Source organism: Arthrobacter sp. Y3225209 (assembly GCF_059090685.1).
Map to the genome: position 1 here is coordinate 113851 of NZ_JBNHFW010000001.1, position 206746 is coordinate 320596.

A 206746-nucleotide genomic window follows, 5' to 3' on the forward strand; every position below is an offset into this window, starting at 1 on the left:
TACTCCACGCTTTCCACATACCGGTCCGCCCGCAGGTCTGCCTCGACGGCGTCGCGCTGCTCATCGGTAACCGCCCCCGCGGCGCAGGAGGCTGAGGTGTCATTGTCGGTGCACAGGTACACCGCCACCTGCACCCGGTCATACCAGTAGCCCTTCATCTGCCCGATCTGCAGCTGCAACAATCCGGCAGCACCCACGAAGGTCAGGGACACAAAGGTTACGAGGATAACCGAAACCACCATGGACAGATTCCGGCGCAGGCCCGAACCGATTTCGCCAAGGACAAATGCAAGCCTCATTCGGATACCCCGCTTTCCTGGCGGCCGGGCGCATCCGGCTGCGGCTCCGGATCCTGTTCGGCCCCGGGCTCGCCCAGGTAGATGCCTTCGCGTTCGTCGCGGATGATCTGGCCGTTGCGCAGTTCCACCACGCGCTTGCGCATGGCATTAACGATGTCGTCGTCATGGGTGGCCATAACCACCGTGGTGCCGTTCTGGTTGACCCGGTCCAGCACCTTCATGATTCCCAGCGACGTGGTCGGGTCAAGGTTGCCGGTGGGCTCGTCCGCGAGGAGGATTCCGGGCTTGTTGACAATGGCGCGGGCGATGGCCACACGCTGCTGCTCGCCGCCGGAAAGCTCATGCGGCATGCGGTTGTCCTTACCCTCCAGCCCCACGGTTTTCAGGACCTCGGGAACGGAGTCACGGATGACGGCACGGCTGCGTCCGATCACCTGCATGGCGAAGGCAACGTTGGCGAAAACCGTTTTGTTGGGCAGCAGGCGGAAGTCCTGGAAAACCACGCCGATTCCGCGGCGCAGCCGGGGAACCCGCCAGCTGGGGATCTTCGCGACATTCGCCCCGGCAACGTAGACCGTCCCCTTGGTGGCGTGCTCTTCCTTCATGATCAGGCGGATAAAAGTGGATTTACCCGATCCCGAGGCGCCTACGAGGAAAACGAACTCTCCCCGGTCCACGTCAAGGCTGACTGAGTTGAGCGCAGGCCGGGACTTCCGGTCATACAGCTTGGTGACATTGTCGAATGTGATCATGACTACTTAGTGCCCATGAAGCGGCCGGAGACACGGGCCTTGGTTCGGGGTATGGGCACCGGCTCCTCGACTATAGCCAGCTTGCCGGACAATGGGCCAGAACCGGCCGGCGCGTGTCGGAACCGGCGGGCGGCACGACGGCGGTCCTGCCGGCGCGACGCACTGTCCGGCTGCCGTATCCGCCGGGTTATTTGCGGGCCGAGACACTGCCGTTGGCGCGCCAACGGATACCGGCGTCAATGAAGTCGTCAATCTCGCCGTCGAACACGGCAGACGTGTTGCCCACTTCGTGTTCGGTGCGCAGGTCCTTGACCATCTGGTAGGGGTTGAGCACATAGGAGCGCATCTGGTCGCCCCAGGAGGCTTTGACGTCGCCGGCGAATGCCTTCTTCTCCGCGTCCTCCTGCTCCTTCTTCAACAGCAGCAGCCGGGACTGCAGCACCCGCATGGCGGCGGCACGGTTCTGCAGCTGCGATTTTTCGTTCTGCATGGAAACCACGGTGCCGGTGGGAAGGTGGGTCAGGCGGACGGCGGAGTCTGTGGTGTTAACGGACTGGCCGCCGGGGCCGGAGGACCGAAAGACGTCCACGCGGATCTCGTTGTCCGGGATCTCGATGTGGTCGGTGGGTTCGATCAGCGGAATCACCTCGACGGCGGCGAACGAAGTCTGGCGGCGCCCCTGGTTATCGAACGGGCTGATCCGCACCAGCCGGTGCGTGCCGGCCTCCACCACGAGGGTGCCGAATGCGTAAGGGGCCTTGACTTCGAAGGTGGCCGATTTCAGTCCTGCCTCTTCAGCGTAGGACGTGTCCAGGACGGTGGTGGGGTAACCGTGGCGTTCGGCCCAGCGCAGGTACATCCGCAGCAGCATTTCGGCGAAGTCCGCAGCGTCCACTCCCCCGGCGCCGGAACGGATCGTCACAACCGCCTCGCGGGCGTCGTACTCACCTGAGAGCAGGGTGACCACTTCCAGCTGGGACAGCGACTTGCGCAGCGACTCCAGCTCGGTCACCGCCTCAGCCTTCGACTCGGCGTCCGCCTCATCCTGGGCCAGTTCCACCAGGACCTCAAGGTCATCGATGCGGGACTCGATCTTCTGCAGGCGTTCCAGCTCCGACTGGCGGTGCGACAGCTTGGAGGTGATCTTCTGCGCCTCGGCCGGGTCGTCCCAGAGATCGGGCACGCCGGCCATTTCGCTGAGCTCTTCGATGTCCTCTTTGATCTTTGCCACATCCGAGACCTCTTCAATGGAGGCGAAAGTGGAGCGGAGGGCGCGGATTTCTGCGGGAAAATCTATTTCTGCCATGGTGCTTACAGCCTACGCCATGTCCCTGCGCCGCTGCCCGTCGTCGTCGTCGTTGCCGTCGTCCCACCGCGGCTGGGGCCAGGGTCCGGCCCGCGAGGCAGCAGAGCAGCGGAAGGCTTCGCAGGTTTTCGCTGCCGGGGCACGGCCTTTGCCTAGGGCCTGCCTAGGGCCGGTTGGAAGAATTCTTCTTCAGCAGTGTGAAAAGACCTACTGCAACGAATATCCCGCCCAGGATAAACAGGACTATCGAGCCTATCTCCAGTACGGCTGCCGCGATGCCGGCAACCTTGGACGCCAGGATTACCCCTTTCATGCTTCCACGCCCTCTGCCTTGTACTGCGCCGCCCACAAGTCACGATCTTTGCGGGTGATCTTTTTGCGGAGGATTTCTCCCCAGGAAGCGAGAATCCATCCGCCACGTATGCAGGCCAGGAGCTCAATAGGGATTATCAACACGACGATAAGGATGTCCCACTTGTCCTTATACGGGACGCGAAGGGCCGTCTTGAGGTTGATGGCCATAAACAGGATGGGCACGAGCAGTCCCCACCAAGCCAATGTCAGGGCATCCAGATACAGCGCCAGCGAAATTACCATCACCCAGAGTGTGCGGATTGCAGGTCCGAGCAGATTGAGCATCTGGCTAACCCAATCCCTGATGGTCAGATGGTTGACTCCGAAGCGAAGCAGATCCTGAAGGGTACCCGTCTGCCACTTCATGCGCTGCCCCCACAGGGACTTCAGGTTCTTCATCCCGTCGGTGTATGCCCTGATGGTGGTGGATACGTAGGTCTTGTACCCCGCTTCCCGGAGCCGGTAGGTCAGCTCGTAGTCCTCCACGGCACTTTCGTACGACCACGGCCCTTCCCTGTCATCCCTGGCGGCAATCTCCCTCAGCGCCCTGCCGGAGAACGCAGACCCGGCGCCTGCCAGGACATTGGTCCAGCCATGATTCAGCCCCTGTTGGATGTTGTAGGCGTATTCGGATTTCTGCAGCCTGCACCACAAACCGGGCTGCCGGATGGTGAATTTGGAAGTCGATCCTCCGAAGAGACGCTTCCATGATTCCTTCTCCCAGTCTTCGATGGCATTGGGGACAAGTACAGTGTCTGCGTCCATGGACACGACAAGGTCGGAGTCACGGCCATAGAGATTCCATCCCCTGTTCATGGCCTCGGACTTGCGGTGCTTCAGGCGGGGCAGATCCATAACGATTACCGGGTACTTTTTTGCTACCTCGACCGTTTGATCAGTGCATCCATTGGCGATAATGATTATCTGGTCCGGCTGCCGGGTCTGCGCAAGCAGGGATTCAATGGTTTGCCCTATTGTTTGCTCCTCATTGTGCGCTGGCACTAATACCGTGACCTCCATTTCTCCTCCTTCCTGGGCAGAGTGCCGGGAACATCGCCGTGCCCGCCGGGGTCCAATCCGTGCAGCGGATCAGATACTGGCCCCGGCCCGCTGCCATCCCCACGGCATGCACTGGCGGGCCCCCGGTAACGCACGGGATGGACCGGATATGCCGCCCGTCCCGCGAGAATCGGGCGGCCGGTTTGTGGCTACGGCGTAAGGCTAAGGAGCGCGGGAAGGCCTTGACGAGGGTATTGCGGGGGTCGGATGCAAAGTCGGGTATGCCACCCGCGGCGCCGGGGGCAGAGACTCAGTAAAGGCGGGCGTCCCCCGGTATCTTCCGGCGGCCGGGCAGCACTGGAGCAGCCGGGCCTCACCCGCCGCTGCGATGGAGATTCCGTCCGGCACCGGCCGCCTGACGCGCCGCGGCAGTGCACGGATGTGTCGGCGGGGAGGGTTACATTAACCAATGACGGAGAAAGAACACACGCCCTGATGAAGGAGCCTGTCTTGACCGAACGGAATCCGCACCCCCATCCCGAACGCGGCCGCCTCTACACCCTCGACGAACTCAACGACCTGGCTGAGCAGGGGGATCCCTGGGCCATGGGCAAAGTGGACGAATGGGACCGCGACTTCTCCAACGACTATGCCGTGAAGATGTTCGACAAGTGCCCCGACAGCAACTGCGAGTACTACGGGGAGCCCGTCAATATCTGCTACGGCGAGGACGGGCAGGTCCTGGACATCGACCACGGCGGCTGGGGCCACGGACCGGCGCAGGACATGGCGCAGAAAAAGGCGTCATAGCCACTGCGGGCGTTTACTGAACCAGCCGTGCCCGGGCCTCGCTGACGGCCGTTATTTGAATACCCTCCGGGACCAGGAAATTGACAATCGGCGGGTGCACCCGTGCAGCCAGGACAATTCGGGCCGTCCGGCCGTCCGCCGTACCGGTGTCCTCCGCCACCACGAGGTCATTGAAACGGGACTCGGCCCCCGTTACCTGAAGGTAGTTTCGTGCCGCAGCGCGCACCGCGCCTGCGTCCAGTGCCGCCGCCGGGCCGTCCCCGGCGTCGGACTGGCCCAAGGTGAACGTATCCGCGGCTGCCACAGCTGCTCCGTCGGCTGCCGACAGCAGCTTCTTCTGTCCGATGTACACCGAAGATGCCGCCATCACAACGGTCACGGTGAGCAGGGCCAACAGGGTGTAGCCGATGATCAGCACGCCTACCTGGCCGCTTTCGTGCCCCTCGCTGCCACCGGCGGGACCGCCGTCGCTCCCGGTGCCCGGCCTCATCCGAAACGCTCCACGACCTGCGTGGATTCCGAGTCCACCACTACCGGTGAGTCCCCTGCCCAGGGAAGTCCGGGCAGGGGAACATCAACGCTCACCCGGACGGTCACGAGGGTGCCCGGCGCCAGGCAGTCGGCAGGGCAGCTGATGAGCATATCCATGGTTCCGGCCGGCAATCCGAAGTCATCCAGGGCAAGCTGTGCAGCCTCCGTGGCGCGGCGTTCCGCCGTCGCCGCGTCCGGCGCCGTGGCATAGACCTTGGCGGCCGCATCCGCTGCTCCCACGGCAGCAAAAGAGGCACCCTGGATCTGACCCACCGTAATAACCAGATAGACCACCGGAACAAGCAGCAGCAGGCCCAGGAAAATGAATTCGACGACGGCGCTTCCGGTTTCGTCCTGCTCCTGCCGGGTCCCGCCGCAGGTGTCCGGTCCGCCCTCAGCGCCAGGCCGCATGCCCCGCCACCTCAATCCCGCCGTCGGGACCGATCAGGCCGATCACCGGCAGCGGTGCCCGGACGGTGATCTTGAGCAGGCGGGCGTCCCCTGCGGTCTGCTCGGCGCTGGTGATGTCCCCGGCGTATTCCGCCCCGAGGCTGGCATGGATCAGCTCGGAGGTCCGCCGGATACCGTCCTCCGGAGAACGGTCCGCCAGCGTCCCGTAGCGGGCCCCCGTTGCAGCGGCGTCAATGAGCGTGTTCCGCACGTGCAGTACCAGTGCCAGCTGGATCACCGCCATAAAGACCAGGCTGACAAGCGCCCCCACCAGCACAAAGTCCACCACTGCCGACCCGCGCTCCGTCGCGCTGGCAGGCAGCCGTGCGGAACGGAGCACCCTGGTCCGGGCGTCCGCAGGACGGCGTCCCCGCGCTATGGCTTCACCTGTTCCATGGCCGTCCTGAAGAGCTGTTCCAGTGCGGGCTCGGCGATGAACAGCAGCCCGGCCACCAGGATGGCGGACATAAGTGTGATCATGACCCACCCGGGCACGTCGCCGCGTTCCCTGTCCAAAGGCCGGGCCGAAGCCCGAACCTGACGGACGAGCCGGTAGCACCAGCCTGCCAGAACGGCGGCGGCTGCTTTCCAGCTGTCCGCTGTTTTCCAGCCTCGCTCCCCGCCCGTTTCGGTCCTCCGGTGCCTGCTGCCGTTCCTGGTATTCATGGTCTCCCTTTCCGTCGTAGCCATGTCTTGGATGTCCGGACACCGTTATGCCCGCTGCCCGTCACAGCCCCAGCCTCAACAGCGCCATGCCGGGAAATACGGCAAACAGGACCGTCAGGGGAAGGATGCCGAAAACCACCGGCACCATCATGGCGATTTCCTTTTTTCCTGCCGTTTCCATCAGCTCGCGTTTGGCCGCGTCCCGGACATCCTGGGCCTGGGCCCGCATCACGTCTGCCAGAGGTGTCCCGCGTTCCACAGCCACGCTGACCCCGTCCACAAAACGCGTCAGCGGCGCCAGCCGGATCCGGTCGGACAACTCCTCCAACGCGGCAGTCAGCGGTGTTCCCGCCCGTGTCTGTGCCAGTACCCTGCGGAACTCCCCGGCCAGTTCTCCCTGCGCCGCTGCTGAGACACGTTCCAGTGACCCCACGGCGTTCTCCCCCGCTCCGACCGCGAGCGCCATCATTTCGGCAAGACTGGGAAACTCGGCCAGGATGCGGGCATTGCGGCGCTTTATTTGGTGGGTCAACAGATAATCCCGCAGGAGGAAGCCCGCTGCGGCGCAGGCAAGAATCCCCAGGACTACAGCCGGCACGCCGATGCGTCCGCTGCCGGCCAGGAACGCCGTCGCCGTCCCTCCCATCAGGAGCCCGCCACCGGCACAGAGCACCTGCTCCACCCGGAAATCCAGGACGGTTTTCGTCCCGCCGGCCTGCTGCAGCCGGACGGCGAGCGATCTGTTCCCGGGAGACAGCCGGGCCAGCCGGCGTCCGGCGTCTCGCAGTACCGGACGCAGGATGCGTTCCAGCGGGCCGAAGGGCGTGAGGTCCGGCGTTGAAGGGTCCAGCAGCCTCGACGCCGGGCTGACCGAGCGTAGTTGGGGCGCCACGCGCTCTGCGAATGTGGTGCTGCGCAACGGCGGCAACCGGTGCAGCACCAGGAGCAGGCTGATGCCCACCATGGCACCTGCCAGCATCGCCATCGACGTCAGGCCGGTCACCGGAGGACCCTCACGTCTTCCGGAAGGGCACCGATCCGAAGCATCAGCCGGTAGCAGAGCACTGATATCCCGATGCCTGCCGCCAGGACACCGGCGCCCGCGGCGGTGTTGTACGCTGCCGCGGTTTCCGGCCGGGCTGCCAGAAGCAGCAGCACCACCCAGGGTGCAGCGGCTGAGAGCCGCGCCGCGTTGACGGTCCAGGATTGCCGTGCCAGCAGCTCGCTTCGGGTACGGGCGTTCTCCCGCAGGAAACCGGCCAGCGTGCCCAGCAGGCGGCCCAGGTCTGTTCCGCCCACCTGCCGGGTAATCCGCAGAGCTTCGATAATCCGGTCCGCGACGGGATCCGAGAGCCTGTTCTTCAGCCGGGTCAGCGAATCCTCGAAGTCACCGCCGGACCGGTAGTCCGACGCGAACGAGGAGAAGTACCCCCGCAGTTCATCCGGCCCGTTGTCCGCCAACTGGATCAGCGCATCGGGGAGCGGGAGTCCGGCCCGGATCGCCGAACGCAGGTGGTCAACGACGTCGGGCCAGAGCTCGGCAAGCGACGCCCTCCGCCGGGTGGCCTGCATCCGCACCAGGGCATAGGGAAGGGCAGCACCGAAGATACCGAAGCACGCGGCGATGGGCACTGAGAGCGTCAGGCCGTAGACCAGGAGGAGAGCAGAGAAGCCGGTGACGGCACAGGTCACCAGCAATCCGCCGACACCGACGCGGTCAATTCCCGCCTGTCGCAGCAGGTCTTCCAGGAACCCGGTGCGGCGGCGTCCGGGTCCCGGGCGGGCCGGTGACACCCAGCATGACTGCCACAGCAGCAGCAGACCAAGCCCCAGACAGAGTCCGGCGGCGGCGCTCACTGTCCGCTCCCCAAGAGTGCAGCGACGTTGACTCCTGCCCGCGCGAACTTCTCCGCAGCAGGCATGGAGGACGCGGTGACGGCCAGCTGACCCTCGGACCGGGCAAAAACGGAAGATGACTCGATGAGGCCGTTTTCGACCCGGCGCCCCAGGGCCAGGATTTCGGTCACTTCCCGTTGCCCGGATGGGGTCCTTTCGCAATGGACCACCAGGTCAATGCAGGAGGCCACCGTCGGGACCACGAATGCACTCGAAATATTGCTTCCCGCCAGCAGCGGAAGAGTGCACAGCTTGGTCACTGCATCCCTGGCACTGTTGGCGTGTACGGTACACATCCCGGGCAGCCCTGCGTTCAGGGCAATCAGCATGTCCAGGCTTTCCGCTTCACGGACCTCCCCCACAATCAGGCGGTCCGGCCGCATGCGCAGCGCTTCCTTGACCAGGCGCCGCAGCGGAATCTCGCCCTGCCCCTCCAGGTTCGCCTGCCGGCACTGCAGACCCACAACATCACGCAGCGGCAGCTGCAGTTCGAAGATCTCCTCAACGGTCACCACCCGTTCGCGGGCACCAATGGCGGCGCCAAGGCAGTTGAGCATGGTGGTCTTGCCCGCCTGTGTGGCACCCGACACCAGGATATTCAGGCCGACACCCACAGCAGCGTCCAGGAACCGGGCCGCGGGGGCGGACAGCGTGCCCAGTTCCACCAGGTGCTCCAGGCGGCGTGCGCGGGCCACGAACTTTCGGATGTTGACGGCCCAATGGCGCCGGGTGACATCAGGTATGGCCACGTGCAGGCGGGACCCGTCCGGCAGTGCAGCATCCACAAACGGCGAGGACAGGTCCAGCCGGCGACCGGAGGATTTCAGCATCCGCTCCACCAGGACCCGTACCTGTTCCGGTGTCAGTGTCAGCGAGGTCAGTTCCGAGCGGCCGTCCCGCGCCAGGTAGACCTCTGAGGGAGAGTTGATCCAGACTTCCTCGACCGTCGGATCATCCAGCAGCGGCTGGAGAACGCCGAATCCGGCGACGGCGTCGAACACCTGCCGGCGCACCGATTCGGGCCGTCCCAGCGGCGGCAGCGATCCGAGCAGCGAGCGTTCGTCGTAATCCGACACTGCCGCGTCCACCAGGCGGCGGACCTCCCCCACCTGTTCCTGCGGATCCAGGCCGCGCACGCGGATGAGTTCGCGTACCTCGTCCTCCACGATCCGTAGCGCATCCATCCGTATCCCCCGTATTCACCCGGGCGGCAGCACCCGGCATGAGACTGGCGGCCCCGGTTTGCGGGCCACGGGCGACAGAGTAGGGGCCGGATGGCGGAGAAGCGAGAGTGGTGGTCAGGCGTTGTGGATAAGTAGTGGCCCGAGCATCCGTCGGGGCGCCTTCAGGGTTCAGCTCCACCGTCCACGGGAACGGTTGAGCAGATGATGTCACGGAAGCGTCGGATAGTCCCGCCGAGTGTAGACGGCAGGCTGCGGCGTCCCTGTATCCCAAGGACGCGCCTCGCGGTGGAGCAATCTATACGCCTGTTGACGGTTCTGCACTATAGGCCTTCCTCCCAGCATTCCGAAGCGCCCAGAATCAGTGGGACGGTCGTCCGCTGAACCCGTTGATTGGAGAACCAGGTCCATGGAGAAAATCGACGTATTACTCCCCTACTACGGCGACGTGGAATTCATGAAGATTGCAACTGCGAGCGTGCTCGCCCAAAGCTACGACCACTGGCGGTTGCTGGTCCTGGACGACGCCTATGCCGACGATGAACCTGCACGCTGGTTTGCAGGCCAGACGGACCCCCGCATCACCTATCTCCGTAACAGTGAGAACCTGGGCGCCAGCGGGAACTTTCGAAAAGCCCTCAGCATGGCGCAGGCTCCCCTGACCGTGATGATGGGTGCCGACGACGTAATGCTGCCGGGTTATTTGCAGCGGGTCGCAGTGATACTCGATGCCTACCCGCAGGTTGCGGTGGCGCAACCTCGCGTGCAGGTCATTGACGAATACGGATATCCAATACTTCCGCTGACAGACCGGATCAAACGGTTTATCTCGCCAAAACCTGCTCCTGAGGTGGTTATCGGAGGGGAAGACATGGCTGCAAGCCTGCTCCACGGAGGCTGGCACTACTTTCCGTCATTGGCTTGGCGGACTGCGGAGATGCAGCGTTACGGATTTAGACCCGGGTACGACGTTGTTCAGGATCTGGCGCTCCTATTGGACATCGCGGCCGGAGGGGGTTCCATGGTGCTATTTGATGACACCGTCTTCCAGTACCGACGCCACTCGAGGTCAGATTCTTCCGTGAGGGCGGGAGATGGTCGCCGTTTCGAAGAAGAGAGGAGGTTCTTTTGCGCGGAGGCTGAACGTTTCCGGACGCTCGGATGGCAACGTGCTGCGCGGGCCGCCCATCTGCACTGGACCTCCCGTCTCCATGCCCTCAGTCTGCTTCTTCGCACGGCACGCAGTGCCGATTGGGGAGCTGCCGGACTTCTCTGGCGCCACGTAGTCCGGTAAGCACCTAAACCAGACGAGTGGTCTCGCCATTTTCTCCGTGAAACCTCGCCACGGTACGCAGTGGAAACGGCGGCTACATATTCACGGGCGGCAACTTCATGGGAAACCAGTTCATTTCGGCGTCCGAATATTTTCCATCCACCATCAATAGCCTCTGCGGTTACACACGGCGGATAGAATTCGTAGACAATCCACCCATGTTGATGTCTATCCCCTGTTTCTGGAGCACCTGTGATTTCACGAAGCTGGCCCCTGCCAGCACTTATACTCGCCGCCGTGCTCGCTATAGCGCAGCCTGCGGGCGCGGCCACCCTCACGCCGGAAACTCCGGCGCCACCCTCCTATTCCGGCATGCAGCCCCCTGCGACTGAGCCCTTCGCAACCGATTCACCGACGCCCGTCCCCACTCCGGTCGATGCATCGCAGATACCTCCCGCACCCAGCGATACAACGCCGACGGGCACCACAAACGGGGAATCGCCGGATGTTGACCTTCCGGAGCCGACTGAGACTGCTCCGGCGCCCGACGAGACTAAGGAAGACGATCTCGAGTCGATAATTGGTATTCTCGGTGCAAAAATGGGCCAAGGACTGGAGCGCCTCGAGGATACTCAGGACCCCCAGTTGCCGGGCGCCGAGGAAATAACGGAGCGTATCGAAGCCGAACAGACCCTGATTGAGGAAAATGTTGCGGACAGGCGCCTGGCTACCGGACCAGATGCATTTGATGCCCGATCCCCCGCTCAGGGCGCGACGGCCGCCCCGGCAGCGTTCGGCCGAACAGCTTCCCATGAACCTTCCGTTTCGTTGGCCGCCAGTTGGATGCCCGCCGGCCTTCAGGGCATGGACGTCGCCAGCCATCAGCCGGCGGTGAACTGGAGCCGTGCATGGAACCAGGGCGCCCGCTTCGCGTACGTAAAAGCCACTGAAGCCACTTCCTACACCAATCCGCTTTTCACCAGCCAGACTTCCGGAGCCACTAACGCGGGGATGCTGCACGGGGCTTACCACTTTGCGATCCCGAATGTGTCCAGTGGTGCGCGGCAGGCCAACTACTTCGTAGACCGTGGCGGCAAGTGGACTGCCGACGGCAACACACTGCCTCCTCTGCTGGATATCGAATACAACCCTTACTCCGAGCTTGGCGACACCTGCTATGACATGTCAGCACGCGAGATGATCGCCTGGATCAGGGACTTCTCGTCAACCGTTGCGGCCCGAACAGGCAGGGTGCCGATGATCTACACAACAACTGACTGGTGGAAGACGTGTACTGGTAATTCGAATGCCTTCGCCAACCACCCGCTGCATATTGCCAACTACGCCAAGTCCCCGGGAAGCCTTCCTAACGGCTGGGGAAAATACACCCTTTGGCAGTACAGCAGCACAGGGCCGTTCGAAGGTGACTCCAACGTCTACAACGGCAGCCTGAGCCAGTTACGGGACTTCGCCCGGGGGTCCAGGATCGCCGGTCCGGCAAAGCTCTATTTCCAGGGAAACCCTGTATCCAGCCTCGCTTATGGGCACACCACCGATGAATTTGTGACATGTGACTGGGACGGAGATGGCATTGCAACCCCCGCCGCGTTCCGGAACGGGGTTTGGTATATCCGCAACGGGTTGACCGGTAATGCATCGGTAACGGAACTTCGATACGGGGAAAAAGGGGACATTCCGATCTGTGGGGACTGGGATGGCGACGGATTAGACACTCTGGGTGTCTACCGCAAAGGTATGGCCTATCTCAGGAACTCCAACACCACAGGCAAGGCTGACGGAACGTTTCCGTTCGGGGCGGCATACGACATCCCCTTGGTAGGAGACTGGAACGGAGATGGCTATGACACGCTCGGAGTTGCTCGGATGGAAGGCGTGGGAAAACGTTTCTACCTGACTGACAGCAACATACGCCCTGCCGTCAGTCACACCTTCATCTATGGGAACGCGGGAGATACCCCGATTTCCGGCGATTGGAACAACGACGGTTTTAGCACGGTAGGTGTTCAACGGAGCAACATATGGCATTTGACCGACGACCACAGCACCGCGGCCACCACCTCCAGATTTGCTTTCGGCAACCCCGATGACCGGCCACTCACCGGACAGTGGAGCCGGGGAACTGGAACGTCGCTGGGGGTAATCCGCTAGCCAACTGAGCTGCTGACGCGCCTGTGCCCCTGCATCCTATGGAGGATGCAGGGGCACAGGCGTCCTACGCGGATCGCTGATCAGGTTACTGGATCCATCACTTCACCACTGAATACTGTTTCAGCTATGCAGCTGGTTAAGACTCGTCCGTACGGATTCCCTGTTGTCCGTGTTCGGGATGCTCTTTCTCCTGCGCCCTTGGGTGCGGCAGGGCAGGAGAGATTCCCTGCCCTGGAACCAAGCCGTCCACATTGGCTTGGAGTGCTTCCAACTGGGCCCGCAGGATGGCGGCCTCTTCCGCCAGAGCACGGGTTTCGTCCTCTACGACGGAAATCTCCAGTGACAAATGCAGGCACACTCCGATAGGAAGGAGGATCGCCAGGAGGAAGAGCAGATTAGACGGCAGCGCGAACCCTGTCAGCTCTGCCGCAAAGCTGAGAAGCTGCGGGAAGCCGGCAAGAATCAGCGTGACCAGGCCAACCAGAATCCATAAGACTGCGTATTTCTCCCGCAGCTTCCGCTGGCGCAGCAACCATACAACTGAGCCGACCACGAGAAGAGCCGCAATGAAAGGCACCACGGTGTTTGTCATTTTGCTGCTCCGATATGCTCAGGAATCCGGGTTTTCTTGCGGGTCATGGCTATGACGAGAGCAAAGCCGCTGCGGGCCAGGTACAGGGCGGCTTTAGCCGGGTTGTGACTCGGCTGTCCACCCTGTCTGGGCCTCATCTCGACAGGAACCTGCGTTACCGTCAGCCCGGACCGAACCGCCACTACGAGTGAGTCGATCGTGTCACCAAGATACTCCGCGGGATAATGCTCGCAATACTGGGCGATAGCACGGGCATTGGCCGCGCGGAAACCGGACGTTACGTCGGTCAGACGGGTCCGTGCTACTCGCGAGATGGACCAGCCGAGGAAGGACATGGCCCATTTCCGCGGTCCGCGCACCTCATAGTTGCCCTTCTCTGCAAAGCGGGCTCCGATGGAGATGTCCGCCTTTTCCAATCCCTTCACCACATTGATGAGGTCCTTGGGATCATGCTGTCCATCAGCATCCACCTGAATGGCCCGAGTGTAATTGAACCGTTTGGCGTATTTGTAGCCTGAGCGCATCGCTCCGCCTACGCCAAGATTGAACGGCAGGCGAAGCACAGTGGCCCCGGCTGCTGAAGCGAGATCCGCCGTGTTGTCGGTTGATCCGTCATCTACGACCAGCACGTCGCAGTGCGGCACTGTCCGAATGACCTCAGCGACGGTGTTTCCCACCGACTCAGACTCGTTCCAAGCCGGCATGATAACCAGCAGCCGGTCCTGCGACCGTGCCTCAGCTTTATCCACGAGAGTCCTAAACCATTCTGCAGTCGTTCAAATTGGGGCCAAGAGCGTCTAAAGCCCTCTGGCCGCGGGGCGCAGCGATGTGCCGCGTCTCGGATGGAACCTATCGGGAAGCCGGCCTAAATCCGCCCCGTTTCGGCGTTGTTCCGGCGGGAGAAGACCCTCCTTCGCTGCGGAGACAAGCAGTTACAGGCTATAGAAATAGTCGTCGACTCGCCAATTCCGCCGGCATAGCTCGCGCCGTCACCCCGCCATAGCCCCGGGTCAGCTCCCGAAAACGTGCCGGAGGATCACTTTTGCAGTTCGCATATCCCGCCGCACGAGGACTCCCGGCAGCAGGACAAGGGCATGCAGGCGCGATGTGACATGCAGACGCGCTGCGGACTGCGTCTTCCTCCAGCCCTTGGCTGTACTTAGCGCCATGGCGTGTTCGAAGAATTTCCGCTCGCCGGCAAACCTAGACCCGTCCCGCAGCTCAAGCGACGAGGCACTCGAACTGTGCCGGCGGTAGGCAAATACGACGTCTGGGACCATCAGCAGGTCGCCGCCGTCGAGCAGGATGTCCAAGATCAGGGCGAGGTCCTGGATGACGGGGAAGCCGTCACGGAAATCGTGGGACTGGATCGCCTCACGCCGGAAGGCCAGCGATGGCCAGTAAAGCCAGTTCCCATGCATCAGGTTGGCCGCCAGCTTGTCACCGGACAGCAGGAGGGGGGATTCGCTGCGGGGCCGAAGCAGTGACTGCTTCACCCGGTCCACCAAGGGCCTGACCACCGTGCCGCTTTCATCCACCACGGCAACCCCCGGCTGGATCAGGTCCGCGCCGGGGCAGCCCGCATGGGCCTTGCAGACAGCATCGACGTACCCCTCCAACAGGAAGTCGTCGCACCCCATCACTACAACACGCGGTTCGACGGCCATCTGCACGCATCGGCGGAAGTTTTCGGTGATTCCGCAGTTCTCCTCGTTACGGACGTACTGGATCCGCGGGTCCTGCAGGGTTTCAAAATAGGCATCAACGGAATAATCAGGGTGTGCGTCGTTCACGACAGTGAGGGTCCAGTCCGGATTGGTCTGGGCCAGGACGCTTTCCACGGCCGTCTGAAGGTAGTCGAGTTCGCCCCAGAACGGGATGTAGATTCCAACGGTGGCATCAGGCTTCGGCATTGAGAACTCCAGAGACGTAGGCAGGCAAACGGTCAGCGTATTGCGCCGGGGTAAACCCGGCGGCCTGGATCTTGCCGAGATCAAATGAGCTGTTAAGCGGACGAGGGGCAGTTCCTGCCTTGTCCCTGAAGTAGTCCGCGGTACTGATCCCCGTCACGTCGGCACGGCTGCGGCCGGCCAGTTCGAAGACCCTGGCCGCCACATCGGCCCAACTGGACGGTCCCCCGGCATTGCTGAGGTTGTACGTTCCGTAGGGCGCCCCGGTGTCCAGCAGGTGCCGGATCCCTGCCGCCAGATCAACAGTGAAAGTCAGCCGTCCCACCTGGTCGTCCACAACAGACGGAGCGATCCCCCGGCCCGCCAGCCCGGCCATGGTGGTGACGAAGTTCCTGCCGTCTCCGATCACCCAGCTCGTTCGCACTATGTAGTGCTTCGGAACCACGGACACAACGGCGTCGCCGGCTGCCTTGGTCTGGCCGTAGACCCCCAGCGGCGAGAATTCCTCATCCTCCGTGTGGCTTTCCGCGGTTCCGTCGAAAACATAGTCGCTGGAAACGTGCACGAGCGTCAGCCGGTTTTCCACCGCTACCCGCGCCAGACGAGCCACTGCGGAGACGTTGATCCGCCATGCAGCCTTCCTGCCCTCAGCGGTTTCGGCGGCGTCGACCCCCGTATAGGCAGCCGCGTTGATGACGGCGGAGTAGTTTTTCCAGTTGCGTTCGTATGAAGCCGCGTCGCACAGGTCGAACTCATTCCGTCCGGCGAACTCCACGGAGGGATCCCCTGCGTAAACCTCCCGCAGGGCCCGGCCCAGCTGACCGTCCGCCCCGAGCACCAGCGTCTTCTTCGGTGCCATCGGCACTACGTCGGCGAGGCGGGGGTGGGCGCGGTCCTTGCCGGAGAGCTCCGCGTCCTCCAGCGGGATCGGCCACTGAATGGCTGCGCTCTCGTCTGCCAGGTTCAGAAAGGTGTACTGGCCCTGAGCGTCGGCGCTCCAATGGTCATTCACCAAGTAGGTGTAGGCCGTGTTGTCTTCAAGCGTCTGGAAGGCGTTGCCTACGCCGCGTGGAATGAAGATGGCCTGGCTCGGATCCAGTTCCGCGGTAAATACGGTACCGAAGCTCGGGCCCTCGCGGAGGTCCACCCATGCCCCGAAAATCCGTCCGGTAGCGACGGAAACAAACTTGTCCCATGGCTCGGCATGGATACCACGAGTGGTGCCGGCGGATTCGTTGAAGGAGATGTTGTTCTGGACGGGCCCGAAATCGGGGAGGCCAAGAGCCAGCATCTTTTCGCGCTGCCAGTTTTCCTTGAACCAGCCTCGGTTGTCACCGTGCACCGGCAGGTCGAAAAGCATAACCCCGGGGATGGTCGTTTCGTGTGTGACCAGGGCCTTCGAAAACTCAACCATGCCTACTGCCCCTGAACCTTGTATTTGGCTTCGGTTTCGGCCTTCTGCGGCCGCCACCATGCCTCGTTGTCCCGGTACCAGCGGATGGTGTCCTCAATCCCCTGGTCGAAGTTGGAGAACTGCGGCTCCCAGCCCAGCTCTGATCGCAGGCGGGTGGAGTCGATGGCATAGCGCATATCGTGGCCGGGACGGTCAATGACCTGGTCATACGCATCGGCAGGCTGGCCCATGTGTTTAAGAATCAGCTCCACAACGTCTTTGTTGTTCTTCTCGCCGTCCGCGCCAATGAGGTAGGTCTGACCGATTTCACCCTTTTCGATGATCCGGAGCACAGCCGAGGAATGGTCATTGGCGTGGATCCAGTCGCGGACGTTTTCGCCGGCTCCGTAGAGCTTCGGGCGGATTCCGTCGATTACGTTGGTGATCTGGCGGGGAATGAATTTCTCCACGTGCTGGTAAGGGCCGTAGTTATTGGAGCAGTTGCTGATAGTGGCCTGCAGCCCGAAGGAACGGACCCAGGCACGCACCAGCAGGTCCGACCCTGCCTTCGTGGAGGAATACGGGCTTGAGGGGTTATACGGGGTCTTTTCTGTGAACCGCTCCGGATCGTCGAGTTCCAGGTCACCGTAGACCTCGTCCGTCGAAATGTGATGGAACCGCGTACCGTGCCGGCGGGCTGCTTCGATCAGCGTGTAGGTGCCGATGATGTTTGTGTCCAGGAACGGACGCGGATCGTGGAGGGAGTTGTCGTTGTGGGATTCCGCCGCATAATGGACGACGACGTCGGCCGAACCGACCAGCGTATTTACGAGCTCCGCGTCGCAGATGTCGCCCTTGACAAACGTGAAGCGGTCTTCTGGGAGCCCCTGCAGCGAGGCTATGTTCCCGGCATAGGTGAGCTTGTCCAGGACCGTAATGGCCGCGTCAGTATTGGCCAGTGCGTAGTGCACGAAGTTTGAACCGATAAAGCCGGCACCGCCGGTCACGAGGAGTTTCTGCATGCTACCAGCCTACCGGTTATGCGTTGGCACTCCTGCCGGAGCCGATGCGCCCGGAGGCTTTACCGGCGGGCCGGCTTGAGGCTGCGCTGCACGAAAACGGTGTGCACAATGATCCCGCAAAGGGGCCCGACGCCGAGGCTCAGGATCGTTTTCGCTTCGATGCCCAGCGGAAGCAGCAGCAGCGAGAGGGAAACGGCCACGGCGCAGACCCAGCCCAAAGAATAGGCACGATGCCTGCCGGCGGCCACCGTCAGGGACCCCGTAAGGGTCAACAGTGCAAGGAAGCCCGAGTCGAAGGTCAGGGCAGCCAGGACGAGGCCTGATACGTGGTAGTCCGGCCCCAGCAGGAACACCATAAGCCACGGTCCGACTAGGGCTGCCGCCAGTGCTCCTGCGGCAGCCACTCCGAGGACCACCAGGAAAATGGGCAGATACGCCTTGGCTCCCTGCTCCTTGCGCGACATGAAGTGCGTAATAGCCACCCCTTGGAAAGCGGTCAGCGGAATCATCAGCGGCGCACGGGTGAGGGACAGGGCCATCAGCAGCGGAGCTGAGGCCAAGTAGACGTTGTCGGGGGTCGTAAACTTGAGCATCGCGGGGAACCCCACAACCAGGGCTGCACTTGCCGTCGCAGCCAGGCAGGCGTGCAGGACATTGCGCACGTACCGGTTTGCGCCGACGTCGGCACGGGAAAGGACCGTGCCCCGGACATCCTTTGAGAACATAAGCAGCAGGAGCCAGGCCGCGGCTGCGAGGGCAGAGGCTACCGCCAGGCCACCGACGGTGGCTCCGACGGCGAACACGGCAGCGGCCGCAGCCAGCCGCACGCCCGACTCTGCGAACACCGCAACCGAGTATTGGTTCCAGTTGCCGGACCCGCCCAAGGCCCCGATAGTGGCGACGTGGCCGGCATAGACAACGGCAACAAGGCAGATGACGGGCACAAGGGTCGCGGCCAGCGACCCGAAAAGCGCCTCCCCCCACCAGAAGGACGTTGCGAACAGAACAACGGAGGTGCCTGCGCCTATCAGCAGCGCGGGGCCGGCAAATCTGGTGCCACGGTCCGAATCAGGCAGGTCGGCTGCCGCCCGTGTGGCACGGGTGGTCTCGACCGTTATGCCGCCCAGGACACCGAAGATAAAGAAGAGGAAGGACCAAAAGGCCAGAAAGACGGCGTTTGCTTCCGTATCAAGGGTCCGGGCCGCCACCAGGAGCAGGACGTATCCCACTGCCGCAGAAACAAGGGACGCACTTCCCACACCTGCAGCTGATTTACCGCCAATGGATCCGTCCGCCGGGCGGCTGGAGTCGGTGCGTGGAGATTTTCTCAAGTTGTGCCTAACTATCGTTCCCCCGGAACTCCCCGCAGGTCAGGGTTCCGCACGGCAACCGTGGATTTGGTGCGGTAGCCACTCTAGGACATTATTGTTTCATGCGCGGAATCATCTTGGCCGGGGGTACGGGTTCACGGCTCCACCCCATCACGATGGGCATCAGCAAGCAGCTGGTACCGGTCTACGACAAGCCGATGATCTACTATCCGCTTTCCACTCTTATCCTCGCTGGCATCAAGGACATCCTGATTGTCACTACGCCGCAGGACGCCGACCAGTTCCAGCGCCTGCTGGGCGACGGCAGCCAGTTTGGCGTGTCCCTCAGCTACGTAGCCCAGCCGTCACCGGACGGACTGGCACAGGCCTTCATCCTGGGTGCTGAGCATATCGGTGACGGACCCGTGGCCCTGGTACTGGGCGACAATATTTTCTACGGCCCCGGCATGGGCGCCCAGCTGCGGCGCTTTTCCACCATCGATGGCGGCGCCATCTTCGGTTACTGGGTCCAGGACCCTAAGGCGTACGGCGTCGTCGAGTTTGACGCCGACGGCCGGGCGCTGTCGCTGGAGGAAAAGCCGGAGCAGCCCAAGAGCAATTTCGCGGTCCCCGGACTCTACTTCTATGACAACGAAGTTGTGGAAATAGCGAAAGCGTTGAAGCCTTCCCCGCGTGGTGAGCTCGAAATTACGGATGTCAACCGGGTTTATCTCGAGCGTGGAAAGCTTCAGGTCGAGATTCTCCCCCGCGGCACGGCCTGGCTCGACACCGGCACGTTCGACTCCCTGAATGAAGCCTCAAACTTCATCCGTACGGTCGAGAATCGCCAGGGACTCAAGATCGGCTCCCCCGAAGAAGTGTCGTGGCGTATGGGGTTCCTCTCAGACGACGAACTCCTGCAGCGCGCGGAAAAGCTGGCAAAGAGCGGCTACGGAGATTATCTCGCCGGCCTCTTGCAGCACGGCCGGTAGAGCCTGCCCGAACGCGTGGCAGCCCGGCCGGGCACAGTGCTAATTGCCTCCGCGTAGAATCTTATTGGCCTTCCCGGCCGTAACGTTTACCCCTTGGAGGAAACCAGTTGTCCTGGATACCCGTACTACCTGTGCTTTTGGTGACTGCCGGGATGGTGGTAATACCAGGCCTCCTGGTCGCCTTGGCACTGCGCTTCCGAGGATTCTCCGCGGTTGCCCTGGCACCCGCATTCTCCGCTGCAATCGTTGGCGTCTTCGGGATTCTGGGCGGAATCATAGGCTTGGACTGGTCGGTATGGGTTTATGCCGGCGGTACTGTGCTGACCTGTGTGGCCGCATGGATCGCAACCTCAATCCGTACCAGGGGCATCACCCGGCCGCAGCCGGAAGACCGCAGCCGTAGCGCCTGGCGGACACTGGCAGTACCCCTGGCGGCCGTCCTTGTGGCCGCGGCTATGGTATCGCGCCGGATCATGCAGCTGATCGGCCAACCGGAGCACTTCGCGCAGAACTTCGACAATGTATTCCACCTCAACGCAATCCGCCATGTCCTCGAGACCGGCAACGCATCCTCGCTGACCCTTGGAGAGCTCCAAGGCGAAGGCGCCGTCGGTGTCTACCCGGCCGTCTGGCACTCATTTGCCGCCCTTACGGTCCAGTTGACGGGTGCCAGCGTTCCCCTGGCGGAAAACTCCATCAACATCGTCTCCGCAAGCGTCGTCTGGACTCTTGCCTGCGTCTTCTTCGCGCGCAGCGTTTTTGGCAACAATGCCCTGATCACCCTCACGGCGGGCATCCTTTCCGCATCACAGATCGCCTTCCCGTTCAGCCTGCTTGTGTGGGGGCCACTGTTCCCGAACACGCTGGCCACCAGCATGCTTCCGCTTCTGCTGGGTATCGTGGTCCGTTTGTTCCGCGGGACCGACCTCGATCAGGACCAGCACCTGCAGCGTTCCTGGTGGATGGCCTTCCTCCTTGCCCTGGCCGGAGCTTCCACTGCCCATATGAGCGTGGTCAATGCGCTGCTGGTATTCTCCCTGCCGCTCATCGTAACCGTCTGGTGGCACGCGTTCAGGCGGCGGCTGAACCATCGCGCAGGAGGCTCCAAGCTGGCTGCATTCGGTGCCTTGACGGTTGTTGGTGCCGTCGCCGTGATGCTCGTCTGGCTTCGTCTTCGGCCTGCCTTCTATGACTCATGGGGACCCTACACCACGACGGGCGGTGCTATTGGCGAAGCACTGACCAACAGCCCGATGGGCACCCCCACCAACTGGTTCGTGACGGTCCTGGCGATTTCCGGCGTCGTGTACCTGTTCCAGATCCGGACCCACCGCTGGCTGATCGTAAGCTACGCCCTGGCAGTCTGGTTCTACGTAGTGGATGCCTCCCAGGACCGGGGTTTCCTGCGCAACTTCCTGACAGGTAACTGGTACCAGGACACCAACCGGCTGGCGGCTTTCCTTCCGGTATTCGCGACTATCCTCGGCGCGGTTGGAGCGTGGGCGATCATCCAATGGATCCGCACTGCCCTGCCGGAACCTACCGCGGAAAGGATGGAAGAACGCTGGGCCGCAGTGCGTCCGATACGCGTCCTCTCCCTGACAGTCCTGACCGTGGCCATGGCTCTGCTGGGGTACTTTGGTCCCGTCAAGGAGTACATCAAGTTCACCATGCCGGTGTATGCCTTTAACGACTCCTCCCCCATGATTACGCCCGCTGAACGCGAACTCGTCGAGAACATTGCCGACTACGTCCCCGAAGGTGCCGTAATTGCTGACAACCCTGCTAACGGCAGTTCCGCGGCGTATGCCTTCGGTGGGCGGGAGGTCCTAACCCCGCACATGTTCGCCAGCAATGATCCCGAGCGAATCCTTATCTCCGAAGAGCTGCCCGACTTCAGCCCTGAGGTCTGTGCGGCCATCGTTGACGAGAACGTGGAGTATGTCTTGGACTTCGGTACGCAGGCACTGTCGGACACCGGCTCCCAGTACGCCGGTGTGATGGACCTGGCGGGGAAACCAGGTTTCGAACTGGTCAAGTCCACCGGCCCGGAGGCGAACCTCTACAAGATCACCGGCTGCGATTAGCCACCCACGCAGCGGCCCATGCGGTCTTAGCGGCCGCTGCGTGGGTGGCGCAGGGACACCAACTGGGCCACCCGGCGCCGGCCTTCGGGCGCCAGTTATGCCGGGACGTTCCATAGGTAAAAAGAAGGACCCGCCGCAAAAGCGGCGGGTCCTTCTTCTTATGTTGTACCTCCGCGGCTCACCGGCGGAGGTGCAGGAGGTTCCCCGGTGCGCGCCTGTCAGTTGCCGCGCATGCGGTCAACGACGTCGCGCACCGGGCCGTCCATGACCACTTCGCCGTGTTCCAGGAGCACGCCCCGCTCACAGATGCGGGAGACCAGATCAAGATCGTGGCTGACGACCACCAGTGTCTTCCCTTCCCCCGCGAGCTCCTTGATTTTATCGATGCACTTGCGTTGGAACGGCTCATCGCCGACGGCGAGGATCTCGTCCACCAGGAAGACTTCGGGATCGGTGTGCACGGCGACGGAGAAGGCAAGCCGCAGGTACATGCCCGAGGAATAGAATTTCACTTCGGTGTCGATAAACTGGCCGATTTCGGAGAACTCGACGATCGAGTCGAACTTCGCGTTGATTTCCTCCTCGGTCATACCGAGGATCGCCCCGTTCAGATAAACGTTGTCCCGACCGCTGAGATCATGGTGGAAACCGGCGCCTACTTCAATCAGCCCGGCAACCCGTCCACGGGTTCCCACAGTACCGCTGTCCGGACGCATGACACCTGAAATGTGCTTTAGCAGCGTGGATTTTCCTGAACCGTTCAGACCAAGCAATGCAACGGTCTCGCCTTGTTCAACGTTCAGCGAAACACCTTTGAGAGCATGGAACTTCTCGGACAGGTCGCCCTTGCGCCCCTTGACGAGCCAGACAAATGCTTCTTTCATGGAACGGGTGTGCCGTAGAACGAACTGCTTGTTGATGTTATGGATTTCAATGGCACTTGCCACGGTTCACAGCTCCTGCGCGAAACGGCCCTCAAGGCGACGGAAGACGAGCTGACCAATCAGCAGTACTGCTGCGGAAATGGCCAGCGCAACGGGGATCCAGACGGACAGCAGATGCGGGGGGATGGACTGGGAGCCGTCGGTGGTGGGAAGCCAGAATGCGTAGTGGAACGTCTCGACGCCCACTGTGATCGGATTCAGCTGGTAAAAGTTGAAAAACGTCTCTCCCAGCTTGGACTGCACCATGGTCCAGGAATAGAGCACGGGCGAAGCCCAGGTTGCGACCATCAACAGCATGTCCACCAGGTTCTCCGCATCACGGAAGTAAACGTTGATGGCGCCGAACAGCAGGCCGAGCCCTGTGGCCAGCATGGCCACGATCAGGAAGCCGGCGGCTGCCGCTGCAAGCTGCAGCAGGGACGGCCGCCAGCCGCTGAAGAGGCAAGCCCCGATCAGGATGACCATCTGCGGCACGAAATGCACGCCGGAGACCCACACCGAGGCAACCGGGAACAGCTGCCGGGGCAGGTAGATCTTTTTGATCAACCCGCCGTTGCCCACAATCGACCGCGACGCGTTACCCAGGGCTTCCGTGAAGAAGTTGATCAGCACGATCCCGGAGAACAGATAAATCGCATAGTTCGGCAGGCCCCCCCGGTTGCCCGCACTCTCTTCAAGTCCCAGGAACACACCCAGGGCAACGTAGAAGACCAGAAACTGGATGCCCGGTTTGACGTAGGACCAGAGCAGGCCGAGAATCGATCCCCGGTAGCGGACCTGAAGCTCCTTGGAAACAAGGAGCTTCAGGAGGAACCGGTGCCGCAGTACGTCCTTGAGGCTGCCGGGCTGGCCCGGTACCGTGAGTTCTTCCTGCATACGCATTCCCGCCTGCGAGTGGACTGTCTTACTTTCCGGGGTTCTCATCAAACGTCCGCTGCCAGGATTCCATGGAAGTGATTTCAGGCAGCGCCTCACGGTAGCGGGCGCTGAGCTGCTCCCACTCCGCAAATAGCTGCGCCTTAAGGACCGCCGCTTCAGCCAGCATGCTTCGGACCTTCTTCGGGTCCCGCTGGTACCAGGAAGCACCGGTTCCATCGGCGTTGGACACCACGGCGCTGTCAAGCTTGGACAGGACCCACCATTTGCTGTCCTGGTTGGCCACCACAAGCTGCGGATTCTCGCGCGATTCAGGGGCGACAGGGAGCACGGTCTGTTTCAGGATGGTCTTGGCAGCCCACGGAACCAGAGACGCCAGGGACGGGGACTTTGTGCTGATGGGTTTCTTCGGCGGCTTGCGCATGTGCGGATCCGGGAAAGCGCCGGGATCCTGCTTGACTACCGAATCGCTGTATTCCGAGCGCAATGCCCGGAGTTTGGGCATCATCGCAGGAAGGGACTCGTGCAACTTCTCGGGGCCCTGAAGCACGTCGCGCAGGGCCATCAAACGGGCCTTCTGCGGGTAGTACTGCATCGAGAAAAGGTGCTTGACGTCGGTGTTCATGCTCTCACGCAGGATGCGCCCGCCCTTGGCGTACGGGGAGTGCAGCAGTGTGGCGATAAGCCGGTTGCGCTCGTGGAAGTAGGCCTGCCAGTCGACGGAATCGTCCTTGTCGGCCCAGGAAACATGCCAAACGGCGGCACCGGGAAGCGAGACCGTGGCATAGCCCACCGATCGGGCGCGCAAGGAATACTCGGCGTCGTCCCACTTGATGAACACGGGCAGGGACAGGCCGATTTCGCGGATGATCCGGGTCGGGATCAGGCACATCCACCAGCCGTTGTAATCCGCATCCCAGCGTCGGTGCAGGATCGACGAGGAACGGAGGCCCTCCAGTGCGAAGTCGTGGTTGGCCAGGCCGTCTACCGGCCCCCACCGGAACTTGTACTGGTTGACCACCTCTGCATAGGCGTTCAGCACGGACTTGTTGTACATGTCGAACATGTGTCCGCCCACAATCGTGGGTTTGCGGCACATGTCAGCGAAGGCCACTGCCCGGAGGATGCCTTCCGTCTCAACGATGATGTCGTCGTCGAGCAACATCACGTAGTCCGACCGTCCCTCCTTCACCGCTTCGCTCATGTTCCGGGCAAAGCCGCCGGATCCGCCCAGGTTGCCTTGAACAATGATCCGCAGCTGGCTGCCCATCGCCTTGGCCACATCGTCGAAACCGGCCTCGTCGGAGACCTTCTGGTTGCCCTGATCGACAATGATCAGTTCGTCCAGGATCTCGCGGACACCGTCGTCGGTCTGGATGGCTTTGATGGTGTTCAGGCAGTAATCGGGACGGTTGAAGGTCGTGACACCCAGCGTTACGCTTCCGGCGGGCTTGTCGGATACGGCGCTCCAGTCCGCTGAATCCAGCTGCATCCCGTCCGAATCGGCGATGAGATCGAACCAGTACCAGCCGCCGTCACCGAAGGGCGCCAGCGTGAGATCGAAAACGGTGCTTTCGGTGCCGGTCACTTGGCGTGACTCCACGCGCTGCGCTGCACCGCGGGCATTGGACTTGTAAACGACGACCGTACCTTCGCCAACGGTCCCGACCCGGAGAATGACGCTCTCCACCGTGGTCCAGCGGCGCCAGTAACTGGCTGGGAAAGCGTTGAAGTATGAGCCAAAGGAAAGACGCTCACCCGGGCGGACCCGCACTGAAGACCGGCTCAGGATATCCTCGGGGTGCAGTTTTCGTCCGGGCGCAGTCAGTGCCTGCTTGCGTCCGTTCTCAGCATCCAGCCCACCCTTGCCGGTATCGCTGTCGATGTAGAGCGGCAGTGTATCCAGATCCTTGTCGTTGGGCAGGACAACCCGCTGCAGAACCCGAAGCTCGGCATCACTGTCCTCGTCCGGACGTGCCGCCGTTATACCCGGCAGATACCCTGCCTCGTCCACAATGCCGTTGCTCACGCGTCGACTCCTCCGCTTTCCAGCTTTGCGCCCCCGGTGAAGTGGGGCTTGATCTTATTGTCAAACATCGACAGTGCCGATCCGATGGCCATGTGCATGTCAAGATACTTGTATGTGCCCAGGCGACCGCCAAAGAGAACGGATTTCTCGCCTTTGGCCAGGTCCCGGTAGGCCAGCAGCTTGGCACGGTCTTCCGCAGTGTTTACCGGGTAGTACGGTTCGTCGCCCTTCTCGGCAAAGCGGGAGTATTCACGCATGATCACCGTGGCGTCCTTGGTGTAGTCCCGTTCCGGGTGGAAGTGGCGGAACTCGTGGATCCGGGTGTAGGGAACGTCCTCATCCGGGTAGTTCATCACCGAGGTGCCCTGGAAGTCCTCGACGGGGAGCACTTCCTCTTCCAGGTCGATGGTCCGCCAGGACAGGTCGCCTTCCGCGTAGTCGAAGTAGCGGTCGACGGGGCCGGTGTAGATCACGGGGACCTGGCCGAGCGTGTTATCGCGGGAGAACTCGTGGCCCTCGTCGAAGAAATCAGTCTTCAGGTGCACCTGGATGTTCGGGTGGTCGGCCATGCGCTCAATCCACGCGGTGTAGCCGTCCACGGGCAGGCCCTCGTACTTGTCATTGAAGTAGCGGTTGTCGTAGTTGTAGCGCACGGGCAGGCGACTGATGATTTCCGCCGGCAGATCCTTGGGATCGGTCTGCCACTGCTTGCCGGTGTAGTACTTGATGAAGGCCTCGTACAGCGGGCGGCCGATCAGCTGGATGCCCTTGTCGTTGAGGTTCGCCGGATCGGTCCCGGCGAGCTCGCCGGCCTGCTCCTGGATGAGCGCCTTGGCCTCGGCAGGGCCCATGGAGGCGCGGAAGAACTGGTTGATCGTGCCCAGGTTGATGGGCATCGAGTACACCTCGCCCTTATGGCTGGTGTAGACCTTGTGAACGTAGTTGGTGAACTCGGTAAAGCGGTTCACGTATTGCCAGACCCGCTCGTTCGAGGTGTGGAAGAGGTGCGCTCCATAGCGGTGCACTTCAATTCCGGTCTGCGCTTCGTTCTCGCTGTAGGCATTACCACCAATGTGATGGCGGCGATCCAGTACCGCGACCTTCAGGCCCAGTTCCTTTGCAGCGCGCTCGGCTACGGTCAGGCCGAAAAAGCCCGACCCGACGACGACGAGGTCAACGTTCACATCTACTCCTGTTAGTTGCGTACTGAAGCTCCAGTACTGCCGACACTCAAGGTTAGCCGACAATCCGGATAGCCATTGCTGGCTCCTACCAGCCGACTGCTTCTACAAATCGCCGTTCAAACTCGGAAGCCGCCGATCGTACGTACTGGCCCATGAGGTGATCATCGTCGATATAGACAAAGATGTTGCCTATGGCAGGACGACAGAGACCGTCGGGACACACCATGTCCGTGAAGTCAACAAAGCGCACATCAGTTTCAGACACACCCTCCGGCGGCGTCGGATCCAAGACCTCCGTGAGTTGCACCTCACATTCAGCTGAGTCCTCGCCCACCTCATATGCACAATCCGTTGGCCTGAACGTAAACCGCGGCGTATCCCTTATGCCGACCAACTGGATGCCGTTGTTCCTAAGCACCGCGGCTGTGTCACTAAGCCCCTCGACTGGGACGTCGCGCGGGCCCGCAACTGTTGATCGGGTGGCAAGGGTAAAAACTGCGTCGGGGCGGAGGGTGAGCGCATAATCGAGTGCCGCAACGTTGAAGCGGTCGCATTCACTCTCCCCACCGTTGCTCTCGGTGCCGCTGAAGTTACATCCGGTCAGTAGCAGTGAGATCACTCGATAGCCGTTTTTATCGGCCATGGTATTCACTGCTGGAAGCCAATGCTCGGCATGTGAGCTGCCTATGACGAGGATGGTTCGGTCATAACCTGCTTCTGGCATTGAATGACTGCATTGCTTCGCAAGGAGGTCGTCTGTGGGGCCGTCCGTCAGAGTATCGCAGCCAGGTGTCTTCATCGAGCTGCCACCCCATTCCCCTCCACCAGGTAATGGCAGGGTCGGAGCGTTCGCGTCGGACTCATCAGTGTAGCCCGGGAGCAGTACCGCTGCTCCCGGGTTGTTGCGGTCGGCGTCAGCCGCCAGCCGGGCAGCCTCTATCTTGAGGCCACCCTGCCATCCTGCCAGTGGTACTGCTGCCAGCACGAGGCAAACTGCAATAGCCAGGATTCCGCGACTCTGCTTCTTCTCCACCCATGCCAGGGAACGCAGTGGCTTTTCCACGAACTTCGTGGTGAGGTACGCCAGGATAAGCGAGAGACCAATAATCGCCGTACCGCCAACCGGCCCGACTTCTTCCCTGCCCCGCCAGATCAAGTAGATAATCAGGACTGGCCAATGCCACAGGTACAGGGCATATGACATGTCGCCCAACCGAATGAGGGGTTTCCAGGACAGGAACCGGTCTGCACCGAACTTGCTCCCCGTCTGTCCTGCCAGGATCACGAGCGTCGCCGCCAATACAGGCCAAAGCGCCACGTATCCGGGGAACTGTCCCTGCACATCCAGGATGAATCCACCTGAGAGCATTGCCGCCAGACCGGTCCAACCTGCAGCTATCCGAACAGCCCTCGGGAGCCGGATATATGGAAGCGCCAGAACGAGCAATGTGCCGAAGGCAAACTCCCATAACCGGGCCCGAGTATCGAAGTACGCATAGGTCTGGTTGGTGTACGTCTCATAGATCGAAAACACGAACGATGCGGCGAAGACAGCACCGAAGACGCCGAGCACTGCATGCCTGAAGCGCACCTTCATGATGCGTGCAATGACGGTTGCCAACGCGAAAAGCAACGGCCACAGGATGAATACCTGCCCCTGTACGGACAGTGACCAGAAGTGCTGCAATGGGCTGGCCACACTCTGGTCAGTGGCGTAGTAGTCCACCGAGTTTTCAGCAAGCGCCCAGTTCTGGACGTAAAAAAGCGAGGACCAGCTCTGTGAGAGGATCTCACTCCATCTGCTTTTGGGGACGAATAGCGCTGTAGCAGTCAAAACACCCAGCAGCACCACAACCACGGCAGGCAGCAATCGCTTGAAGACATGTAGCCAATAGCGACCGATGTTCAGCGCACGCCCGGCTTCGGCCTTCCTGATGAAGGAAAGAGAGAGCAGGAAGGCTGAGATAAGGAGGAAAACGTCCACTCCGCCGGAGACCTTGCCAAGCCAGATGTGGTAACTGGCAACCATAAGGACGGCGAGCGCCCGGAGGCCCTGCACTTCCGGACGGTACGTACTTTTACGGCCTGTCCGCGGCGCTGCATCTACCGTAAGACCGGTTTTCAGGTGAGTCACGCATGCCTTTCTAAAGCGGTATTCACTAATGCAGTCTACTGCGGACGACTTGACCTTCCCTCCACACCCAACGGGCCCTCCCCTGCTTATCCACGGCTGCACACAGCAAACGTGACCAGAACTACGGTCTGCCTAGGCTATTCCTCACATGTCCACCTTCCGGCTGCGGCACACCGGGGGAATCAGCTGAGGCAGGTAAAAGTCGGGATACAACCCTTGGAGGGATATTGCAGCTCCATGTGACGCTGGCGAATGCGCCGGGCAGCCAAACAGGCTTCCGACCGGACCGGTCCGGTCTCTGTGAAGTGGTCATTCAGGCTGCTGCGGGAACCACAGGCCCCGGTATTGCCTCGCTGCTCACTGAGCGTTTCGGTGAAGCGGCTCTTTCCATCCATGGGCTTGCCCTCCAGGAGCTCACGCCCGGACAGCAGCCGTTCGTCAACGGCGCGGTGATCGTTCGTTCTGCCTGTCCCCTGTCCCCCGCGCAGGGGGCTTCCCGGGTTGTCCCCGGCCTGCCGGTGGCGCAGCTGCTGCTTGTGGTCTGCAGCGGGCCCGACGCCGGCAACATCATTGCGCTGCGGCGGGGCACCTACACCGTCGGCCGCACACAGCCCCCGGTGTTCGGCACGGCTCCGCTACGGGCAGGGCCCCGGATAGGAATCGCGGATCCGGCCCTCTCACGCAACCATGCACAGCTGGTTGTGGCGACCGATTCGGTCAGCATCCGTGATCTCGGCTCCGCCAACGGGACGTGGGTTGACGGCGGAAGAGTCCGGAAAGCGGTCCTGCACACCGGGTCGACCCTGCGGATCGGATACAGTACCTGCCGGTTGGTCCTGGCCGGCGCACCGATCCCGGAGCACCATGACTCCGGCCCTCAGCCGGAAGACCCGTTCAGCCCGCTGACGGTAAAGCTCCAGGAACAGGGCCAGAAAACCGGTCTGCTCCTGTTAGGCGCCCTGCTGCCGCTTGTGCTGGGGGTGGTCCTGGCAGTGGCGACCGGCATGTGGATGTTCCTCGCATTCAGTGCCCTGTCCGCAGTCACTGCACTGGTTGCAGCCGTTTCCGGCAGCCGACGGCGCCGTGAACAGGCTGCAACGGTTGCCGCGGCCGCCCGCGAGGACGCCCAACGCCGACGCCGGGCTGCCCCCGATCCGGGCACCACCGCGGTGCGGACCATGGTCGGGGCTGAGGCGTTGTCGCACAGTACCGGCCGGGACCGCCCGCCGCAGGCGCCGATGAAACCGCACGGCACAGGTTCCAGCTCTGATCCCTCCTGCGTTCCGGTGCGGATCGGAGCAGCGGACCAGGCAGCCAACCTGGAGGTTCACCCGGTACGTCCGGGTTTCGCGCCACCGCAGCTGCAGGACGCGCCTGTTGTCCTGCAGCTGGGACGGGACCGGGAGGTTTCGCTGCACGGACCAGAGGCCGGAGCGCTGTACCGGACCATCCTCCTCCAGGCCTCCGCCGCCGCAGGTGCGCGTTCAGAGGCACTGATCCTTTGTGCAGGGACCGCTGATGAGCTTGAGACCGATGGGAGGTTCCTGCCCGGCGTCACCCTCGCCGCGCTGCCCGAGGCATCCCGCTCGTCGCTGGCCGAGGCCGGTTCCCGCCTGCGGAAGCTGCTTCCTCCCTATCCCCGGTACCGTTCCGCGGTCCTGGTCCTGGGAGTCTGCGGGGCATGGGCCGGGTTTGCCGGGGAGCTGCGCGATGAACTGCCGGATGATTGGCGAACCGGAAGCACCGTCATCCGCCTCGGGGGCCCGCCTGCTGCTGTACATGTGTCGCTGGTCGCGGCCAGGGGCATCCTTACCCGGGGCTCGGACGCGCTTGAATTCCTCCCCGATCTTCTCCGTGCACCGGTTTTCAGCAGGCTCAGCCGTGCCCTGGGCGGGAGCGCGCCCTGCTCCGATTCCTCGCCGGAGGTACTTCCGCGGCGTCTGGCCTTCGATGCGTTTTTCGCTTCGGACCCCGGCGTCCTCCTGCGGAGCTGGCAGGAAAGAGGCCCGGATACGGCCGCACGGGACGGGCAGGACGGCGGGGCGGTCGTCGGGCTGTCCGCCACGGGTCCGGTAACCCTGGATCTGGACCGCGACGGCCCCCATTTCCTTGTTGCCGGAACCACGGGGGCGGGCAAGTCCGAGTTCCTGCGTGCCTTCATCACCGGGCTGGCGTCCATCCATCCACCGACTGCCTTCACCGTCCTCCTGATTGACTTTAAGGGCGGCTCCGGGCTCGGGCCGCTGGCGGCCCTGCCCCATTCGGTCGGCATCCTTACCGATTTCTCTGCGGAGAACGTGTCCCGGGCCCTTATCTCGCTGCGGGCGGAGGTCCGGCGACGTGAGGTACTGCTGGCCGACGCGGGGGCGGACAACCTCGGCGCCTACAACTCCGGCCGGCCGCCGCTGGAGCATCTTCCACGACTGCTGGTGGCGGTAGACGAATTCCGCATGCTGGCTGACGCGGTACCCGCTGCGCTGCCGGAGCTTCTGCGGATCGCAGCTGTGGGACGGTCGCTGGGTCTGCACCTGCTGCTGGCCACCCAGCGCCCGCAGGGCAGCATTACCACCGACATCCGCGCAAACATTGCCACAAGCGTTGCACTGCGCGTTCAGTCTGCCCCGGACTCCCGCGACGTCATCAATGCCGACTCGGCTGCCGACATACCGGCAGATCTGCCCGGACGCGCCTACGCGGGCATCAGCGGCCGTCCGGCCCTTTTGTTCCAGAGCCTGTCCACCGGCATGCGAAGCATAAACAGCCACTGCACGGTCCTGGAACTGGGCGAATACCTCACTGCGGGTCCGGCTCCGGACACCCAGGCGTCGACGGCCGCCGACACCGGAACGCTGTCCGGCATCTGCTCCGCCATCAATGAAGCAGCGGCCGCGGGAAATTACCCTGTTCCGTTCCGTCCCGTGCTGCAGCCACTGCCCACGGTCCTGACGGCATCATTGCTCGCTTCCGCGGCACACCTGCGCCAGGAGCCGGGGAAACTGGTCCTGGGGATCATGGACGAACCGAATCTGCAGCGCCAGCGGGCACTGGTCTGGCACCCCCGGCGGGACTCGCACATCGCCGTACTCGGCAGTTCCCGCGCCGGGACCTCCGACTGCCTTGCCCTGCTCGCCGGCAGACACCTGGAGGTCCTTCCAGCCAGGCATCTTTACGTGCTGGATTCCGATGGCAGCCTCTCATGGCTGGACGGCGCTGACCAGACGGGAGCCTACGTCGGAGCGCAGGATCCCAAGCGGGCCGCACGTGTACTGGCCTACCTTGCCTCCGAGCTCCTGCGCCGCATGGCGCCGGCAGCTGGCGGGCCCAGCGGAACGGTGCCACCCGGCATCACCGTCATGGTTACCGGCTGGTCCCGGTGGTGTACGGCCTTCCGTTCCGCTCGCGGACTCACCGGCGAAGAAGACCTGGCCGATCTCATGCGCGACGGGGAACGCGCAGACATCTGTGTGGTTATCACCGGCGATAGGGAAGTACTCAGCTCTCGGTTTTTTCCGCTGATCCCCAACCGCCTGTACTTTCCGGCAGACGCCAGCGCCGAGACACTGTTGCTCTGGCCGCGGCTTCCACCCATGGACCGGGTCCCGGGGCGTGCCCTCGTACAGGGAAGGATCGGAACCGACGAGGGATTGTCTGCCCAGCTCCAGGTGCCGGAGGCGGCCCCGAAAGCGGCGCCTCCCTTACCTGCGGCGGCCGCCCGGCCGCACCGGATCCAAAGCCTCCCGGGTGTCGTCAGCCCGGATTCCCTCGGACCGGCGGTATCCGCAGATTATGTACCGGTGGGAGTCAGCGGCGATGAGTTGGAGACGGCAACGGTCCGGATACCGCCGGCGAGCCTGTTCCTCGTCCTGGGTCCCAGGGGATCCGGAAGAACATCATTCCTGCATCAGGTCAAACGTGCCGCGCACACCTCGCTGGACAGTCGGCTGGTCACCGGGCCGGCTGACCTTTTGCCCGTAATCGACGCCCTGGACAGGACGGACGAACCTCCGGAAAGCATGCTGGTCCTGGTGGACAACGCGGATTCACTGCCTCCGCCCGCGCACCAGCAGTTGGCCGCACTCCAAGCCAAAGGAGTACGGCTTGTCCTTGCGGCCCTCCCGGGGCCGCAGCTGACGGTCCGGCTCCCCCTGGCCATGCAGATCCGCTCGGCACCCCGGGGTGTGCTCCTCGCCCCCGCGGGGCCCGCAGACGGAGACATCCTGGGCGTGCGGGTTGACCCGGCAACCCGGCATCCGGCTGGCCGCTGTTACCTAGTCGAGGGGCCGGTGGTCCGGGAAGCGCAGGCAGCGACAGCTACGGGGTCTTCCGGCTAATAGGCCTTGGTGTCATTCCCATCGGTCAGCCGCTTGGTATGTTCCAGAACCGGTTTGGTAAACAGCAGCAGCAGCACCGCGGCTGCGGGCAGGAGCAGACCCAGGCCCGCCAGCACCAGGCCGGCCTGCAGTGTCGGCACGGCGATGATCACAACAAAGAGCTGCCACACCATGGCGGCGGAGCGGGTCCATCGATAGCCGCGGAAGAAGAAGTGGCCGACAGCGAGCAGCCAGACTGCCAGCGCCACAGCGAAGACGAGGGTAAAAACGGCTCCACCGAGTGAGAGCGGGGTAGAGACGGCCAGCTGGTATCCGTACCACCCGGCGAAGGCGAGGAGGCACAGCGCCTCAAGTACCAGTACGGCAGCTATGACGAGTACTGCCGGGGGCCGCTTTGCCTGTGGTGCATTCTTAGGTCTTGACACATTGGCACACTACCGGACATAGTCTGATTGCGGCCATGTCGGGGGCGGCCGCAGCGGAGTCATCGGGGACCGGTGGACGTTCGGACGCATCGTCAGGCACACGCGGACAATGCCGAAAAACGTACTGCACCGGCGCGTCCCGGGACGGCTCCCGCCTGATAAATGACTGGGATGGCACACAAGACCTGTGATGCATCCCTCAGCCCTGAGGCCATATTTTCCGGTTGTTACCCCTTGTTTGCGTTCGGCTGACGTGCCACGCTAGATACAGGGAAATCAGGGGCCGAAACCGGCCCCTTTAGTTTGTAGTTGCTCGTGAATGTTTTCACAAACACGTAGGAGTCAACTTTTCAGAGGAGATAGTGATCAACATGGATTGGCGGAGCCGCGCAGCTTGCCTGGATAAAGATCCGGAGCTTTTCTTTCCCGTAGGCAACACCGGCCCGGCTCTTCTTCAGATTGAAGAAGCCAAGAGCGTCTGCCGGCGCTGCCCGGTGATCGATACCTGCCTCCAGTGGGCCATCGAAACCGGACAGGACGCCGGTGTGTGGGGCGGCATGAGTGAGGACGAGCGCCGCGCACTGAAGCGCCGCGCTGCCCGCGCACGACGCGCCTCATAACCGGGAAACCCCCTGCAAGCCGGCCACGCCGGCGCAAAGGGCCGCTGCCATGGGCAGCGGCCCTTTGCCGTACCTGCACCTTTCCGGCGCAGACGCCGTTTTCCAGCTACGCCGTTTCTAGGTACGCCGGTATTCGGTGTCCAGTCCCATTTCGATGGTCACTTCGGTGCCGCCGCCCTCGGCTGCAGACCACTCAATGGTCCCGTCCAGTTCGCTCTGGACCAATGTCCGGACAATCTGCAGGCCCAGGCCCTCCCGGCGTGGCTCGGGAGGCAGCCCCACGCCGTCGTCGGACACCGTGACAGTGAGCCGTTCCTCCCGGCCGGCCGGTCCGTGCCGCCGTGCAGCCAGACCCACCGTGCCGCGGCGCCCTGCCAGGCCATGCTCGACGGCGTTGGTCACCAGTTCATTGATCACCAGGGCAAGCGGGGTGGCCAAATCGCTGGGCAGCTCCCCGAACGAGCCCTCTCGCCGGGTCCTGACCTCCTGCGTAGGTGAAGCCACTTCGGCCGAGAGGCGGAACTGCCGGCCGATCAATTCGTCGAAGTCCACATTCTGCGTCAGCCCCTGTGACAGGGTTTCATGCACCAGGGCAATGGTGGAGACTCGTCGCATGGCCTGTGCGAGACCCTGCTTTCCCTCCTCGCTCTCCATCCGCCGGGACTGCATCCGCAGCAACGCAGACACGGTCTGCAGGTTGTTCTTCACCCGATGATGGATTTCGCGGATGGTCGCATCCTTGGAGACCAGCTCCATTTCCCGGCGGCGCAGCTCGGACACGTCACGGCAAAGTACCAGGGCGCCAAAGCGCTCCTTCTCGTCACGCAGCGGAATGGCCCGCAGCGACAGGCTGACACCTCGCGATTCAATCTCGGTGCGCCACGGCATCCTTCCGGTGACCACCAAGGGCAGCGTTTCATCCACCATCCGGCGGTCCTTCAGCAGCGCCGTCGTGATTTCCGCCAGGGACCGGCCCTCGAGCGTTTCCATATCCCCCAACCGGCGGAACGCGGAAACACCGTTGGGGCTGGCGTACTGCACCACCCCTTCGGCATCCAGGCGGATCAGGCCGTCCCCCACGCGGGGAGCGCCCCGGCGCGAGCCTGTCGGCGTCGCGAAATCCGGCCACAGCCCCAGGGTACCCATCCGCAGCAGGTCATAGGCACACTGCCGGTAGGTCAGCTCCAGGCGCGAGGGCATCCGGGAGCTGGAGAGGTCCATATGCGAAGTCACTACGGCGAGGGTCCTGCCGTTGCGGACAAAGGGGATGGCCTCCACCCGCATGGCCGTCTCGGCGGTCCAGCTCGTTTCGCTGGACCGCTCGATCTGCTGGCTCCGCCAGGCGGCGTCCACAAGCGGCAGCAGGTCAGCGCGGATGCGCTCCCCCACAAAGTCGCTGTGGAAGACCGTATGCGAGGTGGACGGACGGGCATGGGCCAGAGCCACATACCCGCCCTCCGGCACAGGGAACCACAGGGCCAGATCCGCGAACGCGAGGTCCGCGACCAGCTGCCAGTCCCCCACCAGCAGGTGCAGCCACTCGGCGTCACCGGGACCGAAGTCCGCATGGTCCTTGATCGGGTCGGTAAAAATTGCCACGTTTACTCCGGGCTAGCGTCGAACAATGGAGCGCAGCAGTCGCAGTGCTACCGAGAGCGAGGCCATGTCGTCCTGCTCCAGGCCGTTGACTTCCTTGAACATCTTCGTGGCCCGGCCCAGGTGATCCGCGTTTTCCTGTTCCCAGGTATCCAGCCGCTTGACCGGATCTTCTCCGGCCAGATGCGGTGTGGACTCCAGGACGGCGGTCGTCATGTCCGCCACGGTCGAGTACAGGTCATCGCGCAGGGCTGCCCGGGCCAGTGCCTGCCACCGGTCAGCGCGGGGCAGGTTCGTGATCCGGTCCAGCAGATCATCGATGCCGTAGCGGTCATAGACCGCGTAGTACACGGCGGCCACGGATTCGGCCGGCTCGTCGAACGCCCGGCTGACCAGGGCCACATCGAGGAGGCCAAAGGATTCGAACTGCTCGGCCCAGTAGCTGCCCAGTTCCTTCGGGATATCCAGTTCGCGGGCCTTCTCCTGCAGTGCTCCAACCCGTTCGGCGTCCGAGCCGCGCAGGTACCGGGTGAGGCCGGCCAGCAGCGGCTGGACAACCGGCTTGAACGCCTCGATGTCTTCGGCAATCGAGGTTCCCCGGCCAACATGGTTGACGAACCAGCGCAGCGCCCGGTCAAGCAGCCGGCGCAGGTCCAGATGCATCATGGACCAGGTGCTGGTGGGGAAGTCCGCCGGCAGCCCGCCAAGGTCCGCCAGGACTTTGTCGATCCCGTAGATTTCCCGGATGGCAATGAACGCCCGGGCGATCTCCGCCTCGCTGGCCGAGGTTTCCTCGATGATCCGGAAGGCGAAGGTGATGCCGCCAATGTTGATCATGTCATTGGCCACGACCGTGGAGATGATTTCCCGGCGCAGCGGATGGGAATCCAGCTGGTCGCCAAAACGCTCAACGATCTGCTTCGGGAAGTACCGCCGCAGGGTGCCCTCGAAGTAGGGGTCGTCGGCGAGGTTCGACGCCGTCAGGGCCTTCGTAAGCTCGATTTTGGCGTAGGCGGCAAGCACTGCGAGTTCCGGCGAGGTCAGGCCTTCGCCTGCAGCGATCCGGGCGTGCAGCTCGTCGTTTCCGGGCAGTGCCTCCAGCTGGCGGTCCAGATCCGCGTGTTCTTCCAGCCAGGCCATCAGCCGCTCGAAGCTCGGGCTCCAGTCCACTACGCGCTGGCGGTCATTGAGCAGCAGCATGTTCTGGTCAATGTTGTCCTGCAGGACCAGCTTGCCCACTTCATCCGTCATGGAGTGCAGGAATTCGGCCCGTTCGGCCGGGTCCAGCCGGCCTGCGGCAACCATCCGGTCCACGAAGATCTTGATGTTTACTTCGTGGTCCGAGCAGTCCACGCCGGCGGAGTTGTCGATGGCATCCGTGTTCAGGATGACGCCGGCACGGGCGGCTTCGATGCGGCCGCGCTGGGTCATGCCCAGGTTTCCGCCTTCGCCCACCACCTTGACCCGCAGGTCGCGTCCGTCCACGCGGATGGGATCGTTCGCCTTGTCTCCGACGTCGGCGGAGGTCTCCGTGGAGGCCTTCACATAGGTGCCGATGCCGCCGTTGTAGAGCAGATCCACGGGTGCCGTGAGGATGGCCTTCAGCAGTTCAGGCGGGCTCATCTTCTTTACCGAGTCGGACAGGCCGAGAACGGCGCGTACTTCCGGCGAGAGCGGGATGCTCTTGGACTGGCGCGGGAAGATTCCGCCGCCGGCACTGATCAGTGCCGAGTCATAGTCCGCCCAGGAGGAGCGGGGAAGCTCGAAGAGCCGCTGCCGTTCGGCGTGGGATGCGGCTGCGTCAGGGTTCGGGTCAAGGAAAATGTGGCGGTGGTCAAAGGCCGCCACCAGCTTGATGTGCTTGGAGAGCAGCATGCCGTTGCCGAACACGTCACCGCTCATGTCACCCACGCCCACGACCGTGAAGTCCTGGCTCTGGGTGTCGATGCCGAGCTCGCTGAAGTGCCGTTTGACCGATTCCCAGGCGCCCCGGGCCGTAATACCCATGGCCTTGTGGTCGTAGCCTACGGATCCGCCGGAGGCGAAGGCGTCGCCGAGCCAGAAACCGTATTCGGCCGAAATCGAGTTGGCGATGTCGGAGAAGGAAGCGGTTCCCTTGTCAGCGGCCACCACGAGGTAGCTGTCGTTGCCGTCGTGGCGGACCACACGCTCCGGCGGAACTACTTCCTCGCCGGATTCGGTCACCACGAGGTTGTCGGTGAGGTCCAGGAGCCCGCGGATGAACGTGCGGTAGCTGTTCTTGCCTTCCTCCATCCAGGCGCCGCGGTCCACTGAGGGGTCGGGCAGTTTCTTGGCGTAGAAACCGCCCTTGGCGCCGGAGGGAACAATCACCGCGTTCTTCACTGTCTGTGCCTTGACCAGGCCCAGGATTTCAGTGCGGAAGTCCTCCCGCCGGTCGGACCAGCGCAGCCCGCCGCGGGCCACTTCCCCGAAGCGCAGGTGTACGCCTTCAACCCGTGGCGAATAGACCCAGATTTCGTACTTGGGGCGCGGGAACGGTGCACCGTCGATCGCACCGGTGTTCAGTTTGAAACTGATGTACGGCTTGTCCTGGTAGTAGTTGGTGCGCAGGGTGGCATTGATCAGGGTGGCGAAGGTCCGCAGGACACGGTCGGCGTCGAGCGTGGGGACCTGCTCGAGCCCGCGCTCCAGCGCGGCACCGGCCTGTTCGACGGCGGATTCGCGAGCCTCCAGGTCCGGGTTAAACCGGCCGTCGAAGAGTGCCAGCAGGGCATGCGCGACGTCGGGGTTGGCCAGCAGGGTGCCTGCCACGAAACCGTAGGAGTTGGCCGTGCCGACCTGCCGCATGTACTTGGCGTAGGCCCGCAGGATTACGACCTGCCGCCACTGGATGCCCTGCTGGAGGATCAGCCGGTCGAATGCGTCGGACTCGGCGGTCCCGGACATTCCGGCACGGAAGGCCTCCGCGAGCAGCGGCCCCGTCTTCACCGGATCAACGCCCGCCGGGTACAGCAGCCCGAGATCGTACAGATAGAAGTTCGCGCCGTCGCCGCGACGGATTTCGAAGGGCCGCTCGTCCAGGACTTCCAGTCCAAGGTTGTGCAGGAACGGAAGGATCTGGGTCAGCGACTTCGGCTCGGTCAGATAGAGCTTGAGCCGTGCGTCGGCCTGGCCTTCCCCCTCGCCGGCTTCCGGGACGTAGACGAACAGCTCCGGCGCGGTTTCGGGCCGGGCAATCCGGGCTTCGAAACGGGCAATGTCCTCGAGTGCGTCCTCGACTTCGTAGGCCACCCGGTACGCGGCCGGGAAGGCGTCCGCCCACAGCGCGGACAGTTTTTCGGCGTCCTGGCGGGCGAACTTGGTCCGGACCACCTCTTCAATGCCTTCGGTCCAGGACCGCGTGGCCGTCACCAGCCGGGCCTCCAGGGCCGGGGTATCCACTTCGGTGATTTCCTGGCCGCGGGGCAGCCGGATCCGGAAGAAGAGCCGGGCCAGTGCGGATTCAGTCATCCGTGCTTCAAAGTCGATGGATTCGGCGTTGAAGGTCGAGCGCAGTTCGTCCTGGATGCGCAGCCGGACCGGTGTGGTGTACCGGTCCCTGGGCAGGAAGACCAGGGCGGACATAAACCGTCCGTAGATATCCGGGCGCAGGAAGAGCCGGGTGCGGCGGCGTTCCTGAAGACGCAGGATGGCCAGGGAGGTCTCCAGCAGGGCTGCAGGCTCAATCTGGAAGAGTTCGTCGCGGGGGTAGGTCTCCAGGATGGAGAGCAGGTCCTTGCCCGAGTGGGAATCCGCGGGGAAGCCGCAGGACCGCATCACTTCGCGGACCTTGTCACGGACGATCGGGATGCTGCGGACCGAACCCGTGTAGGCGCCGGTAGCGAAAAGCCCGATAAATCGGCGTTCGCCGTTGACGTTGCCCTGTTCGTCGAAACGCTTCACGCCCAGGTAGTCCAGGTACGCGGGACGGTGCACGCTGGAGCGGGAGTTGGCCTTGGTGATCACCAGGGCACGCTTCTCGCGGGCCTTGGCACGCCCGGCGCCGGTAAGCCGCTGGACCTTGCGGGAGGCCGAATGCAGCCGCAGCAGCCCCAGTCCGCTGTCCTCAGTGGGGCGGAGCGCGTCTTCTCCGTCTTCGGTGATGAGGTCGTATTCCCGGTAGCCCAGGAAGGTGAAGTTGCCGTTGTCCAGCCAGGTCAGCAGCTCCCGCGCCTGCTGCAGGTCGGGAATGTCCCGGGCGCCGGGGACGGTGTCCAGGGAACGGGCAATCTCGTGCACCTTGGAGCGCATGGCGGGCCAGTCCGAGACCGCAACCCGGACGTCGCCAAGGACCTTGGTCAGCCCGTTGATGAGTTCCGTGCGCTTGTCCTGGTCCGTGATGCGGGCGACCTCGACGGCGATCCAGGACTCAACGCGGGTGGTGCCGCCGTCGGTGCCGAGCAGGTCCGCGAGGTTCGGGAGAGCGGCGGTGTCGCCGCTGGATACACCCGCAGCGGCCGGGACCCGCTGCACGCGCTGGAGTTCACCGTTCCGCGGGTCGCGCGTGGCAAGGAAAATGGGGTGGACGACCAGTCGGATGGCGGCGTTGCGCCGGACCACTTCGGCGGTGACCGAGTCCACGAGGAACGGCATGTCATCGGTGACGATGAGCACCACACTGGTGTCCCCCAGGTCCACAACGTCCACTGCCGCAGTACCTTCGGCGCGGGTGAGCGCGAGTTCCATATGCTTCCGGGCCCGCTCCCGCAGCACCGACGGCGGATACGCCTGCGCATCTTCACGCGCCAGATGCTCGTAGTAATCCCCTATGAACTCGTCGAGGGAAGTGTCCGAACTTAAAAGATCCGCGATGCTGGATCCTGACGACATGTAATACGCCTCCGATAGTACTTACGTCCTGCTGCTCCGTTGCAGCTTGCTCTAATGAGCCTAGCCCCGAATGCGCGAAAGGTCACTTTGCCCGCCGGGGGCGCCGTACCGGCCGTCGGCGCCCGGTCCGTATGCCCGCCAGATCGGCAATGGCTGCACGGAGGGCCGACGCCGGTGCCGTTTCCAGCAGGGCCGTTCCGGAGAGCAGCGCCGCGTCTGCGGCGTCGTAATCCGCCGGCAGGAATGCGCAGATCTGCCTGCCGGGACCGAAGCGTTCCCAGGCCCCGCCCAACTGGTTTTCCGGCTGCCTTCCCACCGATGACGCGCGGACCTTATTCAGCACGATCAGCGGATCTGCTGTCGGGACCGTCTCCGCCAGCTCCGCCACTGCCCGGACCAGTCGGGGCACGCCGACGGCGTCTGCCGCACCCACTGCATAGATGGTGTCCGCCTTTTCCAGGACCAGCAGTGTGGCGGCGTTCCGGCGGGGGGCCATGGTGTCGAAGCTGAGCTCCTCATCGGTTTCCAATGAGAACCCGCAGTCCACGATTATCAGGTCGAACAACCGGCGGGCGGCCTCGAGCACTCCGTCCAGTGCTGGCGGGCGCAGTTCCACCCAGCGGTCCGAACGGGTCACCCCCGTAAGCACGGCAAGCTGGTGCCCCCGCAGCGAGACAGATGCGGCCAGGGCGCGCAGGCTGCCGTCATCAAGCATGCCCTGGTCCGCGAGTCGGCACGCCTGCGCAATGCCCGCTGACTCATCGAGCAGTCCCAGTCCGACGGCGACGCTGGCGCCATAGGTGTCCGCGTCGATGAGGATCACGCTTCGCCCGGCAGCTGCCTGTTCAGCGGCCAGGTTGATGGCGAGAGTGGTCCGGCCCGGAGCTCCGGCAGGTCCCCAGACAGCGGTTACGGTTCCGGCCCGGACCTCCGCTTCCGGCGTCCCCGGTGCCGGTTCCCCGGGTCCTTCGCCATTGGTACCGGATCCTAGGGCGGCACCCGGATCAGCCATCGCGGTGCCCGCCGTCCGGGCGGACCGGCCCAGGGCCAGTACCGCCGTAGAGATGAGTTCCGCCAAGTCCCCCGGGTCCAGCCCGGTGGGGGCATTAAGAATGTTCAGGGTATCCAGCCGGCGCCGCAGCATCGGATCGTCAGCGAGCGCCACCAGGGCTACCCCGGCGGAGCCCAGCCGGTCTGCGATGCCGGCAGTTATCTCCTCGGCGTCGCCGGCCACGATGGCGGCGCGGACCATTCCGGTTTGCGCCACAGCGAGCATTTCGGTCAGCTCTGTGCACCGTCGGACTACCGTCACCGGACCCTGCAGCCGTTCCAGCCCGTCCAGAACGCCGGCGGCGGCGGTTCCGACGGTGGCAACGGGGATGTTCACGAGCCGGGGGCGGGGTTGTGTACCACGGTGATTTTTGCCTCGTTGGAGAGGGCCGCCAGCAGCATCGGCAGGTCGGCATCCTCGACCAGGATCAGGAGTTCGGTGTTCCGGTTTGCCCCGAGAGCCGACTCGGTAACGGACAGCTCCGATATTTCCGCGGCCTCGATCAATTGCCGGGGTTCATCGAACCCGTTCCTGCCGTTAGGTGCGGCAGCCCAGATATCCACACGCGAGCCTGCCTCCGTGCTGGCGGGCAGCGGATCCTCCACCCGCAGTCCGACAGGTTTGCGGTCCAGCGAGTCAGGCGTTGTCAGCGCAGACCGGGCCACCAGCTCCCCCTCCCTCAGGACGGCGCCCGCCACCGCGTTTTCGGGCACCCCCTCGGCTGCCGGCAGATACAGGTCTCCGGCGTTACCCAGCCTGACGGGCACCGGACGGAGGTCCTCGGCGCGGATGGGAGCGCCGGGAGCAATATCGCGGTGGACAGCGTAGACGTCGGTGGTCTCATCTGCCTGCTGGACAAGGGTCACTACCGCCGTAACGGATCCCAGGACCAGGAGGATGCCCAGCAGCAGCCGTGGATCCCGCCAGGACGGCCTGCGCAGCCTGGCTGCGGTCGGCTTCTCTTCTCGTGTACGCAGACTCATGTCTCCCCCGATTCCCCCATGCTTCTTTTCACGCTTCTTTCCTCAATTTCCCGCCAGACACTTCCCGCCTCACGATTCCCTGCCGGCTGAGGCCAGTGTGGAGTACGCACACGCGGAAGGAAACGGTGGTTTCCGGGCCGGCTTGAATCTGTGGATAACCCGGGGAACGGTTTTGCCGGTGCCAGACTGGTGCTGCTGGTATATAACGGGTGCAACCGCAGTGGTGCGGTTCGAAAGGTGAGTGCCGTGGGCGATAAGAGATTCCTGACGCTGGCCGACGTCGCCGAGGTACTGAACATTTCCTCTTCACAGACCTACGCCCTGGTACGCAGCGGAGAGCTTCCCGCCATCCAGATCGGCGGGCGCGGCCAGTGGCGGGTTGAGACACAGCAGCTCGAAGACTATATTTCCCGTGCCTACCGCAAATCCGCCGCCGCGGTCCGCCAGGGCATTCCGTCGGAAGACGCGGTGGACCGCTGAGCCTTCCCCGCCCCACCCCGGGGAGGGCCTCCGAGGACGGATGCCCTGCTCAGCCCCAGCCGTGCTGCTGAGTCAGGACCGCTGCCACTGCGGACGTCGGGAGGAGATGGACCGCGGACACGTTTCCCGGACGCCGCTCCTCTCCGGCTGCGACCACGGCCAGTTCAACGAAATCGGCCCCCACCCGGTCAATCGTTCCGTGCAGGACTTCGCCTGAGGCCTTTCCCGCCAGTCTGAGCGCGACAATGCTCCTGTCCCGGGATATCTCCCGCAGGGCCGACGCTATGCCGAGATTCAGGGTGCGGGCGGCAGGTTCGGCAAACCGGTCCAGCCCACTGACGGATACCACATGGGCAAGTGCGGCAAGTGCCGAGCCGCGTTCACGCTCAAGCACCACCCAGCCGGCCCCTACGTGCCGCAGCACACCGCGCAGGGTTCCGGCCCGGCCAAGGTCCACGACGAGCTCCCTGCCGAACTGGCTCCGGAGCCGGTCCTGCAGGCTGATCCCGCCAAGCTCCACGCGAACGCGTTCGGAAATCTCGCCCGCCGCATGACGTTCGTCCGCGGCAGCCATCTGTGCCTCCATGTCCCTGAACAGGGCATCCCATCGCATCGCCCAAGGCTAGCTTTGTCACCCCGCAGAGACCACCACTCTGGACACCTATCGCGGTGAAGTGTAGACACGAGCCTCACACGGACCATTCAGGGTCAAAGGCCAACGACATTGATCAACTGTCTAAGCCGATTCCAAACAGCACCAAACTGCATCAAATGGGCACTTGGCACCACCTAGGACCACCCAGGACTGCCCGGGACCACCACGATGAGGAGACGCCATGCGTAAACCGGTTATCCACCCGGCCCTGGCAGCCGACGCAGTGACCGCTGTCGCAGTGGCAGCGCTCGGCCTTTTGCTTCTCCGGGGCGGTGCGGAAATCCTCCAGGCCCTTCCCGCAAGTGGTGCCCGGTCCGGGCCGTCGGTGTCCCCCGAGTCATTCGAGCTGCTGGCAGGACTGTGCGCCGCCGGCACCGGGATGGTATTGACCGTTTGGTGGGTGGGCGGCCTTATCTGCGCGGCAGCGGGCGGCATCCTGGTGCGCTGCGGCATGTCCTCAGCCGGACACCGGACAATGCTGCTGGCTCCCGGGCCCGCCCGAAGACTGGCTGCTGCGGTGCTGGGACTCTCCCTGGCCGCCGGGAGCGTCCCCGCAATCGCAGCGGCTTCCGCGCCCACCCCCGCAGTATCGGCACCGGTTGCCTCCGGTACGGCGGCAACCGGTCACCACCGGCCTCCGGAACTGCTGTCGGCCACCGCTCCCTTCGCAGACAAGGCACCGGATGACGATGCCGTCTCACCGCTGTGGCGGCCGGCGCCCCCGCAGCCTCCGGCCGGAAACGTCCTGACTCCGGTGCCGCGGACGGAACAGGCCGAGGTGGTGGTGGCTGCCGGGGACACGCTGTGGTCCCTGGCCGCGGAGCAGCTGGGTCCGCTGGCTACGGATGCCGAAATAGCGGCACATTGGCCCCGATGGCACGCGCTGAACCTCGCCGTCGTCGGCCCTGACCCCCACCTCATCCTGCCGGGCCAGATACTGTCAGCGCCCGCTCCCGAACCTCTTCCCACGCCCCAAGAAAGGACAGCACCATGACCAGTGTGATATTCCTGCCGGCTCCCGATTCCCCCGCAGAGCTGGCGCAGCTGGCACAACTGGCGCCGGACGGCGGCCCCATCGCCGTGTACCGCGCTCCTGCCCGGGAGGAAATCCCGGCACCGGTTCCCGCCGTGCCGCGGCAGGCCCCGGCAAACGGCGTGGAAGCACCGGCACAGCCTGCATCCGCTGCCGCCGCCGCTGCCTGGTCATCCGACCCTGCCGACGATGCACGGGTTCGGGCCATCTGCCAGTCCGTGGCACTTGCAGCTCTGGAGGTGCTGGGGGGTGTCCGCCCGCTGCAGCAGATGAGCCGCTGGCTGGACCAGGAGAATTATGACCGGCTGCAGCTGCGGGCCAACCTGGTGCGGGGCAGGCGACAGGCAGCAGCAGCCGCTGCGGGGTCCGGTTCCGGCCCGGATCCGCAGCTGCTGCACCGGGGCGTGCGGATCCGTTCCTGCCGGCTGTGTCCCGTGGCCGAGGGCATTTATGAAGGCGCAGTGGTTGCCCTGGAACACGAAAGAGCCCGCGCCGTCGCGCTGAGAATTCAGCTGCGGCGCGGGCTCTGGCGGGTTACCGCGTTGGAGATCGGCTAGGTGCCGGATCCTTACTTGCGGCGCTTTGCCTTCTTGGCACCGGCTTTTCCGGCCTGGGCTGCCCGGCGGGTACCTGCTGCGTCCGCCTGCTTACCCTTCGAAGCAGTCCGCTCAATGCGGGTTTCCACCCCGCCCTGGCTGTCCGGGGCACTGAACTGCAGGCTCGCCGGCTGCTGCGGCGCTTCCAGTCCGGCCGCCTTAATCACGGGGGTGCCGATAACTCCGCGGGCATCCTTGACGCCCGAAAGCGCGTTGGCTGCCGGGGCGGCAGGTTCACTGACCTGGACGTCGGCATTGAACAGGTAGCCGATGCTTTCCTCGCGGATGGATTCCATCATGGTCTGGAACATTACGAAGCCCTCGCGCTGGTACTCCACCAGGGGATCGCGCTGGGCCATGGCCCGCAGCCCGATGCCTTCCTTCAGGTAGTCCATTTCGTACAGGTGTTCCTGCCACTTGCGCCCGATCACCGAAAGCACCACGCGGCGCTCCAGCTCACGCATGGTCGCGGATCCGAGAGCCTCCTCGCGGGCCTGGTAGGCCAGCTTGGCGTCCGAAAGGATCTCGTTGTGCAGGAACTCCCGGGTAAGACGGGACTTTCCGCCGGCTTCGTCAACAACCTCGTCGATCGTCAGGCCGATGGGGTACAGCGTCTTCAGGTTGGTCCAGAGCTGTTCCAGATCCCAGTCGTCCCCGTGGCCTTCGGCAGTCGCCTCGTTCACCACGGCGCTAACGACGTCTTCCAGGAAGAAGCTGATCTTCTCCTGCAGGTCATCACCCTCCAGGATGCGGCGGCGGTCGCCGTAGATCGCTTCACGCTGGCGGTTCAGGACGTCGTCATACTTCAGGACGTTCTTGCGCTGTTCCGCATTGCGGCCTTCGACCTGGCCCTGGGCGTTCTGGATGGCCTTGGAGACCAGCTTCGATTCCAGCGCCACGTCATCGGGCATGGAGGAGCTGTTCATGATCCGTTCAGCCGCACCCGAGTTGAAGAGGCGCATCAGGTCATCGGTGAGCGAGAGGTAGAAGCGTGACTCGCCCGGATCGCCCTGGCGGCCGGAGCGGCCGCGGAGCTGGTTGTCTATCCGGCGCGATTCGTGGCGTTCGGTGCCCAGAACGTAAAGCCCGCCGAGTTCCACTACTTCCTGCTGCTCGGCGGCGACGGCGTGGCGCGCCTTCTCCAGTGCGTCCGGCCAGGCGGCTTCGTAGTCTTCAGGGTTGTCGTTCGGATCAAGGCCGCGGCGTTCCAGCTCGGCAATGGCGTTGAACTCGGCGTTGCCGCCGAGCATGATGTCGGTGCCGCGGCCGGCCATGTTGGTGGCCACCGTGACAGCGCCCTTGCGGCCGGCCTGGGCAATGATGGCCGCTTCACGGGCGTGGTTCTTAGCGTTGAGCACCTCGTGCCGGATACCGGCCTTGGCCAGCTGCTTGGAGAGGTACTCGCTCTTTTCCACGCTCGTGGTGCCCACAAGGACGGGCTGGCCGGAGGCATGACGCTCGGCGATGTCCTTCACCACGGCGTCGAACTTGGCCACTTCGTTCTTGTAGATCAGGTCCGACTGGTCAATCCGGGACATGGGCTTATTAGTCGGGATCGGCACCACGCCGAGCTTGTAGGTGCTCATGAACTCGGCTGCCTCGGTTTCGGCCGTGCCGGTCATGCCGGAAAGCTTCTCGTAGAGGCGGAAGTAGTTCTGCAGGGTCACCGTGGCGAGCGTCTGGTTTTCGGCCTTGATGGCCACGCCTTCCTTCGCCTCGATCGCCTGGTGCATGCCTTCGTTGTACCGGCGGCCGGCAAGGATACGTCCGGTGTGCTCATCAACGATCATGACTTCGCCGTTAAGGACCACGTAGTCCTTGTCCCGCTTGAAGAGTTCCTTGGCCTTGATGGCGTTGTTCAGGAAACCGATCAACGGGGTGTTGGCTGCCTCGTAGAGGTTGGAAATGCCGAGGTAGTCCTCGACCTTCTCAATGCCCGGCTCCAGAATGCCGACGGTGCGCTTCTTTTCATCCACCTCGTAGTCGGTCTCCCGCGTCAGCCGCGTCACGACCTTGGAGAACTCGGTGTACCAGCGGTTGACGTCACCGCTCGCGGCACCGGAAATGATCAGCGGGGTACGCGCCTCGTCAATGAGGATGGAGTCCACTTCATCAACAATGGCGAAGTGGTGTCCGCGCTGCACCAGTTCGGCGGCACTCCAGGCCATGTTGTCGCGCAGGTAGTCGAAGCCGAACTCGTTGTTCGTTCCGTACGTGATGTCCGCGGCGTACTGCTGGCGCCGCGTCGCGGGGTCCTGGTTGGAGAGGATGCAGCCGCTGGTCATGCCCAGGAAACGGAAAACACGGCCCATGAGGTCTGACTGGTACTCCGCCAGATAGTCATTTACCGTCACGATATGCACGCCCCGGCCGGTCAGGGCGTTGAGGTAGGCCGGTGCGGTGGCAACGAGCGTTTTTCCCTCACCGGTCTTCATCTCGGCGATGTTCCCCAGGTGCAGGGCAGCGCCGCCCATCAGCTGGACATCGAAGTGGCGCATGCCCAGGGTGCGGCCGGCGGCTTCGCGGACAGCGGCGAACGCTTCGGGCAGGAGGTCGTCCAAAGACTCACCGTTGTTGTAGCGCTCCTTGAGGCGGTCCGTCTCACCCCTGAGTTCGGCATCGCTCATGCCCTTGAACTCGTCCTCGAGCACGTTAATCGCGTCGGCGTAGTTACGCAGTGTCTTCAGCGTCTTCTTGTCGCCGGTACGAAGAACTCGTTCGAGTAGTGATGCCACTGATTTGCTCCCAATCTAGTGTTGCCGAAATCTGGCGTCCCCAGTCTACGTGAGAGACGTATGGTGCTGGTCCGTGGTTCCCCATTGACCTTTATTCCCTGCATACTTCCAGCTTCAGCGCGGGAGCCAGATCCCCCACGGGCCGGACGGCAATCCCGTCGAGCCCAAGCCACTGTGCCATGAGGACAAGCTCCGCGGCCAGTTGGCGCGCCGTGGCTGACGGAGCCCCGGGTTCGGCGAAGGCTCCCTGCACCAGCAGCATACCCGCGGCACGGTCCGCTTTGAGGTCCACCCGGGCCACCAGTTCCTCCCCCAACAGGAAGGGCAGTACGTAATAGCCGTGCTGCCGGGCCGCCGGCGGTGTATAGATCCCGATCCGGTAATGGAATCCGAACAGTTCCTGCAGCCTCCGGCGCTCGAAGATCAGCGAGTCGAAAGGACTCAGCAGTGCCCGGCCGCCAGCTGTTTTGGGGATGGCCGCCTCGACGTGCAGGTAGGCCGGCTGTTTCCAGTCCGCGACCGACACCTTCTCAAGCAGCCCCTTCCGGACCAGTTCCTCTGCCGCCCCTGCGGCAGCACGCTGGGGCAGGCGGAAATAATCGGCGAGCCCCCGGGCGGTTGCGATGCCGTGCGCCCTGGCCGCGGCCTCTGTCAGCCGGAGAACGGCCTGCTCCGGATCGGAGGGTTCCAGGGCTGCCGCGCCAGCCGGATGCACGTCCGCCGTCAGGGCATACAGACGCTCAAACTGCGGAGTGCGGCCCGCGGAGCTGACGCGGCCGGAGGCGAACAGATCCTCCAGCACCCGTTTGACCGCGTTCCAGTTCCACCCCCAGTGCCCGGCGTCCCGGACCTGCCGGTGGCCCAATGCCTCTGCTGTCTGCCGGGCCGTCAGCGGCTGCAGCGACGTGGCGAGAAGTTCAAGGATCCGCTCCCGGAGGTCCTCCGCCACATCGGGAGGAAGGGAACCGGCAGTCATCCAGGTGCGCCGCTGAACAGCCCGCAGATCGGCAAAAAGGTCCGGACGCACGAAGCTGGCCTCATGCGCCCAGTATTCGACCATCCGCCGGGGCCGCCGCGTGGCCATGCGGTCCACGATGGCCCGGTCATAGGGGCCGAGCCGGGAAAACAGCGGAAGGTAGTGGCTGCGTGCCAGGACATTCACTGAATCGATCTGCAGAAGTGCCAGCCGCTCAAAGATACGGCCCGCCTGCCTTGCGTTAACAAGGCCGGCGGGCCGTTCACGGGCCAGTCCCTGTGCCGACAGTGCCGCCCGGCGGGCCTGGCGGAGCGACAGTCTGGTTCTCATGCCCTCATCCTAGGCCCGCCCGGAAGATGGCAGGCGGGCCCGTGGGCGACGGGATCAGGCTGTGGCGCGCTCCCCGGTTTCGGTGACGCGGTATCCGCGCGTTTCCTCCCGCGGATCCTCCATGCCTTCGGCGCACTTTGAATCCAGGGTGATCACGCCGTAGGTCCAGCCGCGGCGGCGGTAAACCACCGACGGCGCCCCGGTCGCGGAATCCACGAACAGATAGAAGTCGTGGCCGACCAGCTCCATGTTGTCGACGGCGTCGTCAAGGCTCATGGGGGCACCCGGGAAAACCTTGCGCCGAATCAAAACGGGGCAGTCGCCGGCAGCGTCTTCATTCTCGGCTGTGTCGGCCTCGGTTGCTTCCGCTTCCGCCGCGGCGGCAACCTGTTCGTGGAGCGGTTCGGAGGTACTTACGGGACCAAGATCAGCGGTGGCTACCCGGACGGGAATCGGGGCGTGGCGTCCGTGGTGGACCTTGCGCCGGTCGCTGGCCCGGCGCAGCCGTTCGAGCAACTTGCCGTAGGCGAGGTCGAAGGCTGCGAACTTGTCGCCGGACGTTGCCTCGGCGCGGACAACCGGGCCGCGTCCGGTGACGGTGATTTCCACAGTCAGGGCACTGTCTGCATCACGAACGTTGCCCTGCTTCGTCACTCGGGCTTCCACCCGCTGGACCTTGTCGCCGAGCGCTTCCACCTTGCCGATCTTCTCTTCGGCGTACTCGCGGAACCTGTCCGATACTGCAACATTGCGCCCGCTGATCATGAATTCCATGGTGCCCTCCAATAGATTCGGTGACACAACAACGGCCGCTGCCAGTTTCCTTCACGGCCGTTGCCGCAGGATAACTCCGCTTCTTGAAGCTATCCATACCAACACGTTAGATCACCGCCGACCTTTATTCACGTCCCGTGATTCCGTTTCCGTTACCGGCTGCCGCGCTCCCCGGCACCGCAGCGGATGAGGGAGAAGTGTTACGTGCCGGGGCAGGTGTGGCGGCGATGACAACGGCCCCGCGAACAACGGCTCCCGCGGAACGAAGCGCCCGTACCGTTTCCGCGAGGGTTGCCCCGGTGGTCAGGACATCATCCACCACCACGCAGGTGCAGCCCTCCAGACTCCCGGCGGGTCCGGCGGTCATGGAGCCGTGTACGTTGCGGCGGCGGCCGGAGCGGCCCAGCCCCTTCTGCGGACCGGCCACCCGCCCGCGGCTGAAGTCAAGGCCCCGGAAACGGGCAGCCGAAATGCCCGGCGGGCCGGGCGCGTGCCTGACGAGGGACGCCAGCCTGGACCCTGCAGGCAGCAGCCGCCGCCGTGCAATCAGTCTCATCAGCAGCATCAGCGGCTGGTAACCGCGTTTGCGCAGTGACCGCGGCGTACCCGGCACGGGCACCAGCACCACCTCCGGAGCGCCCGGCTCGGGGCAGGCACTCCGCACTGCGGCATGCAGCGCACCCGCCAGTACCGGTGCAAGGAAAACCGCAAGGTCCGTGTGCCCCCGGTTCTTGAAGGCGAGCAGCGTCCGGGCCAGTCCTCCGGCATAGGTTCCCGCGGCCAGCACCGGAAGAGGGACAAAACCGATGTGTTCCCTGCTGCGGTCCTGCGGCGGCGGGTATCCGGGCTCCGGTTCCGCAGCCGGCAGCGCGGCCGCACCTTCCTCCGCAGGGTAGGGATGCAGCGTGGCCCGGCGGATTCCCGCCGCACAGCCGCTGCACAGGCTCAGGTCCGGCGTTTCACAGACAACGCAGGAAACAGGCGCCACGGCGGCGGCCAGCCCGGTGACAGCCTCGGCCGCTGTCCGGCCTGCAGGCGAGAACAGCAGCCTGTCCAGCCGTGCGGGTAGTTTTGCCACCTGTGCGGTTAGTTTCACCATCCACCCAGACTTGCCCGTCCCGGAGGGAACACTGACGCTTCCCGGGGCCTTCGGCGGGCCGGCCGGCCGGCGCGCTGCGCCGGCCGGAGGCTGTGGAGGAAAAGCCGTACTCGCCGGCCGGTCCTACCCGGGGAAGGCGGGGTCCCGCACTCCTTCGGTCCTCAGCGGCCAGCTGCTGCCGACCTTATTGAAGATGCCGGCATCGGTCTGGATGAAGATGTCCTCAACCCCGTTTCCGGCACTGAGGCCTTCGATCCCCTCCTTGGACGCCAGCAGTTCGGGCTCCCGGCCCGCACCCAGGATGACCGGTGTGCCCTCCTCCGCGCCTGCCCGAACGGCAACCACGGTATCTTCCGAAGCCCACTTCACCCTGTTCACGGCGCCGGCATCCCCGGGGACCTGCAGCGTCAGGGGTGCGGTCAAGGACATCGGGACGCCCTCCGGGGAACGGACAATTCCGGCAATCATCACGGCGCTGTCGCCATTTTGCCCGGCGGCGAAAAGAGCCCGGCTGCCGTCCCGGGAAATCCGTACCTCCGTAACCGAGAGGCCTTCGAGCCACGCAGCTGAAAGCACTGCTGCGGAGTCCTGGTTTCCTCCCGGTGGAATGGCCAGCACTTCGGATCCGGTTCCGGACGGCCTTGAGGTCCATACCCACTGCCGGTTGTCGACGCTTGGGGCCGTGAACCGGCTGCCGTCAGCGGCGGTCCGGACATCCTGTCCCCGCCCGGTGACCAGAAGAGTGTCCTGCCCGCCGTCCAGGAACGCTATGGTTTCGCCGTCCGAGGACATGGCCGGGTTGCGCGGGGAGTACTCCGCCACCGACGGCACATCCTCAATGTCGGCGGGGCCGTCACTGTAGAAGGCAAGCTCTCCCTGATAGACCACAATCTGCGTTGCACCCGCGGACGGGTCACTGATTGCCGACTGCACCTCGCCGTTCCCCTTGCCCAGGTCCACCGGGCGCTGCTGGGCTGTCAGATTCACAGAGGTGACGTTGTTCAGTCCGCGCAGGTTTACTTCCAGCTGCTTCACCATCTGCTGCCGGTTCAGGTCCGACGATTCGGACAGGGGTTCCGATAAGTCCACCGACGCCTCGCCTGAGGCTACGGGGACGGCGTCCCGGGCCAGGGCGGTACCTGCCGGGAACGCACTGACGACGGCGCCTTCCAGATACGGTGCCGGCCCCACGAGGAGGGCACTGACGATGTTGGCTGCTATGCCGGGACGCTGGATGAACCACCGGGTGTCCGGCACCCAGTACTGGTAATCACTGGAATAGAAATACAGGTTGTGGGCCTTGAACACGAGCGGGAAGGTGGCCGAAGAAAGCATGATGCCGTCGGGGATGCCGCTCACCCGCCACTGTCCGTCCACTTCCTCGAGCCGGACGGGAATGGTCTCGGTGCTGCCCTCCGGGACATCGGTGCGGACGCCCTGCGAGCTGACGCTTCCCTGCACTTCAAGCTGGATCTGGAAAAGGTTGGGTTCGGGCATGGCAACAATGCGCGAAGAGCGGTAGACGGTGACCTTCTGGCCGGGTGACCAGGCCTCGGCCAGTTCCGGACTCAGGAACTGGCGCGCAACACTGTAATCGTCCGTAGCGCCTTTTCCCGCCTCCATAAAACCGCGGATGATGTCCTGCGGGGACGCGTCCTGCGCCGGGCCCTCGGGTGAGAACACGGCTTCCGTCTGCGCTTCGCTGCCGCTCTCGGCCGACGCCGTACCAACGGGGCCCACCGTCGGTATTGATGAACACCCGCCCAGGAACAGGGCGGAGCCGACCAGGACCGCCAGCAGCCGTGCCGCCTTTGCATGCACGGGCCGCCTGTCCTGCCCGGGCGTGCTCTTGCTACAAGACATCCGATTCCTCCTCGGCGGTCACGGCCGCCGCGCTGAGTGCGCGGGGGCCCCCGGCGTCGTGCGGTGAGAGCGGCACGGGAGACGAGTCGAACGTCCCTCCGTGGCGGAGCGGCAGGGTCAGCCGGAAACATGACCCGTTGCCCGGATCACCCCAGGCCTCCAGCCGGCCCCCGTGCAGCCGGGTATCTTCGGCAGCAATGGACAGTCCAAGGCCGCTGCCGCCAGTAGTGCGCGCCCGGGCCGGATCCGCCCGCCAGAAACGGTCAAAGACCCGGCCGGCGGCTTCCTCAGTCATGCCGATACCGTGGTCGCGGACGGCGATGCCCACCGCATCGGCGTTCACCGCCACGGCAATCTCGATCGGCTCTCCTTCGCCGTGCTCCAGCGCGTTGACCAGCAGGTTGCGCAGGATCCGTTCGATGCGGCGCGGATCGGCGTCCACCACGCAGCTGGATTCCTTGGATACCACCAGCACCTCGGAGCCGCTGTTGTTCGCCAGCGGTTCCGTGGCGTCCATGACATCGCGGACAATGTGGAAGACATCGGTGGGCTCCAGGTCCAGCGCCGCTGCACCGGCGTCGAACCGCGAGATCTCCAGCAGGTCCGCGAGCAGCGCCTGGAACCGTTCCACCTGGTGGTAGAGGAGTTCCGTGGAACGCCGGTACATGGGGTCGAAGCTCTCGCGCGCCTCATAGAGCACCTCAGCGGCCATCCGCACCGTGGTGAGCGGGGTGCGCAGTTCGTGCGAGACGTCGGAGACGAATACCTGCTGCATGCGTGAAAGCGTCGCGAGCTGGGTGATCTGGTCCTGCAGGGTCCCGGCCATGTGGTTGAACGATGCCGCAAGGCGCGCCACTTCGTCCTCGCCTTTGACCTCCATACGCTCCTGCAGTTCGCCGGCGGCAAGCTTTTCCGAGACGGCCGCTGCGTCGCTGACAGCGCCCAGGCCCGCCTTGGTGACCACCCAGGCAATGGTTCCGCTGATGGCCAGCAGGAGGAAACCCGCGATCCAGAGGATCCGGTGGATGTCATCCAGAGTTTCCTGCATGGAGGAGAGGTCATAGATCAGGTAGAGGGCGTACTCGGCGCTGTCCGGGGGCAGCGTGACCTTCGTAGCGAAGGCGATGCCGGGTTCCCCGTGGGCAAGTTCCAGCGGCGCCCAGTACACGTAATCCGTCTCGGCGTCCCCTACGGCGCTGGCCGCAACCGCATCGCTGAGCGCCACCGGGATGCCGCTGGCAGTGATGTTTCCGGTGTTCACCGACGAGGGGACATAGAGGGGGTCGGAGGTGGGCAGCGGCGTCAGCAGGTATGTCCGCTGGGCGTCGGCGCCCTTGCCCTCAAGCAGGGGAAGGGTGTCCATGACCAGCCGGTCGGTGCTCTCCCTGTCCGTGGCCGTGGTCTCGCGGAAGTTGTCCTTCACATTCGAAAGGCCGGCGGTCGCTTCGGTCCGGAACTGGGCCAGCCGCTCCTCGTAGAGGGACCCGGCTATCTGATGGGAAAGAAACGCGCCGATGCCGGCACCGGCGAGCGCCACGAGCAGCAGCGTGGACATAATCGTCTTGAACTGCAGGGACCGCCGCCATAGGCGGGCAATCCGGTGAAAGGTGGCCCGGCGGAAGGAATGCCGCAGGCGTCGAAGATGCTCCAGGGCCCTGGCAATTCTTTCGGACTTCCCGGCCGCCCCGGCCAGGAAACCCGGCAACTTAGCTCTGTCCCGCTTTATATCCGACACCGCGCACCGTCAGTACTATCTCGGGTGCTTCGGGGTCGCGTTCAATCTTGGAGCGGAGCCTCTGCACATGCACGTTGACCAGCCGCGTGTCGGCGGCGTGGCGGTAGCCCCACACCTGTTCCAGCAGCATTTCACGGGTGAATACCTGCCACGGCTTGCGGGCCAGCGCCACCAGCAGGTCGAATTCCAGCGGGGTCAGCGAAATGTTGTCCCCGCCCCGGGACACGGAGTGTCCCGCCACGTCGATGGACACTTCACCAATCCGCAGGGTCTCGGGGGATTTCTGGTCCCCCGGGCGCAGCCGGGCACGGACACGGGCCACCAGTTCCGCCGGCTTGAACGGCTTGGGTACATAGTCATCGGCGCCGGATTCGAGTCCGCGAACGACGTCGGCCGTGTCGGCCTTGGCGGTGAGCATCACAATGGGGGTGTCGGATTCGTTGCGGATCTGGCGGCACACTTCAATGCCGTCAATCCCCGGCAGCATGAGGTCAAGCAGCACCAGGTCCGGCTTGCTGTTGCGGAAAACATCCAGCGCCAAGGAGCCGTCTGCGCAGAACACCGGATCGAATCCGTCGTTGCGCAGCACTATGCCAATCATTTCGGCAAGGGCTTCGTCGTCGTCTACGACCAGTATGCGTGCCTTCATAACTCCCTGTTCACTGCTTGCGTCCGTCCGCGCGCAACCGCGCGCCGGGGTCAGCAGTCATAGCGGCTGCCGCTCCCCCAGGCGTGCAAAGCCGCCTAAGTCAATCCCTATCATCCTAAGCGACACAAATCCGGCCGCGGCTCGCCCCGGATGCCGAATGACCGCGCTGTCACTATAGTCGAGGTAACAAAGTCAACTGCCTGCAGGGGGATACGGGTAAAGATGAGCGAGCAAGAACACAAGGGTCAGCAAGACGGACCACAGGGGTCCGTGCCGGGCCCGCCGCCGCCCCGCGCCCAGGACCAGCCCCCCGCCGCTCCGTGGAATCCTGCTCCTCCGCCGCCCGGCGCATGGCAGCCCCCGCAGGGAGGTGCGCAGCAGCCGCCGGCAAACCCGTGGGCACAGCCGCAGCAGGGGTCCGCCTGGGACAGCCCGAATCCCTACGCCGCTGCCGGCCCCGGCTTTCCGCAGCAGCACGGCTACACCCCGCCGCCCAAGCCGGGCATCATTCCGCTGCGCCCGCTCGGACTAGGGGAAATGATGGACGGCGCGTTCCAGGCCTGCCGCCGGAACGTGCTGGCCGCTTTCGGTAACTCACTGCTCATCCAGGGCATTATCACGGCCCTGACCGTCGGACTGGGCTTTGGCATGATCTCCACCCTCGAGGACGCAGCGCTGAGCGGCGCCTCGGATGATGAGCTGGCCGGCCCGGTTCTGGGGGCGCTCACCGGGTTCGTCGGGCTGGGCATTATATCCCTGGTCGGAGTAATGGTGGTGCAGGGCCTGCTGGTGGTCCCGGTGGCACGGGCCACCCTGAACCTGCGGACCGGGTTCAGCCAGATGTGGCGGATTGCACGGCGGAGCATCCTCCGGTTGGCCGGACTGGCGCTGGTGCTGCTGGCAGCGTCAGCGGTTGCGGTTACCGTCCTTGTCCTGCTGTTCAGCCTGATCATCTATCTGCTCGGAGATGCCGGGATTGCCGTGGTGGTGATAGCCGTGCTGGCCCTGGCGGCAGTCACCGCCTGGGTATCGGTCAAGCTTGCACTGGCCCCGGCAGCACTGGTACTCGAGGGCACCGGCATCTTCCGGTCCATCGCACGGTCCTGGCAGCTAACCGGCCGGAACTGGTGGCGCACCTTCGGAATCCTCATTCTCACCAGCATGATCGTCGGCATCCTGACGCAGATCCTGACCATCCCCTTCAGCTTCATCATCGGCTTCGCCGGCGCATCAACTGAGGACCCGGCCGCCCTCGTGGCCAGCAGTGTGCTGCTGATCGCCGTCACCCTGCTCGTTTCGGCCGTCGGGTATGCCTTCCAGGGCGCAGTCACGGCCCTGCTGTATGTAGACCTGCGTATCCGGCGCGAGGGATTCGATCTGGCCCTGATGAAGGACCAGGAGGGTCCGCATACCCAGGACCCCGATTTCCTTCCCGGCCGTCATGCCGTGCCTATGTCGCGTAAGGCACCTGCCGGGCCTCCCATGGGTATGCCCTAGGCATGCTGTTCCCCGTACGGCTCCCGGCCGGTTTTCCTCTCGAACGGTTACCTGTCCGGTTGCCGGGAGACGTTCCCGTTGAGCCGGACGCGGACCAGGCCCGTGACTGGGCCCGCGAGGAGCTGGCCGGACGAATCTACGAAGAAGCGAAGCCCGGCGTGGCGGAGCGTGTACTCCAGTCCGTGCTCGACTGGCTCGGCGACGTGCTGAACGGGTTGGGCGGGCTCGGCACCGGCCCCGGGGTCCTGATTCTCGCGGCGACCGCCGTCGTCCTGATCGCGGTCCTGGTGCTGGTGGTCCGTCCGCGGCTTAATGCAAAGGCAAAAAAGAAGAAAACGTCCGAAGTGTTCGGCTCGGATCTGGTGGAAACTGCGAACGACCACCGGGCACGCGCCGACGAAGCAGCGTCGGAACAGCGCTGGGATACAGCCGTTGCGGAGCGTTTCCGCGCCATGGTCCGTTCCGCGGAGGAGCGCGTCATTTTCGAGGTGCGTCCGGCGCGGACAGCGGCTGAAGCCGCCACCAGCCTCAGCGGTGCTTTCCCGGGTTCCGGGACCGACATCGCATGGCTTGGTCATCGCTTCGATGAGATTCTCTACGGGGACAAGGCAGCCCGCGCCTCGGACTACCAGCGCGCCGTTGAACTGGATTCCACCCTGATGCACACCCGGCCGGCCATGGCGGATTCCGCTTCCCTGCCCGGAATGGCGGTACCCCGATGAGCACATCCCCCGTGCAGGATGCTTCCCCCGGGCCGGACGGCACCGGCAGCGCCCCGGCTCAGCCGGTGCCGGATCAGCCGGTGCCGGATCAGCCGGTGCCGGATCAGCGCGAAGCTGCAGGGCACCGCACTCCCCTGCGCAGGGCTGCGGGCTGGTTCCGGCAGCACCGTGTCGTCATTCTCCTCATCCTTCTGCTCTGCGGCATGGTGGCGCTTTCCCTGTGGGGCCGTACGGACGCGGACGGAGTTGCGCTCTCACCGGATAATCCGGCACCTGACGGCGGGATGGCCGCTGCGCAGATCCTCTCCGGCCAGGGCGTGGAAGTACTGCAGCCGCAGGACATTGACGAAGCACAGACTGCGCTGGAGGAACATCCCGGCGCCACACTGTTCTACCTTGACCCCAACGGGTTCCTGGACAACAGCCAGATGGAGGAGCTCGCGGGCGCCGCAGGCCGGACAGTACTGGTTGCCCCCACGTTCGCGCAGCTCGCAGCCATCGCCCCGGACATCCGCCAGGCCGGGCTCCTGCCCGCCGATCCCGGGCAGCACATCCTTGAGTCCGGGTGCCGGAACGAAGATGCACTCGCTGCAGGCAGCGTCGCCACCGGTGGCCGGACCTACCGCGGTCCGGTGACCTGTTTTCCGTTCACGGAAGGCGGTGAATCCGACGCCGGTGAAGCTGCCGGCTCCTACGCCGCCACCCGTGACGGCTCCACGGTTGTGCTGGGCAGCCCGGACCTTATCGCCAACAAAGCGCTGGCATCAGAGGGCAACGCCGCCCTGGCGCTGCGGACCCTGGGCCCGGACGAAACGCTGGTGTGGTACCGGGCCGTTCCGGCCGATATCCCCGTCGCGGACCAGCCTGCGGACCCCTTCGCCTATCTGCCGGCATGGGTCGGCCCGCTGATGCTCTGGCTTGTGCTCGTAACGGCGCTTGCCGGTTTCTGGCGCGGCCGGCGGCTCGGTCCGCTGGCAGAGGAGCCCCTGCCGGTAGTCGTCCGGTCCGCCGAAACGGCTGAGGGGCGGGCCCGCCTCTACCAGGACAGCCAGGCAGTGGACCACGCCGCCGCCACACTGCGGGCCGCGGCCATGACACGGCTGGCTGCCCACCTGCGGCTGGGACCGGGAGCCGGCACCGAGGCCGTAACCCGCGCCACAGCCGAAGCGGCCGGCCGCAGCTACGCGGAAACCGACATACTTCTCAACCAGCAAAGGCCCGGCACCGGATCCGAATTGGTCCGCTGGGCACAGGACCTGCACGACCTAGAGGAAGAAGCCACTTCATCATGAGCCAGCAGTTCGATACCTACCCCGTGCCGCCCGGAGCGGCTGACGGTACGGCACCGGCACCTCCGCTTCCGCCCGGAGAGGACCCGGTCCGCGCCGCGCTGACACAGGTGCGGCAGGAAGTTGCCAAGGCGGTGGTGGGACAGGACGCCGCTGTCACCGGGCTGATCATCGCGCTGCTCGCCAAGGGACACGTGCTGTTGGAAGGCGTCCCCGGCGTGGCGAAAACACTGTTGGTCCGCACCCTCTCCGCCGCCCTTGACCTGGACACCAAACGGGTCCAGTTCACCCCGGACCTGATGCCCGGCGACGTCACCGGTTCGCTGATTTATGACGGCCGTTCCTCGGAATTCTCCTTCCGGGAAGGCCCCGTCTTCACCAATATCCTGCTCGCCGACGAGATCAACCGGACGCCGCCCAAAACCCAGGCATCCCTGCTCGAAGCCATGGAGGAACGCCAGGTCACGGTTGACGGCGCCACCCGCAGGCTGCCCGAGCCCTTTATTGTCGCTGCCACGCAGAACCCGGTGGAGTACGAGGGAACCTATCCCCTTCCGGAAGCCCAGCTGGACCGGTTCCTGCTGAAAATGACGCTGGATCTGCCCGGCAGGGACGACGAGATTGAAGTGATCCGCCGGCACAGCAGCGGCTTCGATCCCCGCGACCTTGCCGCTGCCGGTGTCCGGGCAGTGGCCTCGGCACGCGACCTGGAGCTGGCCCGCAAGGCTGTATCCGAAGTATCCGTCGCCCCGGAGGTGCTGGCCTACATTGTGGACATTGTCCGGGCTACCCGTTCGGCGCCGTCGTTCCAGCTCGGGGTCTCACCCCGCGGCGCCACGGCGCTGCTGAATACCTCCCGCGCGTGGGCCTGGCTATCGGGCCGGAGCTTCGTGACGCCCGATGATGTAAAGGCGCTGACGCTTCCCGCCCTGCGGCACCGTGTGTCCCTGCGCCCCGAGGCGCAGATGGACGGGGTCAATGCTGACCACGTGCTGGGAAGCATCCTCGCCACCGTCCCGGTCCCCCGGTAGCCGGGGCCGCGCGCATGGCTGTCTCCGGCCGGTTCGTCCTTCTGGCGGCCCTGGGAACCGTTGCGGTGGTGCTGTACCCCGGCGCCGCTTCCTTCCTGCTGTGGCTGGCATTCCTGACTGCGGCGGCGGCAGCCGACCTGCTGCTGGCAGTGTCCCCCAAGAAGCTGCAGGTCCAGCGGCAGCTACCGGACAGTGTGCGCCTGACCGAGTCCGCCCTCAGCGCGCTGGTGGTGCGTAACGGCAGCGGCAGGGCGCTGCATGCGGTTATCCGCGACTGCTGGCAGCCCTCCGCCGGGGCCCGCAACCCCGAACAGCGCCTCACCGTACCATCAGGTGAGGCACGCAGGATGGCCGTCGATTTGGAACCCTCCCGCCGCGGTGTCCTGCGCAGCGGATACATCGGCGTGCGCAGTTTCGGTCCCCTGGGTCTGGCCGCCCGGCAACGGACCCTCAGCCTGCCCGGTGAGATCAGGGTGCTCCCGCCGTTTTACGCCAAACGGCATCTGCCGTCCAAGCTGCGCCGCCTGCGTGAACTGGATGGAAACGCCTCCGTGCAGCTTCGCGGCGCAGGTACCGAGTTTGATTCGCTGCGTGAATACGTCCGGGGCGATGACGTACGTTCCATTGACTGGCGAGCCACCGCCCGCCGCCGCGACACCGTGGTGCGGACCTGGCGTCCGGAACGGGACCGGAGGGTAGTCCTCCTTCTGGACACGTCCCGGACCTCCGCCGCCCGGATAGATGATGAGCCGCGGCTCGACACGGGGATCGAGGCCACACTGCTGCTGGGTGTGCTCGCCGCCGGCGGAGGAGACCGGGTGGATTTCCTCGCCTTTGACCGCAGGGTCCGCGCCCGCGTGGATTCCGGCGGCAAAGGCAATCTGCTCAGCAGGCTGGTCAACGCCGCCGTTCCCCTGGAACCGGAGCTTATCGAAGCGGACTTCTCGCTTCTTCCCGGGGCCGTGCACGCCGTGACGGCGCGCCGGTCCCTGGTGGTCCTGATCACCTCCCTGGATTCCGGCGCAGTGGAGGAAGGCCTGGTCCCCGTCCTCCCCCGGCTTTTGGAGAAACACGTGGTTGTTGTGGCCTCGGTCCGCGACCCCGGCCTGAATGATCTGCGCACCGCCGGCGGCAGCACCCCGGCGGTGTTCCGCGCCGCGGCCGCCGAGCGTGCCCTCCTGGACCGGGCAGCGGTGACCGAGCAGCTGCGCGCCATGGGAGCCGAGGTGGTGGACGAACCGCCGCACGAACTGGCGCCCAAACTCGCCGACATGTATATCCGGCTCAAGGCAGCAGGAAGGCTCTAGCCATGGCATCCGCGTCCATTTACCGGCAGGTCCTGGGCGCAGACTATGCCCGGTTGCAGCCTGAACTGCAGGACTACTTCGATCCCGGCGAGGGGGACGGCCGATACGGAGAGGGCAGCGGCATCTTCGCCCGGGCCGGATGTCCGCGTCCGTGGCTGCGGCCCCTGCTGCGGCTGGTTCCGGTCTCCAACGCCTTCTTCCCTGACTACGGAACCGAGGTTCCGTTCACCATCCGCAACTACCCGCACCGTGATCCCTGGGGACGTCAGGCACTCACGGCGGTGCGCTCCTTCGGATTCCCCGCGGGACCACGGATTTTCGAAGATACAACGGTGCTCACTGCACCCGGCGTCCTGACGGACTATCTGGGCAGGCAGCGGAATCTGGCCACGAACCTGGTCCTGCAGGTCACGGAGGAGGGGCATCTGCGGATGAATTCCCCGGCCAGCCGGCTTTTTCTGGGCCCGCTCCGGCTGCCGCTGCCCGGCTTTGCCGCGGCCGACGCGCACGTTGAGCAGTGGTGGGATGAGGCTGCCGGATCCTTCCGGATCCGCACACAGGTGATCCAACGCCAGCTGGGTACCGTTTTCGAATACGACGGCATGTTTCACTACGCCCTCCGCCCGTTCGACGGCGTCCTGCCCGGCGACGTCGAACCGGACAGGTGGGAGCACCGGGTCTAGGGGGCACCGGGTCTAGCCCTCGGCGACCACCTGATCCAGTGCGGCAGCTGTTCCGGTCAGCCGGGTGAGGACCCTGCGGGCTGTTTCCGGCGACACATCGGCAAGGCCGGAGGCGGGGGTCAGGCGGAGCGCGGGCAGGCTCGCGGCCGGAAGTCCAAGCTTGTTCCACGGGCGCAGGACACTCTCCACCAGCCGGGTGACCTGGGGCAGTTCACCGCCCTCACGCGGAAGCGGCAGGATACCCAGCCACACCCGGTCTCCATCTTCCACTGCCTCGGCGATGCCCTCCCAGTCGCGGGCGGTCAGGGAGTCGGCCGCCAGCGCGACGCCCTGCGCCCCGGCCTGCCGGGCCAGTTCGAACGGTGATTTGGTGCCCTTGCGCAGCGGACCGGACGCGTCCGCCCGGGGCAGGGCGAACACCGTGTCCGCTCCGGCGGCTGTTATTGCTGAGCACATCTGTTCCCAGGCGGCGGAGACCTCCGATGACGGCACGGAGCGCAGCGTGCGGTATCCGGAGGCGGTGGGAATGCCGCCGCCCAGCACCGCGGCTATTTCCGGTTCATCCACCTGGACGGTGATCTGTGCTCCGGGAACCGATGATGCAGCGCGGGAAATATAGGATCCCACCCCGGCGACGAGTGACTGGAGCAGGTCCCGGCGGGCTCCGGCGTCGGAAAGCGCCCGCTCGCCGTTGTGCAGGTACAGGTTGGCGGCGAGCGAGAGCGGTCCGCGCAGGGAAATCTTCAGGTCCCCGCCCGGGTGTTCCCCGGCGACGTCGGCCAGGGCGTTGATGTCCTGGTTGAGCAGCGACACTGCCCTCCTGTGGTCCTTGCCGGGTCGTTCGACCAGCCGCCAGCCGTGCGGCTGGGTGTCCACGAAAATGTCCACCAGCAGGGAGGCGCTGCGTCCCACGGGATCCGCTCCGGGACCGCGCTGCGGGAGTTCAGCCAGGAAGGGAAGGTGCGGGGCACCCAGTTCGCCGCGGATCACCCGGCTGGATTCCACCGGGTCGTTTCCGGGCCAGCTGCCCAGGGCCGTCGCTGTCACCGTGCCGCTCACCGCCTCCGGGCGGGCAGCAGGCCCGGCCGGGTCAGGATGCTGCGGCATCTGTTCCGCCGTTGCGGGTCTGGGAGATGGCCTGATGGTGCCGGATGACCTCACGGATGATGAAGTTCAGGAACTTCTCGGCAAAGGCGGGGTCCAGGTGCGCGTCCTCGGCCAGCCGGCGCAGGCGCGCTATCTGCGCCACCTCACGGCCGGGATCAGCCGGAGGAAGGTTGTGCTCAGCCTTCAGGTGGCCCACCCGCTGCGTGGCCTTGAACCGCTCCGCAAGCAGATAGACCAGGGTGGCGTCGATGTTATCGATGCTGCTGCGCATGGCAAGCAGTTCCGCCATCACGTCATCGGCAACCTTCCCGGAGAGGGAACTTGCGCGCGGATCGAACTCATCGTCCGAAGAATTGCTCATAGGTCCTGTCTGGCTCATTCGTCCAGTTTAGGGTGTAGCGGCGCCCCGGCCGGAGCAGGTTACGCTGCCCTCTCCGGACCGGCCGCACCGGAACCTGTCAGGAGACGGCTGCCGGGTTCCATTCCAGGGAGCGTGCGGAGTCGATCGTGGCCTGGCCCAGCACGCGCGTGCCCTGGTACAGCACCATCGACTGGCCGGGGGCCACCCCGCGCATCGGTTCGGTGAGCCGGACCACCAGCTCCTCGCGGGCGGTTCCGGTTTCACTGTCCGTGGTGTCTTCCATCCAGCCGGTGGCCGCGACGGGATCCCCGTGTGCACGGACCTGGACCATGCAGTCGAAGGTGGACCGGTTGCCGATTTCGGCGATGGGCCGGCCGGCCCAGGAAATCTTGATGCCGCGCATCTGGTCGATGTTCAGCAGCTGCTCCGGTCCGACAATGACCTTGTTTTCCTTGGGCCGGATTTCCAGCACAAAGCGCGGCTTGCCGTCGGAGGCCGGGGTGCCCAGCTTCAGGCCGCGGCGCTGGCCCACGGTGTAGGCATTGGCGCCGGGGTGGGTGCCGAGCTTTGCGCCCGTCTCGTCCACAATGTCGCCCTCGCTCATTTCAATGCGCTCTTCAAGCCAGCCGCGGGTGTCGCCGTCGGGAATGAAGCAGATGTCATGGCTGTCCGGCTTGTTGGCCACCGACAGGCCACGGCGCTCCGCTTCAGCCCGGACCTCGGCCTTGGACGGAGTTTCAGCCAGCGGGAACATGCAGTGGCGCAGCTGCTCTTCGGTCAGCACGCCGAGCACGTAGGACTGGTCCTTCGCCCAGTCGGCGGCACGGTGCAGTTCCGGGTTGCCGTCCGCATTGGTCAGGACCTTGGCGTAGTGGCCGGTGCAGACCGCGTCAAAGCCCAGGGCCAGCGCCTTTTCCAGCAGTGCGGCGAACTTGATCCGTTCGTTGCACCGCATGCACGGGTTCGGTGTGCGGCCGGCTGCGTATTCCGCGACGAAGTCATCCACCACGTCTTCCTTGAACCGCTCCGAGAAGTCCCACACGTAGTACGGAATACCCAGGATGTCGCAGGCACGCCACGCGTCACGGGAGTCCTCGATGGTGCAGCAGCCGCGGCTGCCGGTGCGCAGGGTCCCGGGCATCCGGGACAGCGCGAGGTGGACGCCGACGACGTCGTGCCCTGCCTCGACTGCCCGCGCCGCTGCCACGGCGGAGTCCACTCCGCCGCTCATTGCTGCCAAAACCTTCATGAAATAAAACCTGTTCCTGCTGTCTGGATGCTGCTTACGTGTCCGGCCATGCCGGCCTTCTTTGCCCGTTCATACGCTTCGGGCAGTACCTGCAGTAACGTGTCAACGTCTTCAGCCGTGGTTGTATGCCCGAGGCTGAACCGCTGCGCTCCGCGGGCCTCGGTTTCACTCAGTCCCATGGCCAGCAGAACGTGCGACGGCCGGGGCACACCGGCGGTGCAGGCCGAGCCGGTGGAGGATTCAACGCCCGCCAGGTCCAGCAGGAAAAGCAGCGAATCCCCTTCGCATCCCGGAAAGGTGAAGTGGGCGTTGCCGGGCAGGCGGCGGCCCTCGCCGTCACCGTCGCGCGCCCCGCGCAGGACGGCGGCCGGGATGGCCCGTTCGACGCCGGTGATCAGGTAGTCCCGCAGGGTACGCAGCCGCTCTGCCTCATCGGTCAGGTGCTCCACGGCCTCCCGCGCGGCGGCGGCAAACGCCGCGATGCCTGCCGCGTCCAGCGTGCCGGAACGGATGTCGCGTTCCTGCCCTCCCCCGTGCAGGACCGGAGTGAGTTTCACGGCGCGCCCCACAACCAGTGCGCCCACGCCTACCGGTCCCCCGATCTTGTGGGCACTGATCGCCATCGTGTCCAGGCCGGCAGCCCGGAAATCCACCGGCAGGGCGCCGAAGGCCTGCACGGCGTCCGAATGCACCGGAACACCGAATTCGTGGGCGAGCGACGCCAGGGCACGCACGTCCTGGACCGTCCCGACCTCGTTGTTCGCCCACATGGCCGTCAGCAGGGCGGTGGAATCCGCGTTGGCTTCAAGTTCACGGCGGACCGCGTCCAGGGAGATCACCCCGTCGCTGTCCACCGGAATCCACACGGGAACAGCGTTCTCATGCTTTTCCAGCCATTCAACGGTGTCCAGCACGGCATGGTGCTCAACGCCGGAGACCAGGATCCGGGTGCGCCGGGGATCGGCATCCCGGCGGGTCCAGTACAGTCCCTTGACCGCCAGGTTGTCCGCCTCCGTGCCGCCGGAGGTGAAAATGATCTCCGAGGAGTGGCAGCCGGCGGCAGCGGCAAGGATCTCGCGGGATTCCTCCACGACCATCCGGGCGCGGCGGCCCGAACCGTGCAGCGACGAGGGGTTGCCGCTGCGGCTGAGTTCTGTGGTGAGTGCGGCGAGGGCCGAAGCCGAGATCGGCGTGGTCGCCGCGTGATCTAGATACACGGGCACCAGCCAATTCTAACCGTCATGGCGGCTCCTGCCGATTCGGGCGGCTGAGACTTTCCTGATCATCCGGCGCTTGCCCTTCCCGCCGCCCTTCCCCCAACCGGGCTCCCCCAACCGCAACCGGGCTCCCCTGCGATGTGCACCGGATGCGCTGCAGGAATCCGGACAGTCGGTAGAATTGCTCCACTTAGCCCCGCCCGAGCATCCCCGCCCGAAAGGAACCGCCGTGAGCCCGTCAGGCCCGACACTCTATGAGGTCCTGGGACTGACTCCAGCGGCATCAGCTGCGGAGATCAAATCGGCATACCGGAAGGCAGCACGGGAAACCCATCCGGACCACGGCGGAGACGGCGAGCGGTTCCACCGCGTGACGAACGCCTACCGCGTCCTGTCCGATCCGGGGCAGAAGGAATCCTATGACCGGACGATCGGCAGCGGAGGCAGTGGCAGCGGCAGTGCCGGCCGCCCCGCGGGCGGTACCCCCGGACCGGCGAACCCCGCAGCACGCCGTGCTGCGGCCGGAAACACCGCCGGGAGGACCCCTGCTGCGGATCTGGACACCCCGCCCGTTTTTGTCCCGGACTTCTCCCCGCGCAACCCGCCCCTGATTCCCCTGACACTGGCCGGCCAGCAGGTCCACGGGTCCCCCCGCCGTCCCGGATTACTGTCCCGGTTCGGTGCCGCCGCCGGACGGTTTGATGCCGAGAACCGCACTATTCGGCTGCTGGACCGGGAACTGCTCGACGAATACCCGGCAGCACGCCTGGTCAACGGCCTCCACATCCCGGACGCCGGCCCGGGCGGAGGCAACCTCGACGTCGGGCACGTACTGCTGGGCGGCTACCGCATGGCCGTGCTCGGGTCTTTGATGGCATCCCCGGGCAACTACCGGTGGGACGGCAGGCACCTGCAGCACCGCGGGCGGGAAGTTTCCACCCTCCGCCTTGCCGACGCTGTCCGTACACTGCAGTCACGCTTCCCGGACTGCAATGTTGCAGGCTGGCTGGTCCTCCACAGCCCGAACGGTAACCCGTTTGAACCGATCATTGACTATCCGCCCTCCCTCAGCCGCTCCGCGCCCGCCACCCTGCACGTGGCCAACCCCGGCGGGCTGGTCCGTGAGCTGCGCCGCTTCTTCGCCGAGGGGCCCACACCCAGCGTTGTCCAGCTGCCGGTGCTGGCACCGCTCATCGACGCCTCGTCGCGCTGACCGGATGCGGCCCGGCCCGGGTGCGCGGGCATAGGATATAGCTGTGTTCCGCATCCTTTTCCATACCCCTGAAATCCCGGGCAACACCGGGAACGCCATCCGTCTTGCCGCCATCACGGGCGCCGAGCTGCACCTGGTGGAGCCATTGGGCTTCAGCCTGGAGGATTCCAAGCTGCGCCGGGCGGGCCTGGATTACCACGACCTCGCCGTGCTCCATGTGCACAAGACGTTGCAGGACGCCTGGGATGCGCTGCAGCCGGAACGCGTTTTCGCGTTTACGTCCGACGGCGATACCTCCTATACCGATATCGAGTACCGTGCCGGTGACGTCCTGATGTTCGGCCGCGAGTCTGTCGGGCTGCCGGCGGAGGTCAAGGAGGACCCGCATGTCACCGCCCGCGTGCGGCTTCCCATGCTTCCGTCGCTGCGTTCGCTCAACCTTGCCAACTCCGCCTCCATTGCCGTTTACGAAGCCTGGCGCCAGCACGGCTTCGCCGGCGCCCAGCTCTAGCGAAGGATCCACCCATGTCTGAACACCCGCTCGGGGCCACTTACGACGACGGCGCAGCCGACTTCGAACGCCTCGCCCCGTCGCTGTGGAATCCGATGGGCAACGCCCTGGTGGCGGCCGCAGACATAGCCCTGGGTGACCGGGTCCTGGATGCCTGCTGCGGCAGCGGAGCCACCACCATCCCGGCGGCACAGTTTGCCGGACCGGACGGCGAGGTGCACGGGGTGGATCTCAGCGGGGAACTGCTGGCCCTGGCCCAGGCCAAGGCAGACACCCTCTCACTCAACAGCGTGCAGCTGGCGAAGGCGGATGTTACCGGGTGGGCAGCAGAGGCCCCCTATGACGCAGTGCTGTGCGCCTATGCGGTGTTCCTGCTCCCGGACATGGACGCCGCCGCTGCCGGCCTGGTCTCCTCGCTCCGCAGCGGAGGACGCTTTGCCCTCAGCACCTGGAAGGAAGGCGCTGCAGCGCAGTTCAACGAACTGCTGTGGAAGGCATGCCGGCTGGAGCGTCCGGACCTGGCTGAAACCGCCGCCCATCCCGCCGTTGAGAACCTCAGCCGGCTGGACTCGGTGGAAAAGCTCACGGCCTGGCTGCAGGGGCTGGGGCTGCAGGATGTCACTGTGGCGCCCACCCCGGGCCGGGTGCAGCTCAGCGGTTCCCTGGCTTGGTCGCTGGTGCTGGGCAGCACCTACCGGACGCTGCTGCCCGCCGATCCGGCGGCCGTGGAACGGGTACGCCAGGCATTCCTGGCCGAGCTCGGCGATGATTTCGAGCTCAACACCGACACACTGATCGCCACCGGCGTCCGTCCCTAGCCATTAGCTGTCTACCCGTCCGGGCCGGATGCCGGTAGCCGGCGTCCCGGACGGGGCCGAGCCGGCGGTCAAAAACCGGCGATGGTTTGCTCTGTGTTCACGCCAACAGCGTGGAAAACCTCTGCACTGGAGCCCTCGGGCAGGTGATGCCGTTGGGCGTTCTCCTGCAGGAGCCCGCGGACGGTGGCGTCCATGCCGTCAATATCCGGGTGCTGGCTGGCATGGACCCGGATCGCGGCAAGCTTCGCGTCCACCGTCCCGGTGACGTCCACGGCAGTGTTTTCGCGTTCGCGGGGAGCACCGTAGAACCACAGCCACGGCACTTTGTACGCCTCGAGGCCCTGCTCCGCCAGTTCGGGATAGGCAAAGGGGTTTTCCGCGGCCGGATAGACGGCACGGGTCACGATCTCGCCGCAGGCGAGGTGGTCCGGATGGCTGGCCTGCAGCCTGTCCCAGTTCCGTTCCGGATGCATCGACAGAACCACGTCCGGCCGGACCCGGCGGATCAGTTCCACCGCCCGGGCAATGACTGCATGGTTAACCTCCAGGTAGCCGTCCCGCTCGCCCAGGAACACGACGTCCCGGGCACCGACCTGCCGGGCCGCTTCCCGTTGTTCGTCACGGCGCAGCCCGCTCACATTGGAGCGGTCCGACGGATCGAACCCGCCGGCGTCGCCGGAGGTCATGATGCAGTAGGTGATGTCGGCGCCGTCGCGTGCCCAGCGGGCCACAGTGCCGGCAGCACCGAAGTCGATGTCATCCGGATGGGCAGCGAAGGCCAGGACCCGGGCCGGCGTGGAGACGGACGCAGACGCCATCCTAGGACCTGCGCTTCCGGATCTCTTCGGCGGCCTGGGGCAGCACGGAGAACAGGTCCCCGACGACACCGAAATCCGCAATTTCGAACACGGGCGCGTCGGCGTCCTTGTTCACGGCGACAATGACCTTGGCGGTCTGCATGCCGGCCTTCTGCTGGATGGCACCGGAGATGCCCACGGAAATGTACAGCTGCGGGGACACCGTCTTGCCGGTCTGGCCCACCTGCGCCGAGTGCTCGATCCAGCCTGCATCGGTGGCGGCGCGGGAGGCACCCACGGCGCCGCCGAGCAGATCCGCCAGTTCCTCCACCGGCCCGAAGTTTCCTTCCACGCCGCGTCCGCCCGCAACAATCACCCGGGCTTCGGAAAGTTCCGGACGCCCGCTGACGCGTTTGCCGGTGCGGCTTGTCACGCGCGCGGCGGGACCGGGTTCGGGCACCGGCAGCTCGACCAGTTCCGGAGCCGGAGCGCCTTCCTGTTCCGGTGCCGGCTCGATGCTGTTGGCCTTGACCGTGATGATGGGCGTGCCGCTCTGCACGCGGCAGGTGGAGGTGTAGGAACCGGCGAGGACGGATTTGGTCACGGCCAGGTCCGGGGCAACCGCCACCGCATCGGTGACAACTCCTGAACTGAGCTTGATGCCGGTACGTCCGGCAATCTCGCGGTCTTCAAAGGAGTTGCCCAGCAGGATGGCCGCCGGCTGTTCAGCCGTTGCTGCGGCCGCCAGGAAACCGGTCTTGGCAGCCACCAGGACGCCGTCCAGTTCTCCGGCGGGTTCGTAAACCTTGCCCGCACCATAGGAGGCGAAAGCGGCAAGAAGCTCCGGGTCCGGGCGGCGGGCCGCGGCGACCACCGGCTCTCCTATGCTGCCGGCCAAGGTCAGCAGTTCACGGGCGGCACGGGGCAGGGGTAGATCGGGGACATCTAGAAAAACCAGAACGGACGCCATGAATGCGCTCCTTTGGGACGTGGACGGTGGCGCGTGACCGGCGCCGGTTAGAAATGATCGGGTGCGCTAGATGAGTTTCTGCGCCGCGAGGTAGTCCACCAGCTGAACGCCGGCAGTACCGTCGTCAGTGATGACGGTCCCCTGGGCGCGCGGCGGCCGCGGCGCCGATGCCGCAACCGACGTCCAGGCGCCCTCCAGACCTACCTGCGAGGGCTCGAGGCCGATATCTGCGAGGGAGAGGACCGTGATGGTCTTTTTCTTCGCTGCCATGATGCCCTTGAAATTCGGGTACCGGGGTTCGTTGGCCTGATCCGTCACGGAGACCAGTGCGGGCAGGGGTGCCTCGACGGTTTCCGTAAAGGAGTCGCCGTCGCGGCGTGCCTTCACCATGGCGGTGCCGTCCGTGTCAGTGACCTCAAGTTCCGAGGCGAAGGTGACCTGGGCCAGCTGCAGGCGCTCGGCCAGCTGCGCAGGGACAAGAGCGGTTTCGCCGTCCGTGGAGGACATGCCGGTGATCACCAGGTCCACCGGGCCCAGGGTCCGGGCTACGGATTCAATGGCGGCGGCCAGCGCCAGGGACGTTCCGGCGGCATCGGAGCCGGCGAGGGCGGCATCGCACAGGTGGACCCCGGTGTAGGCGCCGATCTGGAGGGATTTCTTGACCGCATTGACGGCGGCTTCGGGCCCCATGGCGAGGGCAGTCACCCGGTTTCCGGCTGCCTCACCGCCGCGGGCCTCGGCCAGGGTCAGCGCGGCTTCCAAGGCGTATTCATCCAGTTCCGAGAGAATGCTCTCCGAGCGGTCGAGGGTATGGCCGGGGCCGGTGAGGTGCCGGTCGAACTGCGCGTCGGGGACGTGCTTTACCAAGACAACAATATTCAGCGGACGGTTGGCTGAGTCCTGCATTCCGGCCTTTCCGGTTGGAAGATCAGTTCCCGACGGCCCGGAGGTTCTCCTGCCGACGTTCCCGCCCGTTGGGCGGTGCGTTTAAAGCTAATCACACCCCGGAAGGCCATTGTGCCCGGTACAGGCGGAAGGGCCGCCCCGGATACGTCCGGGGCAGCCCTTCGTCCTGTTTTCTGGTCCACCCGGTCCGGGTTACTGGCTGGCGGAATCCCCGAGGGTCACCTCGGTGCTGGAGGCTTTGCCTCCGCGGGTGTAGTCCACGGTGGCCTTACCGCCGGCAGGCTGCATCCGGATGGCTGCGGTCAGGGACTGGGCATCGGTGATCGGGATACCGTTCACCGAGGTCACCACGTCACCGGCACGAAGTCCTGCCTTCTCCCCCGGTGACCCCTGAACCACTTCGGCTACTTCGGCACCCACCGTGAAGGAAGAGGACGAGTTCGACGCCGTGGCCGGCTTCACGGAAACCCCGAGGTATCCGTGCGTCGCGGAGCCGTTGTCGATAATCTCCTCCGCTACCCGTTCCGCGTAGCTGATGGGAATGGCAAATCCGACGCCGATGTTCCCGCTGTCTTCACCCGCGGTACCTGAGGCGGCCGAGGCGATGGCCACGTTGACGCCGATCACGTCCCCGTCAGTGTTCACGAGGGCACCGCCGGAGTTGCCATGGTTGATGGCAGCATCCGTCTGCACCACGTTCAGGTAGATCGAGCTCTCCGCTGAGGACTGGTTCTCCGAGGAACCGTCCGGCGGCGCGAACCGGAAGCCGAAGCCGTCATCCTCGGGTTCCTCCGAGCTGTCCGTTTCCCCCTCCGGAGCGGCGGAGGACTGAACGCTGATGGTCCGGTTAAGCGTGGACACAATACCGTCAGTGACCGTGCCGGACAGCCCCAGCGGGGCGCCGATGGCGATCACGGTGTCGCCGACGTTCAGGTTTCCCGAGTCGCCGAGTGACGCCGGCGTCAGGTTGGCTCCGTCCACCTTGATGACCGCAAGGTCGGAGACGGGGTCAGTGCCCACGATGGTGGCCGGCAGCACCCGCCCGTCGGACGTCTGGACCTCAATGCCGGGGTCACCGGTCAGACCGCCCAGGGTCACCACGTGGGTGTTGGTGAGGATGTGCCCGTCATCGTCCAGGACAATTCCGGAGCCCGTGCCGCTGCTGCCCGAGGCGGCAACCTCAATGGTCACGACGCTCGGGGAAGCCTTTACCGCTGCCGCAGTGACCGCATTGACGCTGTCTTCATTGTTGACCACAACGGTCTGTGACTGGCCGGCCTGGCCCGCAGTTCCGTTCCCGTCATCCATCAGTGCATTGGCACCCACTGCCACACCGCCGCCGACGAGCCCGGCAAGGAGCATTCCCCCGACCAGGGTTCCGGCGCCGAACTTTTTGGCTGTGGACCGTCCCGACGGCGAAGCAGCCAGGGGCTGCTGGAACGAGCTGCCGGTGGACTCGCCGAAGGTCTGCGGCCCGTAAGGGGTGGCGCCGTGCGCTGACGGGGCCTGCGGGGATGAGCCGTGCGCTTCCGCGGCCTGAGTGCCATCCGTGCCGGCGTTCCCACCGGCACCATGTGCTGCCGGGTCGTTCAGCGGCTCGGTCAGCGGACCTGTCTGCGGCCCGGTCTGCGGATCGCTCTGGGCGGAGCCGGCGGAGGACGGCGGTGCCGGCGGGCGGGGCGGCAACGGGCGTGCAGCGCCGTCGTTTCCCCCGTGGTGCTCAGTCATGTGGGCTGTCCTTTCGAAGTTCGATGTACCCATGGTGTAGCCACAACGTTCTGTACCTACTATGACAGCGCTTGCTGGGACATATGAGGATGGATGCTGAACATCGGCTGTGAAAACCCCGAATGTCCGATAGACAGCAGGTTCGACCTCCGGACGGTAAACGGGCAGGTCAGACAGGGGTGCGGCCACCGTCCGGAGACAGGGGCGGGGCCCGGACGTGGTGGACGCCGCATAGGGCGGCCCCTAGAATCGGTACCAACGATTGCTGGGACCTGAACCCGGGGCGAGATGCAACCAAAGGATTATTTATGCGGTCACGGTACAGGTTGGCAGCCATTCTAGGCCTGGGTGCTCTGGCGGTCATGCCTCCGGCGGCGGCTTTCGCCGGCACGGCACCGGCGCATACCGTTCCTCCCCTGGCGATGCACGGATCATTGCCCGCTGCCCCCGCTGTTCCGGCGGAATCCCCCGTGACCATCCCGCCGGGAGAATACGTTGTGGATCCCGCCGATGTGCTGGGGAGCAACGCCGCAGAGGTGAAGCAGGCAATTGCCGATGTACAGGACAGCACCGGGTACACCCTGTACGTGGTTTACGTGGACTCCTTTACCAGCCCGACAGATCCCGTCGCCTGGTCCCGGGATGTAGTGGAGAGCAAGGGCATGGGAGCCAGGGAAGCCCTGCTCAGCATTGCCACAACGGACCGGAAGATCCAGGTTTCCACCGGCGACCAGAGCGTCCTGAACCAGGAGCGGCGGAATGCCATCCTGGCGGCCGCCACCGATCCCCTGTTGGGTTCACAGAACATTACGTCCTCCCAATGGGCGGATTCGGCAGTGGCCGCGGCAGAATCGCTGGAGGACATCGCCGGCGGAGGAGACGGGGACGTTGCGGCCTCCGGTTCCGGCTCGGGCATTGCCCCGTTGGTGGTAGGCGGCCTGGTGGTGGCCGGCGGTGTGGGCACTGCCCTGCTGATGCGTAACCGCCGGAAGAAGAACGCCGGGACCCTGGAACCGGGCCGGCGCCAGGGACCCGCCGCACCGGTGGACCCGCTGGACACCATGAGCGTTCCCGACCTGCGGAAACGGGCAGGAAGCCTGTTGGTTGCCGCAGACGATGCCATCAAGTCCAGCGAGCAGGAACTGGGCTTTGCCATGGCCGCCTACGGCGAGGATGCCGTCGCGACCTTCTCGGAGGATCTGGCCGCTGCCCGGAACCATATGGGCGAGTCCTTTAAGCTGCAGCAGCAGCTGGATGACCACATCCCCGACACCGAAGCACAGCAGCGGAGCTGGCTGAAGGAAATCATTCGCCGGTGCGAAGCGGTCAACGAGTCCCTGCAGGCGCATAAAGAGGACTTCGATGCCCTGCGGGAACTGGAGAAGAACGCGCCGGCCGCGCTGGCTTCCGCCCGCGAGTCAGCCGGACAGGCATCCGCGCGGCTCAGTGCTGCCGCCGCCGCTCTGGACGCGCTGCGCTCGCGCTACGCGGCGACGGCGGTACAGCAGGTCAGTGACAACATCGACCAGGCCAATGAACGCCTCGCCTTCGTCACCAATACCGCCGCAGAGGCCGAGGAAAAGCTCGCTGAACAGGACACCTCCGGTGCGGTGGTGCTGGTCCGCGCTGCCGAAGAGTCCGTCCATCAGGCCAATGTGCTGCTGGACGCGATCGACAAGCGGTCCCGGGAGCTGGATGCAGCACGTACTGAGCTGCAGCGGGCCGTGGCCGATGCCCGGCAGGATCTCGCCCAGGCAGATGCATTCTCCGCGTCCGGGGCCTCCCCCGGCCTCGCCGGCCCCGTGGCCGGCGTGCGGGCAGCCCTGGAGGAGGTGGAGCAGGCAATGCAGTCCGGCCCGTATGATCCGGTGGAGCTGCTCCGCCGGCTGGAAACCGCGAACACCCAGCTCGACACGGCGCTGGAAGGCATCCGCGACCGGCAGGAGCAGGAGCGCCGGGCAAGGGACTCCCTCCAGCACGCCATCATGGCCGCCCAGGCCCAGATCTCCGGCACCTCTGACTACATCAGGGCGCGCCGCGGCGGAGTGGGCAGTGAGGCACGCACCCGCCTGGCTGAGGCCGAGCGCAACCTGCAGCAGGCTGTCGCCATGCAGTCCTCCGATCCGGTCAGTGCCCTGGCCTATGCCCAGCAGGCCAACGCCCTGGCAGCACAGGCCGCTGACATGGCCCAGCAGGATGTCGACGGTTTCGGTGGCGGCGGATTCGGCGGAGGCTTCGGCGGCGGACGCGGGAACGGGATGGGCGGTGCCATCCTGGGCGGCATCCTGATTGATTCCATCCTCCGCGGCGGCTCCCACGGCGGAGGCTGGGGCGGCGGCGGTTTCGGCGGCTTCGGCGGAGGCGGCGGTTTCGGCGGAGGCGGCGGCGGTTTCGGATCCTCGGGAGGCAACTTCTGATCCACCCGGGCGGATGCGCGGGAAGGGCACCAAGATGTACCGTACGGGTCTCATGGCCGGTGCGGGGCAGTACTTACACACAGCAGATTGAAAGGCAGACATCGTGGTTAAGCAGTCGATTTTCGGACGTATCACCCAGTTGGCGAAGGCCAATATCAATGCCATCCTCGATCAGGCCGAGGACCCGCAGAAGATGCTCGACCAGATGGTGCGGGATTACAGCAACAACATTGCCGAGGCTGAAAGCGCCGTCGCACAGACCATCGGCAACCTGCGCATGCTCCAGGACGACTACAACGAGGACATCCAGAACGCGCAGAACTGGGGCAACAAGGCTCTGGCCGCCTCCCGCAAGGCCGACGAGTTCCGCGCCGCGGGCAACGCCGTCGACGCTGAGAAGTTCGACAACCTGGCCAAGGTAGCCATCCAGCGCCAGATCGCCTCCGAAAACGAGGCCAAGGGCGCCCAGCCGACCATTGCCTCCCAGGAAGAGATCGTTGAGCGCCTGAAGACCGGCCTGAACCAGATGAAGGGCAAGCTGGATCAGCTCACCAGCAAGCGGGACGAGCTGGTTGCCCGGTCCCGCAATGCCGCTGCCCAGACCCAGATGCATGATGCCATGAAGAGCATCGACGTGATGGATTCAACGTCCGAGGTGGGCCGTTTCGAGGAGAAAATACGCCGTGAGGAAGCCCGTGTGCGCGGCGCCAACGAGCTGGCGTCCTCCAGCCTGGACGCCCAGTTCGAAAGCCTCGAGGACCTCGGCGAGCAGACCGAGGTCGAAGCGCGCCTCGCTGCGTTGAAGTCCGCCTCCGGCGGCAAGCAGTCCGCTATCGAGGACTAACTCCGACCGTTCCCTCCGCCGCCGTCCGAAGGGCGGGCACCCCGCTGGGGGTGCCCGCCCTTCGGCTGTCTGCGGATGGCTGACTGGCGGCTGTGATTGCGGTTGCGGTTGCGAAGTGCCCGGCGGCGCAGGCGTAGCGGCAGGAGCAGCCACAGCAGCCCCACTGCTGCACCCATCGCCAGCGCCGCCACGGCTCCTGCCATGCCGGAAAGCACAATGTCGAAAATCAGCCCGATGGTGCCGATCAGGATGAGGCCGACCAGCACCAGGGTGGCGCGCAGCAGGACGTCCGAACTCCGGACCAGATCCCGTTTAATCCCCTGCCGGAAGAAGGTCCGGTGCATGACCACCGTAGACATCAGTACCGCGGTGACCAGTACCGACAGCACGACCAGACACAGGTAGATGCCCACTTGGACCCGGGTTAGTTCGGCAAAACGTTGCTGGAACGGCAGGGTTAGCAGGAAGCCGGTCAAAATCTGGATACCGGTCTGCAGGACCCGCAGTTCCTGCAGCAGGTCCGTCCAGTTGCGGTCCAGTTTCTGCAGCAGGGTTTCACCGCGGTCCGGATCGCGTGCTGCGGGGGTATCGCCCATGGGGGAAGTGTAGTTCGCCCACCGGCAACGGGCCGTGCCGTACGGAAACTGTTCGGGCGCCTCCATGCGTCCGGATCCCCGTAACCGTTCCCGGGACCCGGCGGGGCCTGAGACCAGGCAAGTAAGGGCAAGCAAGGGCAAACAAAAGTCCCCCGAGGTTCCTTGCGGATCCTCGGGGGACTTTCCTTGGTTGCGGGGGCAAGATTTGAACTTGCGACCTCTGGGTTATGAGCCCAGCGAGCTACCGAACTGCTCCACCCCGCGGCGTGATACTCAACTCTACCCGCCGCGGGGACCCGGCGCAAACCGGGATCATTTCACGCGCCTAGTCGCCGCCCTCACCGTCAGCCGAATCGGTGGCAGCGTCGCTGGGTTCAGCCGTAGCAGCGTCGCCGGCGGTGTCGCCTGCCGCACTGTCCAGCTGTTCCTGCGCAGCGGTGGCCCGTGCAATGGCGTCCTTGAGCTGGTTCTGCGTTTCCCCGTAGGCGGCGAAGTCACCGCGTCCAAGGGCAGCCTGCCCGTCCTGGATCGCCTTGCCTGCATCCGCGAGGGCTGTAGCCAGCTCGGACTGAGCCGTTGCGTCTCCGCCGGCGCCCGGGGTTTCCGGGGTAGCGCCGACGTTCCCGGTGTCGCCGGTTTCCGCACCGGAGTCGCCGCCAAAGATCTGGTTCAGTGCTTCGTCGAGCGTCGGAGCGAATCCGACCTTCTCGCCGAAGTTGACCAGCACCCGCTGCAGCGTCGGGTAGGAGGAGGCGCCCGAAGACTGGACGTACACCGGCTGGACATACAGGATGCCGTCGCCGACCGGCAGGGTCAGCAGGTTGCCGTTGATGACTTCAGATGCACCCTGGCGCAGCAGGTTCAGGGCGTTGGACACCGTGGGGTCGGAGTTGAAGGTGTTCTGTGCCTGGCCGGGGCCTGGCACAGCAGTGTCCGTGGGCAGGGCCAGGAGCCGCAGCTTGCCGTAACCATCGCCCTTCACGCCATCCTCGCCGGTGCCGGCATCCGCATCTGCGGAGAGGAAGCCGTACAGCACGTTGCGGGCCTCGCCGTTCTCCGTCACGAACGGGATGAACGGTGTGGTCAGCGAGAACGTGGCCTCGTCCTGTCCCGGCATCTGCAGGGAGAGGTAGTACGGAGGCTGCTTGACGTTGCCGTTGCCGCCGGTGGGATCGCTGGGAACGCTCCACGCGTCGTCGTTCTTGTAGAACGAGTCCGGGTCAGTCACGTGATACTTGCCCAGCAGTTCGCGCTGGACCTTGAACTGGTCCTCCGGGTAGCGGACATGTGCCATCAGATCGGCAGACATCTCACTGTAGGGCTTCAGGGTGGACGGGAATACCGCCTGCCAGGACTTCAGCAGCGGATCCTCGTCATCCCAGGCATACAGCGTGACGGAACCGTCGTACGCGTCAACGGTGGCCTTGACCGCGTTGCGGATGTAGTTGACCTGTTCCTGCGGCAGGGCTGCCGCTCCCGGAGTCAGCGAGTCGGTGGTGGCGTCCTGCAGCTCCTGCTGGGTGGAGTACGGGAAGTACTTGCTGGTGGTGTAACCGTCCACGATCCACTTCACGCGGCCGTCGACAATGGCCGGGTACGCGTTGCCGTCAACGGTCAGGTACGGTGCTACCTTTTCCACACGCTCGGTGGGGTCACGGTCATACAGGATCTGGGATTCCTCATTGATGGCATCCGCAAGCAGCAGCTCGGTGGACTGGAACTTAATCGCGTACACCAGCTGGTTGAAGAGGTTGCCCACGCTGGGGCCGCCGTTGCCGCTGAAGGTGGTCTGCGACTCCTCCTCCGAGTTGCCGGTCTGCGGACGGTCGATTTCCACTGGCGGGGTGCCTTCCGGCGCGCCGACCACAGAGTACTGCGGTGAGTTCTCGCCGAAGTAGATGCGCGGCTCGTAGGATCCGCCTTCGGTGAGCACACCGGTGGAGGGGATCCCGGACTCCATGAAGCTGGGCTTGCCGTCCGCCTCAACCGTGGAGCCGCGTGCGGCGACCACGCCATAGCCGTGGGTGTAGAGGATGTGCTCGTTCACCCAGCCCGAGGGCACGCCGCCGACGTTCAGCTCACGGACCGCGATCACCGTGTCCTGGACTTCGCCGTCGATCTCGTAGCGGTCCACGTTCAGTGTCTGCGGGAACTGGTAGTACTGGCGGAACTGCTGCAGCTGGCTGAACGCGTCGGAGACGACATTCGGGTCCAGCAGGCGGATGTTGGTGGTGGTGCCCGCATCCTGGGCCAGGGCGCCGGCATTGGCGTTCACCGTGGCGTCATACGGGATGACCTCGGTGTCCGACAGTCCGTAGGCCTCACGCGTCATATCGATGTTGCGCTGGATGTATTCGCGTTCCAGGCTCAGCTCCGACGGCTGGACCTGGTAGCGCTGGACAATCCAGGGGTAAACGCCGCCGGCCACGATGGCCGTGATGATCAGCATGGCGGTACCGATGATGGGCAGGCGCCACCGCCCGATGACGGCGGAAAGGATAAAGAGGACAGCGACAATGACCGATGCCACGGCCAGGATGGCCTTGGTGGGGATCACGGCCTCGACATCGGTGTACAGGGCACCGGTCCAGGTTCCGGAGGTGCTCAGCAGCGTGTCATAGCGGTCAAGCCAGAAGTTGATGCCCTGCAGGATGAGGAAGGCTGCGGCCACGACGGCCAGATGAATACGCGCGGGCCGGCTAACGAACACGCCCTTCTCCTCGAGGCGGATACCGCCGTAGAGGTAATGCGTCAGCAGTCCGGCAATGCCGGCAATCACGACGACGCTGATGAGGAAGCCGACAAGGAAACCAATGAACGGCAGCGTGTTCAGGTAGAAGCTGTAGTCCATGTTGAACTCGGGGTCGGTCTTGCCGAAGTCCCGCCGGTTGAAGAACAGCAGTGTCTGCTGCCACATGGACATGGCCGCGGTGCCCGCGAAACCGCCCACAACAATCGGGATGCCGATCATCAGCAGTTTACGGATGGGCTCCAGCTGGGCCTGGTACCGGTTGAGGTTGTCCTGGAGCGCACTGTCCGGGGCGTAGATGGGCCGCGAGACGTAGGCGACCCGGATACTGGCGAAAACACCAGCGGCCATCACCAGGAAGGCTGCCAGGAACATGCAGATCCGGGTCAGGTTCTCCTTGAAGAAGACTTCCAGATAACCCAGCTGGTTATACCAGAGGATATCTGCATAGACCTGCGAGAAATACACAAAGCCAATGACGAGCACGGCAACCACAATCAGCGTGGCAATCAGCGGGCTGCGCCGCCGTCGCCTTCCGCTGGACGTGGCCGTGCCGGGTCGGGAAAATGGGCCGTTTGGTCCGGAAGTCACAGTTACCTCATCGTTCGGTGCGTCGGCTCGCGGCATTGCCGGCCGCACCGGAGGGACTTGCTGCCGGGGGCGGTGCCCCGTCGCATACATGTCCCCGCCGGATGGCCCGGAAGCCGTCCGTAGACCATTCTGCCTTGGAATGCTCTCCCGCTGCTACTTCTCCAGGGAGCCGGAGAGAACCTTGTCCCGATCGTAACGAGGCACGGCCGCACCTGCCAGTGCCTGCGACCGCTGCCCGGCTATGAGGTGCACTGCGGCAGATCCGCTGCACTGCCGCCGGCAGCCAGTTTCTGCACCGCGTCCAGCGCCTCTTCGAGGGTGGAAACACGGACAACGCCCAGGCCCTCGGGCACGTGGCCTGCAACCTCGGCGCAGTTCGCGGCCGGTGCCAGGAAGAATTCGGCTCCGGCGTCCGAGGCGCCGATGAGTTTCTGCCGGATGCCGCCGATCGGTCCCACATTCCCGGCGGCGTCGATGGTTCCGGTGCCGGCAAAGTGCTTTCCTTCGGTGAGCTGCTCCGGGGTGAGGCGGTCGATGATCCCCAGCGCGAACATCATTCCCGCCGACGGTCCGCCCACCCGTTCCATGCCCTGGCCGATTTCGACGTCAAAGGGGAAATCGAAGGTGGTCGCCAGCTCAATGCCCAGCTGGTAGGTACCTGCATCGTTTGGCGCGGGCGTCACGGTCTCCACCTCCTCCGCGCCGTCACGGCGAACGGTGACCTCCGTGGGCGAGCCGCCGACGTCGTTCAGCGCGTTGCGCAGGGTCTCGATGCCGTCTATCCGGGTGTCCCCCACCGCCAGCACGGTGTCCCCGGGCTGCAGCAGGCCTTCCGCCGCCGAGCCTTCCACCACGGCAGCGACGGTGAGTTCCTGCGTGTACGGAATCTCGAGCTCCGTCAGGGCAGCGGCGACCGCGGCTTCCTGGGATGAGGTCATGGCGGCGGCGTTTTGCTCGTCCACCTCGTCGCTGGTGGTTCCCGGGGCGTAGAGGAACTCGGTGGGGTACACCACGTCGTCAGGGTTCAGCCAGCCGCCCACGGCCTGGAAAATGCTGATGTTGGTGCTGGGACCGCCGGACACGTACACCGTGGTCAGGTCCAGTTCGCCGTCGGCCGGGTAGCTGGTGCGCCCCTCGATTTCGATGATGTCCTTGTCCCCGGCGCTGCCCAGCGTATTGAACGTGGGGCCCGGGGATTCCACTACGTATTGTGCCGGCAGCAGTACGGCCGCTGCGCCCAGCAGGAGTGCCAGCGCACCGGAGACAAGCATTGCCCGTGCGCGCGGCGTACGCCGGCCCGGAGCAGGCTGTCCCTGCCCCAGCCCCTGGTACGGGTAGACGGAGTAGCTGCCGTCCGGCTGCGGGGCGGGAACCGGCATGCCGGGGCGCCCGTCGCCGGGTCCGGCGTTCCCTGCGGCACCGCTTTTGCCATAGGGGGCACTGCTGTCGTCATGAGAGGGGCGCAACTGACCAACCTTTTCCTGCGCTCGTACGGCATGTTCCCGGCGCCGTGGTCCGGCGGCCAACCCTGCAAGCCTACGCCGCGCAGGTGCGTGCAGGCGCGCAGGTGCGCAGCCCCGGCTTTGCCTACAGCGAACGATCAGCGTCGTACAGGACACACATTAGGCACTGCCGGTAACGTAAAGGGAACATGTCCGGCAGCGCCGGGCACCGTAAGGCACTATCTTCTTCCACAGGACCGGTGGTATCCCATGAGCTCCAACCCATCCGACCGAGGGGACAACCCGCAGGATCCCCTGTCCGAGATGCTTGCACGCCTGTTCGGCGGCGGCGGCGCCGGCGGCATGGATCCCGCTGAACTTGCCAAAGCCGCAGGCCTGCCCTCCGATCCCAATGCCATGGCCATGATCTTCCAGCAGGTCCAGGCCATGTTCAGTGCATCCTCTGACGGTCCGGTGAACTGGCAGCTGGCCAAGGACAATGCCAGGCGGGTGGCCGCCACCGGGAGCGACCCCTCCACCGGCCCCACGGCTGCCCGTGAGGTCGACGAGGCCCTGCACCTGGCCGGCCTCTGGCTCGATCCGGTTACCGACTTCGCCGCCACGTCCACCCTCGGCCGGGCATGGTCCCGCGCGGAGTGGGTTGAAGCCACCATGGATTCCTGGCGCCGGCTCACGGAGCCCGTGGCCGTAAGCATCTCCGAAGCACTCTCCAACGCCATCACCACCCAGATGCCGGAGGAAATGAAGTCCATGATGGGCGGAGCCTCCTCGATGCTCGCCAACATGGGCGGTGCAATGTTCGGCATGCAGCTCGGCCAGGCGGTAGGCGCCCTGTCCAAGGAAGTGGTCAGCTCCACCGACATCGGGCTGCCGCTGGCGTCCGGAACCATGGCACTGCTGCCGGCCAATGTTGCCGCCTTCGGCGAAGGACTGGACGTTCCCGAAGCGGAAATCCGCCTGTACCTCGCGGTCCGCGAAGCCGCCCATGCCCGCCTGTTTGCGCACGCCCCCTGGCTGACTGCCCACCTTTTCGGTGCCATCGAGAGCTATGCGCGCGGCATCCACATTGATATTTCCAAGATCGAGGAAGCGGCCCGCGACATCGATCCCGCCAATCCGGAATCCATCCAGTCGGCGCTATCCGGCGGCGTATTCCAGCCGCAGCGGACCCAGGCGCAGGAAGCTGCACTGGAACGTCTGGAAACCGCCCTGGCCCTGGTGGAGGGGTGGGTGGACGAGGTCACTGCAGCGGCCACCGCCAATCTTCCTTCCGCGGGCGCGCTGCGTGAGATGATCCGCCGGCGCCGTGCCAGCGGCGGACCTGCCGAGCACACCTTCGCCTCGCTGGTGGGCCTGGAACTGCGGCCGCGCCGCCTGCGGGATGCCGCAGCCCTCTGGGCGCACCTGACCGAAGAACGCGGAATCGAAGGCCGCGACGCCGTGTGGGAGCATCCGGACCTGCTGCCGACGTCCGAGGACCTGGATGATCCCAAGGGCTTCGGCAAGCGGCGCCAGCTCATCGAAGCAGCTGACTCCGACGTCGATGCCGCGCTGAAGCGCCTGCTTGACGGCGGCTTTGATACTCCGGAGGAGACGGACAAGCCCACCGACGCGTCTTCCGGTGAAAGCACCGACGGGACCGCCGGTGACGGAACCGTTCCTGAGGACGGATCCCGGAATGACGACGACGGCGGGGCCGGCGACGGAACCGACGGGACCGACGAACCCGGGAAGCCGGGTTCCAACTAACCTGTTCCGGCCGTCAACCGGGCGGAATGATGGAGGACTGGTGCAGCGCCCGCAGGGGCATTGCGCTAGTCCTCCCCCATTTCCCCCTTAAGTCCGCGTGAACTGGCAAAGGCGGCTCCCGAGAGGAACGCCTTCGCCGTTTCCGTCTGCGGATAGTTTTCCAGCAGCCGCCAGAAGGCCGGGCCGTGTGACGGGACGAGGAGGTGGGCCAGCTCGTGGAGCAGCACGTAGTCCACCACCCATTGCGGCATCCCCTTCAGCTTGTCTGACAGCCGGATGGTGCTCTGGCCGGGCGTGGCCGATCCCCAGCGGGAGTTCTGGTTACTGACCCACCGCACGGATGCAGGCCGTGCGTGCCCGGAGAGATAGCGGCTGGATAGTTCGGCTGCCCGGCGCATCAGGTCGTTTTCGCTGGCGGCCTCATCGGGTTCCGTGGAAACACGCTGTTCGAGCCGTGCGACCATACGCTGCACCCACTCGGCTTCCTGCGCGGCGGAGAAGTGTGCCGGGATGGACACCAATGCCACACCGTCGCGGAAAACCGCATTCACGGTGCGCTTGCGGCGGGCGGATCGGCGTACCTGGATGGGGATTCCGCTAGTGGTGGTTGCCGGTATCGAGGCGTCGGCGGTCCGGGACGGGGAAGGCATGTTTCAAGCCTAACCTCCCGCCCTGACGGCCCTGCAGCCTGTGGATAACCGCCGGCCCCGCGGGCCCGCGTGCCAGCATGGTCTGCAGTTGGGCCGGCTGGGGGCGGCGTCGTGCACACCGCAGGGAGCAGACCATGCGCATCAATCCGGGAATCCATGTACTCAACATTTCGCCGCGGGCCAGGCAGCTGGGGATAGGCTCCGGTTCCTTGCTCCTGCGCAATCTCCAGGATGCCGATGTTGCCTTCCTGGGAGCGCTTCGCCGCGGGGTGCCCGACGGCACGGAAGCCGCTGCTGCGTCCGCGCTGCGGGTGCCCCGAGAGCGGGCAGCAGCACTGATAGAAGCGCTCCGCCCCCTTCTGGTCCCGCATGAGGTCTCTGCCCCGCCGGTTCCTTCGCTGCGTTCCGAACGCCTGGCTCCCGATGGCCGGCGCCTTTCCGCTGCCTATGGCATCAATGGCGAGGAACCCGTCCGACGCCGGTCGCAGGCAACGGTTTTTATTGACGGTCTCGGCCGCGCCGGGGCACTGCTGGCCCGTACGCTCGCCACCGCAGGGGTAGGCCGGCTGCTCCTGCGCGATCCTGCCGTGGTGGCCCCTGCCGATGTGGGCACCGCCTATGCGGTGACGGATATCGGGATGAACCGGGCTGCAGCGGTTAAGCGGCATCTGTTCCGGATTGATCCCACCCAGCAGGTGCTGACGGTCACCGATGGCGGGGAGCGCACGGAGCCCCGGGCAGTGGATCTCGCGGTGACGGTGAGGGCTGTGGGGGCCGTTCCCCGAGGCAGCGAACCGGGGACGTCGCCCGGCGTGCCCAGCCTCCTCCTGTCCGTCAACGAAACCGGCTGGGATGTCGGCCCGCTGCTGGTGCCGGGAGCAACGCCGTGCCTGGAATGCCTGGACCGGCGGCGCGCGGACTCGGACCCGGGCTGGTACGCGGCGGTCGAGGCCCTCGCCGGCCAGGACAGGCAACGCTCAGGCGCGGGTCCTGTCCGGAGTCCCGCCGGGAACGCGGAGTGTGCCATCCCCGAAGGTGAGGAAGCGGCAGGCGCGGCCCTCGCGGCGGGAGCGGCATCCCTGGCGGCCCTGGTCTTCCTCGACGGCATCAACCAGCCCGCCCTGCTCTCCGCAGTCCTGTCACTGCGTACCTCGGACGGCTTTTCACGGCTGCAGGAACTGGACTACCACCCGGCCTGCGGGTGCCGGCTGCAGCACCGCGAAACCCGTGCCGGGCGGCCGGGGCATGCAGCCTAGGAGTCGGTGCCCTGGGAGAGTACCTGCAGCACCGCCTCGCCGTAGCGCTCCAGCTTCGACGGACCGACGCCGGGCAGCGTTGCCAGCCGGTTCAATGACGGCGGGCGGTCTTCGGCAATGGCCACCAGGGTCGCATCGGTGAACACAACAAAAGCGGGGATTCCGGCCTCCTGCGCCGCTTCCCGGCGCCACTCCCGCAAAGCCTCAAAGGTCGCTTCTTCATAGGTCACCGGGCAGTCACCGCAGCGGCCCACCTTGCGCTCGGCGCCGGTGGTGAGCAGCGCCCCGCAACTGCGGCATTTTGCCGGCCCGGTGACCTTGCGCCGGGGCTGCTTCGCCGGGCCCGCCGTCCGGACAGTGTCACGCTCGGTGCGCGGACGCAGCCCGTCGAGGAACCTGGACGGTTTCCGGTTGGCACGGCCGCCCGGCGTACGCGCCGTGGACCAGGACAGTGCCAGATGCTCACGGGCACGTGTGATGCCCACGTACAGCAGCCGGCGTTCCTCATCAACGGCCTCAGCGGTGTCGGCAAAGGAGATCGGCATCAGTCCTTCGCTGAGCCCCACCAGGTACACCGCGTCCCATTCCAGGCCCTTGGCGGAGTGCAGGGAGGCAAGCGTGACGCCCTGGACCCGGGGGGCGTGCTGCGCTGCCGCCCGTTCCTCCAGCTCGGCCACGAAATCCTGCATGGTGAAGATGCTGTCCGGGTCACGGGTACGGGTTACCTGCAGTTCCTCGGCCAGCGCCACCAGGGCAGCCAGTGACTCCCAGCGTTCCCGGGTGGCTCCGCCGCCCGCCGGTGCATCCGGTGTGTAGCCGAGCGAGGCCAGGATGTCCCGCACCAGCTGCGGCACCGGTTCGTTGCCCACGGACCGGGATGCCGCCCGCAGCTGCAGGACCGCGTCGCGGACCTCGCGTCGTGCAAAGAACCTTTCACCGCCGCGCAGCTGGTAGCCGATCCCCGCGGAGGCCAGGGCCTGCTCATAGGCCTGCGACTGTCCGTTGGTGCGGAAAAGGACCGCGATTTCGCTGGCCTGGACTCCCTGAGCTATCAGGGCCTTGATGGAGGAGGCGACATGCGCGGCCTCTGCCTCGTCGTCGGCGCACTCGGTGAAGGTGGGTTCCGGCCCGGCCGGACGCTGTGCCACGAGCTCCAGCGGTGTGGGCCAGGACGGCGCGTTCCGGTTGCGCTCCCCCTCGGCCGTACGCGCTGCAAGGATCCGGTTTGCCAGCCCCACCACCTGGGGAGTGGAACGGTAGTCACGGACCAGTTTGACGACGTCGGCGTTCGGGAAGCGCTTGGTGAACTCAAGCAGGTGCCGGGGCGTGGCACCGGTGAAGGAGTAAATGGTCTGGCTTGAATCGCCCACCACGCACAACTCGTCGCGGGCACCGAGCCACAGGTCAAGGAGCCGCTGCTGCAGCGGGGAAACGTCCTGGTATTCGTCCACCACGAAGTGCCGGTACTGGTCCCGCACCATGGCAGCGACCCGCTCGTCCTCCTGGAGGATGCCCACCATAATCAGCAGGACGTCCTCGAAATCGATGATGTTCCGGTCCACTTTCACGTCCTCATAGGACTGGAAAATGCGTGAAATGGCCGTGAGGTCAAACCCTGCCGGGGGCTCCCGGTCTGCAGCTGCCCGGACATAGCTGTCAGGGGTGAGCATGGAGACCTTGGCCCACTCGATTTCCGCGGCCACGTCGCGGATGGCGGCCCGGTCCGTGGACAGCCGAAGCCTGCGGGCTGCTTCGGCGATGATTTGTGCCTTGTGGTCCAGCAGCCCCGGCAGGGCTCCGCCAACAGTGTGCGGCCAGAAGTACTGCAGCTGCTTGAGCGCTGCGGCGTGGAAGGTTTTGGCCTGGACGCCGTGGGCGCCGAGGTCACGCAGCCGGGTACGCATTTCCGCCGCCGCCCGCGCCGTGAAGGTCACGGCCAGGACCTGCTGCGGCTTATAGACGCCTGTGGCCACCCCGTAGGCCATCCGGTGGGTGATGGCACGGGTTTTGCCGGTACCGGCACCGGCCAGGACGCAGAGCGGGCCGGTTAGGGTGGTGGCCACTGCCCGCTGCTCGTCGTCGAGGCCGGACAGGATGCGTGCTTCGGGTGATTCGCTGCTCATGCGCGGGCGTTGGCCTCCGGTTCGGTAATGGGCCCGCCGTACCAGCGCTCGATCAGGTTCCGGGCGATGGAGATGGGGCCGGCAATGGTAATTTCGCCGCTGGACACGGCGTCGGCAAGGTCGGTGCGGCTGAACCAGCGGACATCGGACATCTCCACGCCGTCGGCCTGCGCCACGGAATCCCCGGCCCGGGCAGTAAACCCGAGCATCAGTGAACACGGGAACGGCCACGGCTGGGAACCGAGGTACTGCGGGGAGTGGACAACCACACCCGACTCCTCCTCCACCTCGCGGATCACCGCCGCCTCCAGCGACTCGCCCGGTTCCACGAAACCGGCGAGCGTGGAATAGCGGTTGCCGGGCCAGGCTGCCGCGGAACCGAGCAGGATCCGGTCCTGGGCGTCGATAACCGAGACGATGATGGCCGGGTCGGTGCGCGGGAAATGCGAGCTGCCGTCCTCGGGACAGCGGCGGACCCAGCCGCCCTGCTCCGGAACGGTTCCGGCGCCGCAGCGCGGACAGTGGGTGTGCCCCGCGTGCCAGTTCGCGATGGCCGCGGCCTCCACGAACAGGCCCGCATCCAGGGCACCGAGTTCCGTGGCCGCATGACGAAGGCTTACCCAGGCTGCGCCGTCTACCGCGAGCGCAGGATCGGGCTCGGCCAGTGTCACCAGCACGACGTCGGTCCCCAGCGGCACCTGCGCTGCCTCCAGCGTGCGGCCAAGATAGACGGGTACCTCGCCGAAACCGGTTTCAGGCGGCTCCTGCAGAACCAGTACGGAGTCCCGGACGAGCGTCCTGCCCTGAGCGAAGTACATAACCCGGGTTCCGGCCGCACCGCGGATTTTCTCGAAAAGGTCAGGGGCGACGCGTCGCGCGGAGCCGCGGTCCACGGCTGTCCGGGCCAGCGGTAACAAGCCCAGGGGGGAAACTTCTGCTGCCGGTGCCGGGATACTCATACCACCACCGTACTGACTACTCCCCCCGAAACTGTAGTTGGGCCGCAGGGCACTACCCGGCTTGAGGTTTTCCTCACGGTTTGGGCGACTCGCCGCCGCACAATGGTTATTCGGGACACATCTGCCCATACGGTTGAAGATGTGAAACGGACCCCCATGGAATTGGCTGCAATGGCCAGCGCTGCCGTCCCAGGGCTGACCCCCACCGGCGTTGCCGGTTCCCCCGACGACGCCGCGGATTTCGACGCCGCGCTGCTGGTTGACGATGCCGGGCGCCGGTGGCGCGTCCGGTCCCCCAAGCACCTCGAAGCCAGCATGCGGCTGGAAACCGAGCTGCTGGTGCTGCGCACCTTCGTGCCGGCGGTCCGGGCTGAACTGCCGTTCGCGCTTCCCTATGTTGCCGGAACTGTCCGTCAGGGCGAGCTGTGCACGTTCGTTTATTCCCATCTGCCCGGAGCCACGCGCAGTATCGATCAGCTGATGACTGCCGGAAAGTCCGTGGCGGCGGAGATCGGACGGGCCATGGCCGCCGTCCATGCCCTCCCCCGCGACCTGGTTACCAAGGCGGACCTTCCCAGCTACAGTGCCAATGAATTCCGCCAGCGCCGGCTGAACGAGTTGGACCAGGCCGCCACCACCGGAAAGATCCCCTCCGTGCTGCTGCGGCGCTGGGAACATGCCCTCGAGGATGTCTCGCTCTGGCGGTTCAAGCCAACGGTGGTTCACGGTGACCTGCATGAAGACAACATCCTGCTCACCGGCGAGCGGGTCAGTGCCGTTACCGGCTGGACGGATCTTCGCGTCGGCGACCCGGCTGACGACTTCGCCTGGCTGATTGCCGCCAATGATCCCGGCTTCACCCGGAACGTGCATGAGGCCTATCTCGAAGCCGGCAAGGATCCGGAGGATCCGCACCTGATCCGCCGTGCCGCCCTGTCCGCCGAGTTTGCCCTGGCCCAGTGGCTGGTGCGCGGCGTTGCCGCGGAGAATGACGCCATGGTGGACGAAGCCGTGGAGATGCTCCGCACCCTGGAAGAGGACGTGCGTGCCCAGGAAGCCGCCGACAAACGCTCGGGGCAGGCCCGGGCAGCAGAGGCACGCGCTTCGGTCGCCCGGCCGGAGGGAACGGTAACCCCTGCATCGGAGTCTTCACCGGCGGCCGCCTCCACGGCGGAACGCCCTGCCTCCACCACCGGGACCACCGGCGTCGAAACCTCCGTTGTTTCGAAGGGGAAGGCCAAGGTAACGGTCGCCCCGATAGCGCCGGACTCCGCTCCCGCGATCACCCGCCCGGATGCTCCCGGCGAGGACACCTCCGCCGGGAAAACCGCCGGATCGGATGAACCCCTGGCCGAGGTCATTGCGCTGCCGGCCCGCGCTGATGGCACGGAACCCGAAACGACAGCACCGGATACTACGGCACCTGACGCCGCGGAAGCGGACACGGACCCGGCGGAACAGGACAAGGCCGGATCCTCACCCGCCGGGGACACCGGCGACGAAGAAAAGATCGCCGCCGACGCAGACACCGCACGCAAACCGAAGAACAGGCTCGGGGATACGGCGGAGCCGGGCAGCCCGGAAGACGGCGACGGCACGGCGGGTAAGCCCGGCCCTGCCGGCCCTGCCACCACGTCCCTGCCCCTGGCTCCGGTCCCGGACAAGTAGTCCGCCGGATCCTCCACTAAAAGGTGCCCCGCCCCGGCGGGGCACCTTTTTTGCTGCCCTAAGACTTTTGCTGCTGAGACTTTTGCTGCCCTGAGACTCTTGCTGCCCAGGGACTTCTGCTGTGCGGTGACGCCTGTCGAAAACCCGTGGGGCAGGAGTCTTGCCTCAACCAGACAATGGTTCTATGGTTAGTTACACAAGTAATGAACCACCTAACCACCCGGGCGGGATTCGTGTTCGATCCCGGGTACCCAGCGCAGGAGCCGCTTTGATTGATGACAGCAGGCCGATCTTCCAGCAGATCGCAGAACGCGTCGAAGGCGACATCCTTGACGAAATCCTCAGAGAGGAAAGCCAAGTGCCGTCCACCAACGAGTTCGCCGCCTTCTACCGGATCAACCCGGCAACCGCAGCCAAGGGGATCAACCTCCTGGTCGATGAAGGCATCCTCTACAAGCGCCGCGGCATCGGCATGTTTGTTGCCCCCGGCGCCCGGGAAGCCGTCCTGAAGAAGCGCCGCGAGCAGTTCTATCAGCAGTATGTCCGTCCGCTGACTCTCGAAGCCCGGAGGCTCGGGATCGATGACGAGCAGCTCTCCGGCTTAATCCACCGCAGCACCGCCGACACCGAAGGGAGCATGGCGCCATGACCGCCGGCACCGAGAACGTGATAGAAACCCGGAACCTGACACGCCGCTACCGGGACCAGCTAGCGCTCGACAATGTGAACCTGAGCATTTCCGGCGGCCGGATTTACGGGCTGCTCGGCCGCAACGGGGCGGGTAAAACCACACTGATGTCGATCCTGACCGCCCAGGGGTTTGAGTCCGCGGGTGAGGTGCGGGTCTTTGGGGAACACCCCTTCGAAAATGAGCGGGTGCTGCGCAGGCTGTGCTTTGTCCGCGAGTCGCAGAAGTATCCGGATGACTTCACGGCCGCGAATGCCTTCGCGTCGGCCCGGCTGTTCTACCCCAATTGGGACGCCGGATACGCCGCCTCCCTCGCGGAAGACTTTCACCTCCCGTTGAAGCGCCGGATCAAGAAACTTTCCCGCGGCCAGCTCTCCGCCGTCGGCGTGATCCTCGGACTGGCTTCGCGCGCAGACATCACGTTTTTCGACGAACCCTATCTGGGCCTCGACGCCGTTGCCCGCCAGATCTTCTATGACCGGCTGGTTCAGGACTTTGCCGAACACCCGCGCACCATCCTGCTTTCCTCACATCTGATCGATGAGGTGGCCAATCTGCTGGAACACATCATCGTGATCGACGACGGCCGGATAGTCCTGGACGATGACGCCGAGAACATCCGGGGCAGTGCCATCACCGTGACCGGAACGGCGGAAGTCGTGGAGGCCTTCGCTTCCGGCCGGACGGTGTTGCACCGCGAATCCCTGGGTTCGCTCGTGTCGCTGACCCTGGAGCACCGAATGGACGACGGCGAGCGCCGGGAAGCCGCCGAACTCGGACTGCAGCTGACACCCGTGTCCCTGCAGCAACTCGTTGTCAGGAAATCCCTGCAACCCGATGGCCTGGAGAAACCCGGCACCGGGGCACCTAGCCTGGAGGCGTTCAAATGAACCAGTCACTAGCCGTTGCGAGGATGCAGCTGACCAACAAGTGGATCTACCTGTGGACCCCGCTCATCATCCTCGTGGCCTCAACATTGATTTCCCTGGCCATCTTCGCCATGGTCCCTGATGACGCCACCACCGTCATTTCAGGCTCCGGGCAGGCCGTGATGTGGTATTTCTTTGCACTCGGAATCCAGGCCATGACACTGCTCTTCCCTTTCTCCCAGGCCATGAGTGCCAGCCGGCGTTCCTTCTACATGGGGACCGTGGGGCTGTTCGCCGGCGTGGCCCTAGTACTGGCAGTTGTGTACTGGATCCTGGGGCTGATCGAGCAGGCCACCGACGGGTGGGGCATGGGCGGAGCCATCTTCGCCATCCCGTGGATTGCGGAGGGCGCCTGGTACACCCAGATCCTGTTCTACTTCGCAGTCACCATCCTGTTGTTCCTGGCGGGCTTCTGGAGTTCGACGATCTACAAGCGGTGGCGGACCGTCGGCCTGACCGCGGCTCTGGTCGGAGTCGGGGCAGTGCTGCTGGGAGTCATCGCCCTGATCACCTGGCAGGACGCCTGGCCGTCAGTGGGTGCCTGGATCATGGAACTGACACCGCTCTCCCTCGCCGGCTGGGTGCTTGCTGCGGGAGCGCTTCTTGCACTGACGTCCTACGCCACCCTCCGGCGGGCAGTCCCGTAGGCGAAAGCCCCAGCCACCCTGTCCGCCGGGTCAGAATCCGGCGGACGGGGTCTTCGGTGCCTCACCGATGATGCGCTCCAGCTCGGCTTCCCCGGCCAGGTTGAACGGCCGGATAAGTTTGTCCGCCGCCACGTAATAGAACGCGGCGCGGACCTTCTCCAACGGCACACCCTTCAGCCGGGACCAGGCAAGCCGGTACACGGCCAGCTGCACGGCGCGGACGTCCAGCTTCGAGGACGACGGCGGGGCACCGGTTTTCCAGTCGATCAGGTCCCAGGTGCCGTCGGCGTCCTGGAAAACTGCGTCGATACGCCCTCGGACAACCACGGCGTTCACCTTGGTTTCCACCGGAACCTCAATATAGGCGGGCGTCCGCTGCGCCCATTCGGATGCCTCGAAGGTCGCCATCATGTCCTCGAGCTGGTACGCCTCATCCACATAGGCGTCGGCAGCCCCGGGGTACTCGTCGATATCCAGCATGCCGCTGCTACCGAAGAACTCCTCCACCCAGGCGTGGAAAGCGGTGCCCTTGCGGGCGGCCATACCGGGCTGGCGGGGAACCGGACGCCGAAGCTGACGGGTCACCTCAGCCGGATCATCCTTCAGGTCCACCAGCATGGACGCCGAGATGTGGGCGGGGAGTTCCACCTGCACCACTTCATTCGGCGGCCGGTGCCGAGCCAGCAGCAGCTCCGTTTCCCGCCCCCAGCGGCCGTCCGGCACCGGGACATCCGCGCCGTCCGGGGACAAGGCACGGTCAGCGGCCTGCCGCTCCGCAGCAGCCAGGACGGACCGGGCCGCCGCTTCCATCCGCGGGCGGCGCGCTCCCAGCGGATCCAGCGGCCAGCGCGCCCGTTCCGCTTCAGCGTTCGCCGGGTTCTCGGTCCCTTCTTCCTCGGGACTGACCCATTGCAGGAGCCGGTAACCGGCTGCGCCCTCCTGCTCCAGGTCATAGAGGTCCCTTAGGTACCGGGATGGTGCCAGCGGTTTGGAGCGCCCGCCGCCCCAGGCGGAGGAAGTGCAGATCAGCACCGATTTGGCGCGCGTGAAGGCCACGTAGGCAAGCCGGCGTTCCTCCCGCTCTGCGTGCCCCTTCGCATCTTCGCTGAAGAGCTTTTCGCTCTCCAGCCAGGTCTTCTGGTCAATTTGGTCCCATTCCCACTGCGGCAGGTCCAGACTGTCCCCCCGAAGGGTCCAGGGCACGGCCGCGTCGCCGCTGCTCCAGCGTGAATCCTTATCGCTGGGGAAGGATGCTTCATTCAGGCCGGGGACAACCACAATGTCCCATTCCAAGCCCTTGGAGGCATGGACGGTGAGCAGCTGCACCGCTTCGCGGCTGGGTTCCAGCGGCGTGACGGGCAGGCCGTTTTCCTCACTGTCGGCGGCTTCCAGCCAGGCCAGGAACGCGGCCAGGTCCACCCGTTCCGCAGCAGAGCTGAACGTGGCTGCAGCGTCAATGAAGGCGTCCAGGTTGCGGCGGGATTCGTGCAGCGTGACACCGGGTTTGGCCGCCACTTCAATGTCCAGCAGGATCCGCCGCTCCACTTCCCCGATCAGTGTGGTCAGGTCCTCGCCCACAAACCCGCGCAGGTCCCGCAGTTCATCACGCAGCACTGTCAGCCTGCGCAGGCCCTCTTCGGAAAGGGACCGGCCCGCATTGGAAACCCAGCCGGGCCGCGGCAGGGAATCCACCGCTTCCACAAGGCTCCCTGCCTCCACGAGATCGGCCTCCACCACGAGGTCCGGCGCTTCGTCCGGACCGTGAATCTCCGCAGCATCGGCCACCCGCACTGCCCGTTCCCGGACCCGGACCAGGTGCCGGGACCAATCAGCCAGCGCCATCAGATCTGCCGGGCCCAGACGCCAGCGCGCCCCGGCCAGGATACGCAGCATCGAGTCCGAACGCCCCGGATCGCCCAGCACCCGCAGGACAGCCAGGAGGTCCACGACTTCCGGTGTTGACAGCAGTCCGCCGAGTCCAACGATCTGCACGGGAATGCCGCGCAGTTCCAGTTCCTTCCGAATGGGTTCGAACTGCTTCCGTCCGCGGCACAGCACAGCCACGGTCGGCCGGACCCCCTGGTTCCGCTCATCGCGTTCGAAGAACCGCTCCCGGTGGTAGGCCACCTGCTCTGCCACGGCTTCAGCTTCTCCGAGAATCCGTTCCGGGTTGCCCTTGCCCGGTTCCACCGATACGTCGCACAGGTAGCGCCCCAAATAGACTTCGCCGACCGGCGCGTTCGGCTTGGCTTCGAGTGCGGGCACGTTCGGGAGCCGCTGGTGTTTCAGCCAGGGGGCAGCATCGTTGAGCTGCCCGGCAACCGTGTTGGCGGCGGCCAGCACGGATGTGGAGTTACGCCAGGCCACTGACAGGTTCGCGAGCGGCGCCAGGTCCCTGCGGTGTTCGCCTATCAGCGGGAACTTCTCGCGGAACGTCCCCAGCTGGCCGGCGGAGGCGCCACGGAAACCGTAGATGGACTGGTGCGGGTCGCCTACGGCCGTCACGGCCCGGCCGTCACCGAACAGGCTGGAGAAGAGCACCATCTGCGCGTGGGAAGTGTCCTGGAATTCGTCCAGCAGGACCACCTTGTATTTGGCACGTTCCATTTCCACTGCTTCGGGAATGGTGGCGGCAATCCTGGCAGCAAGCTCCACCAGATCGCCGAAGTCCAGCTGCCGGCGCTCGGCTTTGGCCCGCCGGTACGCTTCCACCAGTTCCGTTACCGTGATGCGCGTACGCAGCCGGTTGAGCAGCTTCCGGGCAGCCTGCGTGGGCTCCTTGGGTTTGCCGAAGTGATACGGCAGCGCAGAAACCGCATCTGCGTGCGTCTGAAGCTCGGCCCGCACCTCGGCTGGTGTGCGCAGATGCTCGGAGCACTCCCCCGCCATTTGCAGGACGGCATTGACCAGGGTGGATTTCGCGGCAGTGAAATGGTCGTATTCGCCGGAGTAGGCTTCCACCACTTCGTTGGCCAGCTGCCAGGCCTGGGCACCGCCGAGCATCACCGAATCACGTTCCACCCCGATCCGCAGACCGTAGTCGTTGACGATTCCGTTGGCGTAGGAGTGGTAGGTCGAAACGCTGGGGTCCAGGCGCTCGTCACCGCCGGAACCTGGTTCCCCGTTGTCTCCGGCCTGCCCCTCGGCCCCGTCCAGCTGCCGGTACAGCAGGTTCAGGCGTCCCCTGATCCTGCTGGCGAGTTCGCCCGCCGCTTTCCGGGTGAAGGTCACGCCCAGAATCTGTTCCGGCCGGACCAGCCCGTTGGCCACGAGCCAGACCACCCTGTCGGCCATGGTTTTGGTTTTCCCGGACCCGGCGCCGGCGATCACCAGCAGGGGCTCCAGCGGACCTTCGATAATGCCGATCTGGTCCGGTGTGGGGTACTGCACCGGGGAATGGGGATCGGTGTGCAGCAGTTCGGCAAGCTCGCGGGCGCTGTACTTCGGCGCCTGTGCAGCCTCCGGCGCTCCGCTGGAGCCCTCGTCAGTGACGGCACTCATTCAGTGACCTGCTTTCCTTCAGCACACAATGGACAGATTTCCGGCAGCCGGCAGCCGTTGCCGCCGAACCCGCTGCGGCCGGGATCGTGAACCGTTTCGAAGAACGCTGCCGACATCAGCCGGGCGGCCTCCCGGACCATGTCACGTGCCGAGGTATCCTCCGGATCCAGCGGTGGCTGCTCCTGGACGGAAACGCCCTTGTTGGTGGTACCCAGCTGCACCAGCGCCGCACCGCCGGGGGCCTGTGATGCCTCCGGGAAGGCACCCTCACGGATAGCCTCCTGATAGGCCGCCAGCTGCGGATGGCCCGCAAGGTCATCCTTTTTCGGCGCAGACTTGCCCGTTTTCAGGTCCACAATGAACAGCCGTCCGTCAGCGTCTTTCTCCAACCGGTCGATCTGGCCGCGGAGCAGGGCCGTACGTTCGGCACCGTTGATCTCCACCGGCAGCTCCACCTCGAAGTCCTGTTCCACGCCGGCCAGGGACCGTCCGCTGCGGCGCATGCTGATCACGTATTCGGCGAGCTTGCGGACCATTGTCTCGGCCCGGTGGAAGTCCATCTGGCCTTCCCAGTTCTCCTTCATGCCCAGCGACGGCCAGCGCTTCTGCAGCTCGGCTACGTATTCGCTGCCTGCGGCGTCGGGCATGTCCTGGGCAATGGCGTGCACCAGCGTCCCCAGTGAGCGGGCAAAATCCGTCGCCTGCTCACCACCCGCTGCGGAAACGAACCAGCTCAGCGGCGACTTCAGGACGGCATCGACCTTGGAAGGGGACACGGGGATCGGGGCATCCGGCGGGAGGATCGGCTCGTCCGTGGACTGCGACGCCAGGCCCCACCACGAATCAGGGTGCGCGCCCGGAACGGAGACCTGGTGATTGAGCATGGTGCCCAGCCGGTACACCGCTTCATCCGCCGCACCCCGGTCGGCGTCGGGCTGCTGGGCGTACCTGCGCAGTTCCGCCACCAGCGAGCGCAGCGTGCTGGGCCGCAGTACCTCGGTGCGTGCGCGTTTCTCGGCGCCCGGTTCCAGCGGCGCCACCAGGTCCAGGAACTGCGAAGGCTGTTCGTCCTCGGAGGACACCGCGGTACAGATCAGTACCTCTGTTGCCCGCGAGATGGCAGTGGAAAAACTGCGCAGCTCATCAAAGCGGATGGACTGCATCAGGGTCAGCGGGTCGCGGTGGGCCCGGAAGCTGTCTCCGTGCTCCACCGCCGCCACCAGTTCCCCGCTGCCCAGCAGTTCCCCGCGCAGCCGCAGGTTGGGCCAAACATCCTGCTGGATCCCGGCCACTATGACCATTGGCCACTCACGTCCTGCCGCGCTGGCGGGAGTAAGCAGTTCCACCGCTTCCCGGCGCTGGGCCCGGGCAGCCAGCGTGTCCATCGGCAGCTCCGAGCTCGTGAGGTAATCCAGGAACTGTGCAGGAGTGGAGCCCGGCAGCTGGTCGACGTAGCGTTCAGCAGTCTGGAACAGGGCCATGATGGCGTCCAGGTCCCGGTCCGCACGGGACGCGGCGGGACCGCCCGCCAGTGCCGTCTCGGCCCATTTTTTGGACCAGCCCGATGCTGACCAGAGCGCCCAGAGAACTGTTTCCGCGGTGGCCCCGGGTTCTGCTGCTGCCTTCCGTCCGGCGGTGAGCATTCCGGCGATGCGCCGGGCCGCGGTTCGGGCGTCCCATTGCAGGCCGGCAAGCGCCAGCCCTGACGACGATTCCGGGTCCAGCAGCGATTCCACCAGGAGCACGTCGCTGGTGCGCCCGCCGCCACCGCTGAGTTCCTCGCGCCGCAGCGCCTGCCGCAGCCGGCGCAGTTCCAGGGTGCTGGCACCGCCGATGCGGGAGGTCAGCAGTGAAACAGCAAGTTCCGGCGTCAGCAGGTCCGGATCGAGGACGACGGCGAAGGCGTCCAGCAGCGGACGGACGGCGGCTTCGTCGCGGACCGCCTTTTCGGCGACCGGAACCTTGACCTCAATTCCCTGGCCCGAGAGATAACGCTGCAGTGCGGCCAGCTGCGCACCGGTCCGGACGATCACTGCCATGTCCTCCAGCGAGCGCCCGCGCAGCAGCTGGGCTTCGAGGATCCGCTGGGCAACATAGCGTTGCTCATGCATGGGCGAATCCACGACGTGGGCTTCGGCGGCGGGGACCGGGGCGGGAGCGGGTGCTTCGTCCCCGGAATCGGGCAAATCCGGAGTTCGGGCCGGATCCGCAGCTTCGGGCAGGTCCGCGGCGCCGGCAGCCGCAGGGCCTGCGGCTGCCTTGTGGAACGGGAACCGGGCATCGGCAACCGCAGTGCGGTAGGACGGCAGTGACCCCACCACGGATATGCGTGCGGCGGTCCGGGTCCAGGCCCCGGCCAGTTCACCGGTCAGCCGGTGCGAAGTAGTGAGGACGTGCGTTTGAATACCGCCGGGGAAACGGTTGCCCAGCTTGCCCACCAGGTCCGGGCGGGCACCGCGGAAGCCCTGGACCACAGTGTCCGGGCACGCCGTGGCCACGGAATCCCCCGTGCCGGCCAGAAGTGCGAAGAGGCTGTGGATGGCGGGGTTGGCTTCCTGCAGGTCATCCACCAGCACCAGTTGCTGGCGGTCCTGCTCGGCGGCCAGGAACTCCGGATCCGAGCGCAGGATGTTTAGCGCGGAGGTAATGATGCCCGCCGGGTCGAAGGACTCCGGCATCCGCAGGTCCAGGACATCGCGGTACTCGGCATAGAGGTCTCCCGCCGCCACCCAGTCGGGGCGGCCGTACCGTTGTCCGAGTTCCCGCAGCTCCTGGGCGGAAATGCCGTATTCGATGACCCGGTCGAAAAGCTGACGGATTTCCTGCCGGAACCCGCGGGTACCCAAAGCAAGGTCCAGGCTCTCGGGCCACGGCAGCTGCGGGACGCCATGCTGCCCGTGTCCGGCCAGCAGTTCCTTGATGATCACGTCCTGTTCGGCACCGGAGAGCAGTTTCGGCGCACGGGTGAGGTACGGGAGCCTTCCTTCGGTCTTGGCGCGGCGGATCAGGTCGAAGGCGTAAGACGCCCAGGTCCGCGCCGGAGCGGTGCTTAGTGTTCCCTGCAGCCGTGCGGACAGTGCATCGCGCAGCCCCGCCGCGGCAAGCCGGGTCGGAGCGAGCATCAGCAGGTTCGCGGGATCCAGCCCGTCCCGTTCAATGCGGGCGACGGCGGCTTCCACCAGGACGGTGGATTTACCCGTTCCAGGTGCCCCGAGCACCAGCACCGGACCGCTTCCGGCGGGAAGGTCCACCACGGCCTGCTGGTCAGCACTGAGCTGCGGGGCACCGGCTGCAGCAGCAGCCGGTGAAACGAGTTGGAGTTTAACGCTCATGGCTCCACTTCATCATGACCCACTGACATTCCTGTTATCCGCCGAACCCGCGTGTGGTGCGGCGCCGGGTACGGGATCCGCAGCCTGGCGAAGCCGGTTCCGGAGATCATCAAGGAACCACCACTGCTCCTCCGTCGGCTGCCAGCGCGCCGTACCGATCAGCACCCGGTAACCGTTGCCGCCGTCGTCGGCCGTTCCCCGAACAGGGGTGCCCTCCCGCCGGTAGTGTTCCCATGCCTGCCCGCCGTGGCACCGGGGCGGCTGACCGGAGGCACGCAGCACCCGCCACCAGCAGACCTCCGATCCGCGGGCGGACATCACCGCACCGACCTGGCGGGGGCCGCCTGTTCCGAGCAGTTCGGCTATGTCGCCGTAGGACAGCACCTGGCCGGGCGGAATGAGATCCGCTACTGACAGCACCGCATCCGCATACTCCGCCTGCATATCCAGTAGGGTACCGAGGCCGCGGCACACCCCGCCAATTCCGGGATTGTCGGTGCCCGCCGGTACGTTTGATGCATGAACAGCTGGCATGAACTCCCCCGGGCCGCCTTCGATTTGGAGACCACGGGCCGGGACCCGCAGACCGCGCGGATAGTCACCGCGTCCATCATTCTGGTCAACGGCAGGGGTGACACGCTGCAGCACCATGAGTGGCTGGCCAATCCGGAAATACCCATTCCCGCGGAAGCGGCCGCCATTCACGGCATCACCACCGAGCGTGCCCGTGCAGAGGGCGGATCGCCGGCATCCGTGACCGCGGAAGTCGCCGAAGTGCTGGGCGGCTTCTTCGCCGCCGGGATCCCGGTGATGGCGTTCAACGCCTGCTATGACTTCACGGTCCTGGCACGGGAATGCGAGCGCTTCGGCCTCACCGCCCCGACCCCGTTCCCGGTGATTGATCCGTACATCCTGGACAAGCAGGTGGATCGGTTCCGCCGCGGCAAGCGCACCCTCACGGCCATGGCGGAACACTACGGTGTCGGTTTTGAGAATGCCCACACGTCGGCTGCGGACGTTGCCGCCACGCTGTCCGTGGCAGCGGTCATGGCAGCGAAGTACCCGGAACTGCAGTGCGAAGCCGCACAATTGCACCAGTCCCAAATCGGATGGGCCGCCGGCCAGGCTGCCAGCTTCCAGGAATACCTCCGGCGCCGGGATCCGGAGGCCGTGATCGACGGTGCCTGGCCCCTGCGCCAGGCACCGGACCTTGATCCGCTGGCGGTGCCGGCCCCGGCCTGACCTGTCTTTGGCCCGTCGTCACAGGCCGTCACCTTGGCAGGACGCCTGTTGGCGCCATGCGATACTGGTAGTTGTGTCAGGCGCTGATGGCGCCCGGGCGTACCCGCGCACCATGCGCGCGCATCCCGCCCCGCGCCACGAGATTGGCGGGCACCCTCCGCACGGCCGGCCCTTGGCCAAGGCACCCCTGAGTGCCCTCTCCAGGCACGCCCCTGTCCGGCCGCTTACGCACATGACGAGGACCAATGATCACAGTTACCGACCTCCGCAAGGTCTACCGGCAGGGTGAGCGCGATGTCACCGCCCTTGACGGTGTCAGCCTCAGCGTGCCGAAAGGCTCCATCCACGGCATCATCGGGCATTCAGGTGCCGGTAAATCCACGCTGGTGCGCTGCCTGACCCTGCTGGACCGGCCGACGTCGGGCTCCGTCACCATCGACGGACGCGAGCTGACCGCCGTAAAGGACTCTGAGATCCGCGCGGCCCGACGCCGCATCGGCATGGTGTTCCAGCACGCGAACCTCATGGATTCCAGGACTGCGGCAGCCAATATCGCCCATCCCCTGGAACTGGTGGGAACCAAAAAGAGCGTCATCGACGCCAAGGTGCGGGAACTGCTGGGCCTGGTGGGACTGGAAGGTTTTGCCGGCGCCTATCCCGCCCAGCTCTCCGGCGGCCAGAAGCAGCGCGTCGGCATTGCCCGGGCACTGGCCTCGGATCCCGATGTCCTGCTCTGTGATGAGCCCACGTCCGCTCTGGACCCGGCAACCACCGATGACATCCTGGACCTGATTTCGGACCTGACCCGCCGGCTGGACCTGACGGTGCTGATCATTACCCATGAAATGAACGTGGTGAAGCGCATCTGCGATTCAGTCTCCCTGCTGGAGGCGGGCCGCGTCGTGGAGCACGGACCGCTGCGCGAGGTTGCCTCGGATCTGCGCGGCCGGCTCGCCAAGCAGCTCATTCCCCTGCCGGCCACTCCCCCGTCCCCGGGCGGACCGGTGCTGGAACTGCTGTTTACCGGCCAGACCACGTCGGACCCGGTGCTCTCGGCGCTGACCCGCCGCTTCGACACGGACGTCAACGTCCTGGCAGGCAGCGTTGAGCTGCTGGCCGGTACCCGCTTTGGGCGGCTGCGCATCCAGCTGGACACGCACACCGACATGACCGCCGTCCATGAATACCTCGCCCTGCAGGGCGTCACCGTGGAGGTGGCCGCATGAACTTCCTGAACGAGCTTTTCGACAATCCCGGTATTACCAAGGCACTGCCCGAAGCAGTGGTTGAAACCCTGCAGATGGTTGGCATCTCCGGCTTCTTTACGCTGCTGATCGGCCTGCCGCTGGGCGTGTTCCTGCACACCAGCGCACCGGGCGGGCTGCGGCCGCTGCGCATCACGAACCGGATTGTCAGCGACATCATCGTGAACATCACCCGGTCGGTGCCGTTCGCGATCCTGGCCGTCACCCTCATCCCGCTGGCCCGGCTGGTTACCGGAACCTCCATCGGCCCGGTGGCCGCGTCCGTGTCGCTGAGCATCGCCACCATTCCGTTCTTCGCCCGCCTGGTGGAAAACGCCCTGCGTGATGTCTCCGGCGGCAAGATCGATGCCGCCCTGGTAATGGGCTCCACCAAGATGCAGGTGGTCTCCAAGGTCCTGCTGCGCGAGGCCATGCCCGGCCTGGTGGCTGCCCTGACCACCACCATGGTGACCCTGGTCGGATACTCGGCCATGGCCGGCATCATCGGCGGCGGCGGCCTGGGCCGGCTGGCCTACAACTACGGCGTCCAGCGTTTCGACACGCAGGTAATGCTCGTGACCATTGTCGTCATTGTGGCGCTGGTACAGATCATCCAGCTGGTGGGCGACTGGTTCTCCCGCCGGGTGGACCACCGTTCAGCCTCGGGCAGCAGCAGGCGCCGCCGTCCGGCCGCCGCTGTCCCGGGTACCGACGCCGAAGCAGCCGTGCGCCCTGCCGGCGGAGCGGACCGCGAACGGGACGGTGCCGCAGTCTGATTCCCTCAGTTTTCCGCACAGTCCGGGCAGCGTCCGGACTGATTCCCGGATCTGCAGCCAGTAGCCGCTAGCTGCACCCCACCCGCGGGCGGAGTTCCGTCACGGGTTTCGCGAAAGGAACGCACTCGATGCGTAAAGCACTAACCCTCGTTGCCACCGGTGTGGCCACGGCTCTGGCGTTGACGGCTTGTGGTGGATCCGATTCCGCCCCCAGCGCCGTGGAGAGCCTTGACCCCGCCAATCCGGTAACCCTGACCGTGGGCGCCAGCCCGACGCCGCACGCCCGGATCCTGGAATTTGTCCGTGACAACCTCGCCGAAGAGGCCGGGCTGGAACTGGAGATCCAGGAATTCGACGATTACATCACGCCGAACATCTCCCTGAATGACGGCGACAGCGACGTCAATTACTACCAGCACCTGCCGTACCTGGAATCCCAGATGGAAAGCCAGGGCTACGACTTCGAGCACGGTGCCGGCATCCATGTGGAGCCGTACGCCGCCTTCTCGGAGAAGCACAAGGACGTCTCCAGCATTGAAGACGGTGCCCGCGTCATGGTCACCAACGATCCCTCCAATCAGGCCCGTGCCCTGAAGATGCTCGAAGATGCAGGCCTCGTCGAAGACATTGCCGAGGATTCCTCCGTGCTCACCCTCACCGACGAGCAGAACCCGAAGAACCTGGACTTCCAGGAAAACCAGCCCGAACTGCTGGTCAACGATCTCAGTGATCCCACGGTGGACCTGGCTATCATCAACGGCAATTACATCCTCGAGGCCGGGCTGAGCACCGATGACGCCCTGCTGGTGGAGTCCGTGGAGGAGAACCCCTACGCGAACTTCCTGGTCTGGAAGGCCGGCAGCAAGGATGCCCGGATCGACAAGCTCGAAGAGCTGCTGCACTCCCCCGAGACCAAGGCCTTCATTGAAGAAACCTGGCCGAACGGCGACGTGACCGCTGCGTTCTAGCCCACAGGCACAATAAAAAACCCCGCACCTGCCAGGTGCGGGGTTTTTTATCGTCAGGATCCCGGGATCAGGGCTGCGCCTGAGCGGCCGCCTTGGCGGCTGCCGGCAGCGCCGCGTAGATGCGGTCCATCGCGGCGTCGTCGTGGGCACCGGAAAGGAACCATGCCTCGAAGACGGACGGCGGCAGGTACACCCCGGAGTCCAGCATGGAGTGGAAGAACGGCCGGTACCGGAACGCTTCCTGCGCCTGGGCCTGCTCGTAGTTGTGCACGCCGGTGGCGGAGGTGCCGAAGGCGACACTGAACAGGCTGCCTGCGCGCTGGATGCTGTGGTCCACGCCGGCCTTGTCCAGTTCGGCGGATACTGCGGCGGAGAGCTCCGCGCTGCGGGCGTCCACCGTGGCGTAAACCTCGGCGGTGGCTGCCTTCAGCGTGGCCACGCCGGCGGCCATGGCGATCGGGTTACCGGAGAGGGTTCCGGCCTGGTAGACCGGTCCCAGCGGGGCCAGATAGTCCATTACGTCGGCGCGGCCGCCCAGGGCCGCCACGGGCATGCCGCCGCCGATGACCTTGCCGAAGGTGAACAGGTCCGGCGTCCAGCGCTCCGCCGCGTCGGCTGCGCCGCCGGTGAGGCCCCAGTAGCCGGCCGGGCCGGTGCGGAAGCCGGTGAGGACCTCGTCCAGGATCAGCAGGGCACCGTGCGAGGCGGTGATGCGGGACAGTGCGGCGTTGAAGCCCTCGTCCGGGGTCACCACGCCCATGTTGGCGGGGGCAGCCTCGGTAATGACCGCGGCGATGTCGGAGCCGTGCTCGGCAAAGGCCTTTTCCACGGCGGCAACATCGTTGTACGGCAGCACCAGGGTCTCGGCAGCGGTGGCTGCCGTGACGCCGGCGGAGCCGGGCAGGGCCAGCGTGGCCAGGCCGGAGCCGGCGGAGGCCAGCAGGCCGTCCAGGTGTCCGTGGTAGCAGCCGGCGAATTTAATGACCAGGTTCCGGCCGGTGTAGCCACGGGCCAGCCGGATGGCGGTCATGGTGGCTTCGGTGCCGGTGGAAACCATGCGCAGGCGCTTCACAGCCGGCACGCGGTCCATGACCAGCTGCGCCAGCTCTGCCTCGGCGGGGGTGGAAGCGCCGAAGGAGAGCCCGTTGTCGACGGCCGCGTGCACGGCGGCCAGTACGTCCGGGTGCGAGTGGCCCACCAGCGCCGGACCCCACGAGCAGACGAGGTCCACGTAGTCGCGGCCCTCGGAGTCGGTGATATACGGCCCCTTGGCGGAGACCATGAACTTCGGCGTGCCGCCCACCGAGCCGAAGGCCCGGACCGGGGAGTTCACGCCGCCGGGCATCAGGGCCCGGGCACGGTCGAAAAGCTCGTCATTGGAGGACGGTGTTACAGGTGAGGACATTACTTGCTTTCCTTCAGCCAGGCTGCCAGCTCGGCGGCCCAGTAGGTGAGAATCATGTTCGCGCCGGCCCGCTTGATGCCCAGCACCGACTCTTCGATGGCCCGGCGGCGGTCAATCCAGCCGTTGGCGGCGGCAGCTTCAATCATCGCGTACTCGCCTGAAATCTGGTAAGCGCCCACCGGCACCGGTGACATCGCGGCCACGTCGGCCAGCACGTCCAGGTAGCTCATGGCCGGCTTGACCATCACCATGTCGGCGCCTTCTTCGAGGTCCAGCTCCACTTCCAGGAGCGCCTCACGGCGGTTGGCAGCTTCCATCTGGTAGGTCCGGCGGTCGCCCTTGAGCTGGGAGTCCACCGCCTCACGGAACGGTCCGTAGAACGCCGAGGCGTACTTGGCGGCGTAGGCGAAGAGGGAAACGTCCTGGTAGCCGGCCTCGTCCAGAGCCTGGCGGATAACGGCTATCTGGCCGTCCATCATGCCCGACGGGCCCAGGACGTGGGCGCCGGCGCGGGCCTGCTCCACAGCCATCCGGCCGTAGATTTCCAACGTGGTGTCGTTATCCACCACGCCGTTGTCATCCAGCACCCCGCAGTGTCCGTGGTCGGTGAATTCATCCAGGCAGACATCGCTCATAATCACCAGCTCGTCGCCCACTTCTTCGCGCACCGCCGCGATGCCGCGGTTGAGGATGCCGTTGGGGTCCGTGCCGGCGCTGCCCACGGCGTCGCGTTCAGCGGGGATGCCAAAGAGCATGATGCCGCCCACCCCGAGTTCCACTGCTTCCGCGGCGGCCTTCTTCAGGGAGTCCATGGTGTGCTGGACAACGCCGGGCATGGAGGTCAGCGGATTGGGTTCGGTAATCCCCTCGCGGACAAAGGCGGGCAGGATCAGCTCGGCCGGATCGAGCCGGTATTCGGCGGTCAGGCGGCGCATGGCGGGTGTGGTGCGCAGCCGGCGGGGACGGTGCTGGGGGAAGCTCATAGAGGTAAGTCTGCCTTCCGGTATTGGTGGAGCTAGTTTTTGGAGCCCGTTGACATAGCAACGGACAGTGCCTGCGCTATTCCCTTGGGGGTCGGGTGTTCCGCCACGGCATGCAGCGGCAGGTGAAGCCCGCGCATCTGCGCGGCTGTGCTGTCTCCGATCGCCACCAGCAGTGTGCCCGCAGGTACCGGGGAACACCGCGTCGCGAAACGCAGGGCAATGCTCGGGGAGGTCAGGACGACGGCGCGGGGCCCGGCAGGCGCCAGGGCGCGGAACGCCGAAGCGTCCAACAGTCCGTCAGCGGGAACCTCCGGGGTGAAGCGCATTCCCGGGGCCGGGAAATCAACGGTGCAGTAAGCGGTGACGGCACGCACCTCCCAGCCCAGGGCGGTCAGCGCGTCATGCAGCGAAGGGTCGGCAATGTCCGCCTGGGGCAGCAGGACCCGCAGGTCTCCCCCTTCGGGGTCCGAGCCGGAGGGGTCCGGCCAGGACGCAGCCAGTCCGCGGGCAGACTGGTCCGAGTCGGGCATAAAATCGACGTCGAATCCTGCCTCCTCCAAGGCATGCCGGGTGCCCGCACCCACCGCCGCGATCCGGGTATCCGCCGGAACCACGGATCCGGGGCGGATCCCCAGGGCAGCGCACCGGTGCGTGACGGCCCGGACGGTTGTCACGGAGGTGAACACCACCCAGGCGAACCGGCCTGCCCTGAGCGCGTTCAGTGCTCCGTCCAGTGCCGCCGTGTCCGCGGGGAACTGGAAGTCGATCAGCGGCATCAGCGCTACCGCTGCACCGCAGTCCTCCAGTTCCCGGACCATGGCCGAGGCCCGGTCCGGGGTACGCGGAAGCACCACGCTGAGTCCGGTGAGGTCCGGACCGTTATGCCTGGTGGCTGCCATCTCAGCAGGACCCGTGGAGCATCAGCTGGCGGGCAGATCTGTGAGCTGCCCGGCGCCGGCTGCCAGCAGTTCCTCGGCAACCTGCACGCCGAGGGCGCGGGCTGCGTCTTCGCTGAGGTCCGCGACGGCGGCGCTGCGCCGCAGCAGGCGGGTTCCATCATCGCTGCAGACCACTGCTTCGAGGCTGATGGTGCCTTCCTCCACATGCGCCAGTGCGCCTACGGGGGCGGTGCATCCGGCTTCAAGCCTGCCCAGCATGGCGCGTTCAGCGGCCACGGTGAGCCTGCTGTCCCGGTGGTCATATGCCTGCAGTGCCTTCGCCAGCGCACCGTCTTCGGCATCGGCGGTACGGCACTCCACGGCCAGGGCGCCCTGGCCCGGGGCAGGCAGCATCACGGCGGGATCAATGAACTCGGTGACCACACCCAGACGGCCCAGCCGGGCCAGTCCGGCCGCGGCGAGCACCACGGCGTCGAGGTCTCCCGGCGCGCCTGCCACGAGTCCTGCCACGCGTCCCAGCCGGGTATCCACGTTGCCGCGGATGTCCACGATCTCCAGGTCCGGGCGGGCGGCCCGCAGCTGTGCGGCACGGCGCGGCGAGCCGGTGCCGATTTTGGCTCCGGCCGGAAGCTCCGCCAGGGTCAGGCCGTCACGGGCGCAGAGCACGTCGCGTACGTCCACGCGTTCGGGAATGGCGCCTAGCGCCAGGCCCGGGGCCGCAGCCGTCGGAAGGTCCTTGAGCGAATGCACGGCGACATCGCAGTCCCCCCGGAGCAGCGATTCGCGCAGTGCAGCGACAAAAACCCCGGTTCCGCCGATTTGGGACAACGCGGCACGGTTGATGTCCCCCTCGGTACGCACGCGCACCAGTTCGACGTCGAACCCGCCCAGGGCCGAAAGCGCTTCGGACACCGTGGTGGTCTGCGTAACGGCGAGGGCACTGCCGCGGGTCCCGATCAGGACGGGCGAGTGGGCCACTATTCGACACCCACAGTGGAATCAGCGCCGGCGATGGTCGGCTTTTCGCCGCGCAGGTTCGCGCAGCAGCCGGGACGGCAGACGTCGTACCACGGACCGAGTGCGGTCAGCGCGGGACGGTCGGCAATGTTGTTCTCCACCGTGCGCTCCTGGACCAGGTCCACCAGGCCGGAGACAAAGGTGTCGTGGATGCCCGGTGTCGGAGTGCGGTCTGCAGCGAGGCCAAGTTCCTTGCAGGTATCCATGGCTTCGGTGTCCAGGTCCCAGAGGACTTCCATGTGGTCGCTGACAAAGCCGAGCGGGACAATCACCACGCCGTTGACGCCCTTGGCCGGCAGTTCGGCAATGGCATCGTTGATGTCCGGTTCCAGCCAGGGAATGTGCGGGGCGCCGGAGCGGGACTGGTAGACCAGCTGCCAGTCCAGGCCTGCCGCTTCGGGGATCCGGTCCATGATGGCGCGGGCGTTGGCCAGGTGCTGGGCAACGTAGGCGCTGCCTTCTTCGAACTCCCGGTCGCGGGGGCCGGAGGCCTCGGCGTCGGCAGTGGGAATGGAGTGAGTGGAGAAGAGGATTTCAATCTTCCCGTCCGTGATGCCCCGGGCCTCCAGCTGTTCGCGGACCTTGGCGACCGACTCGCGCACGCCTTCGACGAACGGCTCCACAAACCCCGGGTGGTCGAAGTACTGACGTACCTTGTCCACCTGCAGCTTCTTGTCCAGGCCGGTCTTGAGCAGGTTCATGCCCAGGTCCTCGCGGTACTGGCGGCAGCTGGAGTAGGAGGAGTAAACACTGGTGGTGACCATCAGGATCCGGCGGTACCCGGTGTCATAGGCGTCCTGCAGGACATCCTTGATGTAGGGCGCCCAGTTGCGGTTGCCCCACAGTACGGGCAGCTCCACGCCGCGGCGTTCCAGCTCAGCCTCGAGTGCAGCCTTCAGCGCACGGTTCTGGGCGTTGATGGGGCTGATGCCGCCGTTGGCCCGGTAGTGCGTGGCGACTTCCTCCAGCCGCTCATCGGGGATACCGCGGCCGGCGGTGACGTTGCGCAGGAAGGGAATTACGTCTTCCTGGCCTTCCGGGCCGCCGAAGGATGCCAGCAGGATGGCGTCGTAATGCTTCGGCTCCATGCGCCCGTTTTCGTCAACCCCTTCCAGCGGGTTGAACGCAGCGGGCTCGTGGGAAACGTCGGATGTCATTTAAGTACCTCGGCAACTTCGGCGGCCGGGATACGCCGGCCGGTATAGAACGGAACTTCCTCGCGGACATGGTTGCGGGCTTCAGTGGAGCGCAGGTGGCGCATCATGTCGACCAGATCAACCAGATTGGGGGCCTCCAGGCCAAGGATCCACTCCCAGTCGCCCAGGGCGAAGGAAGCTACGGTATTCGCGAGGACCTGGGGGAATTCGCGGCCCAGCATACCGTGGTCACGCAGCATCTTGCCGCGTTCCTCGGCGGGCAGCAGGTACCACTCGTAGGAGCGGACAAAGGGATAGACGCAGATCCAGGCCTCGGGCTCGATACCGCGGGCAAAGGAAGGCCAGTGGTTCTTCGAGAACTCCGCATCGCGGTGCACGCCCATGGCGGACCAGGCAATTTCGGTGTTCGCAAACAGTTCCGTGCGCCGGATCCGGCGCAGGGCTGCCTGCAGCGCTTCGGCCTTGCTGCCGTGCAGCCAGACCATCACGTCCGCGTCAACGCGCATGGCGGACACGTCGTACAGGCCGCGCAGTGTCACGTTGTCGGCGCCGAGGTCCTTCGCGAGGGTTTCAAAGGCCTCCACTGCACCGTCGGAGACCGGTGTCGCGGGCGCCCCGGACCGCTTGAATACGGTCCAGAGGGTAAAGAACTGCTCTTCGTTTTCAGCCGCCCCGGAGGCGCTCTGATCCATCGTCTCAGTCATGATTAACAGTCTGCCCCTTGCTTGTGGGTAAATCGAAACACAGAACTTCTACAACTTGTAGAAAGTGGTTAATGTCACACCTGCTGCAGCGCCCGCGCCAGAGCCGCCGTCCGGGTCCGGGTATCCGCGGTTACCGCGGCCAGCCCGGTACCGGCCAGCCAGGCGCCGACCGCTTCCAGCCCGGATACTTCTGCCACGGCTGCCCGGACCGCCGCCACCCGGTCACTGTGGCCCACTGCTGCGGACGGCAGTGCACCGACCCAGCGCACCACGTCGGCGCCCACCACATCCTCGGCACTGAGGGAAACCTGCAGCAGTGCGGAGGCATCCGCCACGGCCTGCCGGAGGAGGTCCTCGTCAGCGCGTTCGGCGTGGGCGGGTTCGCTGGCCGCGTCATCAGGTGAAAGTGCCCGCCCGTAGGAAAGGCGCAGCACATGCGTGCCGGGTCCGGTGGAATCCGCGAGCCACTGCCACTTGGCGGTGGCATGGGTCAGTGCCTTGGCATCCACGCCTTCCACCTCCCGGTCAACCAGGACGCCGGTGCCGCGCGGCATGGCATCCAGTTCCGGCCGGTCCACTACCAGGGTGACCAGTGCGACGCCGGGTCCCGGCGAGGGCTTGTACGCGGAGAGCTCGGGCAGGGCCCCGGACATCAGGTCCACGGCTGCCGGGCCGTCCGTGGCTACCACCACGGCATCGGCGCTGAGTTCCCGGGTGTCGCCGTCGCCGTCAGCGAGGCGGATCTGCCAGCCGTCGTTATGCCGGCTCAGTTTTTCGGCCCGCGTTCCGGCGAGCAGCAGCGCGCCCGAGGCTTCAAGATCGGCTGTCAGCGCCTCGGCCAGGCGGCCCATGCCGCCCTCCAGTCCGGCCACTGCCGAACCGGCCGGGGCGGCGGCGCGGATGGCCCCCACCGCAGCAGCCAGCGAGCCGTGTTTGGCAATGGCCGCACGGAGCCCGGGGGCAACGGAATCCACATCCAGTACATTCGGGTCCGCTGAATAGACGCCGCCAACCACCGGGGTGACCAGCCGGCGAAGCACCGCTTCACCCATCCGGCTGCGGACCACCTCCCCCAGACTGACGGATTCCCGGCGCTGCAGGGCACCCACCGGAAGAACCTTGTCCAGGGCTGCACGGGCAGCCCCCACCCGGCCCAGGGCACGGACTATGTCCGGATCGCGCGGATCCGCCGGGATGCCCAGGATCCCGCTGGCAGGCATCCGCTGTGCGCCGGCGGGCAGGTCAGCGGCGGCCAGCTGCAGCCAGGAACCGGCAGGGTTCGGCTGTACGACGGCGCCGGACAGGCCCAGCTCGCTGATCAGTTCGGGCACGGCAGTGGATTTGGTGGCGAAGGATTCAGCTCCGCTGTCCAACCGGATACCAGCCACCTCATGCCGTCCCACACATCCGCCGAAGGAGCCGGAAGCCTCCAGGACGGTGACGCGGATGCCGGCCCGGGCGAGGTCACGCGCGGCGATCAGGCCGGAGATGCCCCCGCCCACAACAACGGCGGAAGGGGTGTTTTCAGGCGGGACGGCGCCGGACTCAGTGCTTCTGCCGGGCCGGGCTGCCCGTCCGGTTTTGGCGGCAAAACGGTGCGGCATGGTTACGGCTCCACCGAATGAATCAGTTCAACCACCCGGGTCAGCACTGTGGCGTCGGTTTCCGGGGGAACACCGTGGCCAAGGTTGACTACGTGGCCGGGAGCCGATGCGCCGGCGGCGAGAACCTCACGGACGTGGGCTTCCAGGATGGGCCACGGGGCGCTGAGCAGAGCGGGGTCGATATTTCCCTGCAGCGGGGTCCGGCCGCCGAGCCGGCGGTTGGCTTCGTCCAGCGGAAGCCGGTAGTCAACGCCCACTACGTCCACGCCGACGTCGCGCATGGCCACCAGGAGTTCGGAAGTGCCGGTGCCGAAGTGCACCAGCGGGGCCCCCAGGCCGCGGACGTGGTCCAGGGCGCGGGCGGAGGCCGGGGCAACGTGCCGGACGTAGTCCGCCAGGCCCAGGGAACCGGCCCACGAATCGAACAGCTGTCCGGCACTGGCACCGGCTTCAAGCTGGGCGCGCAGGAACATGCCGGAGGCGTCGGCTGCCCAGGCGGTCAGCGCCTGCCAGGCATCCGGGTCCGCGTGCATCATGGTGCGCGGGCCGAGGTGGTCGCGGGAAGGCTTGCCCTCCACCATGTACGCCGCAAGCGTGAACGGGGCGCCGGCAAAACCGATCAGCGGCTTGGACCCGAGTTCGGCAACGGTCAGCCGGACTGCCTCACGGATCGGCTCCAGGGCTTCTTCGGTCAGCCGCGGCAGGGCGGCAACGTCCGCTGCGGTGCGCACCGGGGAACCAAGCACGGGACCGACGCCGGGAACAATGTCCACGTCCACCCCGGCGAGTTTCAGCGGGATGACAATGTCGGAGAAGAAGATGCCCGCATCAACATCGTGGCGGCGCACCGGCTGGAGGGTGATCTCCGCGGCGAGTTCCGGCCGCAGGCAGGAGTCGAGCATCCCGATTCCCTCGCGCGCCTTCAGGTACTCGGGCAGGGAACGGCCTGCCTGGCGCATAAACCACACCGGGCGGCGCGTCGGCGTGCCGCCCCGGTAGGCGGTGATCAGGGGGGAATCGGCCGTGCGGCCATCCAGCAGCGGATGAGTGGCGCTAAGAGTCATACTTTGATTCTCTCCAAAATCCGCGGCAATCGATAACCGGGGCCATCCGGGCCCGCCTGGTGTCCCTTCTCACACCCCCGCAGGCGTGATTCCGGCCGGCCCGGTTGAAGGGAACCTGCCGGGGGTGGCTAGTATTGACCTACTGTGGTTCTACTTTCCCTTATTGCTACGCACACCGACGTAGACCTGGAGACTGTCGCCCGCCTGAGTGCCGGCGCGTCCGAGGTCCCGTCTTCGCTGGTCGAATCCGGAACCGCCGTTACCGGCTCCGTGGTCCTTGCCACCTGCAACCGGCTGGAGGTGTACTGCGAAACGAAGTCCGACGACGACGTCGAGGCCGCACGTTCCGCCGTGGTCGCAGAGATCAGCCGGCTCTCCGGCATGAGCGAGGACCAGGTGTCCCGTTCCTTTGCCACCAATACCGGTGAATCCGTTGCCCAGCACCTGTTTGCCGTGGGCGCGGGCCTGGACTCCGCCGTGGTGGGCGAACGCGAAATCGCCGGCCAGGTGCGCCGGGCGCTGATTGAAGCCCAGGAATCCGGCACGGTCAGCGGCGGGTTGAGCAGATTGTTCCAAACCGCTTCCCGCACCGCGAAGGATGTTGGTGCCATGACAGCCCTCGGCAAGCGGGGGCTTTCCATTGTGTCCGTTGCCCTCGGCCTGGCTACCGACCTTTCCGAAGATACCGACTGGTCAAAGAAGTCAGTGGTGGTCTTCGGCACCGGCGCCTATGCCGGCGCCACCATGGCCCTGCTCAAGGACCGCGGCTGCACTGACATCAGTGTCTACTCCTCTTCCAACCGGGCCGAGTCCTTCGCCGCCTCCCGTGGCGGCCGGCCGCTGACGCGCAAGTCCCTTCCGGAAGCGCTGACCAACGCCGACGTCGTGATCGGCTGCAGCGGCAGTGACAGCCAGGTCAGTGCCGACGATGTCCGCCGCGTCCGCGCGGCAGCCGGCAAGCCGCTGATCATCATTGACCTTGCCCTCACCCACGACTTTGATCCCGCCGTCCGCGAGATCGACGGCGTCGAACTCATTACCCTGGAATCCGTCCGGCTGGCAGCCCCCGCGGAGCAGGCCGAGTCGCTGAAGCAGGCCAGCAGCATTGTTGCCGAGGCAGCCAGGAATTTCTCCAAGCAGCAGCTCAGCCGTGAAATGGATTCCGCGATCATCGCGCTGCGCCGGCACACCCTGAACGTCCTGGAGTCCGAGCTGGAAAAGGTCCGCTCCCAGCACGGTTGCTCCGGCGCGGCCGAGGAAGTGGAGTTTGCCATGCGCCGCATGGTCAAGCAGCTGCTCCACGTGCCCACGGTCCGTGCCCGCGAGCTCGCTGCCAGCGGCCAGCAGGAGGACTACATCCGCGGACTCGAAGCCCTGTACGGCATCACCGTGGACCGTGCGGACACGGCAGGCAATGCCACACCGGCTGCTCCCTCCCCCGCCGCCGAAACGGACGCAGAGGACGCCGGCCGGAATGAACCCAGGTCCGCGTAGTCTCCTGCACGGTCCCGCATAGTCCTGGCCCTGCCACCGTCCGTAGCCGGATTCCTCAGTACAGCGGTTTCTCCGGTTCCACCCGGCGCACCCATTCAAGAATCCCGCCGGTGACGTTATAGACCTCCGGGTAGCCCTCGCCGCGCAGATAAGCAGCCACTTCCGCAGACCGGCCGCCGGATTTGCAGTGCACGTACACGGGGCGGCCGGGATCGGGCCGGAACCCGCCCGCCAAAACCGTGCCCCGCGGCACCAGCCGCGCCCCTTCGATGTTGACAATCCCGTATTCCCCCGGCTCGCGCACGTCCAGAAGTTCGAAGTCGCGCTGCCCGGCGGAGCGTTCCGCGAGCAGTTCCTGCAGGACCGCCACGTCCACCTCCGGGCCGGCCGGTGCTGCCGCCGGCGCCACCCCGCAGAACGCCTGGTAATCGGTGAGCTCCGTGACCGGTCCGGCGGCCGGGTCGCGGCGGACCCTTACCTCGCGCCAGCTCATTTCCATTGCATTGAAGACCAGCACCCGCCCCAGCAGGGTCCGGCCGGTACCGGTAATCAGCTTGATGGCTTCGTTGACCATCACGGAACCGATCTGTGCACAGAGCACACCAAGCACTCCGCCCTCGGCACAGGAAGGCACCGATCCGGGTTCGGGTGCCTGCGGAAACAGGTCACGGTAGGTCGGCCCGTGCAGGCCCCAGAAGACGCTGACCTGGCCGTCAAAGCGGAGAATGGAACCCCACACGTACGGCTTGCCCAGGATCTCCGCCGCGTCATTGACCATGTAGCGGGTGGCGAAGTTATCCGTGCCGTCCACAATCAGGTCATAGCCGGAAAAGATATCGAGCACGTTTGAATTATCCAGCCGCTCCCGGTGCAGGATGAGATTCACCAGCGGATTCAGCTCGGCCACGCTGCGGGCCGCGGATTCCACCTTGGGACTGCCCACATCCGAGACCCCGTGGATCACCTGGCGCTGCAGGTTGGAAAGATCAACCACGTCGTCGTCGACAACACCGAGGGTGCCTACTCCCGCGGCCGCCAGGTACAGCAGCGTCGGGGATCCCAATCCGCCGGCCCCGACCACCAGCACCCGGGCGTTCTTTAGCCTGCGCTGGGCCTGGACCCCGAACCCGGGGATGATCAGGTGCCGGGAGTAGCGTTCGGTTTCTTCACGGGTGAGTTCCGCTCCCGGCGCCACCAATGCGGGTAGTTCCGTGGCAGGAACCGGTGAACTTGCTAAGGTCATGAAGTCCAATCTAAGCCACGGGTATGGCTCTTGGACCTGTCGCTACAAACACCCGCAGGTAAAATAATGGTCATTGTCCGTGCAGCGGACCGCGCCGGAACTGTTGAAAGGTCCATCAGTGAGTAACCAGGCAGCCGGCAAACCGGTTCGACTCCCGCGGGAGGAACGCCGCCGGCAACTGCTGAGCGCCGCTCAGGAGGTGTTCGTAACGCACGGTTTCCACGGTGCGGCAATGGACGAGATCGCCGAGGCCGCGCATGTCAGCAAGCCCGTGCTCTACCAGCACTTCCCGGGCAAGCGGGAACTGTATATGGCGCTGCTGGATAACCACCTCAATACCCTCACCGAATTCCTGGATACGGCGCTGAAGTCCACCACGGATAACAAACTGCGCGTGCGGGAAACCATGCGGGCCTATTTCCGTTTCGTCGCCCAGGACAGCCAGGGGCACCGGATGGTCTTTGAATCCGATCTGACGTCCGATGCCGAGGTCAGCGCACGCATTGAGGAATTCAATGCCCGGTTCGCCAGCAGTATTGCCGGTGTGATCGCCGAAGACACAAAGCTCTCCCATCTGGAAGCCACCCTGCTTGGGCGTGCGCTGGCCGGCATGGCGCAGGTCAGCGCACGTTACTGGCTGGAAACCGACGGCGGATTGGACATCGATGCCGCGTCCGAGCTGGTCTACCGTTTAGCTTGGCGCGGAATCAGCCGGTTCCCCAAGGAGATCTAGAGTAGATTTCGAGAAGTTCTTAATCGTTTACAGGAGGCACCACGGTGGAAGTAAAAATCGGCATTCAGAACGTAGCCCGCGAGATTGTCTTCGAGTCCGGCCAGAGCGCCGATGAAGTTGCCGACGCCGTGGAGCAGTCCCTGGCCAGCGGCGCGCTGCTGCGCCTGAAGGATGTCAAGGGCCGCCTGATCGTGGTGCCCGGAGCTTCCATCGGCTATGTGGAGATTGGCGCCGAAGAGGTCCGCCGCGTCGGTTTCGGCGCACTCTAGCCGCACCGCCGCCGGATTATGCTCAGCCTGATCCTCGTTACCCTGACCGCCGCGGCGGCCGGCCTTGCCGTCTGGGCTGCGGACCGGCACCGGGACAGATACGGTGTGCTGCTGCTCCCGGGCATCGCCGTCTGTGCCGCGATCCTGGCCTGGATTGCGTTCCAGATGGCCGGGGCCGCGTCCTTTGAATCCGCATGGATCGGATGGGCGGTGCCGGCCGCGGTAGCCGTCCTGGCCCCGCTCATCGCAGCCGTACCCATCGGCCGCAAACGGGCAGCTGCCGACGCAGCAGAGCAGGACCGGATCCTCCGGCTCTGATCCAGCCGCGCCGAGAAGGCCCGGCCGGTGCACGTTCGGGGAAATCATGCCGGGCGAGGCTGAGACGCCAATCAATAAGGTGCTCCTCCAAAAAAACACAGCTCCAAAAGACACAGCTCAATAGGACGCAGCTCAACAGGACGCAGCTCAATAACGGGACGGCACTTCGGTGCCGTCCCGTTTGCTGTTTCCGGTTCCGGTTCCGGCCGGGGACCGGCTGCCCGTCCGGGACGCGGGCGTCCTTCCGGGTGCCCGCTGCCGCTTACTGCAGGGCACGCGCCGGCCGGCCCGAGGAAAAGCCGCTGTCCACGGGCGCGATGCGTTCCAGTTCGCGGGCGAAAACCCCGGCTGTCCTGGCGTGGCCTTCGGGGCTCAGGTGCCTCCCGTCCGGCCGCATCGCCCCATTGAGGCCGTAGCGGGCCCACCAGTCCCCCGGGCTGAGGAATTCCAGCCCGGCTTCTGCTGCGGTAGCCGCGAGCAACCGGTCCACGTCCTTCCGCGGGCCGGTGCCGTCTCCGATGACTCCGACCATAAGGATCCGTGCCGAAGGATAGCTCTGGCGTACATCGCTGATCAGCCGGCGGGCGCCGCTTTGAATCTCTGCCGCTGAATGTGCGGTGTCGTTGCCGCCGCCCTGCAGGATGATCAGCGCGGGCTCTCCCCACGGCAGCAGCCACTGATGTGACTCGAGTGCCTGGGCGTATGCGGAGACCGTTCCGTTCCCGTGGGCGAATCCGGTGCCGTTGGCACCCCGGAGGATGGGCCGGTAACCGGCCTGGATCAGGCCCTGTCCAACCCAGGTCTTTATCGAAGTCTGGGAATCGCCGATCACCAGGGCGGACTCATCGACGCCGGGAACCACGCTCATTACCCGTCCGGTCACGGGGTCATACATCAGCGAACCGTTCTGGAAGTCAGTGCGGAATCCGTTCCCATGGGGGTACTCGGAGCGTATCGGAAACCCGAGGGATGCCCCCTCGGGGGTGTTCCAGACGCGATGGACGGCGTCGCGGACCAGATGCGCGCCGGTGTCGGCATTCCACAGTTCCAGGCGCGCACCGATCTGCCGGCTGCACCCGGCAGCATTACAGGTCACCTTCCCTGCCTGCACGGCCGGTGACAGCCCCGCTTTCCGCTGGGTTTCCGCCAGCACCTGCTGCAGATCCCGCCAAGCTTCCCTGGGAACGCCTGCGGGCGCAAGGCCGGCTTTGAACGATCCCGAATTCAGGGTCTTGGCGGCTGCGGCAGGCTTGGCGTATCCCGGCCGGTCCGACCCGCCGGGGCCGGGAAACGGGCTGCACAGGAGCAGGCAGGTCAGCACGGCAACACCCGCAAGCCGCCGCGCATGAAGGACTGGCCCCATTCGTTCCTCCGCGTTGGTTCCCCCGTAGCCGCCGGTCCTGGCCGTTGGCTCCCTATGGGGGAAGCGTAGCGGCCGTCAGGCAGTTAACCCCAGAAGACTCATACGTTTCGAATGATTACGTGTCAGCTGTGCGGTGAGCGCCTTGATTTCGGCGTCGACGGCCTCGCGCCCCTGCCCCTCAAGCAGGCTGCCCGGGAAGGCACGTTCCACCACTACGCGCTGGGCCTGGGTCAGGGCCTCGCCCACCAGGCGCCGGCCCCACAGTGCCAGCCGGGAGGCAAGCCGCGGATCGTCGGCCAAGGCTACCTTCAGCCGGCCCTGAAGGATCTCCCCGGGCTGTTCCGTGGCTTTTAGTCCCTGGATCAGGCTGTTGGTCTCTGCATCCAGCCAGGAGGCGACAGCCTGGTAGAAGTCATCGGAGATGGCATCCGTGACGTAGAACTTCATCAGTGACTCGTACCAGTCCGCGGGCCGGGTCCGGTCATGGAAGGCGTCCACCGAAGCCTGGAAGGGCCGCATGGCTTCTTCCGGGTCCACGCCCATGGCGGTAAGCCGCGTGCAGATCACTTCGAAGTGCGCGTATTCGTGCACCGCCAGCCGTCCGAGCGTGGCGCGGTCATGCAGCGTGGGGGAAAACCTTGCGTCGGAGGACATCCGTTCAAAAGCGGATAGCTCCCCGTAGGCGATAGCCCCGAACAGATCCGTCAGGAACCGCTGATACGTCTCCGAGGCGTCCTGTGCGTCCGTTGCGGAAGAGGCCGGCAGATCCGAATGATGCCCGTTAGTCATAACGGCCAGCGTACCCGGCGCCGGAGCCCCGAAGCACGGCGGCGGCGCGCCCGGGCCCCTCCACGTGTCACGGATGCAGGGCGATCAGCGGGTGCCGGGTAGACTGGTGAGGTAGTAACTGGATGCCCGGTCGTCTGTCGTATAAGTAACGTATGAATAGTCACGTGACCTGCTCACGTGAAGTTATTGTTTTGACCAGACCCGCAAACCCTACGCGATCTTGAATTTTCGGCCGCCGCCGTGGCCAATGGAGCACAGGCGGCCCGCAGTTGTTAGCCCGCGATCGGCTTCCGCTGGACGCGCACCGCGTGCGTGCCATCCGCTCCGGGATGGGCTGTCTCAGCCACTCGTCGAGCCTGGCACCCCGCGCTGCCTAAACTGAACGGTATTTAATTGAACACTGAACTTTCCCAGGTTGAGGACGATCGTCACCTCACCGCAGATGACAGCAACGAAGAACTGACGGTTGCCGACAGTCTGGCCACCAAGGCCGAGGCTGCGGAAATCCCCGAACTGACCTTCGCCGATTTCGGCGTTCGTGCCGACATCGTGGAATCCCTTTCCGATGCCGGAATCACCCACCCCTTCCCGATCCAGTCCATGACCCTGCCGGTTGCACTCGGCGGGCATGACATCATCGGCCAGGCCAAGACCGGTACGGGTAAGACCCTCGGCTTCGGCATCCCCGCCCTGCAGCGCGTGGTGGCGCCCGACGACGAAGGCTATGCCGACCTCGCGGTCCCCGGTGCCCCGCAGGCCCTGATTGTGGTGCCTACCCGCGAACTGGCTGTCCAGGTGGCCGGCGACCTCACCACCGCGGCCCGCCGCCGCGGTGCCCGCATTGTCACCATTTACGGCGGCCGTGCCTACGAACCGCAGATCGAGGCCCTGGCTGCCGGCGTCGAAATTGTTGTCGGCACCCCCGGACGCCTGATCGACCTCTACAACAAAAAGCACCTCTCGCTGAAGAACGTACGCATTGTTGTCCTCGACGAGGCCGACGAGATGCTGGACCTCGGCTTCCTGCCGGACGTGGAAACCCTGATGGCTGCCACCCCGGCGGTCCGCCAGACCCTCCTGTTCTCGGCCACCATGCCCGGCGCCGTCGTCTCCATGGCACGCCGCTACATGACCAAGCCCACCCACATCCGGGCTGCCGATCCCGATGACGAAGGCCTGACGAAGAAGGACATCCGGCAGGTGGTCTACCGGGCGCACAACCTGGACAAGGCCGAGGTGGTGGCCCGCATCCTGCAGGCCCGCGGCCGCGGCCGGACCATCATCTTCACCAAGACCAAGCGCACCGCGGCGAAGCTCTCCGAGGAACTCGTGGACCGCGGCTTCGCTGTTGCCGCCATGCACGGCGACCTGGGCCAGGGTGCCCGCGAGCAGGCTATGCGCGCCTTCCGCAACGAGAAGGTGGACGTACTGGTGGCCACCGACGTCGCTGCCCGCGGTATCGACGTCGACGACGTCACGCACGTGATCAACTACCAGTGCCCCGAAGATGAAAAGACCTACCTGCACCGCGTGGGCCGTACCGGCCGCGCCGGGCACAAGGGCACCGCGGTAACCTTCGTGGACTGGGACGATGTTCCCCGCTGGGGCCTGATCAACAAGGCCCTGGGCATGGACCAGGCCGAGCCGGTGGAAACCTACTCCTCCTCCCCGCACCTGTACACCGACCTTGATATCCCCGAAGGCACCAAGGGCCGGCTGCCGCGTGACAAGCGCACGCACGCCGGTATTGACGCCGAGAAAATCGAGGATCTGGGCGAAACGGGCAAGTCCGGCGGACGCAGCGGCTCCACCCGCGACGGCGGCCGCGGCCGTTCAGAGCGCAGCGGGTCGGCCCGCTCCGGCTCCCGGGAAGGTTCCCGCAGCTCCTCCCGCGAAGGATCCCGGCGCGGCGAGTCCCGCTCCGGTGAGTCCCGGCGCGGCGAGTCCCGCTCCGAATCCCGCAGTGCCGACCGTCCCGCCGAATCGCGGCAGGCAGAGGCACGGGCGGCAGCGCCCGCAGCCGACAAGGCCGCGGACCGGCCCCGCCGCAGCCGCACGCGCCGCCGCAACGGCGAGGTAGTGGCCAAGTCCAGCCCCGCCGCCGAATAGCCGCAGCACTGCTATGAGCACCCCTTTGTGGACGCCGGACGGCGGGTCGCTGGTGGTACACGCGGACAACGCGGAGTTCCTCCCGACCCTGCCGGACGGCTCCTTCACCATGATTTACGTGGACCCGCCCTTCAACACCGGGCGTGCCCAGCGCCGGCAGCAGACCACCATGGTCCGCAGTATCGACGGCAGCGGCGACCGGATCGGTTTCAAGGGCCGCAGCTACAGCACGGTCAAGGGGCTGCTCTCCAGCTACGACGACGCGTTCGAGGACTACTGGGCGTTCCTCGAACCCCGGCTGGCCGAGGCCTGGCGCCTGCTTGCCGACGACGGCACCCTCTACGTGCACCTGGACTACCGCGAGGTGCACTACGCAAAGGTGATGCTGGACGCCCTGTTTGGCCGGGACTGCTTCCTGAACGAAATCATCTGGGCGTACGACTACGGCGGACGGGCGAAAAACCGCTGGCCGGCCAAGCACGACAACATCCTGGTCTATGTGAAGAACCCGGACGCCTACCATTTCGACAACGCCGAAGTGGACCGCGAACCGTACATGGCCCCGGGCCTGGTCACCCCGGAAAAGGTGGCGCTGGGCAAGCTGCCCACCGATGTCTGGTGGCACACCATCGTCTCCCCCACCGGCAGGGAAAAAACCGGTTACCCCACCCAGAAGCCGGAGGGCCTGCTGCGCCGTGCCGTGGCCGCCAGCAGCCGCGAGGGCGACTGGGTGCTGGACTTCTTTGCCGGGTCGGGCACGCTCGGCGCGGTGGCGGCAAAGCTGGGCCGCAAATTCGTCTGCGTGGATGCGAACCCGCAGGCCATTGAGGTCATGTCGCGGCGGCTGGGCTCCGCCGCATCCGTGGTGTCCGCCGAAACGGGCCGGCCGCTACCTGCTGCAGGCGCCTGACCAACGCGGCCCCGGTGCCGGGGCAGGCTTCCGGTTCAGTCCGGCACGGTGCCGGGGCAGGCTTCCGGTTCAGTCCGGCAGGGTGCCTACGACGGCGCTGCCGGTGCCCAGTTCGGCGATGCGTACCAGCACGGCCGGGTCGGTGGTGAATTCCGCCAGCCGGTTCGGCTTGCCGGTTCCGTGGTAGTCGCTGGAGCCCGTGACCAGCAGCGAGTTCTCCCCGGCGAGCCGGCGCAGCCATTGCCGGCCCTCTTCCGGATTGTCCCGATGGTCAACCTCCACACCCAGCAGCCCGGCGTCGATCATCTCGTGGAAGGTGGCCTCGCCGACCACCCGCCCTCGTGAGGACGCCACGGGGTGCGCGAACACAGGCACTCCCCCGGCCTGCCGCACCAGTTCCACGGCGCGGGCCGGCTCCGGCGCATAGTGCGCCACGAAGTACGGGGACCGCGCAGTCAGGATCCCGCTGAATGCCGCCGAGCGGTTCGGCACCACGCCGGCCGCCACAAGGGCATCGGCGATGTGGGGCCGGCCGATAGTGGCTCCGGGCGCTACCTGCTCCTGCACCGCTGCCCAGTCGATGGGAAAGTCCTCGGCCAGGCGGGAAACCATCAGTTCCGCGCGTGAGACCCGGGCCGCGCGTGAGCGGGCGATTTCCTCCAGCAGCCCGGGATGCTCCGGATCATGCAGGTAGGACAGCACGTGCACGCTGATGCCCTCCGCACTGCGGCAGGAGACCTCCATGCCCGGCACGAAGGCCAGGCCCAGCTTCACAGCCGCCGCCGCGGCTTCGGCCCAGCCGGCGGTGGTGTCATGGTCGGTCAGGGCCACGACGTCGAGCCCGGCGTCAGCAGCTGCAGCCATGACTTCGGCGGGCTGTTCGGTGCCGTCCGAAACGCTGGAATGGGTATGCAGGTCTATTCTCACGCTTCCAATCTAACGCCCCGTTCCGCCTTCTCTTCGCTGCACCTGCGGGTACCGGCGGGAAAGGGTGTTTTGCCGCTTAGCGGGGCGGTGAGACGATGGAGGGGTGACTACAGACGCTAAGGCCTTCCCCGAGAAGGCATTGACAGAGAACACCCTGCCCGAGCCCTCCGAGGGCCAGCCGCTCGAGGACCGGGTCAACAACCGCTCACAGCGGCCCTCCTCCGAAGCGTTCAAGAAGTTCATGTCTTCCGGCTGGGCCCCCGAGTCCGGCGAACTTCCGGAGCGCGACGCCGTGGCTGATTTCGCTGCACGCCGCCGCCTTGCCCTCTCCGGGCGTTTCCCCGGCGAACGGCTGGTCATCCCCGCCGGTCCGCTGAAGGTCCGCTCCAACGACACCGACTACCGCTTCCGCGCGCACTCCGGCTTCGCCCACATGACCGGCCTTGGGCTGGACCGCGAACCTGACGCCGTGCTGGTGATGGAACCGGTGGAAAACGGCACCGGTGACGACGGCGGCAACCACACCGCCGTTCTGTACTTCCGTCCCCTCGCCGGCACCGACAGCGACGAGTTCTACTCCAACGCCCGTTACGGTTCCTTCTGGATCGGTGACCGCCTGGGCCTGGAGGCCGTCAGCAGCATGCTCGGCCTGCCCGCCCGCCACCTGGACGAAGCGGAAACCGCCATCACGAACAATGTGGGCGATCCGCAGTTCGGCGGCGTCTCCGTCCGGCTGCTGCGCGGCGTCGACGAAATGGTTGACGCCCTGGTGGACACCGTGCGGTACAACACCGCACTGGATCCGGAGAACGCCGATCTCAGCGCACTGGATGCCCTGGACGGCGAGCTCACCGAGGCCCTTTCCGAACTCCGCCTGATCAAGGACGAGTGGGAAATCGAGCAGATGAAGGCCGCCGTGGCCGCCACCGTCAACGGCTTCACCGAAGTGGTCAAGGCCCTGCCCCGCGCCATTTCCCACCCCCGCGGCGAGCGCGTTGTCGAAGGTGCGTTCTTTGCCCGGGCCCGTGAAGAAGGCAATGACCTGGGCTACGACACCATTGCCGCGGCAGGGAACAATGCCACCGTGCTGCACTGGATCCGCAACAACGGTGCGGTGCGTGCCGGTGAACTGCTCCTGCTCGACGGCGGAGTGGAAGCCGAAAGCCTCTACACCGCAGACGTCACCCGCACCCTGCCGATCAACGGCACCTACACCGAGGTCCAGCGCAGGGTCTACCAGGCCGTCCTCGACGCAGCCGACGCAGGCTTCGCCGCTGCCCTGCCCGGTGCGAAGTTCCGCGACGTGCATGCTGCATCAGTGAAGGTCCTGGCCGAGCGCCTGGACGCGTGGGGCCTGCTGCCCGTTTCACTCGAGGAGGCGCTCTCCCCCGAGGGCCAGCAGCACCGCCGCTGGATGCCGCACGGCGTCAGCCACCACCTCGGCATGGACGTACACGACTGTGCCCAGGCCCGCGCCGAGCTGTACCTGGACGGCACCATCACCGAGGGCATGGTGTTCACCATCGAGCCCGGCCTGTACTTCAAGGACACCGATCTTGCGGTGCCCGAGGAATACCGCGGCATCGGCGTGCGGATCGAGGATGACATCCTGATCACCGCGGACGGTCCGGTGAACCTGAGCGACGCCCTCCCCCGCAACCCGGGCGACGTCGAGGACTGGATGGCCGGTATCTACGCCGCAGAGTAACCACCCGGCAGCCCCCGCCGGGTACACAGAAGGCCCGCACTTTGATAAGTGCGGGCCTTCTGCGTACCTGCCGTTTCCTAGCCGCGGTGGCGGCCTTCGCCGGTGTCATCGGATCCGGAGGCGGCGGGCTGCTGTTCGGGGCTGCCCGGTTCCTCCGGTGCCTTGTCCAGCGTGGGTGCCTGTCCGGGGGAAACCCGGGCCTGTGAATCCTGTGCCTGTGATTCCTGTGCCGGCGACTCGTGTCCCGGCGAATCCGATGCCGGAGCCGGCCGGGGCGTGCGGCGGATACCGTACTGGGGACGGCCGTCCGGCAGGTCCGGGAACTGGCCGCGCCGGGTCGTTGCCCGGGCGGGGTTCTCGGTTGCCGAAACGCCGGCGGGAGCCTGACCGGTGGTGTTCGGTTCCTCCGGAGCGGTGTCCGCTGCCGGCCGGCCGTAGGGGTTGGCCCAGCCGGAGGGACGCTCGGGAGCCTGTCCCTGCGCGCCGTTGACCGGCGGATGGAAGGTGGGTGCGTTCGGTCGGGCGCCAGGCGCCTGCGGGTGTCCGGCCTGGCCGACCATGGGCAGCTGGTGCAGCAGCCGGCGTGCCTCATTGGCTGCCTCCGGGGCCACAATCACGTCGTAACTGGTGGCTATGACCTGGCTGGTGGAGGTGAAGTCCCTGCGCCCGCGCTGCAGTGCGTAGGCGAGCACGCCGAAGAGTACCCAGAACACGGCGCCGAGTGCCATGGACGGAATCAGGGAAATACCCGCGCCGCTGCCGCCGAAGAGCATCAGGGCAAGGCCCACAAAAAGGCCGAACCATGCACCGGTGGCTGCACTGGAAAGCGCAACCCGCGGATACGTCAGCCGGCCCGTGACCCGTTCCACTGACTTCAGTTCGTTGCCGACAATCGAAACCATCTGCACCGGGAACTTGCTGTCAGCGAGGTAGTCCACTGCTTTCTGGGCGTCCAGGTAGGCGGTGTACCGTCCTACGGTTTCGCCCTGGGGCAGGCTGCGGCCTGTGTCCGGCTTGGGTGTGGCACCAAATAGGTTCGACATTTCCCCATTCTCTCGCATGGGCGTCCCGGAAGGGTAACGTATCGCTGGCAGTGAACGGTCCGCTGCCGGCCTACCTTTTAATACGGCGTTAGCTGCGGGCACAAAGTAGCCTAATGATGTGAGCACAAATCCTACCCGTGTCTTTATCGCGCGCCTGCTCGGCCTAGATGTCTTCGATCCGCTCGGTGACCGTCTGGGCCGGCTGCGCGACGCCGTCGTGCTCGACCGCGGTCCCGGCCGGCCGCCGCAGGCGGTGGGCATTGTGGTGGAGGTACCCGGCAAAAAACGCGTTTTCGTTCCGCTGACCCGCATCACCTCCATGGACCCGGGACAGATCATCTGCACCGGGCTGGTCAATCTGCGCCGGTTTGAACAGCGCGGCGCGGAGATGCTGGTGGTCGCAGAGCTCTTTGACCGCCGGGTCAAGCTGCGTGACGGCAGCGGCGACGCCACCATCGAAGACATTGCCATTGAACAGAACCGTGCCGGGGACTGGCACGTGTCCAACCTTTTTGTGCGCCGCGGCGGGTCGGCGTCCCGGCTGGGGTCCCTGCGCCGGCGCGGCGAGCAGATGATCGTGGATTGGAAGGACATCGTCCACTGGGACACCTCCGGGCCCCAGGCTGCGACCTCCTTCGTGGCGCAGAATGATGATCTGAAGGCCGCCGACTTCGCCGAGGCGCTGCACGAGATGAGCGGAAAGCGCCGTATCGAAGTCGCCAGCGAACTGCAGGACGAGCGCCTCGCAGACGTGCTCCAGGAACTCCCCGATGATGACCAGGTCGAGATCCTGCAGTCCCTCCATGTGGAACGGGCGGCCGATGTGCTGGAGGAGATGGATCCCGATGACGCGGCCGACCTGCTCAACGAGCTGCCGGAGGAGCAGAAGGAAGAACTGCTGCAGCTGATGGAGCCCGAAGACGCCCGTGACGTCCGGCGCCTGATGAACTATGAGGAAGACACCGCCGGGTCGCTGATGACCCCGGTCCCGGTCATCCTGCCGCCCGAAGCCACGGTGGCCGAAGCACTGGCCCATGTGCGCCGGGAGGAACTCACCCCCGCCCTGGCCTCCTCCATCTACGTGTGCCGCCCGCCGCTGGAGACGCCCACCGGGAAGTATCTCGGCGTGGTGCACATCCAGCAGCTGCTCCGTTCCGCTCCTCCGGAGGCACTGGGCAACATCCTGGACACGGACCTGGAACCGGTCCGGGACTACGCCACCATCAGCGAGGTCTCGCGGATGCTGGCCACCTACAACCTGAATTCACTGCCGGTCATCAGTGACGCCGGACGGCTGGTCGGGGCGGTGACGGTGGACGACGTGCTGGACCACCTGTTACCGGACGACTGGCGCGTTTCCGACGAGACCGGCCCGATAACGCAGCAGGGAAGGAAAAATGGCTGAGAAGATCAAGTCGACGACCAGCGGCCTGGATACTCCCCGCACTGCACGCACGAGATGGCTGCCCCGGCTCTCCCCCAACCCGGATGCCTTCGGCCACGCCACGGAGAACTTTGCCCGGTTTATGGGCACCCCGCAGTTCCTGGTCTACATGACCGTTTTCTGTGCGGTCTGGCTCATCTGGAACACCTGGGGTCCGGAATCGGCCCGGTTCGACAGCGCTGCGCTTGGTTTCACCGTCCTGACGCTGATGCTCTCGCTGCAGGCCTCCTATGCCGCACCGCTGCTGCTGCTGGCCCAGAACCGGCAGGATGACCGTGACCGTGTCTCCGTCCGTCAGGACCGGGAACGCGCCGAACGCAATCTGATGGACACCGAGTACCTCACCCGGGAAATCGCCGAGCTGCGCATTGCCCTGCGCGAAGTTGCCACCAGGGACTATGTACGGTCCGAAATCCGCGGACTGCTCGAAGAACTGCTCGAAGCCAATGACGAGGACGGCGGCAGCAGGCGGCGCCGGCGTAATGGCGAGGGAGCCGATGCCATGCCCAAACTCAATCCCGGCGGGAGGGACAGCTAGGCCGTGACACTGCCCGAACCCGCTTCCCCTCTGGAAGCACAGGTACTGCGTGCCCTCGACGGCGTCCAGGATCCGGAGTTGCGCAGGCCCATTACCGAGCTTGGAATGCTCAAAGGCGTCACCGTGGACGACGCCGGCAATGTCGCGGTCCAGGTCCTGCTGACCATCGCCGGCTGCCCGCTGCGCGGCACCATCACTGCCGACGTCGAACGTGCCCTTGCCGCGGTCCCCGGAGTCCGCAGCGTGGGCGTGGAGCTGGACGTTATGACGCCCGAACAGCGCAACGCCCTGAAGGACCGGCTGCGCGGCGGCGACCCCGTGCGCACCATCCCGTTCAACCGGCCGGATTCACTCACCCGCGTCTACGCGGTGGCCAGCGGAAAGGGCGGTGTCGGCAAGTCCAGCGTCACCGTGAACCTCGCTGCAGCCATGGCGGCCCAGGGGCTGCGTGTGGGAATTGTCGACGCCGATGTGCACGGGTTCTCCGTGCCTGGCCTGCTGGGCATTACCCAGCCGCCCACCCGCGTGGATGAGATGATCCTGCCGCCGGTGGCCTACGGGATCAAGACCATCTCCATCGGCATGTTCGTGGACGGCAACCAGCCGGTGGCCTGGCGCGGGCCGATGCTGCACCGCGCGCTCGAACAGTTCCTGACCGATGTGTACTTCGGCGACCTGGATGTGCTGTTCCTGGACCTTCCCCCGGGCACCGGGGACATTGCCATTTCCGTGGGCCAGCTGCTTCCCGGCTCGGAAATCCTGCTGGTCACCACTCCGCAGAGCGCGGCAGCCGACGTCGCTGAGCGGGCAGGCAGCGTGGCCCGGCAAACCGGCCAGAAAGTCACCGGCGTGATTGAGAACATGTCATGGCTGGCACTGCCGGGCGGTGAACGCCTGGAGGTCTTCGGCTCCGGCGGGGGCGCAGCGGTTTCCGGCCGGCTGGGCGACGCGCTCGGGTACCCGGTGCCGCTGCTCGGAAGCATTCCCCTGGACGTTTCCCTGCGCGAGGGAGGCGACAACGGCCGCCCGGTGGCGCTGGGTCCTGACGGCGGCGCCGGAGATGACGGCCACGCAAAAATCGGTACCGTGGAAGACGGGGACAGGGAAGATACTGTCGGAGCAGATACCGCTGGGGAAGATACCGCCGGGGAAGATACCGCGGCGGCTGAACTCCGCCGCATTGCACGGAATCTGGCACGCCGGCCCCGTGGGCTGGCCGGCAGGAACCTGGGCGTCAGCCCCGTCTAAAACCGGGCAGGCTGCCTCCGCGGGGGCGGAACGGCTGCCGGACGGGCGTGCCTCGCTCAGTGCCCCTAGGTGGCCTCGATGTCAAAGGGCGCGCGCTGACCGGCTGCCAGCCGCTCAAGCGGTTTTACCGCGGGCGGGCGGGATGCAGCAGGCGCGGCCGGAGCCTTAGCCAGGCTCGGGGCCGCCCCGGGGCCTGCCGGTGCCGGAGCCGCAGGCCGGGCAGCGGCCGGTTTGGCGGTGTCGTCGAAGTCATCAAGCAGCGCTTCCTTGATGATGCGGCGGGGATCGTACTGGCGCGGATCCATCTTGCGCCAGTCCACCTGGTCAATCTCCGGCCCCACTTCTTCCCGCAGCTGCTCGCGCGCTCCGGTGGCCATCCTGCGGACTTCCCGAACCAGCCGGGCGAGCTGCGAGGCGTATTCGGGCAGGCGCTCAGGACCCAGTATCACCACGGCGATAATCGCCAGGATGATGAACTCGTAACCGTTGATTCCTACCACTCTTGAAGACTACCTTTTCGCGGGAGCCGGGAGCCACTTGCCGCCATTTAGAGCGCCCACCCGGTGCGCGAGAACACGGCCAGCCCGCGGACTATCCGCTCCATGGGTTCGGGCTCGGCGGGCGGCCGGTCCAGGCGGGCGGATTCCATCACCGAGATCTCCTCCACGGCACGTGGCAGGGTCTTCACCGGCAGCGTGGATTCAAAGGTGTAGGTGACGCTTCCCGCGGCTATCACCGTCTGTCCCGGATTCCCGTCCGCGCCGAACACTGCGGGTCCTTCGGTGGAGCCGGTGACCCTGAATCCGTCGGCAGCGACCGCCCGGCCGCTCACCGCGTTGATAACCGGCTGCCGGTCTTCACCGGGCAGCGGATGCTGTTCCACCAGCCGGATCTGTTCTCCGTTGCCGGTAAACCGCATTTCGACGGCGGGGCGGCCGGCCACTTCCAGGGAGCGGGCGGACTCCAGCGTCAGGCCCAGATCCGCAAATTCAGGGCAGGACCATCCGTGCGCCCGCAGCGAGGCGAGCTGCTCCTGTCCCAGTGTGTCGGAGCCGCGGGTTACCGTATGCCAGCCCGCGGCCATGGCTGCCGGTGTTCCGGCGACGGCGGGAACCTCCAGCAGGGTGCCGGCAAAGTAGGCCCCGGCCAGCAGCACCGCTCCCGCTGCGGCCACGGCGCCGGCAGCGGCAAGCACATGGCTGCGTCCGTCCAGGCCGGGCTCGGGTGGCGCAGTACCCGTCCCGGTTCCAGCGCCGGCTCCGGCTGCGGCGCTGGCCACGCTGAGGTTGATCCTGTCCTTGAGTTCCGGGCCGGCACCCGGAACCCTCAGGGAGCGCAGGCGGCTGCGGAGCCGCCGCTCTTCGGCCACTCGGGCACGGCACAGGGCGCACCGGGACAGGTGCGCTTCGATGGCCTGCATGCGGCGGGGAGGCATTTCAGCATCAATGTAGTCGCGGAGGTGCCGCGTAGGGTGTCGCACTGCTCAGCTGGCTCCTGCAACCCGGGGAAGCTTCAGGCGCGGCATGCCCGCCGGGCGGGCCTGCGGATCCCTGTGGGCGAGCTTTTCCTTCAGCATCGCCCTGCCGCGGTGGATCCGTGAACGGACGGTCCCCAGTTTCACGTCCAGGGCCCGGGCCACTTCGTCATAGGAGAGACCCTCGAGGTCGCATAGAACCACGGCGGCCCGGAAATCAGGGGGCAGTTCCTCCAGCGCCCTGGCAATATCAACATCGAGGTTGTTGAACTCGAAACTGCGTTCGGGACCCGGTCCGCTGCTCGGCAGGCGGCTCTGGGTCTCTTCGGTCATGCCGTCAAACCGGATGCGGCTGCGGCGCCGGGCCTGGTCAAGGAACAGGTTGGTGGTGATCCGGTGCAGCCACCCGTCGAGGGTGCCCGGCTGGAAGTTCTCCAGGGAGCGGAAGACACGCACGAAGACTTCCTGCGTCAGATCCTCTGCGTCATGCTTGTTGCCGGTCAGGCGGTAGGCCAGCCGGTAGACCTTGGCCGAATGCGCCTCCACAACTTCCTCCCATGTGGGGCGTACCCACTGGGCAGCGGTATCGGTTGCAGCGGTGTCGGCTGAAGTCCTGTCCGCTGCAGTGCTTTCCGGCGTAGTCGCCATGGCCTTCCTCCTTCCGTCCAGCCCTGCCGCTTCCCTGCACAGCCAGCCGTCCCTGGCCCTGTCATACCGGTACAGGCCCATCGCGGCGGCTCAAAAGATCCCTGCGGATCGGGAAACGGAATCAGCGTTACCGGATGCGGCAGGCCCCCGGACTTCAGTTCCAACCCGCCCGTGACGTCCGCACATCCAATTAACAATGTTTACGCATGAATCTGGGAGTTGGCTGTTAGCACGCAGTCAGTACGTAGACAAGACGCTCCGGCCGCGCGTACGCGGTTAGTCCGCCGCTGGCCTTAAGCTTGTCAAAGCAACAACCCCCTCCGGACCGAAAGTGAACCCCCATGCGCGCCGACAAGCAGACCAGTTGGTCCTACACGGAGGCCCTGCCTACCGAGGATGAGGTGCTGCTCCGCGCGCGTGAGAGGTCCTACGAGCTTGGCGTCAGTGCCGTCTCCAGCGGGGTGGGTGCCGCGCTGACCGTGCTGGCAGCCGCCAGCAAGGCTGCCACCGTGGTGGAAGTGGGCACCGGGGCCGGGGTGTCCGGCGTCTGCCTGCTGCGCGGACTGGGCCGCAACGCTGTCCTGACCACCATCGATTCAGATGTTGACCATCTGCGCGCCGCCCGCGAAGCCTACGCGGAGGCCGGAATTCCCGGGAACCGCACCCGCACCATCTCCGGCAGGGCCGCGGAGGTACTCCCCCGGCTCACCGATGCTGCCTATGACATGGTGTTTATCGACGCAGACAAAGCCTCGTTCCCGCTCTACGTCGACCAGGCCGTGCGGCTGCTCAAACGCGGCGGTCTGCTGGTGGTCAATGACGCCCTGGATCACGGCAAGGTGGCCGATCCGGCGGTGCGCGAAGCAACCACCAATACCCTGCGGAAGGTCGGCAAAGCCATCCGGGAGAACGAAAACCTTGCCTCCGCCATGCTCCCCACCGGCGACGGGCTGCTGCTGGCCGTAAAAACCGCCTAGCGCCGGTGCCCGGGATCCAGTCCCGGGCACCGTCCCTGCCCCCGGCGCCTTAGCGTCCCTTCAGGCCTTGGCGTCCCTAAGCGCCGGGCTTCGGCTGGCCGGCCAGGTAGGACAGCAGTAGCCGTACGCCGTACCCGGTGGCTCCCTTGGTGAGTTCACGGCTGTCCTTGCCGATGCGTGCGGGACCGGCAATATCAATGTGGGCCCAGGGCACGCCTGCGGTGAATCTCTGCAGGAACAGCGCTGCGACAATGGCCCCGGCACCGAACTTCGCCTTTACGGGCGCGATGTGCGCAACATCGGCTATATCGGAGTCGAGTATGGACGCGTAGTCGGAAACCAGCGGCAACTGCCAGAGGGCGTCGCCGGAAGCCGCACCTGCAGCTTCCAGCCGGGTCAGCACCTCGGGATCGTCTCCGAACAGCGCTGCGTGATTGTTGCCCAGCCCGACGGCGGCCGCACCCGTCAGGGTTGCCACGTCAATCAGCACGTCCGGCGCGAGTTCAGCTGCGGCGTAGGCCAGGGCATCGGCCAGCACCATCCTGCCCTCGGCATCGGTATTGCCCACTTCGACCGTGGTGCCGTTGTAGGTTCGCACAACGTCGGCGGGACGGTAGGAAGCAGCTCCAATGGCGTTCTCGGCAAGGGCCAGCACAGCGGTTACCTTCACCGGAAGCTTCAGCTCCGCGGCGGCCGCCACCACTGCCAGCACGGCGGCAGCACCTGCCATGTCCGTTTTCATGGTCATCATGGCGTCCCGCGGCTTCAGCGAAATGCCACCGGAATCAAAGGTGATGCCTTTGCCGACAAGGACCACGTGCTCAACGTTGGCGGAGGCGCCCTCGGGAAGGTAGGAAGCCTCCACCAGCCGCGGCGGATGCTCGGACCCTGAGCCCACCGCAAGCAGTCCGCCGAATCCTTCAGCCCTGAGTTCGTTTTCGGTGCGTACGCGCACCGACAGTCCGTTCCGCTCGCCCAGAGTCCGGGCCTGGTCCGCCAGCCATGCGGGGGTGGCTGTCTCAGCGGGGATGTTCGTCAGGTCCCGGGCCGTCCATACGGCCTGCGCGGTAATCAGCGCCCGGGACACGGCGGCGGTGTCCGCGCCGGTCAGTTCAAGATGCGCCGCAATCGGGGCGGGCGCAGGGGTCACGCCTGCACGGGGCACCCGGTAGCCGCCGAGCAGGAAGCCCTCGATGAAGGCCTCCTGCGCTGCCGGCTGGAGCCCGTCCACGGCAGCGGCCCGCACGCGTACGGCCCCCATGGTGGCCCGTGCCAGGGATGCGCCTGCGCGCCTTAGTGCGGCCGGCGACTCATCCCCGACTCCCACGTAGATCAACTTTCCGGGCAGTTCCGGGGCGTCCCGCGGCGGTTCGATGACCAGGATTTCGCCGGGTTTGCCCGTGACCCGGGCGTTCCGGGCCCGTACGGCGACGTCGGCACCGTAGCGGACTGCGGCCTCCACGGCGCCGGGGCGCGGCTGCGGAACCGGAGCTTCTTCGTCCTCGTCCTGTCCCGAACCGGCAGCCGGCGCCGGCGCCATGGCTACTGCCAATACATCCACTCCCTCCCCGGCAGCGGGATGCAGTCCGCTGCCGGGCTCCTTCGTCCCGTCAGCAGAACCCAGCGTCGCCAGGGCAGTGACTTCAGGCAGTGACGCCGTGAGGAAGGGAGAGGCCGCACCGGCGGCCTTGGACGAGGGCTTGGAAGGCAGCTGCATGGGTTAAAGGCTAGCCCGTAACTCCCAAAAGGCATTCCCTCAGCTTGCCGGCCTCTTCAACGTTGAGCTCAACCACCAGACGCCCGCCGCCGTCAATCGGCACCCGCAATATGAGGCTGCGCCCCTCCTTTGTAACCTCCATGGGTCCATCACCCGTACGCGGTTTCATCGCAGCCATTTCTAAGATTCCCCTTTCACAGTGCGCCGGTTTTACCGGATCACCTGTAATCCGCTGCCTGCGAAATAAATGATCCCGCGGGCAATTGCTGTCATTATTCCGCACAAGTGCCAGCCAGAGGAAATTTCGTGTGTTCCGTGCCACAAACCTACGGCGGATAGTCCCCGCCTGCCGGAAGCGGCGTCCACCGCCAGAGCCAGGCAACCCAGACAATCTGCAGCACGGCGAAGGTCAGTGCCACGGTTCCCCGGTAGGCACGGGAACGGCTAAGCCACGCGGTGGAAAGCGCCAGCGGGAAAAGCGGCAGCAGCAGGCGGAAGGTGCTCGTCTGCGGGTTCAGGAACACCAGCAGGTACAGCAGGTACGCTGCGCACCAGAGCTGGAGTTCCAGCCCCAGCCGCCGCACCGGCGGTGAGGTGAGGTACAGCGTCACGGCAAGGAGAAGGGCTGCCAGCAGAACGGGGCCAAAAACCGGGCCGACCAGGTTCCGGGCCATGGTCAGCCAGGGCATGAACGGGACCAGATCCCCAAACCGCCAGGCACTCTCGGTATCCGTGTAGGCGCGCAGGTCCCCGGTTGCAGCCCAGGCAAGGGCCGGCCAGGCCAGCGCTGCCGCGCCCGCAGCTGCCGCCAGGGCAGTAAGGCGCCAGGCTTCCGGGGCGGGGAACCCTGCCCGCCGGCGTCGTGCAAGGCGGATGAGCAGAATCAGCCCCACCGTCAGGGCAAAGGGAACACCCACCGGCCGGGACAGGCACATCAGCAGCACCACCGGGATGGCCGTGAGGTAGCGGCGTTCAAGGAGCAGGTACAGGGCACCCGCCAGCAGCAGGAGGTTCAGGGCCTCGGCGTAGGGAATCTGCAGGATGGGTGAAACCGGGAAGACGGCAACAAACAGCACTCCCCACAGGGCGCTCCCGTGGCTTGCCCGCAGCCGGAACAGCCGGTAGATCACCAGGGCCGCGGCAGTGCCCGCCGCCATGGCAACAATCGGCGCCAGCAGGTTCCAGCCGAGGCCGGTCACCGCATCCAGGCCCCGCACCAGCAAGGGAAAAAGGGCATAAAACGCCCACTCGTTTTCAAGCGCGTTCCCGGCATCGTCCCTGGGGACGGTGTCCGGATAGCCGGTCTCATAGATACGCGAATACCACTCCGCGTCCCAGATATTTATGAACTGCCAATATGACGGGGACGGGCCCCACCACGGCCCGGCCGGTTGGAACCGTGCAACAGCCGCCAGGACCGCCAGCGAGAAGAGCCTCGCACCCACCCACAGGGCGAGGACCTGCAGATACCAGGGCCACCGGAAGAAGACGGCGGCGCTCCGCCGCGCAGCAGTCCGCAGCCGGGCGTGCACCCGGCCGGTTGTGTCCGGGGAGGTTTCCTGCATGCGGTCAGCCACCGTGACGGACCCAGCAGGAGGCAAGGTGGTCATTGACGTACCCGGTGGCCTGAAGCATGGCGTACGCGGTAATCGGGCCGACAAAACGGAACCCGCGTTTCTTCAGCGCGGCGGCGAGCGCCGCGGATTCCGGTGTGGACGCGGGAACCTCCGCGGAGGTCCGGGGAGCCGGCCTGCCTGCCGGGGCCCGGTAGCGTTCGAGCAGGCCGCCAAGTCCGCCGGCATCCGGAAGCGCCAGCAACGCCCGCGCATTGGCTATCACAGCATCAATCTTCGCGGCATTGCGTACGATGCCGCGATCAGCCAGCAGCCGCTCCCGGTCGGCGTCGCCAAAGGCGGCGACCGCTGCCGGCTCGAAGTCCGCGAAAGCCGCGCGGAAAGCCTCCCGCTTGCGCAGGATGGTGATCCAGCTGAGGCCGGATTGGAAGGCTTCCAGGCTGAGCCGTTCAAAGAGGGCGCGGTCGCCCTCCACCGGCCTGCCCCACTCGGTGTCGTGGTAGTGCTGGTAATCCGGGCTTGCCAGCGCCCACCCGCAGCGCAGCTGCCCGTCCGCGCCGGGCAGGGCGCTCACGCGGACTCTCCGTTTGGCGCCGCGTCCTGACCGTGCCCCCGGCGTTCAGCCTCAAGCCTGCCGATCCGCGCGTCCTTCTCCGCCAGGGCCTGGGCCAGCCGCTCCAGTACCGCGTCCACCTGGTCCATCCGGTACCCACGGGGGGCCACGGAGAGGCGGAGCCGCGAAATGTCATCCGCCCCCGGATCCTGCGGCAGCAGCACCGGGGGAAGCCGAGGGTCCGGCTCGGCCAGGCCCTGCACCTCCGCCGGGCCCCGGACTACCCCGGAATCCTGCTCAGCTGAAGCCGAACGCAACCGCCCGGAGGAGAACGCCGCCGCCACGCCAAGGACGGCAATGGCAAGGAATACCAGAAGGAGTGTCACAGGACCATCGTGCCAGATGCGCGCTACGGAGAGACGTGGCCGGCGCTGTCCGCAATCATCAGCCGCACTGCCTCGGCCGGGTCATCCACCACGTGGATGAGCTTCAGGTCGGTTTCCGCCACCATGCCCTCGGCCAGCAGCGTCTCGCGGATCCAGTCCAGCAGCGGGTTCCAGAACTCGGAGCCGACCAGCACAATCGGGAAGGAGGTTACCTTCTGTGTCTGCACCAGGGTCATGGCCTCAAACAGTTCATCCAGCGTGCCGAAGCCTCCCGGCAGGACAATGAAACCCTGGGCGTACTTCACGAACATGGTCTTCCGCACAAAGAAATAGCGGAAGTTCACGCCGAGATCCACCCATTCGTTCAGGCCGGTTTCGAAGGGCAGCTCAATGCCCAGTCCCACCGACAGCCCGTCCGCGCCCACGGCACCCTTGTTCGCCGCCTCCATGGAACCGGGCCCGCCCCCGGTGATCACGGCCAGCCCGGCTTCCGCCAGCAGCCGGCCAACTTCCTCGCCAAGCTTGTAATAGCGCGAGCCCGGCACGCTGCGGGCTGATCCGAAGACACTGACTGCCGGCCCGAGTTCGGAGAGGGTGCCGAATCCCTCCACGAACTCGCTCTGGATCCGCAGCACCCGCCACGGATCGGTATGCGTGAAATGGCTCGAGCCTGCGGAGTCCAGCAGGAACCGGTCCGACTGAGGCGTCAGGGCGGCGCCGCGCCGCAACTCCACCGGTCCGCGCTTCCGCGGGGCGTTCTGGGTCAGGTGCTCTTCACTCGTAGGCATGCCTCTAGGCTAGCCGCGATGGCGCCGCTGGCAACGCGATCATACTCATCGGCCCGCATCATCCGATTTAGGTTGCTCTTGAGTCACAATTACCGCTCCAAGTGGCCCCTGACACATGCCTGCAACATAATCTGGTTAGATTTTCCTTATGACCAGTGACACAACCCCAGGCACGTCCGCGCCTGAATCCGCTGCACCGCTTGTTTCGCTGAAGAACGTGAACAAGCACTTCGGGGACCTCCACGTCCTGCAGAACATCAATCTCGACATCGCCCGCGGTGAGGTCGTCGTCGTGATCGGTCCCTCGGGATCCGGCAAGTCGACCCTGTGCCGTGCGATCAACCGTCTCGAAACCATCGACGACGGCGAGATTACCGTCGACGGCGCTGTCCTGCCGGCCGAGGGCCGCGCCCTGGCCAAGCTCCGCGCCGACGTCGGGATGGTCTTCCAGTCCTTCAACCTTTTTGCGCACAAGTCCATCCTGGACAACGTCTCGCTGGGGCCGGTGAAGGTCCGCAAGTCCAAGCCGGCCGAGGCAAAGAAACTGGCCATGGAGCTGCTGGAGCGGGTCGGCGTTGCCAACCAGGCCAACAAGCTTCCGGCCCAGCTCTCCGGCGGTCAGCAGCAGCGCGTGGCCATCGCCCGCGCACTCGCCATGAAGCCCAAGGTCATGCTCTTTGATGAGCCCACCTCGGCGCTGGACCCGGAAATGATCAACGAGGTCCTGGACACCATGGTCGGCCTGGCCAAGGAAGGCATGACCATGGTGGTGGTCACGCACGAAATGGGCTTCGCACGCAAGGCCGCAGACCGCGTCATCTTTATGGCCGACGGAAAGATCGTCGAAGAGGCAACGCCCGAGGAATTCTTCACGAATCCCAAGAGCGGCCGGGCCAAAGACTTCCTGGGCAAAATCCTTTCGCACTAGACCGTCCACGTAATACCGGCAGTACCGCAATACCGGGGTTTCACCAGTTGGGGGAAATCCTTATGAGGCTAGGTGCCCCGTTTCACCGGAGCACCGCAATGCAAGGAGAAATCATGCGCAAGACCCGTTACGCCGCGGCCGCAATCGCTGCCGTTGCCGCACTCACCCTGTCCGCCTGCGGCGGGGATTCCGGCTCGGATTCCGGCAGCACCGAAGGCTCCGGCGAGAAGATCCGCATCGGCATCAAGTTCGACCAGCCGGGCCTGGGCTTCAAGGACGGCAGCGAGTACACCGGCTTCGACGTAGATGTCGCCAAGTACGTGGCCAACGAGCTGGGCTACCCCGAGGACCAGATCGAGTTCATCTCCAGCCCCTCCGCACAGCGCGAGAACATGCTCGAGAACGACCAGCTGGACATGATCTTCGCGACGTACTCCATCACGGATACCCGCAAGGAGAAGGTTGCCTTCGGCGGACCGTACTTTGTGGCCGGCCAGGACCTGCTGGTTCCCTCCGACAGCGACATCTCCGGCCCCGAGGACCTGGACGGCAAGAACCTGTGCTCCGTCACGGGCTCCACCTCCGCCCAGAAGATCAAGGACAACTACGCCGCCGGCGTGAACCTGCTGGAACAGCCGAGCTACGCCGAGTGCGTTACGGCCATGCAGGGCGGCTCCATTGACGCCGTGACCACCGATGACATCATCCTCGCCGGCCTGGCCTCCACGGACGCCAACAAGGGCAAGTTCAAGGTAGTGGGCAACACCTTCTCCGAAGAGAAGTACGGCGTGGGCCTGCCGAAGGAAGGCAGCCTCGTGAAGTGCGAGGACGTCAACACCGCGATCACCAAGATGATCGACGACGGCGCCTGGGAAGAAGCCATCAAGAAGAACACCGAGGGAGCCGACTACACCTTCAACGCGGAACTGAACCCGCCGACGATGGATGCCTGCGCCTAACCAGTACCTCCGGTGCCTGAGGCACCGTCCGTTCCACCCCGCGGCCGGGAAAGCACTCCGCTTTCCCGGCCCGGGCTTCGTCCACCATAAAGAGGTGAAACATGGAGGGTTTTACTGCCCTCTTCGAGCAGTACGACGTCGTCGGCGCTTTCTGGGTTAACATCCAGCTCGCGTTCTGGGCGGCTCTCTGGTCGCTGATTCTGGGCACCGTCCTCGCAATGATGCGGATCTCCCCGATCCCCAGCCTGCAGTGGTTCGGTGCTGCCTACGTGAATATCTTCCGGAACACCCCGCTGACCATCATCATGGTGTTCGGTTCGCTCGCCCTGTGGTCGCAGCTGAATGTCAGCCTGTCCTCGGACTTCACCACCAACTTCTTCCGCCTGGCGGTCCTGTCCCTGACGGTCTACCACGCGGCCTTTTTCTGTGAAGCCATCCGCAGCGGCGTCAACACGGTTCCGCTGGGCCAGGCGGAAGCCGCCCGGGCCATCGGCCTGGGCTTCCTGCCCGCCGCACGGATTATCATCATGCCGCAGGCCTTCCGCGGCGCCATTGCCCCGATGGGCAACGTGCTGATTGCCCTGGTGAAAAACACCACCGTGGCTGCCACGGCCGGCGTTGCCGTGGAAACCTCCAGCACGATGAAAACAATGATTGAGTTCTACCCCAACCTGATGACGCAGATCTTCCTGACCTTTGCCATCGGCTACGTCATCATTGTCATCCCCATCGGCCTGCTCACCACCTGGGCCTCGAAGAAACTGGCGGTCGCACGATGAGCGCACAGAACGTCCTGTTTGATGCTCCGGGACCCAAGGCACGCCGGAACATCCGAATCGCCAATATCCTGGGCATCCTGCTGGTCCTGGGGCTGCTCTGGGTGGCAGGATCCGGGTTGGCGGAAAAGGGCCAGTTCGAGGCCGCCAAGTGGACGCCGTTCCTGGAATGGGGCACCTGGCAGTATTACCTCCTGCCGGGCCTGCTTTCGACTCTGAAGGCTGCCGCCGTCGCCGTGGTCGCCTCCATTGCCTTCGGCCTGCTCTTCGGCATCGGCCGGCTTTCCACCTTCAAGCCGATCAGCTGGGCCTGCGGGATCGTGGTGGAATTCTTCCGCGCCGTACCGGTGCTGCTGATGATGGTGTTTTTCTACCAGTTCCTCTCGAAGTCCACGTCGGTGGATCCGGCACAGGTGCCGTTCTGGGCCGTGGTCATTGCCCTGACCCTGTACAACGGTTCGGTCATTGCCGAACTGGTGCGCTCCGGCGTGTTCGGCCTCCCCAAGGGCCAGCGTGAGGCGGGCCTGGCCATTGGCCTCACCCCGGGACAGTCACTGCGCTCCATCGAAATGCCGCAGGCGCTGGTGGCCATGCTCCCTGCACTGCTGAGCCAGTTTGTGGTGATCCTGAAGGACTCGGCACTGGGTACCTTCATCGGCTACACCGAGCTCCTCGAATATGCCCGCCGCCTGGCATCCGGCGAAGGCAATATCCTGCCGGCACTGCTGGTCACGGCGGCGATCTTCATCCTGCTGAACTTCCTGCTCACGTTCGCGGCGCAGCGCCTCTCCCGGCGTCTTGGTGCCCGGGCCGGGAAGCTGCTCAAGATCGAAGACACCATCGAACCCGAAGGAGTCGAGGCTCCCGCTCCGGTGAAATAGCCGACGGACCCGGAGCGACACGAAAAGGGGAGGACAGGCGTACGCCTGTCCTCCCCTTTTCGTGCGTCCTTTTTGAGCCTCGTCCCGTCCCGGACGGGCAGGCTCAGCTCAGCCAGGTGCGCAGCGACGCCAGGCACGTGCGGATGGCGGCGGCGTCCACATGTTCGTTGTCCGTGTGGGCCAGCAGCGCATCCCCCGGCCCGAAGTTCACCGCGGGAACTCCCAGCGCGCTGAACCGCGCGACGTCGGTCCATCCGTACTTGGGCTTCGGCTCTGCGCCCACGGCGGCGACGAAACTCGCTGCTGCCGGGAGGGTCAGGCCCGGACGGGCGCCGGCTGCCGCATCGGTGCGGACCACGTCGAATCCGGCCAGCAGGTTCCGGACATAGGCTTCGGCCTCCGCGACGCTCTTATCCGGGGCGAAGCGGTAGTTGATTTCCACCGTGGCGGCATCGGGGATGACGTTGCCTGCTGTTCCGCCCCATACCTTTACCGCGTTGAGCGATTCCCGGTAATCGAGTCCCTCCACCGATACCGTGGCGGGTGAGTGGTCGCGCAGCCGCACCAGGATTTCAGCGGCGGCGTGGATGGCGTTCTCCCCCATCCAGGCACGGGCGGAGTGTGCCGCCCTGCCGGTAGTGGTGGCGTGGAAGCGCATGGTGCCGTTGCAACCGCCCTCCACGGTCCCGTTGGTGGGCTCCAGCAGGATCGCGAAATCCGCCCTGAGCCACTCGGCGTGGGACTCGGCCAGGCGTCCGAGACCGCTGAGGGACGCATCCACTTCCTCGTGGTCATAGAAGATGTAGGTGACGTCCCGGGTGGGATCGGTGAGCGTGGCTGCCAGTGCCAGCTGGACCGCCACCCCGCCTTTCATATCCGTTGCGCCGCGGCCGTACAGGACGTCCCCGTCCCAGGACGGCGGCACGGTTCCCCGCGAGCCGGGGACAGTGGGCAGCGGCACGGTATCCAGGTGTCCGGCCAGGATGACCCGCTCGGTCCGTCCGAGGTTGGTCCGGGCCACCACGGAGTCCCCGTCCCGGGACACCTCCAGGTGCGGGTAGGCGCGCAGCGCGTCTTCCACGGCGTCGGCAATGGTCTTCTCGTTGCCGGAGACGCTCTCGATAGCCATGAGCGCGGCCGTAAGTTCCGCTACGTCGTCGGTAAGGTTCAGGGAAGGCACAGCTGTATCAGTCACCGTCCCACAGTACCGCTCGGTAGACTGGAGCCCATGACTTCAAGCTCTGCCCCCACCCCCGCCGAAACCACAGACAGCCGCACTGCCTCGGGCCTTGGCCTGGCTACCGTCACTTCCGACGGCGCGGTGCTCGATGTCTGGTTCCCCCGCCCCGTTCTGGGCACCTCCGAGGCTGACGCCGCACTGCGCAGCGACCTCGACGCCGCTGCCGAAGCCATGGCCGACGGCATCCGCGGCACGCACGGAGAAGTGCTGGAAACCCGGATCGACCTCGACGCCGCCCCCGCGGACACGGCCGACGCCTACCTCCGGCTGCATCTGCTTTCCACCCGCCTGGCCGCACCGAACAGCATCAACCTGGACGGCATCTTCGCTTCCCTGCCCAACGTTGTCTGGACCAACCACGGCCCGTGCGCCGTGGCTGACTTCGAGGCCGTCCGCTTGCGGCTGCGCAGCCGCGGCCCGGTCACCGTGTACGGGGTGGACAAGTTCCCCCGCATGACCGACTACGTGCTGCCCTCCGGCGTCCGCATTGCCGACGCCGGGCGGGTCCGCCTGGGCGCCCACCTGGCCGAGGGCACCACCGTGATGCACGAAGGGTTCGTGAACTTCAACGCCGGGACGCTGGGCACCTCCATGGTGGAGGGGCGCATCTCCGCAGGCGTCGTGGTTGGCGACGGGACCGACGTCGGCGGCGGCGCCTCGATCATGGGCACACTCTCCGGCGGCGGCAAGGAAAAGATCACCCTGGGCGAACGCGTGCTGCTGGGCGCCAATTCCGGTGTCGGTATCAGTATCGGCGATGACAGCGTGGTGGAGGCCGGCCTGTACGTTACCGCCGGCACCCGCGTCAGTGTTGCCTCTGCTGACGGCGGTGAGGCACGGGTGGTGAAGGCCTCCGAGCTTTCTGGTGTGCCGAACCTGCTGTTCCGGCGCAACTCCGCTACCGGCGCCGTGGAGGCGCTGCCCCGCAACGGACGCACTGTGGAACTGAACTCCGCACTGCACGCCAACTGATACCCCGGCACACGCTTCGACGGCATGATATTGCTCCGGCAGCAGGAGACCCGCAGCTTTCGGCTGCTGGTCCTGCTGCTGGTGCTCTGCGTGCTGGCCTTCGCGGTGCTGTTCGCGGTGTCCGCCCTCTCGGGAAAGAAGCAGACGCCGGTGATCTCTGAACGCTGTGTGGCCGCTGTGGGCGGCGCGGAATACTCCCTGACGCTGGAACAGGCCACCAATGCCTCCATCATCTCCGGCGTGGGCGTTGCCCGCGGCCTGCCCCCGCGGGCCGTCTCCATTGCCCTGGCAACGGCCCTGCAGGAATCCGGACTGCGCAACGTGAACTACGGCGACGACGCCGGTCCGGATTCCCGCGGGCTGTTCCAGCAACGCCCGTCCCAGGGATGGGGCAGCGAGGAACAGGTGATGGACCCGGTATACGCCGCCAACGCCTTCTACAACGGGCTGGAGCAGGTCCCGGGGTATCTTGACCTGCCCATCACCGTGGCGGCGCAGGCCGTGCAGCGCAGCGCCTTCCCTGACGCCTACGCCAAGCACGAAGGCCCGGCACGCGCCTTTGCCTCCGCGCTGACCGGGCAGACCCCCGCTGCACTGTCCTGCACCCTGCGGGCGCCGGTGACCGCCTCCGACCCTGCGGCCGGCGCCTCGGCTGTCGAGGCGATCTACGGGCCGCTGGGCGGCACGGTGCTCGGCCCGCTGTACCTGGCCGACGTCAGTGGAACCTACGGCTGGTCGGTGGCCTCCTGGTTCGTGGCCAATGCCAAGGCCCTGGGCATTGAATCGGTAGCCTATGAGGGGCGGACCTGGCATGTGGGGACGGCCGTCTGGGAGGAATCCCCCGCCGCCGCCGGGCAGGTAGCCGTAACCGTTTTCAGCCCACCGGAGGAGTAAAACCCGGTACTGGGGCCCAGTAACGACAGCGCATCCCCGACGCGGAGCGTTTAGGCTTAGGACCATGCGCATTCTAGTCACCGGTGGCACCGGTTATATCGGATCCCACACCACCCTCGCCCTGCTTGAAGCCGGCCACGATGTGGTGGTGCTGGACAACCTCATGAATTCCAGCGAAGAATCCCTGCGCCGTGTTCAGGAACTGACCGGCCGGAAGGCCGAATTTGTCCGCGCCGATCTGCTGGACACAGCGGCCCTCGAGGAAGTATTCGAAGGCGGCAGCATTGACGCCGTCATCCACTTCGCCGGGCTCAAGGCCGTGGGCGAATCGGTGGCGAAGCCCCTGTTTTACTACCACAACAACGTAGTGGGAACCATCAACCTGCTTGAGGCAATGGACCGGCACAACGTGCGGACCCTGGTCTTCTCCTCCTCCGCCACGGTCTACGGCGCCTCCGAAGAGGTGCCCCTCACCGAGGATGCTCCACTGGACGCGGTGAACCCGTACGGCCGGACCAAGGAGCAGATCGAGGATATCCTCAGCGACCTCGGTGCCGCGGACGGGCGCTGGAACATTGCGCTGCTGCGCTACTTCAATCCGGCCGGAGCCCATGAATCGGGCCGTATCGGTGAAGACCCCACCGGCATCCCCAACAACCTGCTGCCGTTTGTGGCCCAGGTTGCCGTGGGACGCCGCGAAAAGGTGCTGGTCTTCGGCAACGACTACCCCACCCCGGATGGCACCGGTGTGCGTGACTACATCCACGTGGTGGACCTGGCCGCCGGGCACCTCGGCGCCCTGGACTACCTCCGTGGAAACGCGGGTGTCTTCCGCTGGAACCTGGGCACCGGCAACGGTTCCTCGGTCCTGGAGGTGCTGACCGCTTTTTCGGAAGCTGCGGGCAAGGATATCCCCTACGAATTCACCGACCGACGGCCCGGCGACGCCGCCGTCAGCTACGCCGACCCCTCCGCCGCGCACCGGGACCTTGGCTGGCGCGCCGAGCGTTCACTGGCCCAAATGTGCGAGGACCACTGGCGCTGGCAGAAGAACAACCCCGAGGGTTACGCCGGATCCTAGCCGCCCCCGCCGGCGGGCGTTGGAGCGGGTTCCAGCCTGCGCGAACGCCCGCCGGCAAGCAGGAGCGCAGATAGGCAGACAGATAAAGGCAACATAAAAGGGAAGGTCCCCGGAATTTTCCGGGGACCTTCCCTTTTATGTTGTTCGCATTCCTGCCGTGCCCGGAGGCCGGGACCGGCGGAACCGTTAGCGCTGCGGGTAGTTACGCTCCGGAGCACCCGTGTACAGCTGACGCGGACGGCCGATCTTCGTCTGCGGATCCTGCATCATCTCGCGCCACTGGGCAATCCAACCCGGGAGGCGGCCAATGGCGAAGAGGACGGTGAACATCTTCTCCGGGAAACCCATGGCCTTGTAGATCAGGCCGGTGTAGAAGTCCACGTTCGGGTACAGCTTGCGCTCGATGAAGTAATCATCGGCCAGGGCCTTCTCTTCCAGGCGCATGGCGATATCCAGCAGCTCGTCATTGCCGCCGAGCTTGGACAGGATTTCGTGGGCCGTGGCCTTGACGATCTTGGCCCGCGGATCGTAGTTCTTGTAGACGCGGTGCCCGAAGCCCATAAGCTTCACGCCGTCTTCCTTGTTCTTGACCTTTTCCATGAAGGTCTCCGGGGCCATACCGGTGCCCTGGATGTCGCGCAGCATGTTCAGCACGGCCTCGTTGGCGCCGCCGTGCAGCGGGCCGAAGAGTGCACTGATGCCGGCCGAGACGGAGGCAAACATGTTCGCGTTGGAGCTTCCGACCAGACGGACGGTGGAGGTGGAGCAGTTCTGCTCGTGGTCCGCGTGCAGGATCAGGAGCAGGTCCAGCGCCTTCACCAGGTCCGGATCGATTTCGTACGGCTCGGCCGGCAGGCCGAAGGAAAGCCGCATGAAGTTCTCCACCAGGTTCATGGAGTTGTCCGGGTAGAGCATCGGCTGGCCGATGGACTTCTTGTGTGCGTAGGCGGCAATCACCGGGAGCTTCGCCATCAGGCGGACCGTGGAGAGTTCCACCTGTTCTTCGTCGAACGGGTCCAGGGAATCCTGGTAGAACGTGGACAGCGCGCTCACCGCCGAGGACAGCACCGGCATCGGGTGGGCGTCGCGCGGGAAGCCGCCGAAGAAGCCCTTGAGGTCTTCGTGCAGCAGGGTGTGGCGGCGGATCCGCTGGTCAAAGTTTTCCAGCTCGGTGGGGGTCGGCAGTTCCCCGTAGATCAGCAGGTAGGAGGTCTCGAGGAAACTCGAGTGCTTGGCCAGCTGCTCAATCGGGTAACCGCGGTACCGCAGGATGCCCTGGTCACCATCAATGTAGGTGATCGCGGACGTGGTGGCCGCCGTGTTCATAAAGCCGGGGTCAAAAGTGACGGTGCCGGTCTGCTTCAGCAGCTTGGAAACGTCGAATCCGTCGTTTCCTTCCGCTGCGGCAACACGGGGCAGCTCAAGCTCATCTTCCGGTTTTGGGCCGTACTGAAGCTTGGCACTGGGTTGCTCAGTCATTAAGTCTCCTTTAGGAGTTTTCGAAACCGCCGCTATGTACATCCGCTTCCGACTGACATAGTGCATTCCGCTAAACTATTTCGCTAAAACGCTACCGGTTTCAGTGCCCTTACCACTAATCGGTGCAGGCACTGTTGTACAAGCGCAACATGGACAGGGGCCCGTCCGGTGCAGGCCCCGGCCTTTTTCCGTGCCGCGTTACTGCTGTGACGCCGCTTCCAGCCGCTGCGCTGCTGAGCGGACATCGTCATCCGTGCCGGTCAGGGCAACCCGGACGAAGCCTGCGCCGGCGTCTCCGTAGAACACACCGGGGCCTACTACTATGCCCAGCTCGGCGAACCGGCCTACGGTGGCCCAGGTGTCTTCACCCGCTGACGCCCAGAGGTAGAGTCCGGCCTCGGAGTGTTCAATGGTGAGCCCGAAGGATTCAAGCGCCGGCACCAGCAGGTCCCGCCTGGCACGGTACAGCTCCTTCTGGGCGGCCACATGCGTATCATCGCGCAGGGCCGCGGCCATGGCAGCCTGCACCGGGGCGGGAACAATCATGCCCGCATGCTTGCGGCTGTTGACCAGGTTCGCGATGATCGCCGGGTCTCCGGCGGTGAAGGCAGCCCGGTAGCCGGCCATGTTGGACTGCTTGCTGAGCGAGTACACCGCCAGCAGGGATTCATGGCTTCCGCCGCTCACGCGCGGATCAAGGATGCTGGGCACGGGTTCCCCGTCCCCGGACGGGTCCCAGCGGCCCCAGCCGAGTTCTGCGTAGCATTCGTCGGAGGCCACCACAGCCCCTACCCCGCGGGCCTGTTCCACCAAGGCAGCCAGCGACTCCGCTGAACGGACAATTCCGGTGGGGTTGCCCGGCGAATTGACCCAGACCAGCCGGACCCGGGCACGCGTCTGCTCATCGAGGTCATCGAGGCTGTCTGCGGCCACCGCCGTCGCGCCGGCAAAAACCGCTCCCATGTCATAGGTGGGGTAGGCAACCACGGGGCGGACGACGACGTCGCCCTCCCCCAGTCCGAGCAGCAGCGGCAGCCAGGCCACCAGTTCCTTGGACCCGACCGTGGGCAGGATTGCCGCAGGATCAAGCCCGGGCACACCGCGGCGCCGGGCAAACCATTCCGACACCGCTTCCCGCAGGTCGGCGGTCCCATGGGTGGTGGGGTATCCGGGGGCGTCTGCCGCCTCTGTGAGGGCATCACGGACGATTTGTGGTGTGGGATCCACCGGCGTGCCGATGGAGAGATTTACGGCGCCCCCGGGATGCTCCGAGGCGCGGCGCTGGTACGGCGCCATGGCGTCCCAGGGGTACTCCGGCAGGTTCAGGCCGAAGGCCCGGGAAACGGCCGGGCTCATGCCTGGTTCTGCGGAGGGAGTGCAGCGATGATGGGGTGGTCCTTGTGCGTGTTGCCGACCTTTGCGGCACCGCCCGGAGAACCCAGGTCATCAAAGAACTCGACGTTGGCCTTGTAGTAGTCGGCCCATTCCTCGGGAGTGTCATCCTCGTAGTAGATGGCCTCAACCGGGCAGACGGGTTCGCACGCACCGCAGTCAACGCATTCGTCCGGGTGGATGTAGAGGGAGCGTTCGCCTTCGTAGATGCAGTCCACGGGGCATTCTTCGATACATGCCTTGTCTTTTACATCCACGCACGGCTGCGCAATTACGTACGTCACGTCCCTTGCCTTCCTGATCTGCGGACCGCCGCCGTTTCCGGCGGGGTTCGCTTGGGGTGTTGGTTCCACGTTAGTAGCCGAAACCATTATCTCCCAGTCGGGACGCCCCGGCTGCATCCGGACCCGGACGTAGGATGGAGGCATGAACCCCGAGCACCCTGCCGATCTCCTGCAGTGGCTGGCACCCGGTGAGCGCGTGGTGGTGCGCTACCGGATTGAGGGCGGCTTCACGGACGCCCTGGGTGTCCTGCTCCGGGCCGGCAGCGGCGACTGCACCGTCTCCACCCGGCGCGGCGACGTACTGATCCCCTATCCGCTCATAACGGCTGCCAAACCGGTTCCTCCGGCCCCGCCTCGCAGGGAACGGAAATTCCCCGCCTGAGCACCCTCTCCAGGCGGAAGTGCCCGTCGGGCAGACGTGCCGGCCGGATAATGCCAAAGGCCGCCGGAAGGTATCTTCCAGCGGCCTTTGCCGATACATGGGATTTTTGCCTGTCAGGGCCCTGCCACGGGCGGGCGCACGGCATTGCGGTCCCTGCCCAGCACCCGTGCGCAGATCAGCACGGCAGCGATGGTGGCCACGGCCTGCCCGAACAGCCACAGCAGCCCGGCGGTTACCACTGGAGGCTGCTCCTCGGCGCTGGCGCCGGTGACAATCAGCGGCGCCTCGTTCAGCAGATCGAGGGAGAACAGGCCCAGCACCAGATAGGTCACTGCACCTGTGACGGCACTGAGGACGGCGTTGCGCCGCCACAGGCCCACCAGCAGTGCCACGGCGCAGCTGAACACCACGGCCAGAAGCGCACCCACCGGCAGCCCGGTCTCTCCCGCATACACCACGTGGTTATGCAGAGAGGTGCCGAGCACCGCGGCAAGGATGCCGCCAACCACAGCGGCAAGAGGCCCCCGCCAGCGCGGGGACCTCTTGCCGGAATCTGCCGAAGTGGAGATGGTGCTAGTTCTTTGCGCGGGCGCGGTAGGCCTTGGCGCGCTCATTGGCGTCAAGGATCAGCTTGCGGATACGGATGGACTCCGGCGTGACCTCCACGCATTCGTCCTCACGGGCGAATTCGAGGGATTCTTCCAGGGTCAGCTTCCGCGGCGGGGTAAGGTTCTCGAAGGTGTCGGAGGAAGCTGCACGCATGTTGGTGAGCTTCTTTTCCTTCGTGATGTTCACGTCCATGTCATCGGCGCGGGAGTTCTCGCCGACGATCATGCCTTCGTAGACCTCGGAGGTGGGCTCCACGAAGAAGGAGCCGCGTTCCTGCAGGTTGATCATGGCGAACGGGGTCACCACACCGGCGCGGTCGGCGATCATCGAACCGTTGGTGCGGTACTCGATGGGGCCGGCCCACGGCTCGTAGCCTTCGGCGATGGATGCGGAGATACCGGCACCGCGGGTTTCCGTGAGGAAGCGTGTGCGGAAGCCGATCAGGCCGCGGGCGGGGACGATGAATTCCATCCGGACCCAGCCGGTGCCGTGGTTGGCCATGTTGACCATCCGGCCCTTGCGGGCGGCCATCAGCTGGGTGACGGCGCCGAGGTATTCCTCGGGTACGTCAATGGTCATGTGTTCCATCGGCTCGTGGATCTTGCCGTCGATGGTCTTGGTGACCACCTGCGGCTTGCCCACGGTCAGCTCGAAGCCTTCGCGGCGCATCTGCTCCACGAGGATGGCCAGGGCGAGCTCGCCTCGGCCCTGGACTTCCCAGGCATCCGGACGCTCGGTCGGCAGGACCTTGAGCGAGACGTTGCCGATCAGTTCCTTGTCGAGGCGGTCCTTGACCTGGCGGGCGGTGACCTTGGCACCCTTGACCTTGCCGGCCAGCGGCGAGGTGTTGATACCGATGGTCATGGAGATCGCGGGATCATCCACGGTGATCAGCGGCAGCGGCTTGGGGTTGTCGACGTCGGTCAGGGTCTCACCGATGGTGATGTCCTCGATGCCGGCAACGGCCACGATCTCGCCGGGGCCGGCGGATTCGGTGGGTACGCGCTCCAGTGCCTTGGTGGCGAGGAGTTCGGTGATCTTAACGGTCTTCATGGTGCCGTCCTGGCGGGCCCAGGCAACCTGCTGGCCCTTGCGGAGGGTGCCGTTGAAGATACGCAGCAGGGCGAGGCGGCCCAGGAACGGAGATGCGTCCAGGTTGGTGACGTGCGCCTGCAGGACACCTTCGGGATCGTAGGTCGGGGCCGGGATGTGCTCCAGAATGGTCTGGAACAGCGGTTCCAGGTTGTCATTCGCGGGGGCTTCGCCGTCGGCCGGCTGCTCCAGGGAGGCGGCACCGACGCGGGCTGCGGCGTAGACAACGGGAACGTTCAGGACCAGGTCAAGGTCGAGGTCCGGAACTTCGTCCGCGAGGTCGGAGGCCAGGCCGAGCAGCAGGTCCATGGACTCGCTGACAACTTCGTCAATCCGGGCATCGGGACGGTCGGTCTTGTTGACCAGCAGGACTACCGGCAGCTTCGCGGCAAGTGCCTTGCGCAGCACGAAGCGCGTCTGGGGCAGCGGGCCTTCCGAGGCGTCAACCAGCAGGACAACGCCGTCGACCATGGACAGGCCGCGCTCGACCTCGCCGCCGAAGTCGGCGTGGCCGGGGGTGTCAATAACGTTGATGGTGATGGTTTCGCCGTTGGCAGCCGGGCCGTTGTAGAACACAGTGGTGTTCTTGGCCAGGATGGTGATGCCCTTTTCGCGCTCCAGGTCACCGGAGTCCATCACGCGTTCTTCCACGTCTCCGTGGGCGGCAAACGAGTTCGTCTGCTTCAGCATGGCGTCGACGAGGGTCGTCTTACCGTGGTCAACGTGGGCCACAATAGCAACGTTGCGGAGATCGCTTCGCACTGCGCTGTTTACAGCCGTGTTGGTTTCTGACATGCGTGAGGACTCAATTCATAGGAGATCAGTTCGGGGTGTTTCATATCGGCCGGGTTTGGTCCCGGCGTATCCGGCTGTTCTGTACGAATGCTGATTCAATCTCTTGCTCAATCACCAGTCAGAATCCACCGAAGGCCCCGCCGTCAGCGGGCACGCTAACATTCTAGTCCCAAGACCATATCTTCCCTAATGCGGGATTTTAACCGCCCCCTGCGCCGGACACAGAGAAGGCGGGGAACCGTACCGGTCCCCCGCCTTTCTGCCGAACCGCCGGCTGCTAGGCGACCTCGGGCGGCAGTTCGAGCCGCGACCCGGGAATGGCTGCCAGCAGGGCCTGGGTGTAGGCCTCGCGCGGATTGTCGAACACGTCGTCCGTGCTTCCGGTTTCCACCAGCTTGCCCTTTTCCATGACACAGACGTAGTCCGCGATCTGGCGCACCACGGCCAGGTCATGGGTGATGAACAGGTAGCTCAGCCCCAGTTCGGACTGCAGGTCCGCGAGCAGGTTCAGGATCTGCGCCTGCACCAGCACGTCGAGCGCCGAGACGGCTTCATCGCAGATCACCACTTCGGGGTCCAGCGCCAGGGCCCGGGCAATAGCGACGCGCTGGCGCTGGCCGCCGGAGAGCTCGTTCGGGAAACGGCGCATCACCGAGGAGGGCAGGGCCACCTGGTCCAGGAGCTCACGCACCTTGGCCTCGCGGCTCTTCGCGTTGCCGATCTTGTGCACCCGCAACGGCTCTTCAATGGTGCGGAAGATGTTGTACATCGGGTCCAGGGATCCGTAGGGATCCTGGAAGATCGGCTGTACCCGGCGCCGGAACTCGAACAGGCGCTTCGAGTTCAGCGTGGTCATGTCCACCCCGTTGAACAGGATGGAACCGCTGGTGGGCGTCTCCAGGTTCAGGACCATCCGTGCCACGGTGGACTTGCCCGAACCGGACTCACCCACGACGGCGGTGGTGGTGCCGCGCTTGATGTTGAAGGACACGTTGTCCACGGCCGTGAAGTCCGTGGACTTGCCCAGCCCGCTGCGCAGCTTGAAGACCTTGGTCAGATCCTTGACCTCAATGACGTTGTCCGCTGCCTTCAGCTTCGTTTCGTCCTCCGAGGTCAGCAGGTCCGCGCTCTCCAGGCCCAGGCTCTTCGCGGAGTCAATCCGCTTGGAGGCCAGGGACGGTGCTGATTCGACCAGCTTGCGGGTGTACGGGTGCCTCGGGTTGGTGAGGATCTCCAGGGCGGGCCCGGACTCGACAACCTGGCCCTTGTACATCACAACAACCTTCTGGGCGCGTTCAGCAGCCAGGCCAAGGTCGTGCGTGATCAACAGCACGGCGGTGCCCAGTTCGTCGGTCAGGGTGCCCAGGTGGTCCAGGATCTGCCGCTGGACAGTCACGTCCAGCGCCGACGTCGGCTCATCAGCAATCAGCAGACGGGGGCGGCAGGACAGGCCGATGGCGATGAGGGCACGCTGACGCATACCGCCCGAGAATTCATGCGGGTACTGCTTTGCCCGCCGTGCGGCATCCGGAAGTCCGGCCTGCTCCAGCACCTTGGCAATGTCCGCCGGGGCGTGCGGCAGCCCGTTGGCCCGCAGGGTTTCCTTGACCTGGAAACCGATCTTCCAGACCGGGTTCAGGTTGGACATCGGGTCCTGAGGCACCATGCCGATGGAGCTGCCGCGCAGTTCCTGGATCCGCTTGGGGCTGGCTTGGGAGATGTCCTCCCCGTCAAAGATGATCTGTCCCCCGCTGACCCGGCCGTTGCCGGCGAGCAGGCCGATGGCGGCCAGGGCGGTGGTGGACTTGCCCGAACCGGACTCACCAACGATGGCCACGGTCTCGCCGGGCATAACCGTCAGATGTGCGTTCCGGACAGCTTCAACCTCGCCGTTGGCGGTGGAGAAGCTGATCGCAAGGTCGCGGATTTCCAGCAGCGGCTGGACGGCCGCCGTCTTTTCGGTATTGATGGTCATCGTTTGCGCGCCTTCGGATCAAGAGCATCACGGACCGCGTCGCCGAGCATGATGAAGCTCAGCACGGTAATGGACAGTGCGGCGGCGGGCCACAGCAGCGTTGAGGGGTTTGACCGCAACGAGGTCTGTGCAGCCGAGATGTCATTGCCCCACGACATGATGCTGGGCGGCAGTCCGATGCCCAGGAAGGACAGCGTTGCCTCGGCAACGATGAACGTACCCAGGGAGATGGTGGCGATAACGATCACCGGGGCGAGGGAGTTCGGGATCACGTGCTTCATCAGCGCGGAGAACTTCGAAACACCCAGGGAACGCGAGGCCACCACAAAGTCCGCGTTGCGGACGGAGATCACGGCGCCGCGGGTAATACGTGCCACCTGCGGCCAGCCGAATATCAACAGCGTAAAGACCACTGTGATGATGGTCCGGTTCTCCCGGAAAGCCGGCAGCTGCATGATGATGATGGCGCCGAGGATCAGCGGCAGTGCGAAGAAGATGTCGCCGAGGCGGGCCAGGATCGCGTCGAGCCAGCCGCCGTAGTAACCGGCCAGCGCACCCAGGATGCCGCCGATGACAACAACGGCAATGGTGGTCAGCAGGCCGACCAGGACGGAGGCACGTGTGCCGTAGATAACCCGGGCGTAAACGTCACAGCCCTGGAAGGTGTAGCCGAGCGGGTGCCCGGCGGCGGGGCCGCCGTCGGAGTTGGCCAGCAGGCAGCCTTCATCCGGGGAAGCGCTGGTGAACAGGCCCGGGAACGCGGCCACGGTCAGGATCAGCAGAATCAGCAGGGACGAAATGATGAACAGCGGCTGCGTGCGCAGGTTACGCCAGGCTTCGCCCCACAGGCTCAGCGCCTTGGTCTCTTCCTTGACACTGTCGGTTTCGGCCAGAGGGGTTTCCTCCAGCGGTGCCACATAATGCTCGGTGCTTGCGGTGTCTTTATGCATAACGGATCCTCGGATCAAGCCAGGCGTACAGGAGGTCTACGAGAAGGTTGGCGATGACGTAGACGAAGACGAGGACACTCACGATCGACACGATCGTGGGTCCTTCTCCCCTGATGACGGACTGGTAAAGTCGCTGCCCCACGCCGGGGACGTTGAAGATGCCTTCGGTGACAATGGCGCCGCCCATGAGCGCACCCAGGTCTGCCCCGAGGAAGGTCACAACGGGGATCAGTGAGTTGCGCAGAATGTGCACGGTAACCACGCGCGGCCGTGACAGGCCCTTGGCGGTGGCGGTACGGACATAGTCGGCATTCATGTTTTCGATCACGGAAGTGCGCGTCAGGCGCAGCACATAGGCGAAGGATGCCAGGCCCAGTACCAGGGCCGGCAGTATCAGGTCCGTGAACCCGGCATCGCCGCCGACGGTGGGAGAAGTCCATTGGAGCTTGACGCCCACGATGAACTGCAGCAGGAAACCGAGGACGAACACGGGAATGGCGATGACGATCAGGGAAACAACCAGGACCGTGCTGTCGAAGATCTTGCCCTTCTTCAGACCGGCGATCAGGCCGAAGATAATGCCGAAGACGGCTTCGAAGATCAGCGCCAGAATGGCGAGGCGGATGGTCACCGGGAAGGCCTGGGCCAAAACGGCGGAGACCTCACGTCCGGAGAAGTCGACGCCGAGGTCGAAGGTCACCAGGTTCTTCAGGTACAGCAGATACTGCACGATGAAGGGCTGGTCCAGGTTGTACTGGCTTCGCAGCTGCGCGGCGACGGCCTCATTGACCGGCTTGTCACCGAACAGGGCGGCAATCGGATCGCCGGGCAGGGAGAAGACCAGGAAATAGACAAGGAATGTTGCCCCGAAGAATACGGGGATCATTTGAAGTACACGTCGAAGGACGTAGCCGGCCATTAGGGGTGGCCTCCTGCCAGCTGGGGGGGATTTAGGTCTCGCATGTTTGTATACCTGTTCTTGGTAAGAACCCGAATACAAGCCGGGGCCCGGCCTTCTGGCCGGGCCCCGGATCGGTCGGTCTAGATGAGGCTACTTGGCCGTGACGTTGTAGTAGACCGGGACGCCGTTCCAGCCGGTTTCAACGTTCTCCACGTTGTTGCTCCAGCCGGACTGAGCCACCTGGTACCACAGCGGGATAACGGGGAGGTCCTTGAGCAGGACTTCCTGTGCCTGGTTGAAGATCTCGGCACCCTCTTCAGGAGTGGAAGCCGCGAGGCCTTCGCTCAGGAGGTTGTCGAACTCTTCGCTGGAGTAGTCACCGTCGTTGGAGCCTGCCCCGGTGCCGTACAGCGGGCCGAGGAAGTTGTTCAGCGACGGGTAGTCTGCCTGCCAGCCGGTGCGGATGGCGCCGGCGAGCGTCTTGGCAGTTGCGTCTGCGCGCAGTTCCTTGAACGTTGCGTAGGGCTTGCCTTCGGCGTTGATGCCGAGGTTGTTCTTCAGTCCGTTGGCTACTGCGTCCACCCACTCCTTGTGGTTGGCGTCAGCGTTGTAGCCGATGGTGAAGGGCTTGTCAGCGGGCCAGGGCTCGATCTTCTCGGCCTGCTCCCACAGCTCCTTGGCCTTCTCGGGGTTGAACTCCAGCACCTCTTCACCGGGGATGCTGTCGCTGTAGCCCTCGATCACCGGAGCGGTGAATTCCTTGGCCGGTTCACGGGAACCGGAGAAGACCACCGAGGTGATCTCTTCCCGGTCGATGGCCATGGAGATGGCCTGGCGGCGCAGCTGGCCGGCCTCACCGGAGAACTCGGGCAGGTAGCCCGGGATGGTGATGGTCTGGTTACCGGCGTAAGCCTTCTCGGAGTAGCGGCCCTCACCCAGATCGGTCTTGAACGTCTTCAGTGCCGCGTTCGGCATGGTGTCCAGGATGTCCAGGTTGTCCGACTGCAGGTCTGCGTAGGCAGCATCGAAGGAGGAGTAGAACTTGAAGGTCACTCCGCCGTTCTGCGGGACACGGGTTCCGGTGTAATCCGGGTTTGCAACGAGGTCAATCTGGACCTCGTGCTGCCAGGCATCGTCGCCGTCGAGCATGTACGGACCGTTGCCGACGGGCTTTTCGCCGAAGGCGGCCGGATCCTCGAGGGCTGCAGCAGGCAGCGGGAAGAAGGCCGTGTAGCCGAGGCGCTGCGGGAAGTCAGACTCCGGCTGGCTCAGCTTGACGGTGAACGTGTTGTCATCGACAACCGTCAGGCCGCTCATGGTGTCTGCCGTGGCACCTTCAGCGCTGACCTCGTCATAGCCTTCGATGCTCTCGAAGAAGTACGAGTTCAGCTGGGCGTTCTTGGCAGCGGCACCGAAGTTCCAGGCATCCACAAAGGACTTGGCGGTTACCGGGTCACCGTTGGTGAACTTCTGGTCCGCCTTCACCTTGATGGTGTAGGTCTGGGAATCTTCGGTCTCGATGGACTCGGCCAGCTCGTTGACCGTGTTGCCGTCAGCGTCGTAGCTGACCAGGCCCTCGAAGAGAAGGTCCATGATGCGTCCGCCGCCAACTTCGTTGGTGTTGACCGGCATCAGCGGGTTCTGCGGTTCGGTGCCATTGGCAGTAATGATTGCGGTGTTGTCGCCTTCACCGGAGCCTTCGGCCGATTCGTCGGATCCTCCACCGCAGGCGCTCAGCGCGAGTGCGGCAACAGCCGCTACGCTCAGCATTTTGGAAGTGCGTGTGACGCGCATTCCGCCTCCTAAGTTCTGTTCGGTTCCGGCGTTGTTACGCCGGTGTTGCGGCTCCGCCAAATGGTGAACCGACTCACAAAGCCAACAGCATAAGCCCAAGTTGATTCGCGGCGGTAACAAAGTAGGGGTGCCGCCCTGACACAGGGGCATCTGTCACCATCGGCCGGCAACGAAAGACGCTCCCCACATGGGATTAAAGCGCATCAAAGCGGCTGGTAACAATTTGGCATACCGGCGGCGGATTACATGCAATGACATGTCACATTTGCCTGTTTGGTGTGATACTTGTCCGCTGTTTTACCGGTGTCACAACCACAATGCCCACCCCGTGGAGTGCGGGCTGCACCCCGGAACCGTGCGCGGGTTGTGCGCACCGGTGAGGGGTCCGGCCCGCGGTAAAATCGCAGCGCAGGTGCACCGCGCGCCCGACAACGGGAATAGAGGATTCAGTGAAGATCACGATTATCGGCGGGTCAAAGGGCACTGGCGCACAGTTGGCGGACCTCGCCCGCACAGCAGGCCACGAGGTGACTGTCCTCTCCCGAAGCGGGACGGCCACAGACGGCGTGACCGTGCTTACCGGCAATGCCACCGATCCTGCGGCTGCCGCGCGCGCCGTGTCCGGGGCGGACGCCGTCGTCGTCACCGTTGGCGGCGCCAAAGGTGTTTCCCGTCAGCGTGCCGAAGTCACCAGGACTGTCATCACGGCCATGCAGGAACAGGGCGTGAACCGGCTGTTGGTGCAGTCTTCCCTGGGTGCCGGGGACTCGGGTTCCCAGCTGCCCGCGCCGTTGCGGCTGGTAATGAAAGCGGTGCTCGCGAAGGCTCTGGCGGACCACAACGAGCAGGAAGCTGCGGTGAAGGATTCGGGGCTGGCCTGGACCATCATCCGGCCCACCGGGCTGACTGACAAGGAACCCGCCGGTAAGTGGAAGGCACTGGAAACCACCGACGCCGGCCAGCTCGGCGGGTCGATCCCGCGCCGGGACCTCGCTGCGTTCATGCTGCACACCCTTACCGATGACTCCACCGTGGGGAAGGCCTTTGGAGTCAGCAGCTAGGAGGCCGGGCACCTCAGGCGGGCGGTGACTTCAGACCAAGGCCGAGCGGACCGCCGCGAGGATGGCCCGGTGGTCGCTGCGGAGACGGTGCATCGCGGACAACACGAGGTTCATATAGCCGTGCCCTACCCACTCCGCGTCATCCCGGAGCGCCTCTTCAACGGCCGCCTTCGTCATCGGGATGAAATCGAGTCCGTTCGATTCCCAGTCATCCGGGCCCATGCCGAGCCGACGGGCCGCGGTGAAGGACGCGTTGGTCCACCCCGTCTGGGTCAGATTGACGTGACCCAGCAGGGCCCATTCATACCGGGTGACGTCGCAGATAAGGCCGTGGAACGTGATCCGGTTACGAATATCCGGTTCATTCTCAAGATCGATTCCGAGTTCCTCTGAGATTCCCCGCAATGCCGTGCGGTAGGGATCCGGAAGCCCGGTTTTGGGGTCCAGGTCCATCAACGCCATGCCTTCATTGACCGAGATGTGCCGCAGGTTGCGGCCGCCGGAGGTTTTCGCGCTCCGACGGGTGAGGAGCAGATGATCATCTGCCGTTTCAATGGTCAGGTTAATGCCAAAGGAATGCGACAGGCCCGGCAGTACGTCCAGTAATTCTTCACCAAGGATTTCACCACCCGCCAGGCCTTCAGCGAAGCGCTTCTCCCATTCCGAGGAGATCACCTGGAAGGACGCATAATCGGTTTTCGCGTAGTGGAGTTTTAATGCAGGCAACTCGTGGGAACCCACCCGCGAGACCTCCAACCGGCGCAGCGCAAGCATCCCAGCGTTCCAGGCTCCCGGTGCGGCGTCCAGCTCCCTGCGTTTATCCTCGATCATCCGTTCCAGATCCGCAGCTCCGCCTGGCTGCAGCCTCGTTGGCAACCTGTCAACAAGTCCACCGGCAGACTGTGCAGGCAGAGTTGCGGAGAACAGATGCTCCGGGCGGAAACCGTCCACGGCAAACTGCCTGACGTAGATCTCATGTTTGGCCGCGCCCACGGCAAAGGTTTCTCCGGAACCGAGGAGCCGGGTTTCCCTGCGAAGCCGGCGTTGCCGGTGGATTCGGCCAAAGGTTTTATACCAGAGCGGCTGGACCAGCCTGCCGGATATATTGAGGAATTTCTCAGCGACCACTCCGGCGGACGCACTTAGCAATAATGCGAAACTGTAGGACCACGCGCCGGAAACCCATTCAAACATGGGTTCATCCTAGGTGCTTTTGGAATTATGACCTGCGCATCAATTCCCCGCGGGTACCGCCTCTTTCTCTTTGCGGGCCCGGAATGCCTTAATGGACGGTCCGCTGAACCACAGTGCCGCGCCTGCGAGGACCCAGATCCCCAGGGTCAGGGCCGCGGCCCCGCCGCCGACGCCGCCAAAGTAGGCAACGGAGCGCACAAGCGTACCGGCAGCGCCGGGAGGTAGGAGCTGGCCAATTACTGCAACCCCGCCCGGAAGCCACTGGGCGCTGGTGGCAATGCCGGCAAAGGGATTGCCAACAAACATCATGGACATAGCCGCGATGGTGAAACCTTTTGTGCCAAAACACTCGTTGAGACCGGCCAGCGGCAGTGCCAGCGCGGCGATACCCAGCGCCACACTTGCCGCGACCGGAACCAGCGGTCCCTCGATGCTGCCGAACAGATATTTGAGGACCGCGGCGACAACAAATCCCCCCGCCACGGAAAAACCGGTAAGCCCGGCAAAGATCCACCAGCGCTGCCCGGACAGCATTGAGCGGAACGCCACGGCCGGCACAATGCCGCCGAACACCAGCGGAAAGGCCAGCCCTCCGATGCCCACGCCGGTGGGGTCGCCCGGGGGAAGCGGAACCACGTCTACGATCTCCGCTGTCTGTCCCATGCCGCCCGCCATTGTGGCCCCGACGTTGCTGACCGTTCCTGACACCGCCGTGGAACCGGCACTGGCAACATAGACGGTCATATCCGGATCCGTGAAGTCGAACCCGCCGACAATCTCCCGGTCCCGGATTCCTTCCTGGAGCTCATCTGCGCTCCCGTAGGACTGCACCGTGAAGGCACCCGGTGACTGGTCCTCCAGCGTCTCGGCGACCGATGCTGCCCGGTCCTGGGATCCCACCACGCCCAGGGCCAGATCCCGCGGCCCGGAGTGGAGCGAGGGTGAGATGAACAGCATCAGCAGCGCCAGCAGAATGACGGAGAGCCCGAGGGTCAGGCCGGCCCACACGGCCGCGTGCTTTCGATGCGAGCCGGAGGACGGCGGGAGGGATGACATGGTTCCTTCTTCTTTCCGGAGGTATTTCCTCCACTTACATGGACGATATTCCTCCGGTTTAGACTGAGGGTCAACTTGAGGGAGGCATGGATGCGAGCCGACGCTGCACAGCGAAGAGAAGCGATCATCGGCCATGCGAGACATGTGTTTGCCGCGCGAGGCGGTGACGTTGCCTTGGAAGCAGTGGCCGCTGCCAGCGGCGTTGGTATTGCGACGCTCTACCGGAACTTCCCGTCCCGGGACGACCTGATCCGGGCGGTGATCGAGGATATGGTCCGGGAGATCCTGGCGATCGTTGCCGAGGCCCGCGCCGCTGCCGCAAAGGACCCGGCGGAGGCCTGGAAGGGCTTGCTGGCCAGGTTGATGGAGATGGAACTCGGAGCCCTGACCGATGGTCTTGTCCTGCAGGCCGGTGCAGGAACAGACGCAGCAGGCGCATCGCCGCTCGTGCAGATCCAACAGCCCGCACTCGACGCCTTGGAAGAGCTGCTGACGATTCTGAAGCGCACCAATGCCGTGCGGACGAGCATCACTGCCCCCGGGGTCATTGTGGCGGTGGCCACCATTACCCGCCCGCAGGCGCCGGCCATCCGCGACGCGGCTCCCGGTGTCCCGGGAGAGCTCGCCGAGGCCTACCTTCTCTGGAGCAGCGCCGGATAAACCCGCGATAAGTTGCGGCCCCGCCCCGGCATTGACGGGCCGCATACGGCCCACGACGCCCGAGCCCCGGGCCGGTGACCTGCTAGGATTGATGCGGCCTATGGCCATCACGGCATCGATGACACGACACGCGGGGCACTGCAAAAAGTACCTTCTGACACGGCACGGTCGATCGCCTCCACACCGCCGACTGTCAGGAGACTCTATGGCGCCCTCTTCAATTTCCCGTCCCGATATCAAGGGACGCGCAGGTGGAATGATCGCGGTCGCAGCGGCCGCTGCGTTCCTCGCCACCTTCAACGAGACGTTCCTCAACGTAGCCTTCACGCCTATCATGCAGGACTTCGGCGTCAACATCAGTACCGTTCAGTGGCTGACCACGGGTTACCTGCTCGTCGCAGCCGTGTTCGTACCCGTCGCCAACGTTCTGTACCACCGCTTCCCCACCAGACCGCTGTTCGTCGCCGTCGTCGCCATCATGGTTGTCGGATCGGTGGTGGGAGCCCTTGCGCCCACCTTCGAAGTGCTGCTGATTGCCCGCTTGCTGCAGGCCATCGGAACCGGCCTGCTCACCCCCATCGGCATGAACATCACACTTGCCGTGTCGCCCCGCGAAAAGCTGGGGCTCAACATGGGCATTATGGCGGCGATGACCACCCTCGGCCCGTCGCTGGCCATCGTCCTGTCCGGCGCCATTCTGACCGTCGCTCCCTGGACCACGCTGATGTGGGTATTCGGCGGCCTCACCCTCGCCGTGCTCCTCGCCGGTGCCTTCGTTCTGCGGAACGCCGCGGAGCTGGGCCGCCCGGTTCTGGACATTCTCTCGTTCATTCTTGTTGCTGCCGGACTGGTCGGGATCCTCTACGGCGTATCCAGCGCCTTCGAGGGATCTGCCCTTTACGCAGGTATCGCCGGCATCGTTGGATTGCTCGCCATGTGGCTGTTCGTCCTCCGTCAGCGCCGCATCGCTAATCCGCTGATCGACATGCGCCCGTTCTCCAACGCACCCTTCGTGCTCGGTGTACTGATGACGATGCTCGGCCTGGTCTTCGTCTTCGCCATGAACGTGGTTATCCCGCTGTTCCTCCAGGGCGCGCTCGACATGCCGCCGCTGGGCGCCTCGCTCACTCTCGCCCCCGGCATCCTCCTCACCGTAGGCATGGGACCGATTGCCGGCCGCATGTTCGACCGGCACGGCGGCCGCTGGTCCATTCCGCTCGGGTTCCTCGTTATGGCGGTCTTCGTCACGCTCGTCGGCGTTGCTACCGGGCACTCGTCGGTCTGGATCTTCGGCATCCTCTACGTTCCGGCAGTGCTGGCTACGGCATTCGTCGTCGGGCCTGCGCAGACGTTCGCGCTGTCCAACCTCGACCGTGAGACCAGCCCGCACGGCGTCACGATTGTCTCCACCAGCTTCCAGATCGCCGGCTGCGTGGGTACCTCGCTCGCCACCGGTATCTACGGCGCAGTGATTGCGGCGAAAGCCGCTACCGGGATCAGCGACACAGATTCGCTGCTGGCCGGCTTCCACGGCGCCGTCGCCTTCGTGGTCGCCACCTCGCTTCTCGGCATCCTGCTCGCGTTCCTGGCCTACCGTTCGGTGCGCTCACGCCGCAGCACTGAAAGCGTGCAGCGCCCGGCTTCCGCCCTGGATACGGTCATGAAGTCCGACGTGTACGCCCTGTCCTCGGAACAGTCCGTCCTCGACGCCCTCCGGACCTTCGCTGAGCGCGGTATTTCGGGAGCACCGGTCCTCAACGCGGACGGCACGCTGGCAGGCTTCCTGTCCGACGGCGACGTCCTGCGCTATCTCTCGGCAACCCACCCGTCCTCGACGTCGATCTACTCCTACGCCATCGGGGCTGAGGACGATCTGGAACAGGCCATGTCCGATCTGGCGAACCTGAACGTTATGCGGCTGGCAACGCACGACGTCGTCACTCTCGACGCCGGCACCTCGCTCAGTGACGCTGTGGCTGCCCTGTCCGACGCGCGGCTCAAGAAGGTTCCGGTGGTCAACGGGGCTGACTCCCGTCCCATCGGCATCGTAAGCCGGTCCGCGGTCAACCGGCTGGCGATCGCCACGTACCTGCGTTCGCGCGGTGAAACTGCGCAGACTGAAGCCGGTACCCCGGCGTAGCCCCACGAAATAGTGAAGTGAAGGCCAGGCCCGTCGGGCCTGGCCTTCACTATTTACCGGTGGTCTTCCCTGCCGTTAGCCAGCCCGCCGGTAGTGCACCGAGATGGCACCGTTGCCCATCGGTTCAGCGGAGATCAGTTCGAGGTTGCGGGTGCTGTTGAGGAGGCCCCCGTACAGGGTGGGACCGTGGCCGGTGATTCTGGGGTGGACGAGGAACTTGTAGTCATCAACCAGGTCCAGCCGGTCCAGACCGGACGCCAGCATGCCGCTGCCGAGAAGAACACCGTCCGGGGTCCTGTCCTTGAGGTCCTGTATTGCTGTCCGCAGATCCCCTTCGATGTGGTGGCTGTTATTCCATGGGAAGTCGCTGCGCGTCGCGGACACCACGTACTTGGGTTTGTTTTCCAGCGTGAGGGCCCAGTCCCGCATTGCCGGCGGTGCTTCCACCTTCCCACTGGCAACCAGCGGCCAATAGTCCTCCATCATTTCGTACGTGGTGCGGCCCCAGAGCATGGCGCCGGCCTCGTCCAGGAGGGCAGTGAAGTGCGCGTGTGTCTCGTCGTCGACAATGCCCGCCCGGTGGTCGATACAACCGTCAAGGGTGACGTTGATACTGAAGGTGAGCCGGCCCATACACTGATTCTTCGCGGCGCCGGCGCTCGTGTGCAAGGGCTTCCGGTTATTCCAGGGCCTGCCCTGCGCCAAAGGTCTGCTTCCTGATTCGGGTCACAATACAGTGACGGCGACCGGCAACTGCGAACTGTTCCATTTCCTGTACCGACATATACGTATGTGGACGAATCTGGCTGAAGGAACACATCGACAAGCGGAAACCGAACGGGATCCCTTGAACGGAACATTAGCTGCGCTGACGCCGGCGCTGGAAAAGGAATTCTCGTGGAAAACTCTCACCAAAACGGTGACGCCAGGGCCCAGCTCGAAGGCTTTCTTTCGCATCTCCAAAATCTGCTGCGATACATTGACACACGCTTACAGGAGAAGAGGACGATCGCGCAACGTTACCAGCCGCTGGAGCCACTCAATCCGAAGTGGGGAATCCTGCCATTAGTGCTGTTGACTGTTGGTCTCGTGGTCCTTCTTACCGCAGTCGGGACGCCGATCATTCAGGCATGGGCGAAAGCTGATGCGTATGCAAAAGGACAAATCTTCTACTCGAATATCCAGCCCCTCAGCGTCGCCATTCTCGCAAGCCCGATTGCCCTCGCCTTGGCATCGGCCCTCTGGCTCGTTCGCAACAGGCTCGTTCTTCCCCGGCTGCACGCCCGGACCGAACAGATCAATCAGCAGCGAGTGACACACAACCAGGCCGTATCGGCTGACGAGCAACGAGTGGATGCCCAGCTCACCCAGGCCAGCCGTGACTTTGCCTCGGACATCGGCAACCGTTTCCCTCAGGCCTATCTTTATGACGAAGCAGTCGCCTTCTGCCTCCAACTGGTGCGCAATCACCGGGCCAGCACCATTCACGATGCGATCAACCTCTACGAGACTGAACGGTACCGTCAGCGGATGGAAAACCTGCAGGCCTGGCAACTCGCGGAAGCACAACAGACGCGTAAGCTCATGGCTCTCGGCACCGTGGTCAACGCAGCGATGCAGGGCGCGATGATCGGGACCGTGCGACACGAAGGTGCACAGACTCGTGCGGCCCTACGCAAGCCCGTCAATGTGAACGTCAGGGTGCGCTGAGGCCCGGCCACCACCAGCGGTGCCGTGACCGGCGCTTTTGTGCACGCTCTGCCCTGCGTCGGGCGGCGTCGAAATAGTCCTCGCGCGCCGCATCAAAGACCGCCTGGGGCAGGGCCAACGGAGCACGGTCCAGCCGTCGTCCTGCCAGGATTTTGCCGATAGCACCCGGAATCATCCGCATTCCCTGAGCCCCCTTGATGGACCGCCTGATCCGTCCCCCCTCCACCGTGAGCAGCATCCCCCACGACGAGTCCACTTCAGCCAGACCGGAACCGACCAGGATCGACATTGCCGTCTCCATCCGTTCCCGCGAAGGGACGTCGGCCTGCAACATGTCCCACCCCGGCAGCAGCGTCCGGAGCGTCGAGGGGCGCTTCCCGCGATGCAGCAAAGTCATAAGCGTTGCGGCATCGGAGATATCCAGGTTTCTACGGTCCATGCCGGTCACGCTAGCGCATTTCGAGAAAGCTCGTTTGTGAGCACCCCCACTGTTCCGGTACCAGCTCGATACTGGCGCGGGACTGACGTTGCTTTAGGTCAGAAGACGGTACGTTCATTGCCCTTCAACAAACTCACAGCCCCTGAAGGATAGCCTACCCAGTCCGAACGATTCTGGAAAAAGAGTTCCTTGGCCTTATCGAGGCACATATAGGCATCGGTTCGTGAGCGGTCTTTATCAGGAACGAGCGCTTTAAGTAATTCGACTGTATCCAGCTGTATCTCTCGGCCTTGATCGTCAATAAGCGCATACTCCCAATTATGAGATAATCCGAAAAGACCAGACCGCCGATGCTCTACTGCTTTCAGATATCTTTCCTTATACGCCATATTGACTACCCAAATCCCATGCTGCTTGTGGATCCTGACTATAATTAGGATACCCCGACACCCGAGCCAACTATTCCTGAATCATCGGCATCGGCTTTGACCCTCCTGTGTTCGAGGACACCCTCGAGAGCAACAACGCGCTTAGCTGGCTGGCACCGCCAGCCGTTCAACTTCGCATGATCAACAACATTCTCGGCGACGATAACAAGCAGAAGTACATCGGCGAAAATGAAGCAGCGTTGAAAGAGCAGACCAAGGTGTTCCACTCCGGGATCATCGCAACCGTCGATCCCGAGATCACCATCGACTTTGAGTTCGCAGGGTAGATGCCAGCACCGTGTCCTGGCTGAAACTAGTCGTCGTCCTTCGAGGACAACTCGGCCATCGTTTGCTTCATCGGTTCAAGCTACCAAGGGACAAGCGAGAAGGGGTCGTTGAGAACATGTGTTCTCAACAGCCCCCTCCGAGTCCCATAATCAGGAACTAAACATTGAACCTAAACTCCACCACGTCGCCGTCGGCCATAACGTATTCCTTGCCTTCGATGCGGACCTTGCCGCGGGACTTGGCTTCGGCCATGGAACCGGCCTCCACCAGGTCATCGAAGGACACTACTTCAGCCTTGATGAAGCCGCGCTGGAAGTCGGAGTGGATCACGCCGGCCGCCTGCGGTGCGGTGTCGCCCTTGCGGATGGTCCATGCACGGGTTTCCTTGGGACCGGCCGTCAGGTAGGTCTGCAAGCCCAGGGTGTGGAAGCCGACGCGGGCCAGCTTGTCCAGGCCGGACTCTTCCTGACCACTCATCTCCAGCATTTCCCGGGCTTCTTCCTCATCCAGCTCCACCAGGTCGGCTTCGAGCTTGGCGTCGAGGAAGATGGCGTCCGCCGGGGCAACGAGTTCGCGCAGTTCGGCCTGGCGCTCCGGGTTGCCCAGCACGGCGTCGTCCACGTTGAACACGTAGATGAACGGCTTGGCGGTGAGCAGGCTCAGCTCGCGAAGGTGCTCCATCTCCAGCTTGTCCTTCTCCACCGAGGAGAAGATGGTGTCGCCGCGTTCCAGCACGGCCTGCGCAGCCTGCATGGCGGTCAGCTGCGCCGCCTCGCGCTTCTTGATCTTGACTTCCTTTTCCACCCGCGGGATCGCCTTTTCCAGCGTCTGCAGGTCGGCCAGGATCAGTTCGGTGTTGATGGTCTCCATGTCGGAGCGCGGATCCACCTTGCCGTCCACGTGGATGACATCGGGGTCATCGAACACACGGATGACCTGGGCAATGGCCTCGGCCTCGCGGATGTTGGCCAGGAACTGGTTGCCCAGTCCCTCACCTTCGGAGGCACCCTTCACAATGCCGGCAATGTCCACAAAGGACACGGTTGCCGGGAGGATGCGCGCCGAACCGAAGATCTCGGCCAGCTTCGCCAGCCGCGGATCCGGAAGCGAGACGACGCCGACATTCGGTTCGATGGTGGCGAACGGATAGTTCGCCGCCAGCACGTTGTTGCGGGTCAGCGCATTGAACAGGGTTGATTTGCCGACGTTGGGCAGGCCGACGATGCCAATAGTAAGAGCCACGTTAGTAAATGATACCGGGCGCTAGGACTCGTCGGCACGGCGGCGGCCGCCAAGCCCGCGGGAGGAATCCCCCATGGCCTTCAGGGTGGCCCGGATTTCCTTGGGCAGCGAGAAGATAATGTCCTCTTCGGCCGTTACTACCTCTTCGACGTCGCCGTAGCCGTACTCGGCGAGCAGGTTCAGCACATCCTGGACCAGGTTCTCCGGCACGGAGGCACCGGACGTGACGCCCACCGTCGCCACACCCTCGAACCAGCTTTCATCCACCTCGTTGGCGAAGTCCACGCGATAGGAGGCCTTGGCGCCGTATTCAAGCGCCACTTCCACGAGCCGGACGGAGTTGGAGGAGTTCGCCGACCCCACCACCAGCACCAGGTCCGCTTCCGGGGCAATCTTCTTGATGGCGGCCTGGCGGTTGGACGTGGCATAGCAGATGTCATCGCTGGGCGGATCCTGCAGGGTGGGGAAACGTTCCCGGAGCAGGTTCACGGTGTGCATGGCTTCGTCCACGCTCAGGGTGGTCTGGGACAGCCAGATGACCTTCTCCGGATCCCGGACGGTGACCTTGTCCACGTCTTCGGGCCCGTTCACAATCTGCATGTGCTCGGGAGCTTCGCCGTAGGTGCCCTCGACCTCTTCGTGCCCTTCGTGTCCGATGAGCAGGATGTCGAAATCGTCGCGGGCAAAGCGCACTGCTTCGCGGTGCACCTTGGTGACCAGCGGGCACGTGGCATCGATGGTCTGCAGGTTCCGGTCCTTGGCGGACTGCACGACGGCGGGTGAGACACCGTGGGCGGAGAAGATCAGCCGGGCGCCTTCCGGCACCTCGTCGGTCTCATCCACAAAGATGGCGCCCTGTTCCTCCAGGGTGTGGACCACATGCAGGTTGTGGACAATCTGCTTACGCACGTAGATGGGCGGGCCGTAGGCCTCCAGCGCCTTCTCGACGGCGATCACTGCGCGGTCCACTCCGGCGCAGTAGCCCCGTGGCGCCGCCAGCAGGACACGCCGGGGCCCGTACACCGGAGCAGCGGAAGCCACGTCCTCGGGGGTGCGGCGCCGCCGGGGCACGGTGGGCATAGGCACGGAGACAACTGTGCTGGTCATGCACCCATGCTATCGGGTATGCCCTGCCTCGCCGGGCCACAGCGGGGTGGGTACGCTCACAGCAGAGCTACCGACGGGCAGCACTCAGTCCCCGGAGCAGCAGCCCCACCACGAACACCGCCGCCCCGGCCAGCATCAGGGCCACCGTCCACGCTGACAGGCTTGCGGCTGCCTGTCCGGCGAACGCATTGGCGAAAGCCGATGCCACCGGGCTGCTGAACTGCTGGGCTGACACCTGTTCCGGGATCCGTTCTGCTCCAAACCACAGCACGGCACCTGCGAGCGCCGCGCCCAGGCCCATCAGGGCGAAGGTTGTGGACCGCCTCCGCGCCGTCAGCAGGGCCAGGATCGCTGCCGCGGCGGCGGCCAGAGCCAGTACCGGCCAGGCCTCCCCTGCACGTTCCACGTTGCGCAGCAGGTCAGGATGCCCCGCTCCGCCAATCTGCACCGGCACCTGCTCCGGGGCGGGAACATCCACGTTCAGCTCGCTTCCCACCGTTTCCGTGACCAGCCCGACAAGGGGCGCAACGTCCAGGGTCAGGTTTCCGGACGGCTCTCCGCCGTTTTCGGCAGAGAACGTAAGTACGTGCGAGCGGCGCAGCGACTCACTCCAGGCTTCCGGATAGTCCCGCAATGCCTGGACATTTTCCACCGCGGACGTGATTACCGGTGTCACCAGGTCCGCCAGCGGTTCCGGCACATCGGCAGAGGCGGCAGCCTCCGTGGCCAGAGAGGAGGCAAGCTCGCGCTGGAACGCCTCATCCTCGGCCAGCGGCGCTCCCAGGGCGACAAACCCGCTTTCGGCCACGACGTTGGTGTTAAGCCAGGCTCCGCAGAAGGCAGCGGTTGTGAGCAGCACGGCCAGCAGGCCCAGGATCGCCGAGGCGAGGGTGCGCATAGGGGGTTCCTTGTCTGTTGCGGTCCGGCGGCATGCCGGCTGTTTCGGCCCGCGTCGGGGTCCGGTTGGAGCAGGACAGGGGGACGCACCTGATACACATTAAGCTGTACCGGTTTCCACTCCGGTTCCAGTGCCACATCCAATCCACCGCGGGAGCCTCCAGATGCAAGACGACAGCGGGCCGTTGAGTCCCGAGAATACCCCGGAGAAGACCACACTGCCCGCAACGGCCGCGCAGACCTCACCGGAGAATCCGTGGCCGCTGGCACTGCTCTCCAAGAACCTGAAGAGCTACATTGACCGTGCTCCGGCCACCTGGGTGGAAGGCCAGGTCATCGAGCTGAACCGGCGTGCCAACGCCTCCTACATCACCCTGCGCGACGTCGACGCCGAAGTTTCGCTGTCGCTGACGGCATGGAGCGCAGTGATGAACAGGCTCGAGCTTCCCTTGGAGCGGGGTGCCCGGGTGGTGGCCCTGGTCAAACCCGACTTCTGGGTGAAAACCGGGCGGCTGTCCATGCAGACCCGGGACATCCGGCCCGTGGGGCTGGGGGATCTGCTGGCCCGGATCGAACGGCTGCGGCAGGCACTGGCCGCCGAAGGCCTGTTCCGGGAAGACCGCAAGCTTCCCCTGCCGCTGCTGCCGGGCCGGATCGGCCTGATCACCGGCCGCAACTCCGATGCCATGAAGGACGTGATGCGCAACGCCGCCCTGCGCTGGCCAGCTGTCGCCTTCGAGGTACGCGAGGTAGCGGTCCAGGGCGTCAACGCCGTCGCAGAGGTGAGCCGGGCTCTGGCCGAGCTGGATGCCATGCCCGAGGTGGACGTCATCGTGATCGCGCGCGGCGGCGGATCGCTGGAGGATCTGCTGCCGTTCAGCCACGAGGACCTGGTCCGCGCGGTATCCGCCGCGCTCACCCCTGTGGTCAGTGCCATCGGCCACGAGGCGGACCGTCCGCTGCTCGACGACGTCGCCGACCTGCGTGCCTCGACCCCCACGGATGCCGCCAAACGAATTGTCCCTGACGTGGGCGAGGAACTGACCCGGGTCCGGCAGTCCCGGGCCCAGCTGCGCCGCGTGATTCAGACGCTGCTTGCCCGGGAAACGGACCGGCTGAACCATATCCGGTCCCGGCCGGTGCTGGCCGCACCGCTTTCCATGGTCGAGTACCGGGAAGAGGAGATCTCCCGGCTGCGCGGCAGGGCCCTCTCTGCTGTGACCGCCGAAGTACGGCGGGACACGGACCGCATCGGGCACCTGCGAGCCCAGGTTCGCGCGCTTTCGCCGCAGAACACCTTGGACCGCGGTTACGCCGTGGTGCAGCTGAAGGACGGTTCAGTAGTACGCGACGCAGGCACGGTGCCCGCAGAAGCCCCGCTAAGGATCCGCGTGGCAGTCGGTGAGCTCACCGCCACCGAAGGCACGCGCTGACCGGACTCTCCCGTGGACCCGTCCGGGCCGCCACGAACACCATTCACACCAAGACACAGCACGCCAGCAAGCATTGAGGACAAGACATGAGTGAAACACCGGCAGTACCGGCAGACATCGAGGCCATGAGCTACGAGCAGGCCCGCGACGAACTGATGGCAGTGGTGGGACGGCTCGAAACCGGCGGCGCCAGCCTGGAGGAGTCACTGGCCCTGTGGGAGCGCGGCGAGCACCTGGCCAGCCGCTGCGAGTCATGGCTTCAGGGCGCCCGGGAGCGCCTGGACGCCGCCCGGGAACGGGCTGCCGGCGAATAACGCCGGCAGCCCGTCGTCACGACCGGAAACCAGCTACTTCCGGTACCCGGCGAGGAACTCGCCCAAGCGCGTCATGGCATCCTCGATGTCCTCCACGCTGGGCAGGAACACCATGCGGAAATGGTCCGGCCGTACCCAGTTGAAGGCCGTGCCCACGGAAATCAGGATTTTCTGCTGCTTGAGCAGGTCCAGGGCAAACTGCTCGTCATCCTTGATGGGGTAAACATCCGGATCGAGCCGCGGGAACAGGTACAGGGCACCCTGGGCCAGTTCGCAGCTGACCCCGGGAATGTCGTTGAGCATCTGGTAGGCCTTGTCCCGCTGGGCGCGCAGCCGGCCGCCGGGCAGGATCAGGTCATTGATGCTCTGGTAGCCGCCGAGGGCGGTCTGGATGGCGTGCTGGGCGGGAACGTTGGCGCACAGCCGCATGTTCGCCAGCAGGTTGATGCCCTCGATGTAGTCCGCGGCATCCTGCTTGGGGCCGGAGATGGCCATCCAGCCGCTGCGGTAGCCGGCAATCCGGTACGCCTTGGACAGGCCGCTGAAGGTCAGGCAGAGGACGTCATCCCCCGTGAGCGAGGCGGAGTTGATGTGCACGGCGTCGTCGTAGACGATCTTTTCGTAGATTTCATCCGAGAAGATGATCAGGCCATGCTTGCGTGCCAGTTCAACGATCGACTTCACCACGTGTTCGGGGTAGACCGCACCCGTGGGGTTGTTCGGGTTGATCAGCACAATGCCCTTGGTCCGGTCGGTGATCTTCGCTGCGATGTCATCCACATCGGGCCACCAGTGCTCCGATTCATCGCACATGTAGTGCACGGCTGTACCGCCGGCCAGGGAGACCGACGCCGTCCAGAGCGGGTAGTCGGGGGCGGGCACGAGGATCTCGTCGCCGTTGTTCAGCAGCGCCTGCAGGGACAGCGTAATGAGTTCGCTGACCCCGTTGCCCAGGTACACGTCATCGACGTCGATGTTGTTGATACCCCGGCCCTGGTAGTACTGCACCACGGCAGTGCGGGCGGAGAAGATGCCGCGGGAATCGCTGTACCCCTGGGCCTTGGGCAGGTGGCGCATCATGTCCACCAGAATGGCCTCGGGTGCCTCAAAGCCGAACGGGGCGGGGTTGCCGATGTTCAGTTTCAGGATGCGGTGGCCGGCCGCCTCCATGCGCTGCGCGTGTTCCAGCAGCGGTCCGCGAATGTCATAGAGGACGTTATGGAGTTTGTGCGACTGCTTGAATTCTGCCATTTCTTTAGGATGCCATAGCGCAGCACCCCCGCAGCGTATGTGTCACTGCGGGGGTGCCGGATGCGCACCGGGGAACCGGCCGGGGCTCAGGCGAGGCCCTTTTCCTCCAGCCAGTCCTGCGCTGCTTCGCTCGGATCCAGCTTCTGGTCGCCGCTGACGGCCTGGTTCAGGGCAATCAGGTCCTCAGTGGTCAGCTGGGCTGAAACACTGTTCAGGACCTCGCGTGCTTCCTCGCTGACCCGGTCATCGGCAATCAGCGGAATGACCTGCTGGGCAGGCCAGTTCTGCTTCGGGTCCTCCAGGACCACCAGGCCGTTTTCCTCGATGGCGGGGCTGGTGGTGTAGATATCGGCCACCTGCACGTCGTCGTTGATCAGGGCATCGACCGTCAGCGGTCCCCCGCTGTCACCGATGGCAGTAAATTCCTTGAACTCGCAGCCATACTTCTCCTTCAGCCCGGCCAGGCCCTGGGTACGCTCGGCGAACTCGGCCGGTGCGCCGAGGGTAAGTTCCCCGCACACCTCGGCCAGGTCCTCCACGGTCTCCAGCTGGTACTTTTCGGCAGTGGCCGCAGTGACCACCATGGCGTCCTTGTCCTGGGCATCCGACGGTTCAAGAACCACCAGGTTTTCCGGCAGCTTCTCCCCCAGTGCATCGACAATTTCGCCGGGATCCACCAGAGCGGTTTCCGGGTCCACCTCCACCAGCAGTGCGCCGGTGTATTCGGGGATCAGGTCAATCGAGCCGTCTTCCAAGGCCGGGATGTACACTTCCCGGGACCCGATCCCGAGCCGCGTCTCCGCCGGAACACCGGCAGCGTTCAGGGCGCCGGCATAGATCTCGGCAATGGTGCTGCTTTCCGGGAAGTCCGCGGACCCCACCACCAGCGTCTGCTCGCTGCTGCTGCCGGAGGCGGCCGGAGCGCTTTCATTCTCCAGCGGATCGCCTCCTCCGCTGCAGCCGGCCAGGGCCAGTGCCATCCCGCCGGCGAGGACCGCCAGGGCCTTCCGCCGGGGATTCCGGCTCGCGTGCTGCATCATGGTTTTCCTCCTTGTGCGCCGGCCGCGGGAACTCCGCTGCCGGTCGATGTGCCGGACGCCTGCCGGCGCCCGAGTCCTTTGGGGATTAAAAAGTGCGAGGCCAGGGCAATAACGGCGTCCACTGCCAGGGCCAGCAGGGCAATGATGACCGCCCCGCCGAACACCCGGCCGTAGTCGCCCACAGCCAGTCCGTCGATCAGGTAGCGGCCCAGCCCGCCAAGGTTGATGGTGGCCACCACCGCTGCAGTGGCAACCACCTGCAGGGTCGCGCCGCGCAGCCCGCCCAGCAGCACCCGCATGCCGTTGGGCAGCTCCACCGTGAACAGGATCCGGGCTTCGGTCATCCCCAGGCTGCGGGCGGCATCCACCACACTGCGGTCCACGGCGGCCACTCCGGCGTAGGCGCCGGCGAGCAGCGGTGGAACCGCCAGCAGCACCAGTGCCCAGATGGGCGGCATCAGGCCCAGGCCCGCCAGGAGCACAAACAGGGTAAGCATGCCCAGCGTTGGCAGGGCCCGCAGCAGGCCTGAGAGCGCCACCACGGTCACCTGGCCGCGGCCGGTATGCCCTATCAGCAGGCCCACCGGGATGGCGATGGCCGCGGCTATCAGCAGGGCCAGGCCCGTGTACTGCAGGTGTTCCAGGGTCCGTACCGGGATTCCGGCGGCACCGCTCCAGTTGGCAGGGTCGGTCAGCCACTCCCAGCCCTGACCAAGGGCGTTGGTGCTGGTGTAGTCGGTGAGGGGCAGTCGCAGGGACGGATTCACGGACATGGTCAGGCCCCCTTCAGTGCGGCATCAGGGGCTGCGGCGAGCGAGGCGGGCCGGGACGACGACGCCGGTGCGGCGCTCCCGCTCCCGTCCGGGCGTCCGCTTCGCTTCCGTCGTCTGCCCGTGCCGCCGGCAGCACGCATCCACGGTGTCAGGAAGCGCTGAAGCAGCACCAGGATCAGGTCCATCAGGAAGGCGAGGACGAGGGTCGCGAGGATGCCCACCACAATCTCGGTGACGAAGTTCCGCCGGAGGCCGTCGCTGAAGAAGAAGCCCAGGTTCTGGACCCCGATCAGGGCGCCCACACTCACCATGGAAATGTTGCTGACCGAGACAACGCGCAGCCCGGCGATGAGGACCGGCACCGACAGGGGCAGGTCAACGGTGAGGAAGCGGCGGAACGGGCGGTACCCCATGGCCACCGCAGCCTGCCGGACGCCGTCGTCCACTGAATCGAAGGCATCCACCGCCACGCGCAGCATCAGGGCAACGGCGTAAATGGTAAGGGCAACAATGATGTTGGCCAGGTCCAGGATGCGCGTGCCCAGGATCGCGGGCAGGGTAACGAACAGCGCCAGTGAGGGGATGGTGTAGAGCAGGGAGCCGGTGGACAGCACGAAGGTGCGGATCTTCCGGCGCCCGCGCACCAGCTGCGCCGCGGGCACGGCAATCAGCACGCCGATCACCAGCGGCACCACCGACTGGTACAGGTGCAGTCCGCTCAGCCGCAGCACGTCATCGATATGGGAAAGGAACCACTCCATTTCAGGCTCCGCTCCGCTGCACCCGGGCTGCTTCGATCAGCGCCAGGATTTCGGCAGGGCGGACGACGCCGGTGACCCGGCCACCGGCGTCCACGGCCACGCCCAGCCCCGACGGCGAGGACAGGGCAGCGTCCAGTGCCCGGCGCAGGCTCTCGCCTTCCGGATACAACGATCCGCCCGGGATCAGCGACCCGGTGCCGGTGATCGAGCGGCGGGCCGTGGCGGGCACCCAGCCCAGCGGGGCGCCGTCGGCGTCCACACACAACGCCCAGCCGTCGGTGACGTTCACGGCGGGATCGGCCAGCTGATCGGCGCGGAGCAGCTGCACGGGATGGACGGGCACGCTGCCGCCGTCCTGGAAGGACAAATGCCGGAAGCCGCGGTCCCGTCCCACGAATCCGGCGACAAAGTCATCCACCGGAGCGCGCAGGATCTCTTCGGGGGCCGCGTACTGGGCCAGGCGCCCGCCGGTGGCGAAAACGGCCACCTTGTCCCCCAGGATGGTGGCCTCGTCAATGTCGTGGGTGACAAACACTATGGTTTTGGACAGGTCCTGCTGCAGCCGCAGCAGTTCCTGCTGGAGTTCGTGCCGCACCACCGGGTCCACGGCGCTGAAGGGCTCATCCATTAGCAGCACCGGCGGGTCCGCGGCCAGCGCCCTGGCCACGCCCACCCGCTGCTGCTGGCCGCCGGAGAGCTGTGCGGGGTACCGGTTGCCCAGCGTGGAGGCCAGCCCGACGACGTCGAGCAGTTCCGCGGCCCGGAGCCTCGCCTCGCGCCGGGAGGTGCCGTTCAGCCGCGGCACGGTGGCCACGTTGTCCAGCACCGTCCGGTGCGGCAGCAGGCCGGAGGACTGCATCACGTAGCCCATGGACCGCCGGAGCTGCGCAGCGGGGCCCTGGGCGATGTCCCGGCCGTCCACCTCGATGGAGCCGGAGCTGGGCTCGACCATCCGGTTGATCATGCGCAGCGACGTCGTTTTGCCGCAGCCGGACGGGCCAACGAAAACGGTCACTGACCCGCGCTCAATGTCCAGGTTCAGGTCCTTCACCGCCGGGGCGGCGTCGCCGTAGGTTTTGGTGACGGACCGGAATCGGATCATGGGTGTCGCTGCCTCCTGCCCGGGGCGGACCGCGGTGGCGGGCCTGCCGGTGGCGGGGGCTTCGTGGTTGAATGCAGGGTCTGGCGGCGGGGTCATGCTGCGTGCCTTCCGTGAGGGATGCCGGTGCACTGGCAGGTCGCGACGTGCCGTGAAGGATCACGGTATTTCACGGCTGCCGCGCTAGTCCAGCAGGATGCGTCTCGGTAATGGATACGTGTGCTGCGTTCCGCGGGGTGAAACAGGTGCCGGCGGCTAACCTGCTCTGGTGCCGGGACCGCTGTGTGCGCCGGGGCTCCCGAACAGGCGAAGTCCGGCATCCACCAGCTCGGTCCGGTCCAGGGAGGCGACCTCCTCCAGCGGAAACCAGGCGGCCTGATCGGTGCTGCCGCCCGTTTCGTGGCGCAGTGCTCCGCCGGTAATTTCCGCGGCGTAAATGATGCGCAGGCCGTGCAGCAGCCGGGGTTCCCCGCGCATCCGGCGCCCGGGCGGAATGAAATGGCTGTCCACCCCCAGCAGGGCGCCAAGACGGACCTCGAAGCCGGTTTCCTCCCGGACTTCGCGGACAGCCGCGGCGGGCGCGTCCTCGCCGAGTTCGAGCCCGCCGCCCGGAAGCGTCCAGCGTGAATTGCCGAACTGGTTCCAGTGCGCCAGGAGTAGTTCACCGTCGCGGATAATCACTGCGTATGCGCCCACCCGGACATCGAAGTCAGCTGCCATGTCCGGCCCGCTCCGTGCCGAGAAGATACGCCGTACCGAGGACCGGGTCCTGGTTCAGGTACCGGACATCTGCCAGTCCCGCTGCGTTCAGCCGGGTCCGCAGCAGCTCCTGGAACAGGGGCTGGTGCATGCCCAGCCCGCCGCCGACCACCACCGGTCCGGAGATTTTCAGGAGCCGGGCCACGTCGGTGGTCAGCCCGGCCAGATGCTCCGCTGCCGTGTGCACTATGTCAGTGGCTGCGGGGCTGCCGGCCCTGGCCGCCTCGAACACCAGTCCCGCCTTGCCTGCCCAGTACCGGCGGTCGGTGCCGCCGTGGAACAGCCCGATCAGTTCAGTGGGGTTACTCAGGTCCACAGCCTGCAGCAGGGCGGTGCTCAGGGCATCCGGTTCCCGGCCCAGATTGTTCAGGCGCAGGGAGTGCCGGACGGCTTCGCGTCCTATCCAGTACCCGCTGCCTTCATCTCCCAGCAGGTAGCCCCAGCCGCCGGAGCGGGCCTGGCGTCCGGCCGCATTGGTTCCCCAGGCCACCGACCCGGTGCCGGCAATGACGGCGATGCCCTCCGAGGCCGATCCGGCGGCGAGGATCAGCCGCGTGTCGTGGACGACGTCGACGGCGGCGTCGGGCACGTGCGCGGAGATCAGCGCGCGCAGGGCAGCGGCGTCCTGTTCCGTGTCCACTCCGCCCGAGCCGGCAATCACGCGGGTTACCCCGCGGGTGCCGAGCCGGGTGAAGACGTCCGCCAGCGAGGCCCGGGCCGCTTGCACCGACACGTTCTGGACGTTGGCGCTGCCGGCGACCGCTTCAGCGATGACGGCACCGTTCCGCAGACGGATGCCGTGGGTTTTGGTACCGCCGATGTCCAAACCGATGGCGTCGGATCCGGGACCTGCCTCGACGGTTCCCTCCGGTCCTGTTCCCTGTGGTCCTGTTCCCTCTGACCCTGGGCCCTCCGGTGCGGGGGTGGAAAATGCATGCATCCGTCCAGCCTACTTCCCGCAGCGGGCCGGCGTACCGGCACTCAGCCCTAGGCGGAGATGCTGCGGCGCCGGGCCCGGACCAGGCTGAGGACGGCCAGGAACAGGCAGGCTGCAGTGATGAGGCCGGAGAACCAGGCCACGGACGGCCCCAATCCCCAGAGGGCACCCGCGGCGCCCAGCCCCAGCACGGGCAGGGCGCTGCCCAGATACGTGATGACGTAAACGGTGCTGATGATCCGGGCATGCTCGGAGGCTTCCACTGCCGCGGCCACCTCGTTGAAGACCACCCGGAAAGCCATGCCCTGGCCGAACCCGGCCAGCAGGCAGGCTGCGACCAGCAGAGCCAGGCTGCCCGTGGCGCCTGCCACCGGGATGAGGGCGATTCCGGTGCCCATCAGGGCCAGGCCGGCCGGCGCGGTGTAACGGCCCCGGATGCCGGTCAGCTGGCTGACCGCAGAGGCACCAAGGGCGAGGGCCGCCAGCAGGCCGATGGCCGGCCGCCAGGTGGTGCCGGCAATGTCCGAAAAATACGAGGGCGCCAGCGACAGGCAGAAACCGAAAGCGGCAAAACTGAGGAACCCGGTGGCAGAAGCCACCCAGAACTGGGTGCGGGCACGGTGGGAGACAGCGGGCTTGCGCGGCCGCAGCATGGCCAGCGGCCTTCCCTCCGCCAGGGAGATGGCCGGGCGGGCCTTGAGCAGGCACAGCGGCACCAGCAGACCCGCCAGCACCGCGGAGTGGATCAGGAACGGCGTCAGAGTGGGTGCCGGGAGCAGCGAAAGCAGTCCGCCAATCACCGGACCGGCAGCCACACCACCGGCCGAGACCAGCAGGGTGAAGCGGGTGGCCCATTCGGGCCGGTGCGGCAGCAGCTCGCGCAGCGCGGCCGAGCTCGCGCCGGTGGCCAGTGCCACGGAAGCACCTTGCAGCGCACGGCCTATCATGAGCGCCCCGACGTCGGTGGCGGTGCCGAAGATCAGCCCGCCGGCCAGGGACACCACACCGGCGACCACGAGGGCGGCGCGGCGGCCGATGTAATCCGACCAGTGCCCCACCAGCAGCAGGCCAGCCACCAACACCAGCACGTACGAGGCGAATGCCAGCGTGACGCCAAAATAGGACAGACCCAGCGAAGCACCCAGCAGCGGATACAGCGGGGTGGCCAGATTGGCGCCAATAAGCAGGGTGGACATCACGGCGAGCGTAAGGATGAGCCGGGGACGTATGGCGGCGTCCCATTCCTTCCGCGTGGTCCGGGCGGCGGGCTGCATACGCAGCTCACTGAGCACTGTCAACTGGTACTTCCATCCTATTTGTAGCTAATGCTCCTACAGGATGGGGTGTCGCACTGCACGGAGAACACATTAGAGTGTTCTTTTGACCAATCCGCTCAATATGCTCGCTCCCCACTGACAGGAGATGCGCTAAATGGCCAATCTGGACGCACTGGACCGCCGCCTGCTGCTGGAACTGGTAAGGGATCCCCGGGCCCAGATCAGCGACCTGAGCGAGCGGCTGGGCGTGGCCCGCAACACCGCCCAGAGCCACGTGCGGCACCTGCTCCGCGCCGGTGTTATCCGCACTGCCGGACGCGAAGTCGATCTGGCGCAGCTGGGCTACGATGTGCAGGCCTTCGTCACCATCGAGGTAACCCACCGGGAGCTCGACGGCGTGATCTCGGGGCTGCGCACCCTCCCCCAGGTGCTGGAGGTACACGAAATCTCGGGCCGGGGGGACGTCTGGTGCCGGGTCACGGCCACGGACACCCAGCAACTGCAGCAGGCCCTGCGTTCGGTTCTGCGGCTCAAGGGCGTCATCCGTACCGAGACCGTCCTGGCCCTCCACGAACATATTCCTTATCGCACCGAGCCGCTGTTGGAAAAGCTGGTCCCGACCGTCGAGTGACGGCGGGATCAGGCTACTCCGAGGCGGCGCGGAGCAGGCGCTGAGCGGTTCCCAACCGTAGCCTGGCGCTGTGGACGCGTGCACCGCGGTGACCGCCGCGCGCCCCGGCAACGAGCGAGAGCACCACGCCGGCAGCCCTGGCATTCAGCGCCGCCGGGTCAACTGCGGTTTCGAACACCCGGCGGTACTCCTGCAGGGCATGGTCCAAGTGGGGCCGTGAGGGGTTGGCAGCAGCCAGCACCGCCAGGTGGCCGATCAGGCACGCCAGATCATCCACCCGGTGTCCGGGACCGAGGGCATCGACGTCGAGCAGGCCGCTGACCCTGGTGCCCGTCATCAGCAGGTTGCCCTCGTGGAAGTCGCCGTGCACGGGCACCACGGGTCCGGCCGGCGTGGATTCGAGTGCCTCCTGCACCCCGGCTGCCAGTGCACGGATACGGACCGCTTCATCAGGCAGCACCGCCGCGGCTGCCGCTGCGTAACCGTGGGCACCTTCGGCCCAGGACCGTCGCCGGGGCAGCTCTGCAGCCTGCACGGGGAGGGTATCCAGCAGCTCGAGAAACTGCTCGGGTGCTACTCCGGCGGCTCCGTCCTCCACCAGCAGCCGGAAAAGGGAGGCGCCGGGCAGGGCACTGAGCATCAGCACACCCCGGGCCGTGGCTTCAGGTGCCGCGAGCAGCCGCGGGGCCGGAACTCCGGCGGTCTCGAGCAGAAGGTGCCGCCGGCGCAGGGCGGGCAGCTGTTCTTCGGGAAGCAGTTTCAGGTAGGCGCTGCCGCGGGGGTGCTCCACCTGCACCACGGCTCGGCGCAGTGGCCGGTAGGCAAGCAGGTGCAGACGCGCCGGTTCGGCGGAGGCAAAGGCGTCCCGGCCCACCGCTGGGGCATCCGTGGCCCAGGGCAACCCCGGCAGGGCGGGATCGTGGGGATGGATCCACATCCGCAGCCGGAGTCCGGCAATTCGGGCGGAGGCCGTGTGCGGTCCGTCCGGCCAGGCCGCCGCGTCCGCGGTGGTAGCGCCGATATGCAGTACCAGCGCTGCAGAGGCAGGAACGTCCGGCCCGGTGCCGGAGGACGTCGGTGCGGCCGTCCGGCAATGAACCCGGTAGAGCGCCGAGACTGATCCCCCGGGCCTGTGGTGGGTGCGCAGGTGCTGCCAGCGTTCCAGCCGCAGGCCGCGGGGCTTCAACAGGTCCTGCAGTGGGCCACGCATGGCGGCACCGGCGAGGACGGACACCACATCGGCGGCGCGCCCGGGAGCGGTATGCTCGGTCACCATCCGGCAGCCGGAAAGTCCGCGGGCTTCTAGGCCCGGCGGCGCTGCAGAACGTCGTCGAGGTTGATCTTGCCGGTCTCCGGGCGTTCCTGCGCCGAGGGAACCGCAGGCACGGCGCCGGGGCGAAGCGGGGTCTTGGTCATCGGCCGCGGAGGCTCCGGCAGGACAATCGGTTCGGGTGCGGGGCGGGGGGCCTTGGGCGCGTCAACGTAAACGGGCTTCGGCACCTCTACCGGCTCCCACGGGGTGCTGCCGGTCTTGGGCGGCAGCACCGGTGCCTTTGGGGCTTCGGGCTCCTTAGCCTCCGCCGGCGGGGTGGTGAGGGCTGCCGGCACGGCATCCACAATGGCGTCCGGTGCCGGTGCGGCCTGCAGATCGAACAGGACCGTCTCGCGAAGCGGCTGCGGCGGCGCTGCCGGGGCGGCTTCCTCCGGCTCCCCGAGCACCTGGTCCGCCGGGGAAACGAACCCGGTCCGGTGCTGAAGGTCCGGCCCCATGGCGTCCCGGAAGGCGTTCTGTACCCGGCGCCGCCGGTCCCGGAGCGCGAGGCTGCGCAATCCGATCACTGAAGCGGCCGCCGCCGCCAGGCCTGCTGCGGGAATCAGCCAGGAAACCGCGGTGGCCGCGGCGAGGACCCCTCCGACCAGCACGGTGATAAGGGCCAGCAGGCCGGTAAGCGCCAAGGCAACCCGGCCCTTGCGGATGCGGAAGGCAGCGGGCGGAGTCTGGCCGCCGGGCCTGCCTGCATAAGACTGTGTAGACCCGCCCCCGCTGGGTGTAGTGCTCGTGTTGTACATAGTGTTCCTCTGGGACCCCTTGTCCGGGGAAGCGGGCGGATGATTGGCGGTAGAGGACGTGGGAGCGGCGGACTGCACGGCTGCGCGCCGGAAGATATAGGGACCAACCCACAGCAGCCACAGCGCAACGGCGAGTGCCAGCACAAGCGAGCTGTTGAGAGAGCTGTTCAGAGGGAAGTCCACACCTACGACGGTAGAAGCTTCCGGCCTGCCGCCCGCGTATTGGAGCCGGTGTGTCGGCGTGTCGGATGTGAAAAAAGTTGCCTAACGGGCCCGCCGCGACATCCAGCGGTTCAACAGCCCTTCCGGGACCTCTTCCGCAGTCAGGGCGAAACTGCGGTGATCCGCCCATTCCCCGTTGATGTGCAGGTATTTCAGGCGCATCCCTTCATCCCGGAAACCCAGCTTTTCCACTACCCGCAGGCTCGGACGGTTCTCCGGACGGATGTTGATTTCCATCCGGTGCAGCCCCAGCTCCGAAAAGCAGTAATCGGTGGCGAGGGCTACAGCCGTGGGCACTATTCCGCGCCCGGCACGGGCCTGGTCCACCCAGTAACCAAGGGTCGCCATCCGCGCGGATCCCCAGACAATGGTGGATACGGTCAGTTGCCCCACGATCGGCGGGACCCGGCCCGGATCCTGCCGCTCGGTAATCACGAACGGCAGGGCCGAGTCCTGGCGTGCCTGGCGGTTCAGGCTGCGGACCATATCCGCGTACGTCGGCGGCGCTCCGCCGCGCAGCGGATTGGTGGCTTCCCAGGGCCCTACCCAGCCGGCATTGCGGGAACGGACCTCGGTCCATTCCCGCCTGTCCCGGAGCCGGATCGGCCGCAGAATGACGTCGTCACTCTCAAGCGTCACCGGCCACACGGCCGAGCCCCACACGGCAGTTAGCCTTCGAGGCTACCGGTGAAGTCCTTCAGCCACTCGCGCAGGCCCGGGCCCAGGTCTTCGCGCTCGGAGGCGAGGGTCACCACGGCTTTGAGGTAGCTCATCTTGTCTCCGGTGTCATACCGGCGGCCGCGGAACACCACACCGTAGACGCCGGATCCTTCACCGTCGGCTGCAGCCAGGGTCTGCAGGGCATCCGTCAGCTGGATTTCCCCGCCGCGGCCGGGTCCGGTTTCCTCAAGCACATCAAAGACAGCCGGGTGCAGCACGTACCGGCCGATCACGGCCAGGTTGGACGGCGCTTCATCAACGTCGGGCTTTTCGACGAGCTTGTTCACCCGCACGTAGTCCTCGCCCTCAACAACGGAGATGTCGGCGCAGCCGTAAGCGCTGATCTGTTCCGGATCCACCTCGATCAGGGCAATGACGGAGCCGCCGGTCTTGGCCTGGACTTCCACCATCTTCTCAAGCAGGGGGTCGCGGGCGTCGATCAGGTCATCACCGAGCAGAACGGCGAACGGCTCATCACCCACATGCAGCTTGGCACGCAGCACGGCGTGTCCCAGCCCCTTGGGATCTCCCTGCCGGAGGTAGTGGATCTCACCGAGTTCGGACGCAGCGCGCACCATGGCGAGCTTTTCCAGGTCACCCTTGTCTTCCAGCGTTTTTTCAATAAACGGAACGCGGTCAAAATGGTCTTCCAGGGAACGCTTGTTGCGTCCGGTGATCATAAGAATGTCCGGCATGCCGGCGTTTACGGCTTCCTCAACCACGTACTGGATTGCAGGCTTATCCACAACCGGGAGCATTTCCTTCGGCATCGCCTTCGTGGCTGGCAGGAAGCGTGTACCCAGGCCTGCGGCGGGGATTACGGCTTTGGTTACGGTGGGGCGTGCTGTCGTCATAGTGGTAAGAGTACCTAAGTGTGCTTCATTTGCACCAAATACGCGGAGGTATTGGGACAATGGTCCGTATGCACCAAATGAGCAAGATCCAGGCCCGTGCAGAGTTCCTGCAGTCCCGCCGCGACCTGACCGACGCCGATCGCCGGCACGCAGCTGAGGCACTGGCTAAAGAGGGCATGACTGCCGTGGCGGGCATGCTGCCCGCGGGTGCAACGGTGGCCGGGTATCTCTCGGTGGGCGGTGAACCCGGCACGGCCGGCCTGCTGACCGCCCTCACGGACGCGGGCTACCGGGTGGTGGTCCCGATATGCGAACCTGACCGCCGCCTGTCCTGGAGCTACTGGACCCCCGGCGTCGAGATGGCGCCGGGGCTTTTTGACTCCCTGCTGGAACCGGCAGGAGCACGCTATACGGCAACCGACCTGCCCGGCCTTGGCCTGATCCTTGTGCCCGCCCTCGCGGCCGATGACGCCGGCGGCCGGATGGGTAAGGGCGGCGGGTACTATGACCGGTTCCTCGCCCGGTTGCGGGCATGCGGCAACGCCACCCCGGCGGTGGCGGTGGTGTATGACCACGAATTTGTGCCCGCCGGACGTTTCGAAACCACTCCCCTGGATGCACCCGTGGATGGCGTCCTGACCCCCTCCGGCTGGCATGAACTGCCCGCTAAGCGCATGTATACTTAGCACTCAAGGCCATAGAGTGCCAAGGAGGAGTTACAGAGTGCCCACGTACGCGTATGCCTGCAAGGACTGCACCCATTCATTCGACATCCAGCAGTCGTTCAGCGAGGATTCCCTGACCGTCTGCCCCGAATGCGGCGGCCGCCTTCGCAAGAAATTCAACAGCGTCGGAGTTGTTTTCAAGGGTTCCGGCTTCTACCGCACTGACTCCCGGGATGCCGCCTCCACCGTACCGGCGGCAGCCTCCAAGAATGACTCCGCCAAGGCCGATGCAGCGAAGCCTGCCGCCAAGGCCGAGAGCGGCAGCGGTTCAGCCCCGGCCACGGCAGGATCCGCCGGCACCTCCGCCTGAGGTCTCCATGCCGCAGCGGGGATGCGGCACCCGGGGCGTCCGGGTCCCCGCCGCGCAACCTGCCCGGACCCGTCCTCCACATAGTGGTTTTCCAGGCACGGCATGGGCGGTCCGATCCCCCGGGACCGGGACACTAGGAAACCAGCGCCACGGACCGTCCTAATCTGGCGACATGCGCCCCCGCTTCCGCACGCTTTCCCGCACCCTTTCCGCTCCGGGCCACATCCCGGCCGCACGGCTGCGGCGGTTCCTCACCCGCCACCGCCGTATTCTTGCTGCCCTGGCCTGCTGCGCAGCCATCGGATGCACGGTCCAGGCACTGGTACCCCCGGAGACCGAGCATGTGGTTGTGGTGAGTGCTTCGCGGGACCTGCCCGTCGGTGCCGTGCTGGACAACACTTCCCTGCAAACCGTCCGGACTCCCGCCGGCTCCGTGCCTCCGGGGGCCTACGACCGTGCCGAGGATCTCCTGGGCCGGCGCCTGGCCACACCCTTGCTGCAGGGCAGCCCGGTGACAGATGTTTCGCTGGCCGGTTCGGGACTGCTGGCCGGAACTCCGCCGGGGACCGTTGCCATTCCGCTGCGCCCCGCGGACCCCTCGGTATTGGACCTGCTTGGACCGGGGCAACTCGTTAATGTGGTTACCGGAGCAGATCCGGCAGGGGTGCCGGAAGACGCCGGGCGGAGCTCAGGTGCAGAGGTCCTTGCCACGTCCGTGCCCGTGCTCTGGGTTTCCGGGACGGATACCGGCGGCGGCTGGCCGGCGACCGGAGGTGACGGGCTGGTGGTGGTTGCGGCCAGCCGCGACAATGCCGCCCGGCTCACCGCGGCCTCTGGTGCCGGGAGCATCTATCTGGTGCTCACCGAAGAATGACCACCGGCACCGCTCCGGTTCGGCTAGCCCCAGTGCGGCGGGCGCTGCTCCAGGAGCCAGGAATCTCTGTCTTCCGGACTGTCGCCCCACACACGGGGATCATCCTCTTTGGCCTTCCCCGGCAGCAGCCCGGCCGGGCCGGGTGACCCGGCGCGGCGGTTTCCGCGTTTGCGTACCGGCGGTGCAACCCTGGGCCGCCCGCCCTGCTGCGCCGCATCGGCCTGTGGAGCACTGCCTTTCACGGCTTCGGCAGCCTCCGCAGAGTCGGCGTCGTCCGTGGCTGCGCCACCCTCCGAACGTTTGCCGGGCGCCGCGGGCTCATTTGACTCCGCCGGCCCGGTCTCTCCAGCCGGCGCATCCACCCGGTACTCCGGCGACGTATACGCCCGGCGCTCCGGCTCCTTGTTGTCTGTCCCGGTCATGCTCACTCTCCTTCGCTGCGCTCGGGGAGGGACCCGGACCTCCGTTCGCGCATGCGGCTGCTTCCGTGCGGGGTTACCGTGACCTGCCGGCCGTGCCGGGCGGTTGAATCGTTCGGTGCTGCAGCCGTCTCCGGCGTTCCGTCAGCCTTAGCACCGGCTCCTGCCCGGGGGCCGGTTTCCACAGCCGCGGAATCGGGCAGGTTGAGGTACCGGCTCACCAGATCCGCGCAGGCGGACGGGTCGCTGAACACCTCAATGGTCCACAACGGCATGTACCTCCAGCCGCGGCGTTCGAGCAGCTGCGGGCGCAGCCGGCTGCGTTCACGCACCGACATGGCACGGTACCGTTCGGTTCCGTCTGATTCGATGGCCAGCGGAATCGATCCGGCGGGATCACCGTTCCCGGGGGCAGCGGCAACTATGTCAATGGCGCCGTCGTAGTGGTCCCAGACCTTGGCGCCGCGCTCACGCAGCCTGCCCACCAGATCGGCCACCAGCGGGTCTTCGTCCATGATGCCGCCGGCGGTGGGGGTTTCCACCGCTGCCTTGGAGGCCTCCGCAGCGGCTGCCGCAGGATCAAGTTCGCGCCGGATGAGCTCGTAGAAATCCAGCGCTCCGTAGCCCAGGCGGGTTCTGTCCAGGTCAGCGGGCTGGAAGCAGGTCAGCACGTGCTGTTTGTAGCGGGCGCGCGTCATGGCGGTCACGAATTTCTTGCGTCCGTCCGGCGCCGAAAGCGGGCCGAAGTTGTGCAGTGCCCGGCCGTGCGGGGTGCGTCCGAAACCGAGGGAGAAGATGACGCAGTCGCGCACCATACCCACGGCGCGGTCCACCGGGACCACCCGGAAGGACTCGGCCTTGGCAGTAAAGAAGTCCGCTGCCCAGGGGAAATTCGCCATCTGTACGCGGATGGCCTCGGCCACCCGCACTGCATGGCGGGGACTGGCCGTGATGACGCCCAGGGACTGGTGCGGGCGGCGCCGAATGTGTTCAAAGACCAGGTCCACGACACGGTTCACCTCGGCGGCAACGCTTTCCACGCCTTCATGGTCGGCGCTGGGCATCCCCGTGCCGTCCGCTAGGTATTCCACGGAGAGGGACCGGTGGCCGTTGGCCACCTCATCAGCGCCAGGCACCATGGACAGGCGTCCGCCGTAGAAGGAGTCGCTCAGCTGTTTCAGCAGGGCCTTGTCGGTTCCGCGGTACACGGTGGAGAGGCTGCGCGTCGGCAGGACACGTTCCAAGGCCTCAAAGGCACTGGGCAGTTCAGTGTTCTGCCCCTGCGCACCGGCCGGTTCCACCCCGATGGTGAACGGCCGCGGGCCCCCCAAACGGGAATCACCGAAGGCGACAACCTGCCCGGCACGGGCCAGTGCCGGAACCGCCGACTGCAGGCTGGTCGATTCGGCATCCAGCAGCACCACAGTGTCAAAGCGCCGGCCTTCGGGCAGGACCATGGGCAGCACCAGCGGGCTCGCGGCCCATACCGGCAGCAGTGCGGAAACCAGTTCCTCGGACTGTTGGCACAGGCTGGCCAGGGAAAGCTCGCCGTCCTTGATCAGCTCGCGCAGATCCTGGGCGGCGGCTTTGGATTTCTCGACGCCGGAGCTCCAGCGCGAGGCCAGGCTCCAGCGCAGACGGGAGCTGCCGGAAGCAATGTGGGCGTTGTCGGCAAGCCGGTATTCGGCTTCGAGCCGGCGCAGGCTGTTGCCGTCGGACATGGCCAGGTAGTCATCGCCGCTGATCATGGCTTCCAGTGCGGACTGCCACCAGGCCAGTTCCAGCTCGTAGCCCACGTGGCGCGGCTGTACCTCGCGCTCGCTCAGGTCATCAAGCAGCTCACCCAGGCCCTGGGCACGCATCTCGTCCAGGAGCAGGGTCCGCTCAGGCAGCGTTTCAAGCGTTTCGCGGTCCCCTGCCAGCTGGCTCAGCTGCTTTTCCAGTTCATCCAGCGGCAGTGACGCGAGATCCGGGTGCAGCGGCGTTTCAGTCAGGATGTCCGTCAGGGTGTCCAGCTGCCGCTTCACCAACAGGTAGGAGCGGTTGATCTCGGCCAGTCCCGTGGGAACCGAAGGGTGGCGCTGTGTGGTGGCATACCGCGTCCAGGTGGCCCGCTGCTGCTGCACCTCGAGGAGGGACGCATGCAGATCGGAGATGTGCACCCCGGGGCGGATGTATTCCTTGGCCACGCGGCGCAGCCGGGAGCGGGTCATGGAGCTCATGTCGATGCCGCGTTCACGCCGCCAGGAGGAGGACGCGGTGGCCGAAATCAGGTCGGTCACGGGGCGGTCGAAAATGTCCGGCGTGAACTTATCCAGGCTTTCCCGGACAGCCACCAGCAGTTCCAGCTGCTCGCCCCACTGGGCGAATGTTTCGCCCAGGCGGATCTGCGAGTGTTCCGCCACGTCCTGCACCTTGGCACGCAGGGCGGGCAGGTCGGTGGCAAGGGTCTGGGTAAGCGCGTAGGCTTCCTCGGTTTCCTTGCGGTTCAGCAGCTTGGCACCGTACCAGGGACTGGTGGTAGCGGCACGGCTGAAACTGCCCAGCTCGGCGGCCCGGCGCAGCCGTCCGGTGAGCTCGGTGCGGTCGGTAATGCTGTCCAGGACGCTGCGCTTGAGCCGCACGGTCGTGGCCGGGGCAGGATTCATGGACGTCAGTTCAGCCAGGGACTGCATGGCCTGGTACGGCGAGCATCCCCACCGCCGGCGGACGTTGTGCAGGCTCTTAACATGGTCCCGCAGCTGGTGGCGGTTCTCCTGCAGGACTTTGTGCAGGCCGGCCAGTTCGGGTGCCTTCGCCTTTTCGTTCCGGACAATGGCCCGGACCAGCTGGTCCTTGAGCTGCTGGCGGGTGAGCCCGGCGTTGACCTGCAGCACAAGCGAGCCAAGCTGCAGGGCGTCAAGTTCAGAGACGAACTGGTTCAGGGTGCCGCGGCGTTCAGCTACCACCAGCACGGATTTGCCGGCATTGGCCAGCGACGCGACGGCGTTCAGCGCCGTCTGGGTCTGTCCGGTGCCCGCGGGGGCGGAAACCACCAGGGACTGCCCGGCGTTGATGAGATCCAGCACTTCCTGCTGCTGCCGGTCCGCATCCAGGATCAGCAGTTCATCCGCCGGGTCCCGGTCATCCAGCGGCGGCAGGTCCAGGGCCCGGGCGGCCGGAGGTTCGGCCGAACCGTCACGGGCGGCATCGATCAGGGCGCGGAGGATCGGATGGGCGGGATCCAGTGCGGGATCCTCTGAGAGGTCGGCGAGGTCGGCGAAGGTGGATACCAGCAGGCGGTGTTCGATGTTGATGCCGCGCACGCTGCCGGTGACGGCGCGGAGCTTCTCCAGCACCGGGTGCGGGTCGAAGCGGGCGGTGCCGTAGGCCAGCCGGGTCAGGGCATCGACGTCGATCTCCAGACCCTGCTCCTGCTGCAGATGGCGGACCAGGGCCGGGTTGAGCGCGGCCTTTTCGGTCAGCTGAAGCTCATAGTCGTCCTGGGATGCGTGGACGGTGAGGGCCACCGGGGTGAGCAGGACGGGGGCAGTCAGCGACTCGGGGCGCAGTGCCTCATCCGAGGCGTAGCGCCAGGACGCGGTCCCGGCAGCAATGTAGCCGACGTCGATGCCGCGGTCGGTGCCGAGTTCGTAGATTTTGGCGCGGAGCAGGCGCCCGGCCTTCATCGCGGCGCCGTACTGGTCCGGATCACGCAGCAGGGTGGAGAGCCTCGTCCGGCGACCGGCGAGCAGCTGGGCCAGGCCGGAGGGATGCGCGTGCGTGAGGTCAATGCTGTTGGCAGCGGACGGGGTGAAATGCAGCAGGGTGTCCGTTCCGGCGTGCTGTCCCAATTGTCCCAGCCACGGCAGCAGGAAGTCCGAGGGATTCTCCCCGGTATTCTGCTCAGACACTAGTGCCCTCTTTTCTGCACTTCCGCGCGTTTTTGACCAAATTGGCATACGTTCAAAACTATCGCGTCGGACCCGGTTTCCCGAACATAGCAACGCGGGGAACGGCAAAGGGGACGGCCGAAACGGCCGTCCCCTTTATCCTTACGCTATTCCCACTCGATTGTTCCCGGCGGCTTGCTGGTTACGTCCAGCACCACGCGGTTGATTCCATCCACCTCGTTGGTGATCCGGTTGGAAATCCGGGCCAGCAGATCGTACGGCAGGCGTGACCAGTCGGCCGTCATGGCGTCCTCGCTGGACACCGGGCGGAGCACAATGGGGTGTCCGTAGGTCCGGCCGTCACCCTGGACGCCCACGCTGCGGACATCGGCCAGCAGGACCACCGGCATCTGCCAGACTTCGTCGTCCAGGCCTGCTGCGGTCAGCTCGGCCCGGGCAATCGCGTCGGCGCGGCGCAGCAGGTCCAGGCGTTCCTGGTTGACCTCGCCGACAATGCGGATTCCGAGTCCGGGGCCGGGGAAGGGCTGGCGGCCGACAATTTCGGCCGGCAGGCCCAGCTCGGCACCGACTGCGCGGACCTCGTCCTTGAAGAGCGCCCGGAGCGGCTCCACGAGTTCGAACTTCATGTCCTCGGGCAGGCCGCCCACGTTGTGGTGGCTCTTGATGTTGGCTGCGCCTTCACCACCGCCGGATTCCACAACGTCCGGGTACAGGGTGCCCTGGACCAGGAAGCGGATGGGCTCACCCTCTGCTTCAGCCTTGGCCATGATGGCCCGCTCTGCTTCCTCAAAGGCACGGATGAATTCACGGCCGATGATTTTGCGCTTGGTTTCCGGGTCCGAGACGCCGGCCAGGGCGCTGAGGAAACGTTCCTGCTCGTTGGCAACGTAGAGGTTGACGCCGGTCGCCGCCACGAAGTCGCGTTCAACCTGTTCCGCTTCGCCCTCGCGCAGCAGTCCGTGGTCAACGAAGACACAGGTCAGCTGGTCGCCCACCGCGCGCTGCACCAGTGCTGCAGCAACGGCGGAGTCCACCCCGCCGGAGAGCCCGCAGATGACCCGGGAGGAACCCACCTGGGCACGGATGCGGGCAACCTGCTCTTCGACAATGTTGCCGGTGGTCCAGCTGCGTTCAATCCGGGCGCCCTTGAACAGGAAGTTCTCCAGGACGGCCTGGCCATGCGCTGAGTGCTTAACCTCGGGGTGCCACTGGACGCCGTAGAGGCCCTTTTCCTCGTTGGCGAAGGCGGCAACGGGCGCTCCTGCGGTGCTGGCCAGCACATCGAAGCCTTCAGGGGCTTCCTGCACGCTGTCGCCATGGCTCATCCAGGTGTTCTGTTCATCCGGAGTTCCCTCCAGGATGGAACGGGCGCCGCCGACGACGCGTGCGTCGGTGGATCCGTACTCCCGCAGGCCGGTCTTGGCTACCTTGCCGCCGAGGGCGGCGGCCATGGCCTGGAAGCCGTAGCAGATGCCGAGTACCGGCACGCCGGCCTCAAACAGATCCGTGTGGACCTTGGGGGCACCTTCGGCGTACACGCTGGAAGGTCCGCCGGAAAGGATAATGGCAGCGGGGTTCTTCGCCAGCAGCTGCTCGGTGCTGTAGGTGTGGGGAACCACCTCGGAGTAAACGTCTGCTTCGCGCACCCGGCGGGCAATTAGCTGGGCGTACTGCGCTCCGTAGTCCACAACGAGGACGGGCCGCTCTTCAATGGGGTCAGTCGCGGGATTAGTCACGTTCCAAGGATAGTCGTCCCGCCACCGGCCGTGCACACCCGGTTCAAGACGCCTGCGGCGGGACCCGCAGGCGCCAGCCCCGCCTAGTAGCGCTTCGCCGCTTCAGGATGGGCTTCCAGCTCCGCTACTACCTGCTTGTGCACGCGGCCCTCGACAATAAAGGAGAGGAAGGGCACACAGCCGCCCAGTGCCAGGATGATGAATTTGGAGAACGGCCACCGCATCAGCTGCCACAGGCGGAAGTCAGCCAGCAGGTACACCACGTAGATCCAGCCGTGCAGGATCAGGACACCCACGGACAGATTGACGCCGCCCACAATAACCTCGGTGCCGAAGCCGTACTTGACGATCATCTGCACCACCAGGGCCAGCAGCAGGAAGCCGGTGACGTAGGCGAAGACCTTGTAGAAGGTCAGCGCCGAGCGGATCTGCGCATGGGTGCCGCCGAACCGGCGCTTCTTTTTCCTCGGTGCCTTGGCGGTGCTGGTGGAATCGCTCACTTGGTTACCTCGCTGCTGGGATGTTCGGTATCGGGTTCGGTTGCGTCGTCGTAGCCGTCTTCATAGTCGTCCTCGTACTCGTCCTCTTCGAGGCTGCGGCGGTACTCGTCGGCGACCAGCCGCCACCAGAGGAAGACGGAGAAGCCCGCGAAGATGATCCATTCAAGGGCGTAGAAAATGTTCAGCCAGTTGACCGGGGTTTCCTCCGGCTGGCCGGCCACCGTCACGGTCTGCATGTCACCGGAGTCGGGGGCGGCGCCGTCCACCGTGATCTCTTCGGCGGTAACGAACGCGGAGTATGAGGTGACGTCCCAGATATTGATCAGTTCGGCGGCGGAGAGCGAGGGAAGGATCCCGTTCTCATGCGGTTCGGGCAGCGGCGCCTCGGACGGCAGCAGGCGTCCGACGACGGCGGCTGTTCCGGCCTGCGCGGGCACGGCATCCCCGGGATCCTCAACCCATCCGCGGACCACGGGAATGTAGGCGTCCCCGGGGGCGCCGTCGACCTGGAACGCGGTCACCACCCAGTAGCCCTGCTCGCCGTCCTGGAGCCGCTCGTCAACGAGCACGGTTTTGTCCGGGTCGAAGGAGCCGGTCATGGAGACCATCTGATCGGCTTCGGTCTCATACATGGGCTTGCCCGGAACGAACGCATCGGTCAGCGGCCGGACGGTTTCCGTGGCTTCCGGGTCCGTGGCCTTCTCCGATTCGGCGCTGGAGAACTGCCATTGGCTCAACAGCACAAAGACCGTTGAGATTGCTAGGGCGAAAAGCAGGCCGGCGATCCAGCGCGGCTTCAGGGCAGTTTTGAGCACGGGTTAACGGTACTTCGTCCGGCTGTAGAAAACCCAATGCCGGGGCGCCGCAGTCCTAGTGGTCGAAGAACACGAGGGAGGAATTAATGAGTTCCGCGATGACCTCGGCGTCGTTCGCGCGGCGCAGGGAGTCGCGGAACGACGGGCGGAACAGGGACCTGGCGATCGTGGCCAGGACCTCCAGGTGCTGGGAAAAGGAAGCGGCCGGGGTGGCGATGAGCAGTATCACGGTGGCCGGACCGTCGGAGGCTCCGAAGTCCACGCTGTGACCGTAGCGGGTGATGCCGACGGCAATGGAGGTTTCCCGCACAAACTCGCTGCGCGCATGGGGCAGCCCGATCCCGCCGGGCAGCCCGGTGGCCATCTGGTGCTCGCGCGCGCTGACCTGCTCGAGGAACCCCGCCAGGTTGGTGATGCGGCCGGCCCGATGCATCCGTTCGGCCAGCTGCGTGGCGGCGTCGTACCGGTCAGCGGCCTCCATTTCGAGGATTACCAGGTCCGGTTCGGTGAGGACCGCGCCGGTTTCGCTCAGGGACAGTTCTTCGGTCACTGCTGTTCTTCACTCACTGGTTTGTCGGGGATCCGGTTCATCAGATCCTGGGGGTAATGTCTTCGGCGGCCAGCCGGGCACTGTCGGCACTCTTGTCGTCGGGCTGCTCCTGGCTGAGCCGTTCGGCTTCCACCCTGGCCAGATAGTGGGCCACTTCGCTTTCCACCCGTGCCGGGTCCCAGTTCAGCAGCGGGGCCATCAGTTCCGCTGCCACCGGTGCCGCGGAGACACCCCGGTCCCAGGTCTCGATGGAAATGCGGGTCCGCCGGGCCAGGACGTCCTCGACGTGCCGGGCCCCCTCATGGGTGGTGGCGTAGACAACTTCGGCCCGCAGGTAGTCATCCGCGCCGGGCAGCGGCTCGGCCAGGGACGGATCGGATTTAATCAGGTCCAGCACGTCATAGGCCATGGATCCGTACCGGTTCAGCAGGTGCTCCACCCGGGCCACGTGTACCCCGTACTCGTCGGCGGTGCGGTGCCGCCGGTTCCAGGCTGCCTTGTACCCCACTGCGCCCAGCAGCGGAATGGTGGAGGTGCAGCTTTCGGGCACCTTTTCGTCCAGGGCCCGCGATGCCTCGTCCACGGCGTCCTTGGCCATCACCCGGTAGGTGGTCCACTTGCCGCCGGCGACGACGACGAGTCCCGGCACCGGGTGCGCCACCACATGTTCGCGGGAGAGCTTGGCGGTGGAGTCGTTTTCCCCGGCGAGCAGCGGCCGCAGGCCTGCATAGACTCCTTCAACGTCCTCCCGGGTCAGCGGCGTCTTCAGCACCAGGTTTACGTGCTCCAGGATGTAGTCGATGTCCGCCGAGGTGGCAGCCGGATGCGCCTTGTCCAGGTTCCAGTCGGTGTCCGTGGTGCCGATGATCCAGTGCCGTCCCCACGGGATGACAAACAGCACCGACTTTTCGGTCCGCAGGATCATGCCCACGGTGGACTGGATCCGGTCCTTCGGGACCACCAGGTGCACGCCCTTGGAGGCCCGGACCTTCAGCTGGCCGCGGTCGGTGACCATGGCCTGGGTTTCATCGGTCCAGACACCGGTCGCGTTCACCACCTGGCTGGCGGCGATATCGAACTCGTCGCCGGTTTCCTGGTCCCGCACGCGCGCCCCGACCACCCGCTCCCCCTCGCGCAGGAAGTCCACCACGGCCAGCCGGTTGGCCACCGCGGCGCCGTAGTGGGCCGCGGTCCTGGCCATGGTGGCCACATACCGGGCGTCGTCGACCTGGCCGTCGTAATAGCGGATGGCGCCGACCATGGCGTCGTCCTTGAGGCTGGGTGCCATGCGCAGGGTCTGCTTGCGGGTCAGGTGCTTTTGCATGGGCACCCCGCGTGAGTTGCCCGAGGTCATGCCCATGGTGTCGTAGAGGAAAATGCCCGCACCCACGTACGGCCGCTCAATAAACCGCTTGGTCAGCGGATACAGGAAGGCCACGGGCTTCACCAGATGCGGGGCAATACGCTGGAGCAGCAGGCCGCGCTCCTTCAACGCCTCCTGTACCAGGGCAAAGTCCAGCATTTCCAGATAGCGCAGGCCGCCGTGAATGAGTTTCGAGGACCGTGAGGAGGTCCCTGACGCCCAGTCCCGGGCCTCCACCATGCCCACTTTCAGTCCGCGGGTCACCGCGTCCAGGGCTGCCCCGGCACCTACTACCCCACCCCCGACAATCAGGATGTCCAGCTCGTTGCCGGGCTTGGTGGTGGCCCGGAGCCGATCCATCGCTTCGTTCCGGTACTCGGGGCTCAGGGCGTCTGCAGACATGGTCGGGGTTCCTCTCTAGGGTCCTGCCGTAGCTGCGTCCACTCTAGGCAATCCGCGCAGGTTATTACAGGTTGTACTGGTAGGGGGACACCAATACCTCAATACGCTGGAACGCCTTCAGATCCGAATACCCGGTGGTGGCCATGGCCCGGCGCAGCGCACCCATCAGGTTGGACGTTCCGTTCGTGTGGTGCGAGGGCCCCCACAGGACTTCCTTCAGCGACCCGACGGTATCCAGGCGGACCCTGTCGCCGCGGGGAAGCTCGCTGTGGTGCGCTTCCTGGCCCCAGTGCCACCCCTGCCCGGGAGCCTCTTCGGCGCGGGCCAGTGCGGAACCGAGCATCACGGCGTCGGCGCCCATGGCCACGGCCTTGATGATGTCACCGCTGGTGCCCATGCCGCCGTCGGCGATCACGTGCACGTACCGGCCGCCGGACTCATCCATGTAGTCCCGGCGGGCTTCGGCAATGTCGGAGATGGCGGTGGCCATGGGTGCGTGGATGCCCAGGGCACGGCGGGTGGTGGTGGTCGCGCCGCCGCCGAAGCCCACCAGGACGCCTGCGGCACCGGTACGCATCAGGTGCAGGGCCGGGGTGTAGCCTGCCGCTCCGCCAACAATAACGGGGACGTCCAGTTCGTAGATGAACTGCTTCAGGTTCAGCGGCTCCACGGTCTTGGACACGTGCTCGGCGGACACCGTGGTGCCGCGGATAACGAAGACGTCGACGCCGGCGGCCAGGACGGTCTTGTAGAACTCCTGGGTACGCTGCGGGGTGAGTGAACCGGCGACGGTCACACCGGCCTCGCGCATTTCGGCCAGGCGGGAGCTGATCAGCTCGGCACGGATGGGTGCGTCGTAGATTTCCTGCAGCCGGCGGGTGGCGGCGGGATTGAAGTTGTCACGGCTGAGCTGGGCAATTTCGTCCAGCAGGGGCTGCGGATCCTCGTACCGGGTCCACAGGCCTTCCAGGTTCAGGACACCCAGTCCGCCAAGTTTGCCCAGCGCGATGGCGGAGGCCGGGGACATAACGGAGTCCATGGGAGCGCCGATGACGGGCATCTCAAACTGGTATGCGTCTATCTGCCAGTTGATCGAGACATCCTGCGGGTCGCGGGTACGCCGCGAGGGCACAATTGCCACGTCGTCCAGGGAGTAGGCTCTGCGCCCTTGCTTGCCACGGCCAATTTCAATCTCGTTACTCACGCTCCCTAGGTTATCCCAGCAGGCGCCGGGCACATGAAAGCTGCCGGTAACCGTAACCTTCCGCAGCAGGTAAATGCACTGTCCGCACGGGTGGCTAAAGACCGGAGGCAGCTCCTGCGATGTCTGCAGGAGCTGCCCCTTGGCCGGAAAACGGGTCCTAGCGGCGCGAACCGTAGTTCGGTGCCTCGACCGTCATCATGATGTCGTGCGGGTGGGATTCCTTCAGCCCGGCCGGGGTGATCCGGACGAACTTGCCCTTGGCCTTCAGCTCCGGGATGGTGCGTGCGCCGGTGTAGAACATGGTCTGGCGCAGGCCGCCCACCAGCTGGTGTGCCACGGCGGAAAGCGGGCCGCGGTACGGCACCTGGCCTTCGATGCCTTCCGGAATCAGCTTCTCGTCGCTGGGCACGTCCGCCTGGAAGTAGCGGTCCTTGGAGTAGGAGGTGTTCTTGCCCCGGGACTGCATGGCGCCCAGGGAGCCCATGCCGCGGTAGGACTTGAACTGCTTGCCGTTCACGAAGACCAGGTCGCCCGGGCTTTCGGCGGAACCGGCGAGCAGGCCGCCGAGCATTACGGTGTCGGCGCCGGCCACGATGGCCTTGCCGATGTCACCGGAGTACTGCAGGCCGCCGTCGGCGATCAGCGGAACGCCGGCGGGAATGGCCGCCTTGGACGCTTCGTAGATGGCGGTGATCTGGGGAACGCCGACGCCGGCCACCACGCGGGTGGTGCAGATGGAGCCGGGGCCCACACCTACCTTGATGGCGTCCGCACCGGCGTCGATCAGAGCCTGGGCGCCTTCGCGGGTAGCTGCCTGGCCGCCGATGATGTCCACGTGCGCCGCGGCCGGGTCCTTTTTCAGGCGGGCGATCATGTCCAGCACGCCGGCGCTGTGGCCGTTGGCGGTGTCCACCACCAGGATGTCCACGCCGGCCTCGACCATGGCCATGGCCCGCTCGTAGCCGTCTCCGAAGAAACCGATGGCGGCACCGACGCGAAGCCGGCCTTCATCATCCTTGGTGGCCAGCGGGTACTGCTCGGCCTTGTCGAAGTCCTTCACCGTGATCAGGCCCTGCAGCTTGCCAGCGTCGTCCACCAGCGGCAGCTTCTCGATGCGGTTCTTGCCGAGCAGCTCCACGGTTTCCTCGGCGCTGATGCCCACGCGCCCGGTGATGAGGGGCATGCGCGTCATGACCTCTTCGACCTTGCGGTTGGGGTACTCGGATACCGGGATGAAGCGGGTGTCGCGGTTGGTGACGATGCCCAGCAGGGTGTTTTCGGCGTCGACCACCGGCAGGCCGGAAACCCGGAAGTGGGCGCAGAGATCGTCCAGTTCCTGCAGGGTCGCGTCGGGGGAAATGGTGACCGGGTTGGTGATCATGCCCGATTCGCTGCGCTTGACCCGGTCCACGTGCTCGGCCTGGTCGGCAATGGAAAGGTTGCGGTGGATAACGCCCAGCCCGCCCTGGCGTGCCATGGCAATCGCCATCCGGGATTCCGTCACCGTGTCCATCGCTGCGGAGAGCAGCGGGGTCTGCACGGTGATGCGCTTGGACAGCCGCGAGCTGGTATCGGCTTCGGAGGGGATGACATCCGTCGGGCCGGGCAGCAGGAGGACGTCGTCGTACGTCAGGCCGACGAAGCCGAACGGATCATGTTCTGGGTACTGCTGACTCAAAGCTGCGCCTCTTTCGGGGGATGAGGAAGGAGAAGGCCCGAATAAGCCTGTTCCTATCCTAAAACGAAAGCGGGGCCGCCCCTATTCCACCGGTTCGTATCCGTTTGCTTTCACCGGTATGCCCGCCCGTCCGGTGCAAGCCAGGATCCGCAGGGACAGCGCCCCGCCGTAGTCAGCAGACCCGCAGACAGGTCCTCCCCGGATAGTCGCGCGCCCTGTAAACAGGCATGTTTCCAGGATTCCCGGGCAGCCGTCCGTTCTGCCAGGCGTCGGCCAAGGACAGCACGCCTTCCTCCTGACCGGGGACCGGTTTCCCGTCCGGACAGCTTCCGCGTGTGAGCGAAGCCACGGCAAAACCGTCGGGTGCGGTGCCCGGCAGGTACTGCGCCGTGGCGGCGTTCGCCTTCCCGCCCGGACACACAAAAGGCCCCGTCCGCGGAACGGTGTCCGCGGGCGGGGCCTTTGCGTGAAGCGAGGGGCTACCGGCTAGTGCTGGTGTCCGTGATCCTCATCCTCTTCGGCCGGCTTCTCCACTACGAGGGCTTCGGTGGTGAGTACCAGCGAAGCGATCGAGGCGGCGTTGCGCAGTGCCGAGCGGGTGACCTTGACCGGGTCGATGATGCCGGCGGCGATCAGGTCCTCGTACTCACCGGTGGCGGCGTTGAAGCCGTTGTTGACCTTCAGGTCGCCCACCTTGGATACAACAACCATGCCTTCGGCCCCGGCGTTCTCGGCGATCCAGCGCAGCGGCTGGGCCAGTGCACGGCGGACCAGTCCGACGGCAGTGGCGGCGTCGCCTTCCAGCTTGGCCACCTCCGAGTCGGTGTCCAGCGCCTGTGAGGCGTGGACCAGCGCGGAACCGCCGCCGGCCACAATGCCCTCTTCCAGGGCTGCACGGGTGGAGGAAACAGCATCTTCGATGCGGTGCTTCTTTTCCTTCAGCTCCACCTCGGTGGCTGCACCCACGCGGATGACGCCGATGCCGCCGGAGAGCTTGGCCAGGCGTTCCTGGAGCTTTTCGCGGTCCCAGTCCGAGTCCGTGCGCTCAATCTCGGCACGGATCTGTGCCACGCGGTCGGCAACGTCGGCTTCGGAGCCGGCGCCGTCAACAATGGTGGTGTTGTCCTTGGTGACCGTGATCCGGCGGGCAGAGCCCAGGACCTCCAGGCCAACCTGGTCCAGCTTCAGGCCCAGGTCGGGGCTGACCACCTGCGCACCCGTGAGGGTTGCGATGTCCTGCATCATGGCCTTGCGGCGGTCGCCGAACCCGGGAGCCTTGACGGCAACCACGTTCAGGGTGCCGCGGATCTTGTTGACCACCAGGGTGGAGAGCGCTTCGCCGTCCACGTCTTCGGCAATGATGAACAGCGGCTTGGAGGCCTGCAGTGCCTTTTCCAGCAGCGGCAGGAACTCGGCCACGGAGGAGATCTTGCCGGAGTTGATCAGGATCAGCGCGTCTTCGAGGACGGCTTCCTGACGCTCCGCGTCCGTGACGAAGTACGGGGAGAGGTAGCCCTTGTCGAACTGCATGCCCTCGGTGATGACCAGTTCGGTCTGCGTCGAGGAGGATTCCTCGATGGTGATGACGCCGTCCTTGCCGACGGTATCGAAGGCCTGTGCCAGCAGTTCACCGATCTCGGTGCTCTGCGCCGAGATGGCAGCCACGTGGGCCACCTGGTTGCCTTCAACCGGCTTGGCGTTTTCCAGCAGACGCTTGGCAACAGCATCCACGGAGACCTCGATGCCGCGCTTGAGCGCGCCGGGAGCTGCACCCGCGGCAACGTTGCGCAGGCCTTCCTTGACCAGCGCCTGTGCCAGCACGGTAGCCGTAGTGGTGCCGTCGCCGGCAACATCGTTGGTCCGGGTGGCTACTTCCTTGGCCAGCTGTGCGCCGAGGTTCTCGTACGGATCCTCCAGCTCAACTTCGCGGGCAATGGTGACGCCGTCGTTGGTGATGGTGGGGGCGCCCCAGGTCTTGGCCAGGACAACGTTACGGCCGCGCGGGCCGAGGGTTACCTTGACTGCGTTGGCCAGCTTATCGACGCCGGCTTCCAGCGAGCGACGGGCGGAGTCATTGAACTCCAACTGCTTTGCCATGTGTGTGTCCTTTCCGACAACTACATCTGCACCTACATCAGAAAACCCCGGCCAGAATGGTGGCCGGGGTTTTCAAGGGGAACTACTTTACGACGACGGCCAGCACGTCGCGGGCGGACAGCACCAGGTATTCCTGGCCGCCGTGCTTGACTTCGGTTCCACCGTACTTGGAGTAGATGACAACGTCGCCTTCGGCAACGTCAACCGGAACGCGGTTGCCGTTGTCGTCAACGCGGCCGGGTCCAACTGCAACTACTTCGCCCTCCTGGGGCTTTTCCTTGGCAGTGTCCGGGATAACGAGGCCGGAAGCAGTGGTCTGCTCAGCTTCGAGCGGGCGGACAACAATACGATCCTCAAGCGGCTTAATAGAGACCGACACTCGGGCTCTCCTTTGCGTAGTTTCTAACGGGTTTGGGGCCGTCGGTTGGCGCTGGCCGTCGTCGCGGTGCCGGTTCGCGCTTCCCTTCGGGGAGTTAGCACCCTCACGTGCGGAGTGCTAAGTCAGACTTTATGCATTGGTTAGCACTCGGTCAAGGTGAGTGCCAGAGCCGCGTGGATCACGCGTACAGGATTACGCCTCCGGGGTACCAATGACGTAAACCGAATTTGCTTAGGCTTACCTAACGGGATAGTTTTCATCTGCGCGCACCATTAGAAAACATTTCTGTGTCCTATTCCTGCGGTAGGCACATCGACTCTCACCGGAGCCCCCATGATCACCAAGTCCCGCCTGCTGGCCGGAACCGCCCTCGTGTCCCTCCTTGCGCTCAGCGCCTGCTCCACCGAAGCAGCAGAAGCCGACGCCGACTCGACCTCCAACTCGACCGTTACGGTTGAGCACACACAGGGCAGCACCGATGTTCCGGTCAACCCGGAGACCGTCTACACCTTCGACCTCGGCGCACTCGACACCCTGGATGCCCTCGACATTGACGTTGACGGTGTCCCGGCCGCAAACTTCCCGGAAAGCCTCTCCAAGTACGGCTCGGATGACTACGCCAAGATCGGCAGCATGAAGGAACCCGATTTCGAGGCCATCAATGCCGGCGCCCCCGACCTGATCATCATGTCCGGCCGCACTGCCGATTACTACGATGAGTTCTCCAAGATCGCCCCCACGATCAACCTCAGCACCGATGCCGCGGATCCGTGGAACTCCTTCATCTCCAACACCGAAATCATCGGGGAAATCTTCGGCAAGGAAGCCGAGGTCGAGGACAAGCTCGCGGCCCTGGACGCCAAGGTCGAAGAGACCAAGGCAACCGCGGCGGACGCCGGCAACGGCCTCATCATTATGACCAGCGGCGGCGAGCTGACCGCGTACGGAGCGGGTTCGCGCTTCGGCCTGGTGCACGACGTCCTCGGCGTTGCCACCGCAGCTGACATCAAGTCCGAAGCCCAGCACGGCGAACGCGTGGGCTTTGAATACATCGCGGAAAAAAACCCGGACAACCTGTTCGTGATTGACCGCGACGTCGCCGTCGGCAACGCAGGCGAGGTCGCCTCCGCTGTCCTGGACAACGAGCTTGTGCAGGGAACCGAAGCAGCGCGCAATGACCGCATCACCATGCTGGATTCCTCCAGCTGGTACCTCGTGGGCTACGGCCTGAACAACGTTGACGCCATGGTCAGCGCAGTTCAGGACGGCATTTCCTAGCCCGCTTCCACGCTCCTGCTAAATCCTCGCCGGCCGGCCTCCCGCATCCAGGGAGGCCGGCCTGGTGCGGAAGATGGAAAAGCAACATGACTGCAATCCTCTCCCCTCCGGCTCCGGCACCTGCCGGAGCTGCCGGCGTTGGCCGGCGGCGTCCCGGCCCCGGGGCAATGCTGATAGTGGGCGGAACCGCCGTCCTGGTGCTTGCCGTTGTGTCCATGTTCGTCGGTGTCAGCGACGTGTCCCTGCCCGCCCTGCTTGCCGGCGATGAACATGCCTGGCACATTTTCTGGATCAGCCGCCTCCCGCGGACCCTGAGCATCATCCTGGCCGGCATGGCCCTCAGCGTCGCCGGCCTCATCATGCAGCTGATGGCCCGCAACAAGTTCGTTGAACCGTCCACCGTGGGCACCGTGGAATCCGCATCCCTTGGCATCCTGGTGGTGACGGTGTTTATCCCCGGCGCCTCACTGCTGGCCAAAATGTCCACCGCCACGGTGTTCGCCATTGCCGGAACCGCACTCTTCCTGCTGGTCCTGCGCCGGATCCCGCTGCGGAACACGCTGATCGTGCCGCTGGTGGGCATTATGCTCGGCGGCGTGATTGCTGCCGTCACCACGTTCTTCGCCTACCGGTTCGATCTGCTGCAGACCCTGAACAGCTGGATGGTCGGCGACTTCTCCGGCGTACTGCGGGGGCGTTATGAACTGCTCTGGATTGTTGGCGCGCTGACCCTCATCGGATACCTGGCCGCTGACCGCTTCACCGTCGCGGGCATGGGCCAGGATTTCACCACCAACCTCGGCCTGAACTACAACCGCGTGATGACACTGGGGCTGATCATTGTGTCCCTGATCAGCGCCGTTGTGGTTGTCAGTGTCGGCTCGGTGCCGTTCCTCGGCCTGATCGTTCCCAATCTGGTCTCGCTGATGATCGGGGACAATGTCCGCCGGGCCATCCCCTGGGTCGCCATCTTCGGGGCGGGGTTTGTCCTCGCCTGCGACATCATCGGCCGGACCATCCGCTACCCCTACGAAATCCCGGTGGGGGTCATCGTCTCGGCCATCGGCAGCGCCCTGTTCCTTTACCTGCTCCTGAGAAAGCGCTCCGCCAGTGCCTAGCAGTCCCGCCAGCGTCCTTCCCTCAGCCCTTACCGTGCGGCGCCGCCGTCCGGTGCGGAGCCTCTCCCCCCGTTTCTGGCTCATCCTGCTTTCGGTTCTGGCAGCAGCCCTGGTCACGGTATTCATGACCATCGAGCTGCGCGGGAACATCGGTTATGTCCTGCCGCGCCGGGCCATCAAGGTAGGTTCGATGATCCTGGTGGCGTACGCCGTCGGCGTCTCCACCGTGCTGTTCCAGACGGTAACGGCCAACCGGATCCTGACGCCGTCCATCATGGGTTTTGATGCCCTGTACGTGCTCATCCAGACGCTCCTGGTCTTCGCCTTCGGCGGCGGCGTGGTGCTGGCGATGTCCGGCCCGCTGCGCTACGGCATGGAGGTGGCCCTAATGGTGGGCTTCTCCTTCCTGCTGTACCGATGGCTCTTTACCGGCGGCGGCAAATCCCTGCACCTGATGCTGCTGGTCGGCATTGTGCTGGGCACGCTTTTCCGCGGCATTTCTTCCCTGCTGCAGCTGCTGATCGATCCCAGCGAGTTCATCATCCTGCAGGACCTGTTCTTCGCCAGCTTCAACAACGTGGACGGCAAGCTGCTCGCCTACTCGCTGATCGCCGCGGCAGCCGTGAGTATTCCGGCCTGGCGCCTGAGGCACCAGCTCGATGTCCTGTCCCTGGGCCGGGAGACCTCGATCAACCTGGGCATCAACCACAAACGCACAGTGACCCTGGTGCTGGTGATCTGCTCGGTGCTGGTTGCCGTTTCCACCGCACTGGTGGGGCCGGTAACCTTCTTCGGCCTGCTGGTCGCGTCCCTGGCCTATCAGCTCTGTTCACACTTCCGGCATGCCGCCGTTGTTCCAATCGCCGTCCTGCTCGGCATCATCGCCCTGGTGGGCGGCCAGCTCGTGCTCGAACGCGTCTTCGCGTTTGATACCGCGCTGAGCATCGTCATTGAATTTGTAGGCGGGATCGTCTTTTTGATCCTGCTCCTGAAAGGCTCCGTCAAATGATCCAGGCAACCGGCGTCACCAAAAAGTACGCCGCCACCACGGTTGTGGACGGGGTGAGCTGCACCATCAAGGAAGGCGGAATCACCTCGATCATCGGCCCCAACGGCGCCGGCAAATCCACCCTCCTGTCCATGATCAGCCGGCTGCTGGGGATGGACGCCGGAACGGTTTCCGTGGACGGGCTCGACGTCGTCTCCACCCCGGGCCGGGACCTGGCCCGGAAGATGGCTATCCTGCGCCAGGACAACCAGCTGACTGTCCGCCTGACCGTCCGGGACCTGGTGGGATTCGGGCGCTACCCGCATAACGGCGGCCGGCCCGGACCCGACGATAAAGCGCACATTGACCAGGCCATGGCGTACCTGGACCTGACCGCGCTGGCAGACAAGTTCGTCGACGAGCTTTCCGGCGGACAGCGCCAGCGTGCCTTCATCGCCATGGTGCTGGCCCAGGACACGGACTATCTGCTGCTCGATGAGCCCCTGAACAACCTGGACATGAAGCACTCCGTGGAAATGATGCGGCTGCTGCGCCGGCTCACTGACGATTTCGGCAAGACCGTGGTCCTGGTCATCCACGACATCAACTTTGCCTCCTGCTACTCGGACGACATCATCGCCATGTGCAACGGACGGCTGATCCATCAGGGCCCGCCGGCGGACATCATGCGCCCCGAAATCCTGCGTGACATTTACGAGATCGACATCCGGATTGAAGAGATCGACGGCAACCGGATCGGCGTGTATTTCGCCTAAGCAGGCAATCCGGTACCGCGCCCGTTCGGGCTGGCCGACACGCTGACCCGCACCGCGTTCGGGTACGAAGTAGCCCCCTGCAGGACCGGAAATCGCCAATGTGCATTGCACCACGCCGCAGCCCTCTCCTAGGTTGAAAGACCCACATATCCGGTCTTTCGGGAAGGGCTTGCCATGGAGGAGTCGAAGCTGCGCGTGGCGGTCCGGCTTGATCTGAATGCCCGGCAGGCACGCCTGGTGGTGCGCGGGCGGGTCACCGAGCAGAACAGCAAGGTGCTGTACGTGCTGGCCCGGCGTGCCAATGCCGCGCTTCCGGGCCTTGCGGTGGTGCTGGACCTTCGGAAGGCGTCAGCCACGGAGGAAGCGCTGGCTGGCCTGCTGCGCAGTTCGGAAACGGGTGCCCTGCCGGTGCTGGCCGGCCGCACCGCACCTCAGTCACTGGCGCCGCGGCAGCTGAGTATCCTGGCGCCTGCCGCGTAGCTCTGCAGCGCCGTAGCTCCCGTGGCAGCAGCCCTTCCGCTGCGCAAGCTGCACCTCCCGTCCGTGCGTTTATCGCGCCCCGGCGTTCATCGCGCGGGCGGCGTCACCGCAGCCAGCCGCCGCACAGCCTCGGTGAGGACCTCGGGTGAGCAGGCAAAATTGAGCCGGGCGAAACCCGCTCCCTGCCGGCCGAAGCGAACCCCCGGTTCCAGGGCAACCCGTGCCTGGTCCAGGGCAAGGGCTGCCGGGGCGTCGCCCCAGCCGGCCGGGCCGAAGTCCAGCCAGGCCAGGTAGCCGGCGGCCGGCCGGAGGTACCCGACTCCGGGCAGGTGTTCCGTCAGCAGATTCCCCAGCAGCTCCCGGTTCGCGGCCAGTGATTCCATCACGCCGGACAGCCAGGGACCGCCGTCGTTGTAGGCTGCCACGGATGCGTGCAGCCCCAGGATGCTGGTCCGGGCCTGGACCTCCTCCGGCATCGATGCCAGCTGCAGTCTGGTCCGGCTGCTCTGCGCCACCATCACCGCGCACTTGGTGCCGGCGATGTTCCACGCCTTGCTGGCCGCGGTGACCGTAATCCCATAGTCGCGGGCATTCTCCGAGACGGAGAGGTACGGGGTGAAGGAGCCGGGGGAATAAGCCAGCGGGGCATGGATCTCATCGCTGATGACCGCCACACCGTACTTCACCGACAGGTCCGCGAGCGCCCGGAGCGTTTCGGCGGAGTGGCAAAGGCCCAGCGGATTGTGCGGATTGCACATCAGCAGCGCATCCGCACCCCGGATGAATGCCCGTTCGATGCCCGCCAGGTCCAGCGCCCACCCCTCATCGGCCGCGAGCAGGGGCACTTCCACCACGGAGGCGTCCGCTTCCACGGGCAGCTCGAAGAACGGCGGATACACCGGAGGGGTGATCACCACGCTGCCGTCCACGGGCACTACCTGGCGTAGGGACTCCACAATTGCCACACTCACATCCGTGGTGCACCCCACGTCCTCCGCGGCCACGGCCCAATTCCAGGTCCGGGACGCGAAGCCGGCAAAGGCTTCGGCCACCGGCCCGGGCCCGGCGACGTACCCGGTATCGGACGCCAGTACCCGGCTGATCACGGCCTGCTGCACGGGCTCGGCCAGCGGATAATCCATCTCCGCGACGAACAGCGGCAAAACGTCCGCGGGATAGGTCTGCCATTTGTAGCTGGTCCGGGACCGCAGTGCAGCCAGCGGCTCGGCGGAGATCCTCGTCATGCCGCCCAACCTACAGCTAACGTGCAGGTGCGCAGAAGAACTAGGCTGGAGGGCATGCCTGATACTTCCCTTGCACATGTTCTGAGCCCCGAGGGATGGCAGCTGCTGAACTCGCTTCCCCCGTACCTCGAATCCGAGTCCCTGAAGCTGAACACGGACCTGCGCAAGGCAGGGCACTCCCCCGAGCTGGTGGCTGCCGTCCTGACCCAGGCAAAGCTGCGGATGAAGGCGCGGGCCAAGTTCGGCCCGTTCGCCGAACACATGGTGTTTACCGCCCCCGGCCTGGAGCAGGCCACCCGGCTCAATGTGGCGGCCCTGCACGCCCGCCGGTACCAGGAGGCAGGGCTGGAGAAGGTGGCGGACCTGGGCTGCGGCATCGGCGCCGACTCCCTGGCGCTGGCCACCCTGGACCGACAGGTGACCGCCGTTGAACTAGATGAGATCACCGCAGCCGCGGCGACCATCAACCTGATGCCGTGGCCCGAAGCGACCGTGGTCCAGGGCAGGGCCGAGGAGTTCGACCTGACCGGGTTCGACGGCGTGTGGCTGGATCCGGCGCGGCGGACCACGTCCACCTCCGGTACCACCCGCATTTTCGATCCGGAGGCCTTCTCTCCGCCGCTGTCCTTTGTGGAGTCACTGGCGGACTCCGGGCTGCCCGTGGGCGTGAAGATGGGGCCGGGCATCCCGCATGAGGCGCTGCCGGCGAACTGCGAGGCACAGTGGGTCTCCGTGGACGGAGACGTCACCGAGGCTACCCTCTGGTTCAACACGCTGCGCCGCGAAAACGTCCGGCGGGCGGCACTGGTGATCGGTTCCGGCGGCGCCGCTGAACTCACCTCACCGGTGGATTACGACGCCGGGGCCCAGGACGTGGAGCTGGGGCCGGCCGAGGGGTACCTCTATGAGCCTGACGGCGCCGTGATCCGGGCCGGGCTGGTGGCCGATGTTGCGCGCACCTTGGACGGGCACCTGCTGGATCCCCACATTGCCTACATCTGCGCCCCCGAACTGCGTGAGACGCCCTTTGCCCGGGCGTACCGGATCCTGGAGGTTCGCCCGTACAACGTCAAGGCGCTCAGGTCCTGGGTGAAGGAGAACCACATCGGCGTGCTGGACATCAAAAAGCGGGGTATGTCCGTTACGCCGGAGGAACTGCGCAAGGCCCTGCTCACCGGCACCGGCAAGGGCGGAGCCAAGGGGCAGAACAAGGCAACCCTGGTCCTCACCCGGATCGGGGAGGACCGCGTGGCACTGGTGGTTGAGCCGGTTCCGGAGTCCTGACGGCACCGCCGCCCGGCTGCGGCCGGCCCGTTAGCCGGCACCGGCCCGTCAGCCGGCACCG

183 protein-coding genes, 1 tRNA gene and 1 pseudogene (1 of these 185 cut by a window edge) are annotated in these 206746 nt (G+C 65.5%); 67 read left to right on the forward strand and 118 right to left on the reverse strand.

Annotated features, from left to right (window positions below):
- From ftsX to AC5RVB_RS00555, 5 genes are all read right to left on the reverse strand, one after another.
- Nucleotides 1–299: the beginning of a permease-like cell division protein FtsX gene (gene ftsX, locus AC5RVB_RS00535; protein ID WP_227903447.1), read on the reverse strand. 604 nt of this gene lie to the left of the window's left edge; only the first 299 of its 903 coding nucleotides appear in the window; its start codon is at nt 297–299; the stop codon falls past the left edge of the window.
- On the reverse strand, nt 296–1051 hold the full coding sequence (gene ftsE, locus AC5RVB_RS00540; protein ID WP_227903449.1) for a cell division ATP-binding protein FtsE: 756 nt from the start codon (nt 1049–1051) through the stop codon (nt 296–298). The genes ftsX and ftsE overlap by 4 nt, the downstream gene beginning before the upstream one ends.
- Nucleotides 1052–1238: 187 nt before the next feature.
- Nucleotides 1239–2357, reverse strand: a complete 1119-nt coding sequence (prfB, locus tag AC5RVB_RS00545) for a peptide chain release factor 2 (protein ID WP_227903450.1) — start codon at nt 2355–2357, stop codon at nt 1239–1241.
- A 163-nt stretch (nt 2358–2520) separates the two neighbouring features.
- Nucleotides 2521–2670 (reverse strand): hypothetical protein, encoded by a 150-nt coding sequence (locus AC5RVB_RS00550; protein WP_227929458.1) that lies wholly within the window; start codon nt 2668–2670, stop codon nt 2521–2523.
- Nucleotides 2667–3731, reverse strand: a complete 1065-nt coding sequence (locus tag AC5RVB_RS00555) for a glycosyltransferase family 2 protein (protein WP_290244657.1) — start codon at nt 3729–3731, stop codon at nt 2667–2669. Before AC5RVB_RS00555 ends, AC5RVB_RS00550 begins: the two co-directional genes overlap by 4 nt.
- Before the next feature lie 489 nt (nt 3732–4220).
- On the opposite strand from AC5RVB_RS00555, the gene AC5RVB_RS00560 reads away from it, so the two are divergent.
- On the forward strand, nt 4221–4520 hold the full coding sequence (locus AC5RVB_RS00560) for a hypothetical protein (RefSeq protein ID WP_290244656.1): 300 nt from the start codon (nt 4221–4223) through the stop codon (nt 4518–4520).
- Nucleotides 4521–4533: 13 nt separating this feature from the next.
- Here AC5RVB_RS00560 and AC5RVB_RS00565 read toward each other — a convergent pair whose 3' ends face one another.
- The 7 genes from AC5RVB_RS00565 to AC5RVB_RS00595 form a co-directional block, all read right to left on the reverse strand.
- Nucleotides 4534–5010: a pilus assembly protein TadG-related protein gene (locus AC5RVB_RS00565; protein ID WP_290244655.1), complete on the reverse strand. Its 477-nt coding sequence runs from the start codon at nt 5008–5010 to the stop codon at nt 4534–4536.
- Complete coding sequence (locus tag AC5RVB_RS00570; protein WP_494141705.1) at nt 5007–5462, reverse strand: hypothetical protein; 456 nt, start codon at nt 5460–5462, stop codon at nt 5007–5009. The genes AC5RVB_RS00565 and AC5RVB_RS00570 overlap by 4 nt, the downstream gene beginning before the upstream one ends.
- Nucleotides 5446–5841, reverse strand: coding sequence for a TadE family protein (locus AC5RVB_RS00575; RefSeq protein ID WP_494141706.1), 396 nt, complete (start codon nt 5839–5841; stop codon nt 5446–5448). The genes AC5RVB_RS00570 and AC5RVB_RS00575 overlap by 17 nt, the downstream gene beginning before the upstream one ends.
- A 35-nt stretch (nt 5842–5876) precedes the next feature.
- Nucleotides 5877–6071, reverse strand: coding sequence for a hypothetical protein (locus AC5RVB_RS00580; RefSeq protein ID WP_227929535.1), 195 nt, complete (start codon nt 6069–6071; stop codon nt 5877–5879).
- 157 nt (nt 6072–6228) lie between these two features.
- Nucleotides 6229–7170, reverse strand: coding sequence for a type II secretion system F family protein (locus AC5RVB_RS00585; protein ID WP_227929452.1), 942 nt, complete (start codon nt 7168–7170; stop codon nt 6229–6231).
- Nucleotides 7167–8024 carry a type II secretion system F family protein gene (locus tag AC5RVB_RS00590; RefSeq protein WP_227929451.1) on the reverse strand — a complete coding sequence of 286 codons (858 nt, stop codon included), beginning with the start codon at nt 8022–8024 and terminating at the stop codon, nt 7167–7169. Before AC5RVB_RS00590 ends, AC5RVB_RS00585 begins: the two co-directional genes overlap by 4 nt.
- Entirely contained in the window at nt 8021–9247 is a 1227-nt protein-coding gene (locus AC5RVB_RS00595) for a TadA family conjugal transfer-associated ATPase (RefSeq protein WP_227929450.1), read from the reverse strand. Before AC5RVB_RS00595 ends, AC5RVB_RS00590 begins: the two co-directional genes overlap by 4 nt.
- A 406-nt stretch (nt 9248–9653) precedes the next feature.
- On the opposite strand from AC5RVB_RS00595, the gene AC5RVB_RS00600 reads away from it, so the two are divergent.
- The gene (locus AC5RVB_RS00600) at nt 9654–10538 is read left to right on the forward strand and encodes a glycosyltransferase family 2 protein (RefSeq protein ID WP_494141707.1); all 885 of its coding nucleotides are present in this window, start codon (nt 9654–9656) and stop codon (nt 10536–10538) included.
- Nucleotides 10539–10814: 276 nt separating this feature from the next.
- Nucleotides 10815–12686, forward strand: a complete 1872-nt coding sequence (locus tag AC5RVB_RS00605; RefSeq protein ID WP_494141708.1) for a GH25 family lysozyme — start codon at nt 10815–10817, stop codon at nt 12684–12686.
- Nucleotides 12687–12822: 136 nt separating this feature from the next.
- On the opposite strand, the gene AC5RVB_RS00610 is transcribed toward AC5RVB_RS00605, so the two are convergent.
- The 6 genes from AC5RVB_RS00610 to AC5RVB_RS00635 form a co-directional block, all read right to left on the reverse strand.
- On the reverse strand, nt 12823–13278 hold the full coding sequence (locus AC5RVB_RS00610) for a DUF2304 domain-containing protein (protein WP_227929447.1): 456 nt from the start codon (nt 13276–13278) through the stop codon (nt 12823–12825).
- The gene (locus tag AC5RVB_RS00615) at nt 13275–13982 is read right to left on the reverse strand and encodes a glycosyltransferase family 2 protein (RefSeq protein WP_227929534.1); all 708 of its coding nucleotides are present in this window, start codon (nt 13980–13982) and stop codon (nt 13275–13277) included. Before AC5RVB_RS00615 ends, AC5RVB_RS00610 begins: the two co-directional genes overlap by 4 nt.
- Before the next feature lie 306 nt (nt 13983–14288).
- Nucleotides 14289–15191: a glycosyltransferase gene (locus AC5RVB_RS00620; RefSeq protein WP_227929446.1), complete on the reverse strand. Its 903-nt coding sequence runs from the start codon at nt 15189–15191 to the stop codon at nt 14289–14291.
- Entirely contained in the window at nt 15178–16602 is a 1425-nt protein-coding gene (locus tag AC5RVB_RS00625) for a sugar nucleotide-binding protein (protein WP_494141709.1), read from the reverse strand. Before AC5RVB_RS00625 ends, AC5RVB_RS00620 begins: the two co-directional genes overlap by 14 nt.
- Nucleotides 16603–16604: 2 nt before the next feature.
- Nucleotides 16605–17603, reverse strand: coding sequence for a dTDP-glucose 4,6-dehydratase (rfbB, locus tag AC5RVB_RS00630; RefSeq protein WP_227929444.1), 999 nt, complete (start codon nt 17601–17603; stop codon nt 16605–16607).
- 59 nt (nt 17604–17662) lie between these two features.
- Nucleotides 17663–18934 (reverse strand): hypothetical protein, encoded by a 1272-nt coding sequence (locus AC5RVB_RS00635; protein ID WP_494141710.1) that lies wholly within the window; start codon nt 18932–18934, stop codon nt 17663–17665.
- Nucleotides 18935–19035: 101 nt separating this feature from the next.
- Here AC5RVB_RS00635 and rfbA point away from each other — a divergent pair, with 101 nt between their 5' ends.
- Both rfbA and AC5RVB_RS00645 read left to right on the forward strand, forming a co-directional pair.
- Entirely contained in the window at nt 19036–19905 is an 870-nt protein-coding gene (gene rfbA, locus AC5RVB_RS00640) for a glucose-1-phosphate thymidylyltransferase RfbA (RefSeq protein ID WP_227929442.1), read from the forward strand.
- Nucleotides 19906–20057: 152 nt separating this feature from the next.
- Nucleotides 20058–21992: a DUF6541 family protein gene (locus AC5RVB_RS00645; protein ID WP_494141711.1), complete on the forward strand. Its 1935-nt coding sequence runs from the start codon at nt 20058–20060 to the stop codon at nt 21990–21992.
- 218 nt (nt 21993–22210) lie between these two features.
- On the opposite strand, the gene AC5RVB_RS00650 is transcribed toward AC5RVB_RS00645, so the two are convergent.
- From AC5RVB_RS00650 to AC5RVB_RS00670, 5 genes are all read right to left on the reverse strand, one after another.
- Nucleotides 22211–22939, reverse strand: a complete 729-nt coding sequence (locus tag AC5RVB_RS00650; protein ID WP_494141712.1) for an ABC transporter ATP-binding protein — start codon at nt 22937–22939, stop codon at nt 22211–22213.
- A 3-nt stretch (nt 22940–22942) separates the two neighbouring features.
- On the reverse strand, nt 22943–23818 hold the full coding sequence (locus tag AC5RVB_RS00655; RefSeq protein WP_494141713.1) for an ABC transporter permease: 876 nt from the start codon (nt 23816–23818) through the stop codon (nt 22943–22945).
- Between the two features lie 22 nt (nt 23819–23840).
- Nucleotides 23841–25841, reverse strand: coding sequence for a glycosyltransferase (locus AC5RVB_RS00660; RefSeq protein WP_423724633.1), 2001 nt, complete (start codon nt 25839–25841; stop codon nt 23841–23843).
- Complete coding sequence (gene glf, locus AC5RVB_RS00665) at nt 25838–27025, reverse strand: UDP-galactopyranose mutase (protein ID WP_227929592.1); 1188 nt, start codon at nt 27023–27025, stop codon at nt 25838–25840. The genes AC5RVB_RS00660 and glf overlap by 4 nt, the downstream gene beginning before the upstream one ends.
- Before the next feature lie 85 nt (nt 27026–27110).
- Complete coding sequence (locus tag AC5RVB_RS00670) at nt 27111–29159, reverse strand: acyltransferase family protein (protein WP_494141714.1); 2049 nt, start codon at nt 29157–29159, stop codon at nt 27111–27113.
- A gap of 305 nt (nt 29160–29464) precedes the next feature.
- Between AC5RVB_RS00670 and AC5RVB_RS00675 the strand changes: the two genes are divergently transcribed.
- Nucleotides 29465–33490, forward strand: a complete 4026-nt coding sequence (locus tag AC5RVB_RS00675; RefSeq protein WP_494141715.1) for an FtsK/SpoIIIE domain-containing protein — start codon at nt 29465–29467, stop codon at nt 33488–33490.
- On the opposite strand, the gene AC5RVB_RS00680 is transcribed toward AC5RVB_RS00675, so the two are convergent.
- Nucleotides 33487–33915, reverse strand: coding sequence for a hypothetical protein (locus tag AC5RVB_RS00680; protein WP_494141716.1), 429 nt, complete (start codon nt 33913–33915; stop codon nt 33487–33489). The genes AC5RVB_RS00675 and AC5RVB_RS00680 overlap by 4 nt on opposite strands.
- Before the next feature lie 371 nt (nt 33916–34286).
- Between AC5RVB_RS00680 and AC5RVB_RS00685 the strand changes: the two genes are divergently transcribed.
- Complete coding sequence (locus tag AC5RVB_RS00685) at nt 34287–34535, forward strand: WhiB family transcriptional regulator (protein ID WP_055239553.1); 249 nt, start codon at nt 34287–34289, stop codon at nt 34533–34535.
- Between the two features lie 117 nt (nt 34536–34652).
- Here AC5RVB_RS00685 and AC5RVB_RS00690 read toward each other — a convergent pair whose 3' ends face one another.
- The 4 genes from AC5RVB_RS00690 to AC5RVB_RS00705 form a co-directional block, all read right to left on the reverse strand.
- Nucleotides 34653–36134, reverse strand: coding sequence for a sensor histidine kinase (locus AC5RVB_RS00690; protein WP_227903492.1), 1482 nt, complete (start codon nt 36132–36134; stop codon nt 34653–34655).
- Between the two features lie 12 nt (nt 36135–36146).
- Nucleotides 36147–40982: an NAD-glutamate dehydrogenase gene (locus AC5RVB_RS00695; protein ID WP_494141717.1), complete on the reverse strand. Its 4836-nt coding sequence runs from the start codon at nt 40980–40982 to the stop codon at nt 36147–36149.
- A gap of 82 nt (nt 40983–41064) precedes the next feature.
- Entirely contained in the window at nt 41065–42369 is a 1305-nt protein-coding gene (locus AC5RVB_RS00700; protein WP_494141718.1) for a CpaE/TadZ family protein, read from the reverse strand.
- Nucleotides 42366–43016, reverse strand: coding sequence for a hypothetical protein (locus tag AC5RVB_RS00705; RefSeq protein WP_494141719.1), 651 nt, complete (start codon nt 43014–43016; stop codon nt 42366–42368). Before AC5RVB_RS00705 ends, AC5RVB_RS00700 begins: the two co-directional genes overlap by 4 nt.
- 246 nt (nt 43017–43262) lie before the next feature.
- Here AC5RVB_RS00705 and AC5RVB_RS00710 point away from each other — a divergent pair, with 246 nt between their 5' ends.
- On the forward strand, nt 43263–43496 hold the full coding sequence (locus tag AC5RVB_RS00710; protein WP_227903500.1) for a helix-turn-helix domain-containing protein: 234 nt from the start codon (nt 43263–43265) through the stop codon (nt 43494–43496).
- A 49-nt stretch (nt 43497–43545) separates the two neighbouring features.
- On the opposite strand, the gene AC5RVB_RS00715 is transcribed toward AC5RVB_RS00710, so the two are convergent.
- Nucleotides 43546–44109 carry a hypothetical protein gene (locus AC5RVB_RS00715; protein ID WP_227903501.1) on the reverse strand — a complete coding sequence of 188 codons (564 nt, stop codon included), beginning with the start codon at nt 44107–44109 and terminating at the stop codon, nt 43546–43548.
- 223 nt (nt 44110–44332) lie between these two features.
- On the opposite strand from AC5RVB_RS00715, the gene AC5RVB_RS00720 reads away from it, so the two are divergent.
- Nucleotides 44333–45145 carry a LysM peptidoglycan-binding domain-containing protein gene (locus AC5RVB_RS00720; protein ID WP_494141720.1) on the forward strand — a complete coding sequence of 271 codons (813 nt, stop codon included), beginning with the start codon at nt 44333–44335 and terminating at the stop codon, nt 45143–45145.
- Nucleotides 45142–45741, forward strand: a complete 600-nt coding sequence (locus AC5RVB_RS00725) for an Rv3235 family protein (RefSeq protein ID WP_227929582.1) — start codon at nt 45142–45144, stop codon at nt 45739–45741. The genes AC5RVB_RS00720 and AC5RVB_RS00725 overlap by 4 nt, the downstream gene beginning before the upstream one ends.
- 11 nt (nt 45742–45752) lie before the next feature.
- On the opposite strand, the gene secA is transcribed toward AC5RVB_RS00725, so the two are convergent.
- From secA to mtrA, 7 genes are all read right to left on the reverse strand, one after another.
- On the reverse strand, nt 45753–48515 hold the full coding sequence (gene secA, locus AC5RVB_RS00730) for a preprotein translocase subunit SecA (RefSeq protein WP_494141721.1): 2763 nt from the start codon (nt 48513–48515) through the stop codon (nt 45753–45755).
- Between the two features lie 91 nt (nt 48516–48606).
- Nucleotides 48607–49821 carry a winged helix-turn-helix domain-containing protein gene (locus AC5RVB_RS00735; protein ID WP_290244583.1) on the reverse strand — a complete coding sequence of 405 codons (1215 nt, stop codon included), beginning with the start codon at nt 49819–49821 and terminating at the stop codon, nt 48607–48609.
- A 54-nt stretch (nt 49822–49875) separates the two neighbouring features.
- The gene (hpf, locus tag AC5RVB_RS00740) at nt 49876–50595 is read right to left on the reverse strand and encodes a ribosome hibernation-promoting factor, HPF/YfiA family (RefSeq protein WP_227903506.1); all 720 of its coding nucleotides are present in this window, start codon (nt 50593–50595) and stop codon (nt 49876–49878) included.
- Nucleotides 50596–50719: 124 nt separating this feature from the next.
- Complete coding sequence (locus tag AC5RVB_RS00745) at nt 50720–51694, reverse strand: ComF family protein (protein WP_494141722.1); 975 nt, start codon at nt 51692–51694, stop codon at nt 50720–50722.
- 123 nt (nt 51695–51817) lie between these two features.
- Entirely contained in the window at nt 51818–53515 is a 1698-nt protein-coding gene (locus tag AC5RVB_RS00750; RefSeq protein ID WP_494141723.1) for an LpqB family beta-propeller domain-containing protein, read from the reverse strand.
- A gap of 31 nt (nt 53516–53546) precedes the next feature.
- Nucleotides 53547–55220 (reverse strand): MtrAB system histidine kinase MtrB, encoded by a 1674-nt coding sequence (mtrB, locus tag AC5RVB_RS00755; protein ID WP_423723758.1) that lies wholly within the window; start codon nt 55218–55220, stop codon nt 53547–53549.
- 43 nt (nt 55221–55263) lie between these two features.
- Nucleotides 55264–55941: an MtrAB system response regulator MtrA gene (mtrA, locus tag AC5RVB_RS00760; protein WP_227903514.1), complete on the reverse strand. Its 678-nt coding sequence runs from the start codon at nt 55939–55941 to the stop codon at nt 55264–55266.
- A gap of 222 nt (nt 55942–56163) precedes the next feature.
- On the opposite strand from mtrA, the gene AC5RVB_RS00765 reads away from it, so the two are divergent.
- The 6 genes from AC5RVB_RS00765 to AC5RVB_RS00790 are packed head-to-tail and all read left to right on the forward strand — an operon-like array spanning nt 56164 to nt 62470.
- Entirely contained in the window at nt 56164–57438 is a 1275-nt protein-coding gene (locus tag AC5RVB_RS00765) for a proline-rich domain-containing protein (RefSeq protein WP_494141724.1), read from the forward strand.
- A gap of 59 nt (nt 57439–57497) precedes the next feature.
- The gene (locus AC5RVB_RS00770; RefSeq protein WP_494141725.1) at nt 57498–58160 is read left to right on the forward strand and encodes a DUF4129 domain-containing protein; all 663 of its coding nucleotides are present in this window, start codon (nt 57498–57500) and stop codon (nt 58158–58160) included.
- On the forward strand, nt 58157–59452 hold the full coding sequence (locus AC5RVB_RS00775) for a DUF4350 domain-containing protein (protein ID WP_494141726.1): 1296 nt from the start codon (nt 58157–58159) through the stop codon (nt 59450–59452). The genes AC5RVB_RS00770 and AC5RVB_RS00775 overlap by 4 nt, the downstream gene beginning before the upstream one ends.
- Nucleotides 59449–60480, forward strand: coding sequence for an AAA family ATPase (locus AC5RVB_RS00780; protein ID WP_494141727.1), 1032 nt, complete (start codon nt 59449–59451; stop codon nt 60478–60480). The genes AC5RVB_RS00775 and AC5RVB_RS00780 overlap by 4 nt, the downstream gene beginning before the upstream one ends.
- A gap of 14 nt (nt 60481–60494) precedes the next feature.
- Complete coding sequence (locus AC5RVB_RS00785; protein WP_494141728.1) at nt 60495–61787, forward strand: DUF58 domain-containing protein; 1293 nt, start codon at nt 60495–60497, stop codon at nt 61785–61787.
- A gap of 2 nt (nt 61788–61789) precedes the next feature.
- Nucleotides 61790–62470, forward strand: a complete 681-nt coding sequence (locus AC5RVB_RS00790; RefSeq protein WP_494141729.1) for a DUF4166 domain-containing protein — start codon at nt 61790–61792, stop codon at nt 62468–62470.
- 12 nt (nt 62471–62482) lie between these two features.
- Here the strand turns inward: AC5RVB_RS00790 and AC5RVB_RS00795 are convergent, their stop codons facing one another.
- The 4 genes from AC5RVB_RS00795 to AC5RVB_RS00810 all read right to left on the reverse strand — a co-directional run bounded on the left by AC5RVB_RS00795 (nt 62483) and on the right by AC5RVB_RS00810 (nt 66410).
- Nucleotides 62483–63577: a uroporphyrinogen decarboxylase/cobalamine-independent methonine synthase family protein gene (locus AC5RVB_RS00795; protein ID WP_494141730.1), complete on the reverse strand. Its 1095-nt coding sequence runs from the start codon at nt 63575–63577 to the stop codon at nt 62483–62485.
- The gene (locus AC5RVB_RS00800) at nt 63561–63938 is read right to left on the reverse strand and encodes a chorismate mutase (protein ID WP_423723752.1); all 378 of its coding nucleotides are present in this window, start codon (nt 63936–63938) and stop codon (nt 63561–63563) included. Before AC5RVB_RS00800 ends, AC5RVB_RS00795 begins: the two co-directional genes overlap by 17 nt.
- 97 nt (nt 63939–64035) lie before the next feature.
- Nucleotides 64036–65187, reverse strand: a complete 1152-nt coding sequence (gene mnmA, locus AC5RVB_RS00805) for a tRNA 2-thiouridine(34) synthase MnmA (protein ID WP_227929574.1) — start codon at nt 65185–65187, stop codon at nt 64036–64038.
- Nucleotides 65184–66410: a cysteine desulfurase family protein gene (locus AC5RVB_RS00810; RefSeq protein WP_227903533.1), complete on the reverse strand. Its 1227-nt coding sequence runs from the start codon at nt 66408–66410 to the stop codon at nt 65184–65186. Before AC5RVB_RS00810 ends, mnmA begins: the two co-directional genes overlap by 4 nt.
- 223 nt (nt 66411–66633) lie before the next feature.
- On the opposite strand from AC5RVB_RS00810, the gene AC5RVB_RS00815 reads away from it, so the two are divergent.
- The 3 genes from AC5RVB_RS00815 to AC5RVB_RS00825 are packed head-to-tail and all read left to right on the forward strand — an operon-like array spanning nt 66634 to nt 68946.
- Entirely contained in the window at nt 66634–67617 is a 984-nt protein-coding gene (locus tag AC5RVB_RS00815) for a J domain-containing protein (protein WP_227903538.1), read from the forward strand.
- Nucleotides 67618–67660: 43 nt separating this feature from the next.
- The gene (locus AC5RVB_RS00820; protein WP_227903539.1) at nt 67661–68128 is read left to right on the forward strand and encodes a tRNA (cytidine(34)-2'-O)-methyltransferase; all 468 of its coding nucleotides are present in this window, start codon (nt 67661–67663) and stop codon (nt 68126–68128) included.
- Between the two features lie 14 nt (nt 68129–68142).
- The gene (locus AC5RVB_RS00825) at nt 68143–68946 is read left to right on the forward strand and encodes a class I SAM-dependent methyltransferase (RefSeq protein ID WP_494141731.1); all 804 of its coding nucleotides are present in this window, start codon (nt 68143–68145) and stop codon (nt 68944–68946) included.
- A 68-nt stretch (nt 68947–69014) separates the two neighbouring features.
- Here AC5RVB_RS00825 and AC5RVB_RS00830 read toward each other — a convergent pair whose 3' ends face one another.
- The 4 genes from AC5RVB_RS00830 to AC5RVB_RS00845 all read right to left on the reverse strand — a co-directional run bounded on the left by AC5RVB_RS00830 (nt 69015) and on the right by AC5RVB_RS00845 (nt 73347).
- Nucleotides 69015–69764, reverse strand: coding sequence for a PIG-L deacetylase family protein (locus AC5RVB_RS00830; protein ID WP_494141732.1), 750 nt, complete (start codon nt 69762–69764; stop codon nt 69015–69017).
- Nucleotide 69765: 1 nt separating this feature from the next.
- On the reverse strand, nt 69766–70713 hold the full coding sequence (locus tag AC5RVB_RS00835; protein WP_290244560.1) for an electron transfer flavoprotein subunit alpha/FixB family protein: 948 nt from the start codon (nt 70711–70713) through the stop codon (nt 69766–69768).
- A 66-nt stretch (nt 70714–70779) separates the two neighbouring features.
- Nucleotides 70780–71619 (reverse strand): electron transfer flavoprotein subunit beta/FixA family protein, encoded by an 840-nt coding sequence (locus tag AC5RVB_RS00840; RefSeq protein ID WP_227929569.1) that lies wholly within the window; start codon nt 71617–71619, stop codon nt 70780–70782.
- Nucleotides 71620–71811: 192 nt separating this feature from the next.
- Entirely contained in the window at nt 71812–73347 is a 1536-nt protein-coding gene (locus AC5RVB_RS00845; RefSeq protein WP_494141733.1) for a S1C family serine protease, read from the reverse strand.
- Between the two features lie 308 nt (nt 73348–73655).
- On the opposite strand from AC5RVB_RS00845, the gene AC5RVB_RS00850 reads away from it, so the two are divergent.
- Both AC5RVB_RS00850 and AC5RVB_RS00855 read left to right on the forward strand, forming a co-directional pair.
- Nucleotides 73656–75764 carry a TPM domain-containing protein gene (locus AC5RVB_RS00850; protein ID WP_494141734.1) on the forward strand — a complete coding sequence of 703 codons (2109 nt, stop codon included), beginning with the start codon at nt 73656–73658 and terminating at the stop codon, nt 75762–75764.
- Between the two features lie 103 nt (nt 75765–75867).
- Entirely contained in the window at nt 75868–76608 is a 741-nt protein-coding gene (locus tag AC5RVB_RS00855; RefSeq protein WP_227903552.1) for a PspA/IM30 family protein, read from the forward strand.
- Here AC5RVB_RS00855 and AC5RVB_RS00860 read toward each other — a convergent pair.
- From AC5RVB_RS00860 to AC5RVB_RS00875, 4 genes are all read right to left on the reverse strand, one after another.
- Nucleotides 76605–77204, reverse strand: coding sequence for a DUF6328 family protein (locus AC5RVB_RS00860; RefSeq protein ID WP_494141735.1), 600 nt, complete (start codon nt 77202–77204; stop codon nt 76605–76607). The genes AC5RVB_RS00855 and AC5RVB_RS00860 overlap by 4 nt on opposite strands.
- Before the next feature lie 187 nt (nt 77205–77391).
- Nucleotides 77392–77468 (reverse strand) — tRNA-Met (locus tag AC5RVB_RS00865).
- 61 nt (nt 77469–77529) lie between these two features.
- On the reverse strand, nt 77530–80580 hold the full coding sequence (locus AC5RVB_RS00870) for a UPF0182 family membrane protein (RefSeq protein WP_494141736.1): 3051 nt from the start codon (nt 80578–80580) through the stop codon (nt 77530–77532).
- A 203-nt stretch (nt 80581–80783) separates the two neighbouring features.
- Nucleotides 80784–82010, reverse strand: a complete 1227-nt coding sequence (locus AC5RVB_RS00875; RefSeq protein ID WP_494141737.1) for a YlbL family protein — start codon at nt 82008–82010, stop codon at nt 80784–80786.
- Between the two features lie 246 nt (nt 82011–82256).
- Between AC5RVB_RS00875 and AC5RVB_RS00880 the strand changes: the two genes are divergently transcribed.
- A complete protein-coding gene (locus tag AC5RVB_RS00880) occupies nt 82257–83756 on the forward strand; it encodes a zinc-dependent metalloprotease (RefSeq protein ID WP_494141738.1) in 1500 nt (499 codons plus the stop codon).
- Between the two features lie 65 nt (nt 83757–83821).
- Here AC5RVB_RS00880 and AC5RVB_RS00885 read toward each other — a convergent pair whose 3' ends face one another.
- Nucleotides 83822–84406 (reverse strand): M48 metallopeptidase family protein, encoded by a 585-nt coding sequence (locus AC5RVB_RS00885; protein ID WP_494141739.1) that lies wholly within the window; start codon nt 84404–84406, stop codon nt 83822–83824.
- A gap of 134 nt (nt 84407–84540) precedes the next feature.
- Here AC5RVB_RS00885 and AC5RVB_RS00890 point away from each other — a divergent pair, with 134 nt between their 5' ends.
- Nucleotides 84541–85662, forward strand: a complete 1122-nt coding sequence (locus tag AC5RVB_RS00890; protein WP_227903563.1) for a ThiF family adenylyltransferase — start codon at nt 84541–84543, stop codon at nt 85660–85662.
- Here the strand turns inward: AC5RVB_RS00890 and AC5RVB_RS00895 are convergent.
- A complete protein-coding gene (locus tag AC5RVB_RS00895) occupies nt 85659–87785 on the reverse strand; it encodes an ATP-dependent DNA helicase UvrD2 (RefSeq protein ID WP_290244544.1) in 2127 nt (708 codons plus the stop codon). The two genes, AC5RVB_RS00890 and AC5RVB_RS00895, sit on opposite strands and share 4 nt — an antisense overlap.
- Nucleotides 87782–88744: an NAD(+) diphosphatase gene (nudC, locus tag AC5RVB_RS00900; protein ID WP_227903567.1), complete on the reverse strand. Its 963-nt coding sequence runs from the start codon at nt 88742–88744 to the stop codon at nt 87782–87784. Before nudC ends, AC5RVB_RS00895 begins: the two co-directional genes overlap by 4 nt.
- Nucleotides 88745–88900: 156 nt before the next feature.
- Between nudC and AC5RVB_RS00905 the strand changes: the two genes are divergently transcribed.
- The 4 genes from AC5RVB_RS00905 (at nt 88901) to AC5RVB_RS00920 (ending at nt 92676) form a co-directional block, all read left to right on the forward strand.
- Nucleotides 88901–90412 carry a phosphotransferase gene (locus tag AC5RVB_RS00905; protein WP_341482218.1) on the forward strand — a complete coding sequence of 504 codons (1512 nt, stop codon included), beginning with the start codon at nt 88901–88903 and terminating at the stop codon, nt 90410–90412.
- 268 nt (nt 90413–90680) lie between these two features.
- Nucleotides 90681–91061, forward strand: a complete 381-nt coding sequence (locus AC5RVB_RS00910; protein WP_227903570.1) for a GntR family transcriptional regulator — start codon at nt 90681–90683, stop codon at nt 91059–91061.
- Complete coding sequence (locus AC5RVB_RS00915) at nt 91058–91990, forward strand: ABC transporter ATP-binding protein (protein ID WP_227903572.1); 933 nt, start codon at nt 91058–91060, stop codon at nt 91988–91990. Before AC5RVB_RS00910 ends, AC5RVB_RS00915 begins: the two co-directional genes overlap by 4 nt.
- Entirely contained in the window at nt 91987–92676 is a 690-nt protein-coding gene (locus AC5RVB_RS00920; protein ID WP_227903577.1) for a hypothetical protein, read from the forward strand. The genes AC5RVB_RS00915 and AC5RVB_RS00920 overlap by 4 nt, the downstream gene beginning before the upstream one ends.
- Before the next feature lie 30 nt (nt 92677–92706).
- Here AC5RVB_RS00920 and AC5RVB_RS00925 read toward each other — a convergent pair whose 3' ends face one another.
- Genes AC5RVB_RS00925 through AC5RVB_RS00935 form a run of 3 tightly spaced genes read right to left on the reverse strand, consistent with a single transcriptional unit; the run spans nt 92707 to nt 99953 of the window.
- Nucleotides 92707–96177, reverse strand: coding sequence for an ATP-dependent helicase (locus AC5RVB_RS00925; protein WP_494141740.1), 3471 nt, complete (start codon nt 96175–96177; stop codon nt 92707–92709).
- The gene (locus AC5RVB_RS00930) at nt 96174–99509 is read right to left on the reverse strand and encodes an ATP-dependent helicase (RefSeq protein ID WP_494141741.1); all 3336 of its coding nucleotides are present in this window, start codon (nt 99507–99509) and stop codon (nt 96174–96176) included. The genes AC5RVB_RS00925 and AC5RVB_RS00930 overlap by 4 nt, the downstream gene beginning before the upstream one ends.
- Nucleotides 99510–99521: 12 nt before the next feature.
- Nucleotides 99522–99953 carry an MGMT family protein gene (locus tag AC5RVB_RS00935; protein WP_494141742.1) on the reverse strand — a complete coding sequence of 144 codons (432 nt, stop codon included), beginning with the start codon at nt 99951–99953 and terminating at the stop codon, nt 99522–99524.
- Nucleotides 99954–100028: 75 nt separating this feature from the next.
- On the opposite strand from AC5RVB_RS00935, the gene AC5RVB_RS00940 reads away from it, so the two are divergent.
- The 4 genes and pseudogenes from AC5RVB_RS00940 to AC5RVB_RS00955 all read left to right on the forward strand — a co-directional run bounded on the left by AC5RVB_RS00940 (nt 100029) and on the right by AC5RVB_RS00955 (nt 103739).
- Nucleotides 100029–100751 (forward strand): 3'-5' exonuclease, encoded by a 723-nt coding sequence (locus tag AC5RVB_RS00940; RefSeq protein WP_494141743.1) that lies wholly within the window; start codon nt 100029–100031, stop codon nt 100749–100751.
- Between the two features lie 245 nt (nt 100752–100996).
- Entirely contained in the window at nt 100997–101977 is a 981-nt protein-coding gene (locus AC5RVB_RS00945) for a methionine ABC transporter ATP-binding protein (RefSeq protein ID WP_227929558.1), read from the forward strand.
- Nucleotides 101974–102651, forward strand: a pseudogene (locus tag AC5RVB_RS00950) (methionine ABC transporter permease); the annotation flags it as partial. The gene AC5RVB_RS00945 and the pseudogene AC5RVB_RS00950, both read left to right, overlap by 4 nt.
- A 248-nt stretch (nt 102652–102899) precedes the next feature.
- The gene (locus AC5RVB_RS00955; protein WP_290244527.1) at nt 102900–103739 is read left to right on the forward strand and encodes a MetQ/NlpA family ABC transporter substrate-binding protein; all 840 of its coding nucleotides are present in this window, start codon (nt 102900–102902) and stop codon (nt 103737–103739) included.
- A gap of 67 nt (nt 103740–103806) precedes the next feature.
- Here the strand turns inward: AC5RVB_RS00955 and hemL are convergent, their stop codons facing one another.
- From hemL to hemE, 8 genes are all read right to left on the reverse strand, one after another.
- A complete protein-coding gene (hemL, locus tag AC5RVB_RS00960) occupies nt 103807–105144 on the reverse strand; it encodes a glutamate-1-semialdehyde 2,1-aminomutase (RefSeq protein WP_227903595.1) in 1338 nt (445 codons plus the stop codon).
- Complete coding sequence (gene hemB / locus AC5RVB_RS00965; protein WP_227903598.1) at nt 105144–106127, reverse strand: porphobilinogen synthase; 984 nt, start codon at nt 106125–106127, stop codon at nt 105144–105146. Before hemB ends, hemL begins: the two co-directional genes overlap by 1 nt.
- Before the next feature lie 32 nt (nt 106128–106159).
- Entirely contained in the window at nt 106160–107026 is an 867-nt protein-coding gene (locus AC5RVB_RS00970) for a uroporphyrinogen-III synthase (protein WP_494141744.1), read from the reverse strand.
- A gap of 21 nt (nt 107027–107047) precedes the next feature.
- Nucleotides 107048–108004, reverse strand: a complete 957-nt coding sequence (hemC, locus tag AC5RVB_RS00975) for a hydroxymethylbilane synthase (RefSeq protein ID WP_227903601.1) — start codon at nt 108002–108004, stop codon at nt 107048–107050.
- Nucleotides 108004–109200 carry a ferrochelatase gene (locus AC5RVB_RS00980; RefSeq protein WP_494141745.1) on the reverse strand — a complete coding sequence of 399 codons (1197 nt, stop codon included), beginning with the start codon at nt 109198–109200 and terminating at the stop codon, nt 108004–108006. Before AC5RVB_RS00980 ends, hemC begins: the two co-directional genes overlap by 1 nt.
- Complete coding sequence (gene hemQ / locus AC5RVB_RS00985; protein ID WP_227903603.1) at nt 109197–109904, reverse strand: hydrogen peroxide-dependent heme synthase; 708 nt, start codon at nt 109902–109904, stop codon at nt 109197–109199. Before hemQ ends, AC5RVB_RS00980 begins: the two co-directional genes overlap by 4 nt.
- 74 nt (nt 109905–109978) lie before the next feature.
- Nucleotides 109979–111508, reverse strand: coding sequence for a protoporphyrinogen oxidase (gene hemG / locus AC5RVB_RS00990; RefSeq protein WP_494141746.1), 1530 nt, complete (start codon nt 111506–111508; stop codon nt 109979–109981).
- A 2-nt stretch (nt 111509–111510) separates the two neighbouring features.
- Entirely contained in the window at nt 111511–112572 is a 1062-nt protein-coding gene (gene hemE / locus AC5RVB_RS00995) for a uroporphyrinogen decarboxylase (RefSeq protein ID WP_227903608.1), read from the reverse strand.
- A gap of 144 nt (nt 112573–112716) precedes the next feature.
- On the opposite strand from hemE, the gene AC5RVB_RS01000 reads away from it, so the two are divergent.
- Nucleotides 112717–114066: a glutamyl-tRNA reductase gene (locus AC5RVB_RS01000; protein WP_356881299.1), complete on the forward strand. Its 1350-nt coding sequence runs from the start codon at nt 112717–112719 to the stop codon at nt 114064–114066.
- Nucleotides 114067–114121: 55 nt separating this feature from the next.
- On the opposite strand, the gene moeB is transcribed toward AC5RVB_RS01000, so the two are convergent.
- On the reverse strand, nt 114122–115309 hold the full coding sequence (moeB, locus tag AC5RVB_RS01005) for a molybdopterin-synthase adenylyltransferase MoeB (RefSeq protein ID WP_494141747.1): 1188 nt from the start codon (nt 115307–115309) through the stop codon (nt 114122–114124).
- Nucleotides 115310–115427: 118 nt separating this feature from the next.
- Between moeB and AC5RVB_RS01010 the strand changes: the two genes are divergently transcribed.
- Genes AC5RVB_RS01010 through AC5RVB_RS01020 form a run of 3 tightly spaced genes read left to right on the forward strand, consistent with a single transcriptional unit; the run spans nt 115428 to nt 116629 of the window.
- The gene (locus AC5RVB_RS01010) at nt 115428–116042 is read left to right on the forward strand and encodes a TetR/AcrR family transcriptional regulator (RefSeq protein WP_227903614.1); all 615 of its coding nucleotides are present in this window, start codon (nt 115428–115430) and stop codon (nt 116040–116042) included.
- 44 nt (nt 116043–116086) lie between these two features.
- Nucleotides 116087–116311, forward strand: coding sequence for a DUF3107 domain-containing protein (locus AC5RVB_RS01015; RefSeq protein ID WP_227903616.1), 225 nt, complete (start codon nt 116087–116089; stop codon nt 116309–116311).
- Nucleotides 116312–116329: 18 nt separating this feature from the next.
- A complete protein-coding gene (locus AC5RVB_RS01020) occupies nt 116330–116629 on the forward strand; it encodes a hypothetical protein (protein ID WP_494141748.1) in 300 nt (99 codons plus the stop codon).
- A 262-nt stretch (nt 116630–116891) separates the two neighbouring features.
- Here the strand turns inward: AC5RVB_RS01020 and AC5RVB_RS01025 are convergent, their stop codons facing one another.
- Nucleotides 116892–117992 carry an SGNH/GDSL hydrolase family protein gene (locus tag AC5RVB_RS01025; RefSeq protein WP_494141749.1) on the reverse strand — a complete coding sequence of 367 codons (1101 nt, stop codon included), beginning with the start codon at nt 117990–117992 and terminating at the stop codon, nt 116892–116894.
- A gap of 75 nt (nt 117993–118067) precedes the next feature.
- Nucleotides 118068–118781 carry a ferritin-like fold-containing protein gene (locus AC5RVB_RS01030; RefSeq protein ID WP_227903623.1) on the reverse strand — a complete coding sequence of 238 codons (714 nt, stop codon included), beginning with the start codon at nt 118779–118781 and terminating at the stop codon, nt 118068–118070.
- A gap of 459 nt (nt 118782–119240) precedes the next feature.
- On the opposite strand from AC5RVB_RS01030, the gene AC5RVB_RS01035 reads away from it, so the two are divergent.
- Both AC5RVB_RS01035 and AC5RVB_RS01040 read left to right on the forward strand, forming a co-directional pair.
- Entirely contained in the window at nt 119241–120890 is a 1650-nt protein-coding gene (locus AC5RVB_RS01035; protein WP_227903986.1) for a DEAD/DEAH box helicase, read from the forward strand.
- Between the two features lie 13 nt (nt 120891–120903).
- Complete coding sequence (locus tag AC5RVB_RS01040) at nt 120904–121800, forward strand: DNA-methyltransferase (protein WP_227903624.1); 897 nt, start codon at nt 120904–120906, stop codon at nt 121798–121800.
- A 69-nt stretch (nt 121801–121869) separates the two neighbouring features.
- Here AC5RVB_RS01040 and AC5RVB_RS01045 read toward each other — a convergent pair whose 3' ends face one another.
- Complete coding sequence (locus AC5RVB_RS01045) at nt 121870–122727, reverse strand: PHP domain-containing protein (RefSeq protein WP_227903625.1); 858 nt, start codon at nt 122725–122727, stop codon at nt 121870–121872.
- Between the two features lie 139 nt (nt 122728–122866).
- Here AC5RVB_RS01045 and AC5RVB_RS01050 point away from each other — a divergent pair, with 139 nt between their 5' ends.
- Nucleotides 122867–124435: an aminopeptidase P family protein gene (locus tag AC5RVB_RS01050; protein ID WP_494141772.1), complete on the forward strand. Its 1569-nt coding sequence runs from the start codon at nt 122867–122869 to the stop codon at nt 124433–124435.
- Nucleotides 124436–124512: 77 nt separating this feature from the next.
- Here the strand turns inward: AC5RVB_RS01050 and AC5RVB_RS01055 are convergent, their stop codons facing one another.
- Nucleotides 124513–125478 (reverse strand): YflT domain-containing protein, encoded by a 966-nt coding sequence (locus AC5RVB_RS01055; RefSeq protein ID WP_494141750.1) that lies wholly within the window; start codon nt 125476–125478, stop codon nt 124513–124515.
- 118 nt (nt 125479–125596) lie between these two features.
- On the opposite strand from AC5RVB_RS01055, the gene AC5RVB_RS01060 reads away from it, so the two are divergent.
- The 3 genes from AC5RVB_RS01060 to AC5RVB_RS01070 are packed head-to-tail and all read left to right on the forward strand — an operon-like array spanning nt 125597 to nt 128708.
- Nucleotides 125597–126883 carry a magnesium transporter MgtE N-terminal domain-containing protein gene (locus AC5RVB_RS01060; protein WP_227903627.1) on the forward strand — a complete coding sequence of 429 codons (1287 nt, stop codon included), beginning with the start codon at nt 125597–125599 and terminating at the stop codon, nt 126881–126883.
- Nucleotides 126876–127460, forward strand: a complete 585-nt coding sequence (locus AC5RVB_RS01065; protein WP_227903628.1) for a DUF1003 domain-containing protein — start codon at nt 126876–126878, stop codon at nt 127458–127460. The genes AC5RVB_RS01060 and AC5RVB_RS01065 overlap by 8 nt, the downstream gene beginning before the upstream one ends.
- A 9-nt stretch (nt 127461–127469) precedes the next feature.
- Entirely contained in the window at nt 127470–128708 is a 1239-nt protein-coding gene (locus AC5RVB_RS01070; protein ID WP_494141773.1) for an Mrp/NBP35 family ATP-binding protein, read from the forward strand.
- Between the two features lie 65 nt (nt 128709–128773).
- Here the strand turns inward: AC5RVB_RS01070 and AC5RVB_RS01075 are convergent, their stop codons facing one another.
- Genes AC5RVB_RS01075 through sigE form a run of 3 tightly spaced genes read right to left on the reverse strand, consistent with a single transcriptional unit; the run spans nt 128774 to nt 130830 of the window.
- Nucleotides 128774–129208, reverse strand: a complete 435-nt coding sequence (locus tag AC5RVB_RS01075; RefSeq protein ID WP_227903630.1) for a twin-arginine translocase TatA/TatE family subunit — start codon at nt 129206–129208, stop codon at nt 128774–128776.
- A 47-nt stretch (nt 129209–129255) separates the two neighbouring features.
- A complete protein-coding gene (locus tag AC5RVB_RS01080; protein WP_494141751.1) occupies nt 129256–130188 on the reverse strand; it encodes an anti-sigma factor family protein in 933 nt (310 codons plus the stop codon).
- A gap of 3 nt (nt 130189–130191) precedes the next feature.
- The gene (gene sigE / locus AC5RVB_RS01085) at nt 130192–130830 is read right to left on the reverse strand and encodes an RNA polymerase sigma factor SigE (protein WP_227929547.1); all 639 of its coding nucleotides are present in this window, start codon (nt 130828–130830) and stop codon (nt 130192–130194) included.
- Nucleotides 130831–131171: 341 nt separating this feature from the next.
- On the opposite strand from sigE, the gene AC5RVB_RS01090 reads away from it, so the two are divergent.
- A complete protein-coding gene (locus tag AC5RVB_RS01090) occupies nt 131172–131807 on the forward strand; it encodes an O-methyltransferase (RefSeq protein ID WP_227903644.1) in 636 nt (211 codons plus the stop codon).
- A 76-nt stretch (nt 131808–131883) separates the two neighbouring features.
- Here AC5RVB_RS01090 and AC5RVB_RS01095 read toward each other — a convergent pair whose 3' ends face one another.
- The 6 genes from AC5RVB_RS01095 to AC5RVB_RS01120 form a co-directional block, all read right to left on the reverse strand.
- Nucleotides 131884–133524, reverse strand: coding sequence for a leucyl aminopeptidase family protein (locus tag AC5RVB_RS01095; protein ID WP_494141752.1), 1641 nt, complete (start codon nt 133522–133524; stop codon nt 131884–131886).
- Nucleotides 133525–133534: 10 nt separating this feature from the next.
- Nucleotides 133535–133702 (reverse strand): DUF3117 domain-containing protein, encoded by a 168-nt coding sequence (locus AC5RVB_RS01100; RefSeq protein WP_227903647.1) that lies wholly within the window; start codon nt 133700–133702, stop codon nt 133535–133537.
- 148 nt (nt 133703–133850) lie between these two features.
- Nucleotides 133851–135089, reverse strand: coding sequence for a hypothetical protein (locus AC5RVB_RS01105; RefSeq protein WP_227929545.1), 1239 nt, complete (start codon nt 135087–135089; stop codon nt 133851–133853).
- A 4-nt stretch (nt 135090–135093) separates the two neighbouring features.
- On the reverse strand, nt 135094–135672 hold the full coding sequence (locus AC5RVB_RS01110) for a DNA-3-methyladenine glycosylase I (protein WP_423724629.1): 579 nt from the start codon (nt 135670–135672) through the stop codon (nt 135094–135096).
- On the reverse strand, nt 135669–136037 hold the full coding sequence (locus AC5RVB_RS01115; protein ID WP_227929544.1) for a DivIVA domain-containing protein: 369 nt from the start codon (nt 136035–136037) through the stop codon (nt 135669–135671). Before AC5RVB_RS01115 ends, AC5RVB_RS01110 begins: the two co-directional genes overlap by 4 nt.
- Nucleotides 136038–136060: 23 nt before the next feature.
- Nucleotides 136061–136825, reverse strand: coding sequence for an LOG family protein (locus AC5RVB_RS01120; protein WP_227903653.1), 765 nt, complete (start codon nt 136823–136825; stop codon nt 136061–136063).
- A gap of 148 nt (nt 136826–136973) precedes the next feature.
- On the opposite strand from AC5RVB_RS01120, the gene AC5RVB_RS01125 reads away from it, so the two are divergent.
- From AC5RVB_RS01125 to AC5RVB_RS01140, 4 genes are all read left to right on the forward strand, one after another.
- Nucleotides 136974–137753, forward strand: a complete 780-nt coding sequence (locus AC5RVB_RS01125) for an amino acid ABC transporter ATP-binding protein (protein WP_227929543.1) — start codon at nt 136974–136976, stop codon at nt 137751–137753.
- Between the two features lie 113 nt (nt 137754–137866).
- Nucleotides 137867–138712 (forward strand): glutamate ABC transporter substrate-binding protein, encoded by an 846-nt coding sequence (locus AC5RVB_RS01130; RefSeq protein ID WP_227929542.1) that lies wholly within the window; start codon nt 137867–137869, stop codon nt 138710–138712.
- A gap of 101 nt (nt 138713–138813) precedes the next feature.
- Complete coding sequence (locus tag AC5RVB_RS01135; RefSeq protein ID WP_227903660.1) at nt 138814–139491, forward strand: amino acid ABC transporter permease; 678 nt, start codon at nt 138814–138816, stop codon at nt 139489–139491.
- Complete coding sequence (locus AC5RVB_RS01140) at nt 139488–140369, forward strand: amino acid ABC transporter permease (RefSeq protein ID WP_227903662.1); 882 nt, start codon at nt 139488–139490, stop codon at nt 140367–140369. The genes AC5RVB_RS01135 and AC5RVB_RS01140 overlap by 4 nt, the downstream gene beginning before the upstream one ends.
- 103 nt (nt 140370–140472) lie before the next feature.
- Here AC5RVB_RS01140 and dapE read toward each other — a convergent pair whose 3' ends face one another.
- Nucleotides 140473–141564, reverse strand: coding sequence for a succinyl-diaminopimelate desuccinylase (gene dapE / locus AC5RVB_RS01145; RefSeq protein WP_494141753.1), 1092 nt, complete (start codon nt 141562–141564; stop codon nt 140473–140475).
- Nucleotides 141565–141597: 33 nt separating this feature from the next.
- On the opposite strand from dapE, the gene dapD reads away from it, so the two are divergent.
- From dapD to galE, 3 genes are all read left to right on the forward strand, one after another.
- Complete coding sequence (gene dapD, locus AC5RVB_RS01150; protein WP_227928841.1) at nt 141598–142581, forward strand: 2,3,4,5-tetrahydropyridine-2,6-dicarboxylate N-succinyltransferase; 984 nt, start codon at nt 141598–141600, stop codon at nt 142579–142581.
- A 24-nt stretch (nt 142582–142605) separates the two neighbouring features.
- Nucleotides 142606–143475 (forward strand): transglycosylase SLT domain-containing protein, encoded by an 870-nt coding sequence (locus tag AC5RVB_RS01155; protein WP_290244485.1) that lies wholly within the window; start codon nt 142606–142608, stop codon nt 143473–143475.
- 64 nt (nt 143476–143539) lie between these two features.
- Nucleotides 143540–144556, forward strand: a complete 1017-nt coding sequence (galE, locus tag AC5RVB_RS01160; RefSeq protein ID WP_227928839.1) for a UDP-glucose 4-epimerase GalE — start codon at nt 143540–143542, stop codon at nt 144554–144556.
- Between the two features lie 186 nt (nt 144557–144742).
- Here the strand turns inward: galE and AC5RVB_RS01165 are convergent, their stop codons facing one another.
- The 3 genes from AC5RVB_RS01165 to fdxA all read right to left on the reverse strand — a co-directional run bounded on the left by AC5RVB_RS01165 (nt 144743) and on the right by fdxA (nt 147711).
- Nucleotides 144743–146035, reverse strand: coding sequence for a citrate synthase (locus AC5RVB_RS01165; RefSeq protein WP_227903677.1), 1293 nt, complete (start codon nt 146033–146035; stop codon nt 144743–144745).
- Between the two features lie 198 nt (nt 146036–146233).
- Nucleotides 146234–147391: a succinyldiaminopimelate transaminase gene (gene dapC, locus AC5RVB_RS01170; protein WP_227903678.1), complete on the reverse strand. Its 1158-nt coding sequence runs from the start codon at nt 147389–147391 to the stop codon at nt 146234–146236.
- Nucleotides 147388–147711 (reverse strand): ferredoxin, encoded by a 324-nt coding sequence (gene fdxA, locus AC5RVB_RS01175; RefSeq protein ID WP_227903680.1) that lies wholly within the window; start codon nt 147709–147711, stop codon nt 147388–147390. The genes dapC and fdxA overlap by 4 nt, the downstream gene beginning before the upstream one ends.
- A gap of 142 nt (nt 147712–147853) precedes the next feature.
- On the opposite strand from fdxA, the gene AC5RVB_RS01180 reads away from it, so the two are divergent.
- The gene (locus AC5RVB_RS01180; RefSeq protein ID WP_494141754.1) at nt 147854–148093 is read left to right on the forward strand and encodes a putative acetyltransferase; all 240 of its coding nucleotides are present in this window, start codon (nt 147854–147856) and stop codon (nt 148091–148093) included.
- A gap of 113 nt (nt 148094–148206) precedes the next feature.
- Here the strand turns inward: AC5RVB_RS01180 and AC5RVB_RS01185 are convergent, their stop codons facing one another.
- The 6 genes from AC5RVB_RS01185 to AC5RVB_RS01210 all read right to left on the reverse strand — a co-directional run bounded on the left by AC5RVB_RS01185 (nt 148207) and on the right by AC5RVB_RS01210 (nt 156209).
- Nucleotides 148207–148578 carry a hypothetical protein gene (locus AC5RVB_RS01185; RefSeq protein ID WP_494141755.1) on the reverse strand — a complete coding sequence of 124 codons (372 nt, stop codon included), beginning with the start codon at nt 148576–148578 and terminating at the stop codon, nt 148207–148209.
- Between the two features lie 88 nt (nt 148579–148666).
- Nucleotides 148667–150589, reverse strand: coding sequence for a translational GTPase TypA (gene typA, locus AC5RVB_RS01190; RefSeq protein WP_227903685.1), 1923 nt, complete (start codon nt 150587–150589; stop codon nt 148667–148669).
- 277 nt (nt 150590–150866) lie between these two features.
- The gene (locus AC5RVB_RS01195) at nt 150867–152564 is read right to left on the reverse strand and encodes an ABC transporter ATP-binding protein (protein ID WP_227903687.1); all 1698 of its coding nucleotides are present in this window, start codon (nt 152562–152564) and stop codon (nt 150867–150869) included.
- Nucleotides 152561–153514, reverse strand: coding sequence for an ABC transporter permease (locus tag AC5RVB_RS01200; RefSeq protein WP_227903690.1), 954 nt, complete (start codon nt 153512–153514; stop codon nt 152561–152563). Before AC5RVB_RS01200 ends, AC5RVB_RS01195 begins: the two co-directional genes overlap by 4 nt.
- A complete protein-coding gene (locus AC5RVB_RS01205) occupies nt 153507–154433 on the reverse strand; it encodes an ABC transporter permease (protein WP_227903691.1) in 927 nt (308 codons plus the stop codon). The genes AC5RVB_RS01200 and AC5RVB_RS01205 overlap by 8 nt, the downstream gene beginning before the upstream one ends.
- A gap of 132 nt (nt 154434–154565) precedes the next feature.
- Entirely contained in the window at nt 154566–156209 is a 1644-nt protein-coding gene (locus AC5RVB_RS01210; protein WP_227903692.1) for a peptide ABC transporter substrate-binding protein, read from the reverse strand.
- A 449-nt stretch (nt 156210–156658) separates the two neighbouring features.
- Between AC5RVB_RS01210 and AC5RVB_RS01215 the strand changes: the two genes are divergently transcribed.
- Nucleotides 156659–157270: an NAD(P)-dependent oxidoreductase gene (locus AC5RVB_RS01215; RefSeq protein ID WP_227903694.1), complete on the forward strand. Its 612-nt coding sequence runs from the start codon at nt 156659–156661 to the stop codon at nt 157268–157270.
- A 30-nt stretch (nt 157271–157300) separates the two neighbouring features.
- On the opposite strand, the gene AC5RVB_RS01220 is transcribed toward AC5RVB_RS01215, so the two are convergent.
- Together AC5RVB_RS01220 and AC5RVB_RS01225 are read right to left on the reverse strand one after the other, a co-directional pair.
- The gene (locus AC5RVB_RS01220) at nt 157301–158464 is read right to left on the reverse strand and encodes a hypothetical protein (RefSeq protein WP_494141756.1); all 1164 of its coding nucleotides are present in this window, start codon (nt 158462–158464) and stop codon (nt 157301–157303) included.
- Between the two features lie 39 nt (nt 158465–158503).
- Nucleotides 158504–159520 carry a hypothetical protein gene (locus tag AC5RVB_RS01225; RefSeq protein WP_227903698.1) on the reverse strand — a complete coding sequence of 339 codons (1017 nt, stop codon included), beginning with the start codon at nt 159518–159520 and terminating at the stop codon, nt 158504–158506.
- A gap of 90 nt (nt 159521–159610) precedes the next feature.
- Between AC5RVB_RS01225 and AC5RVB_RS01230 the strand changes: the two genes are divergently transcribed.
- Nucleotides 159611–160180, forward strand: coding sequence for a TetR/AcrR family transcriptional regulator (locus AC5RVB_RS01230; protein WP_494141757.1), 570 nt, complete (start codon nt 159611–159613; stop codon nt 160178–160180).
- Between the two features lie 205 nt (nt 160181–160385).
- Nucleotides 160386–162320, forward strand: coding sequence for an MFS transporter (locus AC5RVB_RS01235; protein WP_494141758.1), 1935 nt, complete (start codon nt 160386–160388; stop codon nt 162318–162320).
- A 75-nt stretch (nt 162321–162395) separates the two neighbouring features.
- Here AC5RVB_RS01235 and AC5RVB_RS01240 read toward each other — a convergent pair whose 3' ends face one another.
- The gene (locus AC5RVB_RS01240) at nt 162396–162953 is read right to left on the reverse strand and encodes a dihydrofolate reductase family protein (RefSeq protein ID WP_494141759.1); all 558 of its coding nucleotides are present in this window, start codon (nt 162951–162953) and stop codon (nt 162396–162398) included.
- 264 nt (nt 162954–163217) lie between these two features.
- On the opposite strand from AC5RVB_RS01240, the gene AC5RVB_RS01245 reads away from it, so the two are divergent.
- Nucleotides 163218–164030 (forward strand): hypothetical protein, encoded by an 813-nt coding sequence (locus tag AC5RVB_RS01245; RefSeq protein WP_494141760.1) that lies wholly within the window; start codon nt 163218–163220, stop codon nt 164028–164030.
- On the opposite strand, the gene AC5RVB_RS01250 is transcribed toward AC5RVB_RS01245, so the two are convergent.
- Both AC5RVB_RS01250 and AC5RVB_RS01255 read right to left on the reverse strand, forming a co-directional pair.
- The gene (locus AC5RVB_RS01250; RefSeq protein ID WP_494141761.1) at nt 164017–164469 is read right to left on the reverse strand and encodes a hypothetical protein; all 453 of its coding nucleotides are present in this window, start codon (nt 164467–164469) and stop codon (nt 164017–164019) included. The two genes, AC5RVB_RS01245 and AC5RVB_RS01250, sit on opposite strands and share 14 nt — an antisense overlap.
- Before the next feature lie 98 nt (nt 164470–164567).
- Entirely contained in the window at nt 164568–164858 is a 291-nt protein-coding gene (locus tag AC5RVB_RS01255; protein ID WP_494141762.1) for a hypothetical protein, read from the reverse strand.
- 107 nt (nt 164859–164965) lie between these two features.
- On the opposite strand from AC5RVB_RS01255, the gene AC5RVB_RS01260 reads away from it, so the two are divergent.
- Complete coding sequence (locus AC5RVB_RS01260; protein WP_494141763.1) at nt 164966–165184, forward strand: hypothetical protein; 219 nt, start codon at nt 164966–164968, stop codon at nt 165182–165184.
- A 157-nt stretch (nt 165185–165341) separates the two neighbouring features.
- Here the strand turns inward: AC5RVB_RS01260 and ychF are convergent, their stop codons facing one another.
- From ychF to AC5RVB_RS01275, 3 genes are all read right to left on the reverse strand, one after another.
- A complete protein-coding gene (ychF, locus tag AC5RVB_RS01265) occupies nt 165342–166427 on the reverse strand; it encodes a redox-regulated ATPase YchF (RefSeq protein WP_227903709.1) in 1086 nt (361 codons plus the stop codon).
- 21 nt (nt 166428–166448) lie between these two features.
- Nucleotides 166449–167534 carry a 4-hydroxy-3-methylbut-2-enyl diphosphate reductase gene (locus AC5RVB_RS01270; RefSeq protein WP_227928832.1) on the reverse strand — a complete coding sequence of 362 codons (1086 nt, stop codon included), beginning with the start codon at nt 167532–167534 and terminating at the stop codon, nt 166449–166451.
- 67 nt (nt 167535–167601) lie between these two features.
- The gene (locus AC5RVB_RS01275) at nt 167602–168432 is read right to left on the reverse strand and encodes a hypothetical protein (protein WP_494141764.1); all 831 of its coding nucleotides are present in this window, start codon (nt 168430–168432) and stop codon (nt 167602–167604) included.
- 163 nt (nt 168433–168595) lie between these two features.
- Between AC5RVB_RS01275 and xseA the strand changes: the two genes are divergently transcribed.
- Together xseA and AC5RVB_RS01285 are read left to right on the forward strand one after the other, a co-directional pair.
- Complete coding sequence (gene xseA, locus AC5RVB_RS01280; RefSeq protein ID WP_227903714.1) at nt 168596–169864, forward strand: exodeoxyribonuclease VII large subunit; 1269 nt, start codon at nt 168596–168598, stop codon at nt 169862–169864.
- A gap of 86 nt (nt 169865–169950) precedes the next feature.
- Nucleotides 169951–170178, forward strand: a complete 228-nt coding sequence (locus AC5RVB_RS01285) for an exodeoxyribonuclease VII small subunit (protein ID WP_227903715.1) — start codon at nt 169951–169953, stop codon at nt 170176–170178.
- A 33-nt stretch (nt 170179–170211) separates the two neighbouring features.
- On the opposite strand, the gene AC5RVB_RS01290 is transcribed toward AC5RVB_RS01285, so the two are convergent.
- From AC5RVB_RS01290 to AC5RVB_RS01325, 8 genes are all read right to left on the reverse strand, one after another.
- Nucleotides 170212–171429 carry a pyridoxal phosphate-dependent aminotransferase gene (locus AC5RVB_RS01290; protein WP_227903717.1) on the reverse strand — a complete coding sequence of 406 codons (1218 nt, stop codon included), beginning with the start codon at nt 171427–171429 and terminating at the stop codon, nt 170212–170214.
- An 86-nt stretch (nt 171430–171515) separates the two neighbouring features.
- Nucleotides 171516–172469 (reverse strand): ABC transporter substrate-binding protein, encoded by a 954-nt coding sequence (locus AC5RVB_RS01295; protein WP_227903718.1) that lies wholly within the window; start codon nt 172467–172469, stop codon nt 171516–171518.
- The gene (locus AC5RVB_RS01300; RefSeq protein WP_494141765.1) at nt 172466–173242 is read right to left on the reverse strand and encodes an ABC transporter permease; all 777 of its coding nucleotides are present in this window, start codon (nt 173240–173242) and stop codon (nt 172466–172468) included. Before AC5RVB_RS01300 ends, AC5RVB_RS01295 begins: the two co-directional genes overlap by 4 nt.
- Before the next feature lie 2 nt (nt 173243–173244).
- On the reverse strand, nt 173245–174003 hold the full coding sequence (locus AC5RVB_RS01305; protein ID WP_227903722.1) for an ABC transporter permease: 759 nt from the start codon (nt 174001–174003) through the stop codon (nt 173245–173247).
- 1 nt (nt 174004) lies between these two features.
- A complete protein-coding gene (locus AC5RVB_RS01310; RefSeq protein ID WP_227928849.1) occupies nt 174005–175105 on the reverse strand; it encodes an ABC transporter ATP-binding protein in 1101 nt (366 codons plus the stop codon).
- A gap of 252 nt (nt 175106–175357) precedes the next feature.
- The gene (locus AC5RVB_RS01315) at nt 175358–175822 is read right to left on the reverse strand and encodes an NUDIX hydrolase (RefSeq protein WP_227928829.1); all 465 of its coding nucleotides are present in this window, start codon (nt 175820–175822) and stop codon (nt 175358–175360) included.
- Entirely contained in the window at nt 175812–176801 is a 990-nt protein-coding gene (locus AC5RVB_RS01320) for an N-acetylglucosamine kinase (RefSeq protein WP_494141766.1), read from the reverse strand. Before AC5RVB_RS01320 ends, AC5RVB_RS01315 begins: the two co-directional genes overlap by 11 nt.
- Before the next feature lie 47 nt (nt 176802–176848).
- A complete protein-coding gene (locus tag AC5RVB_RS01325) occupies nt 176849–178096 on the reverse strand; it encodes an MFS transporter (RefSeq protein ID WP_227903727.1) in 1248 nt (415 codons plus the stop codon).
- A 133-nt stretch (nt 178097–178229) separates the two neighbouring features.
- Here AC5RVB_RS01325 and AC5RVB_RS01330 point away from each other — a divergent pair, with 133 nt between their 5' ends.
- Nucleotides 178230–178706, forward strand: a complete 477-nt coding sequence (locus AC5RVB_RS01330; protein WP_227903728.1) for an Lrp/AsnC family transcriptional regulator — start codon at nt 178230–178232, stop codon at nt 178704–178706.
- A gap of 13 nt (nt 178707–178719) precedes the next feature.
- On the opposite strand, the gene AC5RVB_RS01335 is transcribed toward AC5RVB_RS01330, so the two are convergent.
- The 4 genes from AC5RVB_RS01335 to galU form a co-directional block, all read right to left on the reverse strand.
- Nucleotides 178720–179982, reverse strand: coding sequence for an aminoglycoside phosphotransferase family protein (locus tag AC5RVB_RS01335; RefSeq protein WP_494141767.1), 1263 nt, complete (start codon nt 179980–179982; stop codon nt 178720–178722).
- A gap of 26 nt (nt 179983–180008) precedes the next feature.
- Nucleotides 180009–180776, reverse strand: coding sequence for a hypothetical protein (locus tag AC5RVB_RS01340; RefSeq protein ID WP_494141768.1), 768 nt, complete (start codon nt 180774–180776; stop codon nt 180009–180011).
- A gap of 264 nt (nt 180777–181040) precedes the next feature.
- Nucleotides 181041–181661: a GNAT family N-acetyltransferase gene (locus AC5RVB_RS01345; protein ID WP_227903732.1), complete on the reverse strand. Its 621-nt coding sequence runs from the start codon at nt 181659–181661 to the stop codon at nt 181041–181043.
- A 5-nt stretch (nt 181662–181666) separates the two neighbouring features.
- Nucleotides 181667–182572 carry a UTP--glucose-1-phosphate uridylyltransferase GalU gene (gene galU, locus AC5RVB_RS01350; RefSeq protein WP_227903737.1) on the reverse strand — a complete coding sequence of 302 codons (906 nt, stop codon included), beginning with the start codon at nt 182570–182572 and terminating at the stop codon, nt 181667–181669.
- Between the two features lie 77 nt (nt 182573–182649).
- On the opposite strand from galU, the gene AC5RVB_RS01355 reads away from it, so the two are divergent.
- From AC5RVB_RS01355 to cpaB, 3 genes are all read left to right on the forward strand, one after another.
- Nucleotides 182650–183258: a 5-formyltetrahydrofolate cyclo-ligase gene (locus AC5RVB_RS01355; protein ID WP_227903739.1), complete on the forward strand. Its 609-nt coding sequence runs from the start codon at nt 182650–182652 to the stop codon at nt 183256–183258.
- A 37-nt stretch (nt 183259–183295) separates the two neighbouring features.
- Nucleotides 183296–183607 carry an FmdB family zinc ribbon protein gene (locus tag AC5RVB_RS01360; RefSeq protein ID WP_227903741.1) on the forward strand — a complete coding sequence of 104 codons (312 nt, stop codon included), beginning with the start codon at nt 183296–183298 and terminating at the stop codon, nt 183605–183607.
- Between the two features lie 172 nt (nt 183608–183779).
- The gene (gene cpaB, locus AC5RVB_RS01365; RefSeq protein WP_227903743.1) at nt 183780–184481 is read left to right on the forward strand and encodes a Flp pilus assembly protein CpaB; all 702 of its coding nucleotides are present in this window, start codon (nt 183780–183782) and stop codon (nt 184479–184481) included.
- 23 nt (nt 184482–184504) lie between these two features.
- Here the strand turns inward: cpaB and AC5RVB_RS01370 are convergent, their stop codons facing one another.
- The 11 genes from AC5RVB_RS01370 to groES all read right to left on the reverse strand — a co-directional run bounded on the left by AC5RVB_RS01370 (nt 184505) and on the right by groES (nt 199517).
- Nucleotides 184505–184903, reverse strand: coding sequence for a hypothetical protein (locus tag AC5RVB_RS01370; protein WP_227903745.1), 399 nt, complete (start codon nt 184901–184903; stop codon nt 184505–184507).
- Nucleotides 184904–184905: 2 nt separating this feature from the next.
- Nucleotides 184906–188841 (reverse strand): DUF4011 domain-containing protein, encoded by a 3936-nt coding sequence (locus AC5RVB_RS01375; protein ID WP_227903746.1) that lies wholly within the window; start codon nt 188839–188841, stop codon nt 184906–184908.
- 98 nt (nt 188842–188939) lie between these two features.
- Nucleotides 188940–190529, reverse strand: coding sequence for a glutamine-hydrolyzing GMP synthase (gene guaA, locus AC5RVB_RS01380; RefSeq protein WP_227928824.1), 1590 nt, complete (start codon nt 190527–190529; stop codon nt 188940–188942).
- Nucleotides 190530–190612: 83 nt separating this feature from the next.
- Entirely contained in the window at nt 190613–191029 is a 417-nt protein-coding gene (locus AC5RVB_RS01385) for a DUF3817 domain-containing protein (protein ID WP_227903749.1), read from the reverse strand.
- The gene (locus AC5RVB_RS01390; RefSeq protein ID WP_494141769.1) at nt 191026–191844 is read right to left on the reverse strand and encodes an SURF1 family protein; all 819 of its coding nucleotides are present in this window, start codon (nt 191842–191844) and stop codon (nt 191026–191028) included. The genes AC5RVB_RS01385 and AC5RVB_RS01390 overlap by 4 nt, the downstream gene beginning before the upstream one ends.
- 55 nt (nt 191845–191899) lie before the next feature.
- Nucleotides 191900–192394, reverse strand: coding sequence for a PTS sugar transporter subunit IIA (locus AC5RVB_RS01395; protein ID WP_227928823.1), 495 nt, complete (start codon nt 192392–192394; stop codon nt 191900–191902).
- Nucleotides 192395–192434: 40 nt separating this feature from the next.
- Nucleotides 192435–194159 (reverse strand): glycerol-3-phosphate dehydrogenase/oxidase, encoded by a 1725-nt coding sequence (locus tag AC5RVB_RS01400; RefSeq protein WP_494141770.1) that lies wholly within the window; start codon nt 194157–194159, stop codon nt 192435–192437.
- 64 nt (nt 194160–194223) lie between these two features.
- Nucleotides 194224–195363, reverse strand: a complete 1140-nt coding sequence (locus AC5RVB_RS01405) for a GuaB3 family IMP dehydrogenase-related protein (protein WP_227903755.1) — start codon at nt 195361–195363, stop codon at nt 194224–194226.
- A 157-nt stretch (nt 195364–195520) separates the two neighbouring features.
- Entirely contained in the window at nt 195521–197041 is a 1521-nt protein-coding gene (gene guaB, locus AC5RVB_RS01410; protein ID WP_227903757.1) for an IMP dehydrogenase, read from the reverse strand.
- A 486-nt stretch (nt 197042–197527) separates the two neighbouring features.
- A complete protein-coding gene (gene groL, locus AC5RVB_RS01415; RefSeq protein WP_227903758.1) occupies nt 197528–199138 on the reverse strand; it encodes a chaperonin GroEL in 1611 nt (536 codons plus the stop codon).
- Between the two features lie 82 nt (nt 199139–199220).
- Nucleotides 199221–199517, reverse strand: a complete 297-nt coding sequence (gene groES, locus AC5RVB_RS01420) for a co-chaperone GroES (RefSeq protein ID WP_087076694.1) — start codon at nt 199515–199517, stop codon at nt 199221–199223.
- A 333-nt stretch (nt 199518–199850) separates the two neighbouring features.
- Between groES and AC5RVB_RS01425 the strand changes: the two genes are divergently transcribed.
- From AC5RVB_RS01425 to AC5RVB_RS01445, 5 genes are all read left to right on the forward strand, one after another.
- Nucleotides 199851–200795, forward strand: a complete 945-nt coding sequence (locus tag AC5RVB_RS01425) for a siderophore ABC transporter substrate-binding protein (protein ID WP_227903759.1) — start codon at nt 199851–199853, stop codon at nt 200793–200795.
- Nucleotides 200796–200881: 86 nt separating this feature from the next.
- Nucleotides 200882–201913: an ABC transporter permease gene (locus AC5RVB_RS01430; protein WP_227903760.1), complete on the forward strand. Its 1032-nt coding sequence runs from the start codon at nt 200882–200884 to the stop codon at nt 201911–201913.
- Entirely contained in the window at nt 201906–202922 is a 1017-nt protein-coding gene (locus AC5RVB_RS01435) for an iron chelate uptake ABC transporter family permease subunit (protein ID WP_227903761.1), read from the forward strand. The genes AC5RVB_RS01430 and AC5RVB_RS01435 overlap by 8 nt, the downstream gene beginning before the upstream one ends.
- On the forward strand, nt 202919–203677 hold the full coding sequence (locus tag AC5RVB_RS01440) for an iron ABC transporter ATP-binding protein (RefSeq protein ID WP_227903763.1): 759 nt from the start codon (nt 202919–202921) through the stop codon (nt 203675–203677). Before AC5RVB_RS01435 ends, AC5RVB_RS01440 begins: the two co-directional genes overlap by 4 nt.
- 174 nt (nt 203678–203851) lie before the next feature.
- The gene (locus AC5RVB_RS01445) at nt 203852–204157 is read left to right on the forward strand and encodes a hypothetical protein (protein WP_227903765.1); all 306 of its coding nucleotides are present in this window, start codon (nt 203852–203854) and stop codon (nt 204155–204157) included.
- A gap of 86 nt (nt 204158–204243) precedes the next feature.
- On the opposite strand, the gene AC5RVB_RS01450 is transcribed toward AC5RVB_RS01445, so the two are convergent.
- A complete protein-coding gene (locus tag AC5RVB_RS01450) occupies nt 204244–205401 on the reverse strand; it encodes a MalY/PatB family protein (RefSeq protein ID WP_494141771.1) in 1158 nt (385 codons plus the stop codon).
- A gap of 54 nt (nt 205402–205455) precedes the next feature.
- On the opposite strand from AC5RVB_RS01450, the gene AC5RVB_RS01455 reads away from it, so the two are divergent.
- Nucleotides 205456–206685, forward strand: a complete 1230-nt coding sequence (locus AC5RVB_RS01455) for a class I SAM-dependent methyltransferase (RefSeq protein ID WP_227903772.1) — start codon at nt 205456–205458, stop codon at nt 206683–206685.
- Nucleotides 206686–206746: the final 61 nt, after the last annotated feature.

What these genes read in the sequence shown, in the direction of transcription:
- ftsE (WP_227903449.1), bottom strand. Translation starts at nt 1,051, where the DNA reads ATGATCACATTCGACAATGTCACCAAGCTGTATGACCGGAAGTCCCGG.
- prfB (WP_227903450.1), bottom strand. Translation starts at nt 2,357, where the DNA reads ATGGCAGAAATAGATTTTCCCGCAGAAATCCGCGCCCTCCGCTCCACT.
- AC5RVB_RS00550 (WP_227929458.1), bottom strand. Translation starts at nt 2,670, where the DNA reads ATGAAAGGGGTAATCCTGGCGTCCAAGGTTGCCGGCATCGCGGCAGCC.
- AC5RVB_RS00555 (WP_290244657.1), bottom strand. Translation starts at nt 3,731, where the DNA reads ATGGAGGTCACGGTATTAGTGCCAGCGCACAATGAGGAGCAAACAATA.
- AC5RVB_RS00565 (WP_290244655.1), bottom strand. Translation starts at nt 5,010, where the DNA reads ATGAGGCCGGGCACCGGGAGCGACGGCGGTCCCGCCGGTGGCAGCGAG.
- AC5RVB_RS00570 (WP_494141705.1), bottom strand. Translation starts at nt 5,462, where the DNA reads ATGCGGCCTGGCGCTGAGGGCGGACCGGACACCTGCGGCGGGACCCGG.
- AC5RVB_RS00595 (WP_227929450.1), bottom strand. Translation starts at nt 9,247, where the DNA reads ATGGATGCGCTACGGATCGTGGAGGACGAGGTACGCGAACTCATCCGC.
- AC5RVB_RS00600 (WP_494141707.1), top strand. Translation starts at nt 9,654, where the DNA reads ATGGAGAAAATCGACGTATTACTCCCCTACTACGGCGACGTGGAATTC.
- AC5RVB_RS00610 (WP_227929447.1), bottom strand. Translation starts at nt 13,278, where the DNA reads ATGACAAACACCGTGGTGCCTTTCATTGCGGCTCTTCTCGTGGTCGGC.
- AC5RVB_RS00615 (WP_227929534.1), bottom strand. Translation starts at nt 13,982, where the DNA reads ATGCCGGCTTGGAACGAGTCTGAGTCGGTGGGAAACACCGTCGCTGAG.
- AC5RVB_RS00620 (WP_227929446.1), bottom strand. Translation starts at nt 15,191, where the DNA reads ATGCCGAAGCCTGATGCCACCGTTGGAATCTACATCCCGTTCTGGGGC.
- AC5RVB_RS00625 (WP_494141709.1), bottom strand. Translation starts at nt 16,602, where the DNA reads ATGGTTGAGTTTTCGAAGGCCCTGGTCACACACGAAACGACCATCCCC.
- rfbB (WP_227929444.1), bottom strand. Translation starts at nt 17,603, where the DNA reads ATGCAGAAACTCCTCGTGACCGGCGGTGCCGGCTTTATCGGTTCAAAC.
- rfbA (WP_227929442.1), top strand. Translation starts at nt 19,036, where the DNA reads ATGCGCGGAATCATCTTGGCCGGGGGTACGGGTTCACGGCTCCACCCC.
- AC5RVB_RS00645 (WP_494141711.1), top strand. Translation starts at nt 20,058, where the DNA reads ATGGTGGTAATACCAGGCCTCCTGGTCGCCTTGGCACTGCGCTTCCGA.
- AC5RVB_RS00655 (WP_494141713.1), bottom strand. Translation starts at nt 23,818, where the DNA reads ATGCGTATGCAGGAAGAACTCACGGTACCGGGCCAGCCCGGCAGCCTC.
- AC5RVB_RS00685 (WP_055239553.1), top strand. Translation starts at nt 34,287, where the DNA reads ATGGATTGGCGGAGCCGCGCAGCTTGCCTGGATAAAGATCCGGAGCTT.
- AC5RVB_RS00695 (WP_494141717.1), bottom strand. Translation starts at nt 40,982, where the DNA reads ATGTCGTCAGGATCCAGCATCGCGGATCTTTTAAGTTCGGACACTTCC.
- AC5RVB_RS00705 (WP_494141719.1), bottom strand. Translation starts at nt 43,016, where the DNA reads ATGAGTCTGCGTACACGAGAAGAGAAGCCGACCGCAGCCAGGCTGCGC.
- AC5RVB_RS00715 (WP_227903501.1), bottom strand. Translation starts at nt 44,109, where the DNA reads ATGCGATGGGATGCCCTGTTCAGGGACATGGAGGCACAGATGGCTGCC.
- AC5RVB_RS00720 (WP_494141720.1), top strand. Translation starts at nt 44,333, where the DNA reads ATGCGTAAACCGGTTATCCACCCGGCCCTGGCAGCCGACGCAGTGACC.
- AC5RVB_RS00725 (WP_227929582.1), top strand. Translation starts at nt 45,142, where the DNA reads ATGACCAGTGTGATATTCCTGCCGGCTCCCGATTCCCCCGCAGAGCTG.
- AC5RVB_RS00735 (WP_290244583.1), bottom strand. Translation starts at nt 49,821, where the DNA reads ATGAGAACCAGACTGTCGCTCCGCCAGGCCCGCCGGGCGGCACTGTCG.
- hpf (WP_227903506.1), bottom strand. Translation starts at nt 50,595, where the DNA reads ATGGAATTCATGATCAGCGGGCGCAATGTTGCAGTATCGGACAGGTTC.
- AC5RVB_RS00745 (WP_494141722.1), bottom strand. Translation starts at nt 51,694, where the DNA reads ATGGTGAAACTAACCGCACAGGTGGCAAAACTACCCGCACGGCTGGAC.
- mtrA (WP_227903514.1), bottom strand. Translation starts at nt 55,941, where the DNA reads ATGAAGGCACGCATACTGGTCGTAGACGACGACGAAGCCCTTGCCGAA.
- AC5RVB_RS00765 (WP_494141724.1), top strand. Translation starts at nt 56,164, where the DNA reads ATGAGCGAGCAAGAACACAAGGGTCAGCAAGACGGACCACAGGGGTCC.
- AC5RVB_RS00775 (WP_494141726.1), top strand. Translation starts at nt 58,157, where the DNA reads ATGAGCACATCCCCCGTGCAGGATGCTTCCCCCGGGCCGGACGGCACC.
- AC5RVB_RS00780 (WP_494141727.1), top strand. Translation starts at nt 59,449, where the DNA reads ATGAGCCAGCAGTTCGATACCTACCCCGTGCCGCCCGGAGCGGCTGAC.
- AC5RVB_RS00785 (WP_494141728.1), top strand. Translation starts at nt 60,495, where the DNA reads ATGGCTGTCTCCGGCCGGTTCGTCCTTCTGGCGGCCCTGGGAACCGTT.
- AC5RVB_RS00790 (WP_494141729.1), top strand. Translation starts at nt 61,790, where the DNA reads ATGGCATCCGCGTCCATTTACCGGCAGGTCCTGGGCGCAGACTATGCC.
- AC5RVB_RS00795 (WP_494141730.1), bottom strand. Translation starts at nt 63,577, where the DNA reads ATGCCGCAGCATCCTGACCCGGCCGGGCCTGCTGCCCGCCCGGAGGCG.
- AC5RVB_RS00800 (WP_423723752.1), bottom strand. Translation starts at nt 63,938, where the DNA reads ATGAGCAATTCTTCGGACGATGAGTTCGATCCGCGCGCAAGTTCCCTC.
- mnmA (WP_227929574.1), bottom strand. Translation starts at nt 65,187, where the DNA reads ATGAAGGTTTTGGCAGCAATGAGCGGCGGAGTGGACTCCGCCGTGGCA.
- AC5RVB_RS00825 (WP_494141731.1), top strand. Translation starts at nt 68,143, where the DNA reads ATGTCTGAACACCCGCTCGGGGCCACTTACGACGACGGCGCAGCCGAC.
- AC5RVB_RS00830 (WP_494141732.1), bottom strand. Translation starts at nt 69,764, where the DNA reads ATGGCGTCTGCGTCCGTCTCCACGCCGGCCCGGGTCCTGGCCTTCGCT.
- AC5RVB_RS00835 (WP_290244560.1), bottom strand. Translation starts at nt 70,713, where the DNA reads ATGGCGTCCGTTCTGGTTTTTCTAGATGTCCCCGATCTACCCCTGCCC.
- AC5RVB_RS00840 (WP_227929569.1), bottom strand. Translation starts at nt 71,619, where the DNA reads ATGCAGGACTCAGCCAACCGTCCGCTGAATATTGTTGTCTTGGTAAAG.
- AC5RVB_RS00845 (WP_494141733.1), bottom strand. Translation starts at nt 73,347, where the DNA reads ATGACTGAGCACCACGGGGGAAACGACGGCGCTGCACGCCCGTTGCCG.
- AC5RVB_RS00850 (WP_494141734.1), top strand. Translation starts at nt 73,656, where the DNA reads ATGCGGTCACGGTACAGGTTGGCAGCCATTCTAGGCCTGGGTGCTCTG.
- AC5RVB_RS00860 (WP_494141735.1), bottom strand. Translation starts at nt 77,204, where the DNA reads ATGGGCGATACCCCCGCAGCACGCGATCCGGACCGCGGTGAAACCCTG.
- AC5RVB_RS00870 (WP_494141736.1), bottom strand. Translation starts at nt 80,580, where the DNA reads ATGCCGCGAGCCGACGCACCGAACGATGAGGTAACTGTGACTTCCGGA.
- AC5RVB_RS00880 (WP_494141738.1), top strand. Translation starts at nt 82,257, where the DNA reads ATGAGCTCCAACCCATCCGACCGAGGGGACAACCCGCAGGATCCCCTG.
- AC5RVB_RS00885 (WP_494141739.1), bottom strand. Translation starts at nt 84,406, where the DNA reads ATGCCTTCCCCGTCCCGGACCGCCGACGCCTCGATACCGGCAACCACC.
- AC5RVB_RS00890 (WP_227903563.1), top strand. Translation starts at nt 84,541, where the DNA reads ATGCGCATCAATCCGGGAATCCATGTACTCAACATTTCGCCGCGGGCC.
- AC5RVB_RS00895 (WP_290244544.1), bottom strand. Translation starts at nt 87,785, where the DNA reads ATGAGCAGCGAATCACCCGAAGCACGCATCCTGTCCGGCCTCGACGAC.
- nudC (WP_227903567.1), bottom strand. Translation starts at nt 88,744, where the DNA reads ATGAGTATCCCGGCACCGGCAGCAGAAGTTTCCCCCCTGGGCTTGTTA.
- AC5RVB_RS00905 (WP_341482218.1), top strand. Translation starts at nt 88,901, where the DNA reads ATGGAATTGGCTGCAATGGCCAGCGCTGCCGTCCCAGGGCTGACCCCC.
- AC5RVB_RS00915 (WP_227903572.1), top strand. Translation starts at nt 91,058, where the DNA reads ATGACCGCCGGCACCGAGAACGTGATAGAAACCCGGAACCTGACACGC.
- AC5RVB_RS00920 (WP_227903577.1), top strand. Translation starts at nt 91,987, where the DNA reads ATGAACCAGTCACTAGCCGTTGCGAGGATGCAGCTGACCAACAAGTGG.
- AC5RVB_RS00925 (WP_494141740.1), bottom strand. Translation starts at nt 96,177, where the DNA reads ATGAGTGCCGTCACTGACGAGGGCTCCAGCGGAGCGCCGGAGGCTGCA.
- AC5RVB_RS00930 (WP_494141741.1), bottom strand. Translation starts at nt 99,509, where the DNA reads ATGAGCGTTAAACTCCAACTCGTTTCACCGGCTGCTGCTGCAGCCGGT.
- AC5RVB_RS00935 (WP_494141742.1), bottom strand. Translation starts at nt 99,953, where the DNA reads ATGCAGGCGGAGTATGCGGATGCGGTGCTGTCAGTAGCGGATCTCATT.
- AC5RVB_RS00940 (WP_494141743.1), top strand. Translation starts at nt 100,029, where the DNA reads ATGAACAGCTGGCATGAACTCCCCCGGGCCGCCTTCGATTTGGAGACC.
- AC5RVB_RS00945 (WP_227929558.1), top strand. Translation starts at nt 100,997, where the DNA reads ATGATCACAGTTACCGACCTCCGCAAGGTCTACCGGCAGGGTGAGCGC.
- AC5RVB_RS00955 (WP_290244527.1), top strand. Translation starts at nt 102,900, where the DNA reads ATGCGTAAAGCACTAACCCTCGTTGCCACCGGTGTGGCCACGGCTCTG.
- hemL (WP_227903595.1), bottom strand. Translation starts at nt 105,144, where the DNA reads ATGTCCTCACCTGTAACACCGTCCTCCAATGACGAGCTTTTCGACCGT.
- hemB (WP_227903598.1), bottom strand. Translation starts at nt 106,127, where the DNA reads ATGAGCTTCCCCCAGCACCGTCCCCGCCGGCTGCGCACCACACCCGCC.
- AC5RVB_RS00970 (WP_494141744.1), bottom strand. Translation starts at nt 107,026, where the DNA reads ATGGCAGCCACCAGGCATAACGGTCCGGACCTCACCGGACTCAGCGTG.
- AC5RVB_RS00980 (WP_494141745.1), bottom strand. Translation starts at nt 109,200, where the DNA reads ATGACATCCGACGTTTCCCACGAGCCCGCTGCGTTCAACCCGCTGGAA.
- hemQ (WP_227903603.1), bottom strand. Translation starts at nt 109,904, where the DNA reads ATGACTGAGACGATGGATCAGAGCGCCTCCGGGGCGGCTGAAAACGAA.
- hemG (WP_494141746.1), bottom strand. Translation starts at nt 111,508, where the DNA reads ATGCCGCACCGTTTTGCCGCCAAAACCGGACGGGCAGCCCGGCCCGGC.
- hemE (WP_227903608.1), bottom strand. Translation starts at nt 112,572, where the DNA reads ATGACTCTTAGCGCCACTCATCCGCTGCTGGATGGCCGCACGGCCGAT.
- moeB (WP_494141747.1), bottom strand. Translation starts at nt 115,309, where the DNA reads ATGACCTTAGCAAGTTCACCGGTTCCTGCCACGGAACTACCCGCATTG.
- AC5RVB_RS01020 (WP_494141748.1), top strand. Translation starts at nt 116,330, where the DNA reads ATGCTCAGCCTGATCCTCGTTACCCTGACCGCCGCGGCGGCCGGCCTT.
- AC5RVB_RS01025 (WP_494141749.1), bottom strand. Translation starts at nt 117,992, where the DNA reads ATGGGGCCAGTCCTTCATGCGCGGCGGCTTGCGGGTGTTGCCGTGCTG.
- AC5RVB_RS01030 (WP_227903623.1), bottom strand. Translation starts at nt 118,781, where the DNA reads ATGACTAACGGGCATCATTCGGATCTGCCGGCCTCTTCCGCAACGGAC.
- AC5RVB_RS01040 (WP_227903624.1), top strand. Translation starts at nt 120,904, where the DNA reads ATGAGCACCCCTTTGTGGACGCCGGACGGCGGGTCGCTGGTGGTACAC.
- AC5RVB_RS01055 (WP_494141750.1), bottom strand. Translation starts at nt 125,478, where the DNA reads ATGTCGAACCTATTTGGTGCCACACCCAAGCCGGACACAGGCCGCAGC.
- AC5RVB_RS01065 (WP_227903628.1), top strand. Translation starts at nt 126,876, where the DNA reads ATGGCTGAGAAGATCAAGTCGACGACCAGCGGCCTGGATACTCCCCGC.
- sigE (WP_227929547.1), bottom strand. Translation starts at nt 130,830, where the DNA reads ATGGCGACTACGCCGGAAAGCACTGCAGCGGACAGGACTTCAGCCGAC.
- AC5RVB_RS01090 (WP_227903644.1), top strand. Translation starts at nt 131,172, where the DNA reads ATGCGCGCCGACAAGCAGACCAGTTGGTCCTACACGGAGGCCCTGCCT.
- AC5RVB_RS01095 (WP_494141752.1), bottom strand. Translation starts at nt 133,524, where the DNA reads ATGCAGCTGCCTTCCAAGCCCTCGTCCAAGGCCGCCGGTGCGGCCTCT.
- AC5RVB_RS01100 (WP_227903647.1), bottom strand. Translation starts at nt 133,702, where the DNA reads ATGGCTGCGATGAAACCGCGTACGGGTGATGGACCCATGGAGGTTACA.
- AC5RVB_RS01105 (WP_227929545.1), bottom strand. Translation starts at nt 135,089, where the DNA reads ATGCAGGAAACCTCCCCGGACACAACCGGCCGGGTGCACGCCCGGCTG.
- AC5RVB_RS01120 (WP_227903653.1), bottom strand. Translation starts at nt 136,825, where the DNA reads ATGCCTACGAGTGAAGAGCACCTGACCCAGAACGCCCCGCGGAAGCGC.
- AC5RVB_RS01125 (WP_227929543.1), top strand. Translation starts at nt 136,974, where the DNA reads ATGACCAGTGACACAACCCCAGGCACGTCCGCGCCTGAATCCGCTGCA.
- AC5RVB_RS01130 (WP_227929542.1), top strand. Translation starts at nt 137,867, where the DNA reads ATGCGCAAGACCCGTTACGCCGCGGCCGCAATCGCTGCCGTTGCCGCA.
- AC5RVB_RS01135 (WP_227903660.1), top strand. Translation starts at nt 138,814, where the DNA reads ATGGAGGGTTTTACTGCCCTCTTCGAGCAGTACGACGTCGTCGGCGCT.
- AC5RVB_RS01140 (WP_227903662.1), top strand. Translation starts at nt 139,488, where the DNA reads ATGAGCGCACAGAACGTCCTGTTTGATGCTCCGGGACCCAAGGCACGC.
- dapD (WP_227928841.1), top strand. Translation starts at nt 141,598, where the DNA reads ATGACTTCAAGCTCTGCCCCCACCCCCGCCGAAACCACAGACAGCCGC.
- AC5RVB_RS01155 (WP_290244485.1), top strand. Translation starts at nt 142,606, where the DNA reads ATGATATTGCTCCGGCAGCAGGAGACCCGCAGCTTTCGGCTGCTGGTC.
- galE (WP_227928839.1), top strand. Translation starts at nt 143,540, where the DNA reads ATGCGCATTCTAGTCACCGGTGGCACCGGTTATATCGGATCCCACACC.
- AC5RVB_RS01165 (WP_227903677.1), bottom strand. Translation starts at nt 146,035, where the DNA reads ATGACTGAGCAACCCAGTGCCAAGCTTCAGTACGGCCCAAAACCGGAA.
- dapC (WP_227903678.1), bottom strand. Translation starts at nt 147,391, where the DNA reads ATGAGCCCGGCCGTTTCCCGGGCCTTCGGCCTGAACCTGCCGGAGTAC.
- AC5RVB_RS01180 (WP_494141754.1), top strand. Translation starts at nt 147,854, where the DNA reads ATGAACCCCGAGCACCCTGCCGATCTCCTGCAGTGGCTGGCACCCGGT.
- typA (WP_227903685.1), bottom strand. Translation starts at nt 150,589, where the DNA reads ATGTCAGAAACCAACACGGCTGTAAACAGCGCAGTGCGAAGCGATCTC.
- AC5RVB_RS01195 (WP_227903687.1), bottom strand. Translation starts at nt 152,564, where the DNA reads ATGACCATCAATACCGAAAAGACGGCGGCCGTCCAGCCGCTGCTGGAA.
- AC5RVB_RS01200 (WP_227903690.1), bottom strand. Translation starts at nt 153,514, where the DNA reads ATGCATAAAGACACCGCAAGCACCGAGCATTATGTGGCACCGCTGGAG.
- AC5RVB_RS01205 (WP_227903691.1), bottom strand. Translation starts at nt 154,433, where the DNA reads ATGGCCGGCTACGTCCTTCGACGTGTACTTCAAATGATCCCCGTATTC.
- AC5RVB_RS01210 (WP_227903692.1), bottom strand. Translation starts at nt 156,209, where the DNA reads ATGCGCGTCACACGCACTTCCAAAATGCTGAGCGTAGCGGCTGTTGCC.
- AC5RVB_RS01220 (WP_494141756.1), bottom strand. Translation starts at nt 158,464, where the DNA reads ATGTTTGAATGGGTTTCCGGCGCGTGGTCCTACAGTTTCGCATTATTG.
- AC5RVB_RS01225 (WP_227903698.1), bottom strand. Translation starts at nt 159,520, where the DNA reads ATGTCATCCCTCCCGCCGTCCTCCGGCTCGCATCGAAAGCACGCGGCC.
- AC5RVB_RS01230 (WP_494141757.1), top strand. Translation starts at nt 159,611, where the DNA reads ATGCGAGCCGACGCTGCACAGCGAAGAGAAGCGATCATCGGCCATGCG.
- AC5RVB_RS01235 (WP_494141758.1), top strand. Translation starts at nt 160,386, where the DNA reads ATGGCGCCCTCTTCAATTTCCCGTCCCGATATCAAGGGACGCGCAGGT.
- AC5RVB_RS01240 (WP_494141759.1), bottom strand. Translation starts at nt 162,953, where the DNA reads ATGGGCCGGCTCACCTTCAGTATCAACGTCACCCTTGACGGTTGTATC.
- AC5RVB_RS01250 (WP_494141761.1), bottom strand. Translation starts at nt 164,469, where the DNA reads ATGGACCGTAGAAACCTGGATATCTCCGATGCCGCAACGCTTATGACT.
- AC5RVB_RS01255 (WP_494141762.1), bottom strand. Translation starts at nt 164,858, where the DNA reads ATGGCGTATAAGGAAAGATATCTGAAAGCAGTAGAGCATCGGCGGTCT.
- AC5RVB_RS01270 (WP_227928832.1), bottom strand. Translation starts at nt 167,534, where the DNA reads ATGACCAGCACAGTTGTCTCCGTGCCTATGCCCACCGTGCCCCGGCGG.
- AC5RVB_RS01275 (WP_494141764.1), bottom strand. Translation starts at nt 168,432, where the DNA reads ATGCGCACCCTCGCCTCGGCGATCCTGGGCCTGCTGGCCGTGCTGCTC.
- xseA (WP_227903714.1), top strand. Translation starts at nt 168,596, where the DNA reads ATGCAAGACGACAGCGGGCCGTTGAGTCCCGAGAATACCCCGGAGAAG.
- AC5RVB_RS01285 (WP_227903715.1), top strand. Translation starts at nt 169,951, where the DNA reads ATGAGTGAAACACCGGCAGTACCGGCAGACATCGAGGCCATGAGCTAC.
- AC5RVB_RS01290 (WP_227903717.1), bottom strand. Translation starts at nt 171,429, where the DNA reads ATGGCAGAATTCAAGCAGTCGCACAAACTCCATAACGTCCTCTATGAC.
- AC5RVB_RS01295 (WP_227903718.1), bottom strand. Translation starts at nt 172,469, where the DNA reads ATGATGCAGCACGCGAGCCGGAATCCCCGGCGGAAGGCCCTGGCGGTC.
- AC5RVB_RS01300 (WP_494141765.1), bottom strand. Translation starts at nt 173,242, where the DNA reads ATGTCCGTGAATCCGTCCCTGCGACTGCCCCTCACCGACTACACCAGC.
- AC5RVB_RS01305 (WP_227903722.1), bottom strand. Translation starts at nt 174,003, where the DNA reads ATGGAGTGGTTCCTTTCCCATATCGATGACGTGCTGCGGCTGAGCGGA.
- AC5RVB_RS01310 (WP_227928849.1), bottom strand. Translation starts at nt 175,105, where the DNA reads ATGATCCGATTCCGGTCCGTCACCAAAACCTACGGCGACGCCGCCCCG.
- AC5RVB_RS01315 (WP_227928829.1), bottom strand. Translation starts at nt 175,822, where the DNA reads ATGGCAGCTGACTTCGATGTCCGGGTGGGCGCATACGCAGTGATTATC.
- AC5RVB_RS01320 (WP_494141766.1), bottom strand. Translation starts at nt 176,801, where the DNA reads ATGCATGCATTTTCCACCCCCGCACCGGAGGGCCCAGGGTCAGAGGGA.
- AC5RVB_RS01330 (WP_227903728.1), top strand. Translation starts at nt 178,230, where the DNA reads ATGGCCAATCTGGACGCACTGGACCGCCGCCTGCTGCTGGAACTGGTA.
- AC5RVB_RS01335 (WP_494141767.1), bottom strand. Translation starts at nt 179,982, where the DNA reads ATGGTGACCGAGCATACCGCTCCCGGGCGCGCCGCCGATGTGGTGTCC.
- AC5RVB_RS01340 (WP_494141768.1), bottom strand. Translation starts at nt 180,776, where the DNA reads ATGTACAACACGAGCACTACACCCAGCGGGGGCGGGTCTACACAGTCT.
- galU (WP_227903737.1), bottom strand. Translation starts at nt 182,572, where the DNA reads ATGACGACAGCACGCCCCACCGTAACCAAAGCCGTAATCCCCGCCGCA.
- AC5RVB_RS01355 (WP_227903739.1), top strand. Translation starts at nt 182,650, where the DNA reads ATGAGCAAGATCCAGGCCCGTGCAGAGTTCCTGCAGTCCCGCCGCGAC.
- cpaB (WP_227903743.1), top strand. Translation starts at nt 183,780, where the DNA reads ATGCGCCCCCGCTTCCGCACGCTTTCCCGCACCCTTTCCGCTCCGGGC.
- AC5RVB_RS01370 (WP_227903745.1), bottom strand. Translation starts at nt 184,903, where the DNA reads ATGACCGGGACAGACAACAAGGAGCCGGAGCGCCGGGCGTATACGTCG.
- AC5RVB_RS01375 (WP_227903746.1), bottom strand. Translation starts at nt 188,841, where the DNA reads ATGCCAATTTGGTCAAAAACGCGCGGAAGTGCAGAAAAGAGGGCACTA.
- AC5RVB_RS01400 (WP_494141770.1), bottom strand. Translation starts at nt 194,159, where the DNA reads ATGTCTGCAGACGCCCTGAGCCCCGAGTACCGGAACGAAGCGATGGAT.
- groL (WP_227903758.1), bottom strand. Translation starts at nt 199,138, where the DNA reads ATGGCAAAGCAGTTGGAGTTCAATGACTCCGCCCGTCGCTCGCTGGAA.
- AC5RVB_RS01425 (WP_227903759.1), top strand. Translation starts at nt 199,851, where the DNA reads ATGATCACCAAGTCCCGCCTGCTGGCCGGAACCGCCCTCGTGTCCCTC.
- AC5RVB_RS01430 (WP_227903760.1), top strand. Translation starts at nt 200,882, where the DNA reads ATGACTGCAATCCTCTCCCCTCCGGCTCCGGCACCTGCCGGAGCTGCC.
- AC5RVB_RS01440 (WP_227903763.1), top strand. Translation starts at nt 202,919, where the DNA reads ATGATCCAGGCAACCGGCGTCACCAAAAAGTACGCCGCCACCACGGTT.
- AC5RVB_RS01445 (WP_227903765.1), top strand. Translation starts at nt 203,852, where the DNA reads ATGGAGGAGTCGAAGCTGCGCGTGGCGGTCCGGCTTGATCTGAATGCC.
- AC5RVB_RS01450 (WP_494141771.1), bottom strand. Translation starts at nt 205,401, where the DNA reads ATGACGAGGATCTCCGCCGAGCCGCTGGCTGCACTGCGGTCCCGGACC.
- AC5RVB_RS01455 (WP_227903772.1), top strand. Translation starts at nt 205,456, where the DNA reads ATGCCTGATACTTCCCTTGCACATGTTCTGAGCCCCGAGGGATGGCAG.